This is a genomic window from Paraburkholderia aromaticivorans (assembly GCF_012689525.1).
GTDB classification, from domain to species: domain Bacteria; phylum Pseudomonadota; class Gammaproteobacteria; order Burkholderiales; family Burkholderiaceae; genus Paraburkholderia; species Paraburkholderia aromaticivorans_A.
Genome location: NZ_CP051514.1, coordinates 57,672 through 288,357, shown reverse-complemented (window position 1 = coordinate 288,357; position 230,686 = coordinate 57,672). Strand labels below are relative to the sequence as shown.

The following is a 230,686-nucleotide window of genomic DNA, read 5'->3' as shown; positions in this document are numbered from 1 at the left end:
TCTCGAGCAGTTTCCGGTCATCCGCGTTCGTGCCGAGATCGTCGAGCAGTACACGTACCCGTACGCCTCGATCCGCCGCATGCATGACCGCGTCGGCCAGCTCGCTCCCGGTCAGGTCGTCGTGCCAGATGTAGTACTGGAGGTCGAGCGAACGGTCGGTGCGATCGGCGAGCAGCACGCGTGCGTCGAGCGCGTCGACCGGATCGCGCAGCAGATGAAACGCATCCTGGCCCGGGTGCGCCTCGGCCTGCGGACGGAACGCAATGCCAAGGCGCGTGTTTTCGGTGTCCGTGATCGCATGCGTCGGCTCGCGATTTGCCTGTGGCGGAAGACTGGCGCACGCAACCAGCGCCAGCAATGAAAGCATCGCACTCAACGAACGCAGCGTGACCATGATTGCCGTCCCCTCCTTGCGGATTCGAATCGCGCCCAGGTTTTCGTTCGGTTGGCTGCGATCTGGATCGCGCCAGACTCCAATCGGGATCAAGCAGGTGCGATACCGCCGGCAACTGCCCTGGCGGCCTGCGCCGCCCCAGAAAACCGTCGGTCCCAGACCGTGACCTGAGACATTGGCAAAAGCCATGGCTATCTCACGCGAGGTAAGCGCCAGTCCTGAAGGGGCTCACAGCCTGGGCGACCCAATCATCCACAGCCGGAGGCGGCGCAAGGCAGGCGTACAGTCAATGCCATGGCTGCCGGCCAGTCAGGTTACTGGCTCGCCAGCTTGCGCCGGACCATCAGGCAAAGCATCGCGTCACGTCGAACGGTTGCTGGTCGCGCAGCATGGAGTAACAGGCACGCGCGAGTTTATGGGCCACGGCCTTAAGTGCGACGATCCGGTTGGTCGCGCGCCGCCCTCAAATGGAAATTGCTCACATGGTGCCCCTGATCGTCAGCACGTGGGCTCGCTCAGGCTTCATGTCATCCGGCCTTAAGCCATTGAAGAATGCGTCGCCAGTCCTGCGGCGTCATGGCGCCGATCCAGTCGTCGTGACCGGCGGTGGGCAACAGCATGAGCCGGGCATGATCGTGTTCGCCGGCGAAACGTCGTGCATGCGCGACCGGAATCAACGCGTCCTGCTGCGCGCCGACGATGACGAGCGGCCCGTCGTAACGCGATACGGCAGCGACAGAATCAAAGATGTCGTGCAGCATCCAGGGCACCGGGAAGATCGGATACTTTTCCGCGGCCACATTGGCGAGCGAATCCCACGGCGTAATCAGCACGACGCCCGCGATCACCGGCTCGTTGCCCTTCACCACTTGCGATGCCATGCCCGCGCCTAGCGATTCGCCCACGAGGTAGACCGGCCCGTGCCATTGCGAGAGCGCGGCTGACAAGGCGTCACGCGATGCGACGAGCGCCGCCTTCATGGTCCGCTCACCTCGCCGCTTGCTGTGCCCCGGATACTCAACAATGACGACGCGATACCCGGCGCGCACGAATACATCGGCAAGCGGCAACTTGGTCTCCGCCGACTCTTCGTTGCCGTGATAGAGCACGAACGTGCCGCGGGGTTCCTGCTCCGTCGGCGTGACGACGTAACCCGCGTACACACCGTGCGCGTTCCACACGTCGATGTCGTCGCCCGCGTGTGTGACCGTGCGCAGATCGGCTGCATCGGGTACAGCTGGGAGCAGTAGGCGGTCCTGCATCAGATACAGGGCCAGCGCCCCGATCAGGTAGGCGACGACAGCGAAGCGTAAGGTATAGTCAAGCAGGCGCATGTGGTGTCTCGCTCGATAAACTTCATCAACCTCCGCGCCAGTATAAGGACAATCACCGCCGACTCGATGCGCCAACCGCCATGGCTCGGTTGCCGACGTTTTTTCCACCAGCGGCAGGGCCGCCCTGTCGGGACTTTGATTGACAAAGCGGGTACATCATCAAAGTGACTCGCTCAATCGCCGTTATAAGGGCTAAACGCCAATTTTTTGTAACATAAATGAAAGTAAAAAATTCCCGACGGTGGGCGTCGCGTGGCCGTAAGCGCTGGATTATCGCGGCGGCGGCACTCTTTACCGCCGCCCTCATCCGCTCGATACTTCATCCGCTGCTCGGCCCGATCATGCCGGGAACCGCCTTTCTTATCGCCGGCGTGCTCGTGGAGTACTACTGCGGTCTTGCGCCTGCAATCTGCGTGATACTGGCGGGTCTCGGTCTTGCCGATTACCTGTTCGTGCCGCCGTACGGACGCATCGACATCATCGATGCGTCGGATATCCGGCTGCTGGTCTCCTATCCGCTCATCACGATCGTTGTCATCACGCTGGTCGAGCGCATGAGACGCGCGCAGTATCGCGCCGAGCTGCTGTCGGCGGTGGCACACTCACGCTATGAAATACTGCTGCGTCGCGATAATGAACGCCTGCTCGCGCGTCGCGCCACGGATGAAATGCATCGGATGCTGCATCACATCGCGCAGCACAACCGTTCGCTCATTCTCATCAAGGCGCTCGATCCAGCGACGAGCGCACCGCCCGGCAGTTTCGTCGCGGCGGCGGCAACCTCAACATCTGGTGGAATCATCGACGACGAATCGTTTCATGCGGGCGTCGCTTACGGCGCCAGGCATTCGCAGGTGCATCAGGAAGATCTCGCGCGTGTGAGAGGCCGGCTGGTGCCGGGTCATCACCGCATGCGTTTTCTATCGGGCGGACAGCATTGGCGCGCAATCGAATGTGTGTGCGAACGCTTCACTACGCCATCGGGCGAATTTCTGATTCTGCGGGCGGAAGACTGACCATGAACGCGCCTCAATTTTCAAGCACCGAGGGCAACGATCACGCTGTCCTGCTTTTGCACGGCCTGTCGAGTTCTGCGCCCGAATTGCGGTTCCTTGCGCGCTTTCTTGCCGAAGAAGGCTTCGCGACCCACGCGCCGGAACTGCCTGGCTACAGCGCGGGCACCGGACATATGCCGATGGAACAGTGGATCAGCGCCGCCGTCGCCGAATTCGATGCGCTTGCCGCGCGACACCGGCACGTTTCGGTGTGTGGCCTCTCCATGGGCGCGACACTGGCCGCCGCCGTCGCGCAACAGCGTCCGGCCGCACGCGCCTTGCTGCTGCTGTCCATCACGCTCAATTACGACGGCTGGGCGATTCCCTGGTACCGGTTTCTGCTCGACTACGCCTATTACACGCCGATGCGCTCGCGCTACCGCTATCGTGAGCACGAGCCCTACGGCCTGCGCAACGAGGCGTTGCGCCTGAAGATCGCGCGCGCGATGCAGAGAGACAAAATCAGCGAAGTGGGACCCGCATCCATTGCGATGCCCGCGCTTCACGAAGCAAGCAGGCTTGCGGGCTCGGTGCGCAAGAAGCTGAAAAGCATCAGCACCGATTGCCTTATCATTCACGCGATTGACGACGAAACGTCCAGCCCGCATAACGCGCGCTTCGTCGCGGCAAATGTCGGGGCATCGTTTCTCCGCACCATCTGGCTCGACGATTCGTACCATATGATCACATCGGACAATGAACGCGAGGTCGTCGCACGGGAATGCGCGCTTTTCCTGTGCGAAAGCGCTGCGGCGTCGGTGTCCAGCAACACGCCGACGCCCGTCGTTTCACGCGCGCTCGCCCGGCGCCTGCGGCAGTTGGCAACCTTGGCGGCGAAACGATGAGGCCTGACATCGCATCGATCGGACGCCGCTGCATCGCGCTCGCTGCAAGCGCTTGTTGCACGGTGGGGATCGCCCACGCCGATGAACCGCAAACGGACAGCGACTGGAAAATCTCCATCGGGCCCGGCATGTACGTTTTCCCGAAGTTTCCCGGCTCCTCGCAGCTTCAGGTGCTTCCCTTTCCCCAGCAGGACATTTCATGGAAGGACCGCCTGTTTTCGCAGGGGCCGGATGTGCTCGGCATCAACGTGCTGCGAGCTGGGAACTATCACCTCGGTATGTCGGTGAGCTTCGACTTCCAGTCGAGATCGTCATCCGACGACGCGCGGCTCAGAGGACTGCCCGATGTGCACTATGGGCCGAAGCTGCGGCTCTTCGCCGATTACACGTGGTGGGCGTTCACTGGCGCGGTGGCGGCCTATCAGGACATCGCGGGAACCGGACAAGGCCTGACGGCCACGGCTGATCTGTTCGTATCAGCGCCGCTCGGCAACCTGCTCATTTCGATGGGCCCGGGCCTCACCTGGGGGAACGCGACCTATACGCACACCTTGTTCGGCATTACGCCACAGGAAAGCGCCGCAACCGGATTGCCGCATTACGACACGGCTTCCGGCTTGCGCGATTTTCACTTCAATACGAATGCCACTTACCAGATCAATCGGCACTGGTCGGCGAACGTCGCGGCCGTTGTGGGACGCCTCGAGCGTTATGCCGCCGGCAGTCCGATCACCGAACGCCGCCTTGACCTCAACGGCACGGCGTCCGTGCTGTACCGCTTCTAGCAGCGACAGTCTTTCGCGTGATCTCACAGGCCGGAATGTACCCGGTGAGCGCATTGTCCATTTTCATTCGAGAGGAAACAGCGAACGCAGTGTCAAGCACCATCTGTGCAACGTCCGTTGTGGGGTGCCCTTCTATGAGCAGGAAGTTGCCAATGCCTTTACGGGGCTGAGTCTGAAATCATAAGGTCCTTTCCGCCGGTTAGGGGGATGATCGTGCTGCAGTCCAATGTAGATCGCAGGTCCGAAGCTGATCGACGTTGGTTCATCTCACGAGCGCCACACGGCCGGCTTCAGGCAGGAGTGTGATGGTCTAATTTCCTCGGACAGGTCGATAGGAGGACAATCCGGAATCGACGAGGAAAAACGATAGATGACAAGAAGGCGCCGACAATTTGACACCAGCTTCAAGCTGGAAGTGGTACGGATGGTTCGAGACCAGGGCTTATCGGTCGGCGAAGTCTGCCGGTCGATGGACCTTGTAGAGACAGCCGTACGGCGCTGGGTGGCGCAGTATGATGCGGAGCGCGCTGGCGGCCCTGGCGTGGGCAAGCCGCTGACGGCGGAACAGCAGCGCATCCGGCAGCTTGAAGCTGAGAACCGGCAATTGAGAGAGGACAACTCGCTGTTAAAAAAAGCATCGGCCTTCTTTGCCCGGGAACTGAAGTGAGTTACCGCGTGGTGACTCACTTGCAACAGGAGGCCGTATCGGTCAGTCATGCCTGCCGGCTTTTGCAGGTGAGCCGCTCTGGCTATTATGAGCACCGGCGTGCGAAGCCGAGCGTAAAGAGCCTGCAGCAACAGACCCACGTCAAGGCAGCATTCGCCGCCAGCGGCGCGAGCTATGGCAGCCGGCGTGTGATGTATGCGCTGCGGGAACAGGGGCTACGTATGGGTCGTTACCGGGTGCGTACGCTGATGCGTGAAGCAGGTCTGCGTACGAGTTGGAAGCGCAAGTTCGTCTCGACGACCGACAGCAGGCATACGCTACCTGTGGCGGAGAATGTGCTCGACCGGCAGTTTGATGTTGCCGAGCCCAATCGCGCGTGGGTTTCAGACATCACCTACATCCGCACAGCGCAGGGCTGGCTGTATCTGGCGGTTGTGCTGGACCTGTACTCACGCAAGGTGGTCGGCTGGTCCATGGCGCCCACGATGCCCGCCGCACTGGTCATGTCGGCACTGACCATGGCACTACAGCAGCGCCGGCCAGCGCCCGGACTGCTGCTACATTCGGACAGGGGCAGCCAATACGCGAGCGATGAATACCAGGCCTTGCTCAGGCAGCATCACGTGGTTTGCAGCATGAGCCGCAAGGGAAATTGCTGGGACAACTCGGTGATGGAGCGGTTCTTCCTGAACCTGAAAATGGAGCGCGTATGGCAGCGTCAGTACGCCAACCACGATGAGGCACGGCGCGACATCAACCAGTACATCGTTGGCTTCTACAATGCCGTGCGCCTGCATTCAACTTTGGGCTATCTGTCGCCCGCTGCCTACGAGGCAAATCCGACAGTAAAAGAACCTATCTACCTGTCCGAAATAACTTGACCACTACAGGAGAACGCAAATTCGATTGCAACAGGTACTGGGCGACGTGGAATGCGCCTGTATGTTGGGCGAGCGCAATGCCGCGCGCTCTCCAACATACGCCCGCATATCGCCTCTTCCCAGTGTCAAGGGTTCGCTACGTCAGGCTTCGCCTGCCCTTGACCCAGTCATACACTCTCGCAAAAAAATGTGGAGGAAGTTGATCAACGATTCGCGAGCCTTGACAAATTACTGCTCACAGAAGGTAGCAGCGGCGCAGCAATGCGCTGCTGCTACCCAACCAGGATCATCGGGCGATCATACGCCGAACCAGGCCCATGATGGGTTTCAATGATTTCCGGTGTGCCCGCATCATCCTGTCAGTCATTGAGACGATGCATAGGATCAGGAAAGGCCGGATGAAGGACAACGGCGTTACCCGAACCGCTACTGCTCAGTTCTATTCGTTGGTGGCACAAGGGACACCTTGCCATCGCGGAATTTCTCGCCTCGCCGAACTTATCGCGACACAACCGCCCGGGCCATATTTGCCAGCGTCCCTTTTCTGCCAGAAGCGCGGCGGCACAGACTGGGGATTGCCCGCGTTTTCCGTCGACCAGGACTCGGGCTCAGGTCACGTCTACTAGCGACGGCTGGACGTCGGGGCTAGCGTGATCTACTGTTAGGGCAAGTCGAGCCGCGATAAGTCACCGATCTGTCTGCAAATTCCGCGCGCACGACGTGATTTCAGCCAGGAGTCCTCCGGATTGGTAGGGAATCCTTGCGGCATCACCAAGCCATGGTGTGGATGAATGCGAGCCCAGAGTCAGGCAGTAACCGGTCAGACGTAGCAAGAAAGGAGCGAACGTGCAGTTCTATCTGAATGGGTACAAGCCCGGCGACCCTGACATCCTCACGGCAGAGCTTCCCGACGCCGTCGACGTCCTGATCGTCGGTAGCGGTCCTGCTGGAGTCTTGCTGGCGGCACAACTTTCGACTTTCCCAGGCATCAGCACGCGACTCGTTGAGCGTCGCGACGGCGCGCTCCAGGTAGGTCAGGCCGACGGTGTTGCCTGCCGCACGGTTGAAATGTTCGACGCCTTCGGTCTGAGTGGGAAGCTCCTCCGCGAGGCCTACTGGGTGAACGAGACTGTCTTCTGGCGTCCGTCGAAGGTGGATCGCTCGCAGATCGAGCGTACCGGTCGCGTCCAGGATACCGAGGACGGTTTGTCGGAGTTCCCCCACCTCATCGTGAACCAGGCCCGCATGCAGAGGTACCTGCTCGACTACATGCGCAATTCGCCGACGCGGCTCGAGCCCAGCTATGGCGTGGAATTCGCAGACCTGAAGGTCGAGCCCAACGGCGAGCACCCGGTCGTGGTCGCGCTGCGCAAAGTGGGCAACGGCGCGGAGACTACGATTCGTGCCAAGTATGTTGTCGGCTGCGACGGAGCACGCAGCCGGGTGCGTGATTCGATTGGTGCCGTGCCGAGCGGCGACTTCGCGAATCACGCCTGGGGTGTCGTGGACATGCTTGCCGTCACTGATTTCCCGGACATCCGACTCAAGGCCGCGATTCAGTCTGCGGACGAGGGCAACATCCTCCTCATCCCGCGCGAAGGCGGTTACATGGTGCGACTCTACGTCGACCTTGGCGAGATTGATCCGAACAACCGTGAAGCCTTCCGTGAAAACACGCAGGAGAAGGTCATCGAGACCGCTCAGCGTGTGCTGCGCCCCTATACGCTCGACGTGAAAAGCGTGGCGTGGTTCGCGGTGTACCAGGTCGGCCAGCGCGTCACCGACCGTTTCGACGACGTCCCCGCGGACCAGACGGGCTCCCGCCTGCCGCGGGTCTTCATCGCCGGCGACGCCTGCCACACGCACAGCGCTAAAGCCGGCCAGGGCATGAACGTTTCAATGCAGGACGCCTTCAACCTCGGCTGGAAGCTGGCTTCGGTGCTCGAGGGACGTGCCAAACCGGAACTGCTGCGCACTTACACCGTCGAGCGCCATGCGATTGCCCAAGGCCTCATCGATTTCGACAAGGAATGGTCGAAAATCATGGCCTCGCCGCCGAAAGATCCGAACCGCCCGGAACTCGGCGGATTCGACCCGGCCGAGCTTCAGGACTACTTCGTGAAGTCGGGTCGTTATACGGCGGGTGTCGCGACGCATTACCCGCCAGCGACGGTTCTGACCGCCGAGGCGAGCGAGCAGCATCTCGCCAAGGGCTTCGTAGTCGGCATGCGCTTCCACTCCGCACCTGTTGTGCGCCTCGCCGACGTCAAGCCGGTGCACCTCGGGCACGCCGCCCGTGCAGATGGCGCCTGGCGCATTTTTGCCTTTGCCGACGCGAGCGGACGGCGACTGCGCGAGCTCGCGGCCTTCCTGGCAGAGTCTCCGAACTCTCCGATCCGCCGGTTCACCCCGGCAGGGGCGGACATCGACAGCGTGATCGACGTTCGCGCGGTCTTCCAGCAGGGGCCCCGCGACCTCAACATCGAAGAGCTACCGTCGATTCTGCTTCCGCGCAAGGGGCACTTCGGGCTTATCGACTACGAGAAGGCCTATTCCCCCGACCTCAAGAACGGTCCTGACATCTTCGACGTACGTGGCATCGACCGGGAGAGGGGCGCAATTGTGGTTGTCCGTCCCGATCAGTACGTTTCGAACGTACTCCGACTGGACGCACACGAAGAACTCACGGCATTCTTCGGAAGATTCCTGCTGGATCGTCAGTAGCTTCGGGATGCGAGAACTGTTCATCTTTCTCTCGATTTTCTATCGGTAGCCGCCTCATACTCACGGGCAGAACGAAGGGTGTCGGTCTGGGTTTAGCAAGTGAGCGGATCCGAGGGACGCGTCGATGGGGGCGGCAATGTCAGATTCGTCATCCGTGCGCCCGAGCGACGGCCACGCTCCATGAACGAATGCAGACCGGCGCTCAACTCAAGGAATTTCGCAAATACTATGACCACGGATTCCAATCTCGATGCGCGACGCCATCGCACGGTTGTATGGGTCGTGGCCCTCGCCACTGTGGGTCTGATATTCGACGGCTACGATCTCGTCGTGTACGGGACCGTCGTGTCGAAGTTCCTGCGCGACGCTTCGCAGATCGGGACCGTGACGCCGGCGACCGCGGGCGCGCTTGGCAGTTATGCGCTCGTCGGCGTCCTCGTCGGCGCACTGCTCGCGGGAAGCGTCGGCGACATCCTGGGGCGTCGCAAAGTGATGCTGTTCTCGTACGCATGGTTCTCGTTCGGGATGGGGCTCACCGCGATGACGACCACCACGACGATGTTTGGGTTGATGCGCTTCGTTACCGGTCTCGGCGTTGGCGCATTGGTGGCGACGACCGGCGCGCTCGTATCGGAATATGCGCCCAAAGGCCGAAAGAACCTTTGCAACGCCATAACGTATTCTGGGGTGCCGTTGGGAAGCTTGCTGGCGGCAATGCTGGCGATCCTGTGGTTGCAACACGTTGGCTGGCGCGGCATGTTCTGGATCGGCGCACTTCCCTTCGTCACGCTGCTGCCGCTGGCTTACTTCAAAATGCCGGAATCGGTGGCGTGGCTCGTCAGTCGTGGCCGTCTCGACGAGGCTCGCGCTATTTCGCAACAGACCGGTGTAGAGATTCCCGGGATCATGCCAAGCGCGGCCGGCGGCGTCCCGCCAGCCAGCGCGGGCAAAGCTGGGTTCGCGGGATTGTTCGTTTCTTATCTGTTTCCTACTTTGATTCTCGGCCTGATGAGTGCCACCGGACTTGTGCTCGTCTACTCACTCAACACGTGGCTGCCCGAGTTGATGCTGCGGGCCGGGTTCAACGCAAGGGGATCGCTGTCGTTCCTGTTGGTACTGAACGGCGGTGCAGTGATCGGCGCCCTGGCGGGCTCGCGTGTTGCGGACACGTTCGGGCCCAAGCCGGTTGTCGCGGCGTGCTTTCTGATCGGATCAATCTCGATCTCACTGCTTACTTTAAAAGTACCGCTCGGCGTACTGCTGACCGTGGTTGCGATCGTTGGGCTGGGCACCAGCGGCACGCAAACATTGATCTACGGCTTTGTCGCAAACTACTACCGCACCAATGTGCGGGGTGCTGGCGTTGCCTGGTGTGCCGGATTCGGGCGTCTTGGGGGCGTCGTTGGCCCGCTGCTGGGCGGCTTGCTGATCAGTATCGGGCTTGCACTCGATTCGATCTTTTATATTCTGGCGGCCGTCGGCATACTGGGTGTGCTTTTAACGCTGCTGGTGCCGAGCGCACGCGGTCCGCGCGAGTTGCCTTCGACGTCCATCGAACCGTCACTCCGGGCTAAGCCAGGCAAGCTCGCCAGTTCGGGCATCAAGAAGAGCTAAAGTCCGGAGACAGCAGCAGGTACGACCGCATCCTCGTGGCGATCGATGCGTCACCCACAGAAGGGAACAAGTCTGCGCAGATCCGTGCCGGGCAGATCGGTCGCATGACGGGTGCCGTTTATATCCTGTACGTCGCGAAGAGCCATATCGTATCCGGGGATATCACGGGTGGTGCGGGACTGGGCGTACGCTCCGCGGACGACGAAGCCGAGGATGCAGACCGCAACGCGGTCCAGGCGCTGGTAGAGTGGCTGTCGGAAGCGGGCGTCGAGGCGCACGGCGAAATCGTGAGCGCCACTACGCACGACGTCGCGAGCGTGATTTGCAACGAGCCAAGGAGCTCGACGTGGACCTGCAGGTGCCTGGTCATCAACACCACCGTGGTGCCAGCAATATGTTCCGCTCGAGCGTCGCCGACTGGATCATTCAACACCACCCGCCGTTTTCGATCCTATTGGCCCAACCTCCTCGCGGGCGCTGGCCGTGTGTCGCCAACGCAACGGCACCTTGTCACGAGTCGCAATGCCCATCGGATAGACGAGGAACGTGGAATCGTTCTCGATGCCGAACGGCATGCCGGCAAATAGACACCCGTTCAAGGATTGACGGGGCTTTATAGGTTGCCTTCAATGCGTCCAGTTGGTCCGTGGTGAGCAAGCTGTTGCTGCACTGTCTGTGCCCGTACATTTCGGCAGGGTGTCTGGTTGAAGTGACACTGCCGAGGCTCTGTGAGGAAGCTGTCGCCGGGCGCGCCTCCGTCTTTGCCTGCCCAAGCCGAAATCAGGCTCTTCGTGATCAAATCGAGCTTGCCCTGCGTTAGTTTGTTAGTTTTGCGCCTGGAGCATTGAGCGCCTTCAGTTTCCACAGCAACATAGCATTTAGGTGAGTGCGATTGTTTGCAGCCGCTCCGGCAAGAATCCCGTTGTAGTCTTTGGGATAGCGTTGAGCGATCGCCATCACCTGTTGGCCGCCCTTGGAACACCCTTGAAAACACGGGCGCGGCGCAGTTGGCGCAGCGGTGTAGTACGCCTGTACGAGCGCCTTGCCTGCCCCCGATCGGGGCGGCAGTAAGCGCAACCTGCAACGCCACTTCCCAGGATGAGCGGCCATGAGCCATCTCAATCTCGAATCTGACATCGCGGACATGGATGCTTTCTGCAAGCGTCTGATCGACACTACCTGTATCGAATTTTCGCTGTGCCCGCATCCTGAGCGGCATCGAACTGCACATGATCGCCGAGGACCAAATGGAGGGCCGTGGCGTCGGAAATACTCATGCCGAGCAGTTCTACTCATTGGCGGCATAAGTAATCCTCACTATACTGCCGTCTGTTCGCCATCTTGCCTTATCGCGACAGTACGTCCTCGAATGCCCCTAAAGCAGGATTCTGCGATAGTCGAAGTGCCGCGATGCTACGCTCGGTTCCTGCGTAGCCATCGGCGAGCCTTCCCAAAACGGGAGCGCCTATGCTTCACCACCTGCACGAATTCCAGCAAGCGCTTATGAGCCCGCTTACCGCTTGGGGCAAGACCGCATCGAAATCGTTTACGAACACGGTCGGCCCGTTTGCCTACACTTATCCACAGTTGCTGGTTCAAAAACCAGCGACCCGCCCCGTCAAGATTGGATCGGCAGATGGAGTGAACCTCTGAGGCTGGACCATGCAAAGTGCGCACCCCATCAAGCGGCCTGGTTTCCAGGCGAACACTGGTCCAGCCTCAAGGGTTCACTTCAAGGGGTGGGGGTGCGGCAATATTCAATCCGCACTGACACCATGGAGAACAGTATGAATACCGTTGCTCAATCGAAGGCGCGATACAAGGGCAACGATCGGCTGCTTTTCGGCATCATCATGGGCGTCATCGCGTTCTGGCTGTTTGCCCAGACGACGCTCAACATTGCGCCCGACATGAGCCGCGACCTCGGCATGGATGCGAGCCTGATGAACGTCGCGGTGGCCATCACCTCGCTGTTCTCGGGGATCTTCATCGTGGTGATAGGCGGACTAGCCGACCGTGTTGGCCGGCTGAAGATCACTCGCATCGGCTTTTACCTGAGCATCGCCGGCTCGCTGCTGGTGGCCATCACGCCGCAGGGCTGGCTGGCAGCACCGGTCCTGCTCGTGGGCCGCGCGTTGCAAGGCCTGTCGGCCGCCTGCATCATGCCGGCCAGTCTGGCGCTGGTGAAAGCTTTTTGGGACGGCCCCGAACGCCAGCGTGCCATCAGCATGTGGTCGATCGGTTCCTGGGGCGGGTCGGGCCTGTGCTCGCTGGCCGGTGGCCTGATGTCGCAGAACTTTGGCTGGCGCTCGATCTTCTGGGTGGCCATCGCGGTGAGCGTGCTCGGCCTGTGGATGATGCGCGGCGCGCCCGAGAGCAAGGCCGAAACCAGGGGCGAGTACAAGTTCGACCTGTCTGGCGTGCTTGCTTTCATGGTCACTATGGTGGCACTGCAGGTGCTGGTGACGCAGGGCAACAAGTTGGGCTGGACCAGCCCGACTGGCCTGGGTCTGCTGGCGGCAACGGTGGTGTTCGGCTGGCTGTTTTTCCGCATCGAAGACAAGGCGTCCAATGCGTTCTTCGACTTCAGTCTGTTCAAGAACGCGACCTACGCCGGCGCGACGATCTCCAACTTCCTGGTCAACGGGACTGCCGGCACGCTGATCGTGTCGCTGCAACTGGTGCAGCTAGGCGGCAACATGAACGCCCAACAGGCCGGCTTTCTGACGCTGGGTTACGCGATTGCCATCATCGCCTTCATCCGCGTGGGCGAGAAGCTGCTGCAACGCTTCGGGCCGCGCAAGCCGATGATCTGGGGCTGCCTGATCACGGGCCTGGCGATTCTGATGGTGTCGCCCGCCAACCTGCTGCTGTCGGACTACAAGATCCTCGCGAGCGTCGGCTACACGCTGTTCGGTGTCGGTCTGGCGTTCTATGCCACCCCCTCGACCGATGCCGCGTTATCGAACCTGCCGGCTGCCCAGGCGGGGTCGGGTTCGGGCATCTACAAGATGGCATCGTCGCTCGGCGCCGCCTTTGGCGTGGCGATTTCCGCCGCCATTTTCACCGCGTTCCGCAGCAACAGCGCGAGCGTGAACTGGCTTGATGGCGTGATCACCTTCGTTGGCCGCCAGGACAACCTGGCCGTGCGGGAGGCCGCCATCATTGCGCTGGGTTTCAACGTGCTGATGGTAGCGATGGCCATCATCTCGATCATGCTCACGGTGCCCAAGGGGAAAGCGCAGGCCTGAATGTGCAATCCTCATATCAAGCGCCGACTACCTGCCTCAAGCGCGCTTTCTGTCGGGCTTCTTTCAACTTTACTTCGTCACTTCTGGATCTGTCATGAATGCCCTCACGCAAGCCCTCGCCTCCGCCGAACCAACCCTGATCATCAAACTCGAAGCTCTATACAAGGACTTCCATCAGCATCCCGAGTTGTCCATGGAGGAAGTCCGCACGGCCAGGATCGTCGCCGACGCGATGCAGGGTTTCGGCTACGAGGTGACGCGCAACGTCGGCGCGACCGGCGTCGTCTGCGTGATGGAGAACGGCGCCGGACCGACCGTGATGCTGCGCGCCGACATGGACGCGCTTCCAATGGCCGAGAACACCGGGCTGCCGTATGCCAGCACCGTGACGGCGCGCGACGCGGACGGCGTCACGGTCGGCGTTGCGCACACGTGCGGCCACGACATGCACGTGACCTGGATGATAGGCGCCGCGCGCATCCTGTCCGCGAATCGCTCCGCCTGGCACGGCACGCTGATGATCGTGTTCCAGCCAGGCGAGGAAACGGCCGAGGGCGCGAACGCCATGGTGCGCGACTGGGGAGAGGGCCGCTTTCCGAAGCCCGACATCATCCTCGGTCAGCACGTGATGGTCGGTCCGGCCGGCACCGTGAACTACCGTCCGGGCGTCACGCTGTCGGCCGGAGACAGCCTGAAGATCCAGCTGTTCGGGCGCGGCTCGCACGGCTCGCAGCCGCAAACCTCGATTGATCCGGTGATCATGGCCGCCGCGACCACACTGCGCCTGCAGACCATCGTCTCGCGAGAGATTGCGCCTTCTGAGCCGGCGGTGCTCACGATCGGCTCGCTGCAAGCCGGCACCAAGGAAAACATCATCCCCGACGATGCCACGATCAAGCTGAATATGCGCACCTTCAACGAGGACACGCGCGAGTACATGCTCAAGTCGATCCGCCGTATCTGCTGCGCCGAATGCGACGCCTCGGGCGCCGAGCGCCCGCCCGAGTTCACCACGATCAACAGCTACCCGCTGACCGAAAACGACCTGGTCGCGACGCAAAAAGTGGCGCAGGCTTTCAGCCACCAGTTTGGCGAGAACGCCTCGCTGGCGCCCAGTCCGGCGGCGGCCAGCGAGGACTTCAGTATCTTCGGCCGCACCTGGGGCGTCCCCTATGTGTTCTGGTTCGTCGGCGGCACCGACCCGGAGGTTTATGCCAAAGCCAAACAGGAAAAGACCGTCAACAAGATCCCCAGCAACCACTCGCCGAAGTTCGCGCCGCAGATTCACCCGACGCTCGAGACCGGCTTGCAGGCCATGCTGACCGCCGCCAGCGCGTGGCTATGCCCCGGCGCCGCGTCCTGAGACGCAGGGCGAAACGGATATCGCGATCCCGCAAATCAGCGAATTGAGCGCGGGGCGTGGTTCAAACCTGCGTTACACACGAGGTGTCAAAGGGCGTGGCGCGAGATAATAGTGCCCCATTTTTCATCGCGACGTCCCATTGAAGCTATCCGCCTGCGCTGCAACCGTGAAGCTGGCCGCCAACAAGTGCAAGATAATCGCCGTGCGGGCCCTGGCGGGCACCGAACCGGTCAGCACGCTGGCCGCGCGGCACGGCGTGAGCCGCCCGCTCGCCTACCGGCAGATGCACAAGGCCAGCGCCGCGCTGGATGAGCTTTTCTCGCCGGCGCAGACGAGAGCGTGCAAATCTATGGCCCACGCCATTGTTGCAACGCTGATCTTCGATGGCGAGTTGGCTTGCCTAAATCTATTCGGCGTCGTTGTGGGGACTGCTCCCCGCGCCACGATGAGATTCGCGCCTGAGGATCCTTATCACGAGGAACGCATCAAGTCCTAAATCAGAGAGAATATTTCCGATTCAGGACTGACTGTCGCGAAGCTCGCCGGAGCCCTTGATATATCGGTCAGCTCGCTCGATCGCGAAGCCGCATCTGTCTCCTAAATGATTTGGCAAGAGCGGCATATGGCGGCCCGCACAGCGCTGCAAGACCGCTCGTGCGCGGGAAAGAGCATTAAGGAAATTGCCTTCGATTGGGGCTTCTCCGACTCCGCACATTTCAGCCACATTTTCAATGAATTGGGCGGCCTTCTGGAAGACCGTTGGTATAGCGAAACCCGAAACTGGCTGACCTATTCGGCCAGCAATGATTGCCCGGATTCATCGACAATATTCATTCAGCACGAGGTGACATGCCTGCGCCGTGATCCCTAACGGTTTATCCGAACACCATGGTCGCGCTCCGTTGCCGTCCAAGGTATCAAGCAACGCTCAGTCCCACCCATCTGCGGACCGTGGATAAGATCAAGGCACTGGAAAGAGATGGCTACATCACGAGATCGTAGAATGCCCAGCGACCGCGTATGCCGACCGCAGGTAGAAAAACGGATTGCCAGCAATGACGTGCCCACGACCGCGACTATCGACAAAGGCGAGACGACGCGCCGTGGAAATGCGGGCCCTCTGCGTTATAGCGTCGCAAACGCTTTAGCGTGGCAGCGCCGTTCGGCAGTTCGGCCGCTCGTCGACCGACAATTTGATAGCATCAATGCGTCCGCTGGCTTGGAATCGGGTCTACTTCTGCGCGGAAATCTGCTTTGCCCGGATCAGCCGCGCCCGCAGCACATTTCGACTGATGCCCAACATTCTCGCTGTCTGGATCTGATTCCGGTAGCAGAAGTCGAACGCCACTCGCATCACCGTGTCTTCAATCTGCTCGAACAGGTTGCCCTCGACGTTGTCAAAAAGATTGCGGAGCGCCTCCGCCAGTCTCTCGATAGGCGTGGATGATGTGGCTTCACTGATTGTCCGTCGCGCGGACTGAATCCCGAACGACGACATCTGCAGATCGCCCTCACCCAGCGAATCGCTGCGGCACACCAGCAACGCATAGTGAATGACATTCTCGAGCTCCCGGATGTTGCCGGGCCAACTGTGTTCGACCAGCTTTCGTTCCGCGCGCGGTTCGATGTCGACAGGACCATAACCGAGCCGATTTCGGTACTCTTCAATGAAATACCTCGCCAACGGCAGAATATCGCCGGGGCGATCACGCAGCGTCGGAACAGCCAGATGCACCACGTTCAAACGATAAAAGAGATCCTCGCGGAAATGGCCCGCCGCCACCGCGTCCTGCAGATGCACGTTGGTGGCTGCCAGCACGCGCACGTCGATAGGAATGCTGCTGCGCGAGCCGAGCCGCACGATCTCGCGCTCCTGCAGCACACGCAGCAGCTTGACCTGCATGGAAAGCGGCAGGTCGCCTATCTCGTCCAGAAACAACGTTCCACCGTTTGCGGCTTCGAACCACCCGGGCTTGGCGGAGAACGCGCCGGTGAATGCCCCTTTCTCGTGACCGAACAACTCGCTTTCGACCAGCGACTCGGAGAACGCCCCGCAATTGACGGCCACAAATGGGCCATTGCGGCGTTCACTGAGGTTATGAACATGGCGTGCAATCAGTTCTTTGCCTGTGCCTGTTTCACCAATGACCAATACATTGGCGTCGCTCGGTGCCACCATGCGAATCCGGTCGAGAAGCGCCAGTGATTGCGGGTCGGCAAACACCTGGGCACTGGCACGGATCGACGTGCTCAACGCGCGCTTGCCGGGCAGTGTCAACAAGGGCGGCGATGCCACTTGCGCGAACTCTGAACGATCCGGTAACACGTGATTGAGTGAAGAGTTCATGAGTAGAAGCTCGGCGTCGGATATCGTTGTGTTAGTGTCCATTCGCCGATTTCGCGAAGCTTGTAGGCGAGAGGATCGTGCAGCGTATGGGTGCGTAAGTTCCGCCAGTGACGGTCGAGCCGCAGCGCGCCATGCGTCGCGCGCGCTCCCGCCACATCGAACATGCGGGTACAGATGCTGAGCCCGGTTTCTGTGGCAGCGACCTTCGCCGTTGCGATAGCGAGCGCCACCTCACCGCGCTCAGCTTCGGTGAGCGCCGCGCCCCGGTTCCACGCGGTGTCGAAACGTTCTGCCGCGCGGTCGGTCAACACCCGGGCGGCTTCCAGTCCCACCCAGAATTCACCGAACTGACCGAGTACATACGGATCTTCAGCGGTCTTTTCCACTCTGGCCGCATGCCACGGACGCGCTTCACGAAGCGTGTAGTGGCGGGCGTCGTTGAACGCACTTTCGCCGATGCTGAGATAGATATTCGTCAGGATCAGTTGTGCGAGCAAGGGACGCAAGCAGGCAAACGGTGTCGACAACGGACCCGGATCGGCAAGAATTTCGTGATTCTCCACGCGCACTTTTTCGAACGTCACGGTGCCGCTGTCCGTTTGCCGCTGGCCCATGTTTTCCCAGTCCTGCGCGACAGAAATGCCTGAGCGCCCTGTCGGCACCGCCGCGATAAGTAACGTACCGGTGTCCGCGTCACGCGCCGACGCTATCAGCATTTCAGAATCGAGAGCACCGGAACAGAAGCTCTTCTGTCCACTAAATTCCCGCCAATCCTGATGCGACCGGCTGATCGCCCGCTCGTCGAGCGGATTCAACGCGTTGCCCCAGAACCATTGCCGACGGGCGGTCTGCTCAAACCACGCACTCCACTGTTCCGTCGAACCGAACAGCCGCACAGTCGCCAGCATCAGATGATGAAAGCCGAAGACATGCCCGATTGAGCTATCGGCTCTGCCAAGTGTGCGCACCACGTCCATCGTCAGGCGCCAGTTGGCCCCAAAGCCGCCATACGCCTCTGGAATGCTCAACGCGAGCAATCCGCTGGCACGCAAGGCGTCTCGCTCGGTTTTCGGCGTTCCGCCCTGCGCATCACGCTCGGCGGCCGTTGCGGCAAATGCCGCCGCGAGCCGGTGCGCAATCTGCTGCGGCGATCCATTTGTCAATGTTGCGTCTGGGAGCATCTGCCGGGAAGCCAGAGCATCCCGCAGTACATAGGTCGAATTCATATGGGCAAGGACAGTCGCTCCGCCAGGCGGGCATGGTCCATCATCTGTTGACGGACGGAAGTTGAACTGCTTCAAAGAGGGATGCTTCCTGAGAAGCGTATTCTGACCATCTGCCGGGATTTCTGAAGCAATTTGTTCGGGTAACCAAAGTCCAATTGCTTCTTTGGCAGCAACATCGTTACGGATGCTGCTCCGTTATCAGCACCCTGCTGCCGTATTGCCTCTCAGGCAGCAGGCTTCGGAATATTGAAAGCAAAAACTTGATTTGAGTATCGACAGCCTGTCGGGGTTGGGCGCCACAAACGCTGCGTCTGGCACGCTAAGTGCATGCATGTTAGTCCTTCGACATCCCCCGCTCCTCTTATGCAACTCTTCTGGTTTCTTCCTACGCATGGCGATAGCCGCTATCTCGGCACCACTCACGGCGCACGCACAGTCAGTCACCACTATCTGCGCCAGATCGCGCAAGCGGCCGATGAACTTGGTTTCGAAGGCGTCCTGATTCCCACTGGCCGCTCGTGTGAGGACTCGTGGATCGCGGGTGCCTCTCTTATGCCGTTCACTGAACGACTGAAGTTTCTGGTGGCCATTCGTCCAGGCGTGATCTCGCCGACCGTGTCAGCACGCCAGGCCGCGACGCTCGATCGCTTTTCCAATGGCCGCCTGCTGATCAACGTCGTCACAGGTGGCGACCCCGATGAGCAGCACGGCGATGGCAGCTTCCTCTCGCATGCGGAACGCTATGAACTCACCGATGAATTTCTGCGTATCTGGCGCGGCGTAGCGTCGGGCGAGACGGTCAATCACAGTGGCAAGCATCTGCGAGTCGAGAACGCGAAAGCGCTGTATCCGCCGGTGCAGAAGCCGTATCCGCCTCTATGGTTCGGCGGCTCGTCCGAGGCGGCCATCAAGTTGGCCGGCGAGCAGGTCGACGTCTATCTCACGTGGGGCGAGCCGCCCGCTGACGTTGCCGAAAAGATCGCACAGGCCCGGGCCGCAGCGGCTAAACACGGACGCACACTGCGTTTCGGCATCCGCCTGCACGTGATTGTGCGCGAGACCAGCGAACAGGCGTGGCAGGCAGCCGACGAGCTGATCTCGTTCGTCACTGACGAAACGATTGCCGCTGCGCAAAAGGCCTTCTCCCGTTTCGACTCGGTGGGCCAGCAACGCATGGCCGCCTTGCACAGCGGACGGCGCGACCAACTCGAAGTTTCGCCGAACCTTTGGGCGGGCGTCGGACTCGTTCGCGGTGGCGCGGGAACGGCGCTGGTCGGCAGCCCTGAGGAAGTCGCCGCGCGAATCAAGGAATATGCAGCGCTCGGCGTCGATACATTCATTTTCTCCGGCTATCCCCATCTCGAAGAAGCCTATCGCGTCGCCGAGTTGCTTTTTCCACTGCTGCCATTGGCACAGACGCGGCCGCCTGCGCAGATCAATCTGACGGGGCCTTTCGGCGAGGTCATTGCCAACGACATCCTGCCGCCCGCCAAAGCCTCCGAGAGCCAGGAGGTGAAAGCATGAAGCACAGCGGAACTGAAACGGATGAGGCACTGCCGCCCTGGCACGCGCAAGTCGAAGCGGTGACGCGCGGACTTGCGGCGACGGCCATAGCTCGTGACCAGGCCGGCGGCACGGCCACGGTAGAACGCAACCTGCTACGACGCAGCGGCCTGCTGGCCTTAAGCATTCCGACCGGGTCAGGCGGTTCGGGCGCCGATTGGCAATCGGTACTGGATGTGGTGCGCCGCTTCGCACAAGTCGATAGTTCCATGGCTCATCTGTTTGCCTTTCACCATCTGCTGCTGGCCACGACGCGATTATTCGGACACGCTACCCAGTGGCAGCCGTGGCTCGAGCAGACCGTTGCACAACGCTGGTTCTGGGGCAACGCACTCAATCCGCTTGACAAGGGATCGATCGCGACGCCCTCTTCGGCTACCCCCGAAGGCAGCTACACGTTCTCTGGCCGCAAAAGCTTCTGCTCCGGCGCGAGCGACTCAGACATGCTGCTCGCGTCCGCTTTCGACGTTAAAGGCCGGCTTCTGATCGGCGTGGTGCCGACTTCGCGTCAAGGCATCACGATACTCGACGATTGGGACAACATGGGGCAGCGCCAAACCGACAGCGGCACGGTGGTGTTCGATAACGTCACGGTAACGCCATCCGAACTGCTGACCGATCCAGGGCCGTTGTCGACACCCTTCGCCTGCCTGCGCCCACTACTCGCGCAGTTGATTCTCGCCAACATTTACCTGGGCCTCGGCGAAGGCGCCCTGCGCGAAGCACGCGACTTTACGCTGAAGAGCGCACGCCCATGGATCGCGTCGCCGGCGACGAGCACAAACGAAGACCTCTACGTTCTTGGTCACTATGGCGACTTCTGGCTCGCGCTCGAAGGCGCACGCGCGTTGACCGAACGCGCGGCCAGCGCGTTCGACAACGCGTGGCAACGGGAGACTGCGCTGACCGAAGCAGAACGGGGCAGGGTCGCCATCGCCGTGGCCGCGGCGAAAGTGGCAACAACTCGCGCAGGCCTCGATGTGGCAAACGGCATGTTCGAGGTGACCGGCGCACGTGCGACAACCGCGGCCCTGCGGCTCGATCGCTACTGGCGCAATCTCCGCGTGCACACATTGCATGATCCAGTCGACTACAAGGTCCGCGAATTGGGCGATTGGGCACTCAATGAGCGCCTGCCGAAACCGACGTTCTACTCATGAAAACAGTCATTCGCACCTGCCTCTGCACGCACATCGCCAATACGAACGGCGCTTCTCCAGCGGCAGTGTTGCGGACGGGTTGCTGCGCCAGCTTCATACGCAGATCCGCGATAGTGGCACGCCTCCGCGATATGCGAGCCAGAAAGGGCCGGCAACAGATATGCAGCTTGACGTGCGCGCCATATAGCGCCGTCCACGCGCTTCCGCAAGTCCGGCTCGGCCGCGTTGAAACGGATGGCATGGCATTCGCTAACAAAGGTGTATTTCAGATTATCTCGCTTTCCATTGAAAGGACCGTTCTGATGAGCAAAAAATTAAGGGTGGTCGCCGTCTCCGGCGGACTGCAACGACCGTCACGCACGCTTGTCGTGGTCGAACGCCTGCTCGCCGTACTGGGCGATTCGCAGCCGATCGACGTGCATCTTGTCGAACTCGGCGAAATCGCATCGGGTCTCGCAGGCGCGGTTCATCGCGCGCAGGTCCCTGCTGACGTAGAAGCACACATCAAGGCCATTGAATCGGCCGACCTGCTGGTGGTGGCGAGTCCGGTCTACCGTGCGTCGTACACGGGGCTCTTCAAGCACCTGTTCGATCTCGTGCATCATGAGGCACTGTTCGATGTGCCGGTTCTGCTAGCTGCAACAGGCGGCAGCGATCGTCACGCGCTGGTCATCGATCATCAACTGCGTCCGCTGTTCAGCTTCTTTCAGGCACGCACGCTGCCGATCGGCGTCTACGCATCTGAAGCGGATTTCAGCGGCTATGCGATCTCGAATCCGGCACTGGAAGAGCGCATTGCACTGGCGGTCACTCGCACCCTTCCATGGCTGCACGCCGGACGCATCCCAGCTTCTTTCCCGCAAGCCGCAACTCTGGCTGCATAGACCCCACCATTCAATCATCAGGAACATCATGAGCCATTCTCACGACGACGCAGTCAAGTTCGCCTACTGGGTGCCCAACGTCAGCGGCGGCCTGGTCGTCAGCACGATCGAGCAGCGCACGGACTGGAGTCTCGAGTACAACCAGAAACTCGCACAAACCGCGGAGCAGGCGGGTTTCGAATACGCGCTGAGCCAGATCCGCTTCACCGCCGGATACGGTGCGGAATATCAGCACGAATCGGTATCTTTCAGTCAGGCGCTGTTGCACGCGACGACGAAACTTAAGGTGCTGGCCGCGATTCTGCCAGGTCCGTGGCACCCCGCTGTCGTCGCCAAACAACTGGCCACGATCGACCATATTTCGAATGGCCGCATTGCGATCAACGTGGTGAGCGGCTGGTTCAAAAGCGAATTCACCGCGCTCGGCGAACCGTGGCTCGAACACGACGAACGCTATCGCCGCTCGAATGAATTCATTCAGGCGCTCAAGGGAATCTGGACGCAGGACAACTTCACCTTCAAGGGGGACTTCTACCGCTTCAACGATTACACGCTGAGTCCCAAGCCCGTACAAAAGCCGCATCCGGAAATCTTCCAGGGCGGCAGTTCACGCGCCGCACGCGACAACGCTGCCAGCGTATCCGACTGGTACTTCACCAACGGCAATACGCCGGAGAATCTGAAAGGACAGATCGACGATATTCAGGCCAAAGCGGCAAAGAACAATCACAAGGTACGCATTGGCGTGAACGCCTTCGTGATCGCCCGCGATACAGAAGAAGAGGCTAAAGCGGTTCTCGCCGACATCATCAAGCACGCGCACGTCGAAGCCGTGCATGCCTTCGGTGATGCCGTCAAACAGGCCGGAAATGCTTCGCCCGAAGGCGAAGGCAACTGGGCCAAATCGAGTTTCGAAGACCTCGTGCAATACAACGACGGTTTTCGCACCAACCTGATCGGTACGCCGCAGCAGATTGCTGAGCGCATCGTCGAATTGAAATCGGTAGGCGTGGATCTCGTGCTGACTGGCTTCCTCCATTTCATCGAAGAGGTGGAGTACTTCGGCAAACGGGTCTTGCCGTTGGTGCGCGAGCTCGAACGCAAGCAGCAGGCTGAGGCTGCCTGATCTTGGCATACGCTCAGCCGTCGACGCTACCGGGCTGGCTGCGCCATCAGGCGCAGCGCCGGCCGCATGCCATCGCGTTGCGTCACAAGCGGCTGGGCGCATGGCGCGCGTTGTCGTGGCACCGGGTGATCACGGCGGTCAAGCAATTGGCCGCAGGTCTCGCACAACGCGGTTTTACGGCGGGCGACGCCCTGCTGCTTGTCAGTCATCCGCGTGAGGAAACACTGCTACTGTCGCTCGCGGCGCAGTGGAACGGCGGCGTGGCAATACCACTCGACCCGCAAATCGTCGACGAAGGATTGCGTGTGATCGACGCCAACCCGCGTAATCTGACCCGCCCTCCGCATCCCGCCGTGACCGACCATCGCGCACTGCCGCCCCAGCCCGAAGGCGGCTTCGCCTCCGCCACAGGCCCCCACGACGACGCATTCGCCTTCGTGCATCTCGATGCGAATGGGCAGCTCGTAGCCCAACGTTCCTGCCATGCGACGCTGGTACGGGAAGCCCTGCAACTCGTCGGCAGGTATTGTCAACTTGTTAGCCTGCGTGCGACGTAACACGTCGCATGTGAGGATAGCTAACCTATTCGGCAAGACGCTCCAGCATCGGAGCGCGCTCGTTACGCTTTCCCAAGCCTTGAAGGCCTGGGTGCGTAGCGCCCGCTTTTGCTATGCGTCAGTGTGGTAACGGCAATGCGTGAACGGATTGGCTACCTGATCGTGGACCGAAGCGAAACGTTGCAGGTGACGCGCCGACTTGAAGCGGCACATGGTCTGCCGGGATCGCGCGGCAGGGGCGTGTCGCTCTCCACCACTGCCGTTCCCAACGCGTTGTAGCCGCGCCAGCATCAGGCATTTGACGGCCCCATCGTCGAAGCGCAGCTCGAACACCCCGGATGCGCCGGGCGGACACCGCGCCGTTGCGCGGAACGACAGGCGCAGACCCCGACGTTTCGCGCGGGCAAGCATCTGCGTACGGCTCATGCCCGGCTAGCAAGCCGACGCGAAGAGCGTCACGGTCCCCCGGCAGGCACTCATGCGCGACGCCTTGTGGAAGCGTCAGTCCAGTGAGCAGGTAGATATCAGCCATGCAAGCCATTCCGTCAGCGGCAAGTCACACTGCATTTATACCGTTTTTTTGCGCGGCGTTGCGGCTTTGGCGGTCGGCACGGTGTGAGCGGAGCGGGTCGGCCGTGGTGTCTTACGGACGCCAGCCGAAGCTGGCGAGGCCCGGCCTTCCGGCGCACAATGGCGCCTCCCGCAGCGTCATCATTTCCGCGTGCAATCGCAGGTTCTCCGTCTGAGCCACGTCCAGTGTCCCCTGCAGCACGCCCGCCTGATGACGCACATCGCCCAGTTGCGCCTGCACGCTTTCCGATGCACGGCGGTGGTCGGCGTCCTTGCTCTCTGCACGACGCGCGGTTTCGTCCAGCTCCTTCTGCAGCCTCGTTGCGGTACTGCGCTCGCGGTCGATCTCCAGCAGCGCACGCTTTTCCGACGCCCTGAGCCGCTCCTCGGCGCGTTCAGCGGCTTCGCGATGCTTTTCCAGATCGCGCGAAAACCCTTCCCTCACCTCCTGGAGCTCGCAATCGCGCGCAGCCAGCGCCGCGCTGATGCGCGCCAGTTCGCCCTCGAGCGCCTGGCGCTGCGCATGACCTTCGGCCTGCGCCTTGTCCAGTTCCCGGACCTCGACCTGCGCGGCCAGTAGCGCTGCGGTGCGCTGTTCGAGTGCAGTCTCGGTGCGACCCAGTTCGTCGCGGGCGGCGATCACTAGCTGCTGCGATTCGGCCCGCTGCGCCTCGACCTCGGCGCGCAGAGCATCGAGCGCCGTTCCGGCCGACGCGGTCGCGCGCGTCCAGAGGGTCGCGACCAGTTCGCCGGCGGCCGCACCGAGATCGGCGGGCAGGTTCGGGATGGTCGATGCGTACCCGGCTCTTCTCGCGCAGCTCCGTCCAGAACTCGCCGAGCACGGCGGTCGGCGTGCCCATGCTGCCCCGCTTGACGAGCTGGTACAGCCGGTTGGCGGTCGGTGTGATGCCATGGCGGAAGAACAGCAGCGCGCAAACCTCGCGATACAGCTCGCGGGTTTTGGGGAATTCAACCTTCAGGCGCTCGATATCGGCGGCCAGCGCCGTATCAGGGAACAGGACGCCACTCATGAGCCGACCCATTTCTACCCCTGCTGCAAAAACGCGGCGACCCCGGTTCTTCGCCAAGACGCCTATGACTGCCCTGCTGCTGCCTCCGCAGCCCCTCGAAGCCCTGACCATACCGCCTGATCTGGATGGCAGCGAGGGCAAAAATCGCGCGACAGCCGGCATCGCCCAGATTGCCGCCAACCATGATCTCGACGCGATCCGCGCGTGGCTCGCCCGCTTCACCGATACGAAAACCACTTTCGACAATTACCGCAAGGAAGCCGAACGGCTGCTGCTGTGGTCCGTACTCCAGACGGGCAGGCCACTGTCCTCGCTCACCCACGAGGACCTGCTGGTCTATCAGCACTTCCTCGCCGACCCACAACCGCGCGAGCGCTGGACAGCCAGCGGCGGCCGCAAGCACCCACGCGGCGATCCCCTGTGGCGGCCGTTCTATGGTCCGCTTTCCGCCACCAGCCAGCGCCAGGCGATGGTGATTCTCAACGTGATGTTCGCGTGGCTGGTGCAGGCCGGCTATCTGGCCGGCAATCCCCTGTCTCTGTCGCGCCAGCGCGCGCGCCGTGCGAAGCCGCGCATCACCCGCTATCTGTCGCCTGAGCTCTGGCTCGAGGTCAAGAAGTGGATCCAAGCGATGCCCAGGGAGACTGACCGCGAACGCGAGCATCACGCACGCGTGCGCTGGCTCTTCACCCTGCTCTATCTGGGCGGTCTGCGGATTACCGAAGTGGGTGAGAACACCATGGGTCGGTTTTTCAGCCGGCGCGATGCGAACGGCGAGGATCGCTGGTGGCTTGAAGTGCTCGGCAAAGGCGGCAAGGAGCGGTTGGTGCCGGCTACTACGGACATGATGGCGGAGCTTGGTGCGTACCGCCGTGCGCGTGGGCTGGCGGCGCTGCCGCGGCCGGACAAAGATACACCCCTCGTGCCACCGATTGGCCAGTCGCGCAAGCCGCTCACGCGTGCCGCGCTGCATCGCATCGTCAAGGAGGTCTTCAGCGGCGCAGCGCACGCGTTGCGAACCCGCGGCGACGAACATGCGCAGCGCGCGGCTCAGCTTGAGCAGGCCTCAGCGCACTGGCTGCGGCACAGCGCAGGGTCGCATATGGCGGACCAGCAGGTCGATCTGCGGCTCGTGCGCGACAATCTCGGACATGCGTCGCTCACGACCACCAGCCAGTACCTGCATGTCGACGATGACCGGCGCCATCGCGAGACCGACGATAAGCACCGCATCGCGTGGTGACAAAACACAATAAGCGATTTGCGACGATCCGCGGTCACGCCGCTCCGCTTCTCCAGCAAGGTAGCTAGCAATGGACTCAGGGCTTGACCAGAAAATCGTCAATCGTGAGCCGGACTGGCTTACCAGGCCGCAGCCGGATTTGCCTTTCTGCGACCGCGACAATACGCTGCCGTCCGTCGGCAAACGCTTTGGACATGCGGGCCTCGTCGGCGCCTGCCGGTAACCAGAAATGCGCTTCGAGCACCTCGCGCGTGATCGCGCATTCGACATCGCCGCGCTGACCGGGCAAACGGAATACGATCGCGCGCCGGTCCGGCGTCACATCAGGCACTAGATCAATAATGTCCATGGAAATCTCATCGAATCTGTCTGCAGCATCGCTGCATGTCGCTAATTCCCAAAATTTACCAGAACCCTGCGCCGCGGAGACGCAACGCGTGCGTGACGCAGGACCTTTTGAACGGTGCGATGAGCGTTATGCTCGGCCCCGTCCTGCAGCGCCGGTTCGACCTTTGCGTGGCAAAGCTATGGTCGTTGATCTGTAGCTGCACGCCCGGAGTACCTTGAACCCTTGACAAAGGTGATCTGCTATCCGTTTCGCCCTCGCGCCAGCGGACAAACGTGAACACCAAGACAGCCTGACCAATTCCAGCTCGGGTCAGATCGTACCGAGTTCGAAACAATCCTGATTGAGTATCCCCGTTATACAACCGGTTCGCGCTTCGGGGCAAACCCAACGTGGTTTGCCCCGAGCGTGGGCCGGCCGTTTGCTGCGCGGCGCGAGTTGCTTCTCGGCCTTCAGTACCCGGTAGAACGTCGATCCGGAGGCGATAAGTTGCTGGTCTGCCGGCCGCGGTACAATCTGGCGTCAGACGACCGTATTCGGGCAAGTCCTTTGACCCGGAGCGCGGCAAGCCTCGTCCTTCCAGGGCGAGGAAGGATAGCGCGGGCGCCGAAGGCGTCCATTGCGGCCGTTAGTGTGGCGTTTGCTGTTGTTCAATGTACTGGCGGATGATCTCAATGGGCGCGCCGCCACAGCTTCCGGCGAAGTAGGACGGCGACCATAGCGCACCGCCCCACAGTTTGTGCCGGATGCTGGGGTAGTTTTTCTTGCGTATCACGCGACTGGAAACGCCTTTCAGGCTGTTCACCAACGCGGACACCGATACCTTGGGCGGATAGTTCACCAGCAGGTGTACGTGATCATCCTCGCCGTCGAACTCAACGAGCTCCGCCTCAAAATCCGTGCACACGCTCGCGAAGAGTCCGCGCATATGGTCCAGGATCTGTTTCGTGAAGACGCCACGCCTATACTTTGTCACAAAGACCAAATGGACATGCATCAAGAATACGCAGTGGCGGCCGCGTCGAATATCGTGGTCAGGAGTCATGGACCAATAGTTTACTTTCACGCATGGAACGCCTGCAAGCCTACAAATTCGAACTGATTCCCACCGGCGAGCAGACGCGCAAGATGCGCCGCTTCGCCGGCGCGTGCCGGTTCGTCTATAACAAGGCGTTGGCGTTGCAGCAGGAGCGCTATGCGGCCGGCGAGAAGAAGCTCGGCTATCCTGGCCTGTGCAAGCTGCTCACCGGGTGGCGCAACAGCGCGCAAACGCCCTGGCTTGCCGATGCGCCCGCGCATCCATCGCAGCAGGCGCTAAAAGATCTCGAGCGCGCCTATACGAATTTCTTCGAGAAGCGGGCAGCCTTTCCGCGTTTCAAGCGCAAGGGCATCGGGGATAGCTTCCGGTTCCCGGACCCGAAACAGGTCAAACTCGAGCAGGGCAACAGCCGTCTGTTTCTGCCAAAGCTCGGCTACATCCGCTACCGCAAGAGTCGGTCCGTGCTCGGCGAGGTGCGCAATGTCACGGTCAGCCAGTCTGGCGGGAAGTGGTTCGCCAGCATCCAGACGCAGCGCGAAGTCGACGTACCATTGCCGACTGCCACAAGCGCGATCGGCATAGACGTCGGAATCGCACGCTTCGCCACGTTGAGCGATGGCTCGCACGTCGCCGCGCTCAACAGCTTCAGGAAGCACGAGCAGCGCCTCGCCAGGTACCAGCGGCACATGGCGCGCAAGAAGAAATTCAGCCGTAACTGGAAGAAAACGAAGGCCCGCGTGCAGAAGATTCACACTGACATCGCGAACGCCCGCAAAGACTTCCTGCACAAAGCTTCTGCAACGATCAGCAAAAACCACGCGCTCGTATGTATCGAAGACCTGCAGGTGCTCAACCTGGGCAAGTCGGCAAGGGGCAGCATTGAGGCGCCGGGCAAGAAGGTCCGGGCAAAGGCCGGGCTCAATAAGTCTATTCCCGACCAGGGCTGGCGCGAATTCCGGCGCCAACCCGAGTACAAGACGGCCTGGTCCGGCGGCCTGCTGCTCGCGGTACCGGCGCACAACACGAGCCGCACGTGCCCGTGCTGCGCACACGTCGCGAGGGAGAACCGGAAGACTCAAGCCCGGTTCGCGTGTGTGTCGTGCGGATACGGGAATCACGCCGACGTGGTCGGTGCAATCAATATTTTAGAGCGCGGACAGCGCTCGTTAGCCTGTGCTGATTCTTCGCCTGAGGTAAGGGCGTCGTGGCAGGAACCCGCCGAAGCGACTACGTAGCGCATCACGTAGCGCAGTAGAATCCTCCCCCTTCCCGGCCTTCGGCCGGCAAGCGTCAGCGAGAGGGGGAGGAGGATGTCAACTGTCGTGAACGTTACGCCATCGAAACTGGTACTAGCCTGCGCGCGCGAGTTTCCGTAGCTTTGCGGCATTCCCGTTCTCGATGCACAAGCTCCGCGAGGCTGACTTGTGGTGTATTTCCGCAAAGCTCACCTCCGCTGTGATACGCGGCAACAAGGTTCGTCATGGAATGGTAGGCGCCTTCTGCCAGCGCGGAGTCCGCCACCCACCCGAGCGAAGAACGGCGACGCCCCGACGAGCGACGTTGAGACAATGCAACTTGCCGTAGCGCGGTTTGTGGCTCAATGGTCGAGAAATTGCCGTAGCTTGTCGGCACGGCTCGGGTGCATCAGTTTTTGCATCGCCTTGCTTTCGATCTGCCGGATCCGTTCGCGCGACAGGTCAAACTGTTTGGCCAACTCCTCGAGCGTATGGTCGGACGCGGTATCGATCCCAAAACGCATCCGCAGCACCTTCGCTTCGCGTGGCGACAGCGCATCCAGCGCGTCATCGATTGCGGCGCGCAGGTTCGCATGCACGGCCGCGTCCGCGGGCGATGCCGCCATCGGATCTTCAATCATGTCGCCAAGCGTCGCGTCGGCGTCCTCGCCCACCGGCATCTCAAGCGACACGGGTTGCCTCGCGACCTTTAACATGCTGCGAACTTTCTCTTCTGACAGTTCCATGCGCTGCGCCAACGCCGCGGGCTGAGCCTCGTGTCCGTTCTGCTGCAAAAGCTCGCGTGAAATCCGATTGAGCTTGTTGATCGACTCCATCATATGTACTGGCACGCGTATCGTGCGGGCCTGATCTGCAAGCGAACGCGTGACGGCCTGCCGCACCCACCACGTTGCGTAGGTCGAGAACTTCCAGCCGCGTCGATATTCGAATTTGTCGACGGCTTTCATCAAGCCGATATTGCCTTCCTGAATCAGATCCAGAAAATGCAGGCCTCGGTTCATATGCTTCTTCGCGATGGCGATCACAAGGCGCAGGTTGGCCTCGATCATTTCGTGCTTCGCCTGCCGCATTTTCGCCTCGGCTGCCATCATCTGCCGGTTGATCTTCTTCAACTGTTGCAGCGGCAGTACCGCGTTCGCTTCGATATCGATCAGCTTTTGCTGTTCGGCCTGAATCGCAGGCAGACTGCGTTCGAGCGCGGCACCGTACTGGCGCGACGCCGCGGCCGTGCGTTTGGTCCAGCCAGGATCGGTTTCGTGCCCCGGAAACGACTCGATGAACTCCTCGCGCGGCATCCCGCACCGGTCAACGGCTATCTGTAGAATACGCCGCTCGATCGCGCGCACCTGCACGACCCGTTGCTGCATGTCGGCACACAGCCGATCGATGGTTCGCGCCGTGAAGCGAATGGGCGCCAGTTCGCGCTGGATCATTTCAAGCACGCGGGCGAAAGCCGCCTGGCCGTTGCCTTGCGCGGCGTCGGCACGCGGAATCTGGTCGAACAACACGCGCACTCGCGCGAATATAGCGAGGCTGTCGCTCGTAAGCTGTTTCAGACGCGCTTCGTCCGCCTTCGCCGAATCCCCCTCGATCTGGCTGTCCTCGTCGTCGCCGTCGGCGGCGCCCGCATCGATGTCGGCTGTGTCAGCAGGGTCCGGCACCGACAGCTCGGCCGCTGCAGAGTTGTCATTAAGACCGTCGACGAGTTCATCGATGCGCAGTTCACCGGCGTCGATCTGCTCCACACTCGCAAGGACCGTGAAGACAGTCGCCGGGCAGCCCGCAATCGCCTGGATCATTTCATGAAGGCCGTCTTCAATGCGCTTTGCAATCTCGACCTCGCCCGCGCGAGTCAACAATTCGGTCCCCCCCATTTCCCGCATGTACATACGCATGGGATCGGTCGTGCGCCCGAATTCAGAATCGACCGTGGAAAGCGCGACTTCCGCTTCCTCGTCGGCCTGGTCGTCCGACACGGCTGCCGGCGCAGCGCCGTTCAGAAGCAGCGTCTCCGCGTCGGGCGCCTGCTCGTAGACCGCTACGCCCATGTCATTGAAGGTGCTGACAATCGTTTCGATGGCAGCGGTCTGCGCGAAGTTGTCCGGCAAATGATCGTTGATTTCGGCGTGAGTCAGGTAGCCGCGCTCCTTTCCCAACTGGATGAGTGCGCGCATCAGACGCTGCCGCTGTTCGTCCTGCAACACCGTGGACACTGCGTCCATCCGCAGCAAGGCTGCGGCGGCCACGGCCTTCGATGCGCGCCGAGCCGAGGCCTTCGGCGCGGACACGGCTGTGTCTTGCCTTGAGTCTTCCCGATCAAAACGTGCCATACATTCTCCTGGACAGGTTTGCCTGCCGACCGCTAGAGCAGCGGCTACCCGCACGACGGAGAGCCATGCACATTCACGGGCACAGGCGGACTCGAGTTGCGGGATCTCAACGGGCAACGAACGCGGCCTGCTTGCATGGACAGGCCGGTAGGAACAGCGCAGAAAGCGCAAAAAAACCACCTGAAATTGTAACATAAATTGCTGCGTCGCACCAATTGGCGATTCTCGCCCTCCGGAATGCCTGCCGCCGGAAATGGGCTTGGCAGAAGTTCGTCGCCCTGTTCGCGCCCCTTACGACCCGGCGGAACCCCGGCCGACCAGTTCGGGCGGGCGTCGGTGCACAGGTCACGGCACGCGGGGTCACATTTGACAGCGTAAGCGCGGCTGGACCTGTGAGGCACAAAAACCAATGCCCGCTCCGCTGTGCGCAGAGAGACGACACCTGCAAACTGAGTATGAAATCGTCGACAGGAGTCTGACCGGTTCATCCGGTCGCAAATGGATCGTTCGCTCAGCGACGGCAAAAACGGCGCCTTCCGTCAGCAAACGCCTTGAGCACACGGCCGTGGTCAGCATCTGCTGGCAGCGAGAATGCGCTTCGAACGCCTCAGTGAGATCGCACAGGGGACGTCACGACGCCGGCCAGACAGGCGGAATATGATGTCGTGTTGGTCCGGCAATCTCACCAGCGTCGGGGCCCGGTTCAGTAACGTCCATGACCCATTCCTCGTGAATTCCATCTGCGACTTTTAACTTGATCCTACTTAACGGCAAATTAACGGAACGGATGGCGTCCGACTTCGACGCTGCAATGGTTGGGGCACCAGGATGCAGAGCCCGCTGCTTCTTTATAAACCGGGGTTGAAGCTTGTGGGCGGTGGATCGGCACCGGACCGTTAGTTGCCTCTTTGGGTTTGGCTACCAACTGCGAGGTTGACTTCCTCTCCGGGCTAAACCCCGGAGATTCCTTCTGCAAGCGCCTGAAGTCCCAGGCGGGCAATATTCCGGGCGGCGTTTGCGTCGCGGTCGTGTACCGCTCCGCAATCGCTGCACGTCCACTGCCTTATTCCAAGTCCGGCCCTACCTTTCGGACTGCTGGGCGGCTTAACGCCACAGCACGAGCACGTTTGGGTTGAAAACGCTTCGTTGACCTCTGCGAACACCACGCACTGCCTGATGGCTTTGTACTTGAGTTGCGTCCGGAACGTCGTCCACGCGGCATCGAGCACGGACTTGGCCATGCTCGTTTTTGCCAGCGCTTTCGCGTTCACGTTGCCCACGAAGATTGCCGCATGTTTTTTGACAAGCGCCGACGTTTCCTTGTGGATGGCGTCCTTGCGCTGATTCGCGACTTTGGCGTGGATAACCCTGACGCGCTTCTTCTTGCGAGCACGCTGCGCAATGCCCAGCGCCGCTTCCGACTCGCGATACCACTGCTTCGGCTCGAATTTTTCGCCACTGCAATACGTCGCGAGCGACTTCAGGCCAAGGTCGATGCCGAGCACCGACGCACCATCCGGTACGCGCTTTTCTTCGACCTGTACCTTGACGGCCACGTTCAGATACCAACGCCCGCGCGAGTCCTCGTTGAAACTGCCCGCCTTCAATTCGTATTTCGACAGGCCATATGAGTCCCACAGCCCGATGTTAATGCCGTTGAAGCGGACCTGGCCGTTCTTGTACGTCAGCGCGCGGGCCTTGAACGGAACCCATCCCAGCGAGTATTTGGGGGACTTGCGGTCGCTCACGCGCCAGTTGAGACGCTGCCGTTTGAACTGCTTGAGCCGGGTCGCGAATTCTTCGCACACCTGCTGCTGCGTGGCCGACCCGATGGAGACGCCTTCGCACTTGCTGAAGCCGTTGGTCAGCTTTTGCAGGTCGAAGCCGGACAACCAGACCTTCGGGCGATTGCAGTACCGCTTGAGGCTACCGAACTGGGTCTCGTTGCAGAAATTCCAGACCTGATTCACGTCGCGAGCCATCGCAAGCATCGCCTTCGCGTGCTTGTCCCTGATTCGCAATTTCAGTGTCCTGGTGGCTTCCATTCCTGTATAGTACACTTGGTCTTAGAAACTACGCAAGAGGGAAGGATGGGGCGGCCACGCAAGACAGATAGCGATTTACGGCACGGTCGGCATTGCGTCTTTGTGCTGCATGTTCACTTGGTATTTGTTACCAAATATCGGCGGAACGTGTTCAAGAAAGAGCACCTGGACGCCATGCAGTTGATACTGGCGAACGTCTGCCGGGACTTCGAAGCCGAGTTGGTGGAATTCAGCGGCGAGCACGACCACGTACACCTGCTGGTCAACTACCCGCCGAAGGTGGCGTTGTCGAATCTCGTCGCGTCGCTGAAGGGCGTGTCATCGCGTATGCTCCGACAGCAGTTTGGAGACTTTCATCCGTGGCTGAAGCGGCGGGGCGTGTTGTGGTCCCCGTCCTATTTCGCGTCATCGTGCGGCGGTGCGCCGATAGATATCCTCCGGCACTACATTGAGGAACAGCGAGCGCCCCAGTAGGACGCCTGCGGCGTCCGTGCTCTCGCCCCCGGACTAAACTCCGGGGCTTCCCGCACATCTGGTGATTTTTCCGCCGCAGATGCCGTGGCGGATCGAGAAGATCAAGCGCGATCTACGGCGCAATATGGTGCTCGCATGTAAGGGTGCGCTCTCCGGACTCGACCAGCGCTTCCAGTCCAGCACCCACGACCTGATGCTCCAGTTGCGCACGCTCCTGATGTCACGATCCGCACAGCATCGCGGCGCGTTGAGATAGATGCTCGTTATCCTCGAAGTCGGACGTTCGACAATCGATCTTCGCAACGAGCTGCTCGACGCGCCCTACCCGGAGCGATCGCAACCGGGATGGCGCACGTCGCTCGATGCGGTCAGGCAGGATCTGGCGGACCAGTTCGAATACCCGGACACGGGTAGAGTCACGCGGGCGCTGGCATCCCTCGACAACGCGATCCGGATGGCGCAGTCTTTGCGCGATTCGCTGCACCAGAATCGCGAAAGACGTCATCGGATGCGGCGGATTCTGGGCGATCTGCACTTTATCCGCACCGCGCTGCTTGATCGGGATGCACCGTTCTATGCGAGCTGAGCGCGAGGCCGATCTCCGGGGGTGAAGGCAACTCTGGCGTTCACCGCCGGTCAGCCGGCAAGCAGAGCCTTGTCGCGTGCAATGACTTCTGGCAGATAGGTGCGCAGGAAGTCGACCCATGTCCTTATCTTCGCATCGATGAATTTGCGTGAAGGGTAAAGCGCGTAAATGTTCATGTTCTGCAACGTGTGAGCGGGCAGCACGCGGACCAGCGTGCCGTTGCGCAGACCGTCGACGGCGGCGTACAGCGGCAGCATGCCAATGCCCATGCCTTCGCGAATGGCGACAACCAGCGACTCGGCGATATTCACCTGCAGCGGGCCGTGAACCGAAATTAGTTCGCTGCCGCCGGGGCCTTCGAGCAGCCACTCGTGCGGCGGAAATGCAGGCGTGTTCAATATCAGGCATTCATGTTGCGCGAGATCGCCCGGTTTCTCCGGGGCGCCCCGTGAACGCACGTAGTGCGGCGAAGCGCACAGGATGCTGCACGTCGAGCCGAGCAGGTGAGAAACCATCTCCGAGTCAGAAAGCGAAGGAGCTCCAATGACGGCAACATCGCTGCCCCCTCCGAACAGGTCAGGCGCGCTCTGTGACATCGTCAGTTCGACCGTGACGTCCGGGCACTGGGCTCGATACCGGGCGATCGCCGGCAGCAGGTAGTGCTGGCCCATGCTCGCGAAGCTGAACAAGCGCAACGTGCCGCCGGGGCGCTCATGCGCACCGCTCGCCTCCTCCTCTGCCTTGCCGACGTCGGCAAGGATCTGCTGGCAGCGCTGCAGATATCGCTCACCAGCGGGTGTGAGTGCAAGACGCCGCGTCGAACGGTTCAGCAGGCGGGTGCGCAGATGGGCTTCGAGATCCGATACCGCGCGAGACATGGCGCCGGTCGTCGTATCGAACGATTCGGCCGCCGCAGTGAAGCTGCCGGCTTCGACGACCCGTGCGAACATCCGCATGTTTTGCAGTGTGTCCATAAAACCCTCAAGTTCAGACGGTCACGACCGCCTGGCCCGATCAGAGAGCGGCCCGAAGCGGGATCCCGAAATGAGTGCTGGCCGATTTGACATGCAAGACGGCCATTGCCAGCGCTCGAGTTGCGGTGTCGAATGGCGCGCAGTGCGTGATGCCGCTTTCGAGGCCATCGACAAAAGCCAGCGGGTCCCGCGTGCCGTCGCGAAGTGTATTCAGGTAAATCGCTGCAGCGCCTTTGACCTTCGCGCGGATGACAATCTCGGGTCGGGCCATATTGTTTCGTCCTCTTGGGTGCTCTAATCGGCGATCGGCAAGTCAAAGGGTAAGCCGGCGGGAAACATCCGTTTGCAGGCCATTTCCCTTTGCGGTCGAACCGACGGTCGACACGATCTCCCTTGTGCGCAGCGCGGTCATCACAGGTGGCGGTCATTGCGACCCGAACACAAGTGTGGCGTGCCATGCAGCGAATCGCGCCCGGGCGAGCAATCAGTGCAACGTGCAGGAAGCTCTGCAAAACGCAGCGCGGGCGCCTTGAGAACGCCCATCGCCAAAAATGGACGGCCCTCAGACTTACGTCACGAGGGACGTAATCATGCAGAATACCTTCGCTTACAGCGCGGCATCCTTCAACTTCTTCAGCGGGCGCACCTTGAGGCGCACCGAAGCTGGTTTGGCCGCAAACCACTTGTCTTCACCCGTGAACGGGTCTTTGCCGAAGCGCTTCTTCCTGGCCGGCACATCTTGCGCGATCACCTTCAGCAGGCCCGGCAGCGTGAACTCCTTCGCGCCTTTCTTGTGAATCGATGCCAGCACCGTTTCTTCAAGCGCCGCCATCAATGCCCTGGCCGCCTTCGGCTCCACGCCTGAGCGCTCGGCCAGGTGAATGGTCAACGATGCCTTCGTGAACGAATCCTTGATCGGTTTCAGGGGAGCGGCTCCAAGAGACTTCTTCACCGCAGGTACTGCTGCTTTCTTTGCGACCGGCGCAGTGGCTTTCTTGCTGGCGGGTGTCACCGTTTTCTTAACCGATACTGCCGCTTTTTTCGCGGCCGGAGCAGTTGCTTTCTTCGCAGCCGGAGCAGTTGCTTTCTTCGCAGCCGGAGCAGCGGCTTTCTTCGCGGCCGGAGCAGCGGCTTTCTTCGCGGCCGGAGCAGCGGCTTTTTTCGTGGTTGTTGTTGCCATACATTCCTCGTGTTAAATCAAAGGTTGCCCAAGACCTTCGCCTTTGCACCGTCGCCGACTAATTCAAAGGCACAAATCCTCGGGTTCGGCGCCAGCGTATCAACACGGATGTGAATCTGCAACGGCCAAGGCCCGAAACCAAAGAGTTTCGCGCCGAAGTATCGCAAAAACGATGACCGGCGACGCTTCTTCTGCTTTAAACCCGACGGGCGAGAGTATTAAACCTCCCTGCGAGTCCGGCGTCGAGTTCTGACCATAACCATGGCGGTCACCGGGCCGCCTCAGTTGGACGCCTGTCAAAACGAGACCCACCCGCGAGTGCGGATGAAGTCAAATCCGTGGTTTACGCTTCCTGCGCTCATTCCGCTTTAGCAACGGAGGAGGTCGTAGGCTTCGAACACTCCGCCGTTCCGAAAGCAAGATGGAACAAACCTCAAGATGAGCAGCGTCCCCGTGCGCTTACCTCTCGTGACAAACAACAGTCCGCCTCCAGTTTGCCGGACCGCTTGACGATTTTGCGGGGCGCTTATTTAACGGAATATGTCGCGTCGATGCGTTCGAGAGCGTCTCGGTGTCATCTGCATCTGCGACGCTGGATGACGGCGCCGACGTCGACGTGTTGCCCGCGACAGCATGGTCGTTGACCGATTAGGGCACGGCCCCTATCGCATCGTGCTCGATAGCGACAGCTTCCGGACGCCTATGGCGATGACAGAACCCGCCCAGACGCGCCTGGCGAAAACGGCTAAAAAAACGCATCCATGACACCATTCGAATCGGCGATTTACTCAACTTGAAACTGGCCCAATTACGGCGATCATCCCCGGCCTCAATACGCCGAACCGTGACACGGGGCGGGTCCGTTGACCGGTGTGGTTTGCCGGGTACCGGATCGCATCTTCAGGTCGATTGACAGAGGCTGTGCGACGACGACCGTTGAAAACATTGAGATCAGCGTCCACACGCAACGCCGCAGGCGGGGCATGCACGTGGATTCGCCGACGCGGGCTCATCATCTGGCCCTTGGCGGTCAACGGCGAAACGTAGGAAAGTTCGTTACGAGCCTGGCCCAAGGGCATTCGCAGCCCGCACGGGAATTATTGGCCCGCGACAATGACCTGTCCCGTCATGTCTTCCATGAGGCTTCGTTCGTATGCCTTTGCAACTTCCGCTGCGGAGATGCCGCCCGCAGGATCCTTGCCCATCAATGTCCATGTTTCAGTCATCCAGCCGGGGCTGATGGCATTAACACGCAACCGCCCATGTAATTCGAGCGCGGCGGATCGCACGAACAAATTAAGCGCGGCGCACCGGATGAATGCCCTGACCTCCACATTGACGCTCGCGGCAGCGTTCCCGATCTCTGGACGTTGCGCCAGTGTCCCGCCCGTCAGTGTTACAGAACCGCCCTTCGAAATGTGTTCGACACCGTAACGCACGAGGTTCGCCTGGCCCATCAGCTTATTGGCAACGCTGTAGCTGAAATCGTCATCCATCGAGGATCCGGGTGGCGGGAACCGGTCGTCACGGGCTACGCAGATTACCGAGTCAACTGTGCCCACCATGTTGTACAGCGCAACAATCGACGCCCTGTCAGAAATGTCTGCCTTGAGATTCGCTTTCTTCCTGCTGGCCTCGATGATTTCGTGTTTCGAAGACAGTAATTTCACTATCTCGCGACCAAGTAATCCTGCGGAGCCGACAATCAACACTCTCATGGCATGCTCCGGAAACAGTTCGAAAATTTGCGAATGGCCGAGGTCGTCCCGCATCGGTCTCTGGCCAAAAACCTATACCCGAACGGCAGCCCTGTCGAATGCCAGTCCAGCATAGTACGACATAGCGTTTTTCGCCGGGGTAAGTCGCGGGTGATGAGGCAGGACGAATGTGGGGTGGAACGCCAGCTTTTGGGGGCCCTGTGCGGTAGGACCCCTGGCACAACGACGGTTGAAGTTGCCGCTCACAGGCGATGCGGCAGGCATGACCATTATTGAACTGGCGCCTGATGTTGCGCCAGGCAGACGCGAGATCGTATCCCGCCTGTCCAGTCGGCTCAATGACGTCTGTTGTGCGATAGCGCGAAAGGCAATGAGCATTTCTGGTTGCCGGCAGACGCTGACTACGGCCGCATGGTCCAGGGATTTGCCAACAGAAGGTGCGGTATTATCGCCGTCCCGAGCGAAAGATCCGTTTGCGTCCGGGTGAACAGGTCAGGCCCACGATCGGCGTTTTGCTCATCAGGCGTGAGTGCCCCTTGCCGCCGGTCTGCGTAGAGTGGAACGGGCGTCCGCGTTTATTCGTCGCACATCCACCCGGGTCCTGCGTTACCACTGCGATGCCGTGCGGCTCTTCGGCTTCCTGATGACGCCGATCATGGTCGACGCAAAGATACTGGCTGGTCGTAGTGAGCGACGCGTGGCCGAGGTTATCGCGCAGGAGTCGCAGATCCATCTGCTAGTCCGCGGGAAGCGACAGCCCGCGTAAGAGAGCGGGTCCTCGGGTGTCAGGTGTGCTTTGCCCGGGCACCGGTTTCATCGCCGACATTATCGCCGCGCCCATGCCAAATTCCCCAGGTCGACCGTCTCCTGCAGGCCGACTCAAACGAGCGGAGTTCTCACTCTGCAGCGCGACGACTTTTTTCCGTAGTGTCTTTCGGAGCAACGGCTCGCAGCGTGACAGCATCACGCTCGTCGACTGTTGATATCGACGTGCTGGGCGATTCTGCATCGGCGTCGGTCTGTTGCGGCAGCGATTCGACGGCGTAGCCGTGATGCTCCCATGCGTCAAGCCCCCCCTTCAATGCACGTATGCGCCTGAATCCCTTTCTGTGCATCTGTCGCGTGATCTGCTTGGCAGTCGCTTCATTGGGGCATACGCAGTACACGACAATGTCATGCTCAAGTAAACCCGCATTAACCTTTTCCGGGGAATTCAGATCAATAAGAATTGCACCCGGTATCCGGTGTGGCTCCGCCAGCCTGACCGAAATCGGGCGCGCATCCAGGATAACAGGCGGGCGATCGTCGCGCATCATTGCGTCAAGCTGAACCGGTGAAATCCGGATATGCGAGAGCCACCTCCGGAACCGCAGGCGCTGAATCCATCTGTACATGAAGTACGAAACCGATATCAACACAAGAACGTCCATTACAGTCGCCCCGTGTGCCCTCACTGCGGACATCATCAACGTCAACTGTTCTCCAAAAATCGTGCCGCCAAGCAGCCAGAATCCCGACCACGCTAGCGCGCCCGCGAGATCCCACGCCAGGAAGATTTTTTTGTCGATAAGCGTCGTGCCCAGAAGCGGTGGAGCGATGAGCCCAAGCCCCGGCACAAACTTTGACACCAACAGGATCGGCGCACCGAAGCGTTCAAACCACTCTCGCGTTATTTTTATGCTCGAATCCAACGAGAGTGAAACCCGTACAAGTGCGTTCAATACGCGGCGGCCGTAGAGCCGCCCTATCGTGAACCAGATGCTATCCGCCAGAACCACGGCAAACACCGCGGCAGCGAGGACACACCAGAACGGAACCAGACCTGAAGAAACAGCGGCCCCGGCGAGAAGCAGCACGGGCGCAGCCGGCATCGGAACGCCCAACTGCGTCGCCAGCACGCTGGCGAACACTGCCCAGGCACCCCAGCTTGAAATTAACGATGGCCAAACTTCAGTCAAGAACCCTGCTCCATTTCGTTCGAACCAAAACAACGCCTGTCAGGCTGCGCGCACTCATGTGCCGCGCCTTATCTCACCGGTGTGACGACTGCGTGCGGAGGAAGTGACCAGTGCTATCCGCGCGTAGACGCAAGCAGCATCAAAGGAATTCCGCTGCATTCCACTGGGGGAATCACCGTGCCACCCGGCGCGACACGCAGCATCTGGGCGTTCACTTTCGACCATTCAGTCGCATCGCTATGCAGGATGTTGAAGGGCCAGGACGGGGCTCTCAGGCGCTCGTGCACAAGCGAGCCAATCCACACGGGCGTTGATACTTCATCTTTGTCGCCGGCTATTGCATAACCACTGCTCCAGAACCGAAGCACGTACCGTTCCTCCGGCGTTCCGCCAGGCCGGATGAACATCAGGGTCGACGGCACCCCATTATTCAGTCGTGGCAGCACCGGCAGTTCCATGGCGGCAGCATGGGGCACAGCCAGGGACAGCACGCTGCGAGTAGAGAGCCCGGGACCGTCCGCCCAGCCTCTCGCAGAAAGTTGTCTTGTGATGTCCTCACGGTCGGCTGTCCACTGAACGGCAAACGGCTCCAACCGTTCGCCGGCCATATCTGCGCGGTAACAGGGTAGCCTCATCCAGAGAGAATCCGCCCATTGCCCTTCCGTACCGAGCACCGCCGCGGTGTCTGGCGAACGTGCATCGGATTGGCGAGGCGGATCAGCATCGAGCTGCAGGCCCACGCTGCAAACCGCGACCAGCAGAAACACGGCCGGCATGAAACCGCGCGACGCGGGCACGCTCGGATTGTGCCAGACAGCGATGACACCAATAAGGGCCACCCAGGTCAGCGCCAGCATTGCGCCAACTACAGCGTCGGAAAACCAGAACCGTCCGAAGTACAGTCCCGCAAGTGCGGCGACGGCCACGACGGCTGCACTCGTCGTGGCGGCCAGAAAACCGGCAGGACCGCCGACCCTGCGTGTAATGAAAAAGCCGATGAACCCATAGACCACCACCGACGCTGCCACATGATTGCTGGCAACTATGTACGCCTCTGTCGGAAGTGACCCAGGGGGCACGCGGTGTATCGTGAACTGGATAGCGAGGACCACGATTTCCGAAAAAACCATCGCGCCCAACCACGAGACCAGGGTGCGCCAACGGCGCTCCCACGCCATCCAGCAGGTGGCGGTTGCGACCAGCGCCAGCAAGGTCGGCGTGCTGGCTAGCGTGGTAAAGCCAGCGAAGACAAGATCGCTCCACGGATTGCGGACCGATTGCATGAGCCGATACACCGAAACGTCAACCTGCAGAAACGGCGCCGCGCTGATGACGTCTCGCAAAACCCGGAAAGCCACGCCGCCGCACACAACAACGACCGCAGACGCGGTCATCGTGATTACCACCATGGCGCGGTCGAGACTCAGGAGCCGGAGCATCAGGGAACCGGTTCGCCCTGGGCGATTGCCGGCCCAGGCTAACAGCCTGAAACGGGCCTTCGACGCCCAGTTCATGATATGCCGCAACAGAAAGCGCGTGACGCGCAACGTCAGCCAGACGACTCCGACCAGACCGCCCAGGATGATAACGAGCCGGAAAGACACCGCGCCCGCCAGTTGAACTGACGCCCCGAAGACGATGCCCGGCAACATATGTGCGGCAGCCCACACCAGGGCCGACCCAACGTTTATCGCATAGAAGGGCACCGCGCGCATGCCAAACATTCCAGCCACGACGGGCACCACAGCGCGCAACGGACCGATGAACCGCGCGAACACGATGCTTTTTGCACCGTGCCTGACGAAGAAGACGTGTCCTTTCTCAAGCACTTTCGGATACGTGCGAAACGGCCACATCTGGACGATCGTGGTCTTGAAGCGACTCCCGAGCCAGTAGCTCAAGCCGTCGCCCGCAACGGCTCCGACCAGAGCACAGGCAAGACTCCAGCCGAGATTCAGGGCTCCGGTGCCGACTAGTGCACCGCTCATGAACATCAACGTGCTGCCCGGTACGAAGGTTCCTATAAAGGCAACAGCCTCGAGAAAGGCCGCAGAAAAAATCACGATTAGCGTCCAGGCCGGGTGACCGGCGAGCAGATTCATCAATTGAACGTAAGCGTGCTCCATGCCATCTCCTGAGACTGCCCATGCGAGCAAGCCCAACTCGCAGACCTCAAACGCCGTGCTCAGGATCCGGCCGCCGTCGCATGGAAACGCGTAGCCGGGACTGAAGTCCGACAAATAAGGGGAAGTCGTTAAAAGGCGGTGGCGAACTGCGCCAAGACGCCGCCCAGGCACTGAGTGCCGGAGCTGGGTGCCAAGCTGGAAGGGTATTCAATATAATCGGTTCTGCGTCCGGCTTCAACAACGGAGCGCGCGATAGATTGTTACGGATATCGATATATTGCAGGCCAACCTGTCTGATCCAATATCCTCTACATCTGCGTCTGCAAAGAGCCTGAAAAGATGGGATAGACCGCACACATGACGACGGGTTCAACTATTACACGCAATGTAAATAACTTTTATTGAGGTCGACACTGCGAGGTGTCACGTATAGTCTGAGACCTGCAGTGTTGACCCGTTCTGACGAGAAAAAGAACTGGCAGCACCCAAATTCAACAGCATCGCGAGATCCTCGCTCTTCCAGATGCCTTCTGAACCCGGCATCTCGCCGCGACGAGTCGCGGCGTCTCGCACCACCTCTGTTTATCCATCTCCCTGAACATCAGCATGTCTCGTAACACACATCGAAAGTCAACCCGCCTATCTGCCCCGCGTACACGTATGGCCAAATCCATGCTCCTTCCTTTAAGTCCGGAGCACCTGAGGGAAGCCTCTTTAGCCAATCATCTTGCTCTCGTTGCCTGTAGGGGCGAATTTGGAACACTACATTTACTGAATGAGCTCATTCGAGTTGTTTACCTCACCTACTACGTCCAGCAGGACGGATTTGGTGATGCGCCACTCGAGCTTTACCAGCGAGTCGAAGCGGCGCTCGGGCGCAGCATTGCGCACGGAGAGAGGACCGGGAAATGGCGACTTGATCCGGCGGATATCCCGTACTTCGAGAACATATTGCGATTGCGCGATCAGCAGCTGTCATCGGCCACCCTGCGATTCATCGTGGGCGCGGAGGAACGTCTATGTTCTTTTCTCCGCAGCCGGCGTGTTTCCCCATTACCCACCGCCGATGCCGCCTAAATCGAGCCGACGCGCACGGAGGTCGGTTGAAAAAATCGGACGCCGACTTTCCTCAAAAAACAGCGGGAGTGTTGCAGATAAAACAGCAACGCAGTGAAGATCGAAATTGATCTGGAATCCGGCGCGGTAACCGCCGCGGGGTCTGGCAATTTCAGCGCTGCAGGTTTCTTTGTCCATGTGACGAAGCGGCGTCAGTGATGTAAAACGCGCTTCTGGACATCGCGACCGGGGTCAGTTCCAGGCTATCGTGACGGCAGGTAAAACAAGCATCATGCGATGTCCACGGCCAGCGTTCATGTCTCGGGATCGAGCGGACAGTGGATCGAAGCTTTGTCGAGCAACTGCGCAAAGCGGCACCGCTGCCCGCTTCGATGAATAGTTTGTGGCGATCGTGTTACGATTTTCATGATTCTCGCCGGTTTGAGCGGAGAGTGATCGACGTTTCGTTGTCTGGAGGATTTATGGTGTTGGAGCATCGCGGCTTTAAAGCGACGACCGATGTGGTGGCGGATGAACTCGGCGTCCAGTGGGTGTGCCGCGCTACGATTGAACGCACTGATGGCAATAGCGAGAACGGCGGGCCCCAGGGCATCGAATTCAGCCTCTCCAGAGCAAAAATCGACCCCCTGATGGCCGCCAGCGTGCTTGAGCATAGAGCTGTAACGTTGATTGATGAGTGGCACAAGCAAGGGCACAGATAGGCTTGCCCTTTGCCTCACCGGGCGGCTCATCAAGGATTCCCCCCCCGACGGACATCGCGATCTCTCGACAGGGATGCGTGGCCTTGATGGCGCGTCTTGTTGTCGCAGCCAGTGCGCTGTCCGGGTCTATCTCGTTGTAGTCGACTGGCCCTGCCAGGTAACGGAATTGACCCGCGACCGGCTGATCGATTCGGCGAGAGCACTTCATATGTCCTTTGGCGATCATGCTCATGAGTTCGGTTCTGCGTAGAGAATCCGCGCACAGCGAGAATTCCTGAACCCCAGCACGGGTCGCGTGCGTCTCCCGATACGCGTTTCACGCTCGGCATTGATGGCTTCGAGAGCGGCGAAATTCAGGCCGCTTTTGTCGAGGGTCGCTGGCCCGGGCACGCCATTTCGGTCAATCCTTTTCTCAAAATCGCGCCGGGCCGCTGTCTTGTCCGATCGGCGCCCGGCAAACAGCCGATAGCGTGACCGTCCTTCAGCGGCCCTGTAGAGATACCACCAGCCGCACCCTTGACGCGGAGGTAATCGATGATCGCACGAGGCCCTTCGCGCCAATACGAACCGGTTCCCCGCTTCATCTCCGCCGCCGGTTCCTTTATTCCCTAAGGACGGGCTACACCCCGTCCTGGCCACCGTTTAACCAGCCGAATATGGAAATCGTTTTTACCGTTCTCATCCAGCTGCTTGCTGTCGGACTATCCGGCATTTGCGCGCGCATGTTGCCGTTCAAGCTGCCCCTCCCGCTGATACAGATTGCAATTGGCTCTGCCTTGGCGTGGCCCGGTTTCGGGCTGCACGTCACTTTCAACCCCGAACTGTTCATGCTGCTTTTCATCCCGCCGTTGCTGTTTGCCGACGGCTGGCGTATTCCCAAACGCGAGTTCTTCATGCAACGCCGGGCGATTCTCATGCTCGCCCTTGGCCTGGTCTTCATGACGGTCCTCGCAGTTGGTTACTTTGTGCACCTGATGGTGCCGGCGATACCGCTGCCGGTTGCTTTTGCACTTGCTGCCGTGTTGTCGCCAACCGACGCCGTTGCGCTGTCAGGCGTGGCGGGCAAGGGTGCCATTCCGGGCCATCTGATGCACATTCTCGAAGGCGAGGCGCTGATGAACGATGCGTCGGGCCTCGTTGCGCTGAAATTCGCGACCGCCGCAGCATTGACCGGTGTCTTCTCGCTGCGCGATGCATCCGTCAGCTTTGTCATCATTGCAGCGGGCGGTCTTGCGGTGGGTAGCGCGATCGGATGGCTCGCGATCGCAGTGCCCGCCCGCGTCATGAAACTGGCCCAGGACGACGATCCCGCAGCAGGCGTTATCATGACACTGCTCGTTCCCTTCGCGGCATATCTTTTTGCCGAGCATGCCGGCTGCTCGGGCATTCTCGCCGCGGTCGCGGCAGGGATGATGATGAATTACCAGAGCTTGCGCTCATCCGTTCCAACTGTCGTGCGCATTCGTCTCACAAGCACCTGGGGCATGATTGAATTTGTATTCAACGGCGTGATCTTCATGCTGCTCGGACTCCAGCTTCCCCACATTATCGGTACAGCAGTGCTGCGCGCCCATGCGGAGGGCAACGGGCATGTCTGGCTACTGCTCGGCTACGTCACCGCGGTGATGACCGCGCTGCACGCTCTGCGCTTTGCCTGGGTCTGGCTGCTGCGCTGGCTGGCTAGCCGTCGGGCAGCAAAAAAAGGCCTGCCGAATGCTGTTCCGGGTCTGCGTACCGTGACTGTGATGACGCTGGGCGGCGTGCGCGGCGCGGTCACCCTCGCGGGGATCCTGTCGTTACCCGTCGCGCTGTCTGACGGCCAGCCGCTGCCGGGGCGAGATCTCGCAATTTTCATCGCGTCCGGCACGATCCTGATGTCCTTGCTGGTTGGCGTCGTCGGTCTGCCGTTGGTCTTGCGCGGGATCAGGCGCGGACCGGACCTGTTCGCCGCGGAGGAGCGACAGGCACGACTGGATGCAGCGCAAGCCGCGATCCGGGCACTTGAAGGCGAGCATGAGCGTCTCACCGCTGGCCTCGACGAAGCCGGGGCGGCCCGCGTCGCCAACTCTTTCGCCAGGGTGATGGATACATATCGCCGGCAGGTGGATCTCGTCGCCGACGAGCAGACGCTGCGCGACGCGGTACGTCAGAACGAGATCGTGGAGACAGACCTGCGCATGACCGCCTTGCGGGCTCAACGCGATGGACTCCTGAAGCTTCGTCGAAGCCAGAAAATCAATGACGAAACACATAGCAAGCTGCTGCGTGAAGTCGATCTGTCCGAAGCCGCGATCGTTGCTCGAAAGAGAAACCGCGAGCCCGCGGCTTACTCATAGCTCAGGAATCTGGTGGGCATATGTCAAGAGAAACGGACCTGGCAGTTCGACGCATGGCTTGAACAGGCATGGGCGCCCCCGACGTGTACTGATCGCCGATCAGTTCAAGAGCACGCGGTTGACGAACAGGGATCCGGGGGTAAACTTCGAATACCGCCAGCAAGGGGCTGAACAACCGGGGGAAAACTCGCAGCAGCCGGCTCGGGTACGCGATAAGGTGATCGCCGCGTCAAACCAGCGCGCCACCCGCAATGATTCGCTTCAATTCAGGACGCTCGCGCAGCAGCGGTCTGGCCGCCACCTGTTGCGCTGGCTTTGCACATCGAGCCCCGCTCCATGCTGGTCCGCTGCTCGTCACAGCCAGTGCTTGCTGCCGTTGATCGCGACGACCACTTCGTCGAGCTACCACTTCTCGCCTCGCGCCAATGCGGTCGACCGGGTACACCCGGGGGGCAAGCAATGTCCCGCCCGAAGTTAACCGACAAGCGTCGCACCGGCTCGCAGGTCAGATCGATGCCAAGGGCGCTCTGCATCCTCGACAATGCGCGGGCACACCGGAAAACGGTAGTACGGCCACACCGCATAGCCGATCACATCATATTGGGAAGCACGAGCCCAGCGCGAAATGGTCGAACTGACGGTGCGACCGTGCGGGTCGGCCGTTCGTTTCATACCTGCCATTGTCGCCATGCTGCCGGTGACTTGCCAGCGACGTGGCAGTATCCGGGCCCTGCCAGCAGGTTTCGCTAGCGCACTGTATTATGTGGTCGCCCTTTTGTCAGCAAGTAAGGAGAGGAGCCGGTGGTCGAAGAATCCATGCTTGTGACACCACTTGCGCGACGCCGCTTGCCCCTCCCGGGGTCGCTCTCTCCAGACCAACTTTCGCCATGGCGCGGCTCCCGCGAACCGGAGATTTCGACGACTTTGATGACGCTTTCATGCCTGATTTTCTGGGCCTGCACGACCACATCTGTCAGCATTGAACAAGCTCCCCATCTCTACCTTTCAAAAGGGACGACTGTTAATCCCTTTGCCATGTGGGGCCAACTCGCCAAAGTCACTACGGGCCAGGCCGAGCAGTTCTGCGAAAAGCAGGACAGACAGATGCATCAAATCAGGATCGACATGCTCGGCGTTCGATACCGTGCTCGTGAGGCAGACGTCTATTTCGAGTGCGTCCCGCGCTGGCGCGTCCGTTGAACGCTCGGCATCGTCTGGCGCGTCGCTGTTCTTAACCCATCGGTAGATCAAAGGCCACTCAGGTCAAAGTCAACGTCAACGAGCGCTTCGCGATGCGGTCCCGCGGGCGTGCCATCGCGTTGATGGCGAGAACAAGAAAGCCATTTCGTGCTGTTTTGAACAACGTTTTTGTATGCGACTGGATCGGTTACTCCTGACGTACACCTTCAGGCAGATACCCGCTGAACGCGCACGACGTGACCCTTCGACATTTTGGGCGACGAGCCCTCAACTTCCGTTGCCAGCGGTGAGCGAATGCAGTCCGAAACCGGGCGTTCTACTCCCGATGTTGATTCTGGAAAGCAGAGCACGTCCCTCGACGTGAGCGGGCCCTACGATGGGCGGGCTCACTGCACCACGGCCTCAAACAGTTGAAGGCGAGCAACGCCGGGAGCCCGCGGGTCCGGGCCGTCTTTCTTTATCGACGCCTTTTCCCGAGAAAACATTCTGTCCCAGAAATGGTGATGCGCGTCAGTAGTTTCGTCCATGAAGACGTCTACCGTATGCTCGTTGAGGTCTACCTCAAACCTGGCGTCCGCGAGACGCCGACCGGCAGCCAGAGACTGCATGTGAAACTGGCCTTCGTGTTCGCGCCCGTCGCTTCCGACCCATGCCAGATCCAGCGGCTCACGAGGAAGCAGCCCGGTCGACTGCACGCGTACGCCACCATGCCATGGTTCAAACCGGCGTCCATCCCACTTCACTCTCAACTGACTGATCCCGTCGGCCAGCGGCAGCACCTCCAGGGAATATCGCGAATCTGCGATAGCAGGGCTTGAGACGATTACGGTCAACATTGCAAAGCAGGCAATGGAGAGTCGACGACGAATTCGATGGCGATTAAACATTCTGTTTCTGCATCGGGTGATGTTTGCCCAAATTTCCAGGCGCGTGATTTGATCAGTGCGCGAGGCTCATATCGGCTTCGTTTCGCGCCATCATCGAAATCTGCGCGTCAATTCGGAAACCGTTGTGCACCGCCCAAACACTCTCCGAGGGGACGACCCGTCGGCCAGATAAGTCTTGCGATTCTACTTCTTTCACCATGTTAGAGTCAGCCTTGCGGTTACAGGTGCCAATCGTGCAACACACCGTAACGTAGACTAAAAATTGTCCATGCTGCGCAAATGAGCCGGATGACGCCTTGTCGCCCGCCGGGAACGTAGTCGGCTGGCAATCCATGTTTTATCCGGCTCATCAGACTTCCGATGGCATAGGGCCTCCGCAGCGCGCGGCGATATCACGGTTTTTGTTCGGTTGCCCAGCAACAATAAAACCTGAGATGGCATTACACGCCGATCAGGGGGCGCGCATAGTGGTCGACCAGCAGCGCGGCGTATAGCAGCGACAGATACACGATCGAGTAACGGAAGGTTCTGCGCGCCAGATCATCTGAGTAGTCCCGATAGATCTTCCACGCATACGCGAGAAACGCGGCACCCAGCAGCACCGCGGCCGCGAGATAGACCACGCCGCTCATGCCGGAGATGAACGGCATCAGCGTCACCGCGAACAGGATGACCGTGTACAGCAGGATATGCAGACGCGTGTACTTCTCGCCGTGCGTGTTCGGCAGCATCGGCAGGCCCGCGTTTTCGTAGTCTTTGCGGCGATACAGCGCGAGCGCCCAGAAATGCGGCGGCGTCCACACGAAGATGATCAGCACCAGGATCCAGGCGTCGCCCGGCACGTGGCCAGTGACCGCGGCCCAGCCGAGCGCCGGCGGCATCGCGCCCGAGGCGCCGCCGATCACGATGTTCTGCGGCGTGGCCGGCTTGAGCAAAAGCGTATAGATAACGGCGTAGCCGATGAAGGTGGCGAGCGTCAGCCACATCGTCAGCGGGTTGGCGAATGTGTAGAGCGTCCACATGCCGAGGCCGCCGAGCACGGCCGAAAACAGCAGAATCTGCGCCGGGGTGATTTCGCCGCGCGCGGACGGCCGCCACGAAGTACGGCGCATTTTCGCGTCGATTTTCTGTTCAACCAGACAATTGATGGCGAATGCTGCGCCGGTCAGCAGCCAGATGCCGACCGTGCCGCCGATCAGGACGGTCCACGGCACCATGCCGGGCGTCGACAGGAACATGCCAATGACGGCGCAGAACACGGCGAGTTGCGTGACGCGCGGCTTCGTCAGCGCGAGGTACTGGGAGACCCGGCTGCCGGGATGCCGCTGGAAAGTTGCACTGTCCATGTGGGTTCTCGTATCGAATCCTCGGCAGAAGGCCGCATCGAGGCTTTAGTCCCGTGACATTGCGCGTTCGACAGACATATGCGCGGGCATCATGTTCACGTTCGCGTTGTGCATGACCCACAACGAACCGGAGACGATGATGAGAATGATGAGCGCGGAGAACCCGAAGACTGCCACATTTTCACGCTGGTCACGCGATGTACCCATGTGCAGGAAAAATACCAGTTGCACTACAAGCTGGGCCACACAAAGCGCCACGATGGAGGCCACCGCGACGCCGCGCGACACGCCGCCTGACATGACGACCGCGAACGACGCCAGGGTCAGCACCAGCGAAAGGACGAAACCGACGGCATAGCTTTTCATGCTGCCATGAGACGGTGCATGAGCGGCCTCGTGCAAGGATGGAAGACGATCATTCATCAGATAGCCCCGCGCAGATAGACAAAGGTAAAGACGCAGATCCAGATCAGATCCAGAAAATGCCAGAACATGCTCAGACAGGCCAGCCGCCGCTTCGTCACGCTGTTCAAACCATAGCGATGGATCTGATGCATCATGACCAGCATCCACAGCAGCCCGCAGCTCACATGCAGCCCATGGGTCCCTACCAGCGTGAAGTAGGCCGACAGAAAGGCGCTAACGCCCGGGCCCGCACCCTCGTGCACAAGGTTGGCGAACTCGAAAACCTCCATGCCCACAAAGGCTGCGCCCAGCAGCAAGGTGATCCACATCCATCCCAGCGTAATGCCCCGTTCGTCGTTACGTGCACTCAGCATGGCGCCGCCAAAGGTCATACTGCTGACTAGCAGCAGCACGGTCTCGGTGAGAACGAATGGGAGATGAAACAGTTCCTTGCCGCTCGGACCGCCCGCCGTGTTGGCCGCGAGCACGCCAAACGTGGCGAAAAGCACCGAAAATATCAGGCAGTCGCTCATCAGGTAGATCCAGAACCCCAGCGTGGTTCTCGATCCATCGTCGTGCTCATGATGGCTGTGAGCATTCATCGTGTCTGCTTTACTCATTTGTCAAGCCACCTCTTCCAGTTGCGTCTGATGCGCGCATTCGATCCGGGCTACTTCTGCCGCTGGAACGTAATAATCCACATCCTGATCGTAGGCACGGACAAGGAAGGTACCCACGATACCCACCAGACCAACGATCGACAGAAGCCACATATGCCATACGAGACCAAAGCACAGCAGGAGACCAAATGCTGAAATGATCACGCCCGCGCCCGTATTTCTCGGCATGTGGATGTCCTCGTAGTGCTCAGGCCGGCTGTTCGCACGACCGGTTTCCTTGTCCTCCCAATGCTGCTCAAGGGAGCTGATGTGCGGAACAACGGCAAAGTTATAGAACGGCGGCGGCGACGCAGTGGCCCACTCCAGGCTGCGCCCATCCCACGGATCGCCCGTCAGGTCGCGATTCTTCTCTCGATCCCGGACGCTGACGAACAGTTGAATGCCCAGCGCCGCGATGCCGGCTGCAATCACGCACGCGCCGATGAATGCCACCACCAGGTACGGATGCCATGCGGGGTTATCGTAATGATTCATGCGACGCGTCATGCCCATGAAGCCGAGCACATAGAGCGGCATGAAGGCAAGATAGAAGCCAATCAGCCAGCACCAGAACGAAACCTTCCCCCAGAACTCGTTGAGGGTGAAGCCAAAGACCTTCGGGAACCAGAAGTTCATGCCGGCGATGCATCCGAACACCACGCCGCCAATAATCACGTTATGGAAGTGCGCGATCAGGAACAGACTGTTGTGAAGCACAAAGTCAGCGCCCGGCACGGCAAGCAGCACACCGGTCATCCCGCCTATGGCGAATGTGATCATGAAGCCGATCGTCCAGAGGGTTGCCGAGTGATAGCGAACCCTGCCGCGGTACATGGTGAACAGCCAGTTAAACAGCTTCACGCCGGTCGGAATCGAAATGATCGACGTCATGATCCCGAAGAACGCGTTGACGTTAGCGCCGGAGCCCATCGTAAAGAAATGATGCAGCCATACGAAGAACGACAGGATGCCGATCGACGTCGTCGCGTACACCATTGACGTGTAGCCGAACAAAGGCTTGCGCGAGAACGTCGCAATGATTTCCGAGAACATCCCGAAGCATGGCAGGATCAGGATGTAGACCTCGGGGTGGCCCCAGACCCAGATGAGGTTGATGTACATCATCGGATTGCCGCCCAGCTCGTTCGTGAAGAAGTGCATGCCGAGATAACGGTCCGCCGCCAGCAGTGCCAACGTCGCGGTTAATACCGGAAATACCGCAACCACCAAAACGTTCGTCACGAGCGCCGTCCAGGTGAACACAGGCATTTTCATAAGGTTCATGCCGGGCGCGCGCATGCGCAGGATCGTGACGATAAAGTTGATACCGGTCAGGGTCGTTCCCACCCCCGATATCTGCAACGCCCATATGTAGTAGTCGACGCCGACCGTTGGACTGTAGCCAAGCTCGGAGAGCGGCGGATATGCGACCCAGCCCGTCGCGGCAAAATCGCCGACGAACATTGACATCATGACAAGCACTGCGCCGACGGCCGCAAGCCAGAAACTCAGCGAATTGAGGAACGGGTATGCCACATCGCGAGCGCCGATCTGCAAAGGCACGATGACGTTCATCAGGCCAAACAGGAAAGGTGTGGCCATGAAGAAAATCATGATCACGCCGTGCGCCGTAAAGATCTGGTCGTAATGGTGAGGAGGCAGATAGCCGGCAGAACCGCCGTAAGCAATAGCCTGCTGGGCGCGCATCATGATCGCGTCGGCAAAGCCGCGCAGAAGCATCACCAGCGCGAGGATGATGTACATCACGCCGATACGCTTATGGTCGACTGACGTGAACCATTCAGTCCAAAGATACTTCCACTTTCCATAGTAGGTGATGGCGCCGAGCAAAGCGGCGCCGAGGATCGCCACAACTGCCAGCGTTCCCATGATGATTGGCTCATGGTACGGAATGGCATCAAGAGATAGTTTTCCGAACATAGATGGCTACTCCACAGTCTTTTCGTGTGCTTGTTGCATGGTCATATGCGCCATCGGCTCGCGATCGCCCGCCGGATGACCCATGTACTGGTTCACTATGCCCTCGAACAGACCCGGAACCACGCCTGTATAGACCGTCACCGGGTTCTTTTCGGTTGGCTTCTCCAGTGCGTGGTACGTCGTTGTATCCAGCGTCAGCGGCGATTGCCGCGCCTGACTGATCCAGTCGTCGAACGCCCGACGATCGGTGGCAACGGTTTCGAAATGCATGTCTGAGAACCCCGGCCCGCTGTAGGCTGCGGACAATCCGGCGTAGATCCCCGGACTGTTCGCGATCAGGTGCAGCTGCGTTTGCATGCCCGCCATCGTGTACACCTGACTGCCTAGTTGAGGCACGAAAAAGGAATTCATCATCGACTCGGATGTGAGTTTGAAGTCGATGGGCGTGTCAACTGGAATCGCTAGCCGGTTGACCGAAGCGACGCCGTAATCCGGGTAAATAAACAGCCACTTCCAGTTCAATGCCACCACCTCCACCCGCACGGGCTTGACGTCCGACTCCAGCGGCCTGTACGGGTCGAGCGAATGGGTCGTGCGCCAGATGAGCACAGCGAGAATGGCCACGATCACGCATGGAATGGTCCATACGATCACCTCGATCTTCGTCGAGTGCGCCCACTTGGGGGCGTAGGTGGCACTGGTGTTCGACTCGCGATAGCGCCACGCGAAATACAGCGTCAGCGCAATGACGGGGATAACAACCAGCAACATCAGGACCAGAGCCACAATAATCAGGGTCTTTTCCTGCGCGCCAATGGCACCTTTCGGCGCGAGCAGGTCCATATGGCATCCGCCCAGCATGAGCAGCGTGCCGCAGCACAGACCGCGTCCCACTGAAGTCAGCGATTGCGCGACAACCTGCCCCGCGCCTTGCACTTGCTGCTCGAGGTCTGCGATCAACGACTTTTCCGCAAAGACTGTGTTGCCTTTGACTTTTTGCACCGCCGGATTGCATCCGGACTGCAGCGTGGCTGCCATCATTGCCAACCGCTTGCTCAATCGGCGCCAAACTTTCTCGATCATTTTTTCTCCCGCTTTGTGAGTCTCGATGGCGCGACCGCTGCGCGCTTTCGCCGACCTGGCGCCCCGAAGATTAGATCTTTTCGTTTGCAATTTCACCCGGAAATCCGGACATACACTTTTACAAAAACCCGCATGTGACAGATCGCCGCGCCCGCCATATCCGCGCTCGCAAACCGGTATTCAATGTTTTCGCCAGCCAGACGAAGGACGCGTCGGTTGACCACCGTCAATCTGGGGCCAGCCGGAAAAGTGGAAACCGACATTCCAAAAACTCACGATTGGAGGCATACATGGATCAATCGCCAATGCCGTGACGGGACTGTGAAGCTTCAGTGACCACCCCGTCCGTCTATCAGACGCCGCGCGTCGCCCTCCATATCATTGGAGACAGGCAAGAGACGGGGCAAACTGAGCGTGGTGCTGAGGCTCGCAAGCTGGAGCGTGTGGCGACATCAGCAGCCGTTGACGGAGATCACAGCTGGATTCGCCCGGTCCGGCGGTAGCTGCCCGAAGCAAGATGGCGCGCGATTTCCTCAAACCTCCCAGCGGAACGCTCCTGCCCCATGGAGCGAAGACTCACAGCTTCGCTGCACTGATGGGCATCAGGGGGTCGTCGCTTTCGTGGAAGAGTCATCCCCTTATAAAACATGGTTCAGGGGCCGAGCGCACCCGGCATCGGCGACGCCGACAGGAGACCCGGTCCAGGGAGCCATCCGCTGCGCTGTTTCCGCCCCCCGACCATTCTCCTGCTGAGGATTGACATGAAGGCAACGAAGTCCCCGCGCGCCGGCTGCCCGGCGCAGATTATGGTCGTCCGTCCGCACACTCCGGCGATCGACATCGGCGCGCGGGTTCAGGTCGGCGCACCCACCAGTTGAATCCGCCCATCCTGTCCAGTAATTCGCAAAACGAATTTCATGGAAGACCAGAAGACGAACGACCCGAGAACGAATGAAGCCGGAAGAAAGCGCTAATAGAAACGGCAATGGACAGGCACAGGGCGCGGCGAAGGCACGGGCCTCCCTGAGCTGGATGCCTGAATTGCGGTCCTACCGATTAATGTAGAAATCCTCACCGTCACTGTCAGCTCTCCGACTACCCTTTTCTTTTACGGATGACACCCAGACGCCTCGCGAAATATTACGCATCCAGGAAGAGTATTTTGTGGCAGAGGCGCCCATTGCCTGCCATCCGACTGAGTAGAATTACCGCAGCTATCGCAAAATGGTTTGCGGGATGCGGATGGTCATTCGATCAAATTCCGTGTGTACCCGTTACCAATTGATGAACGAATGAAAGCACTCTGCCCTCTACAACACCGCGCTTCTCTCGTCTTGGTAAGACAGTCCCGCCGAAAGACAAGTCAGGACCGCTTCGCACGGCATCGATCGCACAGGCTCGCGGCGCCAGGGATGCAGCGACAGGGCAACCTGTTCGGGCAGCGGACACGCAATTCGAGGGACTGTCGCTAATCAGCTGCAATTCAGGAGCCTCGCTTACATGAAATTCGGATCGGCTAAGCGGCCTGCGTACTGGAGGCGAGGAACGCTCGTCTCGCTTTTCTGTTCGCCTGGCTTATCAGGCAACCAGACCGGCAATTCCCGAAGGACGTTCGGCTTCTGTAGCGAAATTCGGGAACCGGTGTGTGCAGTCTTGAGCGAGTCGATATTTCGATGCCTGCTGATGCTTTACATGCGCAGTATCAGATCCGAAGCGCCGCCTGCAACGACACGGACGTCATCGGGTTCTCCGTCGTGGATGAAGAAGCTCGCTCCTGGCGATAACGGACGCGCTGGTTGTCGGCGTGCCATCGCCGGTTCGTTAGCCGCTTCATCCGACTCATCGAGAGTTATTGAAATCGACTTCAGGCGCAGGTCTGAAGCCCGTCATCTTCCGGCGCCACAAACCAGCCCAGCATCCGGGCCAGATCCGGCGCGCGGGAGAACCAGGAACTATACGTGCGATGAACTACAGGAAATTTCCGTCAGCCCATTCCCGACACGATCAGGATAACTGCGAGGAAACGGTGTTCCGGTTCCTCGCGGAGCCGGCCTCAGTCAACTTGGGTGGCAAAGTTCACGGCGGCTCGCTGATGCAGCGGATCGACGAAACCGGCTACGTTGTGGGGCCACCCGATCTGGAAGCCGTTGCGTGACAGTCAGCGTCGGCAACATACAGTTTCGCCGTCCAGTCCGCGTCCGCGACCTCGTCGAACCGCGCGCGCGAACCATGACAACGGGGCGTACCGTATTCATATTCACGTGACGGTAGAGACGGCCGACCACTGGTCTCAGAAACGTGGCCTTACGACTGAGTGTCTCATGGTGTTCGTAGCGGTCGACGAAGCCCGTCGCCCTATTCCAGTGCCCGAATTCGTGCCGAGGTCCGAGGAGAAAAAGCGCTGGCTCAATACGCGACTGACGTTGGGGGGCTGTCGCGCTAAGGCGAAGCGGTAGTATTCGAGGCTGACAAATATGCTTTGGCCGCCCGGTGAAGAAAACGCAGACACCGCGAAAGACGCTTGCTCCGGGCATCGCCCGGGTGCTGAAGCGCCTGCACTGTCCGCTCGATGTGACGTTGCTGTGCGTGCGGTGGTAAGTCATCTATTCGCTCAGTTTGCGTAATCTTGAAGAGATGATGGCCGAGCGCGGTATCGCGGTCGATCATTCGACAGTGCATCGCTGGGTGATTAAACTGGTACCGCTGTTCGAGAAGGCGTTTCGCCGTCACCAGCGGCCCGTCAGCAAGAGTTGGCAGATGGACGAAACGTATATCACAGGGCGGCCTCAAATCTGAAGTGCAACACCGTTTCGTATAAGGTGTTGCGATGCACGAAAGAACTCAGTACCAGCAACTTCAACCTGAAGAGCGCCTCATCATTGCAAGCCTGCATCTACAGGGTTCGAGTATCCGGGCCATGGCCCGGATACTCGGGCGCTCGCCGGCCACCGTTAGCCGTGAACTGACGCGAAACAGCTCTCCTGCGGGTTACGCATCGGTGCCGGCTGAAGCGCTCCGCGCCGCACGCCGCAGCGCGGGCCGCCGCCCCACAAAGCTTTGCCTGCAAAGCGTTTGCTGGCGCATTGTTCTTACCCTGCTCGAGTGGAAATGGTCACCCCAGCAGATATCGGGCACACTCAAGCGTATGTATCCGACTGACCCGACCCAGCAGGTTTCGCACGAAACCATCTACACGGCCATCTACGCCCAGCCGCGCGGCGAACTGCGCAGACAGCTCATTGCCTGTCTGCGCCATGGTCACAGCACGCGTATGCCGCGCACACGGGGCACAGACCGACGCGGACAGATTCCGGACATGGTCAGTATTCATGTGCGGCCGCCCGAAATCGAGGACCGGCTGCTGCCTGGACACTGGGAAGGCGACTTCATCAAGGGGGCTGGCAACCAGTCCTCGGTAGGCGTTCTGGTCGAACGGACCAGCCGCCTGGTGCTGCTCGCAAAGATGGAAGATGCCACCGCAGCGTCGGCGCTGGCGGGCTTCTCCGTCAAGCTCAATTCGATTGTCGCGCCACTACGGCAGAGCTTCACCTACGACCAGGGCAAAGAAATGTCGCGCCATAAAGAGCTCACCGCCGCGACCGGCGTGCAGGTGTACTTCTGCGACCCGCACAGTCCATGGCAAAGGGGCACCTGCGAAAACACCAACGGGCTGCTGCGACAGTATCTGCCCAAAGGCACCGACCTTTCTGTCTACAGTCAGGACGAACTCGACGCCATCGCCGACAGTCTGAACAGCCGGCCTCGTGCGACTCACGACTTCCATTCACCATTCGAGGTCTTCGCCGCGACCCTTGCATCAGCAAGCCAACCTCAAGGCTCTAAACATTAATCCCGCTGTTGCGCTTCACCCTTGAAACCGCCCAGTCAAAGGCCTGTGGAAGTATCTCTACCGGGCAGTGGACAAGGCGGGTAAAACCATTGATTTCCTATTTAGAGCCGCGCGCGACAAGGTGGCAGTGCGTCGCTTCTTTGAAAAGTCGATCGCTCAGAATGGCGCGCCCGAGACGGTGACCATAGGCAAAAGCGGCGTCAATCTGGCCGCGTTGCACGCTATAAATGCTGAGCGCGAAATGCCATCCACATCCGTCAGGTCAAGTACCTGAACAACGTGGTCGAACAGGACAATTGGGCCAACAAACGAATCACCCAGCCGATGCTGGGGTTCAAGGATTTCCACTGCGCGCGCGTCATTCTGAGCGACATCGAATTAATGCACATGATCAAAAAATGGCAGATGTAATGTCCGGCAGAGACTCCATCTCTCGCACGGCAGTTCTACTCTCTCGTTCCGTAAGCAATCCTCCGCATATCGCCATTGCTTGATCTGCTGACCTTACTGCGACGGAACCGCTACCGGAAAGACTAACCACGCAAGTCGACACAAAAAGATAAGTGTTCATTCCGGTACGGAAGGTGTTAGGCAGCCGCAGCCGGTACTTTGCCGGCTTCAAACTCGGGCGTTGCTTCCTGCGCATTGGAAAAGCCGAACGAACTCATCCGTGTGCAGGTCGCCCCATTGTTGCCGCGCGAGCTGGTCGATTGTCAGCAATCTATGCGCATCATTGAAAGTCCGATTTGGGGCGGTCACTGCCTGCTGGCGATCGGCTGCACGGGGTCGCTATGCAAAGGTTTACATAGCCACCCCTATGCTCAGGTCGCAACTATGCGCAGATGGTCGGTGGCTGACGACGCGGACCCAAGTGTTGCAAAGCGTTGGCAAGGCGAACGGGTAAAGATCTGGACATAGTTCTCATCTACGGATGCAGTGGTGGTCCCACTTCTGGAGATCACCATGGGCATCGATCGCCGCTCCCACCGCACTGAGATAGACCATTTCCCCGACGGGCCGATCGGGCCATGCATTAGTGCGTTCAAGCAGTACCTGAGGCAACGCCGGTACGCTGTAAAGACGGTCGTTACCTATCTTCGCTGCATCACGCATTTCGCTCAATGGGCGCACTTCGGGCACCGTCGGCGGCGAAGGATCGACGAAGTGTTGATTGCTGAGTTCCTCGACGAGCATCTGCAGCAGTGCGAGTGCGCCGGCACGATCCGACGCGATCGGGGTGACCACAGCGCGGCGCTAGGACATCTGCTCGTGGTGTTGCGCGCTCAGGGCGTCATCGCGGTGCCCGCAGACCGTGCAACACCGGTAGACGAGGAACTGCGCCGCTACGACGAGTACATGGATCACGTGCGCGGCCTGGCGCCTGAGACGCGGAGCATAGCCCTGCGCATCGTCGGACGGTTGCTGACGGCTCGTTTCGGCGAGGGTGCCGTCGACGTCGCCGCGATCAAGCCCGAGCACGTTCGGCGTTTCTTCGCCGGTCAAGCGAAGCTCTATAGCAAACCGGCGAATGCTGGGTCGGTCGTGGCATCGCTGCGCGGCTACTTCCGCTATCGCGCCTCGCTCGGCGATCTTATCCACGGACTGTTGGGCGCTGTGTCCTATCCTGCTAACTGGTCGCTGTCCTCGTTGCCCAAGTCGCTGACGGCGGAAGAGGTCGAGCGGTTGATCAGATCGCTCGGCCAACAGGGCCGCTCGATGAGACGAGCCGACGCCATCGTGCGCTGTGCGCTCGACCTCGGACTGCGCAGCGGCGAGATCGCCCGCCTTAGCCTAGACGATATCGACTGGCAAGCCGGTACGCTTGTCCTGCGCCACACCAAGGGACGCCGCGAGGATCTGCTGCCGCTACCTGCCACTACCGGCGAAGCCATCGCGGCCTACCTCAAGCAGGAGCGTCCCAAGACTTCCAATCGGGCCGTCTTCGTCCGCCATGTCGCGCCCCGCGACCAGCCCGCTGGTGCCGATCTCGTTCGCAAGACGATCCGCCAAGCCTTCGCCCGCGCCGGCCTTCCTTACACACGCTCGCATCTGCTGCGCCACACGATGGCCAACCGCTTGCTGGCCGGTGGCTCCTCGCTGAAGGAAGTCGCCGACGTCCTGCGTCACCGCTCGCTGAACACGACCATGATCTATGCCAAGCTCGATAGCCGCAAGTTGGTCGAGGTCGCGCTGCCATGGCCGGGGAGTGCAGCATGAGCACGCCGACTTCTGTGCAAGCACGCGTCGAACAGTTTCTGGTCGAGCGTCGCCAACTGGGCTTCTCCGATGATGGCTACGTCCTACGCAGCTTCGCGCGCCATGTCCACACTGCCGGTCATCGCGGCGCCTTGAAGGTGGAATTCATGGCCGCCTGGGCTCGAAGCGACCGCCACGAGGGCAATGACCCACGGACCTGGGCGCGGCGGCTGAAGAGGTTGCGCACGTTCCTGCGCTGGCTGCAGCAGTTCGAGCCGTGCACTGAGGTACCCGACGATTCGATCTTCGGACGGTTGCCGGCGCGGCAAGCGCCACACATCTTCAGCGAAGAAGAGATAGTTGACCTACTTGCTCGCTCGCGCCGACTCGGGCCTTCGCCGGGGCTCCGCGGTGCCGTCTACGAAACGCTGTTTGGATTGATCGCCGCCACGGGGCTGCGGATCGGCGAGGCGCTGTCGCTGCGCAACGGCGACATTGATCTCAAGGACGGGATGCTGACCATCCGTCGGGCCAAGTTCGGCAAGTCGCGCCAGGTTCCTATGCACCCAAGCACCGTGGATTGCTTGCGCCGGTATTGCTTGCAGCGCGACTTGACCGAGGGGCCGCCGGCGGAAGATGGCCCATTGTTCGTCAGCACCCGCGGTCGACGACGAGGTCTGCCACTCGGCGAGCGTCAGGTGCATCGCGTCTTCCGCGACCTAAGGAATCTCTGCAAAAGTCCTGGCGTCGACGCGCGGGTGGACTATCCTGGAAGATAGGAAAGTTTAAGGGGTTCTTCAATGACGCAACTTGGCCTTGGTCTGGATCTGTCAACGAAACGTACGCGCAAACGGGAATTTCTCGATGAGATGAGACGCGTCGTGCCATGGTCGAGGTTGATTGCGTTGATCGAACCGCACTATCCGAAGGGAAAGACTGGACGGCCGCCGTTCCCCATTGCGACGATGCTGCAGATCCACTTCATGCAGCAGTGGTTTGGTCTGTCAGACCCGGCGATGGAAGAAGCGCTTTATGACGTACCACTGTATCGTGAATTTGCGGGGCTGGACGAGGGGATGACGCGTTTGCCGGACGAGAGCACGATTCTCCGGTTCCGCCACCTGCTCGAAACGCACGGCCTGGCTGTGCAGATGCTCACGTTGGTCAATGAGATCCTGAGCGAGAAAGGCTTGATGCTTAAAACGGGGTCGGCGGTCGACGCTACCTTGATCTCTGCACCCAGCTCGACGAAGAACGGCTCTGGTACGCGAGACCCGGAAATGCACCAGACGAAGAAGGGAAATCAATGGTACTTCGGGATGAAAGCGCATGTCGGCGTGGACGCAGAGTCGGGCCTGGTGCACACCGTCATCGGTACAGCGGCCAACGTTCACGACATCAATGCGGCCGAAGCGTTGTTGCACGGCGAGGAAACGGATGTGTACGCTGACGCCGCATATCGGGGTATCGAAAAGCGCTGCAAGGCAAAGACGGTTCGTTGGCATATCGCGATGCGGCCAGGCAGGCGTAGACAACTTGACCTGAATGATAGTCTGGACGCGATATTCGATCAGATTGAACGCCTGAAGGCTGGCATCCGCGCCAAGGTCGAACATCCGTTCCGAGTCCTCAAACAGCAGTTTGGCTACACGAAGACCCGGTACCGGGGTTTGATGAAAAACACCGCTCAGATCACGACACTATTTGCGCTGGGTAACCTGTGGATGGCACGTAAGGCTTTGCGCAAAGCGTGAAATGCTCCGAGATTGAGGCCACAAGTCTCAGCAAACAGGGGCGTCGCGGTTCTAAAGCCGGCCGATAAACCTGTCGGCAGATTCTCGTGGCTGACTTGGTTCAAGTGGCACAACGTCGGCGCTCTGAAAACGAGTTGTGCAGACGTTCCCTAAGCCAGCAGCTGAGCTGGGGCAACCGCGGAGCGCATCATGCCCCACGCATTCATGACCTGCGGCATAACTCCGAGGCCAAGATTATTCCGAGTGCGACCTTTCTGGGCGCGGGATTCCCGGCACTGCGTTGCGGAGAGGCGGTGCCGGTACTCGGAATTATTAGAGGTTCTTCAGGAATTGCATGAGCCGATCATCAGGTCGGTATCGAGATATCTGGACTTTCCTGTTTGACGTTTTAGCAAGTGCGCGCTCCTTCAGTTGCATGTCTGCATGCAGATAGATCGCTGTTGTTTCGGGCGATTCGTGCCCCAGCCATAGTGCGATCACGGTTTGTTCGGCCCCGTGATGGAGCAGATCCATGGCCAGGGTGTGCCTCAATACATGCGGAGTCACGCGTTTATGCACGAGTGATGGACAGTGCTGGCACGCGATACGGAGATGCTTGTCCAACATGTATTGCAAGGCATCATGGCTTAACGCGGTTCCGCGCGTGGTCGGAAAGACTGGCTCATGAGGCTTGCCTTGTCGCTCACGCAGCCAACTGCGCAACACCAGAACGGTGGCTTTACCCAATGGCGTGCAACGGCGCTTCCGACCCTTGCCTTCGCATCGAACGTGCGCGCCGATGCCAAGCAAAACATCTTCACAGTGAATCCCGATAAGCTCAGCGGCGCGCAGGCCGGTCTGGACAGCCAACGTCAAAAGCGCGTGATCACGGCGACCAGACCATGTCGTAAGATCGGGTGCGGCAAGCAGCGCATCGACCTCAACCTGAGTCAGATAAGCGATGGGGCTGCGCGTGTAGCGCTTGCTTGGCATCGCCAGGACGCGTTGCGCCACCGCGCTATGCTCCGGCGCGTGCAACGCCACGTAGCGGAAGAAGGAATGGATTGCAGCGAGACGCACGTTGCGACTGCGGGCGCTATTCTTTCGTTCGTGCTCCAGGTAATCGAGGAATGCGCCCAACAGCGGCGTGTCAAGTTCTGAGACCGTCAGATTTGAAGGCGCCTTGCCGAGACGTCTTTGCGCGTACTGGAGAAGCAGCCGAAAGGTGTCCCGATAGCTCGCGACGGTGTAGGAACTCGCCTGACGCTGCTGCATGAGCCGATCCATGAAGAACGCCTGCAGAAGCGGAAGTTTTCCAGCTAGTTGTCGCCTCGACGTTTTGAATTCAGGCTGCTTTTAATTCCTGGTTACGGGGTCGTCGAATGTTGACCGTCGGCTCAGCACGATCGGGATTCAGATGCACGACATGAACGCGCTGCCAGTCCCGCGTGGCACCTTTCCATCGTAGCGGATGACGTTCGCGCGCACCCTCGTAGAGCGCCTTGCGGCGCTCGAGGATGTCCTGATCAAGATTCGCATGGCGCTGGGCCGGCGTCACGAAACGGATCGCACTGTGGCGGTGTTCGTGGTTGTACCAGCGCACCAGTTCTGCAACCCAGGTGCGGGCGGCGAACAGGGTATCGAATGCCTCTAACGGATAAGCGGGCCGGTACTTCAGCGTTTTGAACAACGATTCCGAATAGGGGTTGTCGTTGCTCACGCCGGGGCGACTCAACGACGGCATCACGCCCAAGGCCTGCAAGGTGGCAAGCATCGTGGCGCCCTTCATTGGGCCGCCGTTGTCGGAGTGCAAAATTACCTGGTTGGGCTGTATCGCCTCACGCGCGCATAGATCCTTGAGCACCTCGCTGGCCTGGGCGCTACTCTCTTCGGCGTAGACCTGCCAGCCGACGATCTTGCGGCTGAACACGTCCATAAACAGATACAGATAAAAGTACTGCCCGCGGATCGTCGCCGGCAAGTACGTGATGTCCCAACTGTAAAGCTGATTCGGCGCGTCCGCGCGAACCGCTCGTGGTTTGCCGCATGATTTGACCGGCCGTTCACTGCGCCGATGGGCAAGCTGCTTCTCGGCTTTCAGCACCCGATAGAACGTCGACTCCGAGGCGATATAGCGTTGCTGGTCAGCCAGCCGAGGCACGATCTGGCTCGGCGGCAAATGACCAAACTCGGCCGAGTTCGCAACTGCCAGCAGCTCGGTGCGTTCCTCGGCGCTCAGCTTGTGAGATGGCTCATGGTGTCGTAACGAGCGCCCGTCCACCGCGTCAGGTTCGCCACCTTGCCAACGCTGAACCGTCCGTGCGCTCAGCCCCAGCATCTCACACGCGGGCGCCTGGCGAGCCCCCGCCAGGGTCGCCTCGCTGATCAGGCCGATCAATGTCTTGCGCTCTTCAAGGGCTGTCATTCGGCCTCGCCCTCGAACAGCGCACGATACTTTTTTTGCAGCACCAACAGCGCCGCCGCCTCCGCCAGCGCTTTCTCCTTGCGGTTCAATTCGCGCTGTAATTGGACATTGGCTTGCTTCAGATCCCGTACTTCCTGGCCGTTCTCACGCCGACCGCCGGTCCCGCCGACGGCGCAAAAATCCATGCGCCACTGCGTGAGATGATGAGCGAACAGCCCCCGCTCACGACACCACGCGTTCAGTGCTTCGTCGACCAGGCCGTGGCTCTCATGCAAAGCCAGCAGCCGTTCTTCCGGCGACCAGTCTTCTGGACGTTTTGCTAGTCCGGAGCCTGAGCTCCGACCCGCAGCGGCGCTACCTCTCATCCACTTCCTTAATGTCAGTAAATTCATGTTCAATTCGTCGGCCACCGATCCAACCGTGCGGCTCCCGCGCTGCAAAACTTTCGACAGCGCTTGCTCTTTGAACTCGACAGAATACGTTTGTTTCGCCTTCAACCTGCACCTCTGACTCTTCAATTTAAGAAAATTCAGAGGCGACAACTATTGTGACACCGGGGGGAAGTGCGGGGAGCGTGCTGATAGTACTCATGGCCGTAGTCCTTGTCTGGAGCGTTCCACGAAGCGCAGCGCATAGCGCAGCAACTCGGGCGTCGCTGTCAAATACCAGTACGTGTCTGTGATATGCGCGTGCCCGAGGTAGGCCGACAGAAACGGCAGGCGTTGCTCGACATCGACACCGCGTCGATACCAGTTGAGCAGCGTGCGAGTGGCCAGCCGGTGACGCAGATCGTGCAGACGAGGCCCTCGGGAGTCGCCGGCACCGCGTAGGCCGATCTCATGCGACAGCTTCACAAAGGTCCATCGCACGCACCATTCTGTTAAACGGGTTCCGTGTTCCGAGACAAAAAAGCTCGGTGTTTCGAAATCGCTGCACAAGCGATCCCGCAGGACTGCGTAGCGCTGCAGTGCCCGTTGTGTGGAAACGTGGAGCGGTACATAGCGCATCTTGCCAAACTTCGCGCCACGGATCGTCAACACTCCGTTGGCCAGATCGACGTCGTTGCGATCAAGTTGCAAGGCCTCGTTGACTCGTAGCCCCGTAGTTGCGTAGAGGCCGAAGAGCGTGAAGAATGTAAGAGGCCTCAGGCCAGTGAGAGTCGGAAGGCGGCGGGCGGCAGCAAGCAACCGTGTGATCTCTTCGTCGCGGTAAAGGTATGGAGCTGGACGATGGTACCGGTGGGGAAGCAGGTCTGCCGGCGGTACGGCGTTGCGCGGATCGTTTGCGCCGCAATACTGCGCGAAACGACGCAACATGCCGAGGCGGTTTGCCCACTGGGCGGGTTGTGCGGTGGCCGGCTGCATCGCCCATGCAACTGCGAGCTCGGTCGTGATGTATTCTGCACCCTCTCGAGAAGCGAAGTCGACAAAGCCTTGTAGCAGTCGGCCGGATAGGCGCAGCTTGAACCCGAGAGCGCGACGGACTGCGAGGTACTCATCGAGTGCGATCTGTAACTTGATCATGATGCACCTCCCGGCCACGGCAGCGCGATATTACGTAGCGCTGCGATGTCCACTTTGGCGTAAATCTGTGTAGTTGTCGGCTGCCGGTGACGCAGCAGTTGACCAATCTCACCCAGCGTCGCACCGCGGCGAAGCAGATTGGTGGCAAGGGAATGGCGGAACAGGTGCGCCCCCTTGAACTCAGGGGCAAGACCGGCCCGACCAAGGGCGCGGCGAACAATGCAGCAGATCGCGACCGACGCGGCAAGCCCCTGGTGCGGAGCCTTCATCCGAATGAACACCCGACGCGTCGCACACGCGGGACGGACGTCACAAAGATAGCTCGCCAATGCCGCGCCAACCTCCGAGGGCATTGGCAAGCGTTCCAGTCGCTGACCTTTGCCCCGAACGACGAACTCGCCACGCTCCCAGTCCAGATCGTCCAGCGTCATGGCCAGCACCTCGCCGCCCCGCAACCCGAGTCGGGCCAGGAGCAGCAAGATCGCATAATCGCGCTTGCCGGCCGGTGTGCTGCGATTGCAGCAGGCGAGCAATCGTTCGACCTGATCGGGAAGCAACGACCTGGGCAGATGTGACAGTCTCCAGCATGCCACCCCAGGCAGAGTGGAAGCCAGGTCTGTCTGGATAGCGCCACGCTGCAGTAGAAATCGAAGGAACGAGCGCAGCGCGGTGACGACTGTCTTGCCCTGGTTGCGACTCACACGCTGGATCTCACGGAGAATGAAATCGTGCAGATCCTGCGGCCGCAACTGGCCAGGATGCGGAACCTTGCACCCAAATCGCTCATCAAGGAAGCGCCGGATGACGAGCTGGTATCTGACGACAGTTGAGAGTGACAGGCCACGCTCAGTATAGAGAAATGCTTCGAACTCGAGAATAAGGCGGTTCGATCGGGCTCGATCGAGCCTCTGTGCTGCCGGAGCGATGTCACCGCGGTCGCGAAGGTACGTGAGAAATTGCTGACCAGTAGCGAGATCGCCTCGTCGTATGCTGTTCTGGAGCCGGCGAGCTTCCTGGAACTGTCTTAGCCGCGCCTCATTTAGGTTTGCCAAAGGAATCTGACGCCGTTCGAGCCATCGGCTCAGCGCGGCTAGAAAATCACACTTTGTGTGGACTGTGTTCGCCGCATACCCCGTCCGCGAAAGTTGAGCAGTAAAACCGCCAACGTGGGCGGCCAGCGGCCCGCTGCAAAACTGTCGATCGGGAGAGGTTGTTCCACCGTGGCAAGTGAGCATCATCATGACGCCTCCTTAAGAATCCGGAAATATTCCCGGATGGAGACAACAGAATAATGCCGAGAAAATGAGCGGCGTTTCCGAGCTCAGTCGAGCAACGACGCCTCATACCGACGACTATCGAGATCGGACTCGGAATAATCTTGGCCTCGGAGTTATGCCGCTAATTCCGCAAGCGGAATTATCGCCACACCTTCGTCGTGCGCCGCATCGTGCAGTGGCAGGCCCAGGGCGTCGACATCGATCAGGCCATGCTGTCGCTGTCGACCTACGTGGGACATACGATGGTTACCAACACCTACTGGTACCTCTCGGCGGTGCCCGAGTTGATGGCGCTGGCTGCCGGACGTTTCAAGTCGTTCACGGCCAAGGGGGAGGTGCAAAATGCGTGAGACCCTAGCCCCGAAGCCGCCTTCGTTCGCTGCGCTGGTCCAGCAATTCTTTACCGAGTACCTGGTCGCGCAGCGGGCGCTCAGTCCGCGTACAGTGGCCTGTTACCGGGATGCCTTGCTGCTGTTTCTGCACTTCGCCTGCCGTCAGCTCGGCAAGGCGCCGACCACGATGCGGCTGGCCGACATCCAACCCGATCTGATTCTGGCCTTCCTTGACCATCTGGAGCAAGATCGGAAGAACTCGGTTCGCAGCCGAAACTTGCGGCTCACCGCGCTGCGCGCGTTCCTGAAGTTCGCCGGCCGCCGCGACGTGACGTCGTTGCACGACGTCGAGCGCGCACTGGCAGTGCCGATGAAGCGTTTCGAGCGGCCGATGCTGAACTACCTCACGCGTGCGGAGATGGTGACCGTACTCGGCCAGCCGGGCGAGAGCTGGTCCTCGCGGCGCGATCACTTGCTACTGACGATGCTCTACAACACAGGGGCGCGTGTCTCCGAGATCATCGGAGTACGGATCGTCGATGTGGTCCTCGACGGTGCAGCGTGCGTGCACCTGCGCGGCAAAGGACGCAAGCTGCGATCGATTCCCCTGTGGGACGCCACCGTCGCCGAGATTCGCAGTTGGTTGCGATCGAATCCAATAATGCGCGGCGAAGCCGCCTTGCTGCCCAACCGGGATGGGCAGGCGATGTCGCGCTCCAACGTCGCGCAACGCCTGGATCTTGCCGTGAGCCGCGCGAGTGTGGAGCAACCCAGCCTCCTCAAGAAGCGCGTTTCACCGCACATCTTGAGACATACGACCGCGATGCACCTGTTGCAAGCGGGCGTTCCATTCAACGTAATCGCCTTGTGGCTCGGTCACGAGAGCCCGATGACAACCCATCGCTACGTCGAGGCTGACCTCGCGATGAAGGAGAAAGCGCTCGGTCGGCTGGAGGCGCCCGATGCCAGGATTCGCCGGTATCAGGCACCCGACGCGTTGATTCGATTCCTGCGGACGCTGTAACTATGCGAAGGTGTCGCCAGCCTCAACCGCACCCCTCAAGGGGCTGGCATCGCCCGCGATGACCATCTGCGCATAGTCGCGACCTGAGCATAGGGCTCGATCAGCGACATTCGAAACGCCGAACTGGACACGACGGCACAAAAACCAGGTAGGCCGCGATTGCGCGCAGGCACGGCCATCGGTTACGGTAACGACACCACAACTACAGGAAGGTCTCGGTAATGAACAAGCAGGAACTGGTGGATGCAGTCGCTTCGGCAATGAATCAGAGCAAGGCCGCGACCGGCGAGATAATCGACGGGGTGATCGCCGCAATCACCACCGCGGTGACGAAGGGCGACACCGTCCAGCTGGTCGGTTTCGGCTCGTTTTCGACGGGCGCCCGCGCCGCGCGGGTCGGTCGCAATCCGGCGACCGGTTCTGAAATTCAGATACCGGCCGCGAAGACCGTGAAGTTCACGGCAGGCAAGGCGTTCAAGGATGCCGTGAACGCGGCCTGACAGCTACTAAGCCGCCGGGCGAGATGTGCTGGCGGCCGCCCGCGTGACTACGTACCCCCGCAGGGGCGAGGCGGAAAATTACGATGCTGCCGCAAAGCCAAAGCCTTCGGGCCGCCGAAACGCCTCCGCGTATGCATCGGCATGCGCGGGACAATTTCTTCATCGAGCCCAACCTGTGGACGGACTCTTGCCGCATCGGTGCAATCGGCGCCGTGCGGTGCGATCACCTGGCCGAAATCGCGTTGATGCTGGACGGCAACGCGTTGCGCACACCCTTGCCCTGAACCCTCCCCCGGCTCCGCCCGGGCCTTCTCTCGCGGGCGGTTATTCGAACAGGTCTGCCTGTCTGTAGACGACACCGCGTTTGTGCTGGGGTCCTTCCTTCGGCTCCTCGATGCGGAAGAAGTCAGGGTCGAGGCCGGCGTGTCTGGCGGCCGTCAGCCAGTCGGGCATCGGACCGACCCCGTTCCAGTCGTGGCCTCGCGCGTCGCGGTATAGCGGCGGGTGCGCGAGATCTTCCTGAATGGACGTTTCCAGTGCGTCGAATGTAATGCCGAACTCCAGCATGCGTCGGCGGATCCAGATGGTGAGCCGCTCGCGGGCCTCACCGTCAGCGATTTTCCCTTTCATTCTGAAGTATCCGGTTTTCGTTCGCGGGATTGTAGCAACAGGCAGAAAAAAGCCCGCTCAATTGGCGGGCTGAATCCATATAAGAGAAGACATGGACGAGACGGTTTAAGTAAAAACCCTCGCCCAGTCGGCGCAAGGCCGTCGCGCCGATTCTTCGCATCAACGCGACACGCTCAGGTCAGCTTGTGGTCTGTGCGTTGGTACGCCTCGCCTGCCCGGAAGCGGTCAAGCCGCTCGCTTGCTTCGGCGATTGCCCACAATGGCCCGCAGCGCGGTCGCCCGTCGTAGGTTGTGACGATTTAAGGCGAACAGGCCTGCCGCGTCATCACAGAGCCGCCACTCGCCCGTGTCACGGCCGCGGTCGAACGCAGCCGAGATAGCCGCCTTCCCGACGACCAACTGCTCTTACGTGGCCGCACCGTAACCGGTCTCGGCAAGGAATCCAGTCAGGATCATCGTCTGCGTGAGGGTCTGCACGTCACGCGCGCTGCCGGCGCCGGCCCGCATCGTTGCGGGCGCAAGGTGTACCCGCAGCGCGAGTTCGCCGGCCGTCGCCCGTGGCTTCGGCAGCAGCATCGTCTTGGCGCACCGGACGCGCGCCGCGTTGGTGTTGTGCGCGAAGAGGAGAGGTTTGGGCGTCAGCTTTCGTCGATGATTTTCCTGAACGGGGATATCGACCAGGGCCGGAGGTTGTCTGGACTGTGTCGTCTGACGGCGCGGCGCGGCGATGGGCGATCAATGCTTTGACATACCGGATTGCCTCCTGGCGCTACTCGAGTGACAGGTTGTGGATCGAACCCAGCGATGCCACCCAACCGCCTGTCCTGATGCCCTGGGCCGCCTATTGCACTGGTTACCAGGTTTCGCGATAACGGCGTTGGCGATCGTTTCGTGGTATTTATGGATTAATCGGCCCGAATGAGTTGGCTTCGGGTCGGGTGCGCGTGTTCTTGTCTTTCGCAGCGGCCTTACGGGTCGTTTTTTCGGTCTGGCTCCCACAGTAAGCAACCAGTGAGCCGCGACCGTTGCCCCTAGTCGAGGCGCGTCGGCAAAATCCATGGGGCCCTCGCGGTCAGGCGTGGAGAAGGATCCGGCAGCAAAAGCGCTGTGCGCAAGTCGCCTCTCACGGATGCCTATGAACTTTCCCACCCGGCACGACTGGCTGTTTTCGCTGAAGACCTTCACTGCAGCGATGATCGCGCTCTATCTTGCGCTTGCGCTCGAGTTGCCGCGACCGTACTGGGCAATGGCGACCGTGTACATCGTCTCCAATCCGTTCCTTGGGGCCACGCGGTCGAAAGCGCTCTACCGGGTCGTCGGCACCGCCGTCGGTGCGGCCGTCGCGATTCTCATCGTGCCCCCGTTCGTCGAAGCCCCGTATTTCTTCAGCGTGATTGTCGCGCTATGGACCGGAATCCTGCTTTACCTCGCACTTTACGATCGCACCGCGCGCAGCTACGTCTTCATGCTTGCCGGTTATACGCTGCCGCTCATTGCTCTGCCGGCAGTAACGAATCCGGCCGCTGTTTTCGACATCGCGATCGCACGGACGGAAGAGATCATCCTTGGCATCTTGTGCGCAAGCGTAGTGGGAGGGGCGATCTTTCCGAACCGTCTCGCGCCGTCCCTCGTTGAGCGCACCGACTCGTGGTTCCGCGACGGGGCCTTCTACGCAACGGAAATGCTTTCCGGGCGGGCTACAAGCGCAGCCGTCTCGGCCTGTCGGCAACGTCTCGCTTTGAACGTCAACGGTCTCGAGTTTCTGTTGAGCCAACTGGCTTACGACCACGCGCCACCCCACATAATCGCGCGCAGTCATGCGTTGGGCGGTCGCATGCAATTGCTGCTGCCCATCGTGTCATCGCTTGCCGATCCGCTCATTGCCCTGCTCGGCGACAGCCAGGAGCGACCTGCCGGATTCGAGGCGCTGCTCGCCGACATCGCCAAATGGTTCAGCGCTTCGCTGGCTTCTACAGACGACGCGCATCACTTTGACCGCGAGGCGGACACGTTGCGTCAGCGCATCGCCAAGCTTCAGCCGCCGGCCGATTTACTCGGCACCTGGGAACGGGCGCTTGAATCGAATGCATTGTGGCGTCTGCGCCAACTCGTCGATGTATGGCAGGACTGCCGCTCATTGCGCGCGAAAATCGCGCACGAAGGCGACGTCTGGAAACCACGTTTTCGTCATTGGCGCTTCGGCGGTTCCGAACGCTATTTCGATCGAGGCATCCTGCTGTTCTCCGCAAGCACGGCCGCGCTCGCAATCGTCGCCGCGAGCAGCCTGTGGATCGGTTCCGGGTGGCACGACGGCGCTAGCGCTGTGTCGCTGGCTGCGGTTGCATGCTCGTTGTTCGCCGCACTCGACGAACCTGCTACGGGCGTATTCAAGTTCTTCATTGCCGCGTGCATAAGCCTCGTGGTTGGAGGTTTCTGGCTGTTTGCCGTGCTGCCGCGCATCAGTGACTTTCCCATGCTGGTGATCGCCTTCGCTGGCCCGTTCATGTTGATCGGCACACAGATGGCGCGTCCGCGGTTCAGCCTCGTGGCCATGCTCACCGCGTTCAATACGGCCAACTTCATCAGCATTCAAAGCGCTTACGAGGCTGATTTCCTTGTCTTTCTGAACACCAACATGGCAAGCGTTGCTGGCCTGTTGTTCGCGTTTCTCTGGACACGCGTGACGCGGCCATTCGGCGCCGGGCTGGCTGCCGCGCGGCTCATACGCTCGAGCTGGGAAGATGTGGTGTTCAGCGCCTCGACGGGGCCAATCGACGATCAGCGCAATCTCACCGCCCGTATGCTTGACCGCCTGATGCAACTGATCCCGAGACTGGCCGCGACCGACGATCACCATCCGTCCATCGATAGCTTTCGCGACCTGCGCGTCGCGTTCAGTGCGCTTGATCTACGTCGCCTGAGCCCCCGTCTTCGAGGCGATGCGCCGGGCGCCATCAATCGCGTACTCGAAGATGTACGCCTGCATTTTGAAAGGTGTATCCAGCACGGTGCACGCCGGCCGATTGAGGAAAGTCTGATGTGGTCGCTCGATGCCGCCATCGAGCGGGTTACAGAACAGCACGTGGCCCATGCTGCAGCCGGCCTGGCAGGCTCGGAACGGCTCCTGCGCGACACGCTCAATGCGCTCGTCGCTCTGCGCCTGTCGCTCTTTCCAGCATCGATTTCACCAGGATTGCCTCGCGAGGAGAGACCCGCGGAGTAACGCACCTACGGAGCTTCCGGTTGAATAAGACGGAACGCCGTGACGTGCGTCGTTACACGAGCGACCGAAAGCTCATGAAAACAATGGATCCGCGGCGCGTGAAGAAAGCGGACGATAAAGACGCAAGGCGCGCTGCGCAACCACTCGGCGTGCAACCTGATCTTGCCTCCAAAGCCTCCTCCGCGTCGTCCAAAAACCCTCACTCAAATATTCGCTGACGGTTCGTCATTCCACGCGCCATAACATACTTGCAGGGGCGACTACTAGTGTCGGGGACCACAAAGTCCATTGACATTGCCAATTCGCACGCCAACTCGCGCCCCCCGACCCCGGCCGGGCGCACTGCACTCCGCATCTTCCCAACTACCTGGAAACATGGCCTCGGGCAATTTGGCCCGCAGACCCGCGGTGGACTTCGCACGTTTGAAAATCCTGTGTGGATTTTGAGCTCGGGGCACGCGAATAACGAATCACATGAATGGAAAACTCAACGTAGATCAAGGAGCCAACTTCGACTCAGCTAACGCTTCCCGGTCGGCGCGATCCCGCTGCGGAGCGTGAGAAGGGTCTCGCCAACACGAGTCAAGCGCGCGACGATGTCCACGAGGCCGACGCACGCGTCACTCCATGCAGGAGATGCCCGGTTACCGCATCTGCAGGCGATCAGCACCGCCCTGCTGGCTTCGGATAAGCCGTTGATCACTCAGTGGCCAGTGCGAACCGGCCCAGCTCAGCTTGATCGGCTGCAAGTCTTTGGGGTATGTCCGTCCGCAGGAAATCTACCAACGTGCGAATCTTGGCGTCCAGGTACTGTCGGGACGGATACACTGCGTACAGGCTCATCGCCTGTGACGTGTAACCGGGAAGAATTCGCACGAGCTTGCCGCTCCGCAGCCCGTCGATCACGGAGTAGACTGGCATGACGCCGATCCCCATCCCCTCTTTTACCGCGACGACCGTCGCATCGGCGAGGTTCGACTTGAACATTGCCACACCCAGATCGACCTGCTCCTCTCCCTCCGGTCCATCGAAGATCCAGGTGTCCGTCGGCGCCGCCGGAGTTGCGACACGCAGGCAAACGTGCCGCTTGAGTTCGGCAAGCGTTTTCGGTATGCCGCGCACCCTCAGATAGTCGGGCGATGCACATGCGATGCTGAACGCGTTGCCAAGCCATTGCGATACCAGCCCGGAATCAGGCAGGTCCGGCGCCGCCATAAGCGACACGTCATAACCCTCATCAAGCAGGTCTGGCATGCGTTGGGCCAGCATCAGGTCAACCCGCACATCGCAATAGGTTTCCTGATAGCGGCTAATCGCCGGTACGACGTAGTGCTGACCCAAGCCCGTCATCGCGTGCACACGCAACTTCCCGCACGGGCGCGCGTGCGCATCGGCAGCCTCCGCTTCGGCCTGTTCGACGTACGCGAGGATCTGTTCACAGCGCTGAAGATAACGCTCGCCCGCTTCGGTCAGTGCAATGCGACGGGTGGTCCTGTTCAGCAGCCGTGTGCGCAAGTGAGCTTCAAGATCGGCTACAGCACGCGAAATCGTTGCGGTCGTTGCATTCATTTGCTGGGCGGCAGCGGTAAAAGTGCCAGATTCGACCACGCGAGTAAAAACCCGCATGTTTTGTAGCGTATTCATGGCATTCATTCGGGTAGCAGATGGTTCGGATTCTTGCACATCGGACTAAGATAATTGCATCAATTTACGCAAAAATGCCTTACATCCTCACCCGCTATCGCAGGAATTCATCGGCAAATATAATTCAGTCCATCTCAAAAGCGCCCTTCCTGGAGGAATTGTGCCGTCATCGGTATCAAATAGGTTCGCTATGCTGACGGTTCTTGCGAACCTGTTGATAATCGGCGGTTGCGCAAACACCGGGGGCATCAAGCCGCAGACGCATGGGACGGACGCGTCGGCGCTGGACGCTGGCGCAGCGATTCGCGCCGCGAACGCCGATGCGCAATGGCCCGCCGCTGACTGGTGGCGCGCGTACAACGACCCACAACTTGATGAGTGGATTGCTGCCGCGCAGGCGGGCAATCCGACGCTGGCGGTTGCACAGGCGCGAGTGCGCGAGGCGCTATCAATGGCGGGCGTCGCGCGCTCCGCGCTCGCGCCGCAGGTCAACGGCAATCTGTCGATCCAGCGCGAGCACTGGCCCGATAATGTGTTTTACGGACCTGGACCGCTGGCTAACCAGAATACGTGGAATAACACCGGAACAATTGGCCTGTCCTACCACCTCGATCTCTGGGGCAAGGACAGGAACGCCGCCGAACGCGCACTCGACGCCGCGCATGCGAGCGCGGCCGACGCACGTACTGCGCAGCTCGAACTCGAGGCGAACGTGGTGCGCGCCTATGTCGGCCTTTCGCGCGACTACGCCCTTCTCGATATCGCGAAGGACACACTCGAACAGCAGGAAAAGCTGGCCGCGCTTGCCCGCCATCGGCTGGCGGGTGGTATTGGCACGCAACTCGACGTGAGTCAGGCGGAGACGCCTCTGCCCGAATATGAACGCCAGGTCGATTCAATCCAAGAATCCCTCGCGCTGGGTCGGAACCAGCTCGCTGCGCTCGCTGGCAAGGGGCCCGGCGCCGGAGACTCGATCACCCGTCCGGCGCTCGCGCTGTCCATAGCGTCAGGTCTGCCGTCGGCACTGCCGGCCGAGCTGATCGGTCATCGGCCCGACGTCGTGGCCGCCCGCTGGACGGTCGCCGCGCAGGCGCGCGGCCTCGACGTCGCGAAGGCCGACTTCTATCCAGACATCAACCTGCTCGCGTCGATCGGTGGCTACGCGGCAATGGGCCCACTGTTCAATTTTCTGCGTTCCGCGAGCGGCAGCTGGTCCGCGGGCCCCGCCCTGTCGTTGCCGATCTTCGATGGCGGACGGCTGCGCTCGCAGTATGGCGCTGCCGCGGCGGGCTACGATCAGGCGGTCGAGCAATATAACCAGACAATCGTCAATGCGCTCAAGGACATCGCCGACCAGGTCGTGACAATGCGTTCGCTCGAGACGCAAATCAATGATGCGCGACGCTCCGTTGCAGCCTCGAGACGAAACTTCGATCTGTCCGAAGAAGGCTATCGGCGCGGGCTGACGGACTATGTAAACGTGCTGATTGCGCAGACGCAATTGCTGGCAGCCCAGCAGGGCCTCGCACGGATCCAGGCTGAGCAGCTGATGGCACACGCATCGCTCGAGACCGCCCTCGGCGGTGGCCTCGACGATCCCGCCAACGGTCCAAAGGAAACAGAGGCACTTCCGGGACATGGCAGCAGGAGCGCTGTCACCCTGCTCATCCGAAACCCGGACGTGACACCCGTCGTCCCACCTGCGGCAGCTGGCCGATAAGCTGAAAGTCAACATGCCCACGTCTCCCACCCCCGCGTCGCGCCAGTCGCCGACGCTTGCAACGTTCTGCGCCTCCGCCACCGAATGGGCGCGTACCGACGGCCGCACGTGGCTTTACATGTTCAAGGCAATCGCCGCCGCGCTGCTCGCGCTCGGTATCGCAATGAAACTCGAGTTGCCTCAGCCGCGTACCGCTATGACCACGGTTTTTATCGTGATGCAGCCGGAAAGCGGCAAGGTCCTCGCAAAGAGCTTCTACCGGATCTGCGGCACGCTCGTTGGGCTCGTCGTGATGCTCGCCCTGCTTGGTCTGTTCCCGCAGCAGCCTGAGCTCTTCATCATTACGACCGCGCTGTGGGTCGGCCTCTGCACTGCCGGCGCCGCGCGCAACCGCAACTTCCGTTCATATGGCTTCGTGCTGGCGGGCTACACGGCGGTGTTGATCGGTATTCCGGCGTCCCAGCAGCCGGATGGTGCCTTTATGTCGGCGCTCACACGGGTCGCTGAGGTGACGCTCGGCATCCTGTGCTCAGGCGTGGTCAGTGCGCTCATATTTCCGGAGCATGCGGGCGAACAGATGCGCACCACGGTGCGCGCCCGTTTCAGCGCATTTGTCGACTACGTGTCCGCTACGCTTTCGGGATACGTGCCCCGTGAGCAGATCGAGGCGACGAATGCGCGTTTTGTCGCCGACGTCGTCGGCTTCGAGGCAGCCCGCAGCGTCGCCGTGTTCGAAAGCCCCGGCACCCGCATGCGCAGCGGCCGCCTGTCGCGGTTAAACAGTGAGTTCATGGCGGCATCAACGCGCTTTCACGCGCTGCACCAGTTGATGAACCGGCTGCACGATTCCGGCGCGGACGCGACGATCGAAGCACTCGAACCGTATTTCAGGGAGATTGCGCCGTTGCTGGCAAAGTCCGCCTCCGGCGAGCCGGTGCTGAGCGCCGCCGACGTAGCGCGCGCCACCGGGCAGCTCGCAGCGTATAAAGCCGTGCTGTCCAGCCGCGTGCGCGAAACGCGCACGCGGCTGCAGACGCAGCCCGATGTGCCGCTGCTCGACTTCGATGCCGCGTCGGAGTTGCTGTATCGCTTCGTCGACGATCTGCACGCGTATACAGAGACTTATGCGTCGCTGGCCGTCGATGTGCATGAACGCGAGCGCTGGATCGAGCGCTACGAGCCGAAGACCAACGCCATTGCCGCCGGCGTCGCCGGCGTACGCGCGGCGATCGTGATCATGGCGCTGGGTGCGTTCTGGATCGCGACTGCGTGGCCGAGCGGCACGACGCTCCTGCCCGTCGGCGCAGCGACCTGTGCGTTGGCTTCATCGGCGCCGTACCCGGCGCGCACCGCGTTTCAGATGGCCGTGGGCTCCGTACTGGCGTCGCTGGTGGGACTGATCGTCATGTTCGGCATCTATCCGCACATCGACGGCTTTCCGCTACTGTGCGCCGCGCTCACGCCGAGCCTGCTGCTCGGCGTGTACATGACGACGAAGCCAAAGCTGGCCGGCTATGGCGCAGGCTACTGCATCTTCTTCTGCTTCCTCACGGGTCCGGACAACGTAATCCAGTACGACCCGAGCGGTTTCATCAACAACGCATTGGCGCTCTCGCTGTCGATGTTTGTGTCATCGATTGTGTGTGCCGTGCTGCTGCCGCCTTCGACACCGTGGTTGCGCAACCGGCTGCTCGACGATCTGCGACGTCAGGTCGTGACAGCCTGCCGCGGGCGTCTGTCGCAGTTGCGCACGCGATTCGAGAGCGGCGCGCGCGACCTGATGTTCCAGATCAACGCACTTGCCCAGGGCGAGCCCGAACTCAAGCTGAATACGCTGCGCTGGCTGTTCACCACGCTGGAAGTGGGCAACGCTGAAATCGATCTACGCCAGGAGATTGCAATGCTCCCGGCAGATGCGCCTTATACCGCTTCGATGCCGTGGCGTGTCTCGATCCGCCAGATGGAGGACGCGCTGGCGAAGCTGTTTGACCGCCCGCATGCATTGCATCTCGATGCCGCGCTGCGCGCAACGGCCGAAGCTCTTGCCGCGATGCAGCAGATGCTCACGACGGTTACGCCACCGGGAGAGGAACGGCAGCAGTTGCAACGTATCCTCAGTCATCTGCATTTCATTCGAACCGCGCTGCTCGATCCGCAGTCGCCACTGCAAACGCAGGTCAGCGGCCGGGAAGCACGTGAAGGAAATCATCATGTCGCGTGAACTAGCCGTTTTCGATGCATACGTGCCGGCCATTGTGCTGCTGTTCATTGCTGGCGCCGTCGTCACGTGGTTGCTGGATCGCGTAATCGCCTGTACGGGCCTCTATCGCGTTGTCTGGCACCCGTCCCTCTTCCGCGCGAGTTTGCTCGTATGTACGTGCGGCCTGCTAGGCCTCGCCGTCTATCGTTGACCAGAGTCAAAACATGAGTATCAGAAACATCATTGGTTTTATCGCGACTGCCTTCGTGTTCGCCGTCGCGATCCTGATTGGTCGCGTGCTATGGGTGCATTACATGGACGAGCCGTGGACACGCGATGGACGCGTGCGCGCCGAGATTATCAACATTGCGCCTGATGTGTCGGGCGCGGTCGTCGATATGCCGGTGCGGGACAACCAGTTCGTGAAGAAGGGAGACCTGCTGATGCAGATCGACCCTTCGCATTACGAGATCGCGGTCGAACAGGCGCAGGCAGCCGTCGCCGCACGCAAGGCCGAGTTGCAGATGCGTCGTGACGATGCACAGCGGCGCGCCGATATGGATAGCCTGGTCGTGTCCAAAGAGAACCGCGAAAATGCGTCGCACACGGCCAGCGCGGCCGAGGCGCAGTATCAGCAGGCGCTCGCCGCCCTCGACGCAGCGAAACTCAACCTGACGCGTACGAGAGTAGTATCTCCTGTCGACGGCTATGTGACCAACCTCAGCGTGTTTCGCGGCGACTATGCCACCACCGGCACCGCAAAGATGGCTGTCGTCGACAGTCACTCCTTCTGGGTATACGGGTATTTCGAGGAAACCAAGCTGCCAAAGGTAAAGGTGGGTGGCAAGGCCGAGATCCGCTTGATGAGCGGCGGCGTTCTGCAGGGTCATGTCGAGGGTATCTCCCGTGGCATCTATGATCGCGACAATCCGCAGAGCCGCGAATTGCTCGCCGACGTTAATCCGACCTTCAACTGGGTGCGTCTCGCACAGAGGGTACCCGTGCGAATCAGGATCGATCAGGTGCCTGAAGGAATTCCATTGTCGGCAGGAACGACTTGTACCGTGGTGATCTCGCCCACCTGACCGCCCGACCAGAAGACAGTCGTCAAGCACCTTTTCTGCACTTGTCCTGGTAAATTCATGAGCCCTCCCTCCGATGCCGCAACCGGATCCGCCGAATCCGTGCCTTTCTCGAGCATCGGCTATGTCCTGAGCCGGGCGAGCGTCACGATGTCGGCTCTGGCCTCGCGCCACTGCATGGTGGAACTGGGCATCACGGCCACGCAGGCGGCCGTCGTGCATCTGCTTGCCACGAGCCCCGCCGTAACGGCCGCGGACCTCGCGCGCGCATACGGCATGGACGCCAGTGCGGCAACCCGCCTGATCAGCCGGCTGGAGCAGCGCGGCCTGCTCTCGCGGCAGCGCGGCGGGCAAGACCGCCGTGTGGTGCGGATCGCACTGACGGCTCAAGGACATGCGTTGGCTGACGGGGTCCCGGACTGCTTTATGCACGTGCGCGATAAACTTGTGGCCGGATTCGCGCCGGACGAACTTGCGTCTCTAAGGGAAATGCTGCGCCGAATTCTGACCAACGCCGAAGAGGCGGCCGCCAGGCCGATGCCGGCCGTGGCGCCGAAAGGTCCGTGATTTTCGTGCTGTGCGCGGGGTTTCGCCGGCACAGACCTGAGTGCCGTCGCAGGCGTTGTCGGTAGCTGCGCGCGGTTACCCGCGTCCAGCCCCTTCCGAACCGTGCGTGGGTCTTTAGATCATTGTGCCCGGGCTTCCAGGCATACTTCGACACGCGGTGTCACATCGGTAAACTTCAGTCCCGATGGCGCGAAAATGCAGAACCCATCAAAAGACTATGCGAAGCTGAACCGCGTCTGACTCATACAGGACGGCCTGTGTGTCCGGAAAGCCATTACGACCGTTATCCTTTGCGGTGTCCGCTGCATAATTGCATAATGCGGGGGCCCTCAGACGGCATAGCTTTTATCGTCGACGGTCCCACGGGATCTTCAGGTACACCTTCTGCATTGCTGTAAAAATCATCACCCCGCCGGTGAAGCGAGACGCGCATGGGATGCCGCGTCGGCGCAAGGTGTTGCCGGATCACGGCGACGCTGGACAGGAATGGCTGCGTGCATGTCGGCTCGCGAGATCGCCGCATGAGCCGCTCGCGTTCGCGTGTCGGCTGGGTGCTGTTCTCATGCCGGTTGTCGAGTGGGGCTGGATCTTCGGCGACCACGCGCCTCGCGCCCGACAGGTCCTCAATCCCGGCCGCCGCCTGAGGATAACTGTGCCGCTGATTGGTGACGATTTGCGCGGCGTTGTTTGCGCACAGCCTGCGCCTGAAGAAGCATTTCGCGGCGGTCGTGTCACGCCGCCTTTTTGCAGCAGAGTGTGGCGTTCGGCGCCGTGCTCGTCGATAGCACGCCGCAGCTGCTGGTAGGGTTCGCGCGCTGCGTGACTAGCATCCTGCCAGGATGCCACGTGCCGCCCGGCTTGCGTTGCGACGCTTTTACGCGGTGGATAAACTTGCCGCCGGATTTTTTCATCAGTGCCGGATCCTCTTGCAGGTCACGATCACGCCACGCCCGAAGAGCAACTCTTCGATGTCGCGCAGGCTCGACCGGAAACGAAAATATCAACGCACGACGCAACTGGTAACGCCAGCGGGGGAATCGGTACCGTAACGCAGTGACTCTGATTTCTTCATCGCGCTATCCTGTGCGACGCCCCGGACAACCTGAAAACGGCACCGTTGGGGGTGTCCTGACATGACGACCCCGAACTCCACCACCGCCAAAGACGCGCCCGCGACTGGAACACGCGCGCGCTGTTAGCCGGCCCGTGCCAGCAGGCCGGGCCGGCGCGCTTGCCTAGAAGCGGTGACGCAAACCGACCGCAGCGGCAACCTGGTTCTGCCCCGTTGACGGCGACAGCGTGTTGATCGCCGAGACGTTCGCGCGTCCGTTACCGAGTTCCCCCGATGCATGCTGGTACACACCTTCCACGTAGACGTCGGTACGCCTGCTGAGCGAGTAGTCGGCTTGCAGCGACACCGTGTGCCACTTCGGATCGCCCGAACCGTTCGAACCCGATACCTTGCCATCCGTGTACGTGTACGATGCAGCCAAACCCAGGGCCGGCGTCAGCGCGTAACGGCCGTTCACTTCAAAGTTATCGAGGTGCAGATTAGTGCCGCTCGGGATCGCGAACGAGGTGCCGTTTTGAGAAGCGCTGATCAGGTTGTCGAACTGGGTGTGCGTCCAGACGAAGCCGACCGTCGCCGGACCGTACGAATAGTTCGCGCCGACCCCGTAGGTGCGCTGCAGCGCTGCGGTGAGGTTTGCATTGTCACCCGCACCGGCGGATACGGAGCCGGACGGGTTGATGCCGTTGACCGAATTGTTCAACTGCAGGTAAGCAGCAGCAACGTTCAGCGGACCGTTGCTATACGACGCGCCCGCGCTCCACGCGCGGTTGTTCGAGAACTGACCAGCGGAGTTGCTGAAGCCATACAGGCCGCCGAACTTCAGGCCCGCATAATTCGCGCTCGTGTACTTGACGGAGTTCTTGATCGAAAACGAGTTGTCGAGGTTATCGTTGTCGAATGGGTGACCGGCCAGGTTGTTGCCGTAGCCCGCACCGGCTTCCGACAGCGGTGCCAGGTAGTCGACCACGGAGTCATACTGGCGGCCCAGTGTCAGCGTACCGAATTTGTCGCTTTTCAAGCCCACGAAGGCCTGGCGGTTGAACATCGTGTTCTTTTCGGAGTACTGTCCGTTACCGAGATTGAAGCCGCTTTCCAGGGTGAAGACTGCGCGCAGACCGCCGCCCAGATCTTCGCTGCCACGCAGCCCGAAGTACGTGTCCGACACCGAGCCGCTCCCTTGCTGCCAGTTGTTGTGGCCGCCGGAGTTATTCGAGTAGACGAGACCTGCGTCCAGCGTTCCATATAGAGTGACGCTGCTTTGCGCGTGGGCGGAGACGGCGAACGCGCCGATGATGCCGGCAACGAGGAGGTTTTTTTTCATGCTATTCCGTAAGATGAGATATAAACCGCGTCAGAGAGCCACCTCAACGAGGCAGGTGGGTGCCTGGCGACGCGACGTTGAGTTTACGAGACAGTCTTCTGAAAATGGCTGACGGATTTACGAAAAAGTGAGTTACGAATCCGGTAAATATTTGAAGAATAAACGGCTAGTAACCTGTATATAAAGAACTATTGCACCGGTGTCGGAGAACTCACTCAGCGCCCCGCTGTTGCGATACTGCTACGTGCCATGTGGTCGCACGCGCGCGATATGTTGGCTCAACATAATCACGTGCCGCGGGTCGGATCCTGATGAACACTTCCTACGCCGCATACGATCTGATGCTATTCACGAGTCGTCGGCTGAGATCTCCTACTGCTTGCGTCAGCGGCAGAGGTAGATAACTCCGGCGCAAAGTCCCTGCAGCGACGCATCGATTCCTGGCGATGCGACGCGAGCGCTCCCGCGCATGTTAAAACGATCAGGACCAAAGGCTTCCCCAAATATCACGGATGTGAAACGGTTCCGGGTTGATGTGTTGACACCCCGCCCGGCCCGGCTTGTCAGAACGATCTATCCCAGGATTCTTCGCAGACCAAACAACTGACCAGGATCGCACCTTCCGGGCCCAGAGCGCAATCCACCGCGCAGCTCCAGCCCGCGCCATTCAGCGCAGTGCGTTAAATACTTCTCGCGATTCATGCTTGCGCTGTGGCGCTTCCTTATTCTTCAACATCAGATAAGGAACAACAAACTCCATTCTTCGTCCGACACGTCTCCCGGGTACGGCTTGCGTCTCCTCATCCCGCCAGGTAGGCCAACTCACGAAAAGCGCATGACACGCTCTGAAGTGCCGACGACGCAGCCATTTGTCTGTTTGACGGCCCGTCGTCAGCAATGGTGTCCGCTGAAACTGTTCGGAGCACTGCTATTGCGCCCCCCTGGAGTCCTGTTTTTTTCATCCCGCCCCGCGTTGTTTCAAAGAGCCTTCGAGGCAAAACGTAGGGTGGAGAACGCTCCGCAGTCTGACGCGACCGCCCCCCAACTGCGACCAGTGGTCCATTGCGGCGGCTTCATAACGGCGATTTACGCAAAGCATGTTTGTCAAAAATGGCACTCTGCCTCTGAGCGCAAAACTTATAATGCTTGCGGCAGATATTCGTTCGAGAGAAGGGTATTTCATCGCGCTCACTGAAAAAACACGTCGGTCGAGCGACGTACGCTTCGCGCTGCGCCGCGTCCGGCATCGTCGACTCCACCGTATTCCGCCGCAGACCGCTGATTGCTGACTCTGTCTTTCGACAGTGCCAGCAAAGATGCCGAAGTTTGGGCGCCGGTGGGGAGTCGATCGACACAGGAATGACATTCAACAAATTATCGGATGCGGCAACACGTCACCTTCAATCAAACGCCAGCCCTCAAGGCAAACCTTTCTCGCGGTCGGTCGACGCTCGTGGTTATCTTCATATCGGTTGCATTCGCGTCATGCGCAGCCCGAGCCTTCTGGATTCAGGTTATCGGTAACAAATTTTATCGGAAAGAAGGCGCGTCACGCGTCGAACATATTGTCGATGTTCATGCTGAGCGCGGAAAGATATTGGACCGCAATGGGATGGTGCTGGCTGCAAACGTTCCGGTGCGATCGGTGTGGGCCGACCCGCGGGAGATTTCTGACGACCTCGAACCGGACAAACTTGCTACGCTGTCGCGTCTGCTGGACGTCCCCGAACAGAAGATCCGCGTTCAAATCGACAGTGACCGGACGTTCGTTTATCTCAGGCACCAGGTACCACTTGCAGTTGCTGACGAAATCAAGGCCCTGGGCATCCCGGGCATCTACCAGATCCCGGAGTACAAGCGAAGATACCCCGAAGGCGAGGTGACCGCACAACTGGTCGGTTTTGCGGGCATGACGGGCACAGGCGAAGACGGCGTGGAGCTTGCTCAGGACATGAGGCTTAAGTCTATCGACGGCACGAAGGTGGTCGTTCGCGACAGGGTGGGACACATCGTTGAAGATCTGGGCTATATGAAAGGCCCGCATCCGGGCGGCGACGTACAACTCGCCCTGAACGGCAGGATTCAATACAGCGCCTTTAACGCGCTGCGATCGGCTGTCGTCAATAGCAACGCGGAGAGCGGCTCGGCAATTGTTGTTGACGGTCACACGGGCGAAGTTCTCGCTCTGGCAAATTATCCAAGCTATGACCCAAACGACCGATCCATGCTGCGCGGCCCTGCACTGCGTAATCGTGCGGTGACGGACGTGTTCGAACCGGGCTCTATCATGAAACCGCTTACGGTCTCAGCCGCTCTGGACCTGCGCAGGATTGCTCCTGATTCGCTCGTTGAGACGAACCGGACCTTCTCGCTGGATGGGGCCACAATAACGGACGACGCAAACTTCGGCACCTTGACGGTCGCTGGCGTTATCCAGAAGTCAAGCAACATCGGCGCGACGAAGATCGGGCTAACGGTGACGCCTGAAGAAATGTGGAATATGTACACCGCGCTCGGCTTCGGTCAGCCTCCCGACCTCGGCTTCCCTGGCGCTGGCGTTGGCATCGTCAGGCCGTGGCGAAAGTGGCACCGCATCGAGCAGGCGACGATGTCATACGGATACGGTATGTCCGTGTCGCTAGTCCAACTCGCTCACGCTTACACGGTCTTCGCAAACAATGGCAGGGCCGTGCCGCTTTCGCTCTACAAAACGGACCAGGCGTCGGTCACAACCATGCCGGTTTTCACGCAGCGTACGAGCGACGAAGTCAGGGAGATGCTGGCGAAGGTCGTCGCGAAAGGCGGCACCGCTCCTCAGGCCGAAGTCCCCGGGTACAGCGTCGGCGGCAAGACCGGAACGGCATATACCGCGACACGCCACGGCTATGACAAAAACACTTACCGTGCATCGTTCGTGGGTATCATTCCAATCAAAAATCCCAGACTTGTGATCGCCGTCTCAGTTGACAAGCCTAAAGGCGCCCGACACTATGGCGGTGACGTTTCAGGCCCAGCATTCGCAGAAATCGCGCAGGCGGCTATGCACGCTCTTGATGTCAAACCGGACGAGCCAGTCGTCCAGATGGCCCACGCCACCAGATGAACGGGCAAATGCAGGCTCCTGTACATCCAGGCAGGCGGCGCGTCAAGGACAAACCGATGGCTTGGAGACCGGCCGTTGCCTGGCCTGTTGATCAATGCACGCATGTGTTGGGCGCCACGTGGCGCCCATCTGCTTGCCCAGGTGCGATGCGCGGTGATCCATGGTGATCTGGCAACCACACTTGCAGCCTATCGAGCGCGCATCGACAAAGTACCGGAGGGCGCGCTCCGCTTTCTTATATTCCTGCGGCGGCCGGCAGAAGCGGAACCCCATGCTTTTTAACAGTCCCTTGCCGATCAGACGACTTCAGGTCATTTTTCGGACAACTTTTGTGTCGGTTGACAGCTATCCGGCTACGCCCGACGCATCAACGTCGGCGCTGGAGCAGGCAGCCTACGCCGCACCGCTGATTTTGCTCGCCCAAACGCGTCAGGCTGATCGCGACAAGGCACATTCGGATGCCGACGCGCGCCATCGTGAAGATCTCGCAAAAGCGAGCGAGGAACGCCAGTTAATCGCCGCGAATCAAACCGAGTTGCTGCTCGGATTGCTTCAGCAGAATACGCAGCTAACTGAACTGACAAAACAGATGAGCGAACATATAGAGGCGCTGACTCTGGAATGGAATAAAAAGTTGACGAAACCCGGGACGGGGACGCAGGTTTAATTGGAAAGCGCGCAGTATCGCTCTCACAAGAATCACCGATCGCACGCGCCCGACACAATTGTCCCAGTTGCGTCTGCGCGCCGCGCGATTTCGTCGAAAACTGTCGAGAATGGCGAGGCAACAAACCGGCGTGGAAACGTGACGGTCCGTTGTCTGTTTCAAAGCCTCGTCCTGATGTCCACGTGAACGCGATGAAGGCAAGGTCTAGTCGCGTCTGACGATGAAATTGTCAAAGCGACCGCCCGACGGATGCCGGGTGGCATCAGCCATTTAAGTACTGCGAGAACACGGCTCAAGTCAGACCGCCGTTTGCTCTGAGTGAAAAAAACGCACCGCAACGCATCGCCGCACTTCCTGGAAGTATGCGTACGGGCGCTATGATGGACGACGAGCTCCACTCCGAAAGATGCTCCCATGGACGCGTCGTTTATCTCAGCGCTCGCCGCATTGGTCAGCGCCGCCATCGGCGGCTTGACGTCCGTGCTTGCCTCGTGGCTAACGCAACGCACGCAGGCTCGCGCCGAATGGCTGGCGCATGACCGCGTCCGGCGACAGAGCGGATTAGGTAGCTGACCGCAACCACTCCGAGAAGGCTCGGATGGTCCTTTCGCGAGGATGGCCTGACCTGCGAATCACATAGAAGCCATACCCAGGCAAGCTCAGCTTGAACGCTTTTACGAGCGTACCGGCGGCGAGTTCGGGTGCCACGAGCACGTCACTAAAAATCCCGATTCCCTGGCCGGCGATCACCGCCTCGATGGCATGCAGCTCCTCCCTGAAGCTCAGGTGCTGCATGTCCTTGAATTCTGGCACTTCGCGCCACCTGCGCTGAGCCGCGGCAAGCCATCTCTGCCACGTGGGCGGTTCACGGTCGACTGGCGACCAATAGGAGTGAATCAGAAATGGTATGGACGCCGCCCACCAGGCGGATAGCCGGGAGGTCGCCGGAATGAGCAGAGACAAGGAAGGTGGACCCGCACAGACCGGCGGGCGAAAAAATCCAGGTTGGAGGATCATCCACACGTTCCTACGTAAACCGGAGGGCCGATCATGAAACTTACGCCAGTTGGTATCGACATCGCGAAAAACGTCCTTCAGGTACACCACGTGGACGAAGAGACCGGAGAAATCGTCAACAAGCCGATCAAACGGGCGAAGTTTCTCGCCTACTTTGCGAATCGCGCACCATGCCTGATCGGCATGGAAGCGTCTGGCGGTGCGCAGCACTGGGCAAGGCAGCTCATCAAGATGGGGCATCAAGTCAAGCTGATGCCAGGGCAATACGTGAAGGCCTTCAACATACGCAACAAGAGCGATCCCGCCGACGCCCGGGCGATCTGGCTCGCGGTACAGCAACCGGGCAAGCCGGTCGCGGTCAAGACCGAGATGCAGCAAGCGATGCTGGCGCTGCACCGGATGCGTGAGCAGCTGGTCAAATTCCGCACGATGCAGATCAACTCACTACGCGGACTGCTCACCGAATACGGCGAAGTCATGGGCAAGGGGCGGCTCGCCCTGGACAGGGCAATACCGGACGTGCTGGCCCGGGTCGCCGACCGCCTGCCGGCCGTGCTAATCGACACGCTGCGTGAGCAGTGGAACGGGCTAAGCGTACTGGACGGGCAGATCGCCGCGATCGAGCGACGGATGCGCGAATGGAAAAAGGAAGACAAGGACGTCAAGGCCATCGCCGAGATTCCTGGCGTCGGCCTGCTGACCGCGACAGCCGCCGTCGCGACGATCGGCGACCCTAAGATGTTCCGCTCCGGGCGCGAGTTTGCTGCCTGCATCGGACTGGTGCCTAAGCAGGTGGGATCCGGCGGGAAGCTTATGTTGCTGGGCATCAGCAAGCGGGGCGATACCTATCTTCGCACGCTCCTTATTCACGGCGCCCGCAGTGTTATCAGCAGTCCAAAACAGCATGATCCATGGATCGAGCAGATGAAGAAGCGGCGACCACTGAATGTCGTGATCGTCGCACTCGCGAACAAGATGGCCCGCACCATCTGGGCCGTCCTGGCCCACAGCCGCTCCTATCAGGGGGGATACGTGAGCGCCAAGCCGGCATAAATGAGCACGAGCAAATTCCAAACGTAGGTGAAGTCAACTTTGTAGTCGGAGGATGGAACGTCAAAAGGTTGCGCAGGTACTTGAGAGTGATGGCAAAACAGGTCGGACCGGGACTCGCCAAACCTGGAGAGCGCGAAGAGCCTTGAGCTCGGTGCAGAAATGAGGCGCGAGTCAGCTGAATCCATAGGGGCCCGCAGCGAAAACACCCGCTGCAACAAGGCCGGATATAAACCCGCAGCCGTTCCTGTCACGTCAGACCCCTCGAAGTCCCTTTGCAAACGGGCGGCGTCCATATAAACGTGCTCTGCGAGATCGACTGGTCTCTTCAGTCGTCCCTTTGAAAGCAAGCGCGGATTGTAGACGGGCCAGAATGTATCTCTCAAGAGATCATCGGCGATCCCGTCCGTCGGCACCGCTCGGCTGGTCGCATAACGAATCGCGACGTCGCCCTCCCCGGCCTGCAGATCGAGCAAGGTATCCGTGCCGATCACCTCCAGCGGCACGTCGGGATGCAATTTCCGCCACGCGGACAGGCGGGGCACGAGCCAACGGCTGGCAAAAGCGTTCGTTGTCGTTACGCGAAGGGGCTGTTGGTCGCTATCCCACTTGACGGCCGCGATTGCGGTGGCGAACACCTCAAGCCCGCCACGAATGGCAGGGAACAGCCGCGCTCCGGCATCGGTCAGCGCCAAGGGCCGCGGTCTGCGACGGAACAGGGTGCAACCACAATAGCGCTCGAGCAATCGGATCTGGTGACTGATCGCGGTGGGGGTCACACACAGCTCTAGCGCGGCCTTCTTGAAGCTCATATGGCGAGCGACTGCATCAAACGCGCGGAACTCTACCAGGGGCGGCAGCTTGTGCATGCCAGCAGTGTAGATGAAATCAGTTCACCCTTGGTTGAATTCTTCGAGTTTGCTCCTGGGCCGATTTCAATGGAGACTTGGGGCGAATTCGAGGAGAAAACGCCATGCTGTCGATTGGATCCCTGGCCAACGCTACGGCCGAGCTTGCTGCCACCTTCCGAGGGCAGCTCCTGAAACCCACGGACGCCGGCTATGAGGACGCGAGAAAAGTCCACAACGGCCTGGTCGATAAGCGGCCCGCCTTGATCGCCAGGTGCCACGGCGTAGCCGACGTTGTCGGGGCCGTCGATCTCACCCGCAGGCTCGGCCTCGAAGTTGCAATTCGCGGCGGTGGGCACAACGTGGCGGGACGGGCGACGATTGATGGTGGGGTGATGGTCGATCTTTCGCCGATGAAGGGCATCCACGTCGATCCGGAGAACAGAACAGTCTGGGCACAAGGCGGCGTCACCTGGGGCGAGCTCAATCGCGAGACGCAGTTGCACGGCCTGGCCGTCACCGGGGGCGTGGTCTCCAGCACGGGCATTGCCGGGCTTACCCTCGGGGGTGGGGTCGGCTGGCTGATGGGCAAATACGGCCTGGCGCTTGATAATCTGCGGGCGGTGGAACTTGTCACGGCTGGCGGCAAGGTCTTGCTGGCGAGCAAGCACCGGGAGCCCGAGCTTTTCTGGGCGCTTCGCGGCGGCGGGGGAAACTTCGGGGTCGCCACGAGCTTCGAGTATGAACTCCACCGGGTTGGGCCGACCATTATGGGCGGCCCGATCGTCCACCCGATCGAACGCTCCCGCGCCCTGCTCGAATTCTTCCGCGACAGCACACGATCGCTACCTGATGAGCACACACTGTTCGCATCGCTGACGCATGCGCCAGACGGGTCCGGCACAGAGGTGGCCGCCCTGGTCACCTGCCACTGCGGGCCGTTGGAAGACGCCGAAAGGGCCATGCGGCCGCTGAAACAGTTCGCGCTTCCGATCCTGGATGCCGTTGGGCCGATCCCCTATTCCCAGCTCAACAGCATGCTCGACGCCAAGTACCCGAAAGGCGCGCTCAACTACTGGAAGTCCAACTTCCTCACAGAGCTGAGCGACGCTGCGATTGACACCATGATTAGCTGCTTCGCGCGGTGCCCGACGACAATGGGCCAACTGCTCCTCGAACATTTCCACGGCGCGGTCACCCAGGTCAATGCTACCGACACAGCCTTCCCGCACCGGCGTGAAGGCTACAACTTCCTCGTGCTTGCTCAATGGATGCAGCCGGCGGAGACCGGCGCCTGCGTCGCCTGGGCTCGCGAAACCTACGAAGCGATGCGACCTTTCTTTGCCGCCGGACGCTATGTCAACTACCTGGACGACGATGAGACGGGCGAACCCATTGCGGCTGCATACGGTCCCAATTACCGACGGCTTCAGCAGATCAAAGCCCAGTACGATCCGACGAACTTCTTCCGCATGAACCAGAACATCCGGCCGCTGGCCTGACGCGGATCGTCCCGATGCCGGTCATCTACTGACCAGCGCGCGCCGGATTTGCAGCGCGCTGGCGAGACGGTCAGTATCGATGCGTTAAGCGAGCACCGCCTTCGGCCCGATTGCGCCGTGAGTCCGTCAGCATTCTTCGAGATCATGCTGCGGCGTCAGGAAGCTGGCATCGCGGCCTTGTCCGACGGTGCACGGAGCGCATTATCTGCGGGGTGACCGTTTACTGAGCGTACCCGACGTTTGAATGACTGTCGGAGCATGAAGGCGAACGGCTGCAATTGAGGTACAGCCGCCATCGCTTGCTGCGCGACTGCCGACGGGTCGTCGCCCGAAGCTGCTTTTCATAACGCTGCGTTCTTCGGGATATGGCACCGCTATCGTGGCTTCGGTGTCTCACATTGGTTGGCTCAATAGATTTCCGGAACCATCAGGCTATCGGGTACCGGTTGCCGCAGATATTCTTCGTGATGGACCCGGGGAGGGAGTTGCACGGTTGAACGCCCGATCTCGTGATACGGCATCTGACTCAGCAAATGATGGATGCAATTCAGGCGCGCGCGCTTCTTGTCGTCAGCCTGTACCACCCACCACTGCGCCTCGGGGATATGCGTGCGCTCCAGCATCACTTCCTTGGCCAGGGTGTACGCCTCCCAGCGGCGCCGACTTTCCAGGTCCATCGGGCTGAGCTTCCACTGCTTGAGCGGATCGTCGATGCGCGCCTGAAAGCGCACTTCCTGTTCTTCGTCGGAGACCGAGAACCAGTACTTGATGATCTGAATCCCACTTCTTACCAGCATCTTCTCGAATTCAGGCACAGAGCGAAAGAATTCCTCATACTCATGGTTAGTACAGAAGCCCATCACGCGCTCGACCCCAGCGCGGTTGTACCAGCTTCGGTCGAACAGCACGATTTCGCCGCCCGCCGGCAGGTGCGAGACATAGCGCTGGAAATACCATTGCGTGCGCTCGCGGTTGTTCGGCGCGGGCAAAGCAGCGACGCGGCAAACACGGGGATTTAGCCGTTGTGTGATGCGCTTGATGGCGCCACCTTTGCCGGCCGCATCGCGGCCCTCAAAAATCACAATGAGCCGATGGCCCGCATGCACGACCCAGTCCTGTAGCTTGACGAGTTCGCCCTGCAGGCGGAAAAGCTCGCGAAAGTAGCTCTTACGACGTTCGCGATATTCATCGGTGAGAGCTTTCCCACCATCGGTCGCCCGGTCATCCAGCTCCATCTCAAGTTCTTCATCGTAGGCATCGATGAGATCATCTTCGCGGCGCCGTTTCCAATCCTGTTCTTCCATTTTCAAGCTATTACTGTCCAATGCTGCGTCCTGCGCGGCAGCGATTAATGATGCAGTGCGCGGCGACGCAAGGTGGGGTGCCGGTATTTGATCGGTTTTCGGGTGCTTACTGCGGTGTTGCTGCAGGCTGAGCCAGCGCCGCCTGATAGCGTTCATACGAACCTTCATATCGCAGTGCGATGACGATGCGCGAAACGAGGCGTCCAGGAGAAGCGTGCCAACCAGGCGCGAGGAGGCGCGGCCCGTCCTCCGCCGCTAGAGGGTAAGGGAAATCGTGTTTGAGACATGCAATCCATGCGAAATCAAAATTTGAATTAAATTGGTAGAGACAGATCCCCTGGCGGCTAATGCGCGAATATCAGCCACGCTCCACAGCGCCGCCTGGGCTGAGACAAGTAGCGTGGTCTCACGGTGGCACACCGCCGTATCGACTGCTTCGACAACCTTTTTCAGCTCCTTATGACCGGGCTTCGTCGCCTTGCCACTCTCCGAAATGATCCCGGCTTCCCTTTTTAGTTGATTCATCAGCTGCGGGGCGCAGCGGCTAAGCGTTTTAAGTTTCGACACGGGCAGATGGAATAACGCAACAGAAATGCTGTGAAGTCTGGATTATAGAGTTGAGTTGACGTCCTTATATAAACACCTCCCGTTCCGCAAGGCAGGGGGTTGATGTTTTGGCTAGCAGAAGCGGTTGCAGTCTTATATCCGACCTTCATTGCGAGACGGTGCCCGCTGGCCTTGATGGAATCTGCTGGAAACGACCTCATCTCCCACGGCGGGCTTCACGCCCATGGACGTCATCAGGTTTGCGTTTCCACGGTCCGACCTGGTTTGCCATCACACGTTACCCTTGCTCTGCGCAACTCCTGTGTTCAAAGACTCATCGTTTCAATCTATACCGCGACGGCTGGTCGCTCGCTCACAAATTCCCGCTCATAAGACCGGTTATGCGCGAGCAACGCCCACGCCGTTCGTGCCATCTTGTTGGCCAACGCGACCACCACCACATTGACCGGACGCCGTTTCAGCAACGCTTCTACCCACTGGGGACGTTGTTTGGAATGGGTCACGACCATTCGCGCGCCATGGATCAATAGCTGTCTCAGATAGGGGTCACCCCTTTTGCTGATGCCGCCGAGTCTGACGTTGCCCCCAGTCCCACTCTGACGGGGTACCAGGCCGATACTCGCCGCAAATGCGCGTCCGGAGCGAAATGCCTTTGGCGAGCCCATGACCGCAACAGTGGCTGTGGCTGTCAATGGACCCACGCCGGCTATGTCATCGAGCGTTTTTGCCTGGGGACTGGATTTCAGCCACTGCAGATTTTCCCGCTCGGCTTCGTCAATCCCCTGCTCGACCTGCTGGAGCTGTTCGAGCTGACGCAACAACGCCCGCCAGACAAGCTGCGGCACGACCTCTTCTATCTCGGCCATACGTGCCTTGAGCTCATTCATGAGCGCCTTGCGGCCATATCGGAAGTACAGTCCATATTCCGCAAGCAACCCGCGAATCTGATTGGTTTCGCGGGTTCGTGTCGCCACCAGGCCCGACCGGATGCGGTGCAGGCTCAGGATGGCTTGCTGGTCTACGCTCTTGATCGCCACAGTTCGCATCCCGGGTTGCTGGGCCGCCGTCCAGATCGCCTGGGCGTCTGCCGCATCCGTCTTGTTGGTTTTGACGAACGGACGCACGTATTTCGCATGCAACAACACCACCTGATGTCCGAGACTCTGGATTTTTCGCGCCCACCAGTGCGCCCCTCCGCATGCCTCCAGCGCCACCTTTCCTGGTGCCCGGGTTGCGAGAAACCGGATCAGCTGTTCACGACGGAATTTTCGACTACAGATCTCGCCACTTTGTCCATCTACCCAGTACATTTGAAACACGGCCTTTGCGATATCCAGACCATATGTCGTAGCATTCATTTGGGCTCTCCTTACCTCAAGTGACTCGTGGAACTTTCACTTTGGCACATCGATGCCATCGGTCAAGCGAGAGCCCCTTTCGGCCCTGGCACTTCCCCGAGGGGAGGGAGGTGTTCATACCATCTCCCCGCCCTCAGTCGTGACCGACTGCCGCTTGCGCGGAAAGGGCGGGGATTCCTCCTGCGAGGCGGTCACGTCCGACCGCGAGAATGTTGCGGGCAGCATTGCGATCACGATCATGTGTCGTTTCACAATGGATGCATTTCCACTCTCTTATTCCAAGACCTGCGACACCTTTCGGCCCCGTGCGGCTCGCGCAGCACGAACAGGTCTGGGTAGAAAACGCTTCATCGACTTCATCGAACCATACGCCTGCGTCATCGCACTTGTACCGAAGCATGGTCCGGAACGTCGACCAGCCCGCGTCGAGCACAGACTTGCTGTGCTGTCCTTTCGCGAGGGCCGAAGCATTCACGTTGCCGACAAAGATTGCACCGTACTCGCGAGCGAGCCGGCTGCTGGGTTGATGCAGAAAGTCCTTCCTGCGGTTCGCGATCCGGGCGTGGATCGCCTTCACCCGGCTCTTCCTGCGTGCTCGCTGGGCAGTGGCGAGCGCGGGCTCGAGGTCGCGGTAGAAGCGCTGCGCGTCGACATTGGGAAGACGTTCGTCCGAGAAGCCGGCAAAGGTCTTGAGCCCGAGGTCGATTCCCAGATCCAGGTTGGCTTCATTGGGCCGGGCAGACTTCACCTTGACCGTCACGTTCAGATACCAGCGACCGCGGCTGTCCTCGGAGATGCAACCGGCGCCGAACTCATAGCCGGCGAGGCCATAGCTGTCCCAGACGCCAGGATGCAGGCCCTGAAAGTGGGCCTGACCATGGCGCCATACGACCGAGCGGGCTTTGAATGGAATCCATCCCAGCGAGCGTCGCGCGCCGGCCGAGCGACGCCATCGAAGCTTGACCTTGCGGTGCTGTTTGCGGCGCGTCGCGTACTCTTCGGCGATCTGCTGAAACACGGCCGAGCCGACCGCCAGGCCTTCTTTCGAGGCCCCGTTCAGATAACGCTGGAGCTCAATGCCAGAGGCAAAGCGCCGCTCGCGGCGAAAGATCTGGAGCGACAGGTCATTGCAATAGTTCCAGACAAAGTTCACAGCCCGCGCCATCCCGGCAAGCGACGAAGCATGCCTGTCCTTGATTCTTATGCGCAGAACTCGAACTGGATCCTTGCAACGTGTCACGGGTCGACTCATTCCGGTTTGGCTGTACGGATATACAGTACCAGATCAATACGAAAAGGCAAGTCGTGCTTCGCACGACGCGCTCTACCTCACCGCCCTGAAGGACGGTGCTTCACGCGCACATTGGTGAAAATAACGTCCTGGACTTGCCCCAGCCAGATCGGACACGCGGTCACGCTTAGGGTGGTGAATTTGCTCACTGACTCGACTTGACGAGGCGATCATGGTGAACGCTCGCCACCGCGATGCGCTTCACAGAAGTCCGCAGTTGGGGGAGCCAACGTTTGAATGTCCTTGCGAGCGCGCGAGCGGCCCGCTATGGCCGTACCTCGACGGTCGTAACCGGCGTATGCCGCCGGGAGGGCTGGGTTTCAGCTCGCTGTGAGAGAATAAAACCCTATGCCATCTGTCAGAAAAACGATCTTGAATGGATCAGCTCAGCACGAACCTGACGGCACCCATCCTTTCCGCCGACTCGACACTATTTTTCTCGGTCTATGGGTTCGGCTGGGGATATTGTGCCTTTGCGCTCCCTTCCAGGGCGGTTTGCGAACAGCTCGGCGCAGCCGACGAGACCGCAAAACAACTGATGCTTGCTTTCGAGCTTGGCAAGCGAAAAATTCTGCATGCCGTCGGGCACAAAGCACTTCCGCGCAGCGGCGAACGGTTAACCCTCTCGGCCGGGGATCTCTGACTCTGGTCTGACGCCGCCTGTGCAAAAAGCACTGGCGCATCCATAGACGGCGATATCAGCATTTATCCGCGCGGCCGGAACGCATCCGGGCGCTTGTCACCCGGATAGCCAGTCTCAGCAGCGTCGCCTTATGGTTGCATGCCTTATTCGGCCACCGACTTACCCGATGCGTCCTTCACCTTCGCCTTCCACTGCGTGCGGATTTCCGCCACGACCGATTCCGGCAGCGAGATGTAATCCAGTTCGTTCGCTGCCTGCGTGCCGTTCCTGAACGCCCAGTCGAAGAACTTCAGCGTTTCGGTGCCTTGCGGTGCTTTGTCCTGCGTCGTGTGCACCAGCACGAACGTCGCGGCGACGATCGGCCATGCGGTCTTGCCCGGCTCGTTCGTCAGGATCTGGTAGAACGACTTCGACCAGTCTGCGCCAGCAGTTGCGGCCTTGAACGTTTCCGTTTTCGGCTCGACCACCCTACCCGTCGAATTCTTCAGGTCGACGTAGGTCATGTGGTTCTGCCTGGCGTATGCCCACTCGACGTAGCCGATCGCGCCCGGCAGACGCTGCACGAAGGCGGCGACACCGTCGTTGCCCTTGCCGCCCGTGCCCGTCGGCCAGCTCACCGTTGCACCCTCACCGACCTTCGATTTCCAGTCCGGGTTCACCTTCGACAGATAGTTGGTCCAGACGAAGCTGGTGCCCGAACCGTCGGCGCGGCGCACCACGGCGATGTCGGTATCCGGCAGCCTGACCTTCGGGTTGAGCGCGACAATCGCCCGATCGTTCCACTTCCTGATCTTGCCCAGGTAGATGTCGCCGAGCACTTCGCCCGACAGCGTCAGTTCACCGGCCTTCACGCCCGGTACATTGATGACGGGCACGATGCCGCCGACCACAGTCGGGAACTGGAACAGGCCCTCCTTCGCGAGTTCGTCGTCCTTCAGCGGTGCGTCCGTGCCAGCAAAATCGACGGTCTTCGCGACGATCTGCTTCACACCGCCCGACGAACCGATGCCCTGATAGTTAACCTTGCCGCCGCCGGACTTCTGATAAGAGTCAGCCCACTTCGTGTAGATCGGCGCTGCAAAGGTGCTGCCTGCGCCGGTGATATCGGCGGCATGGGCGGCGGCGGCGCAAAGTGCGCACAGAGCAACGGCGAGTTGCTTGAGCTTCATATCCAGATTCCTTATGTGTTTTGAATGCCTGTGGCGGTCTGCACCTTAAGGGCAGGATGTGATGTTTTTGTGACTTCCCCATCCGGCAGTAAGTAGATGGGCAGCGAAAACCATGGATCGCACCATGAGACACCAGAGGCGTTCTTCGCCCACGCGCATCTCTTCGAGTCGCCCCATTACGTCATGTCCACTGGGCCTGATGCCAGTCCACCTCCAGGGTCATGTGAGCCACGGGAACGGTTGTCGTTGCGCCAATACCACGTGTGCTTCGGAACGCAAGGGATCGGCTTGCTCTGCGAGCCCCGCCAGGCGGCGTTGCGCCTTGATTGTTTCGAGTTTGTGACAAATTGTTTCAGTTATCGTAATGGATTTACACCTGGCGGAAAGGGTTTGTTTGACGGCGCGCGTTCCTATACTCACGCCGTTTCCAACCCGTGTTGCATCAAAAGCCAGAGTAAAAAATTCATGAAAAAGATCTCCATCGCCCTCGCCGTATCCGCGCTTGCCGCATCGGCCGCCCATGCACAGAGTTCGGTCACGCTGTACGGCCTCGTCGACGCTGGCATCACGTACACGAATAACGTTGGCGGAAGCGCTCGGGTCGCACTGGCGAGCGGCAACATCAGCGGCAGCCGGTTTGGTCTGCGCGGTTCGGAAGATCTCGGCGGTGGCCTGAAGGCAATCTTCGTGCTCGAGAACGGTTTCAACGTCAATAACGGCACGCTCGGCCAGGGCGGCCGGATGTTTGGCCGTCAGGCATACGTTGGCCTGAGCAGCAACAATTTCGGCACCGTGACGCTGGGCCGCCAGTATGACGACCTGGTCGATTTCGTCTCGCCGCTGTCGGCCACGGCGGGCACGTTTGGCGACTCGGGTTTCGCGCACCCGTATGACAACGACAACCTGCAACATAGCGTTCGCTTCAATAACTCGGTGAAGTTCACGACCGTCGACTATGCCGGCTTCAAGGCTGGTGGAATGTATGCGTTCAGCAATACCCAGACCGGCTTTGCGGTCGATCGTGCGTACAGCGCGGGCGCCAGCTACAAGTTCGGCGGGTTGAACGTGGCTGCCGCGTACCTGCAGATCAACGGCTCGGGCGCTTCGAATCCGAATACCACGGGCGCCGCCGACCCGACCGAGTTCAAAGGCGGCCTGACGTCGGATGTGCAGCGTACGGCAGGTGCGGGCGTGAACTACAGCTTCGGCCCCGCGACGGTCGGCTTTGTCTACACGCATAGCCAGTATCAGGATACGAACGCGTTCGGGCTGAAAAATGGGGGTGCCCGTTTTGACAACTATGAACTCAACGGCAAGTACGCACTCACGCCAGCGCTCATGCTCGGCGTTTCGTATGCCTACACGGATGCACATCTGAGCGGTGCAACCACGTATGGCGCCGATCCGAAGTGGAATCAGGTCAACGCGATTGCGCGTTACTCGCTGTCCAGGCGCACGGAACTGTATGCCGAAGCCATGTACCAGCATGCAACGGGCAACAGGAACGTCGCAAACATGTACAACGCAGGCGGCGCTTCATCGACAGGCAATCAGGTCATGGGTGCGGTTGGTATGCTGACCCGCTTCTAACGAAGCCTGACGCAGAAGAGGCTTGGCCCTGTATCTGGGCACAAGCGCAGCGCGCACCAGCAAAGTACCCGTCGGCGCAAACTCATCCGGGCATGACCGCTACAGCCTGATTCGAAGGTCGGGTCCAGAGGTGTCTGGACTCCCGTCGCGGGTCCAAGACGAAACGGCGGTCATGGCGCGGTGAATGCGGAGCGGGTGTCCGCTGACACTTCCGCCGACGCGACTTTCTCGAGCAACTCCATGCAGTACTTGGGCCCGTCCGGTGGACGGGCTTTTTTTCATCCGCTGACCAGCAGAATCGTCTGGAGACAATGCGCCGCCCCCCTTTTCTAGTGATATGCGTCATAAATAATGCAACTTAACGGCGATTCGCAAGTCGCCTTTACATAGAGGAGAACCCATGAGAATCGCGGCGAAAGTTGAACTGAGCGAAGCACAACGTAAACAGTTGGAGACGTGGGCGACTGGGCGAACGATTCCGGTTCGACTGGCCGAGCGTGCCAAGATGATATTGCTCGCGGCGCAAGGCAAGACGGACAAAGAGATCGGTGCGGACCTTGGTATCTGGCGAGGCACGGTGGCACGCTGGCGCGGTCGCTTTATCGCTGATGGTGTGACTGGGATCGAGCACGATGAGACGCGGCCCGGGCGCAAGCCGAAGATCTCCGCGCGCAAGGTAAAGTCCATCGTAGCGCTGACGACGCAGCAGCGGCCGGATAACGCGACGCATTGGAGTACGCGCAGCATGGCAGCGGTGGCCGGTATCAGTGAAGCGAGCGTGCGGCGCATCTGGCAGGCGTACGGCCTCAAGCCGCATCGGGTAGAGAGCTTCAAGGTGTCGAACGACAAGCGCTTTGCCGAGAAACTCGAGGCCATCGTCGGGCTGTATCTCGATCCCCCGGAGCACGCCTTGGTCTTCAGTTGCGACGAGAAGTCCCAGATCCAGGCGCTTGACCGGACTCAGCCGGGCTTGCCGCTGAAGCGAGGTCGCGCTCAAACGATGACGCATGATTACAAGCGCCATGGTGTGACGACGCTGTTTGCCGCGATGAACACACTCGATGGAAGTGTCATTGGCCAGTGCCAGACGAAACATCGTCATCAGGAGTGGCTGAGTTTCTTGCGCAAGATCGATCGCCACACACCCAAGAACAAGGAGTTGCATTTGATCGCCGACAATTACGCCACCCATAAGCACCCCGAGATAAAGGCGTGGCTGGCCAAGCACCCGCGCTTCCACATGCATTTCACCCCCACCAGTGCCTCTTGGCTCAACATGGTCGAACGCTTCTTCCGTGACTTGTCAGAGAACCAGTTGCGACGTGCGGCCTTCCGCTCGGTACCTGAATTGGTCCGCGCGATCGAACAGTACGTGGAGAAGCACAACCGTGATCCGAAACCGTTCATCTGGACGGCAAAGGCATCCGACATCCTGGCGAAAGTCACGCGTGCCAGGGCCAAGCTGAATAAGATGCAATCCGTTTGACGCACATCACTAGCTATGTGCTGCAAACAGGCGTCATGACGGCACTGTCAGGTTGATGGGGGATGCGGCGGTAGAATGAAGTGATGGAAAAAACGAAATCGCTTTATCACGGTCACCGCTTCCCCGCCGTCGTCATCAGCTACGCGGTTCGGTGGTATTTCCGGTTTAGCCTGAGCCTGCGCGACGTCGAGGAGTTGTTGCTCGAGCGGGGCGTGGTGGTCACGTACGAAACGATCCGTCGCTGGTGCGACAAATTCGGTGCTGGATTCGCCCGGTGCGCCAAAGCGGCGCGGCCCAGGCCGGGCAGCATATGGCATCTGGACGAGATGTTCGTGACGCTGCGCGGCGAGCCGTATCTGTTGTGGCGAGCGGTCGACGAGCACGGTGCTGAGCTCGATGTGCTGGTGCAAAAGCGGCGCGATAAGGCCGCGGCAAATCGCTTCTTCCGGCGGGTGCTGCGTCCAAACCCGGTGCCGCGCAAGATCTTGACCGACCAGCTGCGCAGCTATCGGCGGCGAAGGCTGACATTCCTGAGCTCGCTCATGTGAAGCACGTTTTCGTCAAGGCGGCTGCACGTGTGAACAACCGTGCCGAGAACAGCCACCAGCCGACCCGCAGGCGCGAACGCCAGATGTGCGGCTTTCGCGACGCGCGTCGCACGCAAGCGTTTCTCTCATGCTTTGGCCCGATCCGGCAGCACTTCGCGCTGCCCAGACATCGGATGAACGCGGCATGTCATCGTGCCGTACTCCAGGAACGCTTCGTCACGTGGCATGGGTGGACTGTCACTACCGCATCTCATAAAGTTATTTAATAAGTATAACTACGCTTTAACCAAAAAATTGTCTACAGCCGTCAACTTGACAAAGCCCTTGCAGCGTATGGGTGACTCGCGCGCGGTGCTTCCGGTCATTGAGGACGACGAGCGCTTGGCGGGCCTGCTCCGGCGTCAGCGTAACTCGGGCGCCGGACGCCGACGACGCGGGCGCGGCTTGCGCTGCTGCGGCAAAGATGGGCGAGGCGCCAAGAGCGAGAAGAACGAAAAACCAGGCGTGGAATAGTTTGCGCATAGGGTGTATGGCGGGGTACAGGTGCGGACGGCTGTGCCGAGACGCATGGAACGGTTCGGCGGCGTGACCATGAACCGTCACGCGTTTGGTCGTAAAAGCTCCTCGGAAGGCCGCTATCTGTAGCGCCGGGAAGTCGGGCGACCCGGCGCAACGGCACCCTCGGACAGAAAAAAACGGCCGGTCAGGCCACGCCGGCATGCTGTGTGTCGGCGGCCGTGCGCAGGACTTCCCGCGTTGCAGCGGAGCGGTCGAAGGCCCGGGTCGCGATGACGACTTCGGTGAAGCAGTTCGCTATGCCGGGCCGCTTGAACAGCGCGCCCTCGACGGCGTAGCGGGCGCGGCCGCGCGATACGAGGTTGTGTCGCGATAGATGATTTGGCGAACGACAGCGATTTGGTCAGGATTGCTTATGTCGCCAGCAAGTAGAGTTGCTGAGCGGCAGATGGCTGGAGTTTGCCTGCGCCTTTCATCTTCCCCTTGGCGATCATATGCATTGGTTCAATGCTGCTCAACAAGATGCGGGCACATCTAAAATCTCGGTTCGTCAGTAAAAAGTGTGGGTAGCCGGAGGATCGGGCAACTTGCCTAATGCCGTGACGTAGCGCAATTTCCGTCGTTCGAAACGTCCGGAAGCCGTACGCTGTAGTTTGACGGCACCACCGGTGCACGGTCGAATGATCGACCGCAATCCCGCGTTCGGCCATCATCTCCATGAGATGCTCTGCGGGCAAGCCACATACCAACGCACGCACACCAACACTATCTCGAGCGGATAGTGCAACCGCTTCAGCACTTTGGCTACCGCCTGATTTAGTGCTCTCGCAGTCGCCCGCATCGTTACGTGAGGTCCCGCAGCATACCAGCCCCCCGTTATTGCAACAGAACCAGCAAACCGCCGTGGATGTAAGCAGTGCTCGCCAAATTGCTATCGTTCGACCAGGTCGCCCTGTCGCGACACAACCCGATTACTCGAATCCGCAGACAGACAGGGCGTGATCGTGTGGCAGCGTGCCCAGTTCAGCCTGGTCCCCGGCGAGTACCGACGGCAATTCTTCCCGAAGGAACTCGACCCAGGTCCGGATTTTGGCGTCGAGGTACTGGCGCGACGGATACAACGCGTAGACATTCATCTGCTGGGACGTATATTCCGGCAGAATGCGCACCAGTTCTCCGCTGCGCAGCCCGCTGGCGGCGGAATAGGTCGGCAAAAGGCCGATACCCATGCCTTCACGGACCGCGATCGCCAGTGCATCGGCAACATTGATCTGAAATGTTGCTGGCGCGAGTGCAATCGATTCTTCGCCGTTCGGTCCATCGAAACTCCATTCGTTGGCGCGAAAGACAGGCGTCACCATCTGGATACAGCAATGCCCGCCAAGGTCCGCGGGTAACGTCGGCGTGCCATTGCGCCTGAGGTAGGCGGGTGAAGCGCACGCGACGCTGAACGTGCCGCCCAGGCGTTGCGAAACGAGTCCGGAGTCAGGTAACCCTGCGGCCAGAGTCAGCGACACGTCAAATCCTTCATCGAGCAGGTCCGGCGTTCGTTGCGCGAGCGTCAGCTCGACACTCACGTCGGGGTAGCGCGTCTGATAGCGGCTCACGGCCGGCACAATGTAATGCTGGCCAAAACCGGTCATCGCGTGGACCTTGAGTTTGCCGGAGGGTCTCGCCTGTGCGTCGCCGGCTTCCGCTTCAGCCTGATCGACATATGCAAGGATCTGCTGGCACCGGTGCAGATAACGCTCGCCAGCCTCGGTCAGAGCAATGCGGCGGGTTGTCCGATTCAGCAGGCGCGTGTGTAAGTGCGCTTCGAGGTCCGACACGGAGCGCGACGTGTGAGCCGTAGTTGAGCCGAGGTGATGCGCAGCTGCTGTGAAGCTGCCCGCTTCGACAACGCGTACAAATGCCCGCATGTTTTGGAGAGTATCCATTTCTCGCTCCTCTGAAATCGATCCGATTGTTGCACACATCAATCATGCGATTAATTCGGGTTCTGCAAAAATCCATTGCAATTAATTCTCTTTTTCCAACAATTAAACGAAAATATAATGACCTGAAGACGGATATAGTCATTTTTGGAGAGAATCGTGCAGTCTCCGGCACCGAAATGGATCGGCATCACATCGGCTATTGCTATTTCATTAACAATCGTCGGTTGCGCCAGTACCGGAGGCGTCGCGCCGCAGGCCAGCGGAATCGAACCCGCTTCACTTGACGCGGGCAACGCGATCCGCGCCGCCAACGCGGACGCCCAATGGCCCGCGGTCGACTGGTGGCGCGCCTATAACGATCCACAACTGAACCAGTGGATCGAAGATGCGCAAGCCGGCAACCCGAGCCTCGCGGCTGCCCAGGCGCGCGTGCGCGAAGCCATGTCGATGGCCGGTGTCGCCCGCTCGGCGTTGTCGCCGCAAGTCAACGGCAGCCTGTCGATCCAGCGCCAGAAGTGGGCCGACAACCTCTACTACGGCCCGGGCCCGCTGGCCGGCGAGCAATCGTGGAACAACACCGGCACGCTCGGCCTGTCGTATCACCTCGATATCTGGGGCAAGGACAAGAACGCCGCCGAGCGCGCGCTCGACGCCGCGCACGCGAGTTCGGCCGATGCGCGCGCCGCCCAGCTCGAACTGGAAGGCAACGTGGTGCGCACGTACATCGAGATGTCGATGAACTACGCGCTGCTCGACATCGCCAAGGCCACCTTGCAGCAACAGCAGCAGATCGTGGATCTGGCCAACCGGCGTCTGAAAGGCGGCATCGGCACGCAGCTCGAAGTGAGCCAGGCCGAAACGCCGCTGCCGGAATACGAACGCCAGATCGACGAAATCGAAGAAAAGATCGCGCTCGGCCGCAATCAGCTGGCCGCGCTGGCCGGCAGGGGTCCGGGCGCGGGCGATTCGATCCAGCGTCCGACGCTCTCGCTGAACGCGTCGGCCGGATTGCCGAGCGCCTTGCCCGCGGACCTGATCGGCCATCGGCCGGACGTGGTCGCGGCGCGCTGGACGGTCGCGGCGCAAGCGCGCGGCATCGACGTCGCCAAGGCCGATTTCTATCCGGATATCAACCTGCTGGCGTCGATCGGCGGTTATGCGGCGATGGGGCCGCTGTTCCAGTTTCTGAAGAACCCGTCGCATAGCTGGAGCGCGGGGCCGGCGCTGTCGCTGCCGATCCTCGATGGCGGACGGCTGCGTTCGCAACTCGGCGCGGCGTCGGCGGGTTACGACGAAGCCGTCGAGAGCTATAACCAGTCGATTGTCGGCGCGCTCAAGGACATTTCCGATCAGGTGATCCGGATCCGCTCGCTCGCCACGCAGGCCGACGATGCGGACCGTTCGGTCGCGGCGGCCCGCAAGAACTACGAGTTGTCGCGCGAAGGTTACCGGCGCGGGCTGACCGACTATCTGAACGTGCTGATCGCGCAAAACCAGTTGCTGCGCGCGCAGGAAGGCGTTGCGAAGATTCAGGCCGAGCGGCTGGGCGCGCATGCGTCACTGGTCACGGCGTTGGGCGGCGGGCTCGACGAGCCGGCCAATGGCCCGCATGCGAACGAGACGTTGCCTGCACATGGCAAGGGCAAAGGCAAGGCCGCGGTCAAGCCCGCGAACGCGCCGGCGCAGACAGCTCCGGCCAGCCACGCGGACAACACCGCGCCGGCTGTCGCCACACACGCGATCGGTGCCGGCATGAGCGCCACTGCTGCCACAACGCGCCCGTCAGCCAGTGCGCGAGCGGCCGAGTGAGGAAGCCGAACATGTCAGCCTCCCCCTCTTCCGCCTCGCGTCGGACGTCGTTCGCCGCGTTATACGCGGCCGCCGCCGACTGGGCCCGCAACGACGGCCTCACGTGGATCTACCTCTTCAAAGCGCTCGCCGCCTGCTTCCTCGCGCTCGGCGTCGCGATGAAGCTCGACCTGCCGCAGCCGCGCACCGCGATGACCACTGTGTTCATCGTGATGCAGCCGCAAAGCGGCATGGTGTTCGCGAAGAGCTTCTACCGGATCTGCGGCACGCTAGTCGGTCTAGTCGTGATGCTCGCGTTGATCGGCCTGTTCGCGCAGCAGCCCGAACTGTTCATCGTCACGACGGCGATCTGGGTCGGCATCTGTACCGCCGGCGCCGCGCGCAACCGCAACTTCCGCTCGTACGGTTTCGTGCTCGCCGGCTATACCGCCGCGCTGATCGGCATTCCCGCCTCGCAACATCCGGACGGCGCGTTTCTGAGCGCGCTCACGCGGGTGGCCGAAGTGGTGGTCGGCATCGTCTGCGCGGGCGCCGTGAGCGGGCTTGTGTTTCCACAGTTCGCCGGCTTGCAGATGCGCGGCACCGTGCGCGCGCGTTTCTCGGCGTTCGTCGAGTATGTGTCGACGTCGCTCGCCGGCCGCAACGACCGCGCGCAGATCGAAGCGACCAATGCGCGCTTTGTCGCCGACATCGTCGGTTTCGAGGCCGCGCGCAGCGTGGCCGTGTTCGAAGGCCCCGATTCGCGCATGCGCGGCGGCCGTCTCGCGCGTCTGAACAGCGAGTTCATGACCGCGTCGACGCGTTTTCACGCGCTGCATCAGTTGATGAACCGCTTGCGCAACACGAACACGAGCGGCGCGGCCACCGCGATCGACGCGCTCGAACCGTACTTCAAGGAAATCGCCCCGCTGCTCGCGAAGTCCGGCGAACCCGTGCTGAGCGCCGCCGACGCCGCGCACGCCGCCGCGCAACTCGAGGCCTACAAAGCCGAGTTGCCCAAACGCGTGCGCGCGACACGGGCGCAACTGGAAGCGCATCCCGAGGCGCCGCTGCTCGACTTCGACACCGGCGCCGAACTGCTGTACCGCTTCATCGACGATCTGCATGCGTATGCGGCCACGTACGCGTCGCTTGCCGTCGATACGCACGAGCGCGAGCGCTGGATCGAGCGTTACGAACCGAAGACGAACGCGATCGCGGCGGGCGTCGCCGGCTTGCGGGCGGCCATCGTGATGATGGTGCTCAGCGCGTTCTGGATCGCGACCGCGTGGCCGAGCGGCTCGACCTTGACGCTGGTCGCCGCAACGGTCTGTGCGCTGGCGTCGTCGTCGCCGAATCCGAAGCGCACGGCCTTCCAGATGGCCGGCGGCACGCTGGCCGCTGCGGTGATGGGCATGATCGCGGTGTACGGCGTGTATCCGCACATCGACGGCTTTCCGCTGCTGTGCGCCGCGCTCACGCCGTTCCTGCTGCTCGGCGTGTTCATGACGACTCGGCCCGCGCTGGCCGGCTACGGCGTCGGCTATTGCATCTTCTTCTGTTTCCTGGCCGGCCCGGACAACGTGATTCACTACGACCCGAGCGCCTTCATGAACGACGCGCTGGCGCTTGTGCTGTCGATGCTGGTGTCGTCGATCGCGTTCGCGGTATTGCTGCCGCCTTCGACACCGTGGCTGCGCAACCGGCTGCTGGTGGATCTGCGCCGCCAGGTCGTGCTGGCAAGCCGCGCGGGCATGCGTCGCGTGCGTTCGCGCTTCGAGAGCGGCGCGCGCGATCTGATGTTCCAGATCAATGCGCTCGCGCAGAACGAGCCCGAGCTCAAACGCGACACCTTGCGCTGGCTCTTCTCGGTGCTCGAAGTCGGCAACGCGGTGATCGACCTGCGCCGCGAGGTCGCGGCGCTGCCCGCCGACGCGCGCTATGCGAAGTCAATGCCATGGCGCATCGCGTTGCGTTCGATGCGTGACGCGCTGGCCACGCTGTTCGAGCGGCCGCGTGAAGACCGTTTCGACCGCGCGCTGGCCGCGACCACCGATGCCATCGCCACGGTTCAGCAGATGCTCGCCACCTTCACGCCGCCGCGTGAAGAGCGGCATCGGCTGCAACGCATTTTGAGTCAACTGCATTTCATTCGTACCGCGCTGCTCGATCCGCAATCGCCGCTTGAACCGCTGATGAGCGGACGTGCCGACGCGTCAGAAGGAGTTCGTCATGCCACGTGATATTGCTGTTTTCGACGCCTACGTGCCGGCCATCGTGCTGCTGTTCATCGCGGGCGCCGCGCTGACCTGGGTATTGGACCGCGTGATCGCCTATACGGGTTTGTATCGCGTGGTGTGGCATCCGTCCTTGTTCCGGGCCAGCTTGCTCGTGTGTGTGTGCGGCGTGCTGGGTCTCGCCGTTTATCGTTGATCAGAGTCGAAACATGACCATCCGAAATCTTGTGGGCTTCGTCGCGACAGCCATTATTTTTATCGTCGCGATTTTGATTGGGCGCGTGTTGTGGGTTCATTACATGGATGAACCGTGGACACGTGATGGGCGCGTGCGCGCCGAGATCGTGAATGTCGCGCCAGATGTCTCCGGCGCGGTTGTCGATCTGCCTGTTAAGGACAATCAACTGGTGAAGAAGGGAGATCTGTTGATGCAGATCGATCCTTCGCACTATCAGATTGCCGTTGAGCAGGCGCAAGCTGCTGTTGCTGCGCGTAAGGCCGAGTTACAGATGAAGCGCGACGACGCGCAACGACGCGCCGATATGGACGCTTTGGTCGTGTCGAAAGAAAACCGCGAGAATGCGACGCATACGGCCACTGCTGCCGAGGCTGCCTATCAGCAAGCACTGGCGGCGCTCGATGCAGCCAGGCTGAATCTCGATCGGACTCGGGTGGTGTCGCCGGCGGACGGTTACGTCACGAATCTGAGCGTGTTTCGCGGCGATTATGCGACTGCTGGTGCCGCCAAGCTGGCGATTGTCGATAGCCATTCATTCTGGGTTTATGGGTATTTTGAGGAAACCAAGCTTCCTCATGTTCGTATCGGTGATAAGGCTGAAGTACGGCTGATGAGCGGTGGCACGCTGCAGGGGCATGTCGACAGTATTTCTCGAGGGATCTATGATCGGGATAATCCGGAAAGCCGCGAACTGCTTGCTGATGTGAATCCGACTTTCAACTGGGTCAGGTTGGCACAGCGCGTACCGGTGCGGGTGAAGATTGATTCTGTGCCGGATGATATCGTGCTGGCGGCCGGGATCACCTGTACTGTCGTCATCGCCGCGAACTGAACTCGCATGCAGTGAAGGCCGTCGCTCTCTGCGAGCGGCTGATGAATGGTGTACAAGTGGTGGCCAGTGTCGCGACTTGCGTGAATTGTCGGTGAATGTGTAGGGCCGGGAAAAGACGTTGTAAACGCGAGCAAGCGGCGCGAAAATCGGGGAATGGAGAAATATATCGTTACCCTGACGGCTGAAGAAAGGGAGCAACTCGAAACGATTGTGAGCAAAGGTTCGCACCAGTCCCGGAAGGTAATCAACGCTCTGATTCTGTTGAATTGCGACACCTCTTCAGGGCACTCCCGCTGCTCTGGGCAAGAGATTGCGGCGGTGTTGCACGCGAGCCCCGCAAGATAGACCGGATGAAGAAACGCTTCGTCGAGGAAGGCTACGAAGCTGCGCTTGTCAGGCCGCCGAGCCAAAGGGTCTACGACTGCAAGATCGATGGCGAGCTTGAGGCCCGATTCATTGCGATGAGCTGCGGCGCCTCGCGAGGGCCAGGCGGACCGGTCGCTGAGGTTGTTGGCCCAGCGTGCCGTAGAGCTGGAGTACGTGGATTGTCTCTCGCACGAAACGGTGCGGCGCGCGCTCAAAAAAGGACTCAAACCCTGGCGCAAGATAGGTTGGGTCATCCCGCCGCAAGCGAACGCAGAGTTCGTGGCGGCCATGGAAATGTGCTCGATGTCTACCATCGACTCTGCGATGCGGCGCACCTCGTGTGTATGCACGAAACGCCCCGGCAGCCGACTCGCCCAGACCCGCGACCCGATCGACGCGGCGTCAGGGCGTCCTGCGCAGGAGGACTACGAATACGAGCACTGTGGCGTGTGCAATGTCTTCATGGCATCGGAACCCCCGGCCGGAGCGCGTCTTGCCAAAGTCACCGAATCCCGGCCCAAGGTGCAATGGTCCCGCTTCGTGCAGGACATTGCCCAAGCCTACCCGGATGCGCAACGAATCACCCTCGTGATGGACAACCTCAACACCCACACGGCCGCCGCGCTCTACGAAACCTTCCCGCCATCGCAGGCAAAGCGCTGTGGGACCGGTTGAATTTGTCTACATACCGAAATATGACAGTTGGCTGAGCATGGCTGAGATCGACGTGATGATCAAGCAATGTCTGGACCCGCGTATCGACAACATCGACACTGTGCACCGCGAGGTGGCCGCCTGGCAGGCTCGGCGAGATCATCTTAAGCCACGATCAACTGGCAGTTCACCACCGACGATGCCCGCATCAAGCTGCCCAAGTTTTATCCGATATTTGAGGCCTGACGAGACACTTGTCACCTTGTGCTGATCCTAACCTTCAGACTTCCATCTCAAAGTCTCCCGGTAGGTCGGTGGGCGCGTGGTATTGCTTTCAGCCTTCTGCGGGACCGTTTCGTCCGCAACCGCGGAGACCGTCGATACGGGCAATTTGGAGTCGACTCGCCGACTTGAAACGGCCCCGTTCAAAGCTGCTTTTTCGCTGCCTGTGCTATGTTCCGGACGGGAGGTAGAGACAGACTGTCCTTCCCGGTTTTGCAATGAGATTGAGATCAAGATGAAGATCAACAGTATCCGCCACTTCGGCCCCGACCGGGACAGGTTCAGTTGTACCGTCGACGGAAAAACGCTCACTGTCGTTCTGCGAAACGCCGCACTCTTCCCGAATGCTCTCGGCATAGACGACATTGATATGGATCGAGGGATTCATGTCGCGTTTGTTGATAAACCCCGCAAGGCTGAGAAGCAGATCGCTGAGCCGTTCTCGGAAGCGAAGGCCGGCGATCTTGTTGTCCTGCTTTACCCGGGAGCTGAATCGCGCAAGGCGATCCTCGCGGTACTCGGCCTCGATGACGCAGGAACTGTGTTCGATCGTCGGTAGCTTCAAACGTGCCATTTCCATCTCCGTACTTGCTGCGGTGAGTGCGTGAAATGAATGGCAAGCGACGCTTACGCGTACCCCTGGCCGCCGTCGTCGAAGTCGGCGCCAGTAGAGTAGAGCATCGGCGGCCTGTGGGGCGGAACTCTGATGCGTCACTTTATTCTGGCGGTGGCGATAGCGGCGCATCCGTTCGGCGTGTGCGATACGGTCGTGGCGGCTGTGCTGGTAGCGTTTGCCAGCCTCGCGCATGCAGGCGTGGCGCGAAAGCTCAGAGCAGTCGCTTTTGCAATAGATCTGGTCGCGGTCGCAACGGCGACAAACAATGACCCACAACCGGCAGCGGGCGCATACAAACAGTCGATCCAACGCCAGCATTGGCAATCCCTGGGTTCGGGGAGCAGTGGAACGGTTATGGGATTCTTCCGATAACCGTTCCACTGCACCTCGAACCCCTATAAATACGGATACCTTATTGATTGAATAGGACGGCATTCCAGACAGCCGGCGCAGCTGTATCCTTGAGCCCGAGAGCACAGAGGGCACTGTCAGGTTGATGGGGGATGCTGCGGTAGAATGAAGTGATGGAAAAAACGAAATCGCTTTATCACGGTCACCGCTTCCCTGCCGTCGTCATCAGCTGTGCGGTTCGCTGGTACTTCCGGTTCAGCCTGAGCCTGCGCGACATCGAGGAGTTGTTGCTGGAGCGTGGTGTCGCGGTCACGTACGAAACGATCCGTTGCTGGTGCGACAAGTTCGGCGCTGGATTCGCCCATTGCGCCAGAGCGGCGCGGCGCAAGCCGGGCAGCACATGGCATCTGGACGAGATGTTCGTGACGCTGCGCGGCGAGTCGTATCTGTTGCGGCGAGCGGTCGACGAGCATGGTGCCGAACTCGACGTGCTGGTTCAAAAGCGGCGCGACAAGGCTGCGGCAAAGCGCTTCTTCCGGAGGCTGCTGCGTTCAAACCCGGTGCCGCGCAAGATCGTTACCGACCAGCTGCGCAGCTATCCGGCGGCGAAGGCTGATATTCCTGAGCTCGCTCATGTGAAGCACGTTTTCGTCAAGGCGGCGGCACGTGTGAACAACCGTGCCGAGAACAGCCACCAGCCGACACGCAGGCGCGAACATCAGATGTGCGGCTTTCGCGATGCGCGTCACGCGCAGGCGTTTCTCTCGTGCTTCGGCCCAATCCGGCAGCACTTCGCGTTGCCCAGACAACAGATGAACGCGGCATGTCATCGTGCCGTACTCCAGGAACGCTTCGTCACGTGGCATGGGTGGACTGTCACTACCGCATCTCAGAAAGTTATTTAATAAGTACAACTACACTTTAACCAAAAAATTGTCTACAGCCGTCAACTTGACAAAGCCCTCCCTGGCATGGGTGCTAGACTCAAACTCGAAATCGAAATCGGGCTGCATGGCGAGATTCGCCTTGAATGAATGGTAGAACCCGATCGCAGTTGCCAGTTTCTTTGCGTCGTTGAGGCGAAGCTCACCGTGATACGGAGGACGCTTTACCGCCTCCTGTCCCATTGACGACAAGATCAGAAGAGAGCCGCCACCCTGTCTGGTTATTTTTGCGAGCCTGCCGATTTGCTCGTCTGCAATGTCCATCGCCGCAAGAACGGTTTCGCTCTTGAACTTGTCGCTTGCGGAAAGGTTCTGCTGGTTGAAGTCTTCTGGAAATACATAACGTCAGTACCGATGCATTGCGCCCGCGACGTGATTGGTAAAGAAAGTCGAAAATTCCGGCCTTGTTTTCTTGTATGCATTTAGAAAAACGTCGAACGCAAGCGGTGCCTGCATCAGTGGTCGACGTGCCCGATAGTCCCTGTTTCTACGTTCGTTCCTGAGATGAGCGGCAAGCTTGACCAAGGTTGCCGGCCGAACCCTGATAAACGGCAGTTTCACCACATCGGTCACCACTCCTCCATCCAACTTTACGTCGCTGGCGACGGCGGAATCCGATTCCGTTTGCCGCTTACTGTTCGGAATCGAACATAAATCCGGGCAGCTGTTGACGAAGGCTTTATATGAATCCACTGTGCGTGCCCGGTATATGCCGAAATATGAATGTGATCGAACTCATTTGATGCGGGAATACTGCATACCGGGTTCGGAGGTAGGAAACGGCGATCGCCGTTTCCTACCCCTATCCTCATCGGACAAAGCCGCCATTGGTCCATGCACGTTGATATGCCCGCTCACTGCTTCAGTTCGGTCGTTCCCCGACGGTAACGGCCAACGTCCGCTAATGGCTTCGATGAATGCGTAGTGTCGCGATGCAAAGCGGGGCTGACACGAGCCAGGGAGCAGTCATTTGCGTCTGTTCAAGTTCGCTAATTTCGCTAATGGCGTCCGCCATTTCTGCTAAAGCCGCGTTCAGGAAATGGACACTGCCCTCAATTCGCCATTCGTGAAGCGACCGCGCGCCGGGCTGTACCGTCCATGCGTCCAGACGGCGCTCATGATCATTTAGCCGGTGAGCATGCTCCCGATGGCGGACTTCTCGCTGACAGCGATTCAGCGAGCGCTCAAGGGCTGTGCCAGAGCGGCGAGCATGCGGCTCCCATCCAGGCCGGCCAATCTCCGAGCGTCGCCTCCCCGGGTCACCCAGACCCAATCATGCTTTCCGGATCTGGCGACCGCCGTTAAGCAATCCGTCAATGGGTATGGGCGCTGGCATTTCCCGGCATGTCGTGAAGCCTCGAGGTAGGCCACCCGAAGGTGGCCCACCGATCGCGGGTTGCGCCGCTGTTCGAGTCGCGAGGAAAAAGATGAGGTTCGTGAGCCCGACGATTTCGGAAGGAGTACATATGGATAAGTACGGTCGATACGTCGACCACCGTTTAAAATATGCGCCGCCAATTGACAAATAAGGGTTTACCCACGATAATCGCCCCTCTTCCGCGGGAGAGAGAGGCGGCCTCCGCCTCCGCCGAAGGCGCAAACTCCCATGATCGCTCAGGCATGCCGAACCGCGGAAACATTTCGCCGACTGGAGAGAGGCCGGACGCGCAGTACATCGCACGCTTCGACCCACCGAAGGGGCTGGCTTCCTATGGAGCCGAAACTCTCAGGTAAAAGGACAGAGGGAGAGGCGCATCAGGACGCCGCAGCATGCGGCGCCCTGTCTCTGACCGGAGTCACTCCCGATGTATTCGCCTGCATCCTCAGTCACCGTTCGCCTCCGCCTGACCAACAGGAGCGCATGACGTGCTGACCATCATCTACCTGATCGCGATCACCGCCGAGGCAATGTCAGGCGCACTTGCTGCCGGACGCCGCAATATGGACATTTTTGGCGTGGCCGTCATCGCCTTTGTCACGGCGTTAGGCGGCGGCACCATCCGTGACCTGATCCTTGGTCACTTTCCCGTCGCGTGGACCCAGCATCCGGGATACATCTATCTGGTCATTTCAGCCGGTCTGCTGACGACTGTCATCGCGCGCTGCATGCCTGCTCTGAGACGAGTCTTTCTCGCCCTGGACGCAATGGGACTGATCGCGTTCTCGTTGATTGGCTGCAGCGTCGCGCTGAAAATGAACTACCCAACCGCCGTCGTCATCATGTCTGGCATGATTACGGGCGTCTTCGGCGGCATCCTGCGCGATGTCCTGTGCAACCAGGTTCCGATGGTGTTCCGACATGAACTGTACGCGAGCGTCTCGCTCGCGACCTGCGCGATCTTTTTAGGCTTGCGTGCATTCGGTGTCGGCAATGACCTGAATACCGCCATCAGTTTCGGCTGCGGTTTGATGCTGCGTCTGTTAGCAATATGGCGCGACTGGAGGCTGCCGATTTTTCTTTACAAACAGCGATCGGATTAGGGTTCCCGTGCAGCAAGGACGCACTCGTCGCGATCGCATTGTTGAGCAAGTCAACGTTTGCAACGATGCCGTCAATCTTCGATCGATGCTGGGCGTCCATTCCCGGCTTTGCCTGAAACAGTTCGCTGGCTCTCCTGATCAGGGGAGAGTCTTGCGAGTTCGCTCCCGCACTGGACGACAAATCCGGGCAGGTCCACTCCAATGCAGTGGGCCATGCCCTGCCTTGACCTGATTTAGACGCTGGCGAATTCAACAACAGAATCGAGGCAAAAGAAGCCCGAGCTCCTAGTTGCTCGACGCCTTGGGCGGCACCGAAGACCAGACGTGACCGGCGACACTCGCCTGCTCGCATATGCACACTGTCCATGGCTTGGCGAGGTCAAATGCTTCTTGCGCTGATCACCGATAAGGCAGTCCGCCGAGACGTTTGAGTCGGTCGAGAACGGACTGACCGGCGCCGCACCGTTTCATAACGACGTCGATGCCGCGCCCGGGCGGCAGCTCCTCGACCATCCGCTGGCTCAGCGGGAAATGGTAATGCCGCCGCAGCGTATAACTGGTCCCGTCAGGCGGGCATCAGGAGCGAGCACAGAAGACGGGGCGACGGCAAATGCCTATTGCTGTATGGTGGCTCGTTTGACGCGAAAGATTGTCGCCGCATCTCCGGCAATCCGCCAACAGCATGACAGAACCGTCTTGCCTATATCGCAGCCCCGACTTGTCACCCGACAGCCTTTCGAATAAAGGCCGGTTACTGCTGCTTGAGCGTCTGACGGACCTTCGCGACCTGGCGGGCGCCGACCGGCCCGGCGTGGTTCGACCACCCTCTACGCAGGAACGTCGCCAGTTGCGCGACTTCATCGTCGCTCAAGCGATACGCAAATCCAGGCATCGGCAGGGCCGACGGCGCCTTTGCCGTAGAAGGGGTTTGCGCGCCGGCGAGGATAACGTGGATCAGTCCGTCCGGATTCGGTGCGTTGACCACGGTCGCGCCATCCAGACGGGGAAACACGCGCGGCGCCCCCTGACCTCTGACGAAGTGACACGCACTGCAATTATCGACATAGAGACGCTCGCCCAAGGTGAGCGACTGTGCCGCTGTCAGTCTGGCTGCGGTGGTACCTGCCGTCGCCGTCGCTTCGGAGCTGGCCTGAGCCCTGTGCGGAGCAGGCAGAGTCTTCACATAAGCAGCGATCGCACTGAGGTCGTCGTTTGTCATATGTGACGTACTGTTGGAGACGACCGAGGTCATCTCTCCGGCCACCGCAGCCTTGCTGTTACGCCCGCTCTGCAGGTAATCGACGATGTCCTCCTGTGTCCAGTTTGGCATGCCGCGCAGTGACGGCACACTCCAGCCGTTGAGATTGCCACCGGACAGGAACAGTGCGTCGCTGCTGTCGAGCGCCTTTTCGTTCATGGCGAAGCCGCGCGGCGTATGGCAGCTGCCACAATGGCCGAGACTCTCGACCAGATACGCCCCGCGTCGAACCTGTTCACTCGCGTTATCAGGCGCCGCAAACGGCTTGTCCGAGGTGAATGCCCAGTTCCAGAGCGCCATGCCCCAGCGCTGATTGAACGGAAAGCGCAGATCCGTTACGGGTGCCCGTTCGTCAATGGGTGCCACGCCCTTCATGAAGTATGCGTAGAGCGCGTGGACATCTGCGCCTGTGATCTTCGCGTACGACGGATACGGCATGGCCGGGTACAGCCGTGAGCCGTCGGCGCGAATGCCCTTGCGGACAGCATCGGAAAACTGCTGCTCGGTGTAATTGCCGATGCCAGCACCCTTGCTCGGCGTGATGTTGGTCGAGTAGATGGTGCCAAGACCGCTCTCGATCGGCAGACCGCCTGTAAACGGCTTTCTGCCCGGCGCGCTGTGGCATGCCATGCAGTCGCCCGCGCGGGCGAGATACTCTCCGCGTTGAATCAGCCCGGCGCTCTGCCCGGGGTCCTGAGCCTGGGCAGATCCGGCGCCCAGTGTGGCAAACGTCAGCATGGCCGCGGCAGTAAATGACTTGAATTTTTTCATCGCAATCACGCGTGCACCAACGGACCTGGGTTCTTGAGGTACTGCTCCTTGATCGCCCGCGCGGCGAACAGGGTGAGCGCGCCAATCATGGCAGTCGGATTGGCCTGAAAGTTTTGGGGAAAAGCATTGCCGCCAGCGACGAAAACGTTATGCACGTCCCAGCTTTGCAGATAGCGGTTCAACGCGCTAGTTTCCGGTGAGTCTCCCATTACCGCACCGCCTACGTTGTGGGTCGACACGTACTTGGTAATGTCCCAGTGCGAATCCAGCGAAAGGAAGCTCTCCGAATAGCTGTCCGGGTTCAGTTCCTTCGTAATCTCAAGCACGATCTTCCGCAGATGCTGTTGCAGTTTGAGTTCGTTCTGTTTCCAGTCGAACGTGATCCGCAGCAGTGGCTGGCCCCATGGATCCTTGTACACAGGATCGAGATCAACGAAGTGATCGCGATACGACATGCAGCCCGTCGAAATGCTGATCTTCATCGAGTGGCCGTACCAGTTCTGCATACCTTCCTTCCAGCCCCGCCCCCATGCGGGTGTACCGTGAGGCAATGCCGTGCCGATCGGCGCCCCGGACGCTTGCGAGCTGTGAATCTTCGCTCCGCCGATGATGCCGAGAGAAGGGCCATCAAAATTACCCGGCGAAATGTCGTTGAACATCTGCCCGGTTGCGCCGGCGGTGGCGAACGGATTGAAGTTCTTATCCTTGAAGAACAGCGTGGCGCCGCCATTGCTGAGGAACGCATAGTTGCGGCCGACCACGCCCTTGCCGCTCACGGGGTCATACGGTTTGCCAATGCCCGAAAGTAACATCAGGCGCACGTTGACGAACTGAAAGCCCGCCAGCACGACGATCTTCGCTGGCTGAAACACTTCATTGCCGTGCGCGTCGGCGTAGATCACGCCTTTCGCCGTCTTCCCGTCCGGATGCAGCTCCACGCGCAGCACGTTCGCATTCACGCGATACGAGAAATTCTCCATGCGCCTGAGCGCATCGAGTACGGACGTCTGCGGCGAGGCCTTTGAAAAATTCAGGCACGGGTACTTGCTGCAATAGCCGCAGTAATTGCACGGCGCAATCTGGTTGCCATAGGGATTGGTCCACGCGCGCGAAACGTTGGCCGATGGATTGGGAAACGGGTGATAGCCGAGCTTGCGCGCTGCGCCCGCAAACATCGTATTGTTCAGGGTGTCTTCGAGCGCGGGCAGCGGGTGCAGATTGGAGCGCGGACCCTCGAATGGATCGCCACCTTCGACCATCTTGCCGCGAAGGTTACCGGTTTTCCCTGACAGGCCGCATACCTTTTCGAAAAAGTCGAGGTAAGGCTCGATTTCATCCCAGGTGAACGGGAAGTCCTGAATCTGCATGCCGCCTTGCAGCTGGCCTCTTTTGTAGGCCGCATCGGCATACGTCTTCAGCTTGATGTCCGTGGGCGTCGGGCGAATCAGCACACCGGTCCAGTGCAGGCCGGAGCCGCCCACGCCCGTGCCCGGCACGAAAGCGCCCCACTTGCGGGTCGGCAGCGCGGTGTCGTTCGCCGAGTGGCGCACGGTCAGGGCGCCATCGCGCGGCGTCACCATGATCTTGTTACGCACACCGTAAGCGTACTGGTCGGCCGGTTTCGGATAGGCGAAATCGGCATTGGTGCGATCCTCACCTCGCTCAAGTGCCCGCACTTTCAGGCCCGCCTGCGCGAGCTCGATACTCATGAGCGACCCCGCCCAGCCCAGCCCGACCACGACAACATCCACTGGGTCATTGTTAATCTTTGCCACGATGTTCCTTGTTGTTCCCTGAAGTCACAAATATGCTTACGCGCGAAGGCCCCTGAGGCTGACTGGCCCGAGCGGATATTTCACGTTGTGTTGCGTGACCCATTCGAGGAAACTCGCACGCGCACCAGGAAAGCCAATTGCGATCCACGCCTTCATCCCTTTATTGCCACCATAGATCGGGTCCGAGAGATAGCCGTTTTTTGAATCGGACAACAGTTCTGTAAAGAACTGGCCTGAAGTGAGCGCATTCTCGCCGACATCGGAGAAATTGATGGAATTGTCGTGCAGGGCCTTCAGTACGGCTTCTCTGGGGGCGACATCGAGATCGGGAAACTTCTTCCGGTACTTCTGCTCGCACCACGCGTCGGTCGCCCTGATACCGCGCTGATAAATCTGCTGAGGCGTATAGGGAAGCTGATAGCCCAGCGTTGCAGGCGCATGCACGTCGAACGGACCCTGGAGATAGAGTTCCCGCCCGAGGTCGCCATGCAGTTGCTGGTCGAGAAACACCGGAACATTCGTCTCCAGCGCGCCGGGGCCCCGGCCATCGGCAGGAATCAGCCCGTCACATGCTGCGAGAATAAAGGCCCATTCATTGGCTTTGAAGAATTCCGGCTGGTATTTGTCCAGATCCGGCGCCGCCATTTCGGCTGCCTGTGCGGCGCTCAATGTGTTGAGTATGGCGCCGAGCGACGGCAGCGCCAGCAACGCTGAAACGAGGAATTTGCGTCTCGCTGTGGGGATGCCGGAAGACATGACGAAGATAGCTCCATGACAGGTTATGTACGGCTCAACAGATTTTCAGAAATTCACTGGATGACTTTTTGAGAAGATCACTGGTTGTTCGCGCAACCATATCTTCAATGAATTCGCGGATCTTGAAGTACTCAATGTCCTCAGCCGCCAGTCGCATGTCTTTTCCATACGATTGCTGCGCCGGAATTCTACCTCGCGCCTTGAAATCAGGTCGCGTCGCCACTACTTCGCTGGAGCGCAGGCGATCGGGTAGATCGATTTCGATTTGGGCGTGAAGACACTTCGTTTGCCTGCATCGCGTCGTGCAAGATATGCTTTCAGATCAACCCCCTTCGGCATTCGCATGACCTGCGCCGGCCCCGCCGTAACGATGGGCGTACGACGATTTTCTGTCAGCACGGGAACACCTTTACCGTTCTTGAAAAACTGATTCGCAGATTACCGATAGCGTTTCTCCGATACCTTCTGGTATGTTGTCGGCGCAACGAGTTTCTCCTTTCGAGGACACAGTCGCGTTGAGAGCGACGTTCGAAGCGTGGGTCCAGCGCTTTCGCTACTTGTTGGCCTGTGTGCTGAGCCGGGCCGCCCTCGGTTCAACATGCGGCTATAGCTGGTTCCCGGCACTCGGTGCGCGCTCGACCGAGGGGAGAACCAAAACGCGACGTTGGAAAAGCTGGGTGCCAGGGGGCGAACCGCTTTATTCACGGGCACTCGAACACCGGCCCTTCGCGTGATCACCAGCCACGACCGCGTTTCCGGACTTCACCACCACTTCATTGCCCTGTCTGTTTCGGGCAGCCAGCTGGCTGGCGCCAGGTACGACCCTTCATTACGCATGCGCAGAAATCTGATAGCGGTAGCCTTACTTTGCTGCGAGACCACCGCTTCGCACGCTCAGTCATCTGTCACGCTGTACGGGCTGGTCGATGCGGGCGTTTCCTACATCAGTAATGAGCGTGCAGGGAAGCCTGGCGCGTATGTCGGCCATTCAAACGTCTCAATGCAAAGTGGCAACCTGTCGGGCAGTCGATGGGGCATCAAGGGCGCGGAAGCGCTGGGTGGTGGCTTCAAGGCGATTTTCGTACTCGAAGAGGGTTTCAACGACGTCAATGGCGCGACCAGCAAGTCAAACACGCTATTCAGCCGGCTTGCGTTCGTCGGGGTAAGCAGCAATAGATTCGGCTCTCTGACGATGGGACGCCAGTATTCTTCAATGACGGACTTTATTCACCCGGTGAGTCCGTCCCAGTTCGTCGGCGGCATTGGCGCGTCGCCTGGTAACATTGATGACCTGGATACAACAGCTCGAGTCGATAACTCGATAAAGTATGTCAGCGATAGTTACGGGGGCTTTCAATTTGGCGCGTTGTACGGATTTGGTGACCAGGCGGGTAGCCTCAAGCGAAAAAGTACATGGAGCATCGGGGCGGGGTATGCCAATGGCCCGTTGAAAATAGGCGCGGGATATGAACGGTCCGACAACAGCAAGACGGGGCCGTCTGATCCGACGTCGAATACATGGGATAGCTCTGATGATGGAACAGTTGGCTCGTCAATAAGCGAAGGCTTCGCGACCGCACAAACGCAGCAGGTCTTTGCCGCGGGCGCGACCTACAACTTTGGCCACACGCTGATCGGCGTCGACTACAGCAACGTCCGTTTCGAACCGGGAGTGGACTCGCTGTTTTCTCATGAAGCAATCTACAACACGATAGGTGTATTCGGTAACTGGACCCATGACGCACGGTTTCATATTTTTGCTGGATACACCTACACTCGAAGCGGTGAAATCGATGACACAGGCGATCGTGCTCAGTATCACGATGTCACGTTAGGGCTGTCATACGATCTTTCAAGGCGCACGACTGTCTACGCGTTGACCGGATACCAGAAGGCCATTGGTAAAACCCTGAATTCGTTAGGCGATGTTGCCGATGCGACGGCGTCGGTGGGCGACAAGGGCATCGGTCACTCGGCAGCGACGGGGTCGCAGGGCAATGTGCGCATCGGCATCCGCCATCGCTTCTGAAGAAGTTCTCTCCTTTCGTGCAGCCGCAGCGTTTCAGGGGGTATTGAGCCGTCCGGGAAATCCTGGAGTTGCTTCCCCCTCGAGCCCCCTATTGCGTCTGCAGTCGAGGAGTTCCTCGTGGCTACTCTTCACTTTAGACCAGGCACCTTGATCTGGAATATCACGTCGCGCGCGCCGCTCTCGAATCGCGTGCGCAGCTGCGAAAGATGCCAGCGGCAGCTCGTCGATCAGCCGGTTGCGCAACTTCCCCGTCGAAGACGGCAGCAGCACGGCAAACGCAGTCGACGACACGAAGATGGACTGCTAGAGCGCCGAAGCGTTGTTGATAAAACCGGTCAGGTCGTACGTGATTACGTTGTCGACCCCGTCAGGAAGCAGGAGAAGAAGCAGCAGTCAGCTTCGTAACCGGCCAGCTTCAGCTTCATCGTCATGCACACGCCGGGCAGCAGACACGACATGAGCGCGGCGCACAGCAGCGGAAACCGTCGATGTGCTAATGCGCCGCCAATGCTTTCACATGAGAGCGCGGTCGCACGATCAAATTCGATGATGGTTTGCTTCAATCCGCGTAACAGTAATTTGCCGGCTGGCCCGTGTCTGTGCTCACGCAGACGTGTGACAATCCGCCTCGGCTCAAGGAAAGTATCAGGCCTCTCAGGACAGCAATGAATCCTCGCAACGAAAATGATTGGACAACCGGAATCAAAGATGACCAGACAACGATCGGGCATCGTGATTCTTTGAAAGGCTTTCTGACCGGAATTAAATGGGGACGCTCTATACCGATCAGAGCCCCTTCTGTCGGGCACGGGGCACCAGTCTTTCGCGGCAGCCTGATTGCCGCGTGGTTTCTTGCCTCTCTCTCTTTGAGTTCGCTCGCCCATGCATTACCAGGCGACACCTTAAATAGTCAGGATGTCGTCACGCGCGGCAAATATGTTTCTGTTGCCGCTGACTGTATGGCCTGCCACTCCGCACCCCACGGCGGTAAGCCGTTTGCTGGCGGATATGGGATAGATACTCCACTTGGGAAGATCTATTCGACCAACATCACGCCGTCAACAAGTGCGGGAATCGGAAGCTACAGCGAGGCTGAGTTCTCCAATGCAATCCGGCGAGGCATTCGCCGCGATGGTCGTCATCTCTACCCCGCCATGCCCTATACGTCTTACGCGAAGATGTCCGACACCGACGTGTCAGCGCTCTATGCCTATTTTATGCATGGTGTCGCGCCCGTTGACGAGCCGATCAGCCAAAAAACCGATCTGCCTTTTCCATTTGGCTATCGCGGTTTGATGTCGGTCTGGAATGGCATGTTCCTAGACGAGAAGCCATTCCAGGAAGACCATACCAGGTCGGCAGAATGGAACAGAGGAGCTTACCTCTCCAAAGCGCTGGCGCATTGCGATTCCTGTCACACGCCCCGTAACGCCATGATGTCAGAGATCGGCAGCGCGGATCTTTCCGGTGCGTCGCTTGGGTCCTGGTACGCACCCAACATCACATCGGACCCTGTGAGCGGTGTCGGCGGATGGACCGATCAAGAGCTCTACCAATACCTGAAAACGGGGCATGTCGCCGGCAAGGCCCAGGCAGCGGGCCCAATGGCAGAGGCGATCGGGAACAGCCTCCAGCACCTGAATGATTCCGATCTGAAATCACTCGTTACCTATGTGAAGCAGTCCCCGCCAATCGCATCGTCCGGCGTCGACAAACCCCGCTATGGCTATGGGAAACCGTCAGCGAGTGAAGTCGAACTGAGAGGCACTGCAAATCCGGATAGAGGATGGCAGATATTCAGCGGCAGCTGCGCAGCCTGCCATCAGGTCAATGCGACGGGGACCGGGAACAACGATTATCCGTCTCTTTTCCATAACACCGCGACGGGCGGTGAGCACCCTGACAACCTGATCGCAACCATCGTGTTCGGCCTGACCCGGGACATTAACGGCAAAACCACATTCATGCCCGGGTTCGGACCACAGGCGTCCTATACGGAACGCCTGTCGGATGAAGATATCGCGGCAGTCAGCAATTATGTTCTCACGCAATATGGCAACGCGAAGCTGAAGGTCACGCCGGAGGATGTAGCGACCATTCGCCAAGGTGGGCCCGCCCCAATGATTGCGAAGCTGGTGCCAGCCGCTCTCATCGCTTTCCTTGTTTTCATCGTTGCCGTCGTCAGCTGGATCGTGATACGCCGGCGCAAATCTGTCACGGTTAGACCGCAGCATAGTGCGTTGCGCAAGTGAGGAGGCGTAGCTATGAATCTTACTAAAGACAACACCGTTTCAGCTGATCAGCCGAATTTGTCCCGACGCGCAATGATTCGAGCAGTGGCGGCCGCAACGGCTGTTGCAGTGGTGGGTTTCCACGGCTCCTTTTCAGCCAGTGCGGCGCAAATAGCCGCGCCCGATGCGAAGGGGAGTTTCCTGCAGGCATCGGAATTTCTGACTCGCCGCAAACTCGATCCGGTTCTGGCAGAGCGCTATTACGTGGCATTGCAGAAGTGGAGCCCTCATTTCGAGGTTGACATGGCCCGACTGCTAGCGAGTATCCATCAGACCCGAGCGACAGATGCCGACGCATTTCTCGCGAGCACGCAACTCGACAAACAGTCATTGGCGACAGCCACGACGATCATTTCCGCCTGGTATCTCGGCATAGTGGGCGATGATGCGGGCGTGGAATTGATCAGCTATGCCGGTGCGCTCATGTACGAGCCCACACGCGGCATCCTTGTCGTTCCGAGTTATGGGGGCGGCCCCAATAGCTGGGGCGAAAAGCCGCTTTGAAACGAATGACAGGAGTGATGTGTGATGAGTAACACCTACGATGCAGACCTGATCGTAATTGGTTCGGGTGTCATGGGCGGCCTGATTGCAAGCGCAGTGGCCCAGTCGGGCAAATCGGTGATCGTTCTTGAGGCGGGGCCGCGTGTGAAGCGACGGGAGATTCTCGAGCGATACCGCAATTCTCCCGTCAAGATGTCCCTGACGAACATGAAACTGCAAGGTGCCGGCTCGCCTTATCCGAATCTGCCGTACGCGCCCACCACCTATGGCGACTATCTCGAGCAGACCGGTCCGGTACGCTACAACACGAACTATCTTCGCGTTGTAGGCGGCACAACATGGCATTTCGGATCTGCGCTCTGGCGCATGATTCCGAACGATTTCAAGCTCCAGACGCTTTATGGGCGAGGCCGCGACTGGCCAATCGGCTATGACGAACTCGAACCTTACTACACGCGCGCGGAATATGAACTTGGTGTAAGTGGCGAAGACGGAGAGGACCAAAGCGGCCAGGGCGGTGCACCCTTTCCCCCGCGCTCGAGACCCTACCCCATGAAAGGTCTGCCGTATAGTTACGCTTTCAAACGGGTATCCGAAGAACTTGCCAGGGGGGGCTACAACCCGGTCAGCGAATCGAATGGCCGCGCAACGCAGGACTGGGAGGGACGCCCACCCTGCGCCGGCAACAACACCTGCAATCCTGTCTGTCCGATTGGCGCGAAATATGACGGCTCCAGAAGTATCGACAAGGCCGAGCGCGCAGGGGCTCGCGTCATGGAAAACTCGGTCGTGTACAAGATCGAGGCCGACGACACCGGCAAGATAACGGCTGTCCGGTTCAAACGTCCTGATGGATCGGATCATCGGCTTACCGCACGCTATTTCGTTGTCGCGGCGTATACCATTGAAACGCCGAAGCTGCTCCTGCTGTCTGCTTCAGAAAAATATCCGAATGGAATTGCCAATTCATCCGATATGGTCGGGCGCAACCTGATGGATCATACGGGCATGAGCGTCACGATGATGGCGAAGGAAGATCTGTGGCCCGGGCAAGGACCGACTGAACTGCTTGTCTACCTGAACGGACGCGATGGCGCGTTCCGGAAAGACGTGCCGTCATCGAAAATCAAGCTGCGCAATACGGTACCGACGTCGCAGATTGCATCTGCATTGATCGCCAAAGGTGTTCTTGGATCGAAGCTGGACGAGGAAATAAAACGTCGTTCGGCGCGCGAGATAAATTGGGCTACTGACTTCGAGACACTGCCGCTTCCGGAGAACCGTGTGACTCTGAGCAAAAAGAAGGTTGACGGTCTTGGCCTGCCCGTCCCCTCCATTTACTACAGTGTTACCGACTACTGGAACGCCGGGCGCGACGCGATCCTCAAGGATATGAACCGGTTTAGTGAGTTGCTGGACGCCGACATCACAAATATTGACGTGAACCATCAAAACCGCCAGCACGCCATGGGTACCACGATCATGGGCAATAACCCGAAAGATTCCGTGGTCGATTCGGACTGCCGGACTCACGATCATAAAAACCTTTTCATAGCAGGGACACCCGTCATGCCATCCGTGTCCTGCATGAATCCGACGTTGACAGGTGCCGCGCTTAGCATCCGCATCGCCGACACCCTGTTGAGGGAAATCTGAGTTGCCCCTTGAGCGTGCGTCAGCACGCACACCATCGTTGTGAATCTGGGTTCTTTAGTGTGAGCACGCTTGTCTCCGGCTGTTCGACATCCAGAATACGTGCGCGCACCGCGGCACGGCCATCAGCGAATGCAGGCATTGCGGGCCCTGCTGTAACTGGGCGCGCGCACGAATGATTGGACTCACGCCCTGTCCATCGTGGCCGTTCTGAATTCACGGATGAAGCGCATGGACGCCACACATCCAGATCGCGGGTACGTATTCGCCGGACGATCACGCGCTTCCTGCATGAAAACGCTGTATTCCGGAAGAATCCTCGTGTCGATTCGTTATCGTCAGCGTCATGCCGATCTGATCAGCACGATGTCCGACGTGCGGACCGGCGAAACGCTTATTAAAGAGGTTTGACACAATGCGCCAAAGATCCTTCATTTCACTCCATGTCACCGCACTTGTTCTGGCGGCAACGCTAGCGGCACCTATGTCGGCGCAAGCGCAAACCGATGCAACGGCGGCGGTGAAAATCCCGTACTGGAGCCAATGGACTGCGCCAGACGGACAGACTCACACGACCCAGTGCTATCTATCCAGACTCGAAAGCAAGCCGTTCTCCTCGACACCGCAATATATCCAACGTCTGCCGGGGGACGTGGACAGTCTGGTCTACACACAATTACCGGCGGGATGGGCTGGTAAGTGGCACATCAATCCGAAGCGTCAGTGGGTGGTGGTGCTGTCTGGCCAATACTATATGGAAACGAGTGATGGTAAAGGCGTCATCCTGAAAGCCGGGGACGTGTTTTTCGGTGGTGACCAGGGTGCCAAGGCAAGCCCGTCTGCCCCCGAAAAAGTCGGCCACACGTCTCGCGTAGTCGGCGATGCCCCCTCGAATCACGTAATTATCCAGCTAAAGGACGCGCCCGGCGGTAACCCGACTGGCATCGCCTGTCCTTTCTAGCGGACAACGCAGCTGCCTTTCCTGACAACCCCGCTTCGTCAAGCCCGCGGAAATTGCTGGAGCCAGGTCAAACGCGGAGAAGATGCCCGGAGTTGGTAAAGCTCCTTGCGCGATCGATGTGGATCGATTCCGGAGCGTTGAGGATCTGACCGACAGGGAAGCCAGAATCATTTGTGGGTGCTGGTAACGACGAGCGGTCTTTGGCACCCGATCGTGGGCTGACATGCGAATGCCATGGATGTTCATAGAATCGGGGGCTGGCGTTGGTTTTCGCTCGTGCGAGCGATACTGCATTGATAGGGGCTATGCTACGTACTGGACCTGGCATAGCGGCGCCGCCTCCTGTAGCTCGTCCCGCTGCCGGGGAATTTTGTGCAGACGACTAATGCGGTCGCAGCAGTCCGCTTTCTGCCTCACGGAACAAAACCGGAACCTTACAGTGCCTCTACCGGCTGTCCGACCCCGTAACGCGCGGACGCACCTCGTCTGGTACCAGACAGCCGTCGCCTGGACAAGGTGTACTCCAGACCCCGCTCTTCCACACTTAGCCAGGTGAATCATGGATTCTTTGCAACCTTCGAGACCGCTCAACCCCGGCGAGTCCTCGTTCCGAGACTTTGCCCCGGAGACCGAGCGCACGTTCTTCAGCCGTCTGAGCAGCTTCGACTGGCTGTTCACCCTCGCGATGGTCGCGGGCGCCGGGTTCGCGCTGTCGCGCTATCACCCGTTCATGAACTACTACGACAAACTGGTGCTCTGCTGCGCCGTGCCGGTTTTCGTGGTGCTCGGCTGGCGCTGGAAACCGGTGCGTCCGCTAATGGTGAGCATCGCGGCGCTGTCGCTGCTGGCCATCCAGATCTACCACGGCGATCTCAGCCGCGCCGATAACGCGTTCTTCCTCAAGTATTTTCTGTCGAGCCAGTCCGCGATTCTGTGGATGAGCGCGCTCTTCGTGTTCGCCACCGTGTTCTACTGGATCGGCCTGCTGTCGCGCTCGCCGACCGGCGCCGCGATCGGCTCGAAAATGACGTGGGCGGCGGTGGTCATGGGCTTTGTCGGCCTGATGGTGCGCTGGTACGAGTCGTACCTGATCGGCGCGGACGTCGGCCATATTCCCATCTCGAACCTTTACGAAGTGTTCGTGCTGTTCAGCCTGATCACCGCGCTCTTCTATCTGTACTACGAGCAGCACTACAACACCCGCGCGCTCGGCGCTTTCGTGCTGCTGGTGATCGGCGCGGCGGTCGGCTTCCTGATGTGGTACTCGGTGGCGCGCGACGCGCAGCAGATCCAGCCGCTGGTTCCGGCGCTGCAAAGCTGGTGGATGAAGATTCACGTGCCGGCGAACTTCATCGGCTATGGCAGCTTCGCTCTGTCGGCCATGGTGGGCGTCGCGTATCTGGTGAAAGAGCGCGGCGTGCTGGCCGATCGTCTGCCGGCGCTCGAAGTGCTCGACGATGTAATGTACAAGTCCATTGCCGTTGGTTTCGCGTTCTTCACGATTGCGACGATTCTCGGCGCGCTATGGGCTGCTGAAGCCTGGGGCGGCTACTGGAGCTGGGACCCGAAGGAAACGTGGGCGCTGATCGTCTGGCTGAACTATGCCGCGTGGCTGCACATGCGCCTGATGAAGGGTCTGCGCGGCACGGTCGCGGCATGGTGGGCGCTGACCGGTCTGCTGGTGACGACCTTTGCGTTTCTCGGCGTCAACATGTTCCTGTCGGGTCTGCATAGTTACGGCAAGCTGTGATCCGCACGGGCACGGTCAGGTTGCGGCGACGGTCGGATCAGATTGGCGCGGCTCGGTAGTTATCTCCTCGGACCTGCAAAACTCGGTTTGCGTGATGGGCGAAGGCGAAAGTGCGGGCGGTGCGCGTATGTCGCGTTAAAACTGTTACAGCCATTTGCCTCCCTCGTCCGTCGAGCGTAATCTGAACGGGGTAAGCACGCTGACAAAACCGTGCCATCCCAAGGCAGCCGAAGAAGTTCGACCCAATCGCCGGCTCGATCCGTTACGTATCAGCGTTCATTGGAGTTTGCCAATGAAACACTCAATCAACAGAATCGCCGCCGCCCTTCTGTGGTTAGGCGTACAGGGAACCGTGCACGCGCAGGCCTCCGGGGGGACAACAGCGCCCCCAGCGGGCCAAAGCGCGACCGGCGCGCAGGGCGTTACGACGTCCGCACCCGCGTCGGGCGTCAACCGCACAGGTCGGACCGTCCCCGACATATCAACTCACGCGGCCCACCAGAAAGCCTCGTCGGCCGTACCGGATCCTAACGACTCGAACAATGCTGCGACCAACGGACAACAGTAGGTTCGGACACGTTGGCGAGCGCGTGAATTGCCCGCTGCAATCACCTTGCCCGCCACAGAGGTGCACAAAATGAACACGCTCATCGGGGTACTGGCGCTAGCGCTGGCAGCCATTTTCTGTACGCCCGCAATGGCGTCGACAGGAGACAAGCCACCGGCCTGGGCTTACCCGGTGAATCCACCGGATTTCAAGCCGCGCGCCGAGGACGGCGTCCTGAGACACGTGCCCGATAGCAGGGCCGCATATTCGGTTACTCAACTGAGTGACCGGTTCATTGCGCCGGTCTGGCACCCCGAGGATCACCCGTCCATGCCGCCGATCGTTGCACGGGGTAGAAAGCCCCAGGTCTACGCCTGCGGCATGTGTCATCGTGAGAGCGGCTCAGGCGGTCCGGAAAGCGCCAGCCTTGCCGGGCTACCTGCGGATTACATCGTCCAGCAACTGGCGGATTTCAGGAGTGGCGCGAGAAAAAGTGCGGTGCCGAAAAGAAACGTCGATCTTATGGTGGCGCTCTCGAGACCTATCACCGAAGCAGAGGTGAACGAGGCTGCGGCCTATTTTTCGGCATTGAAGCCGAGGCCGAACATCAAGGTTATCGAGACCGCAACGGTTCCGAAGACCCATGTCGCCGGCATGTTCCTCGTCGCATCCCGAAACGGCGAGACCGAGCCGATCGGCCACCGCATCATCGAGGTGCCCGTACATCCCGAGCAGTTTGAAAATCGGGATCCGCGCGCACAGTTCATCGCGTACGTGCCGCCCGGTAGTATTGAAAAAGGCGAACGCCTGGTCAGAACCGGGGCAGCCGGCAAGACCCAGCAATGCGCGAGCTGTCATGGCCAGAATCTGAAAGGCGTCGGTAACATACCGTCGATCGCGGGCCGTTCACCTAGCTATATCGTGCGCCAGCTCTATGACATCCAGAGCCACGCACGCACCGGCCCAGCAGTGCAACCGATGAACGGGCCGGTGGCCGACCTGACCGCCGACGACATGGCGTCGATCGCCGCGTATCTCGCTTCCCTCAAGCCGTGAGCGCAATGCGCTTTCGACACGCGGCGCAAGCCTTCAATAGGCCTTCTTTGTCACGTCGGCATGCCCATTCGACGCCGCCCGCGGCATCTTCCTGCTGGCACTCCCTGCCTGCGTTGACCCGGAGCGCGGCAAGCCTCGTCCTTCCAGGGCGAGGAAGGATAGCGCGGGCGCCGAAGGCGTCCATTGCGGCCGTTAGTGTGGCGTTTGCTGTTGTTCAATGTACTGGCGGATGATCTCAATGGGCGCGCCGCCACAGCTTCCGGCGAAGTAGGACGGCGACCATAGCGCACCGCCCCACAGTTTGTGCCGGATGCTGGGGTAGTTTTTCTTGCGTATCACGCGACTGGAAACGCCTTTCAGGCTGTTCACCAACGCGGACACCGATACCTTGGGCGGATAGTTCACCAGCAGGTGTACGTGATCATCCTCGCCGTCGAACTCAACGAGCTCCGCCTCAAAATCCGTGCACACGCTCGCGAAGAGTCCGCGCATATGGTCCAGGATCTGTTTCGTGAAGACGCCACGCCTATACTTTGTCACAAAGACCAAATGGACATGCATCAAGAATACGCAGTGGCGGCCGCGTCGAATATCGTGGTCAGGAGTCATGGACCAATAGTTTACTTTCACGCATGGAACGCCTGCAAGCCTACAAATTCGAACTGATTCCCACCGGCGAGCAGACGCGCAAGATGCGCCGCTTCGCCGGCGCGTGCCGGTTCGTCTATAACAAGGCGTTGGCGTTGCAGCAGGAGCGCTATGCGGCCGGCGAGAAGAAGCTCGGCTATCCTGGCCTGTGCAAGCTGCTCACCGGGTGGCGCAACAGCGCGCAAACGCCCTGGCTTGCCGATGCGCCCGCGCATCCATCGCAGCAGGCGCTAAAAGATCTCGAGCGCGCCTATACGAATTTCTTCGAGAAGCGGGCAGCCTTTCCGCGTTTCAAGCGCAAGGGCATCGGGGATAGCTTCCGGTTCCCGGACCCGAAACAGGTCAAACTCGAGCAGGGCAACAGCCGTCTGTTTCTGCCAAAGCTCGGCTACATCCGCTACCGCAAGAGTCGGTCCGTGCTCGGCGAGGTGCGCAATGTCACGGTCAGCCAGTCTGGCGGGAAGTGGTTCGCCAGCATCCAGACGCAGCGCGAAGTCGACGTACCATTGCCGACTGCCACAAGCGCGATCGGCATAGACGTCGGAATCGCACGCTTCGCCACGTTGAGCGATGGCTCGCACGTCGCCGCGCTCAACAGCTTCAGGAAGCACGAGCAGCGCCTCGCCAGGTACCAGCGGCACATGGCGCGCAAGAAGAAATTCAGCCGTAACTGGAAGAAAACGAAGGCCCGCGTGCAGAAGATTCACACTGACATCGCGAACGCCCGCAAAGACTTCCTGCACAAAGCTTCTGCAACGATCAGCAAAAACCACGCGCTCGTATGTATCGAAGACCTGCAGGTGCTCAACCTGGGCAAGTCGGCAAGGGGCAGCATTGAGGCGCCGGGCAAGAAGGTCCGGGCAAAGGCCGGGCTCAATAAGTCTATTCCCGACCAGGGCTGGCGCGAATTCCGGCGCCAACCCGAGTACAAGACGGCCTGGTCCGGCGGCCTGCTGCTCGCGGTACCGGCGCACAACACGAGCCGCACGTGCCCGTGCTGCGCACACGTCGCGAGGGAGAACCGGAAGACTCAAGCCCGGTTCGCGTGTGTGTCGTGCGGATACGGGAATCACGCCGACGTGGTCGGTGCAATCAATATTTTAGAGCGCGGACAGCGCTCGTTAGCCTGTGCTGATTCTTCGCCTGAGGTAAGGGCGTCGTGGCAGGAACCCGCCGAAGCGACTACGTAGCGCATCACGTAGCGCAGTAGAATCCTCCCCCTTCCCGGCCTTCGGCCGGCAAGCGTCAGCGAGAGGGGGAGGAGGATGTCAATTACCACTGGTGCCAGACGGGTTTGCCTGCACACCGGGCGATACGGTCCCCGTTGCTCCCTGGCCTGAGCCGTCCATCTCCTGCGAGGTGTCAGGCGGCGCATTGTTGCCGCCCTGGCTTTGCGCGTTCGCTCCCGGAGAAAACAAGGCGACCAGTATTGCCGCAAAGGGATATAACTTCACCTAGCGTGGTGAATTAGAAGTTCGTTACATTAGTTGTTTGTGCGGTCCGGGATAACGAAATGCTGCTTGAATAGCCGCTCGGACTCACGTAACCCTTCCTCGGTAAAGACCACCGACTTCGTCTTGTTGACCGGGTCGCAGATGAAGCCCTTTTCGTAAAGGCGATTCAGCACGTCCCAGTCGACGCCCTTCCACGCGCGGTAATGATCGTGCAGGGTCAGGTAGAGAAGCGCCAGGGTGACTTCGTCGATCGCGTCGGTATTGATGTTCATGGCACTCATCCCGCGACCTTCTGAACGCGCATACAAAACCGCTCGAGGCTGGCCGGAATCTCGTCGGCCGACTTGCTCCAGATGAACGGCTGGGGATTGGCCTTATAGACGTCCAGATAATGCCGGATTGCATCTTCGAGCTGGCGTGTCGAACGATGCGTGCCGCGACGAAGGTACCGTTCGGTTAGCGTGGCGAACCAGCGTTCGACCTGATTGAGCCACGACGCCGACGTGGGTGTGAAGTGAACCTTGAAGCGAGGATGACGAACGAACCACGCCTTGATCGAGGGAGTCTTGTGCGTGTCGTAATTGTCCATCACCAGATGCACATCCAGGTGGGGCGGCACGCTGGATTCGATGGTGCGCAGGAAGCGCAGGAATTCGCTGCTGCGATGGCGCCGGTGCACCTCGCCGATCACTTCACCGGTGACGATGTCCAGCGCCGCAAATAGCGTGGTCGTACCGTGCCGCATGTAGTCGTGAGTGCGTCGCTCGGGAATGCCTGGGGCTAACGGCAATATGGGCTGCGTGCGGTCCAATGCCTGTATCTGGCTCTTCTCGTCAACGCACAGCACCATCGCCTTTAGCGGCGGATCCAGGTACAGGCCGACAATATCGCGCACCTTGTCGACGAACAACGGATCGCTAGAGCGCTTAAACGTCTCCTGCCGATGCGGCTGCAGTCCGAAGGCTCGCCAGATACGCGACACCGCCGTCTGCGAGAGCTTCATCTCGCGGGCCATCGTGCGCGTGCTCCAGTGCGTCGCCCCGGCAGGCACGGACTCAAGCGTCTTCGCAATAACCGCGTCGACATGCGTGTCGTCGATTGTCCGGGGTGCACCGGGGCGTGGCGCGTCAAGCAGTCCGTCCACACGGTCTGCGACAAATCGCGCGCGCCATTTAGAGACAGTTTGCTGCGTAAGCTGCAGTTTCGCCGCGACCGTCTTGTTGTCCATCCCTTCGGCACAGGCCAGCACGATGCGCGCTCGCAACGCCAACGCCTGTGCTGTCTTCCGCCGCATCATCAGCGCCTTCAGTTGCTTGAATTCCGATTCGCTCAGTACGAGTTCCCGTTTGGGCCGTCCGCTCATCGCCGCCTCCTCGTATCTGTGCCACACATAGCACTTTAGTACGCGGCGAAAATAATTCAATGAATTTGTAACTCACTACACCAGCCTTTTAGACGGTTCTCCGGAGGTCGGCTGATGCCGCGGTGGCCGCACGCATCTCGCGTGACGTCCGCCGGTGAAGCACACCGTTTCATCACGGCGCGGCGCAGTAACAGCAGAGACCGCTCAGCGCTGCCTCGCTACGCTGCCCGGCTGGTTTTCGCAGGACCCGTGCCGTCCAGTACGGTGCGGCACAGCATGCCCGTCTAGTTGCTTTTGCCCGCTGTATCATCCCGGCCAGGCGCCGGCGCATTCAGCGTGGAGGAGCCCTTACCCGTCGATTGCTGCGGGTCGGTCGAATGTCCGGCCTGACCCGCCGGTGCGTGGGTACCTGTCACAGCTGCCGCACTACTCGCGGAATGCGCGGAGGATGCGCCGGCAGGGATGGCCTTGCCGGTACTCTGGCCGAACGCGTTCGCGATCGGCGCTGCCAGAACCATCACAACGACTATGCTGCACTGAAAACTCTTCACGACGCGCTCCCAATGATTGAAAGGTTGCCCATGCGGTGCATGCTGCGACCTAATGCCTGTTGCCTGTGCTGCCCGATCCCGTTCGCAGTGACATATGTCACTGCCGCCGGCAACCGGGTTAGTAGTGCTGCGCAAATTCCACACCCGGGCAAATCCCGGCCGCGCTCCTGGGCCGTGGACGCGCGGGATCGACGCGTGCGATCACCTCGCCCCGGCACGTTGTCAACGCGGGCCAGCGCTTTTCGTCGCAGACACCTCACTGTCGCGGTTCCATCCGCCCCCCAGAGCCAGAAAGAGATTGACCTGGTCCCCAGCCACCAAACCTTCCGCCTCCGCGACCTGCGCTTCGACGGTAGTCAATGTGCGGGAAGCGTCGAGGTCCGACAGAAACGAATCGCGCCCTGCAATATAAAGCCGATGGGTTTCGTTGGCCGAGCGGGCCGCGGAGGTGCGAGCGCCCTCGAGGGACCGCAGGCGCGTGAGGTCTGCAGCATAGGTGGACAGGGTCGTGCGGGTCTCGCGCAGCGCGTTCAGCACCACGCCGTCGAAGCGGGCGAGTTCCGCCTGGGCGCCCGCCTGCGCTTCCTGCACGCGTTGGCGCGCGCCGTGGGCCGGAAAGTTCCAGCTGATCAACGGTCCGAAGCCCCAGCGCTGCGTAGCCGGCGAACCAAGATCTGCCATAGCCCCGGTCAGTCCGGCCGATGCGCCAAAGCTGACAGAAGGATAGAGTTCGCCGGTGGCAACACCGATGCGTGCCGTGGCGGCAGCGAGCCGCCGTTCGGCCTCACGTATGTCGGGTCGCCGTTTCAGCAGGGCAGCGCCGTCACCCACGGGCAGGCTCCGGCGAATCCGTGGTGTCCTGTCACACGCCCGCACAGCCGCGGGTAGCGCTTCTGGCGCAATGGCCAATAACATCGCCAGACGGTACTGTGCCGCCTGCTGGCGTGCCTCAAAACGTGGAATCTCCGCGCTCACCGTCTGAACCTGCGTCTGCGAACGCGTGACATCCGGCTGGTTGCCGCGACCCGCGAGCCGCAGCCTTTCCGTCAATCGTGTGCTCTGTTGCTGCAACGCTAGCGAGTGGCGGGCGATGTTCGCATCATCCGCGGCCGAACAGCTTTCTATGTAGGCACGCGCGACATCGGCGACGATCGTGATGCGCGCCACGTCCGCCGCCGCCTCGACGCTTTCGTCTTCCGCACGCGCGGCTTCAATGCCGCGCCGCAACGTACCGAACAGGTCGAACTGGTAGGAGACGGATATCCCGAAGTCGCCGATGTTCGTCACCGGTACTTTCTCCGTCAGCAGGAAAGCTTCCCCCGATACCTGGGCGCGCTGGACCGATGCGGACGCGCTACCGCCGAAGCCGATCGCCGCCTGTGCCTCACTCACTTCCGCCCGTGAGCGCGCGAGATTCGCTGCGGCGACACGCAGATCCGTATTCGAGCGCAACGCCGAGGTGACCAGGTCGTTCAGCACGGGATCGTCGTACAGATGCCACCACGCGGCCGGCACCGGCGCGTCGGAGATCCCGCTGCCATGCGCGCCGGTCAGTTGTCCTTGCGCGTCCGGCGTATTGAGCGCGGCGGCAGCAGGCAGCCGGTAGTTGGGGCCGACCGGCGCACAGGCTGCCACGCATAGTGCAAACAACGCGGAGAGCGCCGATAGTGTAGTCAGGGGATGCTGGTTTTTCATCGCCCGTCGCCATGGGCTCGATCGTCTGGCTGGTCAATCGATACGGTGGCCGTCCGGCCGGCAATCATGAGAAAGCCAGCCGGCACATCATCGAGCGCGATGCTGACCGGAATGCGCTGCGCGAGACGCACCCAGCTGAATGCGGGATTCACATCGGGCAACAGGTTGCGGCCCTGGTCGCGGTCGCGGTCTTCAATACCCGCCGCGATGCTGCGCACGTGACCATGCAGGACAATGGTCTCACCCATCAGCTCGATGGTGGCCTTTTGCCCGAGCCCGATGTGACGAAGCTTGGTTTCCTCAAAATAACCGTCCACGTGAAATGACGTGGTATCGACCACCGATAGTACCGGGCGCCCCGCCGTCACGAATTCACCCAGGCGTGGCGCCCGGTCATTCAGATATCCATCCACCGGACTGACGATCACGGTACGGTCCAGGTTCAGCTGGGCCACGCCGATCGCAACATGGGCTTCATCGAGTGAAGCCTGCGCCTGCTGCATTTTTGTCAGACTTTCTTCGAGCGTCTCGTGAGCCACCAGTTCGCCAAGGTTACGGTTGCGCCCATATTCACGCCGCGCCTGCGCGAGGGTGGCGTCGCGTTGCCCGGCAGTTGCCTTCGCTTCCTGCAGCGCCAATGCGTAGCGCGCCTGATCGATGACGAACAGCACCTGCCCATGCGTGACAGGCTCATTGTCGGTAACGGTCACGCTGGTGATCAGCCCCGACACGTCCGGCGCCACCTGCACGACGTCCGCACGAACGCGGCCGTCACGCGTCCATGGTGAAAACATGTAGTAGCTGACCACGTGCCATAGCACCGCTGCCGCGACCAGCACCACGATCACGGTCAGCAGGATCTGCGCGAAGGAGAACAGGGATTTCCTCATTTCCCGACCCATCGGGACGCGGATACAACCGCGCCAAGCACCATCACGTACAGGCCCAGGTCGAGCAGCGAACGGTGCCATACGAGCCGGTAAAAGCCGGTTCGGACAAGCACCCTGCGCAGCACGATAAAGACGCACCAGGAAACGAACATCAATCCTGCCACCGCAGGCACGAATACACCGACGATATCGATATCCTTGAACACGATCGCCTCCGCAGGCCGGGCGCTAGGTAGACCGTGACGCGGACGCCGCCGCGATTACGGAGACGAAACGGGCCGGAAACAGCGACAGTTTCAGACCGACCAGGAAATGCACCGGATCACGCGAATAACGGGCGATGTCAGGCGAAGCTGCATAGGCAAACGCCGCTTCGATCCTGGGCAGCAAGGTCTCAGGAACCGGCACACGCCTACGGGCCTGCACACAGTTCACAAAGTGGGCGTGCAGGCCTTCGAGCACGTCCTCGACGAGCTGCATGCCGTCGGCGCGCATGCGGCCGAGATGCACGCGCAGATCGAGTGCATTGAGGCCGGCTCGCAGTTCGCGAAAGCTATCCACCGAAGGGCGTTGATTGTCTTCCGCGGCCGCAACACGCGGCTGCAACTGCATGGTCCGGTCCAGCATCCTTGAGGCGAGTTCCCGAGGGTGCAAATCCGCGGCGGGGGAGGCTGCCGCCGCCACATCCGACCAGCCTGAAACGGTCAGGCGTCTCACTGACATCTCTGCGCCGAACGGACGCGTCACACGCATCCACTGATACGCCAGGAAAAGACCTATCGGTCCGGCAATATTGCCGTTCATGAAAGTCAGAAAGTCGGCGTCGTACGCATCCTGAAGGCTCACGAACGAAGCGACATTGATCGCAATGGTCATGGCTGCCGCATTGAACCGCGGCTGCGCCATCAACGTGCCAGCGCTGACAAACGGGATGGCCAGCAGCAGGATCAGCATCGGGAAATCATGCACGAGCGGCAGGATCGCGAATAGATAGACACCGGCAATCACGACGCTCACCGAGGTCCAGGCAAACATGCCGAAGACCTTTGGCGCAGGCTCATCGAGCGAAGCAAAGAGACTGCACGCGACGGCCACCATCGACACCATCCCTGCGCCGTACTGCCAGCCGGACAGGATCCACAGCGCGCAGGCAAAGAAGATGGCGAGCACGGCAGAGCCCGCCTGGAAAACCATCAGGCCACGATCGAAATACGGCGTGGAACCGCCCAGACGCCAGTGTAGAAAACGCGGCTGCCAGGCCGGCGCGCGTGGATCGGCCCACGTCTGCCGCAGGGTGCAGCAGTCCTGCCAAAGGTCGATCAACTGCCGAAGGCGCCAGAGAATGACTGACTGCAGCGCGGGGGACCATTGCGCCAGCGAATCGACCGGCGGCTCGAGCCGGACCAGTTCCGCGCGCAGTTCGTCGGCTGTCGCACCCGACAGCCCCTCTTCCCAAGTCCCGATCCATGCGCCAGTCCGCGCGATCAGCGCATCGAGCTGTGGGCTCCAGGCCTGCGGCAAGCCACGTAGCGCGAGGATCGGATCCACCAGTGCGGAACTGACGGGCAACAGCACGGCCATTCTCCCCCGCAATGCCCGGGCGTTTTCCAGCACGACAGGCGACACGTCGTCGTAGGTGAGCTGGCTCAGTGTCACCTCGAGGCCGTTGACCGTTGCGGCCAGCCGTTGCCTTCGGGCGGACACATCTTTGCCGGTAGGCTGCCCCATCAGATAGGCCCGCGCGGTGGCAGCCGCGTCCCGGAACCACCCGGTGGTGTTTTCCGCGAGCACCGGCGCAATCCTGCTTGGAAATAACGACCCGCTAAACACACTGGCGCACAGGATGCCCAGCAGGATTTCTTCGCTGCGCGCGACAGCCACATCGAAAATGCGCTCGGGCGTCGCGATGGTGGGAAGCGCAATCAGCGGCAACGAGTAGCCCGCGAGCAGAAAGACGTAGGCCCGCGCGGTGCGATCCGATATGCCGAGAAACAGCAGAGTGCCGGTCCAGATAGACGCGATCAGGCTGAAAAGCAGCGGCGTCTGTACAAAAGGTGGCACGAACGCCACGGCGGCGGTGGCGCCCAGCAACGTGCCAGCCGCGCGGTACAACGCCTTCGAGCGGGTCGCCCCCAGCAGCGGACTCGAGACGATATAGACGCTGGACATCGCCCAGTACGGGCGAGGCAACGCAAAAAAGAACGCGAGGTACAGCGCGACGGTCGCAGCACCAAAGGTCTTCAAGGAAAACAGCCAGTCGCGACCCGATGGCCAGTTCATCTGATATCACCCCGCTTCGCCAGACCCACGCCCCATTCCGGCAGCCGCCTCCAGGACGCGCATCGCGGCTTCAAGCTCCGCCCGGCTGCAACCGATGAAGGTGTCGGCTTCCAGCACGATCAGCGCATTCCTGGCCGCCTCAGCCGTCTCGACACCCTTGTGGGTCAGAAATAGAACTTTCGCCCGATGGTCGGCTTCATCAGAGGTCCGGTCGACCAGGCCCGCTGCGCAGAGCCGATCAAGCGTACGGACGAGCGCCGACGTTCCAAGCCCCAGATGTTCGGCAACCGTAACCAGATGGATGCCGTCGCCCAGACTGGCGATCATCAGCAGGGGCGCCGCTGTGGCGCCAGACAGTCCGTACCGCATAAGTACCGCGTCGCTGATCCGGCGCCAGTTCACAGCTGCCGGCACCAGCACGGTGCAAATCGTGAAACGCAGTTCGTTCAGACTCGCCATGATCCGCACCCGTGCCTTCCGCGAACAGTCCATCCTCAAGTCCTGCACCCAGGCCTTCATAAAGATGGCGATTCTGATCAGAAGAACGCCACGTCTGGTAGCAGGCCATACAGCCGGGGCGTGAAGTCGCTTTCCTGTGGCGGCCTAGAAGCTGACCGCTAAACCAAGTAGCACCGCAATCTGGTTCGCCGTCGACGAAGGCGTCGCATTCTCGAGGTCGCCAACAGCGGGCCGCGCATCGATAATGCCGGCTCCGGCGGCCGCCAACGTACGTCCGCTGGCATGCTGCCAGACTTGCAACGCGTAGACTGTGGTGCGCTTGGAGAGGTGATACGCTTCCTTGAGCGACACCTGATGGTACTTCGCCGGATCATCGATACCGTTCGCCGACGACGCGCGCGTGTAGCTGTAGCCTCCTGCGACGTCGAACACCTGGCCGACGGCATAGCGGACTACCGCTCCGTAGGTATTAAACACGGCCGTGTCGGTGAACAACGAGTTGTTACCCGGGTGGAACTGCACATTCGAATAATTCAGACCGAACAACATGCTGCCGAGCGTGTAATTGGCTGCCGCAGCGATATGTTGCACCGAACTGGCCGACACGTAGCCGGAGTTGATCGCGGAGACGCCATATGATGCGCTTGCGTTAGGTGACAGGCCGCCCGTTGCCCCGGTGTTATGCATCAACAGGTAGCCAACCCCGACAGCAAGCGGTCCCGCATCATAACGGCCCGCTGCGCTGATGGTGCTGCCGCTTTGCCAGCTGCCGGGCACCCCTCCGAATCCGTACATGCCGCTGATCCTGAAACCGTAGAAGGTCGGCGACGTGTACACCGCTGAACTGTTCGCCCGTATGGTCGTGTCCAGTCCGTCCAGATCCCCGGGATGCGCCCCGGTCGCGCCTGTCAGATAGGCAACCGGTCCGAGCGGCCCCACAAACTGGTAGTACGGTGTGTACTGGCGGCCGAACGTCAGTGTGCCGAACTGTCTGTCCTGCAGGCCGACAAAAGCCTGGCGGTTGAAGGCGAGCCCCGAAGACGACTGAGCGCCACTGTTCGGATCAAATCCTTCCTGCAGATCGAAGATCGCAGCGAGCCCTCCGCCCAGGTCCTCGGACCCTCGAAAGCCGAAGCGCGACGAATACAGGTTGCCCTGCCGCAGATACACGTTGGAATGACCCAGCTGGTTATTCACGTAGGTAATGGCGTCGTCGACCACGCCATACAGCGTCACGCTGCTTTGTGCAAACACGGGCAATGCTGCTGACACTGCCAGCATTGCACCGATGACCTTGATGCGCGACTGTATCGAACTCATGCTGGCTTCCTCCACTCGACGGGTTTGTTTCAATCAGTTTTTTACAATGACAGTACGAATCTGATGTCAGGCTGTGCGTACGTGTCTGCGCGAACGACGTACGACAAGCAGCACAACAATGCCGATGACAATGAGCGCCGCGATGACGATTCCCGCCCGCGCGAGCCCCACCAGCGAAGACGATTCCCCGCCGGCGCGCAGCGTCCTGACCTGCTCGACGGTGACCGTCGCATTGGCATTGCCGTACTGTTTGAGCAGATAGCTGCCCAGCGTGGCGATCTGCTGGTCAGTAAGCAGGTCTGAAAATCCCGGCATCAGCATGTCAGGGGTGTCCGCCTGACGATGCACGCCATCGAGCATCACCATCACGAGGTTATTCGTGTTGGTGCGGCCCAGCGCCGTGTTATGAAACAGCGACGGCAGTCCGCCGTCGCTCGCCCCCTGGCCCTTCGCCTGATGGCAAGTTGCGCAGTAGCCGTCGTATAGCTGCGCGCCGCTGAGCTGGTTCGCGTCCGCTGGCCATGCCACCCCGCGCACGTCCTCCAGATCGCTGACCGGCTTGCCCCACGTGCCCGGCGGTTGCGTGTCCGCCGCCTGATGAATCGCCGGCACCGTCTTCAGGTACACCGCCATCGCCTTCAGGTCCGCGTCGTTCAGATGCCGCAGGCTGTTGTCTACCGCCTCGGCCATCGGGCCGGCCGCCTGTGCCTTGTCAATCGCGTGACCCGTGCGCATATAGCTCGCCAGATCCGCCTCGCTCCACGCCCCCACGCCGCTATTGGCGTCCGACGTGATGTTCGGTGCAACCCACGTCCCCACTGCCCCGCCGGCCAGGTCCTGCGAACTCTCCTCTGCCATCAGCGCGTTGCGCGGACTGTGGCACGTGCTACAGTGCGCGAGCCCCTTCACCAGATACGCCCCGCGATTCCACTCCGCGCTCTTCGTCGGATCCGCCTCGAACGGCTTCGTATCCAGAAACAGCATGTTCCATCCCGCCATCGACAGCCGGATATTGAACGGGAACGGTAGCGACGTCGCGGGCGCGGCGTCATCCACCGGCGTCACGCCCTGCATGAAGTACGCATACAGCGCCTTCATGTCGTCGTCGGTGATCTGCGCATACGAGGTGTACGGCATGGCCGGATACAGGTGCGCGCCGTCGGCACGGATGCCCTTGCGCACCGCATCGGAGAAGTCCGCATACGTATAGTTGCCGATACCAGCCGTCTTCGACGGCGTGATGTTCGTCGAGATGATCTTGCCCAGCGGCGTCGCCAGCGGCAGGCCACCCGCAAACGGCTTGCCCTGGGGAGCCGTGTGGCAGGCCACGCAGTCGCCCGCGGTGGCGAGATACTGGCCGCGTTTGAGCTGCGCCGCGGTGTCGGCGCTGGTCGGATCCGCTGCATGCGCGGTTTCGCACATCGCCGCCAGCCCCGTCAACGCGGTCAGCACGCACAGCGCAAGCCGGCCCCAGAAGTACACCCGTTCGATCGGTTTCATGGCGAGCCGCTCCTTCAGGTCGTCGTCGCGTGGATGTGCTCGGCCGTGCGCAGGCCCAGCGCCACACCCGTGAGCGTCGAGTTCACCGTGGCCGCTGTGGGCATCACGCCGGTGCTGGCGATGAACAGGTTCTCGTGATCGTGCGTTCGCCCGAACGCGTCCACCACCGAATCCTTCGGATCGTTGCCCATGCTCATTGTCCCGGTGATGTGCTGGTTGTTCGCGTATTGCCGGTCAGGGGTATAGCGCAGGTTCGTGCCGCCCATCAGCTCGGCGATTTTCGCGAAGTGCTCCTTGCCCATCGCCGCGCCCCGGTGCAGATAGTCGTCCAGCGAGTAATGAACCTCCGGCTTGGGCAAGCCCAGCGCATCCTTCTGGGAACTGAGCGTCACCCGGTTCTCAGGATTGGGCAGCACCTCGAGCACCGTCTTCACGTTCATCTGGCGCGCTGCGCGGTAGCGCAGCTGCTTTTCCAGTTCCGCGCCGTACACGCCCGCCGCAATCAGGTCCTCGGTGGCAGAGCGCACCTGCGAGATGTTCGTGAAGTCCAGACGGAACGCCGCAGACTGTGAGCGGAATGCCCCATCGCGTAATGTATTGATGGACGACGGACTCTGCGGACCGCGACCTAGCCACACGTCCTCATCCGTGTCGAACGTCAGCGAGCTGCTCGGGTGATCCATCAGATGGCGGCCCACCATCCCGGAGCTGTTGGCCAGACCGTTCGGGTATTTGTCGCTTGCCGACATCAGCAGCAGCTTCGGACTCTCGATGCCGTTCGCCGCCAGCACGAAGATCTTGCCCGTCACCCGGTGTGTGCCCTTGTCCGGATCGTAGTAGTGAACCGCCATGATCCTGCCGCTCGCATCGTGCTCGATGCGGTACACGACCGCGTTGGGCAGCACCTTCGCGCCTGCCTTCTCGGCCGCCTGCACCGCAATGCCGCCCGTGTACTGCGCATCGATCGGACAGATCGGCTGGCAGTTGTTGTTGCCGCAACAGGCCGGGCGGCCGTCGTAGTTGCGACTGTTGCGCGCTGTCGTGTTGGTGACCACCTGATAGCCACCGGCGGCCAGACGCTCCCGCACCCGGCGCATCGCCCACGGCTCGATCACCGGCTCCATCGGGAACGGCTTGACGCGGGGCGAGCCGGTGTTCGGCGCACCCGACACCCCCATTTTGACTTCCCCTTCGTAATAGAACGGCTCGAGATCCTCGTAGCTGACCGGCCAGTCCTTGCCTACGCCGTATAGTGTCTTGAGCCGCAGATCATTCGGAAGTACACGCCATGCGTGCGCAGCCCAGTGCCACGTCGTGCCGCCCACCACGCGAAGATACTCGGCCGGATACGGATACGGGCCTGCCTGTACCAGATAACCATTGTCCTTTGGGTGGTAGATTGGCTGCGGCGCCCAGGCCGTGCCCGGATAGTACGGCGCCACCCAGTCGCCCTTGCGTGGCGAATTGCGGTAGTTGGCCGTGATCTGGCCGCGATCGATGCGCGGACCCGCTTCGAGAATCAGAACCGAACGCCCTTGCCTCACCAGCCTCTCAGCCACGAGCGCCCCACAGATGCCAGAACCGATCACTACGACGTCGGCCGAATCCTGTTGTGCCATATGCTTCTCCTCAGACCGGTTGCGTTGCCCAGCTGCCATACACGCCGTATGAGTAACTCGGCGGCTTGAGCTTGTCGGCCGTTATCACATTCAGCAGGTTCGTCTCGAACGCGATGCATCTGGCCCGCTCACCTTCGCCGACGATGCCCGTGTACCACGCCGTCACGATCCGCCTCGGCACCGGTGCAAGTGCCGATTTCTCCGCGTCCAGCATCTGCTGAAGCTGCATCGGATCGGCCTTGTGGTCGTTGATGTAGGCCAGCAGCCGCTGGTGCTGCTCGCCGAAGCCGCCGTCATCGGCAGTCAGTGCCCTGTACAGCCGCCCTGCCAGCATTGCATCAAGCGATGCCTGTCCTGTCAGGAGCTTCGATATCTGCACGAAACTGTCCGGCGCAGTCGCAACTGATCCCGCTGGTTGGGACTGGGCAGCCGCCCACGGGACAAACGATGCGACATAGGACGCCAGCACGGCCCCCAGAAGCGTGCGCCTCTGCCGGCTTGGCATCGGATTGTCCCTGAAAGAAGCAGTCGGTCTTTTCATATTCACCCACCTGGTGTCGACAGTGGTACAGCACTAGTATTGGCATGTGAAGCCGCCATCATCACCGCGCCTTCAAGAAATTCACTTCCTGTGAATGACTGGCCAATCCTGCATGGTGACTACATCCACAATTTGCTATGCATTCCTACCCGAACGGCCTGTTGCATCTTCCGTCTCCTTCAGAATAGTCGCCCCTGACATCGATGGTTAGTGCAATTTCAGCCTCGGTTCCGTGCCCCGTCCGACGCGATCTCTCACGATGAGCAGTCCTGTTCGTAGGACGCCATAGAGCGCGACCTGGTGCATGCGATAGAGCGAGATATAGAACACTCTCGCGAGCCAGCCCTCGACCTTGACACTACCCAACAGGCTGCCCATCAGGGTTGCCCACCGCGCTACAGCGGGACAGCGATACCAGTGAACCATAGTCGTGGTAGCGATACTCCGGTAAGCGACCTTTGCCCTCCACACACAGTTTCAGCGACTTCGCCAGCAGCGATGCCTGCTGATGTGCCGCCTGCGCACGAGGCGGCACATTCCTGCCGTCACCGGCGGGACAGGCCGCACAGTCGCCCAGCGCAAATATGTTGTCGTCCAGCGTCGCCTGAAGCGTCGGACGCACCACAAGCTGGTTGATAGGGTTGCTCTCAAGCCCGTCGATCTCCTTGAGAAACGTAGGAGCCCGGATCCCGGCTGATGCTGCGCTGCGCCCGCCGTACCGAAATCATTCGTCCGGCTCCCCACCGCGATCACCAGGCTGTCGTAACCGAGCGTTCGCGCGGGCACCACCTCGGAGCCGCCCTCACCTGGCGTTGCCGAAATCTGGATCAGCCGCTGTTCGCGGTCGAGCCCGCGCAGCCGTCCGATCTGGAATTCGAAGTGATTCCACTTCGCCTGCGCAATGTAGTTCGGTTCGTTTGCCGCCATATCCAGCGAGACTGCTGCCACTTCGTGCAGCAGGGGCTTCCAGATGTGCGTCAGATGTGCATCGACGAGTGTGATCTGCGCCTGGCCGCGTCGGCCCAGCGTACGTCCAAGGCGCGTGACCAGTTCCAAGCCGCCTGCTCCGCCACCGACGACGACGACACGGTGCAACGTCATGAGCACCCCGAACCGATAAGCGAGGTCATCTAACATGCGCGCCGGAAACATGCCGGCGACGCCGACTAACTCCGATGCGACCTGAAGCAGATGCTAATTCCCTTTCATTTTCACCGTAAGGTCGTTCCTCACCCCTGTCACACCGGACACGCCCCCGACAACCTCAGCTGCCCTGCTGATCTGATCTGACGACGGGACGGTGCCCGTCAGGGCAACCCGGCCATGTCTGACCAGCACGACAATATGGGACATGTCCAGGCCTTTGGTATGTGCAAGCGCATGACGCACTTTTTTTGCCAACTGACGGTCAGAGGCTTTCGACGGCATCGCATGCGATGACGAAGCCATCGGCATCGATGCCGCCTCGCCGGACATGCCAGCTACAGGCTCTGACGTCTGCGCATGAACCGGGGCCGACATCGCCATCACCACAACTACGCCGCCCAACACCCTGGGTACATTCAGTCGTTTCATTGCAGTTCTCCCTTTTTATACACATCAACAGTTACGTATCACGCATTTGTACCCAGCGATCGGTAAGCTTCTCGCCGTCGCCGTTCGTCTTCCCTGTTCAACCCGCGCAGCGCGCTCAACTCGATGCAGATCAGCTCCCATTGTCCGAATTCCTGTTGGGCAATACTCAGTGCGTCTTCAATCCTGCTGCGGCCATGCCCAGACGAATGATTTCGACCACCACGCCGAGCGACAGGACGCTCGCCAGCCAGATGCCGCCCAGCCACGCTAGACGCTTCAATAGCGGTTGCGCCTGTTGCGTCTCACTCTTTCCGGACATCGTTCGCGACATGCCCGCCTCTCAGTGATAACCTTCGCCGACTTTCACCTTGCCCCTGAAGACGTAATAGCTCCAGGCCGAGTATCCCAGGATAAACGGCAGAATGAACAGGGCGCCAACCAGCGAAAATCCCTGGCTCTGCGGCGGTGAAGCCGCGTCCCAGATAGACACCGACGGCGGAATGATATTGGGCCAGAGGCTGATGCCCAGCCCGCTATAGCCCAGAAAAACGACCAGCAAAGTCAACAGGAATGGCGTGGCGGTCGCCCGTCGGGCGAGCGCTCGCAGCACGGCGAAGAATCCAAGCAGCACCAGAACCGGCACCGGGAGGAAGAACACCAGATTGGGCATGCTGAACCAGCGGCGCGCGATCTCAGGATGGGAAAGCGGTGTCCACACGCTGACAAGAATGATGACCACGAGCAGCGCACAGGCCAGATAGAACGCAAGACCGTGCATGTGTTCCTGCAGTCGCCCTTCTGTCTTCATGATCAGCCAGGTACATCCGAGTTGCGCATACGCCACGACCAGCGCCAGACCGCAAAAGAGGGGGAATGGGCTGAACCAGTCCAGTGAGCCGCCAGCATAGCTATGGTCAACTACCGGTAATCCGTTGATGAACGCACCCAGCACGACGCCTTGAAAGAACGTCGCCACCAGCGAACCGCCGATGAAGGACTTGTCCCAGATGTGTCGCCTGTGCTCCGTCGCCTTGAAGCGGAATTCGAATGCCACGCCGCGGAAGATCAGGCCCATTAGCATGAAAATGATCGGCAGATAGAGCGCGCTGAGCACGACTGAATAGGCCAGAGGGAATGCGCCGAAGAGTCCGGCACCGCCGAGCACCAGCCAGGTCTCATTACCATCCCACACCGGCGCGACTGTGTTCATCATCACGTCGCGCTCTTCCTTGTCCCGGACAAAGAAGAACAGCAACCCGATACCAAGATCGAAACCATCCATGACCACGTACATCATCACGCCAAAGACGATGATGACTGCCCAGATAAGGGAAGTATCGATGCCCATTTTCAAGCCCTCCCCGAGCGAGTGCCGTTGTTGTCGTCGGCATCTTCGCCAGACGCAGAAAGGGGACGCGCAGGCGTGCGCGCTTCCCCGGGTCCGCCGTGAGTCTGCTGCCTGCCCTCGTCGGTAACCGGTCCCTTGCGCACCAGACGCATCATGTACATGATGCCCAGCCCGAACAGCGAGAAATAGACAAGCACGAACAGCGCGAGACTCAGCCCGACCTGGGCCGTACTTAGCGGCGACGACGCATCCGCCGTGCGCATCACGCCGTACACGACCCAGGGCTGACGCCCCATCTCGGTCGTCACCCAGCCGGCCAGCAGCGCGATCAGCCCGGCCGGGCCCACCCACTGCACGACCCGCAGAAAGATCCGGGAGGTGTACATACGCCCACGCAGGCGCAATATGAAGCTCCATATGCCGGTCAGAATCATCAGGACACCCATGCCGACCATCAGACGGAATGTCCAGAAGATCACCGTTGAATCCGGACGATCACCGCGCGGGAAGTCTTTCAATGCCGGCACCTGCTTGTCCAGGCTATGGGTCAGAATAATGCTGCCCAGGTAGGGAATTTCGATTGCGAACCGGGTCTCCTCGGCCTTCATGTCCGGCCAGCCGACCAGGATCAGCGGCGTCGGCTGGCCGGGGACATTCTCCCAGTGCCCTTCCATCGCAGCAATTTTTGCGGGCTGATGCTCGAGCGTGTTCAGGCCATGCGCGTCACCGACAACAGCCTGGATCGGAGCAACAATCAAGGCCATCCACATTGCCATCGACAGCATGGTCCGGATCGCCGGGTTATCGCGGCCTCGCAACAGGTGCCAGGCCGCGGACGAACCGACGAAGAATGCCGTGGCGAGAAACGCCGCGATCGCCATATGCGCAAGCCGGAAGGGAAACGACGGATTGAAAATAACCGCCAGCCAGTCGACCGGCACTGCCCGCCCGTCGATGACCTGATAGCCCTGGGGTGTCTGCATCCAGCTGTTGGACGCAAGAATCCAGAACGTCGAGACGAGCGTGCCGAGCGCGACCATTGCAGTTGCAAAGAAATGCAGTCCGCGCCCAACCCGGTTCCAACCAAAAAGCATGACACCCAGAAAGCCGGCTTCCAGAAAGAATGCCGTTAACACTTCGTAAGTAAGAAGTGGCCCCGTGATACCGCCTGCAAAGTATGAGAACCGGCTCCAGTTAGTCCCGAACTGGTAGGCCATGACAACGCCCGAAACGACACCCATTCCAAAGTTCACTGCGAAGATCTTCGACCAGAAGTGGTAGAGATCCCGATAGGATTCCTGTCCCGTTCTTAACCACAACCCTTCCACTACGGTCAGAAAACTCGCGAGGCCAATTGTGATCGCCGGAAAGATGATGTGAAAGCCGACTGTAAAGGCAAACTGGAGTCGGGCAAGATGGATGGCTGTCGAGTTGTACATGTCTGGCCTCCTTTTAACCTTAAAACTTTGTGCCTCACATCCGGCAACGTTTCTCAGGTCAGGGACTCACGTAACAGCGCAGCCCCTGCGGGCCAGTCGGGCGTAATTGCCATCTGGTTGGTGAGGACCATTTGTGTGGAAGTCATCATAGGCGACGCTTTTGGGATTGCACAGGAATTTTTTGAGTCTGCGACCGGAAGAATTGATCAGGCAACATTTATCGCAAACTGATCCATTCGGATTCCTTACATAAAATGTGGCATAGCGGTATGCCAATATTTATCCGCCACTTTTTCGCGAGATCCAGCATAATCAGATTGCACGTCCTCCTCGCCCTCGAGGGCATTCCATGGCCCGCTTGCACGCGGGCTTCTTTTCATCAGGACCGTTGCGCAATTTTTTTTTGCGCATGCAGCGCAGTGTCATCAGGGAAAGGCTGGATGCGATAGTCTTTCAGACAGTGCAGCACCTCCAATACGCTTTTCTCCATGGCAGCGTTCCCATCCACTATTCCTGTCAGGCTGTAAGGCACACAGCAATAGTGGAGATGCGGGCTATAGCGCGACCAGGCGTGATAACAACGGTTGACAGATGCGGACAGGCGGACTACAAATTGTCCACAGAAGTCGTGCGCATGATTCACGGCGCCAACGGCACCGAATGAATGCCCGATGCCTGGTTCTGCTCAGGGAGCAGTGCCGTTGAGGAAGTCACCGCCAGAATGTGACCGCCTGCATTTGAGGAAGATCTTCATCTGGTCGTCCCACCCCGACACTGCGGTGAAAAGGCTGACGCCAGAGTGCGGAGAACATCACGTCATGGCCACGAGACGACAGCAGCGAAAAATCTGGTCGGGCATTCTAGACCTGCTGCGATTCCAAACGCCCGCTGCTCAACCACCTCCTCAGGTACGCAGGTGCGTACGCGCGGTCGCCCGGTCGCGCAACACAGACCGTCAGTCCGGAGAGGCAACTCGTCGCAGAAACCATCTGGTCGCTGTTCTTGACCGGGTGGCCCGGGACATCATCATCGTCTCATGGCGCGATCCGCAGCGGTGCTGTTACGCAGAGCAGACGTGGCGCCTGCGCCAGGCCCCGCACCATGGGACGTGCGCTCTCAGCGGGCGCACGATCGTTACGGGCTCCCTCGTGTTCATGCCATCTTCGCGTCCCCGTCCAGGCAATGCCGACGAAATGATCCTTCCGGCCGCATTGTCTCCCGATGGAAGGCTGCTCAACGGCACTACGCGTCCGGCCTTCGCCGTGCATGACGATGACACATGACGCACCTGTCGTTTCATGCACTGGCTGATGGCCGCCCGACGGTTTTGCTGGGGTGGCTCCTTACACTATCCAGACAGGCGCGTTGCGCTACAAATACGAATGGAGCTGCAATGGATGCGAACGACAAACCCAATGGCCGGCGCAACTTCCTGCGCAAGACCGTCACGCTGATCCCGCTGGGCACGCTCGCCGCGTGTGAACAGCGAGCGACGACACAAACCGGCGCGGCGAGTGGCAGCGCGGTCGACCAGGCGCAATCGCCAGGCTCCGAAGCGCCATACAAACCGCGTTACTTCGACGCCGGCGAATGGCGCTTCCTCGAAGCGGCGTGCGACCGGCTGATTCCCGCCGACACAAACGGCCCCGGCGCCGTGCAGGCTGGTGTCCCGGAGTTTATCGACCGACAGATGGATACGCCCTATGCGCACGGCGCGCTGTGGTACATGCAGGCGCCGTTTGCCGAGGGTGTTCCCGAACTGGGTTATCAGTCGAAGCTCGTGCCGCGCGACCTCTATCGCCTTGGCATTCGGGCAGTCGATGAGTACTGTCTGCACGAGCGCGGTAAGCGCTTTGCCGATCTGCCAACTGAGCAGCGCGATGAGGTCCTGTCCGGACTGCAGAAGTCCAGGATCGAATTTGACGAGGTGCCGGCCGCACTCTTCTTCGCGCAGCTCCTGCAAAACACGCGTGAGGGCTTTTTCTGCGACCCGATCCACGGCGGCAACCGGCATCTGGTCGGCTGGACGATGATTGGCTTTCCTGGCGCGCGAGCCGACTTCATGGATTTCGTCAATCAGGGTGGCAAGCGTTATCCATATGGACCCGTGTCGATTTCAGGGGAGAAAGCCTGATGACAAGCGTAAAGAAGCCGCACGTCGACGCGGTCATTGTCGGCTTCGGCTGGACCGGCGCGATCCTCGCCAAGGAACTGACGGAGGCGGGTCTGAAAGTAGTCGCACTGGAGCGCGGCGAATATCGCGACACTTACCCGGACGGCGCCTATCCGAACACAATCGACGAGTTGACCTATAGCATTCGCAAGAAACTTTACCAGGACCTCTCGAAGAGCACGGTCACGGTCCGGCACGGCTTGACGGACACCGCCCTTCCGTACCGGCAACTCGCCGCCTTTCTGCCCGGCGAAGGCGTTGGCGGCGCAGGATTGCACTGGTCGGGCGTGCACTTTCGCATCACCGAGCCCGAACTGCGCCTGCGCAGTCATTACACCGAGCGCTACGGTGCCAGCTTCATTCCGCCGGAAATGACCGTTCAGGACTATGGCATTACATACGATGAACTGGAGCCGCATTTCGATTTCGCCGAGAAGGTCTTCGGCACATCGGGCCAGGCATATAAGGTGAAAGGCCAGATCGTCGGCGACGGTAACGTCTTCGCCCCATCGCGCAGCGACCACTTTCCATTGCCTCCACTCGAAAACGTCTACTCTGCCGACCGTTTCAGACAGGCCGCACTGTCGCTCGGGCTTCACCCATACCGGCTGCCCGCCGCGAATGCGTCGGGACCCTATACGAATCAGTATGGTGTCCAGATGGGACCGTGCAATTTCTGTGGCTATTGCAGCGGTTACGCCTGCTACATGTACTCAAAGGCGTCCCCCAATCTGAACATCCTGCCCGCGCTGCGCCAGACGCCCCTGTTCGAACTGCGTCCGAAGTGCAATGTGTTGCGCGTCAATCTGGATGACACCCGTCACCGCGCAACCGGCGTGACCTATCTGGACGCCCAGGGGCGCGACGTCGAGCAGCCCGCCGACCTGGTGATCGTCGCAGCGTTCCAGTTCCACAACGTGCATCTGCTGCTGGTATCAGGTATCGGAAAGCCCTATGATCCGGTCACCGCCGAAGGCGTCGTTGGAAGAAATTTCTGCTACCAGAACGAATCGAACGTCACCGCATTTTTTGATCAGGATACCTTTAGTAATCCGTTTATCGGTACAGGCGGCGGCGGCGTCACGGTCGACGATTTCAACTCCGACCACTTCGATCACGGCCCGCTCGGCTTTATCGGCGGCGCACCGCTCTGGGTCAACCAGGCGGGGTCCAAGCCGATCAGTGGCATCTCCGTACCCCACGGCACGCCAGCATGGGGCAGCGCGTGGAAGACGGCAGCCAGAAATTCCTACATTCATTCGATCTCGATGAATGCGCACGGCACCAACATGGCCTTTCGCGACGTCTATCTCGATCTCGACCCAACCTATCGCAACGTATACGGCCAACCGCTGCTACGCATGACCTTCGACTGGAAAGACAACGACATCCGGATGGCACAGTATGTCACCGGACAGTTGAAGAAAATTGCGCAGGCGATGGGGCCGAAGGCTATCAATGTCGCCACGCGCGAGTTTGGCCAGCATTTCGATACCCGGCACTATCAGACGACCCATCTGGCTGGAGGCGCGATTCTCGGTACCGATCCCACGCGAAGTGTGCTGAACCGCTACCTGCAAACATGGGATGTTCACAACGTCTTCGTGATGGGCTCGTCGGCCTTTCCGCAAGGCATCGGCTATAACCCGACTGGCCTCGTCGCAGCACTTGCATACTGGTCGGCGAAGGCGATCCGGGAGCAGTATCTGAAAAACCCCGGACCACTTGTCTCGGCATAGGGGACGCACATGGGCAGGTTCGCAAATCTTGCGGTTTGTACCAGCGGGCTTTTTCTCTGGGCCGGAAATGCGCTCGCGCAGGCAAATGGAAACGCTGATCCGGCTTTGGTCAAACAGGGCGAGTATCTCGCTCGTGCCGGTGACTGCATCGCCTGTCATACTGCCGAGGGCGGCAAACCGTTTGCCGGCGGCCGGCCCATGGCCACACCGATCGGTACGATCTATTCGACCAATATCACGCCCGACGCCGGGACGGGCATCGGCCGGGACACGCTCGAGGCTTTCGACCAGTCACTGCGCTACGGCGTGTCACGGCACGGGCATAGCCTCTATCCCGCCATGCCCTTCCCGTCGTATTCGAGGCTAACGTCTGACGACGTGCACGCGCTTTACGCCTACTTCATGCGTGGCGTGGCACCGGTGCAGCAAGCCGATAAGGCGAGCGACATTCCCTGGCCGCTTTCGATGCGCTGGCCGCTCACCTTCTGGCGCAAGCTTTTCGCACCGGACCCACGTCCGTTTGTTGCAGCGTCGGGCGAGCCGGTGCTGGCGCGAGGCGCGTATCTCGTGGAAGGACTGGGGCACTGCGGCGCGTGTCATACGCCTCGCAGTCTCACCATGCAGGAGAAGGCGTTGAGCGCGCAGGACGGGCCGGCCTTTCTGGCGGGCGGTGCGCCGATCGATGGATGGATCGCTACCAGCCTGCGAGGAGAAAGCCACTCGGGTCTCGGACAATGGAGCCAGGCCGATATCGTGTCGTTTCTCGCCACTGGTCGCAATCCGCATGCATCGGTGTTCGGCGGCATGTCCGATGTCGTGCTTCACAGCACCCAGTACATGAGCACAGAAGACCTCTCTGCGATTGCGCATTACCTGAAGAGCCTGCCGCCGGCCGACCCGAGCGCAGGCCCGTTCCGCTATGACGGGTCAACCGCTGCCGCCTTGCGGGCGGGCGACGCAACGCGACCGGGCTCAGGAATCTATATCGACAGTTGCGCGTCCTGTCACCGTAGTGACGGTCACGGGTACACGGCCGTCTTTCCGGCACTGGCGGGCAACGCGGCCATACAGAATGCGGACGCGACACAGCTGATCCACGTCATTCTGACGGGCGACACCGTGCCGGGTACGCACCGGGCGCCGTCGGCGTTCACCATGCCGCCGTTCGGCTGGCGCATGACCGATCAGCAAGTCGCGGATGTCGCGACCTTTGTGCGCAGCAGTTGGGGAAATAATGGCGGTACCGTTTCCGCGAGCGATGTCGCGAAAGTCCGCAAGGCGTTTCCGACTGTCGCCCCGCCGCTCCCATCACGGGCCAGCCTGGGCGGCACACCTTGACGCAATTCGCTTTTCGTTGGCTCACGGAAGTTCGAATGGACCGCGGCGCACCTGCAGCGCCGCGAGCCTTTTACTCAAGGAGAAACCCCGATGTCATCCACGGAACACGAACCGGACATCGCGACCTTGGGGCGCCGTCAGTTCTGCGCGCTCGTGGTCGCCTCCCTCGCCGCGCCCGGCGTCGCGTGGGCAGACGAGCCGGGCGGTCATGTGGTCGGCTATGTGTCTGTCGGATCTGAGTTTCGGCTATACCGGGTCAACGAACGCAGCCTCGCGTTGACGAAAGATAGCGCGGTGACGCTGCCGGCCACGATCCAGTACGCGTGGCCCCATCCATCACTCAGACTCATGTACGTGGCGTACAGCAATCGGGCGGGCACCTCTCCGGGTGATGTGCACGGGGTGGCAGTATTGCGGGTCGACGAACGCACCGGACGTCTTCAGTCTGCCGACGGCTCCCTGCGCCTGAATAACCGGCCAATCAGCATCACCGTGGATCGAAGCGGCAAACATCTGCTGGTGGCCTACAACGATCCAGCGCAACTCGACGTCTTCCCGATCGACGCCAATGGCGCACCTGGCGTTGCGATCAGCCAGACGGCTTCGATCGATGCGGGGATCTACGCCCATCAGGTGAGGGTCGCGCCTTCGGACCGGACGGTCGTCCTGGTCACCCGCGGCAACGATGCGACGGGAAACAGACATGAGGACCCGGGCGCGATCAAGGCCTTCAGTTTCAACGACGGACAGCTCTCGGCCGAACAGTCGGTCTCGCCTGGCAGCGGCTTCGGGTTCGGGCCGCGACACGTCGACTTTCACCCACGCGGTCCGTGGATGTACGTGTCGATGGAACGGGAAAACCAGTTGCAGGTTTTCGGGCTGAATGACGGCAAGCTGACACAGGTTCCCCTGTTCATCAAGACGACGCTTGACGATCCATCGAATGTCCGCCCGGGCCAGGTCGCGGGTCCGATCCATGTGTCACGCGACGGACGCTTCGTTTACCTCGCTAACCGCTCGGACGGCACCGTCGACTTCGACGGAAAGAAAGTGTACGTGGGTGGAGAGAACAGCGTTGCCGTGTTCAGGATCGACCAGCAGACGGGAGAGCCGACGTTGATCCAGACTATTGCCACGCAGAGCTATCATTGCCGCACCTTCACGATACATCCCGATGGGAAGTCGCTGATCACGGCAAGCATTGCGCCGATGCTCGTGCGCGAGGGCGACGAAATCAAAAAGGTGTCGGCTGCGCTCACTGAGTTCCGTATCGCCGACGATGGGACGCTTACGTTCGTTCGCAAGTACGACATCGAGACGCCGTCCGGGCCGATGTTCTGGGTTGGATTGATCGCTCTCGACAGCGGCTGGTCAACTAATGCAGCCTGACTCGCGAGCGGAAATGGCGGGCGAGTGGACATCCCGCTTCCGCAGTGTGAGCGGGATGCCGGCTCGGCTAAAGGCCTGAACGACATGCGAAAAAAAATGATCGCGGCAGCGCTGTGGTGCTGCGCAGCGGGTTCACACGCGCAGAACTCAGTCGAGTTGTACGGCGTTGTCGACGCCGGCATCTCGTACACGTCCAACGAGCGAACTGGACAGCCGGGCGCATACGCGGGCCATTCCAACTTTTCCCTGATCAGTGGGAATCGCTCAGGCAGTCGGTGGGGCATCCGGGGCAGCGAAGATCTCGGCGCCGGACTCAAAGCCCTGTTCGTGCTCGAAAACGGATTCGATGTCGCTAAAGGCACACTGGGCCAGTCGGGCCGCCTCTTTGGGCGGCAAGCTTTCACGGGACTCGCCAGCGAGAGACTCGGTTCCCTGACACTTGGACGCCAGTACACATCGCTGACGGACTTCGTTAGTCCGGCGAGTCCAATTCCAGTCATTGGTGGATTTGGCGCACACCCAGGCAATATCGACGATATCGACACGACGACGCGCGTGGATAACGAAGCAAAATTCGCCAGCGCAAACTATTCCGGTTTCCAGTTTGGCGGATCCTATGGGTTCGGCGCTCAGCCCGGCAGCCTCAAACGCGAGAGTGCGTGGAGCGCGGGGGCGGCGTTTGTCCGCGGTCCATTAAATCTTGCCGCAGGCTATGAAACGTCCGATAACAGCAAGGTCGGTCCGTCTGATCCAACCCTGAACACCTGGGACAGCACCGAGGACGGAACATTCGGGTCATCGATCAACGAAGGGTTCGCAACAGCGCAATCGCAGCAGATCGTCGCGGCCGGCGCAACCTACGACTTTGGCAAAGCGAAGGCAGGCGTCAACTACAGCAATGTCCAGTACCGCCCAGGACCCTTCTCGCTGTTTACTCAGGAAGCGATCTTCAATACAGTCGGCCTGTTCGCATACTGGGCGCTGCACCCCAGCTTTCACGTCTTCACGGGATATAGCTACACACGCAGCGGCCAGCTGGACGCTGCAGATGACCACGCGCAATATCACGGCGTGTCGCTCGGTTTGCTCTACGATCTTTCGAGGCGGACGACGCTGTACACGCTTGCGGGCTACCAGCGGGCCATCGGCAAGACGCTCGATTCGCAGGGCGATATTGTCGATGCGACGGCTTCGGTCGGTTCCAAAGGCATTGGTCATTCGGCGGCCACCGCGTCCCAGGTCATCGTGCGCGTGGGCATCCGCCAACGCTTCTGACCGTCGCCGACGCCAACTTCTCACACCCGCCAGATGAAGCAATGGACGTGTCACGATTTGGGGCACCGCCTCGCAGGCAGCGTGCCGGCTTGGTCATCCCCTGGTCATGCTGCGAGGCAGAATGTGTCTGTCTGTTCATCGGCAGACGCACAGAAAAATGTCAGGGCAAGGAGCGACGCGCGACAGCGCCATCTTTCCGTCGTCATAAGTCGATTGCGACACTCGGCCGCGCGGCTGCATCACGCCATGATACATATTTGTGCCATTACCGCCCCAGGAGGAAACCGAAATGTTGACGCAGAAAACCAAAGACATTGTTAAGGCCACCGCACCCGTACTCGCCGAGCACGGCAATGCCATCATCCAGCGCTTTTACACGCGGCTCTTCGAAGTGCAGCCGGAGCTCAGGAATGTGTTTAACATCGCCCACCAGAAGCAGGGGCAACAGCAGGAAGCGCTCGCGCGCGCGGTCTACGCGTACGCGGCCAACATCGAAGACCCGCAAAGCCTCACGGCCGTTCTGAAGAACATTGCGAACAAGCATGCGAGTCTCGGAGTGCGCCCGGAACAGTATCCAATTGTTGGCGAACATCTTCTCGCCGCGATCAGGGAAGTACTGGGCGATGCCGCAACCGACGAAATCATTTCGGCATGGGCACAAGCTTATGGCAGCCTGGCCGACATCCTGATGGGCATGGAAAGCGAACTGGCCGAACGGACCGTCAGCGAGGCCGGAGGCTGGAACGGATGGCGCCCCTTTGTCGTCCGTGAGAAGCGGGTTGAAAGTGACGTCATCACTTCGTTTGTGCTGGAGCCCGCTGATGGCGGCCCCGTGGTCAATTTCGAACCGGGACAGTACACCGGTGTTGCCGTTCAGGTGCCGTCGCTCGGGCTGCGCCAGATCCGGCAGTACAGCCTGTCCGACTCCCCGAATGGTCGCACCTATCGTATCTCGGTCAAACGGGAAAGTGGCAACGCCACGCAGCCCCCCGGCTACGTCTCGAACCTGCTGCATGACCACGTCAATGTCGGCGACGCGATCCAGCTGGCGGCGCCGTACGGAACGTTCTACATCGACGTCAACGCGACCACGCCGATCGTGCTGATCAGCGGCGGTATTGGCCTGACGCCGATGGTGAGCATGTTGAAACGGGCGTTGCAGGATCCGACCCGGCGAGTGGTGTTTGTGCACGGTGCGCGAAACAGTGCCGTCCAGGCGATGAAAACGCGTCTGCGGGAAGCCGCGGCACAACATCCGAACTTCAGAGTCATGGTCTTCTACAATGAGCCGCTGGCAAGGGACGTGCAGGGAACGGATTTCGACTATCCGGGACTCGTCGATGTCAATCTGATCGCCCGTGAGATCCGGCTACCGGATGCAGACTACTACATCTGCGGGCCGGTTCCGTTCATGCGGATGCAACATGACGCATTGAATAACCTCGGTATCAGCGAGGAAAAAATCCATTATGAGGTGTTCGGTCCCGATCTGTTCGCCGAGTAACGATCATCCTGCTCTGCGCGCTGTAGACGCCTCCGGAAGGCGTCATTTACTGTACAGGCTGATCCGGTTGGCCTACCTGACTGACTACCTTCAACCGGACGGATCAGGTGATGCGCCACTCGACCTTGTACATCCAAGGCGGAACGCCGCCCGGACGCAGCATCGCGCTTGCCGGCAGACGGAAAAATCGCACCTTGATCCGGAGGATGTTCGGTACTCTAGGAAGATCCTGCGACTGGACCATCAGCAATTGCCATCCGCTGCATTACGATTCATCGTGCGCGCTGGCGATCGGCCCACCAACGTGACCGTGCCAACCCACGGTCGCCACCCCGCTTTCATTCCGATCACGCGTGCCGTTAAAGCTTGCCGGAAGCAAGCTGCTCGTTGCGCTTGCTCAGGAGCTTGATCAGACCATCTATGCCGTTTTTCTGGACTTCCTCGTCGAACTGATGCCTATATATCTGCACTAGCCATACCCCCATCAGATTAAGGTCATACACACGCCAGCCCTGTGGCGTCCGATAAAGGCGGTAATCGATTTCGACCGGCCCACCGGTGTCCATGGCGATCGTGCGCACCACTACGTCGGTGTCGCTCGGGTCGATTCTTGACGGCGGGAACTGGAACCGCTGATCCGGGCGCAGCAGCGCGAGAGCACCCGAATAAGTGTGAATCAGCAAAAGCGTGAACTGTGTGACCACCTGCTCCTGCTGCACCGGCGTCGCGGTACGCCAGTAACGGCCCATGACTAATTTAGTAGTTCGATTGATATCTGTGTATGGGAGAATATCCCTGTTTACGACTGCCATGATGCGAGCGGTGTCGCCCGGCCTGATCGCTTGTGTCCGCACTTCGTCGAGTATCTCCTGCGTCGCGCTCTCAATGAGAGTCTGCGGACGGGACTGGTCGTCAATCTGCACGTATTTCGTGTCAGCCGACGCGCAAAATGACCAGACGCCGCCGCAAACCGCCAGGATTATCGTCAGTACGGAACGGATGGTGGTGCTTCGCAGGAACTGCTTCATCGTTTACCTTCGTTTCAAAAAAGCCCCAGCGTACGCATGGGATGCCTGACAGTCCCTCGGAGCCAATCTGCCCCAACGAAAGCCGCTTCGGGGTGGGTTTGCAGTCCACCGATTTCTGCCGATTCGGGTGGGGGACGTACCGCGAATCGCCACGGTGGGCGTCAAAACTCGTCCGGCGTTCAGTATTTCTGATCCGTTCGTTTCGATCCGGATCGCAGATACGTTGAAATGAGCTCGCGCGGTATCTGTTCGTTGCGTACCTTCCGACTGCGTTCGCCCGAAACGCCCCTGTGCGTTGGCACAACTCGAGTGAATGCGGACGCACGCTGCAGCGAGCCGCTGCATGCGCACTCGGGAAGCCATCTGCGCGAGAGGGACATTCGATTTGGACGTGCCCGTCGTGCCGACTGACGGTACGACCCCGTGAAGTCGATCAAAGTCATCAGCTCTGTCAAGGTACATTCAGTCGTATGGGGAAGCGATACCTGGTTCGACATACGTGGGCAAATCCGTTCGCCTGTCATTCGTGTGCGGCTGATCGTGCCGTGCTGCATCCCCCAGTGCGGGAGTCGCTGGAGGTTGCGACGCCGTGCCGAGGTGGTCACCACTGTAATCGGGCAGTGCGCTGTTACCGCCGCGCAACAAATACTCGCGCCGCTGCCTGTATGCGTCACGGACGAACGCGTATCTATCCAATGCTGCTTGTGAAAGGATGTCCGTGGCGCCAAGCATATCCGCACGCTCGCTGACGAATTGAAGAGAAAAGAGCGGGACACCGTACTCCCAGGAAATATAGCTCGTCGGAGCCGTGGGATACGCGGCAATCCAGATGGTGGCATCGCGGATAGAGCTCGGTCCAAACAGAGGAAGTACGAGGTACGGACCCGCCGGCACCCCGTAATGCCCGAGAGTCAGTCCAAAATCCTGATGATGTTTGGGCAGACCAGCGGCAGTGGCCCAGTCAATGAGGCCACCAATACCGAACGTCGAATTGAACGCAAAGCGAACCAGATCTTCGGTAGCGTCAGTGACTTTCAGTTGCAACAGATCATTTGCCAGATTGCCGATATCGCCAACGTTCGAGAACACATTGCGGACTGCCGTCCGGACTGGAGCGGGCGTTACTTTCTGATAACCTGCTGCGGCCGGATGCGCGATGTATTTGTCCAGATAATCGTTAAACGAAAAGACAGCGCGATTCATTGGCTCAAGTGGATCTTCCGCCTTGCGGTTTGGTCCGGTGGCGCAACCACACGTAACCACAATAGCGCCCAGCGCCACACTATTGGCCAGGAGTCGGCCCGTTCGCATTGTCATAATGGGATTTCTACGTCTTGCGATTTTATGGATATCGCCATTTGTTGTGTAATCTGCTATCGACGGCGTTGGAGTATGCAGAGGGTCTATTGCGAGTACGCCACCGGTTGCCAGAAACGGGGACCCGCTCCGGAATTGACATGTGCAGTGAGGAAATTCCCGACCGAAACGCAAGATGATTATAGGTTCACGCTTCACACGATTGAAACACCAGGTCTGCAACTATCTATTGCACGCGTTGTTACATTGGCGACGTCGACGCGTAGGCGATGGTGAGGAGCCTCAACAACGGACATATCTATAAACGTGGCATCATGTTCGTTGGCTGTCCGGCTGTTATCGTCGCCACGCCACACAGTGATGCCTGCCCCAGAAGAAACAGACCTGCACCCGTCATCCGTGGCAGGTTTTCGAATTGCGTCGTCCGTTCCATTGCCGCGCCCTCGCCCTGGTGTCATGTCTTCGCCCGACCGGCCGCATTCAAGACGACACACGTCGAAGCATGGTTGGGCATGCCTGTCGCTCCGTGCGCGTTGTCAGCTGGTAATTGATGTTGCCGCTCCTTCTGTTTGTCGCTGCCTTTGTGGCGGTGATAGTTCTTACCATTCAATTGAAAGATCCCGGACCTTCCTGGTCGCGGCGGCACTCCGAAGGGACAAAGCAATGCACAGGCGCCATGCTTCGAATGGGAGGCTACTATCCAATCGAAATGCTACCGGCGTTGAGCATCGGCTCGCTTTCTGGAGGACTACGTAGCGACGATATTGTCCGATTACGAGATGGCTGCGTGCGCAAAGAACCATTCATAGGCCAACAAGCTACGCAGTGCTCGATGCTTGACGTTCCGGTTCGCATGACAGGGATGGCGTTTATCAAACCAACCAACGCAATCGTCATGGAGGGGATTGCAAAAAGTCCGGTTAGAAAAGGCCGATCAGCCAAGCGAAAAATGTTCCAGCAGACCAGCGGGCAGGCTGGTTTGACGAATGCTTCGTGAATGTCAGAGCGGCGTTCAAAGCGAATGCGAAGACGACGGAAACCATGGAGCGACGGGTGAGTCCGTTCGACGATCCAATGGCATCTGCCGAGACCGCCTCCGTGTTCGGCGGCGCCTGGCGATGACCGGCCTGACGCCGCGCTCGAAAAGTCGGCGACGATGCGCATCGCATTCGTAACCACGCCTGGCGCAGACGACCTTGGGTTTGCGAAGTTCTGGGCCGCGTGTACCGCGAATCGGCGGGATGGCGTCGACCAGCCGCAGCAGCTGGGTGACATCGGTGCGGTTCGCCCCGGCCAGAATCGCGCTGACTGACGGCTCGCACGGGCGATGAATCGACTGCTGCACGTGATAGGTGGTCCTAAACCGTCTGGGTCTGTCCCGTGCAGAGCCAGTGAACGTCGAGCTGCAGGATGTTCGCGAGGCGCGAAAAGTATTGAAGCTCTGGAACAGTAATTCCGTGGCGCCAGAAGTGCACTTCGTTTTCTGCGACACCTGGCGATTTCGCTGAGTTGGCTGAACTGATGCCCGCACGCTCGAGCGCTCGATCCAGGCGCGCAGCGAGCGGGCGCCTCAGGCTGCTGTCCCCGGCAGTACGCGCGAGGTGCTTCATGGTCAGGATTTCTGGATTCATCTTAGGACCTGACGTGGCCGTCTTTGCAGCGCTTTTTGCAAAAGGACGTCTCGGCAGGTGTTCGCGGCATGACGCGACACCTGAGTCGTGGTGAATCGCTATGGTCCCGGCCATCAGAGCTGAGGTCAAACGGAGAAACAGTTTGAAACGATTGGGCCAAGGGCAAACTGCAATTGATCGTTGGAAAATCCGTCTCGCTAACAATACCCGCAGTTCGCGCGCGACCGTAAGGCGGCGATGAGGTGCGAAAGCAGACGGCCAGAGCAACCTGGCCGCCCCACCACGGCTAGCGGGCCGCCGTCTCCTGCGCAGTCTCCCTTGGGGCCTCCGCAAGCGGAGCGGTGTTCGGCACAACCGCGTCGGGATGTGGTTGCGCGAGGCCCGCCTTATGGCGCCTGCGCGAGCGATGCACCGGCTTGGTCGCGCCCATAAGGCGCGCCTTTTGAGGTGCGCCGCCGGGACGGTGTACGTCGTGCGTCACGAACCCGGAATCGTGGCTCGGTATCGCAAACCACTCCGGGTGTTCAAACGACGCGCGAATGTCATCCAGACCGGTTTGCCAGTGCTCACCCATCGTGTCGATGCTGAACTCGTAGTCCTTGTAGTGCCCCTCGTACGCCTTGTTCCTGTAGATGAGGTGCACGACATTGACCGCGCTTCCGTCCGCCACTTCCTGCGCTTCCCTGATAAGCGGATGGTGTTTCTCCAGCCCTTCGGGCACGTGCTTGAGCAGTTCCTTGATGAGCTGTGCATGGCGCTGGTTCGAGCCGAGCATGGCCGTGATGGCACGCGTACGGCTCGAGTACTGGATATCCTTGGCGCGCTCCGCCACGTCGAGCAGGTCGCCAGGGAGCACTCCGCTCGAACTCCAGAGGTCAACCTGAAACACCAGCGTGTCCTTGTGATGTGGGTCGCTGACGACTTCCGTTAGCGGGGTGTTCGACACCAGACCACCGTCCCAGTAATACTCCCCGTCAATCTCCACCGCCGGGAAGCCTGGGGGCAGCGCGCCCGAAGCCATGAAGTGCTCGGGTTCAAGCCGCATCTTCGTGTTATCGAAGTACACCAGGTTGCCGGTCCGCACGTTGACCGCGCCCACTGAGACGCGAATGTCGCCATCGTTGATCCGGTCGAAATCAGCGAATTGCAGAAGCGTTGCACGAAGCGCCGCGGTGTCGTAAAAGCTCACCTCTTTCGGCAACCGCTTGCCCATACCGGGGACAGGTACCGGAAGGCGCGGCAAGAAAAAGCCCCGCTGACCTTCTGTGAGCGCGCGACCTGCCGCCCAGAGGCTCGACCATTTGCGCGCCATGTCGTGCATGCCTGCTGCGCGAGGCATCCACGCACCGAAGTGTTCGAGTAAATCCGCCGGCTGACAAATGGTGTTCCAGAAGCCACGCAGCGCTTCTGTGCGCTTTTCCGGGGGGTTGCCCGCAATGATGGCTGTATTAAGCGCGCCGATGGAGATTCCGGAAATCCAGTTCGGGTGGACGCCGGCTTCCTCGAGGCCTTCGTAGACCCCGGCCTGATAGGAGCCCAGCGCGCCGCCACCTTGCAGCACGAGGGCCACCTCGTCGTAAGCGGGAAGCTTGAAAGGCTCGCGAGGTGTAATCTGATTTTCCTGATTGTGACGCACTGGGTAGCTCCTTAATGCATCGACCAGCCGTGGCTGACGATGATGGACTGACCCGTCAATGCTGACGACTCGAAGCCGGCAAGAAACGCGACCGTGTTCGCGACGTCTTCAACCGTGGTGAACTCGCCGTCGACCGTTTCCTTCAGCATCACGTTCTTGATGACATCCTCTTCCGAGATGCCCAGGGCTTTCGCCTGCTCCGGAATCTGCTTGTCGACGAGCGGCGTACGCACGAAGCCCGGACACACGACGTTCGCGCGAACGCCGCGCGGCCCCCCCTCTTTCGCTACGACGCGCGCAAGACCTAGCAGACCGTGCTTGGCGGTCACGTAGGCCGCCTTCAGCTTCGACGCTTCGTGCGAATGGACCGAGCCCATGTAGATGATGGAGCCACCGTTGCCCGCCGCGTACATGTGTTTGACGGCCGCTCTGGTCGTGAGAAACGCCCCGTCCAGGTGGATGGCCAGCATCTTCTTCCAGTCTGAGAAAGCATAGTCCTCAATCGGATTGACAATCTGGATACCCGCGTTAGAGACCAGCACATCAATGCTGCCGAGCTTGTCGACCGCCAGCTGGATGCCGGCGTTGACGGCTTCTTCGCTCGTTACGTCCATCGATACGGCTAGCGCCTTGCCGCCGTCCTCGCGGATGCTTTCGGCCACGCTTTCGGCTGCCTTGAGATTCAGGTCAGCGATGACTACCGCCGCACCGAGCGCCGCGAGCTTGCGCGCGCACTGTTCACCAATACCACTTGCTGCGCCCGTCACGAGCGCAACTTTGTTCTTCAGCGACATGGAAACCCTTATTCTGTTAGAAGTTGCTTACTGATTGGCAGCAAGCTTGAGTGATGGCGTCTCGGCGAGGTAGTCCAAAACCACTTCGCCAATGTCGAGCGTAAGATTCGCAATAACGTGTCGCGCGCCGACGATTTTTTTCACGGGCAAGTCAGCGACGGGAGCCAGTGCATGGGGATGCAATTCAAGGGCTGCCGGACCACCCCATGCGCCGAGTACCGTGACGTCGCGTAGAAAATAACGTACCAGTTCGCAAACACGCGCCGAACCGTCAACGTGCGGAATGACTTTCAGCAGGTAGTTCGGCGTATCCGCCAGCTTCTTGCGTTCGACCTCAAGGTCAAGTGGCTGATATTTGTAGCCCATCGTGCCTGTGGCAATGCGCTGGGTGCCGTATTCGAGCGTTCCCAGCAGCGTGTCATTGCCGTCAACCCGCAACTTCGGACTCGCGAGCTTCTTGGGGAAGCCCCAAATCTCGCGACCACCCGCAATCGGGCCTTCGTCGTCGAGATACATTGCGTGGGTGTAGCTGCCGAGCGCGCCGTCGGCGTCTCTCACCGAAATAACCTGGCCGCTTTCAGTGTAATCGCCGAAGCCCGATGAATCCGGCATGCGGATGAATTCATAGTGAACCAGCGGGCTGGCGACTGTCAGCGGCTCCGGAACCACAGCGCGTAATGCATCGATGTCCGTCTCGTAGGAGATGATGAAATATTCGCGATTAAGAAAACGGAACGGCGGGCGGGGATAAGAAGGGTTGTGGACCGGCATCGCAAACGCATCTTTGCGGATCTGTTCGATTTTCAACTAACTCTCCAGGGTAAATGATGTCAAATGACGTCTCATCGTCAAATGACCGCGCACGCGCACCGGAGGTGCGGTGCTGTTTTAAAGGACACCCCCTTGGCAGAGGGTGCCCAGGCGCAATGCATTGGCCTCAATTTCATTGGCGATGTGTGTTGCGTCGTTGCACAGTGCGCGACTAATACTACCGCCTCGATTCATGAATTAAGCCGTTCCAGGTCGCAAAACACTACGAGGATTTTCGCAACAATCCGCGCATTCCTGCCCAGGAAGACGTCTTTGCACGACATACAGCGAAAAGATAAATAGCGATGGCCCCGGCGGGGGCGTGTGTGATATTCCACCTCTAAAGCCGCGACCGGGCTGATCAAAAACTCGATGCCACCGGCCAGTCGGTTTCTGGAATCGAAGACCAAACCGGATGGACGGTGGCGCTCCGTCCACACAGCGTATCGTTTGGAATACTAATAGACACATTTACTGATCGAATTTTTCCAATCTGGGCATGAGACTTTGACGACCGGAATAGCGAGGACGAACGCTGGCCCATCGAGTAACCGGCAGTCAAGCCGACTCGTCACGCAGAAGCTGATTGTTTCCGTCTGCAAGAAGGTTTTTTGCCTGGATGGCGCATGACGGCACGCCCCGCACCAGCGACAATGTGTCTCACGACGGGCCGTAGCACAGGCTGGTGCGAAACCGGACTCCTCATCCGGTCTCCCCGTCGTACTCCCCATCCCCGGTGGCGGGTAGCAGCGGCGCACGTGTCTGCGCCATGCAGCGGGCGCGAGTAGTCGAAGGCACCGTCATCGCGCCGGTCTCGCAGGACGCCATTTTGCGCCGCCACGCGCGCCGGATACCGGCCGCCCGCTTTTGCAACGGAGCCGCGAGCCACCATCACTTATCGCGTCTGGGCGTAAGCCTCTCTTTAATAGCCGCGGCCAATCATGAGTCCACGAGCGTCTCAGCCGCCCTGCCATACTGCCACCGGCGACAACGTCGGCGCGCAGCCTGGATTCTCGTGTGCGCAGGAAAGCTCATCCGCCGGCGGAAACAACAGCACCCGTACAGCTGCTTGGCATTGTTCGGAAAGGGCGTTGCGGGTGCAGTACGGTTGCGATATAAGCAAGGCTTTGGAAAAGAATTGGATCGAAGCTGATGCCGCACAGAGCCAGCCTTCAGGAAGACGCTGAGCGCAAGCGCAAGCGCAAGAAAACCAATTATCGCGCGACGAACTGCCTGGATTCAATCGGAGCGCTGAAAAAGCGCCGCAAGATACGCGTCTATTTTCTGATGGCGATAGAGCCAGTTCGTCAACGTGCCACCCTGCCGACGCCGCGTTTCCGGGCGCACATCATTCCTATTGCTCGGCATTGCATCGTGCAGCTCTGCCGCCCGACCGCCCGGAATGGAATCTCATGGAGATCATCTGGAGGCGAGCCACGTATCACTCGCGCCATGTCGTCAGATGGGCAGAGGAACCATGGACGCTGAAAATGCCAGTCCGCCCGGCACTTGCGGCGCCAGAATTCAGATCAATTTCGCCCTTGACTGCGTCGCCGTATGTATTCACTTCGTGTGACGTCCGCGAAGGTCGGAAGCCGCCAATGAAAATGGAGCGACAGGAGACGCAGGCCCAGGCACACGAAGGTTGCAGCCCACGGTGTCCAGGGCTTTGACAGGCCGCGTTGTTCGCATACGACCTGGATCACCGCGCCCAGCAGTGCGGCTGACGCGTAAATTTCCCTCTTGAGGATGACCGGTACCCGTGCCAGTAGCACATCGCGTAATGCCCCCCCGCCAACCGCGGTCGTCACGCCCAGCAATATTGCGACTTCTGCATTGTGGCCGTACGTCAGTGCCTTTTGAGCACCAGATACCGCAAACAGCCCGAGGCCGACGGCATCGAAGAAAAGAACTGGCTGTTGCAGTCGCCTCACGTGCCGGTAGGCGACGATCGTCATCAAGGCAGCGATGACCGCGGCGACCAGATAGCGCCAGTTGGATAGGCCGGCCGGCGGTACTGCCCCGATGCACACATCACGCACGATGCCGCCGCCACATGCTACAACGAAAGCGATTGCAACAATCCCGAAGAGGTCGAGGTTGCGCTGCTTCGCTGCCACAGCGCCGCTGATGGCGAACACGAACGTGCCGACCAGATCCAGCAGCAGATACAGCGCATGGCCGCTCACTCAGGCGCGCTCCCTTCGCAAAGCCAGGCTGCTGCGGCGCACACCATCGCCTGCAGACCCGTTTTCAGCGTCGGATTCAGGGTCGGCGCATATTTTGGGGAATGGTTACTCGGCAGCAGGTTAAGCGTCTTGTCCGCCTTTGCTTTCGCATACACTTGCGGATCGGTGCCACCCGCAATCCAGAAAACGTAAGGGACGTTCCAGCGTCGGCCAAACACGCTGAAGTCTTCGCTGGCGGCGGCCGGACGGGTTTCGAAGGCGTGATCGCCAAACTGTACCTCGAATGCCTGCGCGACACGCGCGGTTGCTTCCTTGTCGTTTTCCGTTAGCGGGTAACTACTGAGCGTCGTGAACTCGGGTTCCCGCGGCGCATTGGAGGCAACGCATTCGGCGCAGCAGATGCGCCGGATCGCCGACAGCATGTACTCTCGCACGTCTTCATCATAGGTACGCATGTTCAGCTTGAGCGTGGCGTCATCGGGAATGATGTTTTCTTTCGTGCCAGCCTGCAGCGCGCCAATCGTGAGGACGGCGCTGTCGCTCGGCGCGATTTCGCGCGATACAATAGTCTGAAGACGCATCGTCGTGGATGCTGCCATGATCACCGGATCAATCGACGTCTGCGGCTGCGATCCATGCGATCCTCGCCCGAACAGTTTCACCTTGATGCTGTCACCCGCGGAGAGAATCGTCCCACTGCGGTATCCCACCGTGCCTGCCTCTCCCACCATCACGTGCTGCCCCAGAATGATGTCCGGCTTTGGAAACCGCTCTGCCATGCCGTCGTCCATCATGCTTTGCGCGCCTCGACCTATTTCCTCGCCTGGCTGAAACACGGCCAGCACCGTTCCTTTCCACGATTCCCGGTTTTCGGCCAGCAGGCGCGCCGCCCCCATCAACCACGTTACGTGAAGATCGTGCCCGCAGGAATGCGCAACACCGACCTCGACGCCATCTTCATTCTTTGCGGTGACAGTGCTCGCGTACGAAAGTCCGGTTGCCTCCGTGACCGGAAGGGCATCCATATCCGCGCGCAGCATGACCGTAGGGCCTTCACCGTTTCGCAGCACGCCCACCACGCCAGTCACACCGACGTCGCGGGTTACTTCGAAGCTATGCGCAGCCAGATAATCGGCGGCAATGCGCGCGGTACGCACTTCCTGCATCGACAGCTCCGGGTTTTGATGCAGATCCTTGTAGACCGCCTCGAGTTCCGGAAGCAGTTCGTCAATGCGACCAGTCAGCGCCGTCATGAACGTATTCATAAGTCCTCTTTCAATAATTTCAAAACTTACGTTTCCACACGTTAACTGCGGCTTTGACACGATAATTGCGTCAACCGTGAGGTATCCCGGTGGCTGTTGCCGGTAGATGCGCACGGCACGCATTGAGTCTACCCCCGCCTTCTGCAGGCCACAATCTGGGCGGTCGGATCACCCATCGTTGGGTTTGTTCGCAATTGCACCAGATCGAGATTCATCTATCGGGTTGAGTCTGCCGGAGCGCCGGATGCCTTAAGATTGCCTTTTGATATCGTCCACATGATGGCAATCATCGCGATCACGACCATCAGCACGTTGAACAGCAGTGCGATGGCAGCCGCATAGCGGAGGGCAAGATTGTCGGTTCGCCCGAGGGCAATGTCAGCCATCGGTGAGAGTCCCTCCCTGTGGCTCAGTGCGGTAAAAATCGCTGCCGAGATAGCAACGCCGAAAGCCGCTCCCAGCGACGACGCCATCTTGTAGATGCCCGAGGCCGATCCTGCCTTGTCGTTGGGGACGTTGGACAGAGCCGCATCGGTCGACGGCGTAGCATAGAAGCCGAGGCCGATACCAAACAACGTAAAGCCGAAAAACGCCACCACGATATATTGCTTCGCGAGCAGGAACGTGAAGGTGGTCAGCAGGATGCCTAACCCCGTGATCGCGCAGCCCAGCAACATCGGCTTGCGCGGCCCCCACCGCTGCAGCAGCTTTTCGCCGACACGAATGGTAGCGAGGATGGCAACCAGATAGCCGGTGGTCATCAATCCCGCCTGTAGCGACGAGAGTCCCGCGCCTTGCTGGACCACAGATAATGCCACCAGCAGCGTGCCCGCCGCGCCGTTAAGCAGGAAATTGGAAAGTGTCGCGCCCGAGTAAGGCCTGTTGCTCAACAGACGCAGATCGACGAACGGGTTGTCGCCGTGGGTCTCGGCATGGAAAAAGATGACTGCGCCGACCATGAAGACGGCGATCAAAACCAGAGCCGCCGGGCTCAACCAGCCCAATGCAGAGCCTTGACCGATCAAGACGTTCAGCGCCACCATCGCGACCACAAAGGCGATCAGCCCGATCCAGTCGAAAGGCATCGGGTTGCTCTGCTTAATCTTGCTTTCCGGCGTGCCTCTGATTAGCAGATAGCTTGCCGCGGAGATTGCGATGGACATCCAGAAGATCCAGCGCCAACCGATCGTGGACGCGACCAGACCTCCAAACAATGCGCACAGCCCTGAACCACCCCAGGAGCCGATGGACCAGAAACTCAACGCGCGCTGGCGGGCTGCGCCATCGTAATATGCCTTCATCAAAGCCAGCGTGGCCGGCATGATGCATGCGGCCGACAGCCCCTGGACGATGCGCCCCGCAATCAACCACACGGCAGTGCCGGTCGGCGAGGCAGCAATCAATAGCGAGCCGATCGCGTTCAGCGCCAGCCCCACAAGGGTCAGCCGCACGCGTCCGAATGAGTCCGCGAGTCCGCCTGCGACAACGATGAAAATCCCCGAGAACAGCGCGGTGATGCTGACCGCGATATTGCTGACATTGGTTGTGACGCCCAGATCCGATGCCATGGCCGGTGCGACGTTAAGAGTGGTCTGGGCGAACAGCCAGAAGGTGACGACGGCGAGAACGATACCGAAAATGAGCTTGTCGGTACCTTGATGCGACGTTGAATTTCTTGTTTCCTGCATGGTTTTCCTCAATTGCTTCGCGCTAGCGGACACGATCATGGGGACTGAAGGCGTAAAACAGCCACTCCAGGTCGCTGCGGCCATAGGCCATCACAATGGCGAAAGCCCGAAACGCGACTGACTCTCTCCCACGCATGACTCAGGTATCCCGGTCCACATCGGGCACCGCGTCACCGTGCGTTGCTAACACGCTGCTGCGCGTCGCATCTGTTCGACCCGTTGGGCCGAAGATCCGGGGCCGTCCACTCCATGCGGAATGCCTCGACGAGCTTGTCCGCAATACGGTTGAGTTGCTTGCATTCCATTACCGACAGTGTCGACAACATCTCTGCCTCCAATTTCAGGCCCAGTCCATCGGTCTTTGCACGCGTGCGCTTGCCCGCCATTGTCGGCCAAAGCTGGAAATGACGCGCATCGTCCGGGTGAATGGTTCGGCGGATGAGCTTGCGCTCAATCAGTTCAGCAAGAAGCTTGGAGAGCAGAGATTTCTCAATCAGCGCCTGGCCTGTGAGGGCCGTTGCCGTGACGCCGGGTTTATCGCAGATCAAACGCAGCACACGAAGCAAACGCACGTCAAGGCCACATGCTGCCCTGTATGCCGTGTTTGCCTTATTGATCATCCCGGTTTTAATCAGATCCAGCTTGAAGGTGAGGTATTGCTCAGACATCGTGTCTCTGGGAAGTGCGCATGTTTCCCGGCGATCGGTAGCATGCCTCCTCGCAGCCTTGACCACTCGGAATTATCCAACTTGCTCTGCGCAGCGGTCGCAGAGTCCCTCTGGTTCGCCGCATGTCCGGACTATCGCATGCGAGGAACGCCCATCAAAGTATAGCATTAGTTGCTTCTCGTGCTAGTTGAATATCGCAACCAATTATCCGCCAGATCTCAAATGTCGTGTACAGGCCTTGAGCTGAATTTGTCGAGCCTGGAAGCAGCCACCTCTCGGCTACGGTGCCGATGCTGTCGATGCGCCAATTGCGGCATTGCCTCATCATCATATGAGTTCGATCTCGGCCATGTTCAGCCAAGTGCACCGTCCGGGGCGTGCGCGAATTCAAAATGATTCCACAGCGCTTTGGCGTGCATGACGGGACCCGTAGAGCGCGCAGACGTGTGGGTGTTGGGGCTGTTCATCACGAGGCCATTCATTGGGCGCTCCAGCCAGGCCCCGGCGATGTCCCGCACAAAGCGGGACCACCGCGCCCTATTTCCGGGGGTCGGTGACTTTGGTGCGACGCCGTCCGCTAGAGATTCTGATGCCATGAAGACGTTACATACGCCGCAGCGCTCGTATTCGTGGTCTCCCACGCAGAACGCCCTCGCGTCGCCTCGATCGGTTTGCGGATGTGGCGAATCAATTGTTGGGGTGCGTCGTTATACACCGCGGGGAGCGCTGCATCGTTGGGTCGCGAGCACGTTTCCATGGTGGCTACGAACTCAGCGTTCGGTTCCGGGCGGAGTGACCCGGCCTATCTTGCCCCTTGGCTTCCGTTTGATCATTTGAGCGCGCCGCACCGTCCGTGCGAAAGACTATCCACCCCGCGACCGGCTCGCCCGGTCCGGATCGCTCCCCCGCGACTCATCGCAATGAATCGGGACTTAAGCCAGCCATCGGTCCTGTCGTCGTAGACTCTTTGTCTCGGCGGCCTTACCAGCGTCGTTCCTTAGCTACCGTAAGCGAAACGTTTTTTCGCCGGCTCAATCTTGCGCGCGTTCACGTGCAACACGGCTGCCACGTCTTCCAACGAGCGACGGGACGGCCCTCTGAAGTGATGTCGCGAATCGGTAGAAAGAGAGCGTTGACTGCCTGGCGTGACTGATGCGAACCGTGCTCACACCCGCTTCGAGTGAGTCGATTTCTGCTGCGGTCAGGTTCATTGCGAATTTTTCCGTTCCCAGATTTTCACGCGGCTCGCTCGCATTCAGAATGTCTTTCGCCGGCCCACCCGTCACCGACACTTCACGCAGGCCACGACACAGGTTCAGTGCGGCGCACAGGTTTCGTCCTCAGAATCCCGATCGCGAATTGCCGCAGGGATGAGTCATTCGCGTGGTCGGGTGCGCTGATGATATTTTCAGGAACGCAGGCAATAGCTTACGCGAACAATGTTCGACGTTCTCCGTCTCCGACATCTCCGGCTTTATCGGACCCTAGCTGCTTGGCCGATCGGAGCTAACCTCGCCGGACACCCCGACGAGTACATTCTATGAGGCCGCCGCTGGCGGCAATCGCTGAAACGAAGCGCCCGCTCATCGGGCGCGGCGTCGCTTTACATGTCCGCACGGTGCAGGTGCGACAGGCGCTAGGGCCGTCGGAACAGATTCATGATGTCCTGTTTCTCCTGTTCGCCGACCTGCTCAGGCGCGGCCGCCGACGCTGCACTCGACTCGGCGTCCAGTGAAGCCTGACTGACGCCGACCGTGGCGATGAAACCATGCCCAGGCGTGAAGTCATCGAAATAAAGCTCTGAGCCGATTTCCGTGACGTCGTCGGGCATCGGCATCTTGTACTCCGGCACGCCCTTCAGCGCGCGACCCATGTATTCGACCCATACGGGCAACGCGAGGCCGCCACCGGTTTCCTTGTCGCCGAGACTGCGCGGGTTGTCGTAGCCGATCCACGCGATGGCGGTGAGCGTGTGCTGGTAACCGGCGAACCATGCGTCGCGCGAATCGTTGGTCGTGCCCGTCTTGCCGCCAAGGTCGGTGCGTTTCAGTACATTGGTTTTCGCACCTGTGCCGCGTTGCGCGACGCTTTGCAGCAGGCTGTTCATCACGTACGCATTGCGCGGCTCGATTGCGTGCGGCGCGCTTTGCGCGGCCACCAGCGGTTGCGCATGCGCGACCACCATGCCACGCTGATCCGTGACTTCGGCGATCAGATATGGGTTGATCCGATAGCCGCCATTGGCGAACACCGAGAACGCGCCCGCCATCTGCAGCGGAGTGACGAGACCGGCACCCAGCGCCATCGGCAGATAAGCCGGGTGACGATCCGCGTCGAAGCCGAAACGCGTGATGTACTGCTGCGCGTACTTCGTGCCGATCTGGTTCAGGATACGGATCGACACCAGGTTCTTCGAGCGCTGCAACGCGGTGCGCATGGTCATCGGGCCGTCGAAGCCGCCGCCGTAGTTCTTCGGCTCCCACGCCTGGCCGCCGGTCTCAGCCGCGCTGAAGAAGAGCGGTGCATCGTTGATCACGGTTGCCGGTCCGAGTCCCTTTTCGAGCGACGCCGAATAGATGAACGGCTTGAAGCTCGACCCCGGCTGACGCCACGCCTGCGTGACGTGATTGAACTTGTTCTTGTTGAAGTCGAAACCGCCGACCAGCGCGCGGATCGCGCCATCTTGCGGGATCACCGAAACAAACGCGCCTTCCACTTGCGGCAATTGCGTGATCGACCAGTTGCCGTCGTCGTTCTTGACGAGCCGGATGATCGCGCCGGGCCGCACGCGTTGATTCGGCTGCGCGCGCGGACCGAGCGCGAACTGCGCAAAGCGCAGGCCGTCACCTTGGATCGTCGCGACATTGCCGTCGATGAACGCAGCCTGCACCTGCTTCGGACTCGCCGCGGTGACTACCGCGGCAATGATCTCGCCGTTGTCCGGGTGTTCGAGCAGCGCGTCGTCGATGGCCTGTTCGCGGTCGTCGGCGTCGGACGGCAGATCGATGAACGCCTCCGGGCCGCGATAACCGTGACGCCGTTCGTAGTCCATCAGACCTTTGCGCAGCGCCCGGTAAGCGACGTCCTGGTCGGCAGAATCGATCGTGGTCACCACGTTCAGGCCGCGCGTATAGGCTTCCTCGCGATACTGCGCGTACATCATCTGACGTACCATTTCCGCGACGTATTCCGCGTGCACGCTGAATTCCTTGCCCGCGCCCTTGACCACGAGCGGCTGTTTGCTCGCTTCGTCGTATTGTTCCTGCGTGATGTAGTGCAACTCGTACATGCGCTGCAGGATGTACTCCTGACGCACCTTCGCACGCTTCGGATTGACGACCGGGTTATACGCGGATGGCGCCTTTGGCAAGCCGGCCAGCATGGCCGATTCCGCCAGCGTCAGATCCTTCAGATCCTTGCCGAAGTACACGCGCGCTGCGCTCGCGAAACCGTAGGCGCGCTGACCGAGATAGATCTGATTCATGTACACCTCGAGAATCTGATCCTTGGACAGCTTCGACTCGATCTTGTACGCCAGCAGCATCTCGTAGATCTTGCGCGTGTAGGTCTTTTCGCTGGAGAGGAAGAAGTTGCGCGCCACCTGCATGGTGATCGTGCTCGCGCCTTGCGTGGCGTGGCCATTGGTGAGCGCGACGAAGCCCGCGCGCGCGATGCCCATGAGGTCTACGCCGCCGTGATCGTAGAAGCGTGCGTCTTCGATGGCGAGGATGGCCTTCTTCAGACTATCGGGCACATCCTGAATATGGACGATGTCGCGCCGTTCCTCGCCAAATTCGCCGATCAGCACATGGTCGGCCGTGTAGATGCGCAGCGGCACCTTCGGCCGATAGTCGGTCAGCGCATCGAGCGACGGCAGATTGGGCGTGGCGACGACGAGCGCATAGCCGAGCACCAGCAGCACGCACAGAACGCCTGCGACGATCAGACCCACGAAGCCCAGGATGAGTTTCAGCCACAACGGGCGTTTGCGCTTTTTTGGCGCGGGCGGCGGGGACCTAGGAGACGTACTTTGCATAGAGGCACTGACAAGGTTCTGTTGCGATAAGGCGGATCGCTATCCTGTACGGGGCAGCATGAATTACGGATGCTCGATGAAGACGGTGAACCGGGTGGTAGCCCGCGTGCCCAGATATCTGGATTATCCGTTCAGCGTGCTCGGGACTGGCGCGCTCAAACGTGTAGCCTCGTGGGAGAACCGGCCGCCTCAAAGAAATAATTTCAGTGCGTGCCGTATCGGTCGATCATTTGAAACCCACAGCGCTGCCGCTGCAGGAGGCTCCGGTAATGAACAAATCGCTGCTTCGCGGACAAGCGGCCCGTTGGCAAAAGCCAGACACATAGGCGACGCGCAACATCCACGTCGAGAACCTCACTGGATCTTTACCCCACGCGCCCCTCCTGCGCCGAACCGGACCCCGAACGAACTATTCGCTCCCGCACGAGCTCCGCCACTTGCCACGAAGCAAGCGCTGTGCATCCAAACACCAACTCGCGCACTCTCTTCACCAAAGCTAGCGACAGCGCTACCTCACGATCGACACCGAACATCTGCGCGAGCAGCACAACCGCGGCGTCCTGCACGCCCAGTCCAGCCGGAATAAAGAATGCCGCGTGGCGGACCGCCTGGGTTATGGCCTCGATCGCAAGCGCGCCGGTAACCGAGACGGGATGGTCCAGCATGGCAAGCGCCAGGTAGGTCTCGAGCGAGCCTAGCGAGTATCCGGCGAACTGCCACAGGAAGCTGCGGAGTAGCAGCCCCCCGCGAGACATCAGCGCGTCGACCTCATGGTCAAGCTGCGCGCCATCAATGCCCCGCAATAGCGGGTGCGCATCGCCCAGCAAACCGGCCGCCCAACGCTCAATTGCCTGAAAGATGCCGCCACGGCGCACAATCACGACCGCCATGACCGGTAATGGTATGGATAGCAAAAAGGCCACGCCGATACTCCGCAGTGCATCCGCCTGCTGGGCCGACACGACGATCAGCACAATGCCCAACGCGGAAAACGCGTATTGAACGGCCATCGTCACGAGTACCTCGACGATGACCGATGCGCTCACGCCACAGGTGTCGGGCACACGCCAGCATGCCAGCCGGATGCCGACGATTTCCCCACCGATGCTGGCAACCGGCATCAACCGGCTCACGGCTTCTCGCACTGTTGCAATCCACCATAGGAACCAGAGCGGAGCACGCCTGGACAGCAGAAGCCGCCACGCATGGGCATCGAGTAATAACGGCAATGCATGTAGCGGTACAAGCCATAACAGCACAAACCCCGCTTGCCCGATCCCCTGTATGGCATCGCCGCCGCCATGATGCAAGGTAAGGGCAAGCAGAAGCCCGATCCCGATCGGAAGCCCGGCCCATTGGACCCGCCTCATATGGTTTGCAAACTGGGCGCGAACAGGTCAGCGAAGCCGCCCCGCACGGTGCCAGCGGCATCGAGCGCTGCGGCGACACGCGTGGACGTTAACGCAGCGAGTTCGTCCGCATGCCGGTATGACTTCATTCCCACCGTCAGCGGGCCGCCTCCTCCAGTCGCAGGATGACAGTAGATTTCTCCGACGCCTGCGGGCAGCCGAGCTATCGCATCAAGCAGAGTGCTCTCATCCAACTGCCCCGTATGCGCAATTCCGACAACGTAATCGTTATGCACAATGTTGGCGTGATCGAGCCGCGCGCGCATATGCGAGACCCACGGTTTGAGCCACAAGGGTGCATTGACATCAAAAGGCAGTCGCATCGCCCGCATGCCGTACTCTTTGCCGATTTCGAGAATCAGCGCGAGTACTGTGGGGTGCACATGAAAGTGCTTGTGCGTATTGACGTGATCGAGCGGCAGGCCCGTTCTCGCAAAAGCTTCGAACTGCGCGCGGATTTCTTTCGCGAGTTGCTGGCGCACGTGCGGCAAGAAGAAGAAACGGAATCCGTCGCGCACCATGTTGTTGCCGAACGACCCGTGAGCGTCGACCAGGGCGGGGATAGTGTCGCGCGACAGGGTTGCCGAACCGTCCGCCAACACCAGATGTAAGCCGACTCGCAGGCCCGGCAGACGCGAGGCCCGCTCGACAGCATCCTGTACTGCCGGCGCGCCCACCATCAGGCTTGCAGCGCTCAGCACGCCCTTGCGGCACGCCAGCTCGACAGCTTCGTTGACACGCCGATGCAGACCGAAGTCATCAGCCGTGATGATCAGCCTGCGATCTGTCTTCACAGGGGCGCCGGTTGCGCGCTCCATCACGCCTCGTGGGCGCGCAGGAAACGGAAGAATTCGACGCCCTCACGCAAGCGCCGTTTCATCATGTCCCAGCTCGTCAACATCTCACGCAGGATTTCCCAGATCTTCGACGGGCGGAAATAGAAACGCTTATAGAAGTTTTCGAGCTGATGGTAGATCTCGTCGCGCGACAGATGCGGATAGCCGATTGCCGCGAGCTGCACGCCTTCCTTGCTCACGAGATTGATCACCTTGTTCTCTTCGAGCCAGCCGTTTTCGACCGCCTGGTTGTAGAGCGTGGTGCCCGGATACGGCGCCGCGAGCGACACCTGGATCGTGTGCGGATTGATCTCCTTCGCGTACGAGATCGTCTTCTGGATCGTGTCCTGCGTTTCGCCCGGCAGACCGAGAATGAAGGTGCCGTGAATCTTGATGCCGAGCGTGCGGCAATCGTTGCTGAAGCGGCGCGCGATGTCGGTGCGCAAGCCCTTCTTGATGTTCAGCAGAATCTGGTCGTCGCCGGATTCGTAGCCGACCAGTAGCAGGCGCAGACCGTTTTCCTTCATGATCTTGAGCGTCGCGTACGGCACGTTCGCCTTCGCATTGCACGACCACGTCACGCCGAGCTTGCCGAGGCCGCGGGCGATTTCCTCGACGCGTGGCTTGAAGTCGGTGAAGGTGTCGTCGTCGAACATGATCTCCTTGACTTCAGGCATGTTGTCGCGAATCCACTTCACTTCCGTCAGCACGTTCTCGACCGAACGCGTGCGGTAGCGATGGCCGCCCACGGTTTGCGGCCACAGACAGAAGGTGCATTTCGAACGGCAGCCACGGCCCGTGTAGATCGACACGTACGGATGCTTCAGATAGCCGATGAAGTAGTTGTCGATCTTCAGATCGCGCTTGTACACGGGCGCCACGAACGGCAGTTCGTCCATGTTCTCGAGAATCGGGCGCGCTTCGTTGTGCTCGATCGAGCCGTCGCGGTTGCGGTAGCTGAGACCCTTAATCTGCGCGAACGGTTTGCCCTCGGCGACTTCCTGGCAGGTGAAGTCGAATTCCTCGCGGCACACGAAGTCGATCGCCTCGCTGGCGGTCAGCGAATTGTGCGGATCGACCGCCACCTTCGCGCCGACCATGCCGATCAGTAGCGATGGCTTGCGCGTTTTCAGGTCTTCGGCGAATAGCGCGTCGGTGGGAAAGGACGGCGTGCTGGTGTGGATCACCACCAGATCGTAATGCTGCGCGATGTCGAGCGATGCCTCGACGGACAGACCGTCGGCGGGCGCGTCAAGCACGCGGCTGTCGGGCACGAGTGCGGCGGGTTGCGCGAGCCACGTCGGATACCAGAATGAGCGGACTTCACGCCTGGCCTGATAGCGCGAACCCGCGCCGCCGTCGAAGCCGTCGTACGACGGTGCCTGCAAAAATAGTGTTTTCATGAGTGCTCCGCCTTCGAGGCTGATTCTGTTGATCGATTGGGATGCTGCACGAAATCGTTTCGTGCTGAACGGGTGTTCAAGTGCTTATCTGCCATCGGAAGCCTTCATGATTTCCGAACCTGGCTGCCCGACCCGGTTGTCCACGGGCAGGCGCTGGCCACGCCAAATCACATTCGAACCAACTGCAGCGGCCACCCACTGCACGGCCAGCAGGATGTCGCGCAGCGGCACGAGCGGAAGATCCCGCCAGAAGGAGCGCGAGTGGCGCGCGCTACGCGCGTGCAGCAACACTCGCGAAATGAGCCCCGCGATCGTGGTGAGCGCCATCGCCTTGGCGGCGAACAGATGCAAGGCGGCGCTGGTGGCTGCGCAGAGATGCAGCACGAGCAAAGCGCCCGCCAGTACCCACGGTGTTGTGAAAGTAATAAAGAGGCTGGCGAAGCCGGGCCGGTTCACTGACCGGATGGTGCGCAACCAGCGCGTTTCCCGTTGCCACAACATCGTGAAGGTTGGTTCAATAACATCCGTAGCCACCGTCACTTCCGATAGCACTGTGCGAAGACCAAGCGCGCGGACGTGTTCGGCGAGCCAGTAGTCGTCGGCAAGCGAATCCTTGATCGCCGCAAATCCGCCGATACGGGCGAGTGTCGCACAACGCAGCACCAGCGTCGCGCCAAATCCGAAGCGCCGGGAGCCGCCCGCGTGGGCAACGCGTACGGAAGGCGCGAACCATTCGTTGATGAACAGCGCACCAACGCGCGGCCAGAAACCGCCGACACCCTGCGCACGATAAAGACAGGTGACGACGCCCACCGACGGATCCGCCAGCGGCGCCGAAACCGTTATCAGGTACTCCGGCTCGACAGCGATGTCGCTATCGGCGATCACAATGATGTCATGCCGCGCGAGTCCGGCCATGTTGATGAGGTTGCTGACCTTCAGGTTGCTGCCGTGGACGCTGGAATTGATCGCAAGCTCGATATCGATGTGGGGATAGGCAGCCTGCAATCGTCGAACAATGGCGATCGCCGGATCACGCGGCGATGACACACCAAACAGCAGCTGAAAGCAGGGATGCGTCTGTTCGCAAAACGTTGCAAGATTTTCAAACAGCCGAGGCTCTGCGCCGCACAGCGGCTTGAGCACACTGACGGCCGGAAGCGGTCGGGAAGCGTCGATGAACGGGTCGCCGCTTCGCCTGGCTCCGAAGCTCGGCATCGCCAAAGCGGCAAAAGCGCCATAAATCACGGCACAGCAACACATGATCATCAGCAGCCACTGGCACGTCCACACGAAATGTGCCGTCATCGTGTACTGCTCCTCTTCGCCTGCCGCGCATCCGACTTCAAGCGACTCAACCGATTGTCACAAAAAACCCAGGTCCGCATCGCCTATCACTTTGCTTTGCATATTTTTTAACCACACATTTTTCCGCTTTTGCTCGGCGGCAAATAGGCGTCCTTATCTGCATTGTAATATTTGAAATAAATTCAAAATAATTGAAAGCATGAAGAAAACCTGGTTGGTATGCGGTTATGGAATATCTTTCTTTCCTACGACTGTCGCATGGCTCGCAGGAGCGAGCATGGGACTGGGACCTGCACGCTGCGTACCACTGCTTGCGATTGCGGCGATTCTAGCAATGCCTGCGTTGGTTTTTAATGTCTGAATTTGCATTTCATCATTACGTTAAATGTTCGTAGACGAGATTTCAAATTTGGATCGGTATCCACCGGGGAGCTGTTCGAACTTGGCATCGATGGTTTGATCGCTCCAGCTGACGAAGTATCGTCAGTGATCTTCGCCAGATTGCCGGCTTCATCGAGCTTGTCCGTGTCATCATCTGTGGGCGCAGGCGGTGTCAGCGCGCCTTCACGCAGGCGGCGTACAAGGCGGATATTTTCAAGCTAGTTGTCGCCTCAACGAATAAATTTCAGGCGGCATTTCTCCCCTGGTCAGGGCGTTGTGGGGCGACACCCTGGCTTTCTGCCGAAGAACGCGCCGAACTGCTGGCGCTCGCGAACTCGCCCGAATTCGGTCATCTGCCGCCAAGCCAGATCGTGCCGCGACTGGTAGACCAGCAACGCTATGTCGCATTGGAATCGACGTTCTACCGGGTGCTGAAGGCCGAGAAACAACGCGCCGACGCGACCCTCCCAACTGCGGAAACCGCTCGTGTCTCTCGACTAGAAACTGACTGCAAGTCCAAACATGGCAACGAATTGGTTGGGTGTCGTCGAAGGCGTCGAATTTTGGGAGTCACCCACCACGGGGGCAGCATCGATGATGTCGCCTGAGGCACCAAGGGTGCGCCCGCTTGCATGCTGCCAAGCCTGTAGCGCATAGACTGTCGTCCGCTTCGAGAGGTGGTAAGCCTCTTTCAGTGATACCTGATGGTACTTCGCCGAGTCATCGATCGCGTTACTCTTTGAGGCGCGGGTATAACTATACGCGCCCGCCACGTCCCATGCGTTGTTGAACTTGTAGCGCAAGAACGCACCGTATGTATTGAAAATGGCGGTATCGGCGAATAGAGAATGGCTACCCGAAAGATACTGCACATTGGAGTAATTGACGCCAAAAATGAAATTGCCTAGTGTGTAGTTGGCCGCGGCGGCGATATTCTGGACCGCCCGCGCCGACACATAGCCTACGTTGACCGCCGAGCTACCATACGAAGCAGTCGCGTTCGGGTCCAAGCCCGCCACATTGCCGGTGTTGTTCATGCGGAGGTAGCCGGCGGCGACCGACAGAGGACCACCGTCGTAGCGCACTGCGGCGCTGATAGTAGAGCCGCTTTCCATCGAACCTGGTACGCCACCGAATCCGTACTGTCCGCTAAACTTGAAGCCGTAAAGAGATGGCGACGTGTAAACCACCGAGCTATTTGCGCGGATCGTCGTGTCCATTCCGTCAATATCGCCAGGATGCGCTCCCGTCGCGCCGGTAAGGAAGCCGACTGGGCCGAGCGCGCCCACCAGTTGATAGTATGGCGTGTACTGGCGGCCAAACGTAACGGTCCCGAACCGCGTATCTTGTAGGCCCACGAACGACTGGCGGTTGAACGCGAGTCCCGCCGATGACTGCTTGCCAGTACCCGGATCGAACCCTTCCTGCAGATCGAAGATTGCGCTCATCGTAGAGCTTAGCTGTTCTGAACCCCGCAGGCCAATACGCGAGGAATAGAGATTGCCTTGACGAAAGTAGACGTTCGAATGCCCATTCTGGTTATTGACGAAGGCAATCGCTTCATCGACCACCCCATAGAGCGTCACACTACTTTGAGCAAACGCCGTTGCCGGCACGGTGGCGGCGCACAATGCTAGCGTCGCCGAACCAAATGCATATGTCTTAATCATCAGTACTTTAGGAAAGAAGGCTTCAGCGGATCATGCTTTTTGTTCGGGGGAGGCGGCGTACGGTCGCTTTAGCCGCCCCCGAGTGTTTCTTGCAGCCGACATCTGACGTGACTCAAGCGGCCGACGTCTTCCGTCGGCGCAACCGGACAATGGACAGAGCGAGGGCAATGACAAGAATCACGGCGCCGATCAATCCGCCGCGTGCGAGCCACGGCAATGACGACGCTTCGCCGCCGGCGCGCAATGTTTTGACCTGGTCTACCGTCACGATTGCATTCTGATTGCCCCAGCGCTTCAGCAGATAGTTACCGAGCGTAGCCACTTGCTGATCCGACAGCAGATCGGAGAATCCCGGCATCAGGATGTCAGGGGTACCGTCCTGGTGCTGCACCCCGTGCAGCATGACCATCACAAGGTTGTTCGTATTGGAACGCCCGAGCGCGCTGTTATGGAAGAGCGAAGGCAGGCCTCCGCCGTCCGCGCCCTCACCTTTCGCCTGGTGACAGGATGCGCAATAGCCGTCGTACAACTGGGCGCCGCTCAGTTTGTTTGCATCCGCCGGCCATTTAACGCCGCGAACTTCGTCAACATCAGCCGTCGGCTTGCCCCAAGCGCTCGCCGGCCGCGTATCGCCCTTCGCGTGAACGGACGGCACCGATTTCAGATAGACCGCCATGGCGTGCAAATCCCCGTCGCTCAGATGACGCAGGCTGTTGTCCACGGCCTCGGCCATTGGGCCGGCCGCCTGTGCCTTGTCAAGCGCGTGACCGGTACGCAGGTAATCAGCAAGCTCCTGCTCGCTCCACGTGCCCACGCCGCTGTCCGCATCCGACGTAATGTTAGGCGCGGTCCACCCACCTATCGAAGCGCCAGCAAGATCCAGAGTCTTATCTTCGGCCATCAAGGTATTGCGCGGTGTGTGACAGGCGCTGCAGTGCGCGAGCCCCTTCACGAGATAGGCCCCGCGATTCCATTCGGCGCTCTTCGACGGATTTGCCTCGAAGGGCTTCGAATCGAGGAACATCATGTTCCACACTGCCATCGACATACGGATGTTGAACGGAAATGGCAGCGCCGTGTCGGGACTATGTTCGTCGACCGGTGCGACACCTTGCATGAAGTACGCATACATTGCCTTCATATCATCATCCGACACTTGCGCATACGACGTATACGGCATGGCCGGATAAAGGTGTGCGCCATCCGCGCGGATGCCTTTACGGACCGCGTCGGAGAACCGTTCCTGCGTGTAATTGCCAATTCCCGCGGTTTTCGACGGCGTGATATTCGTCGAGACGATTTCGCCTAGCGGCGTGGCAAGCGACAAACCACCGGCGAAGGGCTTGCCCTTCGGCGCCGTGTGACACGCTACGCAATCACCCGCTGTGGCAAGGTACTGCCCCCGTTTGACCAACTGCTCGTTATCTGCCTCGCCTGCATAAGCCGTTCCGCACATGGCTGACACGGCGACCACTGCCGTCAGCGCGAACAGCGCGACGCTTCCCCAGAATGACATTCGGTCCGTGTATTTCATCGTGTCGTCTTCTCAAACGGTGGGGTGAATATGTTCCGCGGTGCGCAGCGCTAGCGCGACGCCAGTCAGCGTGGAATTGACCGTGGCCGCAGTCGGCATTACACCGGTACTTGCGATAAACAGGTTCTCGTGATCGTGGGTACGGCCGAACGCGTCCACGACCGAATCCTTCGGATCGCTGCCCATGCTCATGGTGCCAGTGATGTGCTGGTTGTTCGCGTATTGCCCGTCTGGCGTATAACGCAGGTTCGTGCCGCCCATCAATGCCGCAATCTTTGAAAAATGTTCCTTGCCCATTGCCGCGCCGCGATGCAAATAGTCATCGAGCGCGTAATGGACCATCGGCTTTGGTAGCCCGAGCGCGTCTTTCATCGAACTGAGGGTCACGCGATTCTCCGGATTCGGCAGCACCTCCAGAACCGTCTTCACGTTCATCTGGCGAGAGGCGCGATAGCGCAACTGCTTTTCCAGTTCCGGCCCGTACACTCCTGCACCGATCAGATCTTCGGTCGCGGAGCGCACCTGCGAAATATTGGTAAAGTCCAGACGGAACGCTGCAGAATGCGAGCGGAAACTACCGTCCCTTAGCGTGTTGATCGACGATGGACTTTGAGGCCCGCGGCCTAGCCAGACCTCTTCATCGGCGTCGAACGTGAGCGAACTGCTCGGGTGATCCATCAGATTTCGTCCAACCATCCCTGAACTGTTGGCCAGTCCGTTGGGATATTTATCGCTCGCGGACATGAGTAGCAGCTTGGGGCTCTCGATCCCGTTCGCCGCGAGCACGAAAATCTTGCCCGTAACGCGGTGCGAATTTTTGTCTGGATCGAAGTAGTGAACCGCAACAATCTTGCCGCTCGAATCATGCTCGATGCGATACACAACTGCGTTCGGCAGCACGCGCGCACCGGCCTTCTCCGCCGCGCTTACTGCAATGCCACCTGTGTATTGCGCGTCAATCGGACAGATCGGCTGACAATTGTTATTGCCACAACACGCTGGACGTCCGTCGTAATTGCGGCTGTTGCGCGCCGTCGTATTCGTGACTACGGTATAGCCGCCTGGCGCAAGACGTTCGCGCACCCGGCGCATCGCCCACGGCTCGACCACCGGCTCCATCGGGAAAGGTTTGGTACGCGGAGAGCCCGTGTTCGGCGCGCCCGATACGCCCATCTTCACCTCGGCCTCGTAATAAAACGGCTCGAGATCGTCGTAAGAGATCGGCCAGTCTTTGCCGACGCCGTATTGCGTCTTCAGGCGCATATCGTTCGGAAGGACGCGCCACGCATGCGCCGCCCAATGCCACGTCGTTCCTCCCACCACGCGCAAGTACTCCGCCGGATAGGGATAAGGACCCGCCTGAATCAGATATCCGTTGTCCTTCGGATGATAGATTGGTTGCGGTGCCCACTCCGTACCAGGAGCATACGGCGCCACCCAGTCACCCTTTCGAGGTGAATTGCGGTAGTTCGCTGTAATCTGTCCTCGATCGATACGCGGCCCCGCCTCGAGAATCAGCGCTGACATGCCCTGTTTCACCAGACGCTCTGCCACAAGAGCGCCACAAATTCCCGAGCCGATCACGACGACGTCGGCTGAATCACGTTGTGCCATCTAATTGTCCCTTATGCCGGTTTCGCGGCCCAACTGCCGTACACGCCATAGGAGTAGCTTGGCGGCTTCAGTTTTTCAGCGGTAATTACATTCAACAGGTTTGTCTCGAACGTAATGCATTTCGCGCGTTCGCCTGCACCGACAATGCCGGTGTACCAAGCTGTCACGATTGCCCGCGGCACGCGTGCCAGTACAGATTTCTGTGCATCGAGCAACTTCTGCAGTTGCATCGGATCGACCTGCTGCTCTTTGATGAACGCCAGCAACTGCTGCTGTCGACCTTCGAAGTCGGCATCATCGCTAACGAGTGCCTCATACAGACGAGCAGCCTGTGCCGCGTCAAGCGAACTGCGCCCTGTCAATATTCGGGAATTTTCGAGAAAACTGGCAGGCGCTGCAATGTTGCCGACCAGAGACTGCGGGCGGGACTGTGCTGGAGTCTGAGCCATTGCAAACGGCACGGCCAACGAAGCACAAGTAGCCAGAAGCCCCGACAACAGCAGTCGCCGACGCGGATCAGCCACGGCGTTTTCCGAAAATGACGTGTCGGTGTTATCCATGTTCTTCGAAATGGGTTGTGTGTGGGGGAATACGTTAAATCGCGCTAAACCGCATCTGCGAAGCCGCACTGCTTCCCACTGCCTGCGAAACCGAGGTGGCGGAAGAACCCAGTGTGCCTGCATGAATATGGGGGAAATGGTGCGTCTGACTTCTGCATGATGGGTCCATGCCTCCGCGCGCCATGAGGCAGCGTGATTACAATGGATCTCTAGATCGCGCCTCGCACAACATCCATTTTTAAGTACGGCGGCGGGACGCATTGTGTCAAAGAGCGTCATTCGCCGCTGCCCTTTTGAGGTAAATCACCATATCGAATTCTGAAATAATCTTATTGCTGCGCGCAAAGGCAGAACACCACTCCCGACAATGAGACCTCTGGATCGCTAGCGTTGCAGTCTAAAACTGGGCTCTTGAGATCCTCCATCCTCATGCGCGGCTTGCAAACACATTGGGCGAGCGTTTGCGTCAATTTAACCAATGCGGGCAATGCATATTTTTCGGCTAGGTAACAATCGACGCCCAGGTGCGTGAGAGAATCGGTAAGCGGGACCGACCTATTGTCTAGCTCTTTAAACGGCCATTCGCTAACTCACTCAATTGAGGTCGACAGCCTGACAGCCGCCCGCCTCGCATAGCTGCGCCAAGCGAACTCGCGTCTGTTGCATCGCGGTTATGTAGCGGCGTGGAACAACCAGACCACTTTCACCACTAGAACGAACAACCATGTCATCTCATGACCGCCAACCCGAGCCCGCCCTGCGCGGGCGTCGTCAGTTTTGCGCGATGCTCGCCGGTAGCCTCGTCATACCCAGCCTTGCGTGGGCGAACAAGACTAGAACAGAAGCGGTGCTTTATGCATCGGTTGGCCCAGAATTCACTCTCTATCGCATCGAAGCGGGCAGCCTAGCATTGTCGAAAAACGCCTCGGTCATCCTGCCCGCCAACGTGCAGTACGTCTGGCCGCATCCTTCGAAGAAATTGCTGTATGTCGCCTACAGCGATCGCGCAGGTGGTTCGGCAGGCAACGTGCATGGCGTCGCTCTGCTCCGCGTCGACGAACGCACAGGTGAAGCGGAGTCATTTGGCGAGACACTCCAACTAGACAACAGACCAATCAATATCACGGTAAATCGAAGCGGCACGAATCTTCTGATCGCCTTTAACGATCCGTCGCGCCTCGATGTCTACGAGATCAACGCTGACGGGTCACTCGGCGCGCAAGTGAAACAAAAGCAGTTCATCGACCCTGGCATCTACGCGCACCAAATACGTGTCGCGCCGTCGGATCAAACCGCCATTCTGGTGACGCGGGGAAATGATCCGGCTAGCGGCCACCCGGAGGATCCAGGCGCTATCAAGGCGTTCGACCTCCACGACGGGCAATTGACGAACGAACAATCGATCGCCCCTGGCAGCGGTTACGGTTTTGGTCCGCGGCACGTTGATTTTCATCCCAGTGGGCCATGGATGTACGCTTCCATGGAACGTGAAAACCAGTTGCAGGTTTTCAGTCTGCGGAACGGCAGGCTCTCCGCTGCACCGCTGTTCGTCAAGACCACGTTGCTCGAGCCCGCGAAGGTCCGGCCCGGTCAGGTAGCGGGCCCAATCCACGTTTCTCGCGATGGTCGTTTCGTCTACCTGGCAAACCGCTCGGATGGTACGGCGGATTTTGAAGGCAAGAAGGTCTACGTGGGCGGGGAGAACAGCATCGTTGTATTTCGCATCGACCCGCAAACAGGAGAGCCGACGCTGATTCAGCGCATGCCGACACAGAGCTTCCACGCGCGTACGTTCGCGCTGCATCCGGATGGCAAGATCCTGATTACCGCGAGCGTCGCGCCCATGCTAGTGCGGGACGGCGACACGATAGAGACGGTTGCAGCGGCATTGACGGTGTTCCGTGTCCAAGACAACGGCACGCTGACATTTGTTAGAAAATATGACGTCGATACATCCGCCGGTCCGATGTTCTGGGTGGGAATGATGGCGCTCGGTAACGGTTGGCCCACCAACACGGCCTAATCGTTGTAATCTCACACGTCAGCGCGCGTGGGAATACCGGTTGCCCACCCGCAAAGCACTCCCGCAAAGCACTCCCGCAAGGCGGGACTAAATACTACAGCCGTAGATTTTTACTATGCTGACGATATTTAATATGGCTAAGTAACCAAACTATGCGTTCGACTGCACCTCGGCGCCAGGAGCGGCCCGGGACACGTCGTATTCACGCCGGACGGCAAGCGGGCGCTCGTCACGCGCGACGGTGACCATCGGGTAACCGTCCTTGCCATTCACGGCGGTCAGGTGAGCGTCACGCCTCGTGACATTTTTCCCGGGGCAACGCCCCAATGGCATCGAGGTGAGTCTGCACGGCGATTTCGCGATGATCGCCAACCTTCGCAAGGGCCAGGCTGCCACTGATATCGTAAGCCTAATCGACCTCACGGTCGGACAGCCTCGTGTTGTCGGAACGGTAAGAGTCGGGCAGACGCCCGAATGCGTCGCCATTTCCCCAACAGGGCGGCTTGTAGGGGTATCGGTCATGAATGGCAGCGACAAGGCGATCGACTCGCCCTTTACCACGCGCATGCGAGCTTCATGTTGCTGAGGGTCGAGGGGACGAAACTCACGAAGGTAAGTTAGGTGCCGACCGGCGGATGTATGCAAGGCGTAGCGTTCAGTCCGGACGGGCAAACGGTCCTGGTCCAAAACACCATGCAGAAAGGTATTGAGGTGATCGCTATCGATGGCGCTCACGCAACGGACACCGGGCAGCGGGTCCGGTTTAACTCTGCGCCGAGTGGCATGCGCGCGATGAACGCGCAACAATGGGTGAACGGGAACTGAATGCGCAACTCAGGAGGCGGCCATTTTCTTCTGGCTGTCCTCTCCGGCCCGCCCCGCGAGGTGTGGGTGGTTCGGGGCCCGCAATCGGCGTGGCGCTGTTGAGTCGGACAGCCGGTAGCCTGCCCCGTGCCGCGTCTCGATACAGTGATTGCCAAGCTTCTTCCGGAGGCTGTGCACGTGCACCTGGACGGCGTTGCTCTTGACCTCTTCTCCCCAGCCGTAGATTTTCTCTTCCAGATAAGATGCTGTGAAGAACCGCCTGGGTTCAGTGAAGAAGATGCGCAGGATCGCGTATTCCTTGGCCTTCAGTGAAATGGGCGCACCGTCTACCAGAACGTGACCGGCAGCATCGTCCAACATGATCGGGCCGTGCGACACAACGGATTTAAGCTGCCCCGCGCGCCGCCGCATAAGTGCGCGGAGCCACACCATGACCTCGACGGTATCGACAGGCTTTTCGAGGCAGATGTCGGCACCCGCATCAAAGGCTAGGGTCCGCTCCGCGACAGAATGCCGCGCCGTAAACGCCACGACGCTCGTAGTGTGTCCGGCAGCCCGATAGTCTTTGAGGATTGAAAGGCTGTTTTGCTGCCCCTCAATGCAAAAAAGAATAGCGTCGTAAAAATCGCTTGCGAGCGCCAGCTCGGCGTGCCGAGCATTGTCGACCCAGTCGACTGCGTAGCTTCGCGCGCGTAAGGCCTCCCGCAAGACTTTGGCGAACACGTTGTCACGCTCATATATCAGGACACGCATTGCTCAACCTGTGTTCGAATCTGAGTGGCGGCGCGACGTCCTGTACCACACGTACCGATACGCGAAACGAGCGGTAGAAAATCGGAGCCATCGAAGGTTGCACAGTGTACGCAAACTCGCAGTTGCGCGCAGCGACCCAGGCTAAACGCGATTGACCTGAAACGCGGGTGAAAGCACCATTCCGGCAAAGCGCATGTACGTTGAACGGCAGTCATCACCCCGACCTGCGGCCGTCGCCCTTGTACGCCCGCATATCTGCCAATGCGCCAGTGAGGAAACGTGCGGGACGGCCCACGCCGCAGACGCCCTTCTCATCGCAATGGGTGGCCGCCCATGCATGTTCTTTTGAACGCCCAGCGCTGGCGGTCAGCGGCCGGATACGTCGGGCAATGCCCGAACCGAACTTCACCGCCCAGCGTCGCACGGTCGCATAGGTGAGTTCAATGCCGCGCGCGGGCAGCAGTTCCTCGACCATGCGCAGGCTGAGCGAGAACCGATAGTACAGCCACATCGCGCGGCTCATCACATCGGGCGGAAAGCGTTAACCCGCATAGGACGCCGGGTTCGGTGACGGGTGTGTTCTTCTGGTTGGCTGGTTTCCTGGCCAACATTATCGACGTGTCGACGCCAAGATCCCAAGATCCCAAGATCCCAAGATCCCAAGATCCCAAGATCCCAAGATGTCTACGAGTTGACAGTACCGCCCATGCGTGGTCAGCGCCAACATCGTCTGTTGCATCTTGGTCTCCACCGCTGCACCATTGAGCGACCCGGCTGACCTTGTTGTGACGGAACCATATCGACGGCGTTCGCCTGCCGGCACGCCGTCGAGGACTGCCGTCCCGAAGAGGTGCCGGGTCGAACTTCCGCTAAGATAGCGGGTTTTCCGACATTCGGCGCGCGAGATGCGTGCACTATTGGAGGCTCACGCCAATGTCCCTGTTTCGCAAAAAGAGCGTCGAGCACATGATCGCCGCGAGCGCTCAGAACGCCGGCCTGAAGAAAGCGCTCGGCGCGCTCGATCTGACCTTCCTCGGTGTCGGCGCGATTATCGGCACCGGTATTTTCGTGCTGACGGGCACGGGCGCCGTGCAGGCCGGCCCGGCGCTGATGGTCTCGTTCCTGATCGCGGCGATTGCCTGCGGGTTCTCCGCGCTCGCCTATGCCGAGTTCGCGTCGACGATTCCGGTCGCGGGATCCATCTATACGTATTCGTACGCGACGCTCGGCGAACTGGCCGCGTGGATCATCGGCTGGGACTTGATGCTCGAATACGGGCTGGCAACGTCAGCGGTATCGGTCGGCTGGTCGGGCTATCTGCAATCGCTCCTGTCGGGTTTCGGCGTGAGCCTACCGGATGTGCTGACGGCAGCCCCTGGCGCGTCGCCGGGGCACGAGACGTGGTTCAACCTGCCTGCTTTCGTTGTGATGATGGCGATCACGGCGCTGTTGTCGCTTGGCGTGCGTGAATCAGCGCGGATCAACAACGTCATGGTGGCGATCAAGGTGGTCGTGGTCCTGCTGGTGATCGGCGTGGGCGTTTTCCACGTAACGCCGGCGAACTGGCATCCGTTCATGCCGAACGGCTGGCACGGCGTGTTCGGCGCGGCGGCGGTGATGTTCTTCGCGTTCATCGGTTTCGATTCAGTGTCTTCCGCGGCGGAAGAAGTGAAGGATCCGAAGCGAGATCTGCCGATTGGAATCATTGCGTCGCTGGGTGTGTGTGCGGTGCTGTACGTCGCCGTGGCGGCTGTGGTCACGGGTATCGTGCCGTCGGCCCAGTTCGCCAATATCTCGCATCCGGTGTCGTACGCATTGCAAGTGGCTCGCGAGAAATGGGTGGCTGGATTTGTCGATCTGGGCGCCGTGCTGGGCATGCTGACGGTGATTCTCGTGATGGCCTACGGCCAGACGCGCGTGATCTTCGCGATGTCGCGTGACGGGTTGTTGCCGGCAAGGCTGTCAAAGGTACATCCAAAGTTCGCTACGCCATTCTTCACCACCTGGCTTGTTGGGATTTTCTTCGGCCTGATTGGCGCGCTGGTACCGTTGAACGTACTCGCGGAGTTGATCAATATCGGCACGCTGGCAGCGTTTTCGATGGTGTCGATCGCCGTGCTGATTTTGCGCAAGACGCACCCGCAACTGCCGCGCGCCTTCCGTTGCCCCGGTGTGCCGGTCCTGCCAGTGCTCGCGGTGCTGTCGTGTTTGTTTTTGATGGTCAACCTGAAGCTGGTCACGTGGGCGGCGTTTGTCATTTGGCTGCTGATCGGCATGGTGGTCTATTTCGGTTACTCGCGCCGCCATTCCAAGCTTGCGCACGGGTCGCAGAGTCACTAACAACTGGTTGCTGGGGGCGTTGTTACATTAAAGCGCTCGCGTCGCAGTAGTGCGAGGGACGGAGCTTTCCTCAAAAACTGGACGGATTTTGGGTAAGCTCGGCGAAACGAACCCATTCGGCAAAGCGTTCGGCGAGGTGTTTGCGGTGGAGCGACGCGCGCAGTAGATGTCGCTTCAGAGCGATGTGCTGCCGGATCGGTCCGAAATTCGACAAGAACGCTTGCGTGCGTTCAGGATCGCGGAAACCACGCATCCGGCGCTCGCGCACGCGTGGGTTGATGACGATTTTCGGCTCGGCTGTTCACTCGTGCGCTGGCTTTGACGAAAACGTGTTTCACGATTTCCAGCTCAGGGATCTCGGCTTGCGCTGCCGGATAGCTGCGCCTGGTCAGGACAATCTTCCGCGGCACCCAGGACAAGCCGCTAGTACACCTTTGAAGACCCGTTTCGCCGCGGCCTTGTCGCGCCGCTTCTGCAGCAGTCAAGGCCGCTCGTCGCAAGCCCGGCACCACGTGGCATCTCGAAGGGGTATTTTTGACTTCCTCTCCGGGCTAAACCCCGGAGATTCCTTCTGCAAGCGCCTGAAGTCCCAGGCGGGCAATATTCCGGGCGGCGTTTGTGTCGCGGTCGTGTACCGCTCCGCAATCGCTGCACGTCCACTGCCTTATTCCAAGTCCGGCCCTACCTTTCGGACTGCTGGGCGGATTAACGCCACAGCACGAGCACGTTTGGGTTGAAAACGCTTCGTTGACCTCTGCGAACACCACGCACTGCCTGATGGCTTTGTACTTGAGTTGTGTCCGGAACGTCGTCCACGCGGCATCGAGCACGGACTTGGCCATGCTCGTTTTTGCCAGCGCTTTCGCGTTCACGTTGCCCACGAAGATTGCCGCATGTTTTTTGACAAGCGCCGACGTTTCCTTGTGGATGGCGTCCTTGCGCTGATTCGCGACTTTGGCGTGGATAACCCTGACGCGCTTCTTCTTGCGAGCACGCTGCGCAATGCCCAGCGCCGCTTCCGACTCGCGATACCACTGCTTCGGCTCGAATTTTTCGCCATTGCAATACGTCGCGAGCGACTTCAGGCCAAGGTCGATGCCGAGCACCGACGCACCATCCGGTACGCGCTTTTCTTCGACCTGTACCTTGACGGCCACGTTCAGATACCAACGCCCGCGCGAGTCCTCGTTGAAACTGCCCGCCTTCAATTCGTATTTCGACAGGCCATATGAGTCCCACAGCCCGATGTTAATGCCGTTGAAGCGGACCTGGCCGTTCTTGTACGTCAGCGCGCGGGCCTTGAACGGAACCCATCCCAGCGAGTATTTGGGGGACTTGCGGTCGCTCACGCGCCAGTTGAGACGCTGCCGTTTGAACTGCCCCCCGCGTCAGAATACTTGTCGTCCCGATAGAATCGATGAACCGGGGGCGATGATGAGAAAACGAATTGGCAAAATACGGACAAGCATTCAAGGACAGAGCGGTTGCGCGGTTGCTGCCGCCGGAGAGCGCGGCGTTGGAAGACGTTGCACGTGAGGTTGGCGTGGGCGTGGGGACGCTGGAGCGCTGGCGCAGTGATGCGCTGTCCAGACCCGCTCGCGAGCGGGCCTGGACAGCGGCGGCCCGATTCGACGCCGTGCTGACGACCGCTGCGATGGATGAGGCTGCCAGGAGCGCATGGTGCCGCGCCAACGGTGTGTACCCGCACGAGCTGGCTTCCTGGCGGCAAAGCGCCACGCAGGCGCTGGCCGAGTCTGAGGAGGCGCGTGCCAGCCCGCAGCAGACCCAGCAGGACCGGCGTCGCATCAAGGAACTCGAGCGCGAGTTGCGGCGCAAGGACCGTGCGTTGGCTGAGACGGCCGCGCTGCTGGTCCTGTCAAAAAAAGTCGCGGCGATCTTCAGCACGGGCGAGGACGAATGATCGGCCTCGAAGATCGCCAGTCGCTGGCTCATGATATCCACATCGCACACAAGGCCGGCGCACGGCTGCGCCTGGCCTGCGAGACGGCCGGCATCGACGTGCGCACGCTGCAGCGCTGGAATGCCGGCGTGGGCCTCGTATCGGGCGATGGCAGGCCCCATGCGGTACGCCCGCAACCGGCGCATGCGCTGAGCGCCGCCGAGCGTGCCGAGGTGCTGCGCGTGGCCAACGAGCCGCGCTTCGCCGATATGCCTCCTGCGCGCATCGTGCCCATGCTCGCTGATGAGGGCGTGTACGTCGCCAGCGAATCCACCTTCGCCCGTGTGCTGCGCGAGCACGGGCAAACCACACATCGCGGCCGGGCCAAAGCACCCAGGGCGGGTCGACCGCCGACCACGCACATCGCTGGCGCAGCACGGCAAGTCTGGTGCTGGGATATGACCTATTTACCCGCTGAGGTCGTCGGTCAATGGTTTTACCTGTACCTGATCCTCGATCTGTACAGCCGCAAGATCGTCGGATGGGAGGTGCACGAGCGCGACGATGCCAGCCATGCGGCCCATCTGGTGCGGCGCACAGCGCTGGCCGAGGGCATCGCCACTCTGGCGGACAAGCCGGTGCTGCACGGAGACAACGGCTCCACGCTCAAGGCCACGACCGTGCTGGCCATGCTTCACTGGCTTGGCGTGAAGCCTTCGTACTCGCGCCCACGCGTCAGCGACGACAACGCCTTTGCCGAGGCGCTGTTCCGCACGGCCAAGTACCGCCCGGAGTTCCCCAACACGGGCTTCGCCGATCTCAATGCTGCACGCGACTGGGCAAGCGACTTCGTGCATTGGTACAACTTCGACCACCGTCACAGCAGCATCCGCTACGTCAGCCCGGCGCAGCGCCATGACGGCAACGATCACGTGATCCTGGCGGCTCGTCACGAGGTGTATGTCCAGGCACGGGAACGCAACCCGGCACGCTGGTCACGCTGCACGCGCGACTGGACGCCAATCGGCGCCGTCACCCTCAATCCGGAGCGCGAGTCAGTCGTCACGATGGCCTCGCACGCCACACTTAAACAGCCTTTGGCTGCATGACTGAGGCGACAAGTACCTTGACACGCGCCGACTGCTTGAGCCGGGTCGCGAATTCTTCGCACACCTGCTGCTGCGTGGCCGACCCGATGGAGACGCCTTCGCACTTGCTGAAGCCGTTGGTCAGCTTTTGCAGGTCGAAGCCGGACAACCAGACCTTCGGGCGATTGCAGTACCGCTTGAGGCTACGGAACTGGGTCTCGTTGCAGAAATTCCAGACCTGATTCACGTCGCGAGCCATCGCAAGCATCGCCTTCGCGTGCTTGTCCCTGATTCGCAATTTCAGTGTCCTGGTGGCTTCCATTCCTGTATAGTACACTTGGTCTTAGAAACTACGCAAGAGGGAAGGATGGGGCGGCCACGCAAGACAGATAGCGATTTACGGCACGGTCGGCATTGCGTCTTTGTGCTGCATGTTCACTTGGTATTTGTTACCAAATATCGGCGGAACGTGTTCAAGAAAGAGCACCTGGACGCCATGCAGTTGATACTGGCGAACGTCTGCCGGGACTTCGAAGCCGAGTTGGTGGAATTCAGCGGCGAGCACGACCACGTACACCTGCTGGTCAACTACCCGCCGAAGGTGGCGTTGTCGAATCTCGTCGCGTCGCTGAAGGGCGTGTCATCGCGTATGCTCCGACAGCAGTTTGGAGACTTTCATCCGTGGTTGAAGCGGCGGGGCGTGTTGTGGTCCCCGTCCTATTTCGCGTCATCGTGCGGCGGTGCGCCGATAGATATCCTCCGGCACTACATTGAGGAACAGCAAGCGCCCCAGTAGGACGCCTGCGGCGTCCGTGCTCTCGACCCCGGACTAAACTCCGGGGCTTCCCGCACATCTGGTGACGCTACGCGGCGATCCTTGTCTACTGTGGCGGGCAGTCGATCAGCATGGCGCCGAACGTCGTTTTTAGTTAGCCGTCCCGGGAAGGTTCAACTGACGCGAATAAGAATTGGCCTTGGTCCGACCCAAGGTTGACGTGCTGCCCTTTGCAACTCGCTGCAGCTATTTCGAACTCAAGCTTCCCGAGCGCCCAAACACTCGTTATGACGCCAATTCTGCTTGTGCTAGTTCTTTGTTAATCTTACTGTGTCATCAAATAAAAGCGTTTTCCCAGACTTCGGCAGCACGGACACGCGTCGAGCCCGGCGACCATCCGGACTGTAAGTTCGTAGCGAATAGTGGCAATCGAGTCAGCCGTGCGGCGCTGTGCGCGCCGGACTTCCCCGTGCAATGTAATCGTCGGGAAGGCCAGGTGTCTGGCGTGCTGCGAAGTTTTTTTTTGTTGCTGACCGCGGTACCGGTAGCGAGACGCTCTGAGAGCAGGAACCCGTAGGCCGCAATCGCCAGTGCGGCGTGGTGGTGAAACCCACGCCACCCCCGGCCTTCATAGTGTCTGGACTTGCCCCTGCATAACCGGACACGTGGTCACGCTTAGGTTGGTGAATTTGCTTGCTGGCGAAATTCGCGTGGCGAGCGGTATTTCAGGGCGCTGTGCGGATGCGATTCGTTGTAGTGGTCAAATGCTATGACCAGGTTTTGCAGCGCCGTCCTCGCGTCGGGCTTGGGCATCCACGAGACATAATCGCGCTTCATCGTTTTGACGAAGCTCTCGGCCATCCCGTTGCTTTGCGGACTTCGGACGGGTGTCGTGATCGGTTTCAGGCCGATTGCCCGCGAGAACGTCAGCGTCTCGTCGGCAATGTAGCAGGAACCGTTGTCGCCAAGCCACTCGATTTGGCTATCGGTTTTCAGCGCTTCGTGGAAGCGGTTCTCGACAGCCTGAAGCATCACGTCACGCACCATGTCACCGGTGTAGCCCCCGGTGCTCGCCACCCAGCTTATAGCCTCGCGGTCGCAGCAATCCAATGCAAAGACGACGCGCAATGGCGCACCATCGTCACAACGGAATTCGAAGCCGTCCGAGCACCAGCGCGCATTGCTCGGTCCACCGCGACTTTGCCGTCGTGCCGGCGCGCGGATTGGGAATGACGAGGTCGGCGCTCGAGTAGCAGACCATGCGTGTGCATGACCCGATAAACCCGCTTTGCATTAACGCGAGGTTGGGTCTGTGCATCCCTGTTTCGTCGCAACAGCGCCCACACACGCCGGTAACCGTAGGTGGGCAGGTCGGCGACCAGTCCCCGAAGCTCGGTGACCAGCGGCATGTCGTCCAGAACCGGCATCTTGCGCTGGTCGACCCACTCAGCGGGGCGCTTCGATTTGACCGCAAGATTAGAGCGCGGCACACCCAGGACTTCACCAATGTGCGCGTGAAGCACCGTCCTTCAGGGCGGTGAGGTAGAGCGCGTCGTGCGAAGCTCCAACTTGCCTTTTCGTATTGATCTGGTACTGTATATCCGTACAGCCAAACCGGAATGAGTCGACCCGTGACACGTTGCAAGGATCCAGTTCGAGTTCTGCGCATAAGAATCAAGGACAAGCATGCTTCGTCGCTTGCCGGGATGGCGCGGGCTGTGAACTTTGTCTGGAACTATTGCAATGACCTGTCGCTCCAGATCTTTCGCCGCGAGCGGCGCTTTGCCTCTGGCATTGAGCTCCAGCGTTATCTGAACGGGGCCTCGAAAGAAGGCCTGGCGGTCGGCTCGGCCGTGTTTCAGCAGATCGCCGAAGAGTATGCGACGCGCCGCAAACAGCACCGCAAGTTAAAGCTTCGATGGCGTCGCCCGGCATCCATTGTGAAACGACACATGATCGTGATCGCAATGCTGCCCGCAACATTCTCGCGGTCGGACGTGACCGCCTCGCAGGAGGAATCCCCGCCCTTTCCGCGCAAGCGGCAGTCGGTCACGACTGAGGGCGGGGAGGACGTCAAAAACCGTCTTCAACGGTCGTCCCCCGGCAGTAATGGTGAGCGCGCAATCAATTTTTTTGCCCGGCCGTACTCCACTACTTCGCGGAGGATTTCCACCTCCATGGTCTTCTTGCCCAGCAGTCGCTGGAGTTCGCGAATCTGCTTCATCGCTTCGACAAGGTCTGACGACTGCCGCCTCTTGATCGGGCGGGCCGGTCTACAGCAGGTTAATTTTAACCGCACCGGCAAGCTAGGCGATGCCTTACAGATCTCTGCAGGGCTGACTACGCAAGCGACTCGCTTTGCATGTTCTGCCCTCGGCTTTGTCACGGTTAGGAGCCAACCTACCCGTCCCTGGTGAGCCAAGCCGCGTCGCTGACGCGCCCGGCTTTGTAGACTGTCAGTGGCGCTCCTTGCCAGTCTGTGCCGTGAGCCACGCGCCCCGGCGCGGCTACGCTTGACCAGTCACGGCGGGGGCATCGCGCGGCGCACTACGACTTCACGCTGGAGCTTACGTCCGCGTTGGCTGACGCCACCGCCGTCATGTTGATGATCCGGCGCACGGTCGCAGCCGGCGTCAGGATGTGCACCGGCTTTTCCGCGCCCAGCAGGAACGGGCCGACCGTCACGCCTTCGCCGCCGATCATCTTCAGCAGGTTGTACGTGATGTTCGCCGCTTCCACATTCGGCATGATCAGCAGGTTGGCTTCGCCGGTCAACGTCGTGCCCGGGAACGCAGCCTTGCGCACGGCTTCCGACAACGCCGCATCGCCATGCATCTCACCGTCGATCTCAAGCGACGGCGCGCGCTCGATAATCAACTTGCGAGCCGCGGCCATGCGTTGCGACGACGACGACGGCGCACTGCCGAAGTTCGAGTTCGACAGCAACGCCACCTTCGGCGTGATACCGAACTTCTCGATCTCACCCGCAGCCAGCATCGTCATGTCGGCGAGTTGCTCGGCGGTCGGCGTTTCGTTCACGTACGTATCGCAGATGAACAGATTGCGGCCCGGCAGCATCAGCAGATTCATCGCGGCGAAGTTCTGCACGTTGTCCGCCTTGCCCAGCACCTGCTCGATGAACTTCAGATGCGCGTGGTACTGGCCGATCATGCCGCAGATCATGCCGTCCGCTTCACCAAGGCGCACGAGGATCGCGCCGATCAGCGTGTTGAACTTGCGCATCGCGGCCTTCGCCACGTCCGGCGTCACGCCTTCGCGCGCGCCAAGTTCGTGGTAAGCCTGCCAGGATTTCTGATAGCGCGGATCGTCTTCCGGATCGACGATCTCGAAGTCGTCGCCGCACTTGAGCTTCGAGCCCATCTTCTTCAGACGCATTTCGATCACCGACGGACGGCCGACCAGAATCGGCTTGGCGATCTTTTCCAGCAGCACGAACTGCGCGGCGCGCAGCACGCGCTCGTCTTCACCTTCGGCGAACACGATACGCGCCGGCTCCGACTTCGCGGCCGCGAACACCGGACGCATCACCATGCCCGTGCGATACACCGTCGTGCCGAGTTCTTCGCGGTACGCGTCCATGTCCTTGATCGGACGGGTCGCGACGCCCGAATCCATCGCGGCTTGCGCGACGGCCGGCGCGATCTTGATGATCAGGCGCGGATCGAACGGCTTCGGAATCAGATAGTCGGGGCCGAATTCCAGCGAGTGGCCTTCGTACGCCTTCGCGACTTCATCGCCCTGATCGGTTTCTTCGGCCAGCTCGGCGATGGCGCGCACGCAGGCGAGCTTCATTTCTTCCGTGATCGTGGTCGCACCGACATCCAGCGCGCCGCGGAAGATGAACGGGAAGCACAGCACGTTGTTGACCTGGTTCGGATAGTCCGAACGGCCGGTCGCGATGATGCAGTCCGGACGCACTTTCTTCGCGTCTTCCGGGCGGATTTCCGGTTCCGGATTCGCCAGCGCGAGAATCAACGGCTGGGTGCCCATTTCGGCGACCATTTCCGGCTTCAGCACGCCGGCGCTCGAGCAGCCGAGGAACACATCGGAGCCGCGGATCGCGTCAGCAAGCGTGCGGGCTTCGGTGTTCGCCGCGTAACGTTCCTTCGACGGATCGAGGTTGCCACGGCCTTCGTAGATCACGCCCTTGGAGTCGGCGACGAGAACGTTCTTCTTCGACAGGCCCAGGTTCACCAGCAGGTCCAGACAGGCAATAGCAGCCGCACCCGCGCCTGAACACACCAGCTTCACTTCGTCGAGCTTCTTGCCCACCACTTTCAGGCCGTTCAGGATCGCCGCCGAAGCGATAATCGCGGTGCCGTGCTGATCGTCGTGGAAGACTGGAATCTTCATGCGCTCACGCAGCTTCTTCTCGATGTAGAAGCACTCGGGCGCTTTGATGTCTTCGAGGTTGATGCCGCCGAGCGTCGGCTCGAGCATGGCGATCGCTTCGACCAGCTTGTCCGGATCGGACTCGGCAAGTTCGATGTCGAACACGTCGATGCCCGCGAACTTCTTGAAGAGACAGCCCTTGCCTTCCATCACCGGCTTCGCGGCCAGCGGGCCGATGTTGCCGAGCCCGAGCACGGCCGTGCCGTTCGTGATCACGCCGACGAGGTTGCCGCGCGAAGTGTACTTCTGCGCGTCGAGCGGCTCCTCGTAGATCGCCATACAAGCCGCGGCGACGCCCGGCGAGTACGCCAGCGACAGATCGAGCTGGTTCGATAGCGGCTTGGTGGGCGTGACCGAAATCTTGCCGGGTTTCGGATTCTGGTGGTATGCGAGAGCGCTTTGCTTGAATTGTTCGTCCATACTGGTAGAAAACTTCCCTTCTTTATCAATTTACTCGATTGATCCGTGACAGCTGTTTGCTGTCACACCTTGTGGGACTCAGAACAACTATGACGGACGTATCTTTGGATCGGTCTCGGAGCCGGCCTATCTCGAACGACGGAGCGGTAAAACTGTTCGCGACGCAACTCAACAGCTCGCACCAAACGTCAGAAGCTGATCAGCAGTCACCGATCCATTGTCAGCAGAGCGTGGTATTCGCCACCCACGGCATCTGCCTGAGGCGATCCGCTATCGCTTCCAGCGACTCGAACGATGCGCGCGCGAACGATAAGGTAACTTGCTCATATCCATGCCTCTGATCAGTCGCAATCCTGATGTTCTCGATGTCCCGCGCGATGGACATCACCACTTGCCAGACTGCAGCGACTCTCATGCCATAAATCTCGGCACGCACAGTGAGCTCCCGGCGGTTGTGCGCAACGCTAGCCGGGGCATGAGCGGGGGCCAGGTGGTCTTGTATATCCATGTCGGTGTCCGTGTATTCGTCTATCCGCAGTTCGCTCAGGCCACGTCTGGCAGACCGCCATGGAGATCCCGCGATATTTCTGCTCTGTTTGCCCCAGGTCGTACGTCGCTTCATGCATGCTCTTATGCATCCGTCCGCTCATTCGACGTCACCGCACACTCCGTGCGTTTGCGGGATTGGGGCCAGTCTTCGCAGCCGGGCCTGGGCCAGTTCCCTGTCGCCTGCACACACGCCGGCGCTCTCCAGCAATATGCATACGCGGCGGTACCAGTACTCCGGTTGCCCTAGCATGGAAGTGGCCGCAATCGTATCCCCTCGGGCTGTAAGCCGGGTCGAGATGCACCGGTTCATTCCTGTGACACGTACCAGTCCACATTTCGTCACGTATGTGATTTCCATTGTGGATACGTTAGGAGGCCTGGTTATCATCGCTCACGCGTGCCATGCCACCAGTCCTGATGATCCAGGTGTCGAAGCTGTCGCGCACGATGCCGTTCACGACGATAGTGACCCATCACCAGCGGCACCGCGATGGCGAGCGCCGAGCATCCGATCACCAATCCCAACCACGTTTCGCTCATGCCTGGTCCTCTTCGAAAAGCCGTGGTATCGCATCAATCCCCCGACGATGCCAACGCCGCAGGGTGGGTCACGCTGTCGCTCCGCCATGCCGCCACCCGATAGATCCGGGATGACGGCGTGGCTAGTTAGCATTCCGGCGGCCCCTGCATACGGCGCTGCCGACCTCGCGCGGAATGCTCAACGCGAAGTGAGTGTAGATAGGTTGCGCCACCTCACTGCATGTGCTGGCCGCCGTTGATCGCGATATTGGAGCCAGTCACGAAGCCGGCATCGTCCGAGCACAGGTAAAGCACGAGCGCCGCCACTTCTTCGGGCTTGCCCAGACGCCCCATCGGAATATGCGGCAGGATCTTCGCATCGAGGATCTCCTGCGGAATCGCCGTGACCATCTTCGTCGCCAGGTAGCCCGGTGAAATCGTGTTGACGGTTACCCCTTTGCGCGCCACTTCCAGCGCCAGCGATTTGGTGAAGCCGTGCATGCCAGCCTTGGCTGCGGCGTAGTTCGTTTGGCCGATCGAGCCCTTCGAACCGTTGACTGACGCAATATTGATGACCCGGCCCCAGCCACGCGCAGCCATCTCTTCGCACAGCGGCTTCGTCATGTTGAATACCGAATCCAGATTGGTCCGGATGACCGCATCCCAGTTAACCTTGTCCATCTTCTTAAGCGTCATGTCCCGGGTGACGCCCGCGTTGTTCACCAGAATGTCGACAGGGCCGACTTCAACCTGAATTCTGGCCACGCAGTGCTGGCATGAGTCATAGTCGGCCACATCCGCCGGGTAAGCACGAAACTTGTACCCTTGCGATTCCATTCTGGCCAGCCAGTCATCTGCACCCGTATTGTTCGGTGAGTACGTGACCACCACTGCATAGCCCGCGTCATGCATCTTCATGCTGATTGCCTCTCCAAGGCCACCCATACCGCCCGTCACCACCGCAATTCGTTTCGTCATACTATCTATCCTTGATCCAGTGTCTGCGAGAGTCGTAAATTCCCGTGGTAGCAAATACAGCGCTGCTGCCACCGGCCTGCTGCAATGCGTCGCCGCCTCCTGGGGAACCGAGGGCAAGGAACTAAACATTGCTCAAATCGCGTGTTTTTTTGGCTTCTGATCTTGCGCGAATGAAGTGCGGTTCGTCTGCGGGCCACAATCTGCGTCGCCGACGCACCGCTCATATGAGTTGAATGATCAGGCGCGCTCGAGCGCCAGCGCCACACCCATGCCGCCGCCGATACACAGCGACGCCAGACCCTTCTTCGCATCGCGCTTCTGCATTTCGTGCAGCAGCGTGACGAGAATCCGGCAACCGGACGCGCCGATCGGATGGCCGATCGCAATCGCGCCGCCGTTCACGTTGATCTTCGACGTGTCCCAGCCCATTTGCTGATTCACGGCGCACGCCTGCGCGGCAAACGCTTCGTTGATTTCCATCAGGTCCAGATCGGCCGGCGTCCAGCCCGCGCGTTCGAGACAGCGGCGCGAGGCCGGCACCGGGCCCATGCCCATCACCTTCGGATCCAGACCTGAGGTGGCGTAAGCCTTGATGCGCGCGAGCGGCTCGAGGCCGAGCGCTTCGGCCTTCTTCGCCGACATCACCAGCACCGCCGCCGCACCGTCGTTCAGACCCGACGCATTGGCCGCCGTCACCGAGCCTTCCTTCGAGAACGCCGGCTTCAGGCCCGCTAGCGCTTCAGCCGTCACGTCATGGCGCACGAACTCGTCCGTGGCGAAACGCAGCGGCTCACCCTTGCGTTGCGGAATTTCGACCGGCACGATTTCGTCGTCGAAACGGCCGGCTTTTTGCGCGGCTTCCGCCTTGTTCTGCGACAGCGCCGCGAACGCGTCCTGCTGCTCGCGCGTGATGCCGTATTCCTTGGCGACGTTTTCCGCCGTCACGCCCATGTGGTACTGGTTGTAGACGTCCCACAGGCCGTCGACGATCATCGAGTCGATCAGCTTCGCGTCGCCCATGCGGAAACCGTCGCGCGAGCCCGGCAGCACGTGCGGCGCCGCGCTCATGTTCTCCTGACCGCCGGCCACCACGATATCCGCGTCACCCGCGATGATGGCGTTCGCTGCGAGCATCACGGCCTTCAGACCCGAGCCGCACACTACGTTGATCGTCATGCCGGGCACAGCCGTAGGCAAGCCGGCCTTGATCACCGACTGGCGCGCCGGATTCTGGCCCGACCCTGCCGTCAGCACCTGACCCAGGATCACTTCGCTGACCTGCTCCGGTTTCAGACCGGCCCGCTCGAGGACGGCGCGAATCACCGTGGCGCCGAGTTCGGGCGCGGCGATCTTCGCCAACGACCCACCGAATTTGCCCACTGCCGTACGGGCGGCCGATACGATCACAACATCAGTCATTTCCATATCCTCCGGGCGGTCGGCCACATGCACCGCTGCCCGTCAAGTTAAAAATCTCGTTGCTCTTAGTCACGCCCTAACTCAATCAGACGCTCATTCACACCGCAAACAACCGCGCCATGAAGCGCGTTCGAACCTACTCCCGATGCCGCACGTAACGCCCCGGCGCCGGTTCGATTACCGGGAAGTCAGCCGAGCCGGCCGTGGCGCGCGGCTTCACCTTCTTGCCACCGTACTGGTCGAGCCACGTGGTCCATTCGGGCCACCAGCTGCCAGGGACTTCGGTAGCCTGATCGAGCCATTCGTCCGGGTTCTCCGGCAGCGTCTCGACGTCGCCGTCCAGCATCCAGAAATTGCGCTTTTTCTTCGCGGGCGGATTGATCACGCCCGCGATGTGACCCGACGCGCCGAGCACGAACTTCAACGGTCCGCTGAGGAGCGGTACCGACGCGTACGCCGTTTGCCACGGCACGATATGGTCTTCGCGTGAACCGTAGATGAAGGTGGGCACGTCGATCTTCGACAGATCGACCGGCTGGCCGCAAGTGGTCAACGCACCCGGCTCGCGCAGACGATTCTCGAGATACGTATTGCGCAGATACCAGACATACATCGGGCCCGGCAGGCTGGTCGAGTCGCTGTTCCAGTACAGCAGGTCGAACGGCACCGGCGTGCGACCTTTGAGGTAATTGTCGACGACGTAGTTCCACACCAGATCGTTCGGGCGCAGGAACGAGAACGTGTTGGCGAACTCGATGCCGCGCATCAGCCCCGGCGGCGTACCGTTCTTGCCGCCAATGGTCTGCTCGCGCATCTGCACGTGCTGTTCGTCGACGAACACGTCGAGCACGCCCGTGTCCGAGAAATCGAGCATGGCGGTGAGCAGCGTCATGGACGCGGCCGGATGCTCGCCACGCGCCGCAGCCACCGCCAGCGCCGCGGCGAGCATCGTGCCGCCGACGCAGAAACCGAGCGTATTGATCTGCTCGCGTCCACTGATCTTGCTCACCGTGTCGATGGCGGTGAGCACGCCATCGCCGATGTAGTCGTCCCACGTTTTATGCGCGATAGATTGATCGGCGCTGCGCCACGAAATCAGGAACACCTGGTGTCCCGAATCGAGCCCGTGAGCGACCAGCGAATTCTCCGGTTGCAGATCGAGAATGTAGAACTTGTTGATGCAAGGCGGCACGATGAGCAGCGGCCGCTCACGCACGGTCGCCGTACGCGGCTTGTACTGGATCACCTGCATCAGGTCGTTTTCGAACACGACCGAGCCTTCGGTGTTCGCGAGATTTTCACCGACCACGAAACCCGATTCGTCGGTCTGCGAGATCTTGCCGCGCTGCAAGTCGCCGAGCAGGTTCATCACGCCCTGGCGCAGGCTCTCGCCCTTGCTGTCCAGCAAGGTCTTTTGCGCTTCCGGATTCAATGCGAAGAAGTTGCTCGGCGAGGCCGCCGCGGTCCATTGCTGGACGGCGAAACGGATGCGCTCACGCACCTTGGGCTCGGTGTCGAGCGCGTCGACCATTTCCTGCAGATAGCGCGCGTTCAACAGATACCACGCCGCAGTGAAGGCATAGGCCGGCGCCGAACTCCATGCGTCGGAACTGAAGCGGCGGTCCTTGAGTTCGGGAGCTTTCGTCGTGGAAGTGGCCGCCTGCTGGATCAGCTGCATCGCCTCACGCGAGTAATCGCCCTGCCACTGCTGCAGTCGCGCTGCGGCACCCTGGGCAGTAACAGACCAGTCCTGGCCACCCCGTGTCACGTCACTCTGGTTCGCCGCGAACCATGAGGCCGGATAAACCAGCGTCTCCCAAGCACGTAGCCAGGTCACGGGCGGACCCCATGCAACAGTCTCGCCGTCAAGCAGCGAAGCAGTCCCGGATTGTATGAACATCGTGTTATTTGCAGTCAAAAAACAGTTAGAGGCGGGTCCGCGAGCGCGGCTCCCTTGAATTGCGCGACGCGCATGACAGACACTGCGTGTCTGTCCGGCCGGCTAGCCCTTTTCTGTGCCCGCACCCGATTGTGGCGCCGCCTGCCCGCTGGCCCGTGCGGCCAGCACGGAAACATTACCCTGTGCGACTTCAATTGCGCTCTGGACCGTCTTGCGTACCGTCTCTGCAGTGCTGCCAGCTGTCGAAAACGTTGACTTCAGCGCAATTGCGGCCGCTTCCGAGCCGGCCGGTGCATGCCTGACCCAGTTGTCGATGCGGGTCTGCGCATCGCGGGTGAGCTGTTCATAATGCGCATCTGCGATCTTCGCCAACCCGGACCGGGTTGACGCGGCGATGTCGACAAAGTCCCGCTGATACGGCAGCGCCTTCTCGCCTGCTGACTGTGCGAAGCGGGACATGGAGGCCAGCCAGTCTGTGCGGGTCGTGTCGGCCTTCATTTCCTGAAGGCGCGTACCGCTCTCAGCCAGGACCGAGCGCCGGATCTGCAGGTTAAGTTCGGCAATCTTCTGAAAACCCTGGAACGCTTCACCTGCCAACGCAAACAAGGTCAAGGCGTTTGACTTGTGGATTTGAAACAGATCATCAGACGGGAATCCGTTCATTTCTTCACCAATCAGGACAGCGAAAAATCTCGTTTAAAATCCAAGGCGATTAGAGAGCCTTTTTACAGCTGGACACCGTCCGTTCAGCACAGACGCGTCGATTGCAACCGGCCACTCCAGATGGCAGCTTTATCATGGGACCCGCTACAGCGTTGCTGCTACAGGCATCGGCCGCCGGCGCCAGCTGACCGCGTCTGGAGACGGAAGACTCGCCCAGCGCGAGCTTGCCAGTCGCAGTGCAAACGCACTGTTGTATATGGCCACTAACTCACGCAGTAGCGTATCCCGATTGGTCACGTTTCGCTTTCGCCGTCACGATGTATGCAACTGCATACAAAGCAAATTAGAGTAATCATTCTAATTGATCGGCGCGACAGAAACTCGGAGAAACGATTAGGTATATACCCTTAATAAAACCTTTAATACGTTCGCGCGCCTCTCTGTCTTTTACTAAAGCTCGATGGGGAGCTCATGGCGATGGACAGCTGGCGAGGCCCTTTCCTACCGCCGGTCTTCTCCGGTCCATAGTCAAAGTCAACGCGATACATGCGCTGCTTATGCCAACCCCTGTCGGGAACAGCCTCCGCTTAGGAATCCGCCATCGCCCTGACAATGGTCAGCGCCGGCAGTGACGTGTGTCTGCGTGTCTGGATGAATTCATTGGTCAGCCGGTGTCACCACCGGCTACTGGCAATACAGTTCCCGTGATATAACCCGCCTCGTCCGAAGCGAGGAACAGAATCGGCGCGGCCTGCTCGTCGATGCTGCCGTAGCGTTTAAAGAAGGTCGATTCAGTGACCTGCTTCACCGCTTCGCCCATCCAGATTTTTTCCTGCTCGCTATCGCCGACCGAGTTACGCGGGACACGTCGCGGAGGCGCATCAGTCCCACCCGGCGCGGTGGCGACCACGCGGATGTTGTGCTCCGCGTATTCCATCGCCAGCGACTGCGTCATCGCGTTGACACCGCCCTTCGCCGCCGAATACGGAACGCGGCGGATACCGCGAGTGGCATTCGAGGACACGTTCACGATAGTCCCGCCTCCGCGCTTGAGCAGGTACGGCAGGACTGCATGGCAGGCGTACAGCGTCGGCATGAGGGAGCGACGGATTTCCGCATCGATCTGTGCGGGCTCGAACTCGGCGAAGGGACGCATGCGAATCGCGCCACCCACGCCATTGACCAGAATGTCGATGCCGCCAAAGGTGCGCGCGGCGAAGGCCATCGCCGACGCAGCGCCATCGTACGTCTCGAGGTCGGCGACAAACCCTGCTGTTTCCGCGCCGTGCGCTTCGGCGGCGACTTCCGACACGAAGTCGGCGCGGTCCACGAATAGCACCTTGCCGCCTTCGGCGGCCGCGCGAAGCGCCACCGCGCGACCGATGCCTTGCGCGGCGCCGGTGACCACCATGACCTTGCCAGCGAATCGTTGCGTGCTCATGCTGTCCTCGGTGCTGCGTTAGCAGTGAACTTCTCATAGTGGAAGCTGTTGGGCTTCACGCCGTTGTCGTCGAAATGCTTACGCACTGCATCGACCATCGGCGGCGGCCCGCACAGGTACACGTCCACGTCACCATCATTGACGGCCTCCGCCGGCATGTGCTGCGTCACCCAACCCTTGCGAGGATGGGTCGACTCCGTATCGGCCACGACGGTGCTGTAAGTGAAATTCGGCAACTTCGCCACGTAGGTTTCGATTGCATCGACCTGCACGAGGTCGAGGTCTCGCGTTACGCCGTAAATCAGATGCACTTTTTGCTGCGAATTCGTGCGAGCCAGCACTTCAAGCATCGACAGGAACGGTGCGAGGCCCGTGCCGCCCGCGAGGAACAGCAACGGCCGCTCAACCGCGCGCAGATAGAAGCTGCCGAGCGGTCCGGTCAACTCCACCTTGTTGCCTGCCTGCGCGGATTCGAGCCAGGTGCTCATCACGCCACCAGAAATTTTCTTGATCAGAAAACTGATTTTCGATTCGCCCGGTGCCGACGAAAAAGAATATGAACGGTGCTGACCGCTGCCGGGAACGTCGATGTTGACATACTGGCCCGGCAGGAATACCGGCGCGGCCGCCTCCACATCCAGTTCGAGCACGATGGCCGCGTCGTTGTGCGGCTCGACCCTGGATACGGTCGCGGCGAACTTGCTTTGCTCAGTCTTGCATGCAGTGGAAGATGCCGGCACCGTAATGACACAATCGCTTTCTGGCACCATCTGGCAGGTGAGTACGAGACCGCCCTCCTTCTCATCCTCGGTCAGCGCATCTTCGATGTAATCGTCGCCCAGGTCGTAGCTTCCGCTCTCGGCGCGGCACTTGCAGGTACCGCACACGCCATCGGAGCAATCCATCGGCAGGTTGATTTTTGCGCGAAAGGCGGCGTCGAGTACCTTTTCGCCCGCCTTGCAGGTAACGAAGCGGGTCACGCCGTCTTCAAAATTCAGTGCAATGTTGTAGCTGGACATCTTGCCTCCTGTACTTCTCATTTCCGCGGTGATTGCGCTCAAACGTGATAGACGTCGAGTACCTGGCGGATGTAGTCGTCCTTCAACACGATGCGCTTGTAGCAAATCAACAGTTCATCGTTGACCTTGCGCAGAGTGACGAACATCGTGCCGAAAAACTGGTCGGTGGTTCTGTAACGGTGGCTGAGCGTGTTGAAGTTGTAGCGCACGTCCACTTCGCTCTCGCGCTCGGCCAGCACTTCCACATTGGTGACGTTGTGACTGGTTCGCGGTTCAGGCATCGAGGCACTGCTGCGCTCGGTCTTGATGCGGAACACACGGTCTTCCAGGCCGCCACGGTCCGGGTAATACATCAGCGAAATCTGACTCTCGTGGTCGTCGGTGAGCTGATCATCGTCATCCCACGCCGGCATCCAGTACGTGACGTCCTCGGTATAGCAGGCAAGCCAGTCGTCCCATTGACGGTCGTCGAGCAGGCGCGCTTCACGGAACAGCACGGCGCAAATTTTCTGGTGATCGAAGCTCATGCCAGGGCCTCCCCTTGTTCCTTTTTGAGTGCGTCGCGCATCACATGGACCCAGTACTCGTGCTGACACACAAACAGGCCCTCGTCTTCACTGCGCTCGCCAGAAATGAGTGGCTTCAGACCCATATTTTTTGCATTCGTGTCGGCCCCTTCGACCCACAGCGGCGCGCCGCGCGACAGGTCGTTCCACATTGCAGTGGTGCCGGCATAGCCCGCCTGGCAGGCACGGAATTCTTCGAGGTCATCCGCGGTGCCCATGCCCGAGACGTTAAAGAAGTCTTCGTACTGGCGGATGCGGGTAGCCCGGTCGGCTGCGCTCTCGCCCTTCGGCGCGAAACAGAAGATGCTGACTTCGGTCTTGTCCACGCTGATCGGACGGACGACGCGAATCTGCGTGCTGAACTGGTCCATCAGGAACACGTTCGGATACAGACAAAGATTCCGGGTCTGGTTGACGATGAAGTCTGCCTTCACCTCGCCCACACGTGCCTTGATTTCGTCCCGGTATTGATAGACCGGTCGCACTTCCGGGTTCATCGTCTTGGTCCACAGCAGGATGTGGCCGTGCTCGAACCCGTACACGCCGGCTACCGACTTGCTCCAGCTGTTCGCATCCACGGCCTTGGTGCCCTCGACCTTGCGCCGGTCCATCGTCGCAGCGTAGTTCCAGTGCACGGTGCTGACGTGGTAGCCGTCGCAGCCGTTCTCCATCTGCATCTTCCAGTTGCCGTCGTAGACGTACGATGAATTGCCGCGCAACACTTCCAGCCCGTCCGGGGCCTGGTCGACGATCTGGTCGATGATGACCCTGGTCTCGCCGAGGTAGTCCTCCAGTGGAATCGCGTCGGCGTTGAGCGTGCCGAACAGGAAGCCGCGATAGCTCTGGAAGCGTGCGACTTTTTTCAGGTCATGCGAGCCGTTGGTATTGAATTGCACCGGGTATTCGGTGGTCTTCACATCTTTCACTTTCAGCAGCTTGCCGGTGTTGGCGAAGCTCCAGCCGTGGAACGGACACGTGAAGGTGCCTTTGTTGCCGTGCTTTTTACGGCACAGCATCGCGCCTTTGTGCGCGCAGGCATTGATGACCGCGTGCAGTTCGCCGCTTTTGTCGCGAGTTACCACGATAGGCTGGCGGCCAATCCAGGTGGTGTAGTAGTCGTTGTTGTTGGGAATCTGGCTTTCATGCGCGAGATAGACCCAGTTGCTCTCGAAAATGTGCTTCATTTCGAGCTCGAACAATTCAGCGTTCGTGAAGATGTCGCGGCGGCAACGGAATACACCGTTTTGCTTGTCGTCCTGAACCGCGGTGTGCAGCAGTTCATCGAGTTGCGAGGCTTTGTCGATAGTTGCAGACATGAGTGCTCTCCTACGCGTGCTCCAGGTCATGGGGCACGCGCATCAGTGTCGAAAGATTCTTGCGAAGGATTGAGCGGCAGCAGTGCTACGACGCAGCGGCCGCGTTCAGAAGTTAGGCGGTAGCAGACACACGCAGGCGATGCACGAGCTGGTTATCCTTGCCCTGAATCAGCGGAGTCAACTCGATGTCGAACGCGATTTCCTTATACGCATCGGTCTTCATTCCCAGCGCAGTGCCGCCGGTCTTTTCAACCACGTGGGGAATCAGATCCTCGCGGGTGGCGTAAGCGAAGTCGTCCCAGATCAACGGATCACCCTCGATGTTGATTTGCGTCGTCAGCTTGCGGGACTTGTCGGAGGAGACGAAGAAGTGCACGTGCGCCGGGCGGTTGCCATGGCGGCCGAGCACGTCCAGCAGTTGCTGGGTCGCGCCATGCGGCGGACAGCCATAGCCGACCGGCATGAGCGTACGGAACTCGTACTTGCCGTCGGAGCCGGTGCTGACCGCTCCGCGCAGATTGAACTCGCTCTGCGCGCCGGTCGGGTCGAAGTGCGAATAGAAGCCTTTCGAATTGGCGTGCCAGCATTCGACCAACGCCCCTGCTACGGGCTTGCCATCCGGGCCGGTTACCGTGCCGCGGATAACCAGTGGGCCGGCATCTTCGTCCGGATTGATATCGATTTTCGACACGCCATCGCGCACGGGCGCACCGGCGACATACAGCGGACCCTCGATGGTACGCGGCGTGCCGCCGGTAATTTCAGCCGCTTTGTCTTCCGCGTCCATGCGGATGTCGAGGTATTTCTCCAGACCGAGACCGGCAGCCAGCAGCGCGGCTTCGCCGTCCTGGCCGAGCTTGTTGAAGTAGTGGACGCCGGCCCAGATTTCGTCGGGCGTTATGTCGAGGTCGTCGATGGCCTTGAACAGGTCGCCCAGCAGGCGATTGACAATCTGCTTTGAGCGAGCATTGCCGTCCTGGCTTCCGAGATTGGCTGCGGCCTTCAGCAGGTCCTGCACTTCCTTCGTATCGAACACTTTGACGCTCATGTCTGCTCCTGGATTTCTATTTTCTGGTGCGGGTTAACCCCTAGTTTTGCGCTCGCTTAAGTATGCCTGAGAGGTATAATGGCTGCTAAAACAGGGTGCGAATGCAGAATAAAGGACGCTGCAAGGCCCCGTCCAACACTGATTTGGTATCGACCCATATCCATGAGGTATTGAAATGGAACTGCGACATCTTCGCTATTTCGTCGCCGTGGCCGAGGAACGCAATTTCACGCGCGCGGCACAGCGATTGAACATGGCCCAACCGCCGTTGAGCCGTCAGATCCAGCAGCTTGAAGAGATTCTCGAGGTGCAGCTATTCCAGCGCGACTCGCGCCCGTTAAAGCTCACCGAAACGGGTAAGTTCTTCTATGCTCATGCCGTCCAGTTGCTGGCTCAGACGTCCGAACTCGAATCCATGACGCGGCGCGTGGGCAACATCGGGCGCAGCCTCTCTGTCGGTTTCGTGGGTTCGACGTTGTATGGAATGCTGCCCAAAATCATCCGGCGCTTCCGCGATGAAAACACGACCGTCGAACTCAGCCTCCACGAGATGTCGACGATGGACCAGATTCGAGCGCTGAAGGACGGTCAGATCGATGTCGGGTTTGGCCGTATCCGGCACGAGGACGCGAACATCCGTCGGGTGATTCTTCGCGAGGAGAAGATGATTGTTGCCCTCCCGGAGGGTCATCCACTCTCACTAGCCAAGTCCGTCCTCGCTCTCAGCGACCTGGTCAACGAAACCCTGATTATCTTCCCCAAGGCACCGCGACCCAGTTATGCAGACCAGGTGCTGTCGGCATTCGAAGACCGTGCTCTCAAGCCTCGCCGGATCTATGAAGTACGGGAGTTGCAGATTGCGCTAGGCCTCGTCGCGGCGGGCGAAGGAATTTCTATCGTTCCGAGTAGCGTATACGGCCTGAAGCGAGACGATGTGAGCTACAAGGAACTGGACGACCCGACTCTGGTTTCCCCAATCATCATGAGCATGCGTGCGCTCGACGAGTCGCGCGACATTCGGGAAATGCTTGCACTTATCTATCGGCTGTACGAGGAGGAAAGGATACCCTATGCGCACGGCCCCGACGAGGGTCAGTGAGACTCGCTATACCCAGAGGGTATGACACTAGACGTCGATGGTGTTGGACAGGGGGTTAATGAGCGCGCAATACTTCAGCAACCCCTCCACTCCAACATTCCAGGTATGAACGCCCAAATCACCTCTGTCGAAGCAATTCTGGTTGACCTCCCAACCATCCGCGCGCACCAGTTGGCCATGGCGACCATGCAGCAACAAACCCTTGTCATCGTCCGTCTGCGTTCAAGCGATGGCATTGAGGGTATCGGCGAAGCGACCACGATTGGCGGTCTGTCGTACGGCGATGAGAGTCCCGAAGGCATCAAGCTGACCATCGACACTTATCTTGCACCTGCAGTTGTTGGGCAAGATGCGACCAACATCAACGATGCGATGTTCAAGCTGAACAAGGTTGCCCGGGGCAACCGGTTTGCCAAGTGCGCAATCGAGACGGCTTTGCTGGACGCTCAGGGCAAGCGCCTGGGCGTTCCGGTTTCAACGCTTCTCGGCGGCGCTGTCCGCAAGACACTTCCGGTCCTGTGGACACTCGCAAGTGGCGATACCCAACGCGACATCGATGAAGCAGAAACGCTGCTCGCCGAACGTCGCCACAATACTTTCAAGCTGAAGATTGGCCGGCGTAGCGTGCGTGATGATGTAGCGCATGTATCGAAAATCAAAGCCGCGCTCGGCGACCGCGCCAAAGTCACGGTTGACGTGAATCAGGCATGGAATGAGGCGGACGCAGCGCTGGGAATCGAAGCGCTTGAAGCTGCTGGCATTGACCTCATCGAGCAACCCACGCCGCGAGAGCAACGCGGAGCACTCGCCAGACTTGCATCGCGCTTCATCGTCCCCATCATGGCCGACGAAGCAGTGACAGGTCCGGAGGATGCCCTTGAACTTGTGCGCGGCGCCTGTGCGGACGTCTTTGCGCTGAAGATTGCGAAGTCCGGCGGAATCTACGGAATGATGCGTACAGCCGCTATTGCGGATGCAGCCGGCGTGTCCCTGTATGGCGGCACGATGCTTGAAGGCAGCATCGGGTCGATCGCATCGGCACACGGATTCGCTGCACTCCCGCAACTTGCCTGGGGCACCGAGCTGTTCGGACCACTCCTGCTGAAAGACGACATCGTCACTGCGCGCCCCGAATATCGGGACTTCGACCTCCATCTGCCAGAAGGACCGGGCCTGGGCCTCCATATCGACGAAGACAAGCTCGCCTTCTACCGTCGCGACAAAAACATCTGAGCGCACGCGCTTAGCGCAGAAACAACCACTTCGACGTTCTCCTGCCAGTGAACTGGCAGGAGCGTTGCATTTTTTGGAAGAGAACCATGCTTTATCTCGTAAGAATGGACGTACACCTGCCACACGACATGCCCGTGGCTCAGGCCGATGAAATCAAGGCTCGCGAGAAGGCATACTCGCAAGAACTTCAACGGCAAGGTAAGTGGCAGCAGCTGCATCGCGTGGTCGGTGAGTATGCGAACTTCAGCGTTTTCGACGTCGAATCGCACGACGAACTGCACACCCTCCTCTCAGCTCTGCCGTTGTTTCCGTATATGACGATGAATGTGACCGCGCTCGCACGTCATCCGTCATCCATCCGTTGAAGCGGTTGTGTCGCGGTAAGGGCTGAAACACCGATCGGATTGATCTGATCGGAATGCGCGTCAAACCCCGGGGTTCAGCCTAAGGATTACCCACATCTCGATCATCGCTTGTAAACTGCGCTGACCAATGTTAACTTGAGCGCGTTCATGGACCGGAATGAACCGCATTGTCTGCAACGGGTGATTTCGATGACTGGGCCAGCGAAGAATTCGGCGCGGCGGCGCTGGGCGACGCCCGCCTGACGCAGCGCCTCGTTGCGCTCGCGCGACGGCTGGCGGAGAGCCCACAGTGTTCGTTTCCACAGTCGCTGGACGGGGCACAACTGAAGGCTGCCTATCGTTTCTTCGACAACCCACGGATCGACACCAACGGCGTATTGGCCAACCACATTGGGCAGACGCTGAACCGCATGCAGCAGGTCCCGGTCGTCCTGGCCCCGCAGGATACGACTGAATTCAACCTCATGCATCTGCCGGCGACGCAGGGACTGGGCCACGGCACGAGCAGTAATGTGCACGGATTCATGCTGCACAGCTTGCTGGCCGTGACACCTGAGGGCCTACCGCTCGGGGTGCTGGGAATGAAGACGTGGATTCGTGCACCCGAGGAATCCGGCAGATCGAAACAACGAAGGAAACGACCTATCGAGGAGAAGGAAAGCGTCAAGTGGCTCGAGGGCCTCGAGCATCTGGCATCGGTGAAAGCGCGCTGCCCCGACACCCACATCATCGGCATCTCCGACCGCGACGGCGATGTCTACGATGTGTTCATTGCTCCTCGGCCAGTGGGCGTTGACTGGCTGGTACGTGCAGCCTGGAGCCGCCGCGTTGCGCATCCGCAGGCATATCTGTGGGACGCCGTTGCGGCAGAGCCCGCTGTGGGCGAAACGGATCTGCTGGTGCCGACCCGGAATGGAAAAACACCGACACGCACTGCGCAATTGACGGTGCGTTGCAAGGCGCTCCGGTTGCGTCCGCCGCGCAGCCGTCAGCACGATAAGTTGCCGGATGCCGAGGTGTTTGTGATCCACGCGCTGGAGACTCAGCCCCCCGAGGGCGTCGAGCCGATCGAATGGATGTTGCTGAGTTCGGTGCCGACACTGACCTGCGATGACGCACTCGAACGTTTGGCGTGGTATGCCCGCCGTTGGACGATTGAATCGTGGCATCGCGTCCTGAAGAGCGGGTGTCAGATCGAGGCCCGACAATTCGGCCACCTGGATCGCTTCGTGCGCGCCACGGCATTGTTTGCTGTCATCAGCTGGCGCATCATGTACGCGACGCTGCTGGCCCGCCTTGATGGCGACCTGTCCTGCGAAGTGCTGCTGCAGCCACTCGAATGGCACGCGCTGTATTGCCGGATACACGGCACTACGCAATTGCCGGCCGAACCGCCAACGCTCGCGCAGGTGGTGCTCTGGGTTGCAAAGCTCGGTGGTTATCTCAATCGCAAGCACGACCATCCCCCTGGACCAACCGTGATGTGGCGTGGCTTTCTCGCACTGCACGAGAGCGCGGTCATGTATCGTATCTTCCGGCAAAACGAGTAGCCTACGTCGGAATCAAATCAAGAGATGTGGGTAATCCTCAGCCTCTTTAGGGCGGGGAGATGGTATGAACACCTCCCTCCCCTCGGGGAAGTGCCAGGGCCGAAAGGGGCTCTCGCTTGACCGATGGCATCGATGTGCCAAAGTGAAAGTTCCACGAGTCACTTGAGGTAAGGAGAGCCCAAATGAATGCTACGACATATGGTCTGGATATCGCAAAGGCCGTGTTTCAAATGTACTGGGTAGATGGACAAAGTGGCGAGATCTGTAGTCGAAAATTCCGTCGTGAACAGCTGATCCGGTTTCTCGCAACCCGGGCACCAGGAAAGGTGGCGCTGGAGGCATGCGGAGGGGCGCACTGGTGGGCGCGAAAAATCCAGAGTCTCGGACATCAGGTGGTGTTGTTGCATGCGAAATACGTGCGTCCGTTCGTCAAAACCAACAAGACGGATGCGGCAGACGCCCAGGCGATCTGGACGGCGGCCCAGCAACCCGGGATGCGAACTGTGGCGATCAAGAGCGTAGACCAGCAAGCCATCCTGAGCCTGCACCGCATCCGGTCGGGCCTGGTGGCGACACGAACCCGCGAAACCAATCAGATTCGCGGGTTGCTTGCGGAATATGGACTGTACTTCCGATATGGCCGCAAGGCGCTCATGAATGAGCTCAAGGCACGTATGGCCGAGATAGAAGAGGTCGTGCCGCAGCTTGTCTGGCGGGCGTTGTTGCGTCAGCTCGAACAGCTCCAGCAGGTCGAGCAGGGGATTGACGAAGCCGAGCGGGAAAATCTGCAGTGGCTGAAATCCAGTCCCCAGGCAAAAACGCTCGATGACATAGCCGGCGTGGGTCCATTGACAGCCACAGCCACTGTTGCGGTCATGGGCTCGCCAAAGGCATTTCGCTCCGGACGCGCATTTGCGGCGAGTATCGGCCTGGTACCCCGTCAGAGTGGGACTGGGGGCAACGTCAGACTCGGCGGCATCAGCAAAAGGGGTGACCCCTATCTGAGACAGCTATTGATCCATGGCGCGCGAATGGTCGTGACCCATTCCAAACAACGTCCCCAGTGGGTAGAAGCGTTGCTGAAACGGCGTCCGGTCAATGTGGTGGTGGTCGCGTTGGCCAACAAGATGGCACGAACGGCGTGGGCGTTGCTCGCGCATAACCGGTCTTATGAGCGGGAATTTGTGAGCGAGCGACCAGCCGTCGCGGTATAGATTGAAACGATGAGTCTTTGAACACAGGAGTTGCGCAGAGCAAGGGTAACGTGTGATGGCAAACCAGGTCGGACCGTGGAAACGCAAACCTGATGACGTCCATGGGCGTGAAGCCCGCCGTGGGAGATGAGGTCGTTTCCAGCAGATTCCATCAAGGCCAGCGGGCACCGTCTCGCAATGAAGGTCGGATATAAGACTGCAACCGCTTCTGCTAGCCAAAACATCAACCCCCTGCCTTGCGGAACGGGAGGTGTTCATATAAGGATGTCAAACCGATTCCTGATAGATGCGAGTGCTACGACCGCGACACTGCCGCGAGCCGTGGCGGCTTGACGAAATCGACCTCCCCAACTTTTGCGCGCTCTCTCCTACGGCGGTCGACTCTAGAAATACTTTGCCAGCCGGTTTGCTCACATCAGGTCGCCTGGACCGCGCAATCTTGAGCTTCAGGACATCGATCTGACGGCAGCAGGCGTTCAGAACGCGTGACGCATGCCCACCGTGACCGCCACTTGCGTGTTCGTCGCGGACGGCGACAGCGTGTTGATCATCGCGTGCGACAACACGGAATCCGCGGGCGCACCGTGCACGTTCTGATACACGCCTTCAAGATAGAAGTCCGTGCGCTTGCTGATCGAGTAGTCGGTCTGCAGCATGGCCGTGTTCCATCCCGGCGACGAACCGTTGTAGGCGCCGCGCGTATACGTGTACGCGCCCGATACGCTCCACGCCGGCGTGAGCTCATACTTCGCATTCACTTCGTAGTTGTCGAGGCGCAGCGAACCGGCGAGGGTGCCGGCGGAGTCGTCGTTTGCGCCGAGGTAGCTGCCCGTGCCGAACGAGAAGACGGCCGCCGCGTTATCGATCTGCGTGTGACTCCAGACCAGCCCGACGGTGGCCGGCCCGAAAGTGTAGTTACCGCCCAGCGACCAGATACGCTGGCGCTCGGCAATGAAGTTCGCGCTCGTATCGCTGGTGGTCACGGCGCCGGCGCCGTGACCCGCGTTGTTCAGTTGCAAGTAGCCGGCGGCAAGATTCAGCGGGCCCACGACATAAGACAGGCCGAAGCTGTACGAGCGGTTATTCGCGAAGTCGCCCGCCGTGTTGCTGAACGAATACATCGTTTCGAACGTGACGCCGCGGTAGGTCGGACTCGCGTACTTGACCGAATTGTTGATCACGACCGAATTCGCAGCGAGGTTGTCGTTTTCGAACGGATGCGCGGCGATGCTGCCGCCCCACGTGTTGTACTCGGCCGTGAGCGGTCCGACGAGGTCGTTCATCACGTCGAACTGGCGACCGAATGTCAAGGTGCCGTACGGATCGCTTTGCAGTCCAACCCAGGCCTGCGAACCGAAAGCGCTTCCGGCGAAAGCCTGGGCGCCATTATTCAGAAGGAACGATTGCTCCAGCTTGAAGATCGTGTGAAAACCATCCCCAAGATCCTCCGACCCCTTCAGCCCAAACACCGTGTTTTGCGTCGAGCTGGTTACTTCCTGCCAGTTGCTATGCCCGAGTTGATTGTTTGTGTAGATCAACCCCGTATCGATAAGGCCGTATAGGGACACGCTGCTTTGCGCGTGCGCCGAAACTGTAAAAGCGCCGAAGAGTACGACCGCGAGTAGAGATTTTTTCATACCTGTTGGCTCGATGAAGCAGCAGTGGTTGACGAAATCAATTGATGCCTCAAAAAAAGCCCGCGTCTCCCAACGGTCACCGTATACCGTCGAGGGTTGACGCGGGCAATAACGGACAATTCAGATTGTGTTTGAGTTCAGCTCCGCGTGCGCGACGGCATCCACCGTGGCCCGGAAGTGCGGGCTGCGCCGGGCCATCGCAAAATAGGTCAAGGCCGCAGACAACAGGCCGAACTCAAAGCTAAGATCGCCCCAGCCGAGGTAGTCGCGCATCAACGGGCTGACGTAGGTCGGCGAATTGGAGAACACGAGCGAAGCTACGATCCCGACCAGCAGCGCGATGACACCCGGCCAGAAGACTCCCGCGTCGTACCAGTACGCGCCGCTGCCCCACTTCATCCAGGCATCCGCCCGATATCGGCCACGACGCATGAAGTAGTCGACAATAACGATGGCCGCCCATGGCGCAGTCCAGAAGACCATGTAGTTCAGGAACACCTGGTACATGTCGAAGAACTGCCCGTAGAACACCGTCACTACACGGAAACAGAGCGTGAAGAGCGCAATGATGGTCAGCGACGTAATCCGGTTGATCGGGATGCGCAGCGCCAGCAGACCGAGGCCAGCGGTGTAGCCGTTTGGCACGTTTGCCGCGATCCCACCGAGAATGATCGAAAACAGCAACGGCACGATGAACCACGTCGGCAGGAATTTGCCAAGCTGGCTGACCGGGTCATCGCCGAGCGTGCCACCCAGTGCCGTGGCAAACAGCACGCCGATCACTTCGCAGAACATCAACGCGACGAACTGTCCACCGCCGGCCGCCAGCACGATCTTTTTCCAGCTGGTTTCAGCTGGGAAATAGCGGCTGTAGTCGGAGGCGAAGTTGGCCCAGCCAATCGGATAGGAAAAGATGATCCCCATCGCGATCAGCCACGTACTGATCGACCCGCCACCGTGGTTGATGGCTGACGCCATCGCGAAGCTCGTATGGGGCAGCACGAAAGCCGCCAGCCCGCCGAACAGCACGGCAAGCACAACCGCGATCCATTTCTCCGCGGCGATGATCGTTGCGTGTCCAAATATCGCCAGCAGGATTTCCGCAGCAAGGATGATCGCCAGCGAAACCCACACTACGGCCTGGCTGTGAAAGCCGCCCATCTTCAGCAGCGTTTCGAGCGCCTGGGTCGCGACCACCGAGTTGATCGAAAACCAGCTGAGCGCGGACACGAGGCTTACCGCTTTAGGAAGGAACGACCCGAGCTGGCCGAACGAACTGCGCGAGGTCATGATGCCGGACGTACCGGTACGCGGCCCCATGATCGTCGTCAGGCCAAGCACAAAGCAGCCCAGCAGGTTGCCCACCAGAATCGCGCCCAGCGCCTGCCATAGCGACAATCCCTGCGACAGCGCGAGTGCCCCTGTCACCACCACCACGTAGTTGGTGTTGGCGCCAATCCACATCTTGAACAGTTCAGCCGGTGTCCCATGCCGATCCTTGAGCGGAATCGGATCGATGCCGTGCTGTTCGACGCTCCATGCCTTGTCGGCTGTAATGTCGGTGTGCGGGTTACGGTTATCGTAGTTTCCCATTACTTTCTCCTGATTGGAGTGTCAGTCGCGTGACGCATTCACGCGCGCATCGTAGGCTTCGCTAAGTGCGCGCGAAATCCCTTGTACACAGACGTCGAACAGCAACGCGCCCTTTTCAGCCGACGCAGCCGCAGCCGACGACAGACAGCCCGACGCAGGCGTCCACTCCGGAATGGCCGGAAAGACGTCGTACGGCGGAAAGCTCGCGGCGGCATGCGTGGGCACGCATGACATGTCGACCAGATGGGGATGCAGATGCAGCATCAGCGACGTTTCCAGCACACCACCGTGCTCGACCGCCCAGCCTGGAAACCCCTCTGGGTAGATCCGGGCGATCGTGTCTTCGTTGACGAAATCCCAGTACGACAGCATCACCACCTGAAAATCGTGAATGCCTTCCCAGCGGAGTTCGCGAATGGCGAGATCGATACCCTCGACGACAAACATCGAGTTTTCAAAATGACCGTTGATCAGGCAGATCTTGCGCGCGCCATGCCGTGCGAACTCCTTCAGGATGTCCTTGACCGTCGACGACAGCGTGTGGCCGTCCAGGCTCGTGGTGCCGCACAGGTGATTGCCGCCGCCGCTCTTCTGCTGGGACTTGTAGCCGTATGCAATAGCCGGCGCCACCAGTGCGCCGATCTGCTGCGCCACCGCTACAGCGACGGCGCCCGGCAGCAGCACATCGGGATTCATCGACATATGCGGGCCATGCTGCTCCAGCGCACCGATCGGGATCAGGATCGGCTGGGCTTCGTCCTTCACACGGCGCATATACTCCGGCGACGCCAGTTCTCCAATTACCACTCTCTTTTCCATCAGAATCTCCTCCGTTACTTATTGTGTCGATCGGTTCGCCGCTACGGGCGCATAGCCAGATTTCGACCCGACGCCCATGCGACCAGACAGGGAAGTGCCGCGAGATGGAACCGCCCGCCCGCAGCGCTCAGACCGCTATAGATGCCTTCATGTGGCGTCTCCCAATATGAATGCGGATTGCTGAGTTTTTGGTTTCAGCTCTTTCGGCCGTTTCACCATTCTGACCTGCTGAAGCAATACGGCTCGCCCAGCAGGAATAAAAATCAGCCGCCCGACAAAGTACCGAACGGCATAGCCCGGCGCAAGATCTTTGACGTCCCATCCTGACCCAATAACCTCATCGTCAGTTCGGCTGAAGTCGCGCAGCCGAACCGAATGTGTCGGCGGTGGCAGATGCTTCCACCCCGCAGCCGGAGGCTGTGTTCAGTCAAGGCCGTATCAGGCCTTGATGATGTTGTGCTCCGGACCGTACGGGAATGCGGTAATGTTGGTCGCACTCTTCTCGCCGACCACCAGGATGTCGTGCTCGCGATAGCCGCCCGCACCCGGCAGGCCTTGCGGCAGCATGATCATCGGTTCCATCGAAATCACCATGTTCGGCTCAAGCACCGTGTCGATGTCTTCGCGCAGTTCGAGCCCCGCTTCGCGCCCGTAGTAATGCGACAGCACGCCGAACGAATGGCCATAACCGAACGTGCGGTACTGCAGCAGGTTGTACTCCGCGTAGATCTTGTTCAGTTCGTGCGCGATATCGCTGCAGCGTGCGCCCGGCTTGATCAGCTTCAGCCCCGCCTCATGCACTTCGACGTTGACCTTCCACAGACGCAGGTGCGCGTCAGAGCAGTGGTCGAAGAACATCGTGCGTTCGAGTGCGGTGTAATAGCCGGCGATCATCGAGAAGCAGTTCAGGCTCAAAATGTCGCCCTTCTGCACCTTGCGCGTCGTCACCGGATTGTGCGCGCCGTCCGTGTTGATGCCTGACTGGAACCACGTCCACGTGTCCATCAGTTCCGAATCGGGAAAGCGGCGCGCGATCTCGCGGACCATCGCCTGGGTCGACGCGAGTGCGACCTCGTGTTCGGGCACCCCCTCATGAACCGCCGCAGCGAGCGCCGCACCGCCCACGTCGCAGACATTCGCGCCGTGCGTGATGACCGCAATTTCCTCGGCCGACTTGATCATGCGCATGCGCATCGTCTGCGCGCTGATGTCGACGAATTCGACTGACGGCAATGCGGCCTTCAGCTTGGCCAGCACATCGACCGGCACATGATCGAACTCGATGCCCACACGCCCCTTGTTCTCGATTTCCTGCTGCACGCCACGGAAGAAGTTGTCGCGCTGCCAGTCGGTGTAGACCACGTTGTAGTCACCGACCGTGCGGCGCCACGGCTGGCCACCGTCGATGTTCGCCGAGATCGACACGACCTTTTTCTGCGTGACCACCAGCCCGTATTTACGGCCGAACGAGCAGTACAGGAAGTCTGCGTAGTAGTTGAGGTTGTGATACGACGTGAACAGCACGGCGTCGATGTTCTCGCGCGCCAGCAGATCACGAAGCTTGCCCTGGCGGCTGGCGTACTCGGCTTCCGAGAAGGTGTGCTTCACCTTTTCGCCGTTCTCGATTCGAATCAGATTCTCCAGTTTCATGCGCTCGCTCCTTGGTGAAAATGGTCGGTGGGTGTGAGCAGATGGTAGGAGTTCGGCGTTTTCGAAAATTTCCCAATTCGACAAAGTGATTTCCCGTTTAGCCATCGCGGGTATACACCCGTGAGCGAAATTCCGGGCGGCTGACGCTTGTAGCACGACGATCTAATACCTTAAGGGAATCATTTGCGGGTGGCGAACTCGGAACTCTGCCAAGGAGCCCACAGCCGATGCGCCCTCAAAAAAGACCAGAGGCGCATGCCCGGAGTGCGCTCCGCTACCGCTTGCGGTCTTTGCCCGCTGCGATCCGGCACAGCACCTTGCAGCGCGCCAAGAAGTGCGCCGTCAATGTGAAGCCGGGCGGGCGCGGCCGCGATCCAGCCGTCAGAAAAGACAATGCAGCAGTTGGCACGACAGGGGGGAGCGGGCCTACGGCTACCTGTGTCGCCACGTCCCCGCTGCGTTGAAGCGGCTACAGTGGCGGATTCAACCGGTCGTTGCTTTCGTTGATTCCGATGCCGCAATGGGCCATAACTCCTGCGCGAGCAATGGCCTCTGAAACGCCGCCAGTACTGCACCGGTCACCAGCAGCAGCGTGGAGTAGACCAGACCGCGCGACAGTCCCGCCCCGTCGGACACCCAGCCGATAGCGAGTGGCCCGAAGATCTGCCCGAACGCGAAGACGATCGTGAACAGGCTGATCCCCCGGGTCCAGTGGCTGGCGGGCAGGTTGTGCCGGACGAAGGCCGTGGTCGATGCCACGGCGGACAGGAAGGCGGCGCCGAACAGCACTCCTGACGCAAACGCAACCAGTGGATGTGTAAACACCGCGGGAAGCAGCGTCGCGAGCCCGAGCAGCCCGTTGAGCACCGCGAGCGCCTGGCCGCCGCGCATGCGGTCGAGCAACCCGGACCAGAGCCGCGCCAACACGACAGTCGCCGCACCGAGCAAAATGTAGAAGCCAGTCACGACGGCTGCGCTCATTCCGGCATTGCGCAGCAGCGCAGCGAGAAACGCCATGTAGCCGATATAGCCGACACCAAAAAGTCCGTAGCCGGCCAGTGCCAGACCGAAGCTCGGCCAACTCGGCGCATGGTTCTCCGCGACGCGCGAACCCGCTGCCGGCGAAACCGCTGCATGGTCAGTTTCGATCACGCGTGCCGCGCCGATCGCAAATCAGCGAAAACGCCACGCACAGGGTCGCGAGCGCGAACCACGCGAACTGCCAGCCGTGCGAGGACTTGAGAATCGTCAGGGGCACGAGCACCGCCGAGACGACGATGCCCCACCCGGTGCCGCCGTAGTAGAGACTAAGCACGAGGCTCGCGTCGCGCGGCCCCGCCGACGCGAGCCGGGCCGCCAGCACGCCACCGCTGATGAAAATGAACGCGCTGCGCGCGCCGGTTATGACGCGCTGGGCAAACAGCGCGTGAATATCGGACAGCACACCGTTCACCGCCATCAGCAACGCCGTCACCACGCAACCGGCGATGAACAGCGCACCGGGTGTCCAGCGTCGCGATAGGCGCGGAAAGGCCAGTGCGCCAGGCAGATAGCCCAATGCGTTGGCCGTATTCATTGCGCCGGCTTGAGCGAAGCTCCAGCCGGGATCGCTCTTCATCGCGGGGAGCAACAGTGCGTAGAGAATCGCGCGAGCCCCAGCGCGATCGCGCTGCCCAACGAAAGCATCAAGGCGAGCAGCAGCGTGCGCATCCGGTCCGGCTGTTCGGCATCAGCTCCGGCGATGTTGGTTCACAATGCGGATCGCACCGGCATCCCCCAACGAAACGACTCAGATACGCGCGAGTCGAGGAGCCCGTACGTCGTGTAATAGTTGTGCCCATTTCGCCTTTTATCGGCTCTCCATCCGGCAGTGCTCGCGAATCATCGATCAGCAATTGCGCCCAGCCACATACCGGCCAACCTGCCAGGATCAGGAACACCGCAAGCTTGCGCCTCAGTTGCTGTTCTGTTCGTTGATTGGTAAAAGACCGCGCTACCTGGACAGGTTCAGATCCAGTGCGAAGTCATGCCGCTGGATGCCCGAAAGTAGTCAACCTCTTGTGAAACGGCAGATGCCGACGCGTCAGCAGTAATGCGTCGATGCGCACGGGCCAGCTTGGGCCCAGACCTGGCAGATTCTGCATGCGCCAGATTGCTCCGCGTTTTCAACATCCGCGACATGCCCGGACAATATGGAGCAGCCAGTCTTACTGAAGCACGACGGTGCAGTTGCCGTTGATGAAAATTCGATGCTCGGTAAAAAGCTTGACGGCGCGCGCCAGCGCGAGGCACTCCACATCACGTCCTGTCGCAAGCAGCCGGTCGGGGCCATAGGCGTGAGTGACGCGTTCCACGACCTGCTCGATGATCGGCCCTTCGTCGAGATCGTCGGTGACGAAATGCGCGGTCGCGCCGATCAGCTTCACCCCGCGTGCATGTGCCTGGTGATATGGCTTCGCACCCTTGAAGCCCGGCAGGAACGAGTGGTGAATGTTGATTGCGCGTCCGGCGAGGGATGCGCTCAGCCCGGGGGACAGCACCTGCATGTAGCGTGCAAGGATGACCAGTTCCGCGCCGGTCCGTTCGATCAGGGTTAGTAACTGGGCTTCCTGCTGCGGCTTCGTGTCGGCGGTCACCGGCAAATGGTGCCAGGTGATGCCGTTGGGGACAGCCAGCGGCTCAAGATCCGGGTGATTGGACACGATCGCGACGATGTCCATCCTGAGTTCGTCCATGCGCCACCGGAACAGCAGGTCGGCCAGGCAATGATCGAACTTCGACACCATGATCAGTACCCGGGGTTTCACCGACATGTCGTGAATCGCCCAGACCATATCGAAGCGTCCGGCGACCACCGCGAACTCGCCACGCAGCGATGCGACATCCAGCTGCTGTGCGGATGCCGCGTGAAAAATGCAGCGCACGAAAAAGCGGGCCGTAGTGTCATCGTCAAACACGTCAAATTCGTCGATATAACAGCCCCGCTCATCGAGAAATCGCACCAGCGCCGCGACCTGTCCAGGCGCACTGGCACAGGTGACGGTCAGCGCGAACTGAGGCGCCCGAACCGTGCGCTTCGTAGTGTTTTCAGTCATGGTTACTCCGTGTGCTGGATGTGTCAGGCGTACCAGGCTTCGGTGACGTGTGCCGCGGCCGGGTGGGCGCGCCAGCGCAGATAGTCACGACGACTCCAGCGCAGACGTACGCCCACCCGCTCAGCCGAGCGCACTGCGTGCGGCTTGTAAAGCGTGAGCACCGCGTCGTCGAGCACCGTGAAACGGTCGAACGTCAACGTCAGCAGATCGGCGGCGAGTCGCTCGACCAGGTCCGTATGTGTCTGGTCTTCGAGGTATGCGCGCAGTATCCGGCAGAACGCGTCGTAGTCGAGGCACGCATCGATGTGATCCGGTAGTGCCTCGGCGCGGCAATGCAGCACGGCGTCGATCACAACCGGTTGCGGCGCGCGTTCGTGGTCATGGATCCCGATCCGCGTCTGCACGCGCAACTCATCGATCACAACGTCCCATTCGACCGTCGGTCCCGCTTCTGCATGTTTCATCGAAGGATCTCCTCTTTATGGCGGGCGTAACAACCCGCGCGCGTGCTACGCAAGATACGGCTTTGCCGCATCGAGCAGCATCAGTGCGCAATATTCGGCAAAGCTGCGTCGCACGATGACCTGGAACCGGTCGTCGCCGGTACGGCACAGCGTGATGCCGGCCTTGAAGAAGTGCGTCTGCGCGCACTGTCCGTCGCCGAACACACGCCGATGCAGATCGAGCGGACAGCCGCTCGCCAGCACATCGCGCACCGTCGAGCCGGCGATATCGATCACCGTATAACCGCTGCTGACATCCACTACCGCGTGGTGTTGGCCATGGAGGCTGGCACGCAACAGCCGTTCGAGATCGGCGCCCATGTCCTGGGTGGAATAGATCAGCCACTCGTCCGGCCCCATCCACAGCGCGGCGCGCTCCCCCACCGTGACGCAGCCGCCAGCGCGTTGCGGCAGCGCAAAGCCCAATGCGCGCGCTACAGGCGCCTCGAATGCGGCACCTGCGCCGCGCAACGTGACGAGCGTCCCGAACGGCCGCTCGGTCAACTGGAAGCGGCCCGCCACGCCGCCCGACGCCGCCGCCGCCGCGATGTTCGCTTCGATCGCGATGAGCGGCGATTCCTGAATCAGATCATTCAACACGCTGACGTACCCCTTGCGGATCGTAGAAAACAGGACTGCACACTTCGGCTTCCACACAACGCGTCGCCGACATCGACACGAACACGCGCTCGCCGATTTTGCCGAGGCCGCCTTTAAGCACGGCGAGCGCGATCGACCGCTGCAGGATCGGGCTCTGGTAGCTCGACGTCACGTGACCCAGCATCGGTGCGATCCCCTGCACCGCCGGCGTCGCGACGATCTGCGCGCCTTCGGTCAATTGGATGCGCGGGTCCACTGTCTTCAACCCGACTAGTTGCTTGCGGTCCTCACGCTGCGTATCCGAGCGCGACAGCGAGCGCTTGCCGAGGCAATCTTTTTTGGCGACCATGCCGCCCATGCCGAGGTCGAACGGCGTCACCGATCCATCCGTGTCCTGCCCGACGATGATGTAGCCTTTCTCCGCACGCAGCACGTGCATGGTCTCGGTGCCATACGGCGTGATGTCGAACTCGCGGCCGGCGCTCATCACCGCTTCCCACACGCCACGCCCGAAGTTCGCGGGCACGTTGACTTCATAAGCCAGTTCGCCAGAGAAACTGATGCGCATGACCCGCGCAGCCGTGCCAGCGACGGTACCGTTGCGATACGTCATGAACGGGAAAGCGGCATTCGCGAAGTCAATGTCCTTGCAGACCTTCTGAAGTACCTTTCGACTGTTCGGCCCCACCACGGCAAATGTCGCCCAGTGATCGGTCACTGACGCGAGATGCACGTTGAGATCCGGCCACTCCGTCTGCAGCCAGCGCTCCATCCAGTTCAGTACCCTCGCGGCGCCGCCCGTGGTCGTCGTCATCATGTAGTGCTGCTCGCCAAGGCGCACTGTCACGCCGTCGTCGAAGACCATGCCGTTCTCGTCGAGCATCAGCCCGTAGCGGCACTTGCCGACTTCCAGCTTGCTCCACGGGTTCGTGTACATCCAGTTGAGCAGCGTGGCTGCATCCGGCCCCTGAATATCAATCTTGCCGAGTGTCGACGCATCCAGAATGCCGACGCTGTTGCGGACAGCCAGGCATTCGCGTGCGACGGCCGCGTGCAAGTCTTCGCCGTTCTTCGGGTAGTACCACGGGCGCTTCCAGTTGCCCACGTCCTCGAACTGCGCACCATGTGCTTCGTGCCACGGATGGATGCAGGTCTTGCGAACCGGATCGAGGAAATCCCCGAGTTCGCGCCCGGCAATGGTGCCGAACGTGACCGGCGTGTAATTCGGCCGGAATGTCGTCGTGCCGGTTTCAGGAATCGTCTTGCCAAGGGCGCCGGCGAGAATTGCCATGCCGTTGATGTTGCCGAGCTTGCCCTGATCGGTGCCAAAACCCATCGCGGTATAGCGCTTCACGTGCTCGACCGAGTGGTAGCCTTCGCGCGCGGCGAGCAGGATGTCTGCCGCCGACACATCATTCTGGAAATCGACGAACCGCTTCGGCCCGCGCGAGCCGTGCCCCCGTGCTGCGACCAGCCAAAGCGGCAGCAGCGGCGTTTCATTCGATGCTTTGGCCTGCCAGCCCGGAACGGCAGGATCAGGCAGTCCTGCAAACAGAGCCGCCCGCTTGCCGGCCGCCACGCCGTCCTCAAGCGCCTCCGGTAGCTGGAACGCGCCCCGTGCGGCGCCGACGCTGCACTCTTCCTGCACGCCAGCGCCCGGCATGAAGCACGCCCTGTCGTCGTTCCACAGTGCCTTGCCGCCTGACTGCGCGAAGAGGTGCAAAACCGGATTCCAGCCGCCCGACATACCCACCAGATCGCATCCGAGCCTGGCGATACGCGCGCCGACGCGGCCCTCTGCATAGCGGGCAATTGTGACGTTGCGCACGCGTTCCTTGCCGCCGGCGTCGATCACCACGGCGTTGTTGGCAATGGCAACTCCGCTGCGCGCAGCCTGTTGCGGCAGTGCGCCCGCGCTGGCGCCGCGAGGATCGACAACCGTCACGTCTGCCCCGTGCATTTTGAGATCGAGTGCAGCGCGATAGCCCTCGTCATTATTTGTGAAAACGACCGCTCGCCGCCCTGGCAGAACACCGTAACGATTGATGTAAGTCGAGATCGCCGATGCGAGCATGATGCCAGGCAGGTCGTTGTTGCCAAATACCAGCGGCCGCTCATGGGCACCGGTCGCGAGGATTACCTTCTTCGCGCGAATCTTCCACAACCGCTCGCGCGTGCCGCCCCGTGTACAAACGGGCAAATGGTCGGTCAGACGTTGTGTGACTGTGACGAGGTTGTGATCCTGATAGCCAAACGCGGTACTTCGGCTCAGGACTGTCACCTCCGCCATAGCTGAAAGCTCGGCCTCGATCGTGCGCACCCAGTCGGCGACCGGCTTGCCGTCGACCCTCTCAGCGCCCGACAGCAGGCTTCCACCCAGTTCCGGTTGATCGTCAACCAGAATGACCCGGGCGCCACTCGCGCTGGCCGTTCGCGCCGCAGCCAGTCCTGCCGGACCCGCACCGACGACCAGCACATCACAATGCGCAAAGCGCTTGTCGTAGCGGCTTGTGTCCTTGACCTCAGGCGACTTGCCCAGACCCGCGGCATGGCGAATGCGCTCCTCATATTTTGGCCAGAAGCTTTTCGGCCACATGAAGGTTTTGTAGTAGAAGCCGGCCGGCATGAAGCGGGCAAATTTCTGGTTGATCGCCATGCGATCGTGTTCGAGACTCGGCTCGGCGTTGACGCTCGTCGCGTCGAGTCCCTGATAAAGCTCGACCTCCGTTGCACGCGCATTCGGAATGGTATGCGCGCCGCGTTCGAGCTGTACCAGCGCGTTCGGCTCCTCGACGCCCGCGGTCACAATGCCGCGCGGGCGGTGATATTTGAAACTGCGGGCTACGAAATGAACGTCGTTGGCAAGCAGCGCGGATGCCAGCGTGTCGCCCTGAAAGCCCTGATAGGTTTTGCCGTTGAAGGTAAACGTGAGCGGGATCGCGCGATTGATGCGCCCGCCCGACGGCAGACGGTTCTGTTGTGTCATGCTAATTCTCCTTCTTTCGGACCGCCTATCTTGCTGACCGATTTGAATGCGTACGTCACGGTGTCACGTTCGGCATTGAACCAGCGGCGGCATCCCTGCGCATGATTCCACTGTTCGCGGTGCAGCCCACGCGTGTTCTTGCGCATGAACAGGTACTCGCCCCATTCGCGGTCGGTCAGCTTCTCGGTGTCGAGCGGACGCACGATCTCGGCTTCGCCGCCGTACGAGAATTCGGACTCGGCGCGCGGCCCGCACCAGGGGCATTGAATGAGCAACATGGATCTCTCCCTGGTTAGTGCGCGACCGCTGCTGCGCCGTGTTCGTCGATCAGATGGCCGGTATAGAACCGGTCCAGCGAGAATGGCGCATTCAGCGGATGCGGTGAATCGTTGGCAATCGTGTGCGCGAAGGCCCAGCCCGAACCCGGCGTAGCCTTGAAGCCACCCGTTCCCCAGCCGCAGTTAAAGTACAGTCCTTTCACGTCAGTCTTGCTGACGATGGGACAGGCATCGGGCGACACATCGACGATCCCGCCCCACTGCCGGTTCATTCGCACGCGCGAGAACACCGGGAACATTTCGACGATGGCCTGCAGCGTGCCTTCAATGGTGTGGAAACTACCGCGCTGTCCATAGCCGGTGTACTGGTCCACGCCGGCTCCGATCACCAGATCGCCCTTGTCCGACTGACTGATGTACGCGTGCACCGCGTTGGACATGATCACCGTATTGACGATCGGCTTGATCGGCTCGGAAACAAGCGCCTGCAGCGGATGGCTCTCAAGCGGCAGGCGGATTCCGGCCATCTCCGCGAGTACGCTGCTGTTGCCTGCTGCGACCACCGCGACCTTCTTCGCCTTGATGAAGCCTTTGACGGTATCGACGCCGACCACGGCGCCATTGGCGCGGCGAATGCCTGTCACGCCACAGTTCTGGATGATATCGACGCCGTGCTGGTCGGCGCCGCGCGCATAGCCCCACGCCACGGCGTCGTGTCGCGCAACGCCAGCCCGACGCTGAAACGATGCACCCAGCACCGGATAGCGACTCTGAAGATTGATCACCGGCACGATCTCCTTGATCTGTGCCGGCGTGAGGAATTCCGCATCGACGCCGTTCAGCCGGTTCGCGTTGACGCGTCGCTCGGTGTCGCGCACGTCCTGCAGGGT

Annotated in this window: 185 protein-coding genes, 26 pseudogenes and 1 riboswitch (2 of these 212 only partly in view); of the genes and pseudogenes, 91 read left to right on the top strand and 120 right to left on the bottom strand. The window is 60.2% G+C overall.

All coding sequences use genetic code 11. The annotated features are described in order from the left end of the window. The 3 genes and pseudogenes from HF916_RS01305 to HF916_RS01300 form a co-directional block, all read right to left on the bottom strand. Positions 1-394 carry the beginning of a phospholipase D family protein gene (locus tag HF916_RS01305; protein ID WP_168788943.1) on the bottom strand. Its footprint begins 1,157 nt before the window's first position, so the window shows 394 of its 1,551 coding nt (coding positions 1-394); it begins with the start codon at positions 392-394; its stop codon lies off the left edge, out of view. Between the two features lie 343 nt (positions 395-737). After that, a pseudogene (locus tag HF916_RS51835) lies at positions 738-845 on the bottom strand (IS110 family transposase); the annotation flags it as partial. 76 nt (positions 846-921) lie between these two features. Next, positions 922-1,728, bottom strand: a complete 807-nt coding sequence (locus HF916_RS01300) for an alpha/beta hydrolase (protein WP_168787527.1) — start codon at positions 1,726-1,728, stop codon at positions 922-924. A gap of 218 nt (positions 1,729-1,946) precedes the next feature. On the opposite strand from HF916_RS01300, the gene HF916_RS01295 reads away from it, so the two are divergent. The 8 genes and pseudogenes from HF916_RS01295 (at position 1,947) to HF916_RS01265 (ending at position 10,886) form a co-directional block, all read left to right on the top strand. Beyond that, entirely contained in the window at positions 1,947-2,744 is a 798-nt protein-coding gene (locus tag HF916_RS01295; RefSeq protein WP_168787526.1) for a DUF4118 domain-containing protein, read from the top strand. A 2-nt stretch (positions 2,745-2,746) separates the two neighbouring features. Beyond that, positions 2,747-3,628 carry an alpha/beta hydrolase gene (locus HF916_RS01290; RefSeq protein WP_168787525.1) on the top strand — a complete coding sequence of 294 codons (882 nt, stop codon included), beginning with the start codon at positions 2,747-2,749 and terminating at the stop codon, positions 3,626-3,628. Further along, positions 3,625-4,413 carry a MipA/OmpV family protein gene (locus HF916_RS01285; protein ID WP_168787524.1) on the top strand — a complete coding sequence of 263 codons (789 nt, stop codon included), beginning with the start codon at positions 3,625-3,627 and terminating at the stop codon, positions 4,411-4,413. The genes HF916_RS01290 and HF916_RS01285 overlap by 4 nt, the downstream gene beginning before the upstream one ends. Positions 4,414-4,783: 370 nt before the next feature. Next, a protein-coding gene (locus tag HF916_RS01280; RefSeq protein ID WP_168787523.1) for an IS3 family transposase occupies positions 4,784-5,961 on the top strand; the annotation gives its coding sequence in 2 pieces (ribosomal slippage) (positions 4,784-5,051 and positions 5,051-5,961; 1,179 coding nt in all). A 281-nt stretch (positions 5,962-6,242) separates the two neighbouring features. Beyond that, positions 6,243-6,416 (top strand): annotated as a pseudogene (locus HF916_RS49720) (IS6 family transposase); the annotation flags it as partial. A 391-nt stretch (positions 6,417-6,807) separates the two neighbouring features. Continuing rightward, entirely contained in the window at positions 6,808-8,685 is a 1,878-nt protein-coding gene (locus HF916_RS01275; RefSeq protein WP_168787522.1) for an FAD-binding monooxygenase, read from the top strand. Between the two features lie 228 nt (positions 8,686-8,913). After that, positions 8,914-10,299 (top strand): MFS transporter, encoded by a 1,386-nt coding sequence (locus HF916_RS01270; RefSeq protein WP_168787521.1) that lies wholly within the window; start codon positions 8,914-8,916, stop codon positions 10,297-10,299. Positions 10,300-10,334: 35 nt separating this feature from the next. Then, positions 10,335-10,886: a hypothetical protein gene (locus tag HF916_RS01265; protein WP_168787520.1), complete on the top strand. Its 552-nt coding sequence runs from the start codon at positions 10,335-10,337 to the stop codon at positions 10,884-10,886. 229 nt (positions 10,887-11,115) lie between these two features. Here the strand turns inward: HF916_RS01265 and HF916_RS51830 are convergent, their stop codons facing one another. Next, positions 11,116-11,409 (bottom strand): tannase/feruloyl esterase family alpha/beta hydrolase, encoded by a 294-nt coding sequence (locus tag HF916_RS51830; protein WP_206001754.1) that lies wholly within the window; start codon positions 11,407-11,409, stop codon positions 11,116-11,118. 80 nt (positions 11,410-11,489) lie between these two features. Between HF916_RS51830 and HF916_RS49710 the strand changes: the two are divergent. The 6 genes and pseudogenes from HF916_RS49710 to HF916_RS01235 all read left to right on the top strand — a co-directional run. Then, a pseudogene (locus HF916_RS49710) lies at positions 11,490-11,606 on the top strand (IS6 family transposase); the annotation flags it as partial. A gap of 160 nt (positions 11,607-11,766) precedes the next feature. Then, the gene (locus HF916_RS01255; protein WP_168787311.1) at positions 11,767-11,952 is read left to right on the top strand and encodes a hypothetical protein; all 186 of its coding nucleotides are present in this window, start codon (positions 11,767-11,769) and stop codon (positions 11,950-11,952) included. A 134-nt stretch (positions 11,953-12,086) separates the two neighbouring features. Continuing rightward, the gene (locus HF916_RS01250; RefSeq protein ID WP_168787518.1) at positions 12,087-13,550 is read left to right on the top strand and encodes an MFS transporter; all 1,464 of its coding nucleotides are present in this window, start codon (positions 12,087-12,089) and stop codon (positions 13,548-13,550) included. Between the two features lie 94 nt (positions 13,551-13,644). Beyond that, entirely contained in the window at positions 13,645-14,913 is a 1,269-nt protein-coding gene (locus HF916_RS01245) for a M20 family metallopeptidase (protein WP_168787517.1), read from the top strand. A gap of 166 nt (positions 14,914-15,079) precedes the next feature. After that, on the top strand, positions 15,080-15,409 hold the full coding sequence (locus HF916_RS01240) for a hypothetical protein (RefSeq protein WP_168787310.1): 330 nt from the start codon (positions 15,080-15,082) through the stop codon (positions 15,407-15,409). A gap of 126 nt (positions 15,410-15,535) precedes the next feature. Continuing rightward, the gene (locus HF916_RS01235; RefSeq protein ID WP_168787516.1) at positions 15,536-15,784 is read left to right on the top strand and encodes an AraC family transcriptional regulator; all 249 of its coding nucleotides are present in this window, start codon (positions 15,536-15,538) and stop codon (positions 15,782-15,784) included. A 360-nt stretch (positions 15,785-16,144) separates the two neighbouring features. Here HF916_RS01235 and HF916_RS01230 read toward each other — a convergent pair whose 3' ends face one another. Next, a complete protein-coding gene (locus HF916_RS01230) occupies positions 16,145-17,260 on the bottom strand; it encodes a sigma-54 interaction domain-containing protein (RefSeq protein WP_168787515.1) in 1,116 nt (371 codons plus the stop codon). Next, positions 17,257-18,441, bottom strand: coding sequence for an acyl-CoA dehydrogenase family protein (locus HF916_RS01225; RefSeq protein ID WP_240975281.1), 1,185 nt, complete (start codon positions 18,439-18,441; stop codon positions 17,257-17,259). Before HF916_RS01225 ends, HF916_RS01230 begins: the two co-directional genes overlap by 4 nt. Positions 18,442-18,849: 408 nt before the next feature. On the opposite strand from HF916_RS01225, the gene ssuD reads away from it, so the two are divergent. From ssuD to HF916_RS01185, 6 genes are all read left to right on the top strand, one after another. Beyond that, positions 18,850-20,010 carry an FMNH2-dependent alkanesulfonate monooxygenase gene (gene ssuD / locus HF916_RS01220; RefSeq protein WP_168787514.1) on the top strand — a complete coding sequence of 387 codons (1,161 nt, stop codon included), beginning with the start codon at positions 18,850-18,852 and terminating at the stop codon, positions 20,008-20,010. Next, on the top strand, positions 20,007-21,209 hold the full coding sequence (locus HF916_RS01215; RefSeq protein WP_168787513.1) for an acyl-CoA dehydrogenase family protein: 1,203 nt from the start codon (positions 20,007-20,009) through the stop codon (positions 21,207-21,209). Before ssuD ends, HF916_RS01215 begins: the two co-directional genes overlap by 4 nt. Before the next feature lie 302 nt (positions 21,210-21,511). Continuing rightward, the gene (gene msuE, locus HF916_RS01210) at positions 21,512-22,093 is read left to right on the top strand and encodes an FMN reductase (protein WP_168787512.1); all 582 of its coding nucleotides are present in this window, start codon (positions 21,512-21,514) and stop codon (positions 22,091-22,093) included. Positions 22,094-22,121: 28 nt separating this feature from the next. Further along, on the top strand, positions 22,122-23,219 hold the full coding sequence (sfnG, locus tag HF916_RS01205) for a dimethylsulfone monooxygenase SfnG (RefSeq protein ID WP_168787511.1): 1,098 nt from the start codon (positions 22,122-22,124) through the stop codon (positions 23,217-23,219). Positions 23,220-23,221: 2 nt separating this feature from the next. Then, entirely contained in the window at positions 23,222-23,776 is a 555-nt protein-coding gene (locus HF916_RS01200; protein ID WP_206001752.1) for an AMP-binding protein, read from the top strand. Between the two features lie 478 nt (positions 23,777-24,254). Further along, positions 24,255-24,395, top strand: coding sequence for a hypothetical protein (locus HF916_RS01185; RefSeq protein WP_168787308.1), 141 nt, complete (start codon positions 24,255-24,257; stop codon positions 24,393-24,395). Between the two features lie 24 nt (positions 24,396-24,419). Here the strand turns inward: HF916_RS01185 and HF916_RS51825 are convergent, their stop codons facing one another. Together HF916_RS51825 and HF916_RS51820 are read right to left on the bottom strand one after the other, a co-directional pair. Further along, a complete protein-coding gene (locus HF916_RS51825; RefSeq protein ID WP_431311375.1) occupies positions 24,420-24,791 on the bottom strand; it encodes a hypothetical protein in 372 nt (123 codons plus the stop codon). After that, positions 24,742-25,233, bottom strand: coding sequence for a hypothetical protein (locus HF916_RS51820; protein ID WP_431311384.1), 492 nt, complete (start codon positions 25,231-25,233; stop codon positions 24,742-24,744). The genes HF916_RS51825 and HF916_RS51820 overlap by 50 nt, the downstream gene beginning before the upstream one ends. Here HF916_RS51820 and HF916_RS51815 point away from each other — a divergent pair. Together HF916_RS51815 and HF916_RS01175 are read left to right on the top strand one after the other, a co-directional pair. Beyond that, positions 25,132-25,497: a hypothetical protein gene (locus tag HF916_RS51815; protein WP_431311403.1), complete on the top strand. Its 366-nt coding sequence runs from the start codon at positions 25,132-25,134 to the stop codon at positions 25,495-25,497. The two genes, HF916_RS51820 and HF916_RS51815, sit on opposite strands and share 102 nt — an antisense overlap. Continuing rightward, positions 25,442-26,620: a tyrosine-type recombinase/integrase gene (locus HF916_RS01175; RefSeq protein WP_168787510.1), complete on the top strand. Its 1,179-nt coding sequence runs from the start codon at positions 25,442-25,444 to the stop codon at positions 26,618-26,620. The genes HF916_RS51815 and HF916_RS01175 overlap by 56 nt, the downstream gene beginning before the upstream one ends. Positions 26,621-26,696: 76 nt before the next feature. Here the strand turns inward: HF916_RS01175 and HF916_RS01170 are convergent, their stop codons facing one another. Further along, complete coding sequence (locus HF916_RS01170) at positions 26,697-26,969, bottom strand: DUF1488 family protein (RefSeq protein ID WP_168787509.1); 273 nt, start codon at positions 26,967-26,969, stop codon at positions 26,697-26,699. 625 nt (positions 26,970-27,594) lie between these two features. Continuing rightward, the gene (gene tnpA, locus HF916_RS01165; RefSeq protein ID WP_168788925.1) at positions 27,595-28,011 is read right to left on the bottom strand and encodes an IS200/IS605 family transposase; all 417 of its coding nucleotides are present in this window, start codon (positions 28,009-28,011) and stop codon (positions 27,595-27,597) included. 23 nt (positions 28,012-28,034) lie between these two features. On the opposite strand from tnpA (HF916_RS01165), the gene HF916_RS01160 reads away from it, so the two are divergent. Next, a complete protein-coding gene (locus HF916_RS01160) occupies positions 28,035-29,240 on the top strand; it encodes an RNA-guided endonuclease InsQ/TnpB family protein (RefSeq protein ID WP_168787370.1) in 1,206 nt (401 codons plus the stop codon). Positions 29,241-29,602: 362 nt separating this feature from the next. Here HF916_RS01160 and rpoD read toward each other — a convergent pair whose 3' ends face one another. Beyond that, positions 29,603-31,591, bottom strand: coding sequence for an RNA polymerase sigma factor RpoD (gene rpoD / locus HF916_RS01155; RefSeq protein ID WP_168787508.1), 1,989 nt, complete (start codon positions 31,589-31,591; stop codon positions 29,603-29,605). A 950-nt stretch (positions 31,592-32,541) separates the two neighbouring features. Next, positions 32,542-33,612 carry an RNA-guided endonuclease InsQ/TnpB family protein gene (locus tag HF916_RS01150; RefSeq protein ID WP_240975280.1) on the bottom strand — a complete coding sequence of 357 codons (1,071 nt, stop codon included), beginning with the start codon at positions 33,610-33,612 and terminating at the stop codon, positions 32,542-32,544. A gap of 69 nt (positions 33,613-33,681) precedes the next feature. On the opposite strand from HF916_RS01150, the gene tnpA (HF916_RS01145) reads away from it, so the two are divergent. Then, the gene (tnpA, locus tag HF916_RS01145; RefSeq protein WP_168787507.1) at positions 33,682-34,110 is read left to right on the top strand and encodes an IS200/IS605 family transposase; all 429 of its coding nucleotides are present in this window, start codon (positions 33,682-33,684) and stop codon (positions 34,108-34,110) included. 79 nt (positions 34,111-34,189) lie between these two features. Further along, a pseudogene (locus HF916_RS01135) lies at positions 34,190-34,696 on the top strand (FUSC family protein). Between the two features lie 50 nt (positions 34,697-34,746). On the opposite strand, the gene HF916_RS01130 reads toward HF916_RS01135, so the two are convergent. The 7 genes and pseudogenes from HF916_RS01130 to HF916_RS01100 all read right to left on the bottom strand — a co-directional run bounded on the left by HF916_RS01130 (position 34,747) and on the right by HF916_RS01100 (position 42,652). Further along, on the bottom strand, positions 34,747-35,670 hold the full coding sequence (locus tag HF916_RS01130) for a LysR family transcriptional regulator (RefSeq protein ID WP_168787504.1): 924 nt from the start codon (positions 35,668-35,670) through the stop codon (positions 34,747-34,749). 40 nt (positions 35,671-35,710) lie between these two features. Beyond that, positions 35,711-35,941 (bottom strand): hypothetical protein, encoded by a 231-nt coding sequence (locus tag HF916_RS01125; RefSeq protein ID WP_168787503.1) that lies wholly within the window; start codon positions 35,939-35,941, stop codon positions 35,711-35,713. Between the two features lie 336 nt (positions 35,942-36,277). Continuing rightward, positions 36,278-36,850, bottom strand: coding sequence for an HU family DNA-binding protein (locus HF916_RS01120; protein WP_168787502.1), 573 nt, complete (start codon positions 36,848-36,850; stop codon positions 36,278-36,280). A 1,097-nt stretch (positions 36,851-37,947) separates the two neighbouring features. Further along, a complete protein-coding gene (locus tag HF916_RS01115) occupies positions 37,948-38,568 on the bottom strand; it encodes a short chain dehydrogenase (protein WP_168788939.1) in 621 nt (206 codons plus the stop codon). Positions 38,569-39,184: 616 nt separating this feature from the next. Continuing rightward, positions 39,185-39,304, bottom strand: a pseudogene (locus HF916_RS01110) (tyrosine-type recombinase/integrase); the annotation flags it as partial. A gap of 160 nt (positions 39,305-39,464) precedes the next feature. Then, entirely contained in the window at positions 39,465-40,526 is a 1,062-nt protein-coding gene (locus HF916_RS01105) for a VTT domain-containing protein (RefSeq protein ID WP_240975279.1), read from the bottom strand. Between the two features lie 113 nt (positions 40,527-40,639). Then, positions 40,640-42,652 carry a VTT domain-containing protein gene (locus tag HF916_RS01100; RefSeq protein ID WP_168787501.1) on the bottom strand — a complete coding sequence of 671 codons (2,013 nt, stop codon included), beginning with the start codon at positions 42,650-42,652 and terminating at the stop codon, positions 40,640-40,642. 660 nt (positions 42,653-43,312) lie between these two features. On the opposite strand from HF916_RS01100, the gene HF916_RS01095 reads away from it, so the two are divergent. After that, positions 43,313-43,729, top strand: coding sequence for a hypothetical protein (locus HF916_RS01095; protein WP_240975277.1), 417 nt, complete (start codon positions 43,313-43,315; stop codon positions 43,727-43,729). On the opposite strand, the gene HF916_RS01090 is transcribed toward HF916_RS01095, so the two are convergent. Continuing rightward, positions 43,706-43,906 (bottom strand): hypothetical protein, encoded by a 201-nt coding sequence (locus tag HF916_RS01090; RefSeq protein ID WP_168787500.1) that lies wholly within the window; start codon positions 43,904-43,906, stop codon positions 43,706-43,708. The two genes, HF916_RS01095 and HF916_RS01090, sit on opposite strands and share 24 nt — an antisense overlap. 140 nt (positions 43,907-44,046) lie before the next feature. On the opposite strand from HF916_RS01090, the gene HF916_RS01085 reads away from it, so the two are divergent. The 3 genes from HF916_RS01085 to HF916_RS01075 all read left to right on the top strand — a co-directional run bounded on the left by HF916_RS01085 (position 44,047) and on the right by HF916_RS01075 (position 47,966). Next, a complete protein-coding gene (locus tag HF916_RS01085; protein ID WP_168787499.1) occupies positions 44,047-44,430 on the top strand; it encodes a hypothetical protein in 384 nt (127 codons plus the stop codon). Between the two features lie 656 nt (positions 44,431-45,086). After that, positions 45,087-46,766 carry a Na+/H+ antiporter gene (locus HF916_RS01080; RefSeq protein WP_168787498.1) on the top strand — a complete coding sequence of 560 codons (1,680 nt, stop codon included), beginning with the start codon at positions 45,087-45,089 and terminating at the stop codon, positions 46,764-46,766. An 801-nt stretch (positions 46,767-47,567) separates the two neighbouring features. Next, a complete protein-coding gene (locus HF916_RS01075) occupies positions 47,568-47,966 on the top strand; it encodes a hypothetical protein (RefSeq protein WP_168787497.1) in 399 nt (132 codons plus the stop codon). Positions 47,967-48,352: 386 nt separating this feature from the next. Here HF916_RS01075 and HF916_RS01070 read toward each other — a convergent pair whose 3' ends face one another. The 6 genes from HF916_RS01070 to cyoA form a co-directional block, all read right to left on the bottom strand. Further along, the gene (locus HF916_RS01070) at positions 48,353-48,853 is read right to left on the bottom strand and encodes a hypothetical protein (protein ID WP_168787496.1); all 501 of its coding nucleotides are present in this window, start codon (positions 48,851-48,853) and stop codon (positions 48,353-48,355) included. A gap of 440 nt (positions 48,854-49,293) precedes the next feature. Then, a complete protein-coding gene (cyoE, locus tag HF916_RS01065) occupies positions 49,294-50,199 on the bottom strand; it encodes a heme o synthase (RefSeq protein ID WP_168787495.1) in 906 nt (301 codons plus the stop codon). 45 nt (positions 50,200-50,244) lie between these two features. Beyond that, positions 50,245-50,622, bottom strand: a complete 378-nt coding sequence (gene cyoD / locus HF916_RS01060) for a cytochrome o ubiquinol oxidase subunit IV (protein ID WP_168787494.1) — start codon at positions 50,620-50,622, stop codon at positions 50,245-50,247. Beyond that, on the bottom strand, positions 50,622-51,224 hold the full coding sequence (cyoC, locus tag HF916_RS01055) for a cytochrome o ubiquinol oxidase subunit III (RefSeq protein WP_168787493.1): 603 nt from the start codon (positions 51,222-51,224) through the stop codon (positions 50,622-50,624). The genes cyoD and cyoC overlap by 1 nt, the downstream gene beginning before the upstream one ends. A 3-nt stretch (positions 51,225-51,227) precedes the next feature. Continuing rightward, positions 51,228-53,204, bottom strand: coding sequence for a cytochrome o ubiquinol oxidase subunit I (gene cyoB, locus HF916_RS01050; RefSeq protein ID WP_168787492.1), 1,977 nt, complete (start codon positions 53,202-53,204; stop codon positions 51,228-51,230). 6 nt (positions 53,205-53,210) lie between these two features. Further along, positions 53,211-54,065: a ubiquinol oxidase subunit II gene (gene cyoA, locus HF916_RS01045; protein WP_168788936.1), complete on the bottom strand. Its 855-nt coding sequence runs from the start codon at positions 54,063-54,065 to the stop codon at positions 53,211-53,213. Between the two features lie 2,185 nt (positions 54,066-56,250). Here cyoA and HF916_RS01040 point away from each other — a divergent pair. The 7 genes and pseudogenes from HF916_RS01040 (at position 56,251) to HF916_RS01010 (ending at position 62,087) form a co-directional block, all read left to right on the top strand. Continuing rightward, a pseudogene (locus HF916_RS01040) lies at positions 56,251-56,730 on the top strand (acyl-CoA thioesterase). A 47-nt stretch (positions 56,731-56,777) separates the two neighbouring features. Beyond that, positions 56,778-57,077 (top strand): annotated as a pseudogene (locus HF916_RS01035) (IS6 family transposase); the annotation flags it as partial. A 37-nt stretch (positions 57,078-57,114) separates the two neighbouring features. After that, entirely contained in the window at positions 57,115-58,137 is a 1,023-nt protein-coding gene (locus HF916_RS01030; protein WP_168787491.1) for an IS30 family transposase, read from the top strand. Positions 58,138-58,171: 34 nt separating this feature from the next. Further along, positions 58,172-58,548, top strand: a pseudogene (locus HF916_RS01025) (IS6 family transposase); the annotation flags it as partial. 552 nt (positions 58,549-59,100) lie between these two features. After that, the gene (locus HF916_RS01020; protein WP_168787490.1) at positions 59,101-60,354 is read left to right on the top strand and encodes a site-specific integrase; all 1,254 of its coding nucleotides are present in this window, start codon (positions 59,101-59,103) and stop codon (positions 60,352-60,354) included. After that, positions 60,351-61,112 carry a tyrosine-type recombinase/integrase gene (locus tag HF916_RS01015; RefSeq protein WP_240975276.1) on the top strand — a complete coding sequence of 254 codons (762 nt, stop codon included), beginning with the start codon at positions 60,351-60,353 and terminating at the stop codon, positions 61,110-61,112. Before HF916_RS01020 ends, HF916_RS01015 begins: the two co-directional genes overlap by 4 nt. Before the next feature lie 21 nt (positions 61,113-61,133). Next, on the top strand, positions 61,134-62,087 hold the full coding sequence (locus HF916_RS01010; RefSeq protein WP_168787489.1) for an IS5 family transposase: 954 nt from the start codon (positions 61,134-61,136) through the stop codon (positions 62,085-62,087). A 312-nt stretch (positions 62,088-62,399) separates the two neighbouring features. On the opposite strand, the gene HF916_RS01005 is transcribed toward HF916_RS01010, so the two are convergent. From HF916_RS01005 to HF916_RS00990, 4 genes and pseudogenes are all read right to left on the bottom strand, one after another. After that, complete coding sequence (locus HF916_RS01005) at positions 62,400-63,353, bottom strand: tyrosine-type recombinase/integrase (protein WP_168787488.1); 954 nt, start codon at positions 63,351-63,353, stop codon at positions 62,400-62,402. A gap of 58 nt (positions 63,354-63,411) precedes the next feature. Next, positions 63,412-64,988, bottom strand: a pseudogene (locus HF916_RS01000) (IS3 family transposase). A 90-nt stretch (positions 64,989-65,078) separates the two neighbouring features. Then, positions 65,079-66,014: a tyrosine-type recombinase/integrase gene (locus tag HF916_RS00995; protein WP_168787487.1), complete on the bottom strand. Its 936-nt coding sequence runs from the start codon at positions 66,012-66,014 to the stop codon at positions 65,079-65,081. Beyond that, positions 66,011-67,255 carry a site-specific integrase gene (locus HF916_RS00990; protein WP_168787486.1) on the bottom strand — a complete coding sequence of 415 codons (1,245 nt, stop codon included), beginning with the start codon at positions 67,253-67,255 and terminating at the stop codon, positions 66,011-66,013. Before HF916_RS00990 ends, HF916_RS00995 begins: the two co-directional genes overlap by 4 nt. A 194-nt stretch (positions 67,256-67,449) precedes the next feature. On the opposite strand from HF916_RS00990, the gene HF916_RS00985 reads away from it, so the two are divergent. The 4 genes from HF916_RS00985 to HF916_RS00970 all read left to right on the top strand — a co-directional run bounded on the left by HF916_RS00985 (position 67,450) and on the right by HF916_RS00970 (position 69,431). Beyond that, positions 67,450-67,641, top strand: a complete 192-nt coding sequence (locus HF916_RS00985; protein WP_240975237.1) for a hypothetical protein — start codon at positions 67,450-67,452, stop codon at positions 67,639-67,641. Continuing rightward, positions 67,634-68,647 carry a tyrosine-type recombinase/integrase gene (locus HF916_RS00980; RefSeq protein WP_168787485.1) on the top strand — a complete coding sequence of 338 codons (1,014 nt, stop codon included), beginning with the start codon at positions 67,634-67,636 and terminating at the stop codon, positions 68,645-68,647. Before HF916_RS00985 ends, HF916_RS00980 begins: the two co-directional genes overlap by 8 nt. Positions 68,648-68,868: 221 nt before the next feature. Next, complete coding sequence (locus HF916_RS00975; RefSeq protein ID WP_168787484.1) at positions 68,869-69,147, top strand: HU family DNA-binding protein; 279 nt, start codon at positions 68,869-68,871, stop codon at positions 69,145-69,147. Between the two features lie 83 nt (positions 69,148-69,230). After that, positions 69,231-69,431, top strand: a complete 201-nt coding sequence (locus tag HF916_RS00970) for a hypothetical protein (protein WP_168787483.1) — start codon at positions 69,231-69,233, stop codon at positions 69,429-69,431. 40 nt (positions 69,432-69,471) lie between these two features. On the opposite strand, the gene HF916_RS00965 is transcribed toward HF916_RS00970, so the two are convergent. Then, a complete protein-coding gene (locus HF916_RS00965) occupies positions 69,472-69,777 on the bottom strand; it encodes an H-NS histone family protein (protein WP_168787482.1) in 306 nt (101 codons plus the stop codon). 405 nt (positions 69,778-70,182) lie between these two features. Then, the gene (locus tag HF916_RS51605) at positions 70,183-70,353 is read right to left on the bottom strand and encodes a hypothetical protein (protein ID WP_346777702.1); all 171 of its coding nucleotides are present in this window, start codon (positions 70,351-70,353) and stop codon (positions 70,183-70,185) included. A gap of 559 nt (positions 70,354-70,912) precedes the next feature. Between HF916_RS51605 and HF916_RS00955 the strand changes: the two genes are divergently transcribed. Beyond that, positions 70,913-73,000, top strand: a complete 2,088-nt coding sequence (locus HF916_RS00955; protein WP_168787481.1) for an FUSC family protein — start codon at positions 70,913-70,915, stop codon at positions 72,998-73,000. Between the two features lie 699 nt (positions 73,001-73,699). On the opposite strand, the gene HF916_RS00950 is transcribed toward HF916_RS00955, so the two are convergent. Next, positions 73,700-74,644, bottom strand: a complete 945-nt coding sequence (locus HF916_RS00950; protein WP_168787480.1) for a LysR family transcriptional regulator — start codon at positions 74,642-74,644, stop codon at positions 73,700-73,702. A gap of 160 nt (positions 74,645-74,804) precedes the next feature. Here HF916_RS00950 and HF916_RS00945 point away from each other — a divergent pair, with 160 nt between their 5' ends. From HF916_RS00945 to HF916_RS00925, 5 genes are read left to right on the top strand one after another with little or no spacing between them, the layout of a single operon-like run. Beyond that, a complete protein-coding gene (locus HF916_RS00945; RefSeq protein WP_431311374.1) occupies positions 74,805-76,364 on the top strand; it encodes an efflux transporter outer membrane subunit in 1,560 nt (519 codons plus the stop codon). A 13-nt stretch (positions 76,365-76,377) separates the two neighbouring features. Next, a complete protein-coding gene (locus HF916_RS00940; RefSeq protein WP_168787478.1) occupies positions 76,378-78,585 on the top strand; it encodes an FUSC family protein in 2,208 nt (735 codons plus the stop codon). Next, entirely contained in the window at positions 78,572-78,775 is a 204-nt protein-coding gene (locus HF916_RS00935; RefSeq protein WP_206001797.1) for a DUF1656 domain-containing protein, read from the top strand. Before HF916_RS00940 ends, HF916_RS00935 begins: the two co-directional genes overlap by 14 nt. A gap of 13 nt (positions 78,776-78,788) precedes the next feature. Beyond that, positions 78,789-79,649 carry an efflux RND transporter periplasmic adaptor subunit gene (locus HF916_RS00930; protein WP_168787476.1) on the top strand — a complete coding sequence of 287 codons (861 nt, stop codon included), beginning with the start codon at positions 78,789-78,791 and terminating at the stop codon, positions 79,647-79,649. Positions 79,650-79,706: 57 nt separating this feature from the next. Next, positions 79,707-80,213, top strand: a complete 507-nt coding sequence (locus HF916_RS00925; RefSeq protein ID WP_168787475.1) for a MarR family winged helix-turn-helix transcriptional regulator — start codon at positions 79,707-79,709, stop codon at positions 80,211-80,213. Positions 80,214-80,496: 283 nt separating this feature from the next. On the opposite strand, the pseudogene HF916_RS50095 reads toward HF916_RS00925, so the two are convergent. The 3 genes and pseudogenes from HF916_RS50095 to HF916_RS50090 all read right to left on the bottom strand — a co-directional run. Beyond that, positions 80,497-80,949 (bottom strand): annotated as a pseudogene (locus HF916_RS50095) (DDE-type integrase/transposase/recombinase); the annotation flags it as partial. A gap of 499 nt (positions 80,950-81,448) precedes the next feature. Continuing rightward, positions 81,449-82,606, bottom strand: coding sequence for a porin (locus HF916_RS00915; RefSeq protein ID WP_168787474.1), 1,158 nt, complete (start codon positions 82,604-82,606; stop codon positions 81,449-81,451). A gap of 670 nt (positions 82,607-83,276) precedes the next feature. Next, a pseudogene (locus tag HF916_RS50090) lies at positions 83,277-83,410 on the bottom strand (transposase); the annotation flags it as partial. A 577-nt stretch (positions 83,411-83,987) separates the two neighbouring features. Between HF916_RS50090 and HF916_RS00910 the strand changes: the two are divergent. Both HF916_RS00910 and HF916_RS49705 read left to right on the top strand, forming a co-directional pair. Further along, positions 83,988-85,709 (top strand): peptidoglycan D,D-transpeptidase FtsI family protein, encoded by a 1,722-nt coding sequence (locus HF916_RS00910; protein WP_168787473.1) that lies wholly within the window; start codon positions 83,988-83,990, stop codon positions 85,707-85,709. Positions 85,710-85,980: 271 nt separating this feature from the next. After that, positions 85,981-86,376 carry a DUF1003 domain-containing protein gene (locus tag HF916_RS49705; RefSeq protein WP_206001751.1) on the top strand — a complete coding sequence of 132 codons (396 nt, stop codon included), beginning with the start codon at positions 85,981-85,983 and terminating at the stop codon, positions 86,374-86,376. A gap of 561 nt (positions 86,377-86,937) precedes the next feature. On the opposite strand, the gene HF916_RS51355 is transcribed toward HF916_RS49705, so the two are convergent. Further along, positions 86,938-87,393 (bottom strand): LysR substrate-binding domain-containing protein, encoded by a 456-nt coding sequence (locus HF916_RS51355; RefSeq protein ID WP_206001750.1) that lies wholly within the window; start codon positions 87,391-87,393, stop codon positions 86,938-86,940. 33 nt (positions 87,394-87,426) lie between these two features. Here HF916_RS51355 and HF916_RS00895 point away from each other — a divergent pair, with 33 nt between their 5' ends. Next, the gene (locus HF916_RS00895; RefSeq protein ID WP_168787472.1) at positions 87,427-88,446 is read left to right on the top strand and encodes an IS110 family transposase; all 1,020 of its coding nucleotides are present in this window, start codon (positions 87,427-87,429) and stop codon (positions 88,444-88,446) included. On the opposite strand, the gene HF916_RS49700 is transcribed toward HF916_RS00895, so the two are convergent. Continuing rightward, a complete protein-coding gene (locus HF916_RS49700; protein WP_240975274.1) occupies positions 88,413-89,255 on the bottom strand; it encodes a LysR family transcriptional regulator in 843 nt (280 codons plus the stop codon). The genes HF916_RS00895 and HF916_RS49700 overlap by 34 nt on opposite strands. A 161-nt stretch (positions 89,256-89,416) precedes the next feature. On the opposite strand from HF916_RS49700, the gene HF916_RS00885 reads away from it, so the two are divergent. After that, on the top strand, positions 89,417-90,793 hold the full coding sequence (locus HF916_RS00885; RefSeq protein WP_168787471.1) for an FAD-binding oxidoreductase: 1,377 nt from the start codon (positions 89,417-89,419) through the stop codon (positions 90,791-90,793). Between the two features lie 407 nt (positions 90,794-91,200). Here HF916_RS00885 and ppk2 read toward each other — a convergent pair whose 3' ends face one another. The 4 genes from ppk2 to HF916_RS00865 all read right to left on the bottom strand — a co-directional run bounded on the left by ppk2 (position 91,201) and on the right by HF916_RS00865 (position 95,274). Beyond that, the gene (gene ppk2, locus HF916_RS00880; RefSeq protein ID WP_168788935.1) at positions 91,201-92,097 is read right to left on the bottom strand and encodes a polyphosphate kinase 2; all 897 of its coding nucleotides are present in this window, start codon (positions 92,095-92,097) and stop codon (positions 91,201-91,203) included. A 255-nt stretch (positions 92,098-92,352) separates the two neighbouring features. Next, entirely contained in the window at positions 92,353-92,622 is a 270-nt protein-coding gene (locus HF916_RS00875; RefSeq protein WP_168787470.1) for a hypothetical protein, read from the bottom strand. Between the two features lie 368 nt (positions 92,623-92,990). After that, complete coding sequence (locus tag HF916_RS00870) at positions 92,991-94,022, bottom strand: IS110 family transposase (protein ID WP_168787386.1); 1,032 nt, start codon at positions 94,020-94,022, stop codon at positions 92,991-92,993. Positions 94,023-94,155: 133 nt separating this feature from the next. After that, positions 94,156-95,274 carry an RNA-guided endonuclease InsQ/TnpB family protein gene (locus HF916_RS00865; protein ID WP_168787469.1) on the bottom strand — a complete coding sequence of 373 codons (1,119 nt, stop codon included), beginning with the start codon at positions 95,272-95,274 and terminating at the stop codon, positions 94,156-94,158. Between the two features lie 415 nt (positions 95,275-95,689). Here HF916_RS00865 and HF916_RS00860 point away from each other — a divergent pair, with 415 nt between their 5' ends. Then, the gene (locus HF916_RS00860; RefSeq protein WP_168787468.1) at positions 95,690-95,956 is read left to right on the top strand and encodes a hypothetical protein; all 267 of its coding nucleotides are present in this window, start codon (positions 95,690-95,692) and stop codon (positions 95,954-95,956) included. A gap of 143 nt (positions 95,957-96,099) precedes the next feature. On the opposite strand, the gene pstS is transcribed toward HF916_RS00860, so the two are convergent. Continuing rightward, on the bottom strand, positions 96,100-97,125 hold the full coding sequence (gene pstS, locus HF916_RS00855; protein WP_168787467.1) for a phosphate ABC transporter substrate-binding protein PstS: 1,026 nt from the start codon (positions 97,123-97,125) through the stop codon (positions 96,100-96,102). Between the two features lie 465 nt (positions 97,126-97,590). Here pstS and HF916_RS00850 point away from each other — a divergent pair, with 465 nt between their 5' ends. The 3 genes and pseudogenes from HF916_RS00850 (at position 97,591) to HF916_RS00840 (ending at position 101,015) form a co-directional block, all read left to right on the top strand. Next, the gene (locus tag HF916_RS00850) at positions 97,591-98,715 is read left to right on the top strand and encodes a porin (protein WP_168787466.1); all 1,125 of its coding nucleotides are present in this window, start codon (positions 97,591-97,593) and stop codon (positions 98,713-98,715) included. Between the two features lie 400 nt (positions 98,716-99,115). Continuing rightward, entirely contained in the window at positions 99,116-100,201 is a 1,086-nt protein-coding gene (locus tag HF916_RS00845; RefSeq protein WP_168787465.1) for an IS630 family transposase, read from the top strand. Positions 100,202-100,284: 83 nt separating this feature from the next. Beyond that, positions 100,285-101,015 (top strand): annotated as a pseudogene (locus HF916_RS00840) (IS6 family transposase). Positions 101,016-101,678: 663 nt separating this feature from the next. Here the strand turns inward: HF916_RS00840 and HF916_RS51810 are convergent. From HF916_RS51810 to HF916_RS00835, 3 genes and pseudogenes are all read right to left on the bottom strand, one after another. After that, positions 101,679-101,804: pseudogene (locus HF916_RS51810) on the bottom strand (IS6 family transposase); the annotation flags it as partial. A 123-nt stretch (positions 101,805-101,927) separates the two neighbouring features. Next, positions 101,928-102,106: pseudogene (locus HF916_RS50075) on the bottom strand (IS6 family transposase); the annotation flags it as partial. A 130-nt stretch (positions 102,107-102,236) separates the two neighbouring features. Then, positions 102,237-103,202, bottom strand: a complete 966-nt coding sequence (locus tag HF916_RS00835) for a LysR family transcriptional regulator (protein WP_168787464.1) — start codon at positions 103,200-103,202, stop codon at positions 102,237-102,239. Between the two features lie 156 nt (positions 103,203-103,358). Between HF916_RS00835 and HF916_RS00830 the strand changes: the two genes are divergently transcribed. From HF916_RS00830 to HF916_RS00810, 5 genes and pseudogenes are all read left to right on the top strand, one after another. Beyond that, complete coding sequence (locus HF916_RS00830) at positions 103,359-105,011, top strand: efflux transporter outer membrane subunit (protein WP_168787463.1); 1,653 nt, start codon at positions 103,359-103,361, stop codon at positions 105,009-105,011. A gap of 11 nt (positions 105,012-105,022) precedes the next feature. After that, the gene (locus HF916_RS00825; RefSeq protein WP_168787462.1) at positions 105,023-107,233 is read left to right on the top strand and encodes an FUSC family protein; all 2,211 of its coding nucleotides are present in this window, start codon (positions 105,023-105,025) and stop codon (positions 107,231-107,233) included. Then, the gene (locus tag HF916_RS00820) at positions 107,223-107,423 is read left to right on the top strand and encodes a DUF1656 domain-containing protein (protein WP_063496755.1); all 201 of its coding nucleotides are present in this window, start codon (positions 107,223-107,225) and stop codon (positions 107,421-107,423) included. Before HF916_RS00825 ends, HF916_RS00820 begins: the two co-directional genes overlap by 11 nt. Positions 107,424-107,436: 13 nt before the next feature. Beyond that, a complete protein-coding gene (locus tag HF916_RS00815; protein WP_168787461.1) occupies positions 107,437-108,297 on the top strand; it encodes an efflux RND transporter periplasmic adaptor subunit in 861 nt (286 codons plus the stop codon). Positions 108,298-108,450: 153 nt separating this feature from the next. After that, positions 108,451-109,563 (top strand): annotated as a pseudogene (locus tag HF916_RS00810) (IS630 family transposase). A gap of 205 nt (positions 109,564-109,768) precedes the next feature. Here HF916_RS00810 and HF916_RS00805 read toward each other — a convergent pair. Continuing rightward, the gene (locus HF916_RS00805; RefSeq protein WP_168787460.1) at positions 109,769-110,173 is read right to left on the bottom strand and encodes a hypothetical protein; all 405 of its coding nucleotides are present in this window, start codon (positions 110,171-110,173) and stop codon (positions 109,769-109,771) included. 132 nt (positions 110,174-110,305) lie between these two features. Here HF916_RS00805 and HF916_RS00800 point away from each other — a divergent pair, with 132 nt between their 5' ends. Together HF916_RS00800 and HF916_RS00795 are read left to right on the top strand one after the other, a co-directional pair. Then, positions 110,306-110,587 carry a hypothetical protein gene (locus HF916_RS00800; protein WP_168787459.1) on the top strand — a complete coding sequence of 94 codons (282 nt, stop codon included), beginning with the start codon at positions 110,306-110,308 and terminating at the stop codon, positions 110,585-110,587. Between the two features lie 152 nt (positions 110,588-110,739). Continuing rightward, positions 110,740-111,471, top strand: coding sequence for an IS6 family transposase (locus tag HF916_RS00795; RefSeq protein WP_168787458.1), 732 nt, complete (start codon positions 110,740-110,742; stop codon positions 111,469-111,471). A 9-nt stretch (positions 111,472-111,480) separates the two neighbouring features. Here the strand turns inward: HF916_RS00795 and HF916_RS00790 are convergent, their stop codons facing one another. Beyond that, positions 111,481-111,774: a hypothetical protein gene (locus tag HF916_RS00790; protein WP_168787457.1), complete on the bottom strand. Its 294-nt coding sequence runs from the start codon at positions 111,772-111,774 to the stop codon at positions 111,481-111,483. A gap of 1,286 nt (positions 111,775-113,060) precedes the next feature. Further along, positions 113,061-113,151, top strand: a riboswitch (glycine riboswitch). 267 nt (positions 113,152-113,418) lie between these two features. On the opposite strand from HF916_RS00790, the gene HF916_RS00785 reads away from it, so the two are divergent. Further along, a complete protein-coding gene (locus HF916_RS00785; protein ID WP_240975391.1) occupies positions 113,419-113,991 on the top strand; it encodes a trimeric intracellular cation channel family protein in 573 nt (190 codons plus the stop codon). 751 nt (positions 113,992-114,742) lie between these two features. Here the strand turns inward: HF916_RS00785 and HF916_RS00780 are convergent. The 3 genes from HF916_RS00780 to HF916_RS00770 are packed head-to-tail and all read right to left on the bottom strand — an operon-like array spanning position 114,743 to position 118,551. Beyond that, positions 114,743-116,020, bottom strand: a complete 1,278-nt coding sequence (locus HF916_RS00780; protein WP_168787455.1) for a cytochrome c — start codon at positions 116,018-116,020, stop codon at positions 114,743-114,745. Positions 116,021-116,025: 5 nt separating this feature from the next. Then, the gene (locus tag HF916_RS00775) at positions 116,026-117,795 is read right to left on the bottom strand and encodes a GMC family oxidoreductase (RefSeq protein ID WP_168787454.1); all 1,770 of its coding nucleotides are present in this window, start codon (positions 117,793-117,795) and stop codon (positions 116,026-116,028) included. A gap of 36 nt (positions 117,796-117,831) precedes the next feature. Then, positions 117,832-118,551 (bottom strand): gluconate 2-dehydrogenase subunit 3 family protein, encoded by a 720-nt coding sequence (locus HF916_RS00770; RefSeq protein ID WP_168787453.1) that lies wholly within the window; start codon positions 118,549-118,551, stop codon positions 117,832-117,834. Between the two features lie 835 nt (positions 118,552-119,386). On the opposite strand from HF916_RS00770, the gene HF916_RS00765 reads away from it, so the two are divergent. Further along, positions 119,387-120,580 carry a porin gene (locus HF916_RS00765; protein ID WP_168788934.1) on the top strand — a complete coding sequence of 398 codons (1,194 nt, stop codon included), beginning with the start codon at positions 119,387-119,389 and terminating at the stop codon, positions 120,578-120,580. Between the two features lie 350 nt (positions 120,581-120,930). On the opposite strand, the gene HF916_RS00760 is transcribed toward HF916_RS00765, so the two are convergent. After that, positions 120,931-121,143: a hypothetical protein gene (locus HF916_RS00760; protein WP_168787452.1), complete on the bottom strand. Its 213-nt coding sequence runs from the start codon at positions 121,141-121,143 to the stop codon at positions 120,931-120,933. Positions 121,144-121,245: 102 nt separating this feature from the next. Between HF916_RS00760 and HF916_RS00755 the strand changes: the two genes are divergently transcribed. The 7 genes from HF916_RS00755 to HF916_RS00725 all read left to right on the top strand — a co-directional run bounded on the left by HF916_RS00755 (position 121,246) and on the right by HF916_RS00725 (position 129,342). Then, positions 121,246-122,832, top strand: coding sequence for a cytochrome c (locus HF916_RS00755; protein ID WP_168787451.1), 1,587 nt, complete (start codon positions 121,246-121,248; stop codon positions 122,830-122,832). A gap of 12 nt (positions 122,833-122,844) precedes the next feature. After that, on the top strand, positions 122,845-123,375 hold the full coding sequence (locus tag HF916_RS00750) for a sugar dehydrogenase complex small subunit (RefSeq protein ID WP_168787450.1): 531 nt from the start codon (positions 122,845-122,847) through the stop codon (positions 123,373-123,375). Between the two features lie 24 nt (positions 123,376-123,399). Next, entirely contained in the window at positions 123,400-125,031 is a 1,632-nt protein-coding gene (locus HF916_RS00745; RefSeq protein ID WP_206001747.1) for a GMC family oxidoreductase, read from the top strand. Between the two features lie 228 nt (positions 125,032-125,259). Continuing rightward, complete coding sequence (locus HF916_RS00740) at positions 125,260-125,439, top strand: hypothetical protein (protein ID WP_168787448.1); 180 nt, start codon at positions 125,260-125,262, stop codon at positions 125,437-125,439. Positions 125,440-125,443: 4 nt separating this feature from the next. Next, positions 125,444-125,989 (top strand): cupin domain-containing protein, encoded by a 546-nt coding sequence (locus HF916_RS00735; protein WP_168787447.1) that lies wholly within the window; start codon positions 125,444-125,446, stop codon positions 125,987-125,989. 559 nt (positions 125,990-126,548) lie between these two features. After that, the gene (gene ccsB / locus HF916_RS00730; protein ID WP_168787446.1) at positions 126,549-127,739 is read left to right on the top strand and encodes a c-type cytochrome biogenesis protein CcsB; all 1,191 of its coding nucleotides are present in this window, start codon (positions 126,549-126,551) and stop codon (positions 127,737-127,739) included. Positions 127,740-128,376: 637 nt separating this feature from the next. Continuing rightward, positions 128,377-129,342, top strand: coding sequence for a c-type cytochrome (locus HF916_RS00725; RefSeq protein WP_168787445.1), 966 nt, complete (start codon positions 128,377-128,379; stop codon positions 129,340-129,342). 192 nt (positions 129,343-129,534) lie between these two features. Here the strand turns inward: HF916_RS00725 and tnpA (HF916_RS00720) are convergent, their stop codons facing one another. Continuing rightward, on the bottom strand, positions 129,535-129,951 hold the full coding sequence (gene tnpA, locus HF916_RS00720) for an IS200/IS605 family transposase (RefSeq protein ID WP_168788925.1): 417 nt from the start codon (positions 129,949-129,951) through the stop codon (positions 129,535-129,537). Positions 129,952-129,974: 23 nt separating this feature from the next. Here tnpA (HF916_RS00720) and HF916_RS00715 point away from each other — a divergent pair, with 23 nt between their 5' ends. Then, complete coding sequence (locus tag HF916_RS00715; RefSeq protein ID WP_168787370.1) at positions 129,975-131,180, top strand: RNA-guided endonuclease InsQ/TnpB family protein; 1,206 nt, start codon at positions 129,975-129,977, stop codon at positions 131,178-131,180. Positions 131,181-131,473: 293 nt separating this feature from the next. Here the strand turns inward: HF916_RS00715 and HF916_RS00710 are convergent, their stop codons facing one another. From HF916_RS00710 to HF916_RS00635, 16 genes and pseudogenes are all read right to left on the bottom strand, one after another. Beyond that, the gene (locus tag HF916_RS00710) at positions 131,474-131,716 is read right to left on the bottom strand and encodes a DUF6429 family protein (protein ID WP_168787444.1); all 243 of its coding nucleotides are present in this window, start codon (positions 131,714-131,716) and stop codon (positions 131,474-131,476) included. 5 nt (positions 131,717-131,721) lie between these two features. Continuing rightward, entirely contained in the window at positions 131,722-132,807 is a 1,086-nt protein-coding gene (locus tag HF916_RS00705; RefSeq protein ID WP_168787443.1) for an IS630 family transposase, read from the bottom strand. Positions 132,808-133,580: 773 nt separating this feature from the next. After that, positions 133,581-135,053, bottom strand: coding sequence for an efflux transporter outer membrane subunit (locus HF916_RS00700; RefSeq protein ID WP_168787442.1), 1,473 nt, complete (start codon positions 135,051-135,053; stop codon positions 133,581-133,583). Then, positions 135,050-135,943, bottom strand: a complete 894-nt coding sequence (locus HF916_RS00695) for an efflux RND transporter periplasmic adaptor subunit (RefSeq protein WP_168787441.1) — start codon at positions 135,941-135,943, stop codon at positions 135,050-135,052. The genes HF916_RS00700 and HF916_RS00695 overlap by 4 nt, the downstream gene beginning before the upstream one ends. Further along, positions 135,940-136,149 carry a DUF1656 domain-containing protein gene (locus HF916_RS00690; RefSeq protein WP_168787440.1) on the bottom strand — a complete coding sequence of 70 codons (210 nt, stop codon included), beginning with the start codon at positions 136,147-136,149 and terminating at the stop codon, positions 135,940-135,942. The genes HF916_RS00695 and HF916_RS00690 overlap by 4 nt, the downstream gene beginning before the upstream one ends. Positions 136,150-136,171: 22 nt before the next feature. Beyond that, positions 136,172-138,223, bottom strand: coding sequence for an FUSC family protein (locus HF916_RS00685; protein ID WP_168787439.1), 2,052 nt, complete (start codon positions 138,221-138,223; stop codon positions 136,172-136,174). A 6-nt stretch (positions 138,224-138,229) separates the two neighbouring features. Then, on the bottom strand, positions 138,230-138,682 hold the full coding sequence (locus HF916_RS00680; RefSeq protein ID WP_168787438.1) for a MarR family winged helix-turn-helix transcriptional regulator: 453 nt from the start codon (positions 138,680-138,682) through the stop codon (positions 138,230-138,232). Positions 138,683-138,826: 144 nt separating this feature from the next. Beyond that, positions 138,827-140,002 (bottom strand): porin, encoded by a 1,176-nt coding sequence (locus HF916_RS00675; RefSeq protein ID WP_168787437.1) that lies wholly within the window; start codon positions 140,000-140,002, stop codon positions 138,827-138,829. Between the two features lie 66 nt (positions 140,003-140,068). Continuing rightward, positions 140,069-141,502: a c-type cytochrome gene (locus HF916_RS00670; RefSeq protein WP_240975272.1), complete on the bottom strand. Its 1,434-nt coding sequence runs from the start codon at positions 141,500-141,502 to the stop codon at positions 140,069-140,071. 14 nt (positions 141,503-141,516) lie between these two features. After that, a complete protein-coding gene (locus tag HF916_RS00665) occupies positions 141,517-143,121 on the bottom strand; it encodes a GMC family oxidoreductase (protein WP_168787436.1) in 1,605 nt (534 codons plus the stop codon). Between the two features lie 10 nt (positions 143,122-143,131). After that, positions 143,132-143,626 (bottom strand): sorbitol dehydrogenase family protein, encoded by a 495-nt coding sequence (locus tag HF916_RS00660; protein ID WP_168788932.1) that lies wholly within the window; start codon positions 143,624-143,626, stop codon positions 143,132-143,134. 243 nt (positions 143,627-143,869) lie between these two features. After that, a pseudogene (locus tag HF916_RS00655) lies at positions 143,870-144,757 on the bottom strand (NAD(P)/FAD-dependent oxidoreductase). 99 nt (positions 144,758-144,856) lie between these two features. Then, on the bottom strand, positions 144,857-145,237 hold the full coding sequence (locus tag HF916_RS00650; protein WP_168787435.1) for a BON domain-containing protein: 381 nt from the start codon (positions 145,235-145,237) through the stop codon (positions 144,857-144,859). Between the two features lie 166 nt (positions 145,238-145,403). Further along, positions 145,404-145,568, bottom strand: coding sequence for a DUF2474 domain-containing protein (locus HF916_RS00645; RefSeq protein WP_240975271.1), 165 nt, complete (start codon positions 145,566-145,568; stop codon positions 145,404-145,406). Between the two features lie 9 nt (positions 145,569-145,577). Then, positions 145,578-146,585 (bottom strand): cytochrome d ubiquinol oxidase subunit II, encoded by a 1,008-nt coding sequence (cydB, locus tag HF916_RS00640; RefSeq protein ID WP_168787434.1) that lies wholly within the window; start codon positions 146,583-146,585, stop codon positions 145,578-145,580. Between the two features lie 2 nt (positions 146,586-146,587). Further along, the gene (locus HF916_RS00635; RefSeq protein WP_168787433.1) at positions 146,588-148,024 is read right to left on the bottom strand and encodes a cytochrome ubiquinol oxidase subunit I; all 1,437 of its coding nucleotides are present in this window, start codon (positions 148,022-148,024) and stop codon (positions 146,588-146,590) included. Between the two features lie 671 nt (positions 148,025-148,695). Between HF916_RS00635 and HF916_RS51805 the strand changes: the two genes are divergently transcribed. The 7 genes from HF916_RS51805 (at position 148,696) to hmpA (ending at position 157,442) form a co-directional block, all read left to right on the top strand. After that, positions 148,696-149,307, top strand: a complete 612-nt coding sequence (locus tag HF916_RS51805; protein WP_431311373.1) for a DUF3331 domain-containing protein — start codon at positions 148,696-148,698, stop codon at positions 149,305-149,307. A gap of 110 nt (positions 149,308-149,417) precedes the next feature. Beyond that, positions 149,418-150,158, top strand: coding sequence for a gluconate 2-dehydrogenase subunit 3 family protein (locus HF916_RS00625; protein ID WP_168787431.1), 741 nt, complete (start codon positions 149,418-149,420; stop codon positions 150,156-150,158). Beyond that, positions 150,158-151,936, top strand: coding sequence for a GMC family oxidoreductase (locus HF916_RS00620; protein WP_168787430.1), 1,779 nt, complete (start codon positions 150,158-150,160; stop codon positions 151,934-151,936). Before HF916_RS00625 ends, HF916_RS00620 begins: the two co-directional genes overlap by 1 nt. A gap of 9 nt (positions 151,937-151,945) precedes the next feature. Beyond that, positions 151,946-153,274, top strand: coding sequence for a cytochrome c (locus HF916_RS00615; RefSeq protein WP_168787429.1), 1,329 nt, complete (start codon positions 151,946-151,948; stop codon positions 153,272-153,274). A 90-nt stretch (positions 153,275-153,364) separates the two neighbouring features. Then, positions 153,365-154,663 (top strand): lactonase family protein, encoded by a 1,299-nt coding sequence (locus HF916_RS00610; RefSeq protein WP_168787428.1) that lies wholly within the window; start codon positions 153,365-153,367, stop codon positions 154,661-154,663. Positions 154,664-154,747: 84 nt separating this feature from the next. Next, on the top strand, positions 154,748-155,938 hold the full coding sequence (locus HF916_RS00605) for a porin (RefSeq protein ID WP_168788930.1): 1,191 nt from the start codon (positions 154,748-154,750) through the stop codon (positions 155,936-155,938). Between the two features lie 289 nt (positions 155,939-156,227). Next, positions 156,228-157,442, top strand: coding sequence for an NO-inducible flavohemoprotein (gene hmpA / locus HF916_RS00600; protein ID WP_168787427.1), 1,215 nt, complete (start codon positions 156,228-156,230; stop codon positions 157,440-157,442). Positions 157,443-157,801: 359 nt separating this feature from the next. On the opposite strand, the gene HF916_RS00595 is transcribed toward hmpA, so the two are convergent. Then, a complete protein-coding gene (locus HF916_RS00595) occupies positions 157,802-158,470 on the bottom strand; it encodes an MlaC/ttg2D family ABC transporter substrate-binding protein (RefSeq protein ID WP_168787426.1) in 669 nt (222 codons plus the stop codon). A 474-nt stretch (positions 158,471-158,944) separates the two neighbouring features. Further along, a pseudogene (locus HF916_RS00590) lies at positions 158,945-159,781 on the bottom strand (MlaA family lipoprotein); the annotation flags it as partial. A gap of 556 nt (positions 159,782-160,337) precedes the next feature. Here HF916_RS00590 and HF916_RS00585 point away from each other — a divergent pair. Beyond that, a complete protein-coding gene (locus HF916_RS00585; RefSeq protein ID WP_168787307.1) occupies positions 160,338-160,784 on the top strand; it encodes a hypothetical protein in 447 nt (148 codons plus the stop codon). On the opposite strand, the pseudogene HF916_RS00580 reads toward HF916_RS00585, so the two are convergent. The 5 genes and pseudogenes from HF916_RS00580 to HF916_RS00560 form a co-directional block, all read right to left on the bottom strand. Continuing rightward, a pseudogene (locus HF916_RS00580) lies at positions 160,712-161,096 on the bottom strand (transposase); the annotation flags it as partial. The gene HF916_RS00585 and the pseudogene HF916_RS00580 overlap by 73 nt on opposite strands. A 49-nt stretch (positions 161,097-161,145) precedes the next feature. Next, complete coding sequence (locus tag HF916_RS00575; protein WP_240975270.1) at positions 161,146-161,418, bottom strand: XRE family transcriptional regulator; 273 nt, start codon at positions 161,416-161,418, stop codon at positions 161,146-161,148. Between the two features lie 286 nt (positions 161,419-161,704). Then, positions 161,705-163,054, bottom strand: a complete 1,350-nt coding sequence (locus HF916_RS00570) for a DUF3734 domain-containing protein (protein ID WP_168787425.1) — start codon at positions 163,052-163,054, stop codon at positions 161,705-161,707. An 11-nt stretch (positions 163,055-163,065) separates the two neighbouring features. Beyond that, a complete protein-coding gene (locus tag HF916_RS00565) occupies positions 163,066-163,848 on the bottom strand; it encodes a 3-hydroxybutyrate dehydrogenase (protein WP_168787424.1) in 783 nt (260 codons plus the stop codon). 27 nt (positions 163,849-163,875) lie between these two features. Next, positions 163,876-164,655 (bottom strand): acetoacetate decarboxylase, encoded by a 780-nt coding sequence (locus HF916_RS00560; RefSeq protein WP_168787423.1) that lies wholly within the window; start codon positions 164,653-164,655, stop codon positions 163,876-163,878. 1,155 nt (positions 164,656-165,810) lie between these two features. Between HF916_RS00560 and HF916_RS00555 the strand changes: the two genes are divergently transcribed. Beyond that, a complete protein-coding gene (locus HF916_RS00555; protein WP_168787422.1) occupies positions 165,811-166,146 on the top strand; it encodes a hypothetical protein in 336 nt (111 codons plus the stop codon). Between the two features lie 41 nt (positions 166,147-166,187). Here HF916_RS00555 and HF916_RS00550 read toward each other — a convergent pair whose 3' ends face one another. The 9 genes from HF916_RS00550 to hpnI form a co-directional block, all read right to left on the bottom strand. Next, positions 166,188-166,847: a trimeric intracellular cation channel family protein gene (locus tag HF916_RS00550; protein ID WP_168787421.1), complete on the bottom strand. Its 660-nt coding sequence runs from the start codon at positions 166,845-166,847 to the stop codon at positions 166,188-166,190. After that, entirely contained in the window at positions 166,844-168,112 is a 1,269-nt protein-coding gene (locus HF916_RS00545; protein WP_168788927.1) for a M20 family metallopeptidase, read from the bottom strand. Before HF916_RS00545 ends, HF916_RS00550 begins: the two co-directional genes overlap by 4 nt. 215 nt (positions 168,113-168,327) lie before the next feature. Further along, positions 168,328-169,800 carry an MFS transporter gene (locus HF916_RS00540; RefSeq protein WP_168787420.1) on the bottom strand — a complete coding sequence of 491 codons (1,473 nt, stop codon included), beginning with the start codon at positions 169,798-169,800 and terminating at the stop codon, positions 168,328-168,330. A 170-nt stretch (positions 169,801-169,970) separates the two neighbouring features. Further along, positions 169,971-170,468 (bottom strand): MarR family winged helix-turn-helix transcriptional regulator, encoded by a 498-nt coding sequence (locus HF916_RS00535; RefSeq protein WP_168787419.1) that lies wholly within the window; start codon positions 170,466-170,468, stop codon positions 169,971-169,973. A 1,636-nt stretch (positions 170,469-172,104) separates the two neighbouring features. Then, entirely contained in the window at positions 172,105-174,504 is a 2,400-nt protein-coding gene (locus tag HF916_RS00530) for a penicillin-binding protein 1A (RefSeq protein WP_168787418.1), read from the bottom strand. Positions 174,505-174,869: 365 nt separating this feature from the next. Beyond that, positions 174,870-175,874 carry a lysylphosphatidylglycerol synthase domain-containing protein gene (locus HF916_RS00525; RefSeq protein WP_168787417.1) on the bottom strand — a complete coding sequence of 335 codons (1,005 nt, stop codon included), beginning with the start codon at positions 175,872-175,874 and terminating at the stop codon, positions 174,870-174,872. Further along, entirely contained in the window at positions 175,871-176,731 is an 861-nt protein-coding gene (gene hpnK, locus HF916_RS00520) for a hopanoid biosynthesis-associated protein HpnK (protein WP_168787416.1), read from the bottom strand. Before hpnK ends, HF916_RS00525 begins: the two co-directional genes overlap by 4 nt. After that, positions 176,731-178,152, bottom strand: coding sequence for a hopanoid biosynthesis associated radical SAM protein HpnJ (gene hpnJ / locus HF916_RS00515; protein ID WP_168787415.1), 1,422 nt, complete (start codon positions 178,150-178,152; stop codon positions 176,731-176,733). The genes hpnK and hpnJ overlap by 1 nt, the downstream gene beginning before the upstream one ends. Before the next feature lie 84 nt (positions 178,153-178,236). Beyond that, a complete protein-coding gene (gene hpnI, locus HF916_RS00510; protein WP_168787414.1) occupies positions 178,237-179,460 on the bottom strand; it encodes a bacteriohopanetetrol glucosamine biosynthesis glycosyltransferase HpnI in 1,224 nt (407 codons plus the stop codon). Between the two features lie 674 nt (positions 179,461-180,134). Between hpnI and HF916_RS50070 the strand changes: the two are divergent. Continuing rightward, positions 180,135-180,293: pseudogene (locus HF916_RS50070) on the top strand (helix-turn-helix domain-containing protein); the annotation flags it as partial. A gap of 45 nt (positions 180,294-180,338) precedes the next feature. Here the strand turns inward: HF916_RS50070 and HF916_RS00505 are convergent. From HF916_RS00505 to HF916_RS00490, 4 genes are all read right to left on the bottom strand, one after another. Beyond that, a complete protein-coding gene (locus tag HF916_RS00505; RefSeq protein ID WP_431311383.1) occupies positions 180,339-181,508 on the bottom strand; it encodes a porin in 1,170 nt (389 codons plus the stop codon). 115 nt (positions 181,509-181,623) lie between these two features. Next, positions 181,624-183,045 carry a cytochrome c gene (locus tag HF916_RS00500; protein WP_240975268.1) on the bottom strand — a complete coding sequence of 474 codons (1,422 nt, stop codon included), beginning with the start codon at positions 183,043-183,045 and terminating at the stop codon, positions 181,624-181,626. 12 nt (positions 183,046-183,057) lie between these two features. Continuing rightward, positions 183,058-184,659 (bottom strand): GMC family oxidoreductase, encoded by a 1,602-nt coding sequence (locus HF916_RS00495; RefSeq protein ID WP_168787412.1) that lies wholly within the window; start codon positions 184,657-184,659, stop codon positions 183,058-183,060. 11 nt (positions 184,660-184,670) lie between these two features. Then, positions 184,671-185,219: a sugar dehydrogenase complex small subunit gene (locus tag HF916_RS00490; protein ID WP_168787411.1), complete on the bottom strand. Its 549-nt coding sequence runs from the start codon at positions 185,217-185,219 to the stop codon at positions 184,671-184,673. A gap of 724 nt (positions 185,220-185,943) precedes the next feature. Here HF916_RS00490 and HF916_RS00485 point away from each other — a divergent pair. Next, complete coding sequence (locus tag HF916_RS00485) at positions 185,944-187,242, top strand: lactonase family protein (RefSeq protein ID WP_168787410.1); 1,299 nt, start codon at positions 185,944-185,946, stop codon at positions 187,240-187,242. 834 nt (positions 187,243-188,076) lie between these two features. On the opposite strand, the gene HF916_RS00480 is transcribed toward HF916_RS00485, so the two are convergent. After that, the gene (locus HF916_RS00480) at positions 188,077-188,820 is read right to left on the bottom strand and encodes a response regulator transcription factor (RefSeq protein ID WP_277352261.1); all 744 of its coding nucleotides are present in this window, start codon (positions 188,818-188,820) and stop codon (positions 188,077-188,079) included. A gap of 352 nt (positions 188,821-189,172) precedes the next feature. Next, positions 189,173-189,343 (bottom strand): annotated as a pseudogene (locus HF916_RS00475) (IS6 family transposase); the annotation flags it as partial. A 410-nt stretch (positions 189,344-189,753) separates the two neighbouring features. Between HF916_RS00475 and HF916_RS00470 the strand changes: the two are divergent. Then, positions 189,754-191,160: an amino acid permease gene (locus HF916_RS00470; RefSeq protein WP_168787408.1), complete on the top strand. Its 1,407-nt coding sequence runs from the start codon at positions 189,754-189,756 to the stop codon at positions 191,158-191,160. A gap of 70 nt (positions 191,161-191,230) precedes the next feature. Here the strand turns inward: HF916_RS00470 and HF916_RS00465 are convergent. Both HF916_RS00465 and HF916_RS00460 read right to left on the bottom strand, forming a co-directional pair. Continuing rightward, positions 191,231-191,641 (bottom strand): annotated as a pseudogene (locus HF916_RS00465) (DDE-type integrase/transposase/recombinase); the annotation flags it as partial. Between the two features lie 70 nt (positions 191,642-191,711). Further along, positions 191,712-192,509 (bottom strand): RNA-guided endonuclease InsQ/TnpB family protein, encoded by a 798-nt coding sequence (locus HF916_RS00460; protein WP_168787407.1) that lies wholly within the window; start codon positions 192,507-192,509, stop codon positions 191,712-191,714. A gap of 98 nt (positions 192,510-192,607) precedes the next feature. Here HF916_RS00460 and HF916_RS00455 point away from each other — a divergent pair. Beyond that, positions 192,608-194,169, top strand: a protein-coding gene (locus HF916_RS00455; protein WP_168787406.1) for an IS3 family transposase whose coding sequence is annotated in 2 segments (ribosomal slippage) — positions 192,608-193,046 and positions 193,046-194,169 — 1,563 coding nt in all. Because the reading frame shifts where the segments join, the coding sequence is not laid out codon by codon here. Here the strand turns inward: HF916_RS00455 and HF916_RS00450 are convergent. After that, positions 194,147-194,446 carry a hypothetical protein gene (locus HF916_RS00450; protein ID WP_168787405.1) on the bottom strand — a complete coding sequence of 100 codons (300 nt, stop codon included), beginning with the start codon at positions 194,444-194,446 and terminating at the stop codon, positions 194,147-194,149. The genes HF916_RS00455 and HF916_RS00450 overlap by 23 nt on opposite strands. A gap of 69 nt (positions 194,447-194,515) precedes the next feature. On the opposite strand from HF916_RS00450, the gene tnpA (HF916_RS00445) reads away from it, so the two are divergent. After that, the gene (gene tnpA / locus HF916_RS00445) at positions 194,516-194,944 is read left to right on the top strand and encodes an IS200/IS605 family transposase (RefSeq protein WP_168787404.1); all 429 of its coding nucleotides are present in this window, start codon (positions 194,516-194,518) and stop codon (positions 194,942-194,944) included. A 40-nt stretch (positions 194,945-194,984) separates the two neighbouring features. Beyond that, positions 194,985-195,065, top strand: a pseudogene (locus HF916_RS51800) (IS6 family transposase); the annotation flags it as partial. Between the two features lie 292 nt (positions 195,066-195,357). On the opposite strand, the pseudogene HF916_RS00440 reads toward HF916_RS51800, so the two are convergent. From HF916_RS00440 to catA, 15 genes and pseudogenes are all read right to left on the bottom strand, one after another. Then, a pseudogene (locus HF916_RS00440) lies at positions 195,358-195,559 on the bottom strand (IS701 family transposase); the annotation flags it as partial. 39 nt (positions 195,560-195,598) lie between these two features. Further along, a pseudogene (locus tag HF916_RS50065) lies at positions 195,599-196,425 on the bottom strand (IS3 family transposase); the annotation flags it as partial. A 564-nt stretch (positions 196,426-196,989) separates the two neighbouring features. After that, positions 196,990-197,168 (bottom strand): annotated as a pseudogene (locus HF916_RS00420) (IS3 family transposase); the annotation flags it as partial. A 302-nt stretch (positions 197,169-197,470) separates the two neighbouring features. Continuing rightward, on the bottom strand, positions 197,471-199,756 hold the full coding sequence (locus HF916_RS00415; protein WP_168787401.1) for an NADP-dependent malic enzyme: 2,286 nt from the start codon (positions 199,754-199,756) through the stop codon (positions 197,471-197,473). A 220-nt stretch (positions 199,757-199,976) separates the two neighbouring features. Continuing rightward, positions 199,977-200,264, bottom strand: a complete 288-nt coding sequence (locus tag HF916_RS00410; protein WP_168787400.1) for a hypothetical protein — start codon at positions 200,262-200,264, stop codon at positions 199,977-199,979. Positions 200,265-200,689: 425 nt separating this feature from the next. Then, complete coding sequence (locus HF916_RS00405; protein ID WP_168787399.1) at positions 200,690-200,845, bottom strand: hypothetical protein; 156 nt, start codon at positions 200,843-200,845, stop codon at positions 200,690-200,692. Positions 200,846-201,058: 213 nt separating this feature from the next. Continuing rightward, entirely contained in the window at positions 201,059-201,802 is a 744-nt protein-coding gene (gene phbB, locus HF916_RS00400; RefSeq protein ID WP_168787398.1) for an acetoacetyl-CoA reductase, read from the bottom strand. Positions 201,803-202,039: 237 nt separating this feature from the next. Beyond that, the gene (locus tag HF916_RS00395; protein ID WP_168787397.1) at positions 202,040-203,221 is read right to left on the bottom strand and encodes an acetyl-CoA C-acetyltransferase; all 1,182 of its coding nucleotides are present in this window, start codon (positions 203,219-203,221) and stop codon (positions 202,040-202,042) included. Between the two features lie 136 nt (positions 203,222-203,357). Beyond that, entirely contained in the window at positions 203,358-205,121 is a 1,764-nt protein-coding gene (gene phaC, locus HF916_RS00390) for a class I poly(R)-hydroxyalkanoic acid synthase (RefSeq protein WP_431311372.1), read from the bottom strand. A gap of 102 nt (positions 205,122-205,223) precedes the next feature. Continuing rightward, positions 205,224-205,784 carry a TIGR01841 family phasin gene (gene phaP / locus HF916_RS00385; protein ID WP_168787396.1) on the bottom strand — a complete coding sequence of 187 codons (561 nt, stop codon included), beginning with the start codon at positions 205,782-205,784 and terminating at the stop codon, positions 205,224-205,226. A 664-nt stretch (positions 205,785-206,448) separates the two neighbouring features. After that, positions 206,449-207,225, bottom strand: coding sequence for a benzoate diol dehydrogenase BenD (benD, locus tag HF916_RS00380; protein WP_168787395.1), 777 nt, complete (start codon positions 207,223-207,225; stop codon positions 206,449-206,451). Next, a complete protein-coding gene (gene benC, locus HF916_RS00375; RefSeq protein WP_168787394.1) occupies positions 207,222-208,244 on the bottom strand; it encodes a benzoate 1,2-dioxygenase electron transfer component BenC in 1,023 nt (340 codons plus the stop codon). The genes benD and benC overlap by 4 nt, the downstream gene beginning before the upstream one ends. Before the next feature lie 38 nt (positions 208,245-208,282). Further along, positions 208,283-208,771, bottom strand: coding sequence for a benzoate 1,2-dioxygenase small subunit (gene benB, locus HF916_RS00370; protein ID WP_168787393.1), 489 nt, complete (start codon positions 208,769-208,771; stop codon positions 208,283-208,285). After that, positions 208,768-210,126, bottom strand: a complete 1,359-nt coding sequence (locus HF916_RS00365) for a Rieske 2Fe-2S domain-containing protein (RefSeq protein ID WP_168787392.1) — start codon at positions 210,124-210,126, stop codon at positions 208,768-208,770. Before HF916_RS00365 ends, benB begins: the two co-directional genes overlap by 4 nt. A 112-nt stretch (positions 210,127-210,238) precedes the next feature. Continuing rightward, positions 210,239-211,174, bottom strand: coding sequence for a catechol 1,2-dioxygenase (catA, locus tag HF916_RS00360; protein ID WP_168787391.1), 936 nt, complete (start codon positions 211,172-211,174; stop codon positions 210,239-210,241). 175 nt (positions 211,175-211,349) lie between these two features. Between catA and HF916_RS00355 the strand changes: the two genes are divergently transcribed. The 5 genes from HF916_RS00355 to HF916_RS00335 all read left to right on the top strand — a co-directional run bounded on the left by HF916_RS00355 (position 211,350) and on the right by HF916_RS00335 (position 216,635). Continuing rightward, positions 211,350-212,273, top strand: coding sequence for a LysR family transcriptional regulator (locus HF916_RS00355; RefSeq protein ID WP_168787390.1), 924 nt, complete (start codon positions 211,350-211,352; stop codon positions 212,271-212,273). Positions 212,274-212,378: 105 nt separating this feature from the next. Next, positions 212,379-213,506 carry a muconate/chloromuconate family cycloisomerase gene (locus HF916_RS00350; protein ID WP_168787389.1) on the top strand — a complete coding sequence of 376 codons (1,128 nt, stop codon included), beginning with the start codon at positions 212,379-212,381 and terminating at the stop codon, positions 213,504-213,506. Between the two features lie 86 nt (positions 213,507-213,592). After that, positions 213,593-213,871, top strand: a complete 279-nt coding sequence (catC, locus tag HF916_RS00345; RefSeq protein WP_168787388.1) for a muconolactone Delta-isomerase — start codon at positions 213,593-213,595, stop codon at positions 213,869-213,871. Between the two features lie 167 nt (positions 213,872-214,038). Next, the gene (locus HF916_RS00340; RefSeq protein WP_168787387.1) at positions 214,039-215,421 is read left to right on the top strand and encodes an IS4 family transposase; all 1,383 of its coding nucleotides are present in this window, start codon (positions 214,039-214,041) and stop codon (positions 215,419-215,421) included. Positions 215,422-215,603: 182 nt separating this feature from the next. Further along, positions 215,604-216,635 carry an IS110 family transposase gene (locus HF916_RS00335; RefSeq protein WP_168787386.1) on the top strand — a complete coding sequence of 344 codons (1,032 nt, stop codon included), beginning with the start codon at positions 215,604-215,606 and terminating at the stop codon, positions 216,633-216,635. A gap of 476 nt (positions 216,636-217,111) precedes the next feature. Here HF916_RS00335 and HF916_RS00330 read toward each other — a convergent pair whose 3' ends face one another. From HF916_RS00330 to HF916_RS00280, 11 genes and pseudogenes are all read right to left on the bottom strand, one after another. After that, positions 217,112-218,272, bottom strand: coding sequence for a porin (locus tag HF916_RS00330; RefSeq protein ID WP_168787385.1), 1,161 nt, complete (start codon positions 218,270-218,272; stop codon positions 217,112-217,114). Positions 218,273-218,392: 120 nt separating this feature from the next. Further along, positions 218,393-219,865: a purine-cytosine permease family protein gene (locus tag HF916_RS00325; RefSeq protein ID WP_168787384.1), complete on the bottom strand. Its 1,473-nt coding sequence runs from the start codon at positions 219,863-219,865 to the stop codon at positions 218,393-218,395. 21 nt (positions 219,866-219,886) lie between these two features. Then, positions 219,887-220,684, bottom strand: coding sequence for a creatininase (locus HF916_RS00320; protein WP_168787383.1), 798 nt, complete (start codon positions 220,682-220,684; stop codon positions 219,887-219,889). 438 nt (positions 220,685-221,122) lie between these two features. Then, positions 221,123-222,334, bottom strand: a complete 1,212-nt coding sequence (locus tag HF916_RS00315) for a M24 family metallopeptidase (protein ID WP_168787382.1) — start codon at positions 222,332-222,334, stop codon at positions 221,123-221,125. A 483-nt stretch (positions 222,335-222,817) separates the two neighbouring features. Then, positions 222,818-224,044: pseudogene (locus HF916_RS00310) on the bottom strand (YbfB/YjiJ family MFS transporter). Between the two features lie 497 nt (positions 224,045-224,541). Then, positions 224,542-225,429, bottom strand: a complete 888-nt coding sequence (purU, locus tag HF916_RS00305; RefSeq protein ID WP_168787381.1) for a formyltetrahydrofolate deformylase — start codon at positions 225,427-225,429, stop codon at positions 224,542-224,544. A gap of 23 nt (positions 225,430-225,452) precedes the next feature. Beyond that, the gene (locus HF916_RS00300) at positions 225,453-225,893 is read right to left on the bottom strand and encodes a dihydroneopterin aldolase (RefSeq protein WP_168787380.1); all 441 of its coding nucleotides are present in this window, start codon (positions 225,891-225,893) and stop codon (positions 225,453-225,455) included. Positions 225,894-225,938: 45 nt separating this feature from the next. Further along, complete coding sequence (locus HF916_RS00295; protein WP_168787379.1) at positions 225,939-226,532, bottom strand: sarcosine oxidase subunit gamma; 594 nt, start codon at positions 226,530-226,532, stop codon at positions 225,939-225,941. After that, on the bottom strand, positions 226,522-229,518 hold the full coding sequence (locus HF916_RS00290; protein WP_168787378.1) for a sarcosine oxidase subunit alpha family protein: 2,997 nt from the start codon (positions 229,516-229,518) through the stop codon (positions 226,522-226,524). The genes HF916_RS00295 and HF916_RS00290 overlap by 11 nt, the downstream gene beginning before the upstream one ends. Beyond that, positions 229,515-229,796 (bottom strand): sarcosine oxidase subunit delta, encoded by a 282-nt coding sequence (locus tag HF916_RS00285; RefSeq protein ID WP_168787377.1) that lies wholly within the window; start codon positions 229,794-229,796, stop codon positions 229,515-229,517. Before HF916_RS00285 ends, HF916_RS00290 begins: the two co-directional genes overlap by 4 nt. Before the next feature lie 14 nt (positions 229,797-229,810). Beyond that, a protein-coding gene (locus HF916_RS00280; protein ID WP_168787376.1) for a sarcosine oxidase subunit beta family protein crosses the window boundary here: on the bottom strand, positions 229,811-230,686 show its 3' portion. The gene runs 369 nt beyond the window's last position; the window shows 876 of its 1,245 coding nt (coding positions 370-1,245); its start codon lies off the right edge, out of view; the stop codon is at positions 229,811-229,813.

Bases quoted from the DNA above. Each gene is read 5' to 3' on its own strand.
- HF916_RS00605 (WP_168788930.1), top strand. From the start codon at position 154,748: ATGCGAAAAAAAATGATCGCGGCAGCGCTGTGGTGCTGCGCAGCGGGT.
- HF916_RS00610 (WP_168787428.1), top strand. From the start codon at position 153,365: ATGTCATCCACGGAACACGAACCGGACATCGCGACCTTGGGGCGCCGT.
- HF916_RS01290 (WP_168787525.1), top strand. From the start codon at position 2,747: ATGAACGCGCCTCAATTTTCAAGCACCGAGGGCAACGATCACGCTGTC.
- HF916_RS00915 (WP_168787474.1), bottom strand. From the start codon at position 82,606: ATGAAAAAAAACCTCCTCGTTGCCGGCATCATCGGCGCGTTCGCCGTC.
- HF916_RS00680 (WP_168787438.1), bottom strand. From the start codon at position 138,682: ATGGCGAGTCTGAACGAACTGCGTTTCACGATTTGCACCGTGCTGGTG.
- cyoC (WP_168787493.1), bottom strand. From the start codon at position 51,224: ATGAGTAAAGCAGACACGATGAATGCTCACAGCCATCATGAGCACGAC.
- HF916_RS00910 (WP_168787473.1), top strand. From the start codon at position 83,988: ATGCGGCAACACGTCACCTTCAATCAAACGCCAGCCCTCAAGGCAAAC.
- HF916_RS00490 (WP_168787411.1), bottom strand. From the start codon at position 185,219: ATGGATAACACCGACACGTCATTTTCGGAAAACGCCGTGGCTGATCCG.
- HF916_RS01005 (WP_168787488.1), bottom strand. From the start codon at position 63,353: ATGGATCGGCTCATGCAGCAGCGTCAGGCGAGTTCCTACACCGTCGCG.
- HF916_RS00665 (WP_168787436.1), bottom strand. From the start codon at position 143,121: ATGGCACAACAGGATTCGGCCGACGTCGTAGTGATCGGTTCTGGCATC.
- HF916_RS00315 (WP_168787382.1), bottom strand. From the start codon at position 222,334: ATGAAACTGGAGAATCTGATTCGAATCGAGAACGGCGAAAAGGTGAAG.
- HF916_RS00595 (WP_168787426.1), bottom strand. From the start codon at position 158,470: ATGAAGCAGTTCCTGCGAAGCACCACCATCCGTTCCGTACTGACGATA.
- HF916_RS51355 (WP_206001750.1), bottom strand. From the start codon at position 87,393: ATGATCCTCCAACCTGGATTTTTTCGCCCGCCGGTCTGTGCGGGTCCA.
- HF916_RS00745 (WP_206001747.1), top strand. From the start codon at position 123,400: ATGAGTAACACCTACGATGCAGACCTGATCGTAATTGGTTCGGGTGTC.
- HF916_RS00545 (WP_168788927.1), bottom strand. From the start codon at position 168,112: ATGAATACGTTCATGACGGCGCTGACTGGTCGCATTGACGAACTGCTT.
- HF916_RS00485 (WP_168787410.1), top strand. From the start codon at position 185,944: ATGTCATCTCATGACCGCCAACCCGAGCCCGCCCTGCGCGGGCGTCGT.
- tnpA (WP_168788925.1), bottom strand. From the start codon at position 28,011: ATGACTCCTGACCACGATATTCGACGCGGCCGCCACTGCGTATTCTTG.
- HF916_RS00815 (WP_168787461.1), top strand. From the start codon at position 107,437: ATGACCATCCGAAATCTTGTGGGCTTCGTCGCGACAGCCATTATTTTT.
- HF916_RS01230 (WP_168787515.1), bottom strand. From the start codon at position 17,260: ATGAACTCTTCACTCAATCACGTGTTACCGGATCGTTCAGAGTTCGCG.
- HF916_RS01255 (WP_168787311.1), top strand. From the start codon at position 11,767: ATGCTTCACCACCTGCACGAATTCCAGCAAGCGCTTATGAGCCCGCTT.
- HF916_RS00765 (WP_168788934.1), top strand. From the start codon at position 119,387: ATGCGCAGAAATCTGATAGCGGTAGCCTTACTTTGCTGCGAGACCACC.
- HF916_RS00405 (WP_168787399.1), bottom strand. From the start codon at position 200,845: ATGAGCGAAACGTGGTTGGGATTGGTGATCGGATGCTCGGCGCTCGCC.
- ssuD (WP_168787514.1), top strand. From the start codon at position 18,850: ATGCAACTCTTCTGGTTTCTTCCTACGCATGGCGATAGCCGCTATCTC.
- HF916_RS51815 (WP_431311403.1), top strand. From the start codon at position 25,132: ATGGTCGATGCGTACCCGGCTCTTCTCGCGCAGCTCCGTCCAGAACTC.
- HF916_RS00365 (WP_168787392.1), bottom strand. From the start codon at position 210,126: ATGTCTGCAACTATCGACAAAGCCTCGCAACTCGATGAACTGCTGCAC.
- HF916_RS01080 (WP_168787498.1), top strand. From the start codon at position 45,087: ATGGAAATCGTTTTTACCGTTCTCATCCAGCTGCTTGCTGTCGGACTA.
- HF916_RS01130 (WP_168787504.1), bottom strand. From the start codon at position 35,670: ATGGACACACTGCAAAACATGCGGATGTTCGCACGGGTCGTCGAAGCC.
- catC (WP_168787388.1), top strand. From the start codon at position 213,593: ATGCTTTATCTCGTAAGAATGGACGTACACCTGCCACACGACATGCCC.
- HF916_RS00965 (WP_168787482.1), bottom strand. From the start codon at position 69,777: ATGAAAGGGAAAATCGCTGACGGTGAGGCCCGCGAGCGGCTCACCATC.
- HF916_RS00700 (WP_168787442.1), bottom strand. From the start codon at position 135,053: ATGAAAAACCAGCATCCCCTGACTACACTATCGGCGCTCTCCGCGTTG.
- HF916_RS00715 (WP_168787370.1), top strand. From the start codon at position 129,975: ATGGAACGCCTGCAAGCCTACAAATTCGAACTGATTCCCACCGGCGAG.
- benB (WP_168787393.1), bottom strand. From the start codon at position 208,771: ATGAGCTTCGATCACCAGAAAATTTGCGCCGTGCTGTTCCGTGAAGCG.
- HF916_RS01170 (WP_168787509.1), bottom strand. From the start codon at position 26,969: ATGGACATTATTGATCTAGTGCCTGATGTGACGCCGGACCGGCGCGCG.
- HF916_RS49705 (WP_206001751.1), top strand. From the start codon at position 85,981: ATGCTTTTTAACAGTCCCTTGCCGATCAGACGACTTCAGGTCATTTTT.
- HF916_RS01225 (WP_240975281.1), bottom strand. From the start codon at position 18,441: ATGCTCCCAGACGCAACATTGACAAATGGATCGCCGCAGCAGATTGCG.
- HF916_RS01245 (WP_168787517.1), top strand. From the start codon at position 13,645: ATGAATGCCCTCACGCAAGCCCTCGCCTCCGCCGAACCAACCCTGATC.
- HF916_RS00820 (WP_063496755.1), top strand. From the start codon at position 107,223: ATGCCACGTGATATTGCTGTTTTCGACGCCTACGTGCCGGCCATCGTG.
- HF916_RS00825 (WP_168787462.1), top strand. From the start codon at position 105,023: ATGTCAGCCTCCCCCTCTTCCGCCTCGCGTCGGACGTCGTTCGCCGCG.
- HF916_RS00650 (WP_168787435.1), bottom strand. From the start codon at position 145,237: ATGAAACGACTGAATGTACCCAGGGTGTTGGGCGGCGTAGTTGTGGTG.
- HF916_RS01235 (WP_168787516.1), top strand. From the start codon at position 15,536: ATGGCGGCCCGCACAGCGCTGCAAGACCGCTCGTGCGCGGGAAAGAGC.
- HF916_RS00930 (WP_168787476.1), top strand. From the start codon at position 78,789: ATGAGTATCAGAAACATCATTGGTTTTATCGCGACTGCCTTCGTGTTC.
- ppk2 (WP_168788935.1), bottom strand. From the start codon at position 92,097: ATGGAAGAACAGGATTGGAAACGGCGCCGCGAAGATGATCTCATCGAT.
- HF916_RS00755 (WP_168787451.1), top strand. From the start codon at position 121,246: ATGAATCCTCGCAACGAAAATGATTGGACAACCGGAATCAAAGATGAC.
- HF916_RS00995 (WP_168787487.1), bottom strand. From the start codon at position 66,014: ATGATCAAGTTACAGATCGCACTCGATGAGTACCTCGCAGTCCGTCGC.
- HF916_RS00660 (WP_168788932.1), bottom strand. From the start codon at position 143,626: ATGCCAAGCCGGCAGAGGCGCACGCTTCTGGGGGCCGTGCTGGCGTCC.
- HF916_RS00320 (WP_168787383.1), bottom strand. From the start codon at position 220,684: ATGGAAAAGAGAGTGGTAATTGGAGAACTGGCGTCGCCGGAGTATATG.
- HF916_RS00845 (WP_168787465.1), top strand. From the start codon at position 99,116: ATGAGAATCGCGGCGAAAGTTGAACTGAGCGAAGCACAACGTAAACAG.
- HF916_RS01030 (WP_168787491.1), top strand. From the start codon at position 57,115: ATGCACGAAAGAACTCAGTACCAGCAACTTCAACCTGAAGAGCGCCTC.
- HF916_RS01010 (WP_168787489.1), top strand. From the start codon at position 61,134: ATGACGCAACTTGGCCTTGGTCTGGATCTGTCAACGAAACGTACGCGC.
- HF916_RS00615 (WP_168787429.1), top strand. From the start codon at position 151,946: ATGGGCAGGTTCGCAAATCTTGCGGTTTGTACCAGCGGGCTTTTTCTC.
- HF916_RS00495 (WP_168787412.1), bottom strand. From the start codon at position 184,659: ATGGCACAACGTGATTCAGCCGACGTCGTCGTGATCGGCTCGGGAATT.
- HF916_RS01090 (WP_168787500.1), bottom strand. From the start codon at position 43,906: ATGGACAAAGAAACCTGCAGCGCTGAAATTGCCAGACCCCGCGGCGGT.
- HF916_RS01185 (WP_168787308.1), top strand. From the start codon at position 24,255: ATGCGCGACGCCTTGTGGAAGCGTCAGTCCAGTGAGCAGGTAGATATC.
- HF916_RS00875 (WP_168787470.1), bottom strand. From the start codon at position 92,622: ATGAATCAACTAAAAAGGGAAGCCGGGATCATTTCGGAGAGTGGCAAG.
- HF916_RS00790 (WP_168787457.1), bottom strand. From the start codon at position 111,774: ATGGACATTGCAGACGAGCAAATCGGCAGGCTCGCAAAAATAACCAGA.
- HF916_RS00705 (WP_168787443.1), bottom strand. From the start codon at position 132,807: ATGAGCGGACGGCCCAAACGGGAACTCGTACTGAGCGAATCGGAATTC.
- HF916_RS00710 (WP_168787444.1), bottom strand. From the start codon at position 131,716: ATGAACATCAATACCGACGCGATCGACGAAGTCACCCTGGCGCTTCTC.
- HF916_RS00585 (WP_168787307.1), top strand. From the start codon at position 160,338: ATGTTGCCGCTCCTTCTGTTTGTCGCTGCCTTTGTGGCGGTGATAGTT.
- HF916_RS00410 (WP_168787400.1), bottom strand. From the start codon at position 200,264: ATGGATATACAAGACCACCTGGCCCCCGCTCATGCCCCGGCTAGCGTT.
- HF916_RS00895 (WP_168787472.1), top strand. From the start codon at position 87,427: ATGAAACTTACGCCAGTTGGTATCGACATCGCGAAAAACGTCCTTCAG.
- cyoB (WP_168787492.1), bottom strand. From the start codon at position 53,204: ATGTTCGGAAAACTATCTCTTGATGCCATTCCGTACCATGAGCCAATC.
- benD (WP_168787395.1), bottom strand. From the start codon at position 207,225: ATGAGCACGCAACGATTCGCTGGCAAGGTCATGGTGGTCACCGGCGCC.
- HF916_RS00970 (WP_168787483.1), top strand. From the start codon at position 69,231: ATGCTGCCGCAAAGCCAAAGCCTTCGGGCCGCCGAAACGCCTCCGCGT.
- HF916_RS01175 (WP_168787510.1), top strand. From the start codon at position 25,442: ATGACTGCCCTGCTGCTGCCTCCGCAGCCCCTCGAAGCCCTGACCATA.
- catA (WP_168787391.1), bottom strand. From the start codon at position 211,174: ATGAGCGTCAAAGTGTTCGATACGAAGGAAGTGCAGGACCTGCTGAAG.
- HF916_RS01015 (WP_240975276.1), top strand. From the start codon at position 60,351: ATGAGCACGCCGACTTCTGTGCAAGCACGCGTCGAACAGTTTCTGGTC.
- HF916_RS01270 (WP_168787521.1), top strand. From the start codon at position 8,914: ATGACCACGGATTCCAATCTCGATGCGCGACGCCATCGCACGGTTGTA.
- HF916_RS51805 (WP_431311373.1), top strand. From the start codon at position 148,696: ATGCCTGGTTCTGCTCAGGGAGCAGTGCCGTTGAGGAAGTCACCGCCA.
- HF916_RS01095 (WP_240975277.1), top strand. From the start codon at position 43,313: ATGGCCAAATCCATGCTCCTTCCTTTAAGTCCGGAGCACCTGAGGGAA.
- HF916_RS00350 (WP_168787389.1), top strand. From the start codon at position 212,379: ATGAACGCCCAAATCACCTCTGTCGAAGCAATTCTGGTTGACCTCCCA.
- HF916_RS00940 (WP_168787478.1), top strand. From the start codon at position 76,378: ATGCCCACGTCTCCCACCCCCGCGTCGCGCCAGTCGCCGACGCTTGCA.
- HF916_RS01125 (WP_168787503.1), bottom strand. From the start codon at position 35,941: ATGGCCCGACCCGAGATTGTCATCCGCGCGAAGGTCAAAGGCGCTGCA.
- phaP (WP_168787396.1), bottom strand. From the start codon at position 205,784: ATGAACGGATTCCCGTCTGATGATCTGTTTCAAATCCACAAGTCAAAC.
- HF916_RS00735 (WP_168787447.1), top strand. From the start codon at position 125,444: ATGCGCCAAAGATCCTTCATTTCACTCCATGTCACCGCACTTGTTCTG.
- HF916_RS01300 (WP_168787527.1), bottom strand. From the start codon at position 1,728: ATGCGCCTGCTTGACTATACCTTACGCTTCGCTGTCGTCGCCTACCTG.
- HF916_RS00925 (WP_168787475.1), top strand. From the start codon at position 79,707: ATGAGCCCTCCCTCCGATGCCGCAACCGGATCCGCCGAATCCGTGCCT.
- HF916_RS00335 (WP_168787386.1), top strand. From the start codon at position 215,604: ATGAATGCTACGACATATGGTCTGGATATCGCAAAGGCCGTGTTTCAA.
- HF916_RS00415 (WP_168787401.1), bottom strand. From the start codon at position 199,756: ATGGACGAACAATTCAAGCAAAGCGCTCTCGCATACCACCAGAATCCG.
- benC (WP_168787394.1), bottom strand. From the start codon at position 208,244: ATGTCCAGCTACAACATTGCACTGAATTTTGAAGACGGCGTGACCCGC.
- HF916_RS01020 (WP_168787490.1), top strand. From the start codon at position 59,101: ATGGGCATCGATCGCCGCTCCCACCGCACTGAGATAGACCATTTCCCC.
- HF916_RS00325 (WP_168787384.1), bottom strand. From the start codon at position 219,865: ATGGGAAACTACGATAACCGTAACCCGCACACCGACATTACAGCCGAC.
- HF916_RS01120 (WP_168787502.1), bottom strand. From the start codon at position 36,850: ATGGCAACAACAACCACGAAAAAAGCCGCTGCTCCGGCCGCGAAGAAA.
- HF916_RS00850 (WP_168787466.1), top strand. From the start codon at position 97,591: ATGAAAAAGATCTCCATCGCCCTCGCCGTATCCGCGCTTGCCGCATCG.
- hpnK (WP_168787416.1), bottom strand. From the start codon at position 176,731: ATGGAGCGCGCAACCGGCGCCCCTGTGAAGACAGATCGCAGGCTGATC.
- HF916_RS00750 (WP_168787450.1), top strand. From the start codon at position 122,845: ATGAATCTTACTAAAGACAACACCGTTTCAGCTGATCAGCCGAATTTG.
- HF916_RS00530 (WP_168787418.1), bottom strand. From the start codon at position 174,504: ATGCAAAGTACGTCTCCTAGGTCCCCGCCGCCCGCGCCAAAAAAGCGC.
- HF916_RS00470 (WP_168787408.1), top strand. From the start codon at position 189,754: ATGTCCCTGTTTCGCAAAAAGAGCGTCGAGCACATGATCGCCGCGAGC.
- HF916_RS00625 (WP_168787431.1), top strand. From the start codon at position 149,418: ATGGATGCGAACGACAAACCCAATGGCCGGCGCAACTTCCTGCGCAAG.
- HF916_RS00860 (WP_168787468.1), top strand. From the start codon at position 95,690: ATGGATCAGCTCAGCACGAACCTGACGGCACCCATCCTTTCCGCCGAC.
- HF916_RS01285 (WP_168787524.1), top strand. From the start codon at position 3,625: ATGAGGCCTGACATCGCATCGATCGGACGCCGCTGCATCGCGCTCGCT.
- HF916_RS00725 (WP_168787445.1), top strand. From the start codon at position 128,377: ATGAACACGCTCATCGGGGTACTGGCGCTAGCGCTGGCAGCCATTTTC.
- HF916_RS00525 (WP_168787417.1), bottom strand. From the start codon at position 175,874: ATGAGGCGGGTCCAATGGGCCGGGCTTCCGATCGGGATCGGGCTTCTG.
- tnpA (WP_168788925.1), bottom strand. From the start codon at position 129,951: ATGACTCCTGACCACGATATTCGACGCGGCCGCCACTGCGTATTCTTG.
- HF916_RS00620 (WP_168787430.1), top strand. From the start codon at position 150,158: ATGACAAGCGTAAAGAAGCCGCACGTCGACGCGGTCATTGTCGGCTTC.
- HF916_RS00990 (WP_168787486.1), bottom strand. From the start codon at position 67,255: ATGATGATGCTCACTTGCCACGGTGGAACAACCTCTCCCGATCGACAG.
- HF916_RS01295 (WP_168787526.1), top strand. From the start codon at position 1,947: ATGAAAGTAAAAAATTCCCGACGGTGGGCGTCGCGTGGCCGTAAGCGC.
- phbB (WP_168787398.1), bottom strand. From the start codon at position 201,802: ATGACGAAACGAATTGCGGTGGTGACGGGCGGTATGGGTGGCCTTGGA.
- HF916_RS00770 (WP_168787453.1), bottom strand. From the start codon at position 118,551: ATGTCTTCCGGCATCCCCACAGCGAGACGCAAATTCCTCGTTTCAGCG.
- tnpA (WP_168787404.1), top strand. From the start codon at position 194,516: ATGGGGCGGCCACGCAAGACAGATAGCGATTTACGGCACGGTCGGCAT.
- HF916_RS01115 (WP_168788939.1), bottom strand. From the start codon at position 38,568: ATGAGAGTGTTGATTGTCGGCTCCGCAGGATTACTTGGTCGCGAGATA.
- HF916_RS00355 (WP_168787390.1), top strand. From the start codon at position 211,350: ATGGAACTGCGACATCTTCGCTATTTCGTCGCCGTGGCCGAGGAACGC.
- HF916_RS00950 (WP_168787480.1), bottom strand. From the start codon at position 74,644: ATGAATACGCTACAAAACATGCGGGTTTTTACTCGCGTGGTCGAATCT.
- HF916_RS00780 (WP_168787455.1), bottom strand. From the start codon at position 116,020: ATGAAAAAATTCAAGTCATTTACTGCCGCGGCCATGCTGACGTTTGCC.
- rpoD (WP_168787508.1), bottom strand. From the start codon at position 31,591: ATGGCACGTTTTGATCGGGAAGACTCAAGGCAAGACACAGCCGTGTCC.
- HF916_RS00555 (WP_168787422.1), top strand. From the start codon at position 165,811: ATGCCGCACAGAGCCAGCCTTCAGGAAGACGCTGAGCGCAAGCGCAAG.
- phaC (WP_431311372.1), bottom strand. From the start codon at position 205,121: ATGTTCATACAATCCGGGACTGCTTCGCTGCTTGACGGCGAGACTGTT.
- HF916_RS00645 (WP_240975271.1), bottom strand. From the start codon at position 145,568: ATGTCGCGAACGATGTCCGGAAAGAGTGAGACGCAACAGGCGCAACCG.
- HF916_RS00670 (WP_240975272.1), bottom strand. From the start codon at position 141,502: ATGAAACCGATCGAACGGGTGTACTTCTGGGGCCGGCTTGCGCTGTGC.
- tnpA (WP_168787507.1), top strand. From the start codon at position 33,682: ATGGGGCGGCCACGCAAGACAGATAGCGATTTACGGCACGGTCGGCAT.
- HF916_RS00535 (WP_168787419.1), bottom strand. From the start codon at position 170,468: ATGTCTGAGCAATACCTCACCTTCAAGCTGGATCTGATTAAAACCGGG.
- HF916_RS00980 (WP_168787485.1), top strand. From the start codon at position 67,634: ATGCGTGAGACCCTAGCCCCGAAGCCGCCTTCGTTCGCTGCGCTGGTC.
- cyoD (WP_168787494.1), bottom strand. From the start codon at position 50,622: ATGAATGATCGTCTTCCATCCTTGCACGAGGCCGCTCATGCACCGTCT.
- HF916_RS00565 (WP_168787424.1), bottom strand. From the start codon at position 163,848: ATGTCGCTGAAGAACAAAGTTGCGCTCGTGACGGGCGCAGCAAGTGGT.
- HF916_RS00675 (WP_168787437.1), bottom strand. From the start codon at position 140,002: ATGAGTTCGATACAGTCGCGCATCAAGGTCATCGGTGCAATGCTGGCA.
- HF916_RS49700 (WP_240975274.1), bottom strand. From the start codon at position 89,255: ATGAGCTTCAAGAAGGCCGCGCTAGAGCTGTGTGTGACCCCCACCGCG.
- cyoE (WP_168787495.1), bottom strand. From the start codon at position 50,199: ATGGACAGTGCAACTTTCCAGCGGCATCCCGGCAGCCGGGTCTCCCAG.
- HF916_RS00330 (WP_168787385.1), bottom strand. From the start codon at position 218,272: ATGAAAAAATCTCTACTCGCGGTCGTACTCTTCGGCGCTTTTACAGTT.
- HF916_RS00480 (WP_277352261.1), bottom strand. From the start codon at position 188,820: ATGCGTGTCCTGATATATGAGCGTGACAACGTGTTCGCCAAAGTCTTG.
- HF916_RS51605 (WP_346777702.1), bottom strand. From the start codon at position 70,353: ATGCTGCTGCCGAAGCCACGGGCGACGGCCGGCGAACTCGCGCTGCGG.
- HF916_RS00395 (WP_168787397.1), bottom strand. From the start codon at position 203,221: ATGACTGATGTTGTGATCGTATCGGCCGCCCGTACGGCAGTGGGCAAA.
- HF916_RS00885 (WP_168787471.1), top strand. From the start codon at position 89,417: ATGCTGTCGATTGGATCCCTGGCCAACGCTACGGCCGAGCTTGCTGCC.
- HF916_RS00795 (WP_168787458.1), top strand. From the start codon at position 110,740: ATGGAAAAAACGAAATCGCTTTATCACGGTCACCGCTTCCCTGCCGTC.
- HF916_RS00285 (WP_168787377.1), bottom strand. From the start codon at position 229,796: ATGTTGCTCATTCAATGCCCCTGGTGCGGGCCGCGCGCCGAGTCCGAA.
- ccsB (WP_168787446.1), top strand. From the start codon at position 126,549: ATGGATTCTTTGCAACCTTCGAGACCGCTCAACCCCGGCGAGTCCTCG.
- hmpA (WP_168787427.1), top strand. From the start codon at position 156,228: ATGTTGACGCAGAAAACCAAAGACATTGTTAAGGCCACCGCACCCGTA.
- HF916_RS00290 (WP_168787378.1), bottom strand. From the start codon at position 229,518: ATGACACAACAGAACCGTCTGCCGTCGGGCGGGCGCATCAATCGCGCG.
- HF916_RS00955 (WP_168787481.1), top strand. From the start codon at position 70,913: ATGAACTTTCCCACCCGGCACGACTGGCTGTTTTCGCTGAAGACCTTC.
- hpnJ (WP_168787415.1), bottom strand. From the start codon at position 178,152: ATGAAAACACTATTTTTGCAGGCACCGTCGTACGACGGCTTCGACGGC.
- HF916_RS00300 (WP_168787380.1), bottom strand. From the start codon at position 225,893: ATGAAACATGCAGAAGCGGGACCGACGGTCGAATGGGACGTTGTGATC.
- hpnI (WP_168787414.1), bottom strand. From the start codon at position 179,460: ATGACGGCACATTTCGTGTGGACGTGCCAGTGGCTGCTGATGATCATG.
- HF916_RS01070 (WP_168787496.1), bottom strand. From the start codon at position 48,853: ATGTTTAATCGCCATCGAATTCGTCGTCGACTCTCCATTGCCTGCTTT.
- HF916_RS01250 (WP_168787518.1), top strand. From the start codon at position 12,087: ATGAATACCGTTGCTCAATCGAAGGCGCGATACAAGGGCAACGATCGG.
- HF916_RS00865 (WP_168787469.1), bottom strand. From the start codon at position 95,274: ATGAGTCGACCCGTGACACGTTGCAAGGATCCAGTTCGAGTTCTGCGC.
- cydB (WP_168787434.1), bottom strand. From the start codon at position 146,585: ATGGGCATCGATACTTCCCTTATCTGGGCAGTCATCATCGTCTTTGGC.
- HF916_RS01215 (WP_168787513.1), top strand. From the start codon at position 20,007: ATGAAGCACAGCGGAACTGAAACGGATGAGGCACTGCCGCCCTGGCAC.
- msuE (WP_168787512.1), top strand. From the start codon at position 21,512: ATGAGCAAAAAATTAAGGGTGGTCGCCGTCTCCGGCGGACTGCAACGA.
- HF916_RS00695 (WP_168787441.1), bottom strand. From the start codon at position 135,943: ATGAGGAAATCCCTGTTCTCCTTCGCGCAGATCCTGCTGACCGTGATC.
- HF916_RS00500 (WP_240975268.1), bottom strand. From the start codon at position 183,045: ATGAAATACACGGACCGAATGTCATTCTGGGGAAGCGTCGCGCTGTTC.
- HF916_RS00835 (WP_168787464.1), bottom strand. From the start codon at position 103,202: ATGGATACTCTCCAAAACATGCGGGCATTTGTACGCGTTGTCGAAGCG.
- HF916_RS00575 (WP_240975270.1), bottom strand. From the start codon at position 161,418: ATGAATCCAGAAATCCTGACCATGAAGCACCTCGCGCGTACTGCCGGG.
- HF916_RS01160 (WP_168787370.1), top strand. From the start codon at position 28,035: ATGGAACGCCTGCAAGCCTACAAATTCGAACTGATTCCCACCGGCGAG.
- HF916_RS51830 (WP_206001754.1), bottom strand. From the start codon at position 11,409: ATGGCCGCTCATCCTGGGAAGTGGCGTTGCAGGTTGCGCTTACTGCCG.
- HF916_RS00870 (WP_168787386.1), bottom strand. From the start codon at position 94,022: ATGAATGCTACGACATATGGTCTGGATATCGCAAAGGCCGTGTTTCAA.
- HF916_RS00540 (WP_168787420.1), bottom strand. From the start codon at position 169,800: ATGCAGGAAACAAGAAATTCAACGTCGCATCAAGGTACCGACAAGCTC.
- HF916_RS00805 (WP_168787460.1), bottom strand. From the start codon at position 110,173: ATGGCACGTTTGAAGCTACCGACGATCGAACACAGTTCCTGCGTCATC.
- HF916_RS00800 (WP_168787459.1), top strand. From the start codon at position 110,306: ATGCGTCACTTTATTCTGGCGGTGGCGATAGCGGCGCATCCGTTCGGC.
- HF916_RS00685 (WP_168787439.1), bottom strand. From the start codon at position 138,223: ATGAACTGGCCATCGGGTCGCGACTGGCTGTTTTCCTTGAAGACCTTT.
- HF916_RS00635 (WP_168787433.1), bottom strand. From the start codon at position 148,024: ATGTACAACTCGACAGCCATCCATCTTGCCCGACTCCAGTTTGCCTTT.
- cyoA (WP_168788936.1), bottom strand. From the start codon at position 54,065: ATGCTGGGCGGATGCCATATGGACCTGCTCGCGCCGAAAGGTGCCATT.
- HF916_RS00785 (WP_240975391.1), top strand. From the start codon at position 113,419: ATGTCAGGCGCACTTGCTGCCGGACGCCGCAATATGGACATTTTTGGC.
- HF916_RS00975 (WP_168787484.1), top strand. From the start codon at position 68,869: ATGAACAAGCAGGAACTGGTGGATGCAGTCGCTTCGGCAATGAATCAG.
- sfnG (WP_168787511.1), top strand. From the start codon at position 22,122: ATGAGCCATTCTCACGACGACGCAGTCAAGTTCGCCTACTGGGTGCCC.
- pstS (WP_168787467.1), bottom strand. From the start codon at position 97,125: ATGAAGCTCAAGCAACTCGCCGTTGCTCTGTGCGCACTTTGCGCCGCC.
- purU (WP_168787381.1), bottom strand. From the start codon at position 225,429: ATGACTGAAAACACTACGAAGCGCACGGTTCGGGCGCCTCAGTTCGCG.
- HF916_RS00740 (WP_168787448.1), top strand. From the start codon at position 125,260: ATGGACGCCACACATCCAGATCGCGGGTACGTATTCGCCGGACGATCA.
- HF916_RS01100 (WP_168787501.1), bottom strand. From the start codon at position 42,652: ATGGAGCACGCTTACGTTCAATTGATGAATCTGCTCGCCGGTCACCCG.